Source organism: Sphingomonas sp., from assembly GCF_041661825.1.
GTDB lineage: Bacteria > Pseudomonadota > Alphaproteobacteria > Sphingomonadales > Sphingomonadaceae > Sphingomonas.
In genome coordinates this window covers 1-230,686 of record NZ_JBAZTU010000001.1, presented here as the reverse complement: position 1 = coordinate 230,686, position 230,686 = coordinate 1, and the positions used below count along the sequence as shown (strand labels likewise).

The window sequence follows — 230,686 nt, the reverse complement described above, 5'->3', positions numbered from 1 at the left end:
AATCGGCGGCGAGCGTCAGATACTTGCCGCGCGCGACGGGATCGGCCGAGGCGAAATCGGCGGGCACGCCGGTCACGTCGGGGCCGCGATATTCCGCCAGCGACACGCGGTGCCCGCCGGCGAAATCCATCGCCCCCGGCCCGAAGGCGATCCAGGCCAAGATTCCTGCGCCCACCACCGCGATGGTGGCGACGACGCTCAGCACGATACGACGGCGGCTCATGCGTCTTTCCTCCCGGCCAATATGTCGCGGTCGATCGGCAGGCGGCGCAGCCGCTTGCCGGTCGCGGCGAAGATGGCGTTGGCGAGCGGCGCCATCGAAATGGCGGTGCCGGCTTCTCCGATGCCGCCCGGCGCCTCGCCGCTGCGCATGATGTGCACTTCGATCGCAGGCGTCTCGTTCATGCGGAGCATGCGATAATCGTGGAAATTGCTCTGCTGCACCCGGCCCTTCTCGATCGTGATCTCGCCGTGCAGCGCTGCGGTCATGCCGAAGACGATGCCGCCCTGGAGCTGCGCGATGATCGTGTCCGGGTTTACCGCGATCCCGGTATCGACGACGCAGACCACCCGGCGCAGCGTGACCTCGCCGTCTTCGGAGACCCCGGCTTCGACGACCGTGGCGATCCAGCTGGCAAAGGCGGGCTGCACCGCGACGCCCCGGCCGACGCGCGGGGGGAGGGGGCCGCCCCAGCCCGATTTCTGCGCGACGACGCGGAGCGCCGCCTGGAGGCGGGGGGCCTTGCCCAGCATGTTCATGCGGAACTGCACCGGGTCGACGCCCGCCTTGTGTGCCAGCTCGTCGATGAAGCTTTCGATGACGAAGACATTGTGCGCCGGGCCGACGCCGCGCCAGAAGCCGGTCGGCACGCCGGGTGGTTCCTCGCGCACGAAATCGACCCGGAAATTGGGGATGTCGTACGGCATGTCCTGTGCGCAATCGACGGCGTCGAAATCCTGGCCGTTGACGAAAGCGGGCGGCAGCCAGCGCGCCAGCACCGAGGATCCGGTAATGACATGGTGCCAGGCGGCGATCTTGCCGTCCTCGAGCGTTGCGCTGAACCGATCGTGCCACGCCGGGCGATAGACGTCGTGCTGGATATCCTCCTCGCGGCTCCACACGACTTTCACCGGCGCATCGACCTGCTGCGCGATACGCACTGCCTTTTCGACCTGGTCGACCTCGAGCCGCCGGCCGAAGCCGCCGCCGAGCAGGTGATTGTGCACGATGACCTTGTCGAGCGGCAGGCCGGTGACCTTGGCGGCGACCGCCTGGGCGCGGCTCATCACCTGGATGCCGGTCCAGATCTCGCAGCCGCCGGGCGTGATGTGCACGGTGCAGTTCATCGGCTCCATCGCCGCATGGGCGAGGAAGGGCACGTCATAGGTGACCTCGATCGGATCCTTGCCGAGCGCTTTGACGACATCGCCGATATTCTTGGCGTTGACGCCCGGGCGCTGGCTGGCCTTGACCAGATTGGCGCGAACCTGGGCGGTGTCGACGCCGGCATTGGCGCCCTCTTTCCAGGTGATGTTCAGCGCGGCGAGGCCCTGCAGCGCGGCCCACATATGATCGCCCACCACGGCGACCAGATCGTCCAGCACAACGACCTGGCGGAAGCCGGGCACCAGCTTCGCCGCGCTGTCGTCGACCTGGCCGACCGTGCCGCCGAAGACGGGGGAGTGCGCGAAGGTAGCGAACTTCACCCCGGGGGGCATCGCGTCGATGCCGTATTTGGCCTGGCCGTTGACCTTTTCCGGGGTGTCGAGCCGGCGGAGCGGCTTGCCGATCAGGCGGAAGTCCTTGGGATCCTTGAGCGGCGGATCGGCCGGCGGCTTCAACCCGGCGGCGCGACCGGTGAGCGCGCCATAGCCGATGCGGCGTCCAGTCAGGTCGTGGATCACCTCGCTCGCTTCGGTGCGGCAGCTCGCGGGATCGACCTTCCAGCCGGCGGCCGCGGCCTGGACGAGAATCGCGCGAGTGCCCGCGGCGGCCTTGCGCAACGGCAACCAGAAGGCGCGGATCGAATTGGAATTGCCGGTCGCCTGCAGGCCGAACACCGGATTGCCGTACAGCGCGTCGCTGGGCGGGGCGTGCTCATAGACGACCCGGCGCCAGTCCGCGTCGAGCTCCTCGGCGAGGATCATCGAGATCGAGGTGTAGACGCCCTGGCCCATCTCGACCTGGGGCATCACCAGCGTGACCTTGCCGGCGGGGTCGATGCGGATGAAGGCGTTGGGCGCGAAACCCGGCGTCGCCGCGTCGGCCGCGACGATGCCCGGCGCGATGAAGCCGACGATCAGGCCTCCGCCGACTGCGGCACCGACCTGAAGCAGGGTGCGGCGGGAGAGGCTTGAGCCGGTGGACGCGGGATCAATGAAGAGACGCATGGGCGAAGGACCTTGTAGAAGCGGACTGGGGCGCGAAGGTCGACGAGTCTCAGGGTGTGGCGGCGGCTTTCTTGATTGCCTCGCGGATGCGGACATAAGTGCCGCAGCGGCAGATATTGCCCGACATGGCCGCATCGATGTCGGCGTCGTCGGGCGCTGGGGTGCCGGCGAGCAAGGCGGCAGCGGCCATGATCTGGCCCGACTGGCAATAGCCGCACTGAATGACTTCATGATCGAGCCAGGCGCGCTGGACGCGTGCGCCGGCCGGGGTCTCGCCGATCGCCTCGATCGTGGTGACGGCGCGGGTGCCGAGGCTGCCGACGGGGAGCTGGCAGGAGCGCAAGGGTGCACCGTCGACATGAACGGTACAGGCGCCGCACTGCGCGATGCCACAGCCGAACTTGGTGCCGGTGAGGCCAAGCAGGTCGCGCAGGACCCAGAGCAAGGGCATGTCCGTCGGAGCGTCCACCTCATGCGCCGCACCGTTGACCGTCAGCTTGAGCATATCGCCCCCTTGTCGCCGACCCTGGCCGGCCATGGGCGCCGCCCGCAAAGTGCCGGCGACGCGCAGGCGAAGCGCCTGCCTTCCGTCCCGAGGCTACGTCCGTATCCGGGACCGCGTCCATCATACCATCGGATGGGGTGTGGAAAAAGCCGCCACCTGCGTCCTCTCACGCCAGGCCCCAACGCAAACCTTTGCATGATGGCCGAGAGATGACAGATTTGTCATGTAATCGAGGGCTCATTGCCATGACGAAGATGAAATAGCCGCCATCTGACGACGACGACTTCTCCGGGAACCCCATGAACCTGACTCCGATCTTCTACGACGCTTCTGGTCGCCGGCGCCGGCGCTTCGCATTTGCGGTCGGGGCGTTCGTGGCGTTGGTGCTGCTGTCCTTCGCGGCACTGGCCTTGTCGATCGGGGCCGTACCGCGCGCGCCGTTGCTGCCGGTCGATGTCGAGCATCCCGCGCTGATCCGCCTGCCGCCACCGCACGAGCCGCTGCTGAAGCGTGCGCGGCACGGCTTCACCCATTATGCCCGGCTGCTGACCGGCCGTCCGGCGCGCGGCGTGCGCGAGAATGCGCCGATCGCGATCGGTTTCCATGTGCCGTGGGACGAATCGAGCGCGGCCTCGCTGCGCCGGCATATCGAGGATCTCGACTGGCTGATCCCCGGCTGGGTGTCGGTGACGGGCGCCGACCACCGCATCACCGTGTTTCGCGATCAGGCGGGGCGGGCGATCCTCAACCGCGCGCCGCACCGGCCGCTGCTGCTGCCGATGATCCAGAACGCGATCCAGGGCAATTGGGACGGCAAGGGCATGGCGGCGCTGCTCGACAGCCCGGTGCAGCGCCGCGCGTTGCTCGACAAGCTCGAGCCCTGGCTGGCGGCGAACCAGGCCGGCGGCGCCTTTTTCGATTTCGAGGAACTGCCGCCGAGTGCCCAGCCCGATTACCGCGCCTTTCTGCGCGAGGCCAAGGCACGGTTCGGGCGGCATGGCTGGATCGTCGCGATCGCGGTGCCGGTCGGCGAGGATTCGGGCTGGGACGTGAAGTCCTATGCCGCCATCGTCGATCGCGTGTTCCTGATGGCGTATGACGAGCATGAGCTGGGCGGCGAGGCCGGGCCGATCGCGTCGCAAGCCTGGTTCGAACAGGCAGTCGCGCGCGCGTCGCGGGGTGTCGCGCCGTCCAAGCTGGTCGTGGCGATCGGCAATTACGGCTATGACTGGCACGGCAAGGGCGGCGATCCGCTGGCGGTCGACGAAGGCTGGCAGGCGGCGCGGGAATCGAGCGCGATGCCGGTGTTCGACCGGGCGAGCGGCAATAGCGGGTTCGCCTATGAGGAAGGGAGCGAACGCCACGTCGTGTGGATGCTCGACGCGGCGTCGGCCTATAATCAGATGCGTTTCCTGTCGCGCGCCGGGATCGGCGCGGTGGCGGTGTGGCGGCTCGGGTCGGAGGATCCGGGCTTGTGGTCGATCTTCGGGCGCACGCACCGCACCCTGCCGGCGCCCTCGGCGATCGATGCGATCCCGGCGGGCACCGATGTCGATATCGAGGGCAGCGGCGAGATCTTGAAGATCGCGGGCGTGCCGGTGGAGGGTGTGCGGCATGCGGTCGCGGCGAAGGATGGGTCGCTGGCGTCAGTCGACTTCGTCCGGTTGCCATCGCCCTATGTCGTGGCGCGGACCGGATACAAGCCGGGCGAGGTGGCGCTGACCTTCGATGACGGGCCTGATCCGGAATGGACCCCGCGTATCCTCGACATCCTGAAGCGCGAGCATGTGCCCGCGACCTTCTTCATCATTGGCGAGAATGCGCTGACCGAGCGGCCGTTGCTCGAACGCATGGTGGCCGAGGGGCATGAGGTGGGCAGCCACACCTATACCCATCCCAATCTGGCCGGCGCGACCGACAGCGAGACGGCGTTCCAGCTCAACACCACCCAGCGGCTGTTCCAGGCCTTTACCGGACGGTCCCTGCGGTTGTTCCGCGCGCCCTATTTCGGGGATGCCGAGCCGACCACGGCGGACGAAATCGAGCCCGCCCTGCAGGCGCAGAACCGGGGCTATACCTCGGTTGGGCTGCACGTCGATCCGGGCGACTGGAAACGGCCGGGTGTGCAGACGATCATCGACCTGACCGTTGCGGGGGTGGAGGCGTCCAATATCGAGCGGAGCGGCAATATCGTGCTGCTGCACGACGCGGGCGGCAACCGCGCACAGACGGTCGCGGCGCTGCCGGTGATCATCGAGACGCTGCGGGCCAAGGGGTATAAGTTCGTGCCGGTTTCGACCCTGGCGGGAATCCCGCGCGACGTGGCGATGCCGGTCATTTCCGAGAGCGACCGGGTGGCGGCCGAGACCGACCTGTTCATCTTCGGTACGATCGGCGCGACCATCACCGCGCTTGGCTGGATCTTCCTGTTCGCGATCAGCATCGGCATCCTGCGGGCAGTCACGCTGTCGGCGCTGGCGCTGATCCAGGCGCGGCGCGAGAGCCGGACGATCTTCCCGGCGATCGACCCCAACCGCTTCGTCACCGTGATGATCCCGGCGTTCAACGAGGAGACGGTGATCGTGCGCGCGGTGCACGGCGTGCTGGCCAGCGTCGATGTGCGGATCGAGGTGATCGTGATCGACGACGGATCGAGCGACCGCACCAGCGCGGTGGTGACCGAAGCCTTTGCCGACGAGCCCCGCGTGCGGCTGCTGACCTTGCAGAACGGTGGCAAGGCGCGCGCGCTGAACGAAGGGCTGAAGCTGGCGACGGGCGAGATCGTCATCGCACTCGATGCCGATACGCAGTTCGAGCCGCGCACCATCTCGCGGCTGGCGCGCTGGTTCGTCGATCCGGCGCTCGGCGCAGTGGCTGGCAACGCCAAGGTCGGCAACCGGGTGAACCTGGTCACGAAGTGGCAGGCGCTCGAATATATCACCGCGCAGAATCTGGAGCGGCGCGCGCTGGCCCGGCTCGATGCGATGACGGTGGTGCCCGGCGCGGTCGGCGCATGGCGGCTGTCAGCGATCGAGAGTGTCGGCGGCTATCCCGACGACACGCTGGCCGAAGACCAGGACCTGACGATCGCGATCCAGCGCGCCGGCTGGAAGGTCACCTATGATCAATATGCCGTGGCGTGGACCGAGAGCCCGGAAAGCTTCGCCGGTCTCGCCAAGCAGCGGTTCCGCTGGGCGTACGGCACACTGCAATGCCTGTGGAAGCACCGTGTGGTGATGGCGCGCGGGCGGCCCAAGGGGTTGGCTCGGGTTGGGCTGCCCCAGGCGATCGTGTTCCAGATCGTGCTTGCGGCGATCTCGCCGATCATCGATCTCGCGCTGATCCTCAGCTTCGTCATGACCTGGATCTCGGTCGAGGCGCATGGCTGGGCGCAGACTCAGCATGATGTCGAGAAGATGCTGATCTACTGGCTGGTGTTCACTGCGATCGACATGCTCGCGGCGGTGATCGCCTTCGCGCTGGAGCGGCGGGAGAAATGGAGCCTGTTGTGGCTGCTGATCCCGCAGCGCATCGGGTACCGGCAGGTGATGTATTATGTGGTGCTGAAGGCGATCGCCCAGGCATTGCGCGGCCCGCGGGTCGGATGGGGCAAGCTGGCGCGGACGGGGCGGATGACGGCGAACTGAAGTCTTCGTTTCGTACCCGTTTCGATACCCTTTTTTTCTTCCGCTGTTATGTTGGATTTCAGTGGTATTTTTTGCATGCGATACCAGTGCCTTGGGCCATGTTTTCCCTGTTACTGCATAACAGCGGAAAAACATGCTCGAATGACGCAATTTTACCGCTGATCCACGGCAAAAATGCCCCACATGTTCAACCGACAATGAGAAGGAGCGGCGCGGCGCGCCGACGGCGCCGCCGGGCCCATACCCAGCATTGTTCGTGCTAATGTTGAATCGAGCGACTGCGTCGCGACGACATCGTGAAGGCAAAGGCCCCGGTCGATGGTCGGTCAGAAGAAGACAGTCGTGTCCATGAAGCCGTAGCGGGTGTTGCCCGTCTGCGGCGCGTTGGGGGCGTCTTTCATGAAACGGCCCTTGAACAGGATCGCGCCGCCCGCGCCGAGCTGCAGCCGGTCGGGGATCAGCCAGTAGCGCACCCGCGTGTCGATATGCGTGCCGACATAGTGGCCGGACGTACCGGAAGGGTCGCGCACGCCCGAATTGCCGAAGCTGTCGGTCGCGGTGGCGAGCCAGATCGGGCGCAGGTTGAAATGCATGTCGAGCCGTGCGTTCGGCTTCGCCTCGATCCGTGCCGAGACGGTCGCGATATTCGAGCGGATGATCAGCGAATAGAGGCCGGATGGGGTGAACTCATAGGCCGGGTCGCCGATCAGCCCATCGAAGCGGCTGAAGCTGCCGCCGGTCTTGTCCCCGGTCATGTAATCGGCATTGAACGAAAGACGCGGCGACCAGGGCGCCTTGAAGCTCCAGCCCACCGCGCCGTGGAACATCCATGCCGAGACGCGGTGGTTGACGAGGTCGCTGGCGGCGGCGCTGAGGCGGGTGGTGCCGGTCTGCCACGCACCTTCCATGTCATAGTCGAGCATATTCACTTTGGGTGCGCGCGACAGGCGGACGCCCGAGGTCAGCAGGCGGCGATTGCGCGTGGCGAAACCCGGCGCGTCGGTCTCGACGAAGCGATAGCTGTAAAGCTCTGCCGTGCCGCCGATGACGCCGGCCTTGGTGGCGATGGCGCCGAACAGCTGGCGCTCGATCCGTTCCTCGTCGAGTTCGAAGCGATTACCGTGCACCCCGGCCGAATCCTCCGGCACGCGGGTTTGCGGCATCGTCCAGAAGCCGGTCAGCTTGTCGCCGGCCTTGTTCTTCCAGTCGAGCCGCGCGCCAGTGAAGCTGTTGAAGTCGTTGCGGTTGATCGGCCGCGCGACGAGGCGCCGCGAGCCGAGGTCCATGGTGAAACGCCCGGCCTGCACGCTGACGCCCGAGCCGAGCTCGGCAGCGACATAGGCCTGGATCGGTTCGAGCGCGTCGACTTCATTGGCGCTGATCGAGCTGTGCTTGCGCTCGAAATAGACGCGGGAATCGAGAATCTCGACGCCGAGCCTGATCGGCCCCTTCGCGTAGGTGGCGGAGATGTCGGTGCGGAACAGCAAGGCGGCATCGTCGGCCGGAAGCCCGGCACGATATTGGCCGTCGATCACCTCGGCACGCGCGCGCATATTGGCGTCGAGCGTGAATTTGCCGTCCTCGGCGTGTGCCGCACCGGCTACACCCAGCGATGTCATGGCCGCCAGGCAGCCGATCCTCTTCCTCACAGGCTTCCCCGGCCAATGGTGTGGGGCGTGCGCTAGGCTATAGAAGGGTAAATCGCCAGTGATATTGTATACAATGATGGGACGGTCTGGATGAAACACCTGGTTCGGATACTTGTCGCGCTGCTGGTGTTGGCGGCAGGGCCGGTATGGGCCGCGCCCGCGCGCGCGCCGCTGATCCTGGCCGCCGCCTCGCTGCAGGAATCGATGACCGCTGCCGCCGAGGCCTGGGTGCGCAAAGGGCATCCCAAGCCGGTGGTCTCCTTTGCGGCTTCCTCGGCGCTGGCGCGGCAGGTCGAGGCGGGGGCTGTAGCGGATGTGTTCGTATCGGCCGACGAGGAGTGGATGGACGCATTGGCGGCGAAGGGGCTGATCGTGCCAGCGAGCCGATCCGATTTTCTCGGCAACCGGCTGGTGATCGTGGCGCCCGCCGGGAGCCGGGTGACCATCCCGCTGGCGCGCGGGCCGCTGGCCCGCGTGCTTGGCGCGGGCCCGCTGGCAATGGCCGATACGGAGAGCGTGCCGGCGGGCAAATATGGCAAGGCGGCGTTGACGAAGCTCGGCGTATGGGACGCAGTCAGCCCGAGCGTGGTGCGCGCCGAGAATGTGCGGGCGGCGCTGGCGCTGGTCGAGCGTGGTGCTGCGCCGCTAGGGATCGTCTATGCGACTGATGCCAGGGCGTCGGCAAAGGTGCGGATTGCCGGGGTGTTTCCGGCGTCGTCGCATCCGCCGATCACTTATCCGATCGCGCGGCTGAAAGCGTCGGCCAATCCGGAAGGGGAGGCGTTCCGGCGCTTCCTGGTGTCGCGCGAGGGCAAGGCGATCTTCGTGCGCTTCGGTTTTTCGGCGCGATAGGGATGAAATCCGCCCGTCATGCCGGTGCCTATCCGATCTGGATCGGCGCCTCTCAAATATTCCTTCCCCGGCGAAGGCCGGGGTCCAGTCGGGAAGCATTTGAAAGTCGAGTGCTGCGCGTCGTAATCAGGGCCTTCCCAACTGGGCCCCGGCCTTCGCCGGGGAAGAAAAAGTGTGGCTTGGAGGCGGCGCTTCATGCTCACCCCTGACGAATGGACCATCGTGCTGCTGTCGCTGAAGGTCGGCGCGGTGGCGATGGTGGTGACCCTGCCGATCGCCTTCGCGTTCGCCTGGGTGCTGGCGCGCTGGCGCTTCCCGGGCAAGGTGCTGCTCGATGCGCTGATCCACCTGCCGCTCGTCGTGCCGCCGGTGGTGACCGGCTGGCTGTTGCTGATCGCCTTTGCGCCGAACGGGCCGATCGGCGGCTGGCTGATGAACTGGTTCGGGGTGTCGGTGCTGTTCCGCTGGACCGGCGCCGCGATCGCGGCCGGCGTAATGGCGCTGCCGCTGATGGTGCGCGCGATGCGGCTGTCGATCGAGGCTGTCGACCGGCGGCTCGAGGGCGCGGCGCGCACGCTCGGCGCGGGACCGGGCAGGGTATTCCGCACCATCACCCTGCCGCTCAGCGTGCCCGGCATCCTGGCCGGTGCCGTGCTCGGTTTCGCGCGATCGATCGGTGAGTTCGGCGCGACCATCACGTTCGTCTCCAATGTGCCCGGCCAGACCCAGACCCTGCCGCTCGCCATCTATTCGGCGCTCCAGCAGCCCGGCGGCGAGGCGATGGTGTGGCGGCTGTCGGCGATCTCGGTCGCGCTGTCGCTGGCCGCGCTGATCGCATCGGAATTGCTCGCGCGCCGGGCGGGGAGGGGGCTGCATGTCCTTTGACGTCGCCCTGACGAAACGGCTCGGCGACACCGAGGTCTCGGCCGAGTTCGCCGCCGGGGAGGGAGCGACGGTGTTGTTCGGGCCATCGGGCGTGGGCAAGACGAGCGTGCTCAACATGATCGCGGGGCTTCTGGTGCCTGATGCAGGGCATGTTCGAGTAGGCGGCGAAACCCTGTTCGATGCAGCCACCGGCATCGACCTGCCACCGGAACGCCGGCGCGGCGGCTATGTGTTCCAGGAGCCACGGCTGTTCCCGCATCTGAGGGTCCGGGCCAATCTGTCGTACGGGGCGCCGGAGGGAACCGCGATCGGTGACACGCTGGCATTCCTGGGCATCGACGCCCTGCTCGATCGCTGGCCCCGGACGCTGTCAGGTGGCGAGGCGCGACGGGTAGCGATCGGACGTGCGCTGCTGAGCGCACCGCGCTTCCTGCTACTCGACGAGCCGCTGTCGTCGCTTGACCGGGCGCGACGCGAAGAGGTGATGCGCGCGATCGAGCATATCCGCGACCGGATGCAGATGCCGATCCTGATGGTCACGCACGACCCCGAAGAGGCGGAGCGCATCGGGACGCGCATCGTTCGCATGTAACTGAACTGTAAAGAATTTGCGGCTGATCCAGCTGCGAAGACACTTGCGCTGAAGGCGCGACTGAGCCACAACGGCCCCATACCGGGGGGTACCATGAACATATCGGCGCGGACAGTGTTCGCCTTCATTGCGGGTTGCGTGCCGGCCCTCCTCGCCGCGCAGGAGGTCGTTCCAGCGCAGGGGGCGCCTGTCTCGAGCGCAGCGACCACACCTGCGGATCCGGGGCCGGCGCAAGGCTATGTCCGGCTGTCGGCAAACACTCCAGTCGATATCGAGGTTGCGGGCGCGCTCAGTTCCAAGACCAGCAAGATCGATGAGACCTTTCCGATCCGCTTGCGGTCGCCGATCGTCGTCGATGGCAAGACGGTCGTTCCGGTGGGCACGATGGGGCAGGGCGAGGTCGTCCACGCCGCCAAAGCCCGCGCCATGGGCAAGGCAGGCGAACTCATCCTGGCCGCGCGATATCTCGGCTGCGGCGATACCCGTATCGGCCTGCGTGGTTTCCAGCTCGGCGCCGGCGCCACTGGTGAGGACAATATCGACAAGGCCGCCATCCTCACCATCGTCGTGGCAACGCCGTTCATGTTCCTGAGCGGGGGTGACCTGATCGTGCCGCCCGGCAGCCCGGGCCGGGCGCGATTGTCGAAACCGGTCGATATCCGAATGGAGCCGTCGCCGGTTTGTCCGGCTTCCGGGCCGGGCGCCGCCATGTCCACCACGCCTGCCCCGGTACCCGCTGCCGTCACGGCGCCTGCACCGCAAGAGACCGCAACAGCGGCGCCAACTCCCGTTTCGTCAAAGTGAGGATGTCCAATATGAAAATCAGGTTCGCTTCGTTCATGGTCGTCGGCGCGCTGTCGCTCGCCGCCTCGTCACTGCCCGCGCAGGAAGCCGCGCAGCCCGCGCTCGTTACCAAGGCGGGCCCGATCCCTGCGGCTCCGGCCGACAAGGGCCAGATCATCTTCTATCGTCCGGGGTCACTCATGGGTGCGGCGCTCGGCTGCACCGTGCATGAAGGCGCCGGCGAAGTCGCGCGTCTCGGATCGGGCAAATATTGGGTGCACAATGCCGAACCGGGCAAGCACACCTACAACACCGAAGCCGAGAACAAGGACGTGCTCAATCTCGAGATCGAGCCCGGCGAGACCTATTATGTGAAGTGCAAGATCGGCATGGGCATCATGGCTGGCCGTCCCAATCTGTCGCCGTCGGATCGTGCGGAGTTCGCGAAGAAAGCCAAGGGCATGAATCTCTGGAAGCCCAAGGACTGACAACCGGGCGCCTCGCCCAGGAATTCGATGAGCCGTCGTCCGGGCAACCGGGCGGCGGCTTTTTCGTGCCCGGAGGCCTTATCGGACAGCGCCGTCCGATAGCGGACAGCAACTGTCCGGCACCGATCAATTCTGTCCGAATCCTGAATGGGAAATTGCCCCTGCAATTGGCGAATATTGCCAACCTCTCGGGCATTCTGGTTCTTATCGTACTATCGTAATTGCCTAAGTCATTGATTATACGTAACGGCCACTGTTTGGCATGGGTAATGCAGTAGTGTCAGTGCGGGTAGCAAATCCCGCCTGTGTTACTGCCCCATGGAGGACCTGAGATGACCCGTTCGACCCTGACCCGTCCCGCTTTCGCCGTCGCCGCCTTTGCGATGCTCGCCACCGCCGCCGTCCCCTCGATGGCAAGCGCGCGCGGCAACGCGAACACCAACGGCAACGCCCAGCCGACGATGAGCGAGCAGGCGCCCAAGAAGATCTGCCTCTCGCCGACCGTCACCGGCGACCCTTCCGTGACCGGTTCGATCCTCGCCAAGCGTTCCTGCCGCACCAAGGCGGAGTGGGAAGCCAAGGGCGTGATCTTCCAGTCGAAGTAAGCGCTCCCGCCCCTATCGGGGCCGAGCCAGACCAAGAGCCGCCGCCCGGTCGACCGGACGGCGGCTCTTTCGCGTCAGTGCCAGATGCGCTGTCAGAAGCTGATCTTCACTTCGCCGCCGATGATGCGCGGCTCGTTGATCATGCCGGTCAGATTGTTGAAGTCGATCGCGCTGATACTGCGGATCTGGTTGGTGATGTTGCGTGCAAAGGCACCCACTTCGAATCCGCTGTCCGTCTTGTAGGCGATTTTCAGACCGCCTTCGAGCAGCGCGCGACCGCGGAACTCGACTGCTTCATAGAGAAAATAGTTGATGCTGCTGCGGTACGCCCAGTCGGTATAGACATAGACCTCGCCATTGCCGACCGGCACGCCGTAGCGCGCGGTGACGTTGGCGACCCAGCGTGGTGCCTGGGGCAGGTCGTTACCGTCGATCGTGGCGAGGCCACCGGAGACCGGGTCGAGCATCGTGCAAGCCGAGCCACATTGCCCGACGCGAATGATAGGGTCGCGAATTTCGGTGAAGTTATAGCTGCCGCTGACGGTAAGTGTCAGTTGCGGTACGGGCCGAGCTTCGAACTCCGCCTCGACGCCGTAGCCGACGGCATGATCAGCGTTGAGGAGCTTCGCCGAGTTGGTGCCGCCGCCCACCGCGGTCAGTTGCAGGTCATCGGTACGCGACCAATAAGCATCGAGCGCAAAGCGCACCGCATTGTTCAGCAACGCGCCCTTGATACCGCCCTCGCCCGAGATCGTCGTCTGCTTCTTGGCGACGGTGGGGACGCTGCCGAACGTCACACGATCCTGGATCGCCGGCCCCTGATAGCCCGTGGCGACGCGGGCGTAGAGATTGACGTCCGGGCTGACCGCATAGGTTGCGCTCAGATCCCAGGTAAACTCGCCTTCGCTGGCTCTAAGCGGCTTTAGCTGGTCCAGCGGCAGGGTGGGGGGAAACACATTGGGCGAGTAGCCGGAGATGCGATCGTAGCGCCTGTCGTGCGAATAGCGGCCGCCGGCGCGCAGCGTCAGCGCGTCGGTCGCCTTGTACTCGACCGAGGCGAAGATGCCGTAATTCTCGTTGGTGTTGTTGTGGAAGATATCCTGGTTGTTGTCCGCCGCCCGCGATCCGCTGGCGGGGAAGACGTAGTTATATTCGTGGTACCGCAGCTTCTGGTGGAAATAATAAAGGCCGCCCTGGGCGGTGACGCCGCCCATATTCTCGGTGGCGAAGCGCAGTTCCTGGCTGAATTCCTCCGGGCGGGTAACGCCGCCGGTGTTGGAGGGGAACAGCGCGTTGTTCAGCCCGAGCGCGGGGAAGACATAATTGTTGCCGCCGTCGATATCGCCGGTGCTCTCGACATTGGCCTTTTCGAACGCCGTGATCGAGTAGAAGGTGCCGACCCCGTCGACATGATAATCGAGGTGGAGGTTGGTGCCCCATTGGCTCATCGACTGGCTGGTATAGCCGTCGAGCGCGACCTTGCTCTTGTCGAAGCCCGGCGAGAAATCGTTGCTGCCCTGCTTGAACAGGCCGGCGCGGAAGATGCGCGGGGTGCCTTCCAGGTCGCGTACATGGAAATTGACCAGCGCGTTGAAATCGCCGCTTGAATAACCGAGCAGGAAACGGGCGGCGACGTCGCGATAGCCCTCGAGCTTCTTGTCGGCGACGCCGGTGGTCGACGTGTTGGTCACCCAATTGTCGCGCCGCTGAAGCAGGCCCGCGGCGCGGAACGAGAAGCCGCTGCCGAGCGGGCCGCCGACGGCGCCCTCTGCATTGACGGTGTTGTAGGTCCCCCAGGACCCGCTGGCGTAACCCGACAGCGCGTCGCCGCCCGGCTTGGTCGATTCAAGCTTGATCACGCCCGCCGGGGTATTGCGGCCGAACAGGGTACCCTGCGGTCCGCGCAGCACCTGGACGTTCGCCAGGTCGAATACCGGGAAGGATTTGAGCATCGGGCTCTCCAGCGCGACATCGTCATAGACGACGGATACTGGCTGGGCCGCGTTGGGATCGAAATCGGTATTGCCGAGGCCGCGGATATAGAAACGCGGGAAGGTGCGACCGAATGAGGATTCGATCTGCAGGCTTGGCGTGCGGGACGACAGGAAACGGACATCCTGGCCGCCCGAATTGAGCACATCGAGTTTCTCGCCGCCGATCGCGGTGACGGCGACCGGCACGTCCTTGCTCGATTCGGCGCGGCGTGTCGCGGTGACGACGATGTCCGGTATGCCCTGGGTATTATCGGCGGCCTGGGTCGGTTCGTCGGCGACGGGCGCGGGTGCCGCGGCTTCAGCCGATACGGGCGTGGCCGCCAGGCCGATGGCGAGAAGCGAGGCGCCTGCGGCGAGCGAGCGAACGGAAGCGGTGACGCGAAAGGCCCTGGAAAACATCGATATCCCCTATTTTATGGGGCACCCGCTCCCTGAGATCCCGCGAGTCCCGGAATTCACGCGAAATCGTAACATGACTGCAATGGTCATCAAGGGGAGCTGCGACCGATCCGGCACTTCTTGGCCGGGGCGTTGCTTCAATGTCGCAGTGGGCGCCTGTACAAGGCGCGCATCGCCGCTTCCATCGCGGCGCGATCGATCGAGAGGACGACCCTTTGCACCTGTTCGCCGAGATGCGGGCGATAGGCATCGATCCAGGACAAGGTGTCGCCATAGCTGGCGCCCTGGCCGGTATCGAAATCGACATAGAGCGCGTCGGCGCGCGTCACGATCTCCGGGTTGAGCCAGATCATCGCTGCGATCTCGTCCCACATCGGATAGCCGGGTTCGAGCGCGGTCTGGAGCAGGTCGGTGAGCGGCGTCTTCGCATCCTTCAGGCTGGTCAGGAAGTCGCGCGTCCACTGCGTCCCGGTTGAGGGATCGACCGGGATCATGGTGATCTTCGGCCAGGGCGCATGAGCGACGATGCGCGCGGCTTCCGGATCCCATCGGATATTGAATTCCCGGCGGGGCGTGTTGACGAATTCGCGAGCGAACTGTTCGGCCGACGGGCCGGCGAGCACCTGATGGGGCAGCAGGCTGCCGCCCATATAGACCAGCTCCTTCACATTGGCGGCGAAGCCCGGGTCGAGGCTCTGCGCGATCGCGACGTTGGTCATCGGGCCGGTCGCGAACAGGGTGATCTGGTGCGGATGGGCGCGGACCATGCGGACGAGGAAAGCGGCGGCGATTTCGGCGGAGGCTTTGGTCGTCGGATTGCCGATCGGGAGCGTCGGCACGACCTCGGGCGAGGCATTGCCCGGATGGCTCTGCACCGTGTCGCCGGGCCAGTAATCGGTCCAGGGGCCCTTGAAGACGAGGCGGCCGTACAAACCCTCCCAGCGCTTGGTCGCCTCCTGGGTGTTGAGCAGCGGATAGGTCGCGCCGGGGACGATGGGGATGTCGGTGCGGTGGAGGATCTCCAGCGTGCGCAGCCCGTAAGCGGTCGCCGTGTCGCGCCACACCGAGCCGCTGGTGGTGGTGATGCCCAGCACCTCGACATCGGGCGCCTGGAGCAGGAGGGTGGGCACGCCGTTCAGGCCGATCAGATCGTCGTCGATCAGCACGAGGCGCTTGCCTGGTGCTGATTGGGCGGGGGCGGACTGCGCGAGCGCCGGAGCGCCGGGAAGCAGCGCGAGAGCGGCAAGGCAGAGGATGAGAAGGCAGCGCACGGCAAGGCCCCTGATGCGAGAGTGGCGATGTCTCTCCCGGTCCGGCGCCTGTCGCGCTTCTGGCGGCAAGCATCGCCGGGTGCGTGCGCCGCGTCAACGCGGCGCGGTGGATCGGGCGTTTTCGGAACTTCGGTATGGTGCTCCGACGACACAGCAATCCGGCGGTCATATCAAAATCACGGAAATTCATCATGATTATCAGTCGGATAATCCGAACTGAAAAAACGATAGCGTTCGCTACAAAGTAGCGATAGCTTCCGAGTCGTTATCGCGTTCGGGGAGAGCAGTTGATGACGGCATTGCGCAAGACGGCGTTGCTGGTGGGTGTGGCCGCAATCTGGGCAGTGCCCGCGGCCGCTCAGGTCACGCCGGAGAATCCCTCCACCCCAGCCCAGGCCGAAGGCCCGCAGGTCGAGGATATCGTCGTCACCGCGCAGCGCCGCGAGCAATCGCTGCAGAAAGTGCCGATCAGCGTCACCGCGTTCAGCGCGGCGACCATCGAGGCGTTGAGCGCCGAGTCGATCGGCGATCTCGACAGCTTCACGCCGGGCCTGTCGATCAACGATACGTCGGTCACGCAGCCGAGCTTCGCGATCCGCGGCGTGCAGACCGACGATTTCGGTATCGGCACCGAGCCTTCGGTCGGCATCTTTGTCGACGGCATCTATTCGGGGCGGTCGGGGTCGTCGCTGATCTTCTTCAACGATATCAAGCGCGTCGAGGTGCTGAAGGGGCCGCAGGGCACGCTGTTCGGGCGCAACACCTCGGGCGGCGCGATCTCGATCATCACCAACAAGCCGGACGACAAGCGCGCGCTGGTCGGCACGCTCCAGGTCGGCAACTACGGCAAGGTGCGGGCCGATGCGACGGTGAACATCCCGCTGACCGACACGCTCTATCTGCGGCTCAACGGTGTCTCCAACTATCGCAAGGGGTATCTGACCGACGCGCTGACGGGCGAGAAGCGTGAGGGCGAGAACAACAAGTCGGGGCGCGCCGCGCTGCGTTGGGCGCCGACCACCGATACCGATTTCGTACTCGCTTATGATCATGACGACACCGCCAAGGACGGCCCGTTCGCGATCGGCATCAGCACGCACGCGCTGAGCACCGATCCCGCCGGCCCGTTCGCCAATGACGCGATCGGCGACAAGGAGACGCGCGTCCTGAACGCGGTGTCGTTCACGGCGACGCATCATGCCGGGCCGCTGACCTTCACCAGCATCAGCTCGTTCAAGCATTTCGAGACGCACAATCGCGAGGACGAGGACGGCACGGCTGACCCGACCCGCTATTTCGATACCGAGAATATCGAGAAGAACAGCAGCCTCTATCAGGAGTTCCGCGTCGGCTTCGACAATGACCGGCTGAGCGCGATCGCGGGCGTCAGCTATTTCCACGAGCGCGGGCGGCAGACCAGCGCGGCGACCTTGCTGACCGACTCGCTCGACCGGATCCTGGGGGATGCGGCGGGCTTCCCCGTCTTCTCGCTGCTCAATTTCTATGGCGGCCTGCCGGTATTCGGGCTGGAGTACCGCGAGGACATGAACAACCGCGCGGCGAACGATTCCTATGCCGCGTTCGGCGACGCGACCTACAAGCTGACCGACCGGCTGAGCCTGACCGCCGGCATCCGCTACACGCATGACCTGAAGCGCTTCACCTGGACCAATGGCGGCTTCGTCGCCCCGGGGCTGGACGCGATCTCGGCGCCCGGCTCGCTCTACAACGCGATCATCGGCGCGCCGCTGTTCCCGGACGTGCCGATCAGCGTGTCCGACTTCTACCGCGCGACCGTCGGCCCCAATGGCGTGATCTTCGACGTGGGGGCGCTGGAGGGCGTGCCCTTCACCCGCCGCGCCGCGTTCAGCGACGTCAGCCCGCGCTTCGTGGTGCAATATGACCTGACCGGTGACGTGCATCTCTATGCGTCGGCCTCGCGCGGCTACAAGGCGGGGGGCTTCAACTCGACCGAGATCAACTCCTTCTTCGAGCCGGAAAAGGTGTGGAATTTCGAGGGCGGCTTCAAATCGGAGCTGTTCGATCGCCGCGTGCGGTTCAACGCCTCGGCCTATTATTTCAAGTACAAGAACCGGCAATCGATCAGCCTTGAGCCGAACACCAACCCCAATTGCCAACTGACGCCGATCCCGCCCGGCACGGTCTGCCTGCCGCAATATGTGACCCGGTCGGGCGATTCAGAGGCGTACGGCGTCGACCTGGAGACCCAGTTCGTGGTGTCGCGCGATTTCAGGGTCGGGGTGACGGCCGGCCTGATCGAGTCGAAATGGGTGACGCGGATCGAACAGGGCGTCGACATCTCGGGCCAGCCGACCGGCGAGCCGGCGTTCCGCGGCATCGTCAGCGCGCATTACGACCATGACATCGGCCATGGATCGATCTTCGCCGATGCGACCTACAGCTATACCTCGCACCAGCGGCTGAACGACGCGCAACGCGCCATCGATGCCTCGATCGCGCCGTTCGTCGACTGGTCGAAGCTCGGGGGGCTGCGCTCGGCGCGCAATATCGTCAACGCCAAGGTCGGCTGGCGCTCGCCGGGCGATCATGTGTCGATCGCGGTTTATGCCGAGAATTTGCTCGACAAGCGATATTACCGCACGCTCAACACGATCTCGACGGATATTTTCGAGACGCCTTATGTCCGTGCCGACCGGCCCGGTTTCTATGGCGTGGAACTTGGCTTCAAGTTCTAGAACAAGAATGGAGAGGGAATGATGGCGAACAGGATCGCACTGCTCGGTTGCGTCGCGGCGTTGGCACTGGTTGGCGGCTGCAGCGGCGGGCCGAAGACCGATGCGCAGGGCTTCGTGATCGATCCCGATTTCGAGAAGAACCTGCAACAGAAGCTACTCGATGCAAAGCCCGGTGCGGTGATCGAAATCCCGGCGGGCAAATATGCGCTGAGCCGCAGCCTGAGCCTGACCGCCAATGGCGTGACCGTGAAGGGCGCGGGCATGGACAAGACGATCCTGTCCTTCGCCAGGCAGACCTCGGGCGCCGAGGGTATGCTCGTCACCGGTGACGACTTCACCATCCAGGACCTCGCCTTCGAAGACAGCAAGGGCGACGCGCTCAAGGTCAACGGCGTGAAGAACACTGTGATCCGCCGCGTGCGTGCCGAATGGACCGGCGGGGGCAAGACCTCGAACGGCGCGTACGGCCTCTACCCCGTGCAGGTGACCAATGTGCTGATCGAGGGCGCGGTGGTGAAGGGTGCGTCCGACGCCGGCATCTATGTCGGCCAGTCGAACAACATCATCGTCCGCGACAACCGGGCGGAGGGCAATGTTGCTGGCATCGAGATCGAGAATTCGAACAATGCCGATGTCTATGGCAACACCGCGACGGGCAATACCGGCGGCATCCTGGTGTTCAACATGCCGAACCTGCCGGTGCCGGGCAGCAAGACGCGCGTCTACAAAAACACCGTCGTCGCCAACAACCACGCCAATTTCGGCGCGAAGGGCAGTGCGGTCAGCTCCGTCCCGCCGGGATCGGGCGTGATCGTCAATTCGAACGACGAGGTCGAGATCTTCGACAACGACGTGAAGGACAACAAGACGGCGAACGTCATCATCTCGAGCTATTATTCGACCGGCTTCGACACCAAGGCGGGGATCGCGGCGGCCTATGACCCTTTCCCGGAGAATATCTACGTCACCGGCAATCGCTTTTCCGGCGGCGGCGACGATCCCGGCGGGCGTTTCGCGCCGATGAAGGCGCTGGGCGGCGGCAAGCTGCCGGACGTGCTGTGGGACGGCTTCACCAACCCCAAGCTGAAGACGCCCGGTATCTGCGTCCAGAATGGCGAGGCGAAGCTGCTCAACGTCGACGGCCCGGGCAAGTTCGCCAAGGCGCGGATCGATACCAGCGTGGATTGCGCCCCCGCCACGCGTCTGCCCGAGATCAAATTGCCCGAAGCGATGACGAAGGACAGCGGCAAGCCATCGTGATCTTTATTCCATGACCCTGCGTTTCCTCGCCGCATTGCTCGCGGCCCTGCTCCTGAGTGCCTGCGGACGGCCCGATGCGGTGACCTTCCATGCGGAGGGCAATCCCGAGAAGCTGTCCGACTGGGGGCTGTTCACCGTATCGGGCGGGCGCATCGCCGCCCGCCCCGGCATGGTAACCTATGAGCTGCAGACGCCGTTGTTCAGCGACTATGCGCAGAAATGGCGGACGGTCTGGATGCCCAAGGGCGTCCACGCGACCTATGATCCCGATCGCTGGTTCGACTTTCCGGTCGGCACGATCGTCACCAAGACCTTCTATTTCTCCACGCCCGCCGGCGCCGCCGCGCCGCAGACCAGCGGCGAGGTGCTTAAGGTGACGCCCGCGACCTACCAGACGGGGGTGAACGGGCTCGATCTCGGCCATGTCCGGCTGGTCGAGACTCGGCTGCTGGTGCGGCGCGAAAGCGGCTGGGTGGCGCTGCCCTATGTGTGGAATGCGGACGGCACCGATGCCGTGCTGGAGCGCACCGGTGCCGATGTGCCGCTCACCCTGGTCGACGGGGCCACGCGCACGCCGTTCGACTACAGCGTGCCCAACCAGAACCAGTGCGGCGGATGCCATGTGCAGGACTTCCGCACACGCGCGATCGCGCCGATCGGCCTGAAGGCACGCCATCTCAACCGGACTTTCCCGGGTGAGGGCGGGGAGATCAACCAGCTCAAGCGGCTGGTGTCAGCCGGCTATCTCACTGGTGTGCCGAGCATGGGCGTGCCGCAGGACGCGAACTGGCAGGATGCCGGCGCGAGCATCGACGCACGGGGACGGGCTTATCTCGATATCAATTGCAGCCATTGCCACAACCGGGTCGGCGCGGCGCGCACCTCCGGGCTGTGGCTCGATGCCGCGACGAGCGATGCGCGGTTGCTGGGCATGTGCAAGCCGCCCGTCGCGGCAGGGCGTGGTACGGGGGACCGTCCGTTCGACGTGGTGCCGGGCAAGCCCGACGAGTCGATCCTGCCCTTCCGCCTCGCCAGCACCGATCCGGGCGTGATGATGCCCGAACTCGGCCGCAGCCTGTCGCACAAGGAAGGGGTCGATCTCGTGACCCGCTACATCACGGCGCTTCATGGCGACTGTACCGAGAATAGCGGCCCGAAAGAGGGTGCGCGATGAGCTGGGCGAACTGGTCGGGCAGCGTCACGGCGAGCGCACCGGTGCTGCGGCCGAAGACCGAGGCGGAGCTGTCTGTCGCGGTGCGCGGCGCGCACAATGTGCGGGCGGTAGGGGCGGGGCATTCGTTCATGCCGCTCTGCCAGTCGGACGGGGTCATCCTTTGTCTGGAAGACATGGCGGGCACGATGACCGTCTCGCCCGATCGCAAGACCGCGCGCATCCCTGCCGGATGGAGCATCAAGCGGCTGACGGGGGCCTTGTGGGACGAGGGGCTGGCGCTGGCCAACCAGGGCGACGTGAACCCGCAATCGCTTGCCGGCGCGATGGGCACGGGCACGCACGGCACGGGTCGTGACCTGGGCAATCTCTCGACTTTCGCGCGCGGTTTCCGGCTGATCGGTGCGGACGGCGCGGCAGTGTGGTGCGACGCGACGACCAGCCCGGACCTGTTCCAGGCGCAGCGCCTCTCGCTCGGCCTGTTCGGCATCGCGACGGAGATCGAGGTCGAGCTGGTGCCCGCCTTCCATCTCGCCGAGCGGATCGAGAAACGACCATGGGGCGAGATCCGCGAACGTTTCGATGAACTGGTCGAGCAGGAGCGGCATGTCGAGTTCTGGCTGTTCCCGCATGCCGACAGCGTGATCCTGAAGACGCTCCGGCACTGCGATCCCTGCGATCCGCCCGCTTCGACCAGCGATATCGAGGAAGCGACGTTCCGCCATCTGCTCAACCTCGGCGCCTGGGTGCCGCCGCTGATCCCGACATTGCAGCGGATGATGATGAAGACGAACATGGATGGCCGGCGGCGCGGACCGGCCCATGCCATCTTCCCGTCTGATCGCACGATCCGGTTCGAGGAGATGGAATATGAGATGCCCCGCAAGGTCGGGCTCGAGACGCTCGACACGGTCGTGGCGTGGATCCGGCGGAAGAGGCTGCCCGTCGCCTTTCCGTTCGAGTTCCGCGTCGTTGCGGCTGACGACATCTGGATGAGTCCGATGAACAACGGCCCGGTCGCGGCGATATCGATGCATCAATATGCGAAGATGCCGTGGCGCGGCCTGTTCGCCGATGCCGAGGCGATCTTCCGCGAGCATGGCGGCCGGCCGCACTGGGCCAAGCGCCACACGCTGACGCGCGGCGATGTGGACCTGCTCTACCCGATGGCGGAACGCTATCGCGACGTGCGGCGCTCGGTCGATCCCGCGGGGAAATTCCTCAACCGCCACATGACGGAGTTGTTTTCCTGATGGACGATCTGGCCCTCCACGCCCATCTGATCGGCCAGCAGGGCTCGCGGAGCGCGCTCAACACCCCGGTGCTGGTGCTCGACATCGAGAAGCTCGATCGGAACATCGCCACGATGCAGGCCTTTGCCGATGCGCGGGGCGTCGCGCTGCGCCCACACGCCAAGACGCACAAGAGCGTCGATATCGGCCGGCGCCAGATCGCCGCCGGGGCGATCGGCCTGTGCTGTGCCAAGATCGGCGAGGCCGAAGTGCTGGCCGATGGCGGGATCACGGGGCTGCTGATCACCTCGCCGGTCAGCGCGCCCGTTGCGATCGAGCGGCTGGCGGCGCTGGCGAAGCGCGGGATCGGGCTGATGGCCGCGATCGACAATCCCGACATGGTGAAAAGGTGGGACGATGCGCTGACGTCCGCGGGGGCGATGCTGGAGGTGGTGATCGACGTCGACCCCGGCATCCGGCGGACCGGCGTGGCCTCGCCAGAGGCCGCGGTTGCCGTGGCCGAGGCGATCGCGCGATCCTCGAATCTGACCTGTCGCGGCGTCCAATATTATTGCGGCATGCAGCAGCATATCGAGGACTATGCCGCGCGCCGTGCCGCGATCGTCGACCGCACCGACTATCTGCAGAGCGTGATCGCCGCGCTGACCGAGGCGGGGTATCAGCCCGAGATCGTCACCGGATCGGGCACCGGCACGCACCATATCGATCTCGAGCTCGGGCTGTTCACCGAGCTTCAGACCGGCTCCTATGTCTTCATGGACAAGCAATATCTCGATTGCGATCTGGCGAACGGGCCGGTGCCGCCGTTCGAGACGTCGCTCTCGGTCGATGCGCGGGTGGTGAGCGCGAACCATGACGCGCTGGTCACCATCGACGCCGGCTTCAAGTCGCTGTCGACCGATGGCGGCGCAGCGCAGGTGCAGCGCGGTGCCGCGCCCGAGACGATGTTCATGTTCATGGGCGACGAACATGCCGCGCTCATCGCGCCCGATATCGGCACGCGCCTGCGCCCGGGCGATCCAGTGAGCCTGACCGTGCCGCACTGCGACCCGACGGTGAACCTGTACGATCATTATCATGTCGTCCGGGGCGACACGCTGGTGGAGATATGGCCGGTCAGCGCGAGAGGTCGGGCGCGTTGAACTTCTCCGCCGATCGCGTGCTGGCGATTTTCGTCGTCGGCGTGATCGGTGTGCTGATTCCGGGCCTTCAGCCGCAACTGCTCGGCGCACTGGCGGCGGAGGGCCGGCTGTCGGTTGCGGCGCTCGGCATCCTCGCGACGGTCGAACTGCTGGCAATGGGGATTGCGGCCGGCGCCTCCGGCTTCGTCCTCCCGGTGACCCGGCTTCGCGCGACTGCGGGTGTGGCCCTGCTGCTAACCGCCGCCGCCGACCTGCTGACCCCGCTGCTCGGCACTGGTCCGTTGTTCGGCGCGCGGATCGTGGCCGGGCTGGGGGAGGGGGTGCTGATCTGGATCGCGATCGGTTTCATCATCCGCACCGACCGGCCCGAGCGCTGGTCGGGCATCTATCTCGCGGTGCAGACCCTGGCGCAGTTCGCGCTCGCCAGCGCGATCGGCTATGTCGCGGCCACCAGTGCGGGCGGGTTCACCGCCCTTGGTGCGGTCACCCTGGCCGGTTTGCTGGCGCTGCCCTGGCTGCCGGCTGCCTATCCGCCGCTGACGGCCAGCGACGATACGGGCGGCCTGCCGTCAACGCGCGGTCTTGTCGCCCTGGGCGGCGTCGTCCTCTACCTCGCCTTCATCGTCGCGGTCTGGGTCTATATCGAGCCGCTCGGGCTCGAGCGGGGACTCTCCCAGGCGACGATCCACCTCGTTGCGCCGCTTTCGCTCGGCATGCAGGTGCTGGGCGCAGGCGCAGCGACTTTGCTCGCGGGGCGGTTGCCGGCGCGGGGGACGATCGTGAGCGTGGGACTGATCAACCTCGGCCTGTTGGCGATCATGGGGGCGCCACCCTCGGCCGAAGCCTTCGTGGCGGCGACCGCGGCGTTCGGCTTCCTCTGGCTGTTCGCGCTGCCGTTCCAGATCCCGATCGTCATCGCAGCAGACCCCAGCCGGCGCGCGGCATTGCTGATCGGGGGCGCGCAATTGACGGGGTCGAGCCTGGGTCCGTTGCTCGCCGGCATTCTGATTGGGGACAAGGACGTCGGGCATGTGTTGTGGTTCGGTGCGGTTTGCGCAATTGCTGGAATAACGGCGCTGATCGGCGCCGTCGCCATGCGTAGGATGACGGGAGAAGCGTGACACTATCCGGACTTGCCAGCGAAAAGCGCCCGCTCCCCAAGCAGGAGCGCGCCCAGCAGACCTATGAGCTGCTGCTGGACGTTGCCGGGAATCTTCTTGCCGAGGTTGGTATCGATCGCATCTCGACCAATATGATCTGCTCTCGCGCCGGCCTCACGCCGCCGGCGCTCTATCGTTACTTCAAGAACAAATATGATGTGCTGGAGGCACTCGGCCTGCGCCTGATGGCACGCCAGAACGTGGTGCTCGAACAATGGATCGCGCGCCACGCCGACGAGGGCATCGATGCCTTGCGTGGCGGCATCGAGGAATTGCTGCGCGAGACCGCCGCGGTGACGCAGAGCGAGCCGGGCGCAGTGTGGATCCTGCGCGCGCTGCACGCCTCGCCGCGGCTGGTGCATGTCCGCCTGGAATCGCACCGCTACGTCACTGACAAGCTGGTCGACGCTTACATGCGCTGGCTGCCGGATGCAGATCGCGAAGCGCTGTGGCAGGAAGTGCGGCTGTCGGTCGAACTCGGCTTCGCGGCGGACGAAATGCTACAGGAAGAGACGCGTGTGTCAGCCGATGCGGTGTTCAGCCGGGTGGCGCGGATCCTTCAGGCGGATAGCGCGGTTCGGGCTGCGGATTAGACATTTCTCCCCGTTCGTTTCGAGCTAAGTCGAGAAACATTGATCGGGCGCCAAGCAAGGTTTCTCGACTTCGCTCGAAACGAACGGATGGGGTGGCTCTGATTTTACGCTCGATGCGCTAGCGCGACCTCAACGCACAAGAAAAACCGCCGCCCGGGCAACCCCGGACGGCGGTGATTCATGTCAGCACTGGACCAGTGGATTACTTGTTCAGATACTCGCCGGCATCCGCGTCGGTGCCCGTGCCCGAGGTCGTGACCGACGCCAGGGCATCGCTGCCCGTGTCGTCGCGCACGTCGCGCTGCAGCTCGGCCGCACGCTCTTCCGCCGCCGAGTTCGGGGCGATGAGCACTTCCTGCAGGCGACGCTGCTGGACGCGGAGAGCGGCATCGCGGCTGGAGGCCGCAACCCGCAGGCGGTTCATGCCCGCGCCGGTACCCGCCGGGATCAGGCGGCCGACGATGACGTTCTCCTTCAGGCCGATCAGCGTGTCCTGCTTGCCCTGGACCGCTGCCTCGGTGAGGACGCGAGTGGTCTCCTGGAACGACGCTGCCGAGATGAAGCTGCGGGTCTGCAGCGACGCCTTGGTGATGCCGAGCAGAACCGGCTTGCCCTGTGCAGGGGTCTGGTTCTTGGCGATCTTCGAGTTGATGTCGTCCATCTCGTCGCGATCGACCTGCTCGCCGGCGAGCAGCGTGGTGTCGCCGCCGTCGGTGATCTCGACCTTCTGCAGCATCTGGCGAACGATCACCTCGATGTGCTTGTCGTTGATCTTCACGCCCTGGAGACGATAGACCTCCTGGATTTCCGACACGAGATATTCAGCGAGCGGCTCGATGCCGAGCACCTCGAGAATGTCGTGCGGATCGGGCGAGCCGCCGATCAGGTTGTCGCCACGCTTGACGTAGTCGCCTTCCTGGACGTCGATCACCTTCGACTTCGGCACCAGATACTCCACGACCTCGCTGCCGTCCTCGGGCTGGATGCCGATCTTGCGCTTGGCCTTGTAGTCCTTGCCGAACACGACGCGGCCCGAGACCTTCGCGATGATCGCGTTTTCCTTGGGCTTGCGTGCCTCGAACAGTTCCGCGACGCGCGGCAGACCGCCGGTGATGTCACGCGTCTTCGCGGCTTCGCGGGAGACACGCGCCAGAACGTCGCCGCCCTGGACCTGCGCACCGTCCTCGACCGAGAGCGTGGCGCCCGGTGCGAGCATGTAACGGCCGGCCTCGCCCGAACCTTCGTCGAGCAGGGTCAGGCGCGGACGCAGATCCTCCTTCGACTTGGTCGCGGCACGATATTCGGTGACGACGCGCTGCGAGATACCGGTCGCTTCGTCCGCCTGCTCGGTGAGCGTCTTGCCCTCGATCAGATCGACATACTTCACGATGCCGGGGTTCTCGGTGATCACCGGCATGGTGAACGGATCCCATTCCGCCATCCGGTCGCCCTTGGTGACGATATGGCCGTCATCGAACAGGACATAGGCACCGTAGGGGATGCGATGCACCGCCCGCTCGCGCCCGTCCATGTCGACGATCGCGACTTCGCCCGAACGGCTCAGCACGACGCGGCGGCCGCGCTGATCCATGATGATGCGAAGGTCGCGATACTCCATCGTCCCGTCGGCGACTGCCTCGAGGTTCGACTGCTCGTTGAGCTGCGCCGCGCCGCCGATGTGGAACGTCCGCATCGTCAGCTGGGTGCCAGGCTCGCCGATCGACTGAGCGGCGATGACGCCGACAGCCTCACCGATGTTCACCGGCGTACCGCGGGCCAGATCGCGCCCGTAGCACTTGCCGCAAACGCCGATCTTCGTCTCGCAGACCAGCGGGCTGCGGATCTTGCAGGACTGAGTACCGATCGCCTCGATCTGCACGATCATCGGCTCGTCGAGCAGCGTGCCCGACGGGATGATGACCTCACCGGTCTTGGTGTCGATGATGTCCTCCGCGGTCGTGCGACCGAGGATGCGCTCGCCGAGCGACGCGATGGTCGAACCGCCCTGGACGATCGCACGCATTTCCAGCGCACGCTCGGTGCCGCAATCATTCTCGATGATGACGCAATCCTGCGACACATCGACCAGACGACGGGTCAGGTAACCGGAGTTCGCGGTCTTCAACGCCGTATCCGCGAGACCCTTGCGGGCGCCGTGGGTGGAGTTGAAATACTCAAGGACGGTCAGGCCTTCCTTGAAGTTCGAGATGATCGGCGTTTCGATGATCTCGCCCGACGGCTTGGCCATCAGGCCACGCATACCGGCAAGCTGCTTGATCTGCGCCTGCGAACCACGGGCACCGGAGTGGGCCATCATGTAGATCGAGTTGATCGGGGCTTCGCGGCCGTTCGGCAGCTTCTTCACCGACTTGATCTCGTCCATCATGGCGTTCGCCACCTGGTCGCCGCAACGGCTCCAGGCGTCGATCACCTTGTTGTACTTCTCCTGCTGCGTGATCAGACCGTCCTGATATTGCTGCTCAAAGTCCTTCACAAGGGCGCGGGTCTCATCGACCAGCGGAACCTTCGCGTCCGGAATGATCATGTCGTCCTTGCCGAACGAGATACCCGCCTTGAAGGCGTGCTTGAAGCCCAATGCCATGATCGCATCGGCGAACAGCACGGTCTCCTTCTGGCCGGTGTGGCGATAGACCTCGTCGATCACGTCGCCCACGTCCTTCTTGGTGAGGAGGCGGTTGACGGTATCGAACGGCACCTTCGAGCTCTTCGGGAGGCACTCGCCGAGCAGCATGCGGCCCGGGGTGGTCTCGTAGCGCTTGAGATACGGGTTGCCGGCCTCGTCCGTCTGCGGAACGCGGCTGATGATCTTGGTGTGGAGCGTCACCGCGCCTGCCTCGATCGCCTGATGCACTTCCGCCATGTCGGAGATCAGCATGCCCTGGCCGGGCTCGTCCTCCTTCATCATCGACAGATAATACAGGCCCAGCACCATGTCCTGCGACGGCACGATGATCGGCTTGCCGTTCGCCGGCGACAGGATGTTGTTGGTCGACATCATCAGGACGCGCGCTTCCAGCTGGGCCTCGAGGCTCAGCGGGACGTGCACGGCCATCTGGTCACCGTCGAAGTCGGCGTTGAAGGCCGAGCAGACCAGCGGGTGAAGCTGGATTGCCTTGCCCTCGATCAGCACGGGCTCGAACGCCTGGATGCCGAGACGGTGAAGCGTCGGCGCGCGGTTGAGCATGACCGGGTGCTCGCGAATGACTTCGTCGAGAATGTCCCAGACTTCCTTGCGCTCCTTCTCGACCCACTTCTTGGCCTGCTTCAGGGTCATGGAAAGACCCTTGGCGTCCAGACGGGCGTAGATGAACGGCTTGAACAGCTCGAGCGCCATCTTCTTCGGCAGGCCGCACTGGTGCAGCTTGAGCTCGGGACCGGTCACGATGACCGAACGGCCCGAATAGTCGACGCGCTTGCCGAGCAGGTTCTGGCGGAAGCGGCCCTGCTTGCCCTTGAGCATGTCGGACAGCGACTTCAGCGGACGCTTGTTGGCGCCCGTGATCGTGCGGCCGCGGCGGCCATTGTCGAACAGCGCGTCGACGGCTTCCTGCAGCATGCGCTTTTCGTTGCGGACGATGATGTCCGGCGCACGCAGCTCCATCAGGCGCTTCAGGCGGTTGTTGCGGTTGATCACGCGGCGATACAGATCGTTCAGATCCGAGGTCGCGAAGCGACCGCCGTCCAGCGGCACCAGCGGGCGCAGCTCGGGCGGGATGACCGGCACGACTTCGAGGATCATCCATTCCGGGCGGTTGCCGGAATCGATGAAGCTCTCGACGACCTTCAGGCGCTTGATGATCTTCTTGGGCTTCAGCTCGGACTTGGTGACCGCCAGCTCTTCCAGCAGGTCCTTGCGCTCGCCCTCGAGATCGAGGCTTTCGAGCATGATGCGGACTGCCTCGGCGCCGATGCCGGCCGAGAACGCGTCCTCGCCATATTCATCCTGTGCGTCGAGCAGCTCGTCCTCGGTGAGGAGCTGATATTTTTCGAGCGGGGTGAGGCCCGGCTCGATCACGATATAGGCCTCGAAGTACAGCACGCGCTCGAGCTGCTTCAGCTGCATGTCGAGCAGCAGGCCGATGCGCGACGGCAGCGACTTCAGGAACCAGATGTGCGCAACCGGGGCGGCCAGCTCGATATGGCCCATGCGCTCGCGGCGGACCTTCGAGACGGTGACCTCGACGCCGCACTTCTCGCAGACGATGCCCTTGTACTTCATGCGCTTGTACTTGCCGCACAGGCACTCGTAATCCTTGATCGGACCGAAGATGCGCGCGCAGAACAGGCCGTCACGCTCGGGCTTGAACGTGCGATAGTTGATGGTTTCCGGCTTCTTGATCTCGCCGAACGACCAGGACCGGATGCGCTCTGGCGAGGCGATCCCGATCTGGATCTGGTCGAAGGTTTCCGGCTTGGCCACCGGATTGGCGAAGTTGGTCAGTTCGTTCATGTCTCAATTCCCTCCAGGGAAAAATTCTGTGCGGACGGGGGAGGGGGCGCTGCCCGAAGGCAACGCCCGATCCGTCATGCCGCCGCGATCGCGACGCCGTCCGAGTCGAACTGCTCGACGCTCTTCAGCTCGACGTTCAGACCCAGCGACCGCATTTCCTTGACCAGCACGTTGAAGCTCTCCGGAATGCCGGCCTCGAACGTGTCGTCACCCTTGACGATCGCCTCATAGACCTTGGTGCGGCCGACCACGTCGTCGGACTTCACCGTGAGCATTTCCTGCAGCGTGTAGGCAGCGCCGTACGCCTGCAGTGCCCAGACCTCCATCTCACCGAAGCGCTGACCGCCGAACTGGGCCTTGCCGCCCAACGGCTGCTGGGTAACGAGGCTGTACGGGCCGATCGACCGTGCGTGGATCTTGTCGTCCACGAGATGGTGCAGCTTCAGCATATAGATGTAGCCCACCGTCACCTTGCGATCGAACTGATCGCCGGTGCGGCCGTCGAACAGGTCCGACTGACCCGAGGTGTCGAGCCCGGCGAGCGTGAGCATCGCCGAAACGTCAGCCTCACGGGCACCGTCGAACACCGGCGTTGCCATCGGCACGCCGCCGCGCAGGTTCTGCGCCAGTTCGATGATCTCGTCGCTCGTGCGCGCGTCGATCTCGGCATGGTATTGCTCGCCATAGACGGTCTTGAGGCGATCCTTGACCGTGTCGGGCATCTGGCCCGGCTTGGGGTCGGGGTTCGCTTCGCGCCAATCCTCGAGCGCCTGGGCGATCTGGCCGCCCAGACCGCGCGCGGCCCAGCCAAGATGCGTCTCGAAGATCTGACCGACGTTCATGCGCGACGGCACGCCCAGCGGGTTCAGCACGATATCGACCGGCGTCCCGTCGGCGAGGAACGGCATGTCCTCACCCGGCAGGATGCGGCTGATCACGCCCTTGTTGCCGTGACGGCCGGCCATCTTGTCGCCCGGCTGCAGCTTGCGCTTCACCGCGACGAAGACCTTGACCATCTTGAGCACGCCCGGCGGCAGCTCGTCGCCCCGCTCCAGCTTCTCGCGACGATCATGGAACTTGTCCGTGATCAGCTTCACCGCATCGTCATACTGCGCCTTGACCGCCTCTAGATCGCTTTGGATCTTGTCGTCGGCGACGGCGAACTTCCACCACTCGTGGCGGTCGACGCTGTCGAGCAGATCGGCGTCGATCTCGACGCCCTTCTTCAGGCCCTTCGGCGCGGCGGTCGCGGTCTGGCCGAGCAGCATCTCGCGAAGACGCGACCAGGTCGCGCGGTTCACGATGGAGCGTTCGTCGTCCGAGTCCTTCTTCAGGCGCTCGATCTCCTCGCGCTCGATCGCCATCGCGCGCTCGTCCTTGTCGATGCCGTGGCGGTTGAACACCCGGACCTCGACGACGGTACCGGCAACGCCCGGCGGCAGGCGGAGCGACGTATCGCGCACATCCGACGCCTTTTCACCGAAGATGGCGCGGAGGAGCTTCTCCTCCGGCGTCATCGGCGATTCACCCTTGGGGGTGATCTTGCCGGCCAGGATGTCGCCCGGCTCCACTTCGGCGCCGATATAGACGATGCCCGCTTCGTCGAGGTTGCGAAGCGCTTCCTCGCCGACGTTCGGGATATCGCGCGTGATGTCTTCCGGCCCGAGCTTGGTGTCGCGTGCCATGACTTCGAATTCCTCGATATGGATCGAGGTGAAGACGTCATCCTTCACGATACGCTCGGAGATGAGAATCGAATCCTCATAATTGTAGCCGTTCCAGGGCATGAACGCGACGAGCGCGTTGCGGCCCAGCGCCAGCTCGCCGAACTCGGTCGACGGGCCGTCGGCGATGATGTCGCCGGCGCGCACCGCGTCGCCCACCTTCACCAGCGGACGCTGGTTGATGCAGGTGTTCTGGTTGGAGCGCTGGAACTTCATCAGCGTGTAAATGTCGACGCCCGACTGGCCGGCCTCGACCTCACCCGTGGCGCGAACCACGATGCGCGCCGCGTCGACCTGGTCGACGATGCCTGAGCGCTTGGCCGAGATCGCGGCGCCCGAATCGCGCGCCACGGTTTCTTCCATGCCGGTGCCGACGAACGGTGCCTCGGCGCGAACCAGCGGCACTGCCTGGCGCTGCATGTTCGATCCCATCAGCGCGCGGTTGGCGTCATCGTTTTCCAGGAACGGAATGAGCGATGCGGCGACCGAGACGAGCTGCTTGGGGCTGACGTCCATCAGCGTGATGTTGTCGGGGATCGCCATCAGGAATTCACCTGCCTGACGCGACGACACCAGATCCTCGACGAAGCCCTTGGTCTCGTCGAGCTCGGCGTTGGCCTGCGCGATCGTGTGCTTGGCCTCTTCCATCGCCGACAGATAGACGACGTCGTCGGTGACCTTGTGGTCTACGACCTTGCGGTATGGCGTCTCGATGAAGCCGTATTTGTTGACGCGGCTGAAGCTGGCGAGCGAGTTGATCAGGCCGATGTTCGGGCCTTCCGGCGTCTCGATCGGGCAGATGCGGCCATAATGGGTCGGGTGAACGTCGCGGACTTCGAAGCCGGCGCGCTCACGGGTGAGACCGCCCGGCCCAAGCGCCGAGACGCGACGCTTGTGCGTCACTTCGGAGAGCGGGTTGGTCTGATCCATGAACTGCGACAGCTGCGACGAGCCGAAGAATTCGCGCACTGCGGCAACCGCCGGCTTGGCGTTGATCAGGTCGTTCGGCATAACGGTCGAGACGTCGACCGAGCTCATGCGCTCCTTGACGGCACGCTCCATGCGGAGCAGGCCGACGCGGTACTGGTTCTCGAGCAACTCGCCCACCGAACGCACGCGACGGTTGCCGAGATTGTCGATGTCGTCGATCTCGCCCTTGCCGTCCTTCAGATCGACCAGCGTCTTCACGACCGCAAGGATATCCTCGGTCCGCAGCGTGGTGACGGTGTCCTCGACGTCGAGGTCGAGGCGCATGTTCAGCTTGACGCGGCCGACGGCCGACAGGTCGTAGCGATCGGGATCGAAGAACAGGCCGCTGAACAGCGACTCTGCAGTCTCCAGCGTCGGCGGCTCGCCGGGGCGCATGACGCGGTAGATGTCGCTGAGCGCCTGCTCGCGCTCTTCGGCCTTGTCTGCCTTGAGCGTGTTGCGAATCCACGGGCCGGTGGCGACGTGATCGATGTCGAGCAGCTCGATCCGGTCGATGCCGGCCTTGTCGAGCAGTTCGAGATTCTCGCCGGTCACTTCGTCGCCGGCTTCGATGTAGATCTCGCCGGTCGCGTCGTTGACCAGATCATAAGCCGAATAGCGGCCGAAGATCTCTTCGGTCGGGATCAGCAGGTCGGTCAGGCCGTCCTTGGCTGCCTTGTTCGCGGCGCGCGGGGAGATTTTCTGCCCCGACGGGAACACGACTTCGCCGGTCTTCGCATCGATGATGTCGAACATCGGCTTCTGGCCGCGCCAGTTCTCGGCCTGGAAGGGGATGACCCAACCGCCCTGGCCGCGGACGAAGGTCACGCGGTTGTAGAAATAGTTGAGGATTTCCTCGGAGTTCAGGCCGAGCGCGTAGAGCAGCGCCGTGACCGGCAGCTTGCGCTTGCGATCGATGCGGACGTTGACGATGTCCTTGGCGTCGAACTCGAAATCCAGCCACGAACCGCGATACGGGATGACGCGCGCCGCGAAGAGATACTTGCCCGACGCGTGAGTCTTGCCGCGGTCATGGTCGAACAGGACGCCCGGCGAGCGGTGCATCTGGCTGACGATCACGCGCTCGGTGCCGTTGATGATGAAGGTGCCGTTCTGCGTCATGAGCGGCATGTCGCCCATGTACACGTCCTGCTCCTTGATATCGAGGACCGACCGGGCCTCGGTATCGGCGTCCACCTCGAACACGATCAGGCGCAGGGTAACGCGCATTGGCGCTGCATAGGTGATGCCGCGCTGACGGCACTCGTCGGTGTCGAACTTCGGCGGCTCGAGCTCGTAGTTCACGAAGTCGAGTTCGGCAGTGCCGGCGAAATCTCGGATCGGGAAGACGCTGCGCAGCGTCTTTTCCAGGCCGGACACATAGCCGATCGAGGAATCCGACCGCAGGAACTGTTCGTAGGATTCGCGCTGAACCTCGATCAGGTTCGGCATCTGCACCACTTCGTGGATGTTGCCGAACACCTTGCGGATGCGGCGCTTAAGCGTGCCGCCCTCGATTGCCTTGGTCGCCATGGAGTTTTTCGCCTTACAGCTGATAATATCGTGCCCGGAATCCACCGGGCGGGCACGCATAAAGACGCAAAAAGCCGCTCGTTTTCGGGTGTCGAAAACAGCAGCTCCTGGCGTCTTATGAACCCATAGCCTCCAATTCGATCGACATGCTGCGCGACGGCACGTCATTTCCCGAAAGCTGTGGTGAGGGACGCGATATAGGGAGCGTGTTGGAAACTGTCAAATGCCGCGCGCAAAATCGCTTCGTCGGCAGCCGGGAACGGCTCGGCGCGATTCCGGTATTGGGGCGGGTCCGATTGCGGGTTCCCTTCATTGAGTATGCGTCATGAAAAACAAACCCGCAACCCGCCGCGCGTTCGTCGCGCTTGTCCCCGCCGCCTTGCTGCTGGCCGTTCCGGGCTATGCGCAAGAGGTCCAACCCGCCACGCCGCCGGCTCCCCCGGTGCAGACCGTAGCGCCGCCGCCGTTCGTCCCGACGGTCACGCCGCCGGCCGCCACCGTCGCGCCGCCGGCGGTCGCACCGACCGTGACCGCCGAGCCGGAAACGACACCCGCGCCGCGCGCCGCGACCCGCACCACGCGCACCGTTACACGGTCGACTCGCGTCGTTCGTGCGCCGGCACCCGCGCCGGTCCGGGCAGCGCCTGCGCCTGTGGCCGTCGCCCCGGTCGCCGCGCCGGCTGAAGTGACGCCCGCGCCGGTGACGCCCGCCCCGGTGACGCCCGTCCCGGTGACGCCGGCACCAGTCGAAGCAACCACTCCGGCGCCAGCACCTGCGCAGGAGGCCGTGACGCAAAGCACCACCGCGACTGAAAGCGCGCCGATCTGGCCGTGGCTCGTCGCTGGCCTGGTCGCGCTGATCGCGGTTGCCGGCTTCCTCGTGATGCGCCGTCGCCGCGAGGACGAAGAGGTCTATTATGAGGAGCCCTATGTGGAGGAGGCGGTCGAAGCCGCGCCGATCCGCAGCGAGCCGGCACCCTTCGCGCCCGACCCCGAGCCGCAGTTCCTGCGCACCGCGCCGCTCGCAGCAGCACCGTTCGCAGCAGCTGTCGTGAGCGACGAGCCGGCACCGGTCGCCGCCGAGGAGGCCAGCCTGGCCAAGCCCGAGGCTGAAGAAGTCGCCTCGCTGACCGACGCCGACGCCCCGGTCGCCGATCGCCCATGGCTCGAAATGTCGCTGCGCCCGGTGCGTGCCGGCACCAATGTCGACGAGGCGCTGGTCGAGATCGAGCTGACCGTCGGCAATTCGGGGTCGGTCGCTGCCCAGAATGTGCGTATCTCGACCTTCATGTTTGCGTCGGGCCCGGCCAGTGACGGCGATGTGGAGCGCATGCTGATCGAGCGTGGCGACGACGGCGTGCCGCCAGTGACGATCCGTCCGGGCGAAGGCACCCGTGTCGACGCGACGCTCGCGCTGTCCAAGGCGGATCTGATCGAGAGCACCAACGGCTCGATTCTGCCGATCATCGTCGCCGATGCGCGCTACACCCTGCCGGACGGCAGCGAGGGCCGCACTTCCGCCTCGTTCACCATTGGCGTGAGCGAGGAGGGCGGCCCGGCGATGGCGCCGATCCAGCTCAACGAACGTGCGATGCACGACGATGTCGAGGCGCGGCTGCACGGTGTTCCCGAGCACGCCTGACACCTGATTGAGATAAATGCCGGGCCTGTCTCCTCACCCGGGAGGCAGGCCCGGTCGTATTCACCGAACGATTTGCCGCAGGGGAAGAAGCTGTCGTATCGCGTTCAGAAATGCCGCGCTAAGGCAGTTACGTGGGGATAATGACCAAGTTCGCCGCCCGCCATGTCCGGGCAATGACGCTTCCGTTGATGGTTTCGGCTGGTGCGGTCGCGCCGGTATGGGCGCAGAGCGCACCCGCGCCGACACCGACGCCGACACCCAATTTGATTCCCGGGCTGGAGAATTTCAGCCTGGCGCCGAGCCCCGGATCGACGGTAACCCGGCCGGCGACGCCGCCGCCGGTCGTCCGGACGGTGCCAGCTCCGTCGCCAACCCCGACGCGGTCCACGACGGTGCCTCAACCACGGGCGAACGCGACCCCAGTGCCCCGGGTGACGCCGACACCGACGCCCACGGCTGCTGCGCGAGCACCGGCTGCGCTTGCTACGCCGACGCCGGCCCCAGTTCCGACACCAGTTCCGACGCCAGCCGCGACCGTGGCGGCGGAGCCGGTGGTCCCCGCACCGGTCGTTCCGGCGCCCATGGCCAGTCCGGCGGCTGCACCGACTCCCGCCGTGGTGGGGGAGGAGGGGGGCCTTTCCTGGCCACTCCTCGGCGGCGCGGCGGCGATCGCGCTGTTGCTCGGCGGGCTCGGCTTCTGGTTCCTGCAGCGGCGCGAGAGGTTCGAGGACGAAGAAGAACCCGCGTCCGAGGACGGAAAGCATGCCCATTTCAACCTGATCGCCGACCGACCGGATACGCCGCCCGAACCTGCGCCGGCGCGCGAAACGCCGCCGGGCGCCGTCGCTCCTCCGCCACCGGCGCAGACTCAGGCCGCGCTCGATTTCGGCACGCCGCCCAAGCGGGGCGCGCATGCGATCTTCGACCTTGGGGCAGTGGCGCTGGAGTCGCCGCCACTACCGCCTGCTCCCGCGGAAGAAGAGACGCCGCAGGTTGCGGTGGAAGAGCCTCCAGTTTCCGTCGCGGTGCCGGCGCCGGTTGAAACCGCGCCGCCGCCCGTATCGCCAGCCGCCGCCACGGCGCCTGTCCGCGCCACGCTCGACATCGAGCTCTACGCCAAGCGCGCGGGAACCAATTTATTGAGTGCCGCGGTCGAGTACGACATCGTGGTGAGCAATATCGGCGAGGCGGTCGCCCAGGGTGTCCAGATCGATGTCCGGTTGCTGAGTGCCGGCGTCGAACAGGACGGCTGGATCGGGACCCTGTTTACCAGCCCGATCGAGCGGCCGATCACGCCCGCGTTCGACCTGCCGCCAAAGGGAGCGATCGAGCTGAGCGGCATGGCGATGATGCCGAAGGAGATGGTCAGCGTGATGACGGTGCAGGACCGGAAACTGTTCGTACCGGTGCTGACGATCAACCTGCTCTATGGCTGGGAAGGCGGCACGGGCCAGACCGCCACATCCTATGTGGTCGGAATCGATCGGGGGGAGGGGGCCAAGCTGGCGCCATTCAGGCTGGATAACACACCGCGCATGCACGAGGGCGTCAGCACCTTGCCCTATACGGTGTCGCTGCGGCGCTAGCCCAGCTCTGGCCGATCAGGCCGGCTCGTTTCGAAGAGAATCGATCAAGGGAAAGTCCAGCCGGGATGTACGCCCCGGCTGGATCGCACGATTTACTTCAGTGTGACGGTCGAAGTCGGCAGGCCCGAGCTGGCCGCATCCGGACCGAGCCGGTTGTTGCCGAACGACTGGACGGTGGCGACACCGGTGGTCTTGATGCCGAACACATTGTTGTAGAGCCCGACGTTCGACAGGCGGATCGTCGTGCCGTTGGTCGCGAAGACGCCGGTTTCCAGGCTGCCCGCGATCGTCACGCCGTCCAGATTCGCCGTCGCCGCACCCGAAGCGGTCCATACGCCGCGACCGTTGTTCGAGAGGTTGCTGTTGACGATGGTCGCGGTGCCGCCAGCTTCGATCTTGGCGCCGATCCCGGCCTGCGAAATCGTGACGTTGTTCAGGAACGCGGAGACCGCGACGCCGTCGACCGATTTCACGGTCACGCCGGTGTGGATGACGTTGACGATGTCGACATCGGTCATGTGCAGTGTCGCGCCGACGCTCGCCGCCGTCGGTTCGAAGCTGATCGCGGGAACCGATCCGGTGCCCTGGTTCATGATGCTGACATTCTGCAGCGTCAGCGATTTGCCGCTCAGGAAGCGGACGCCATAGGTGCCGACAGTTGTGCCTGCGCCATCGATGGTGAGGTTGCGCAGAGTCACCTTGATGGTCGGCGCAGTCGCCCCGTTCGGATCGTTGACGATGACGCCGGAGACGCCCGAGTTCAGGATACCGCCGGCCGAGCCGTCGGTGCCTTCGGCGCAATCGAGCGTGATCGACTTGGTGATGGTGACCGAACCGAAGCCGCCCGGATCGAGGCAATCGATCTCGCCGCCGGAAGCGGTCTTGGAAATCGCGCCCTGCCAGGTCTTGCACGGGGCGGTGCGGCTGCACGGATTGACGTCGTCGCCGACGCCCGAAATCCAGGTGCGCGTCGCCTGCGCGCTGGCCGGTGTCGCAAAGCACAGGCCGAACAGCATTGCCGTCATGGCGACGCTGAGCATCTTGATCAAACGAGTCATTGAATAAACCTCCCCCTATTACGCGTTATGCGCGACCAGGCCGGGGCGAAGTCGTTGCCCGATCCGGCACAGGGCACGAAAGCGGGAGCGGCGGCCGAGCGACCTGTTGGGATGCGGTTTAGCGCACTTTAACCACCAGTTCCATTGCAAAGGGTTCGAATTCTTTCAATGGTTTCCCAACATTGGGCAGTTGGGCGAGGCCGGCTTTTCAGGTTGATCTGGAGCAAGAAAAAGGGCGACTCCTTGCGGAGCCGCCCTTCTCTTGTCTCTGATTCCGAATTGCTCCGGAATGACTTGCGCCGAAGCGAAAGCTTACTTGACCTCGACGGTCGCGCCAGCGGCTTCGAGCTGAGCCTTGATCTTCGCGGCCTCGTCCTTCGAAACGCCTTCCTTGACGGCCTTGGGAGCCGACTCGACCAGCGTCTTGGCTTCGGTCAGGCCGAGCGAGGTGATCGCGCGGACTTCCTTGATGACGTTGATCTTCTTGCCACCGTCGCCGGTGAGGATCACGTCGAACTCGGTCTGCTCTTCAGCAGCCGGGGCGGCGGGGCCACCAGCGGCCGGGCCGGCAACGGCAACGGCAGCGGCGGCGGAAACGCCCCACTTCTCTTCGAGCAGCTTCGAAAGCTCAGCGGCTTCGAGGACGGTCAGTTCGCTCAGCTGGTCAACCAGCGCGTTCAGGTCTGCCATGATATATTCTCCGTATCGGGGCACTTGCCCCAAGGTTCAGTTCAAAAAGTCTGTCGATGTCCGATATCGGGGTACCCGATGTCAGGCAGCTGCCATGTCCTTGTCGGCGTAAGCCGCAAACACGCGGGCAAGCTGCGCCGCAGGAGCCTGGGTGACGGTCGCGAGCTTGGTTGCGGGTGCAACCAGAAGGCCCACGATCTTGGCACGCAGTTCATCCAGCGAGGGCAGCGTTGCGAGCGCCTTCACGCCTTCGACGTCGAGGACGGTCGCGCCCATCGATCCGCCCACGATTTCGAACTTGTCGTTCGTCTTCGCGAATTCGACCGCAACCTTGGCTGCGGCGACGGGATCGATCGAGGTGGCAAGGCCTACCGGCCCGGTGAGCATATCGCCCAGCGAGAGATAGTCGGTGCCGTCGAGCGCGATCTTGGCAAGCTTGTTCTTCGAGACCTTATAGGTCGCGCCGGCGTCGCGCATCTTGTTCCGCAGCACAGTGGACTGTGCGACGGTGAGTCCGAGGTTGCGGGTGACGACCACCACGCCGACCTCGTTGAAGGTGCGGTTCAGCTCGGCGACGAACTCGGCCTTTTGAGCACGATCCATGCCATTCTCCACGTTTTTGACCCGCCCGCCGGAGCGGAAGGGCCGGTTAAAACCGGAGGCGCGACTAACCCGTGCCTCCGGGTTGTCCGTCGATTGGGGCATGGGAACTGGCCGCATGAGCGGCAGCAGACCGCCACGCTTGCGCGCGAGCGGAAAATTCCATTCCCCGTCTAGGCGGGAGATTAAGGTCGGAGGATTCCGGCCACCCACTGTCTCGGACGGTAGCTTGCCCGGCGCGAACGCCTGGCGAGCGAGCGCGGGTCCTTAGCGGCATTGCCGCGGAAGTCAACAAAATGCGTGGGCCGTCAGCCATTGTATTGAAACGGACGCTGATCTGTCACGGAACCGTCAAGGAATATCCATCACGCCGTCAGCTAGGCCGCACAAGAGGAACCGGACAGCGAATCCGAACCGGATCGCGATCCACCGGGGGTATCCACATGACTGACTCGACCACCGTCACGTTCGGCTATGACGACGGCGACATCGATACCAATCGCAGCGGCGGCGTTTCGCTGAACGACATGGTCGAGCGCCGCTATTCGCGGCGCGACGCGCTGCGCGGCGGTGTTTCCGCAGCGGCGTTCGCGGTATTTGGCGGGGCAGTGCTCTCCGCCTGCGCTGAATCCATTACCGATGATCCCTCGCCCGTCGTTTCGGCCGGCTCGTCGGGAACGACCAGCTCGGGCCGCGTCGTGACTCTGACCGGCGCGGCGACCGACAATGGCACGATCGCGTCGCAAAGCTTCGCGCAGGTCTCCGGCCCGACTGTCACGCTGACCAATGCGGCCAGCGGCGCCGCGACCTTCGTCGCGCCCAGCGTGAGCGCCAGCACGCCGCTGGTGTTCCGCTACACCGCGACCGACTCGACCGGACAGGCCACGTCGGTGGAAACCACCGTGACGGTGACCCCTGCGGTGCTGGGCTTCTCGGCGGTCGGCAAGAACAAACTCGACGTGGTCAGCGTCCCCGCCGGTTACAGCGTTTCGGTGCTCTACCGCCTGGGCGATCCGATCGCGCCGGGAACCGCAGCGTACAAGAATGACGGCACGGACACCGATTTCGCCAATCGCGCCGGCGATCATGGCGATGCGCTCTATTGGTTCGGCCTTGCCGCTGCCGGCTCCACCCGCGACGACAACAGCAGCACGCGCGGCCTGCTGGTGATGAACCATGAGAACATCAACCAGCCCTATCTGCACGCTTCGGGCCCCACGACCGTCGCCGGCGCCCGCCCGGAAGCCGAGGCGCTCAAGGAAATGGAGTGCCACGGTCTCAGCGTCGTCGAAGTATCGAAAAGCGGCAGCACCTGGAGCTACGCTCAGGGCGGCGCGCTCAATCGCCGTATCACGCCGCTGACGCCGACCGTGTTCAACGGCCCGGTCCGCGGCAGCGCACTGCTGCAGACTGTCTTTTCGCCGACTGGCGTCGCCGGGCGCGGCACGGTCAACAATTGCGCCAACGGCTATACCCCCTGGGGCACCGACCTGACCTGCGAGGAGAATTGGGCCGGCTATTTCCGTCGCCCGACCGGCGCCGACAATCCCCGCCGCACCCCGAAGGAAGTCGTCGCGCTCACCCGCTACGCCGTCACCAACGCCAACGGCAATTTCGGCTGGGCGACGGTCGTTCCGGCCGATCCCGCGAACACCATCTATCGCCGCTGGGACGTCCAGGCGACCGGTGCCGATTCGCATGCCGATTTCCGCAACGAGCACAACCAGTTCGGCTGGGTCGTCGAAATCGATCCGTACGACAAGACGGCGGCACCGCGGAAGCGCACTGCGCTCGGCCGCATGAACCATGAGGGCTGCTGGCCGTCGAACTTCGTCGTGGGCCGCAAGCCGGCCTTCTACATGGGCGACGATGCGGTGAACGAATATCTCTACAAGTTCGTCTCGGCCACCGCCTGGACTGCCGCCGATGCGACCGCCCCGGATCGCCTTTCGATCGGCGACAAATATCTCGACAACGGCACGCTCTATGTCGCGAAGTTCAACGCCGACGGCACCGGCCAGTGGCTGCCGCTGACCTTCGGTACTGGACCGCTCACTGCCGGCGCCGTACCTTACGCCTTTGCCGACCAGGTCGACGTGCTGACCCACGCCCGCCTCGCCGGCGACGCGCTGGGGGCGACCAAGATGGACCGTCCGGAATGGACCGCGGTCAACCCGGTCACCGGCGAGGTCTATCTGACGCTCACCAACAACTCGACCCGCACGCCGGCCAATACCGACGCGGCCAACCCGCGCGCCTATCTCGATCCGCCCAGCAGCTCGGTTTCCAACCGCAACGGCCACATCATCCGCCTGCGCGAGACCGGCAACACGTCGGAAGCGACTGCCTTCGGCTGGGATATCTATCTGTTCGGCGCGGGATCGGATCTCGACTCGACCAACATCAACCTGTCGAGCCTGGACGCGACCAACGATTTCTCCAGCCCGGACGGCCTGTGGTTCGGCCGCCCGTCCAACCCGACGGGCCTGGTCACGCCGGTCCTGTGGATCCAGACCGACGACAGCGCCTATACGGACGTCACCAACTGCATGATGCTCGCGGCGATGCCCGGAACGGTCAATGACGGTACCATCCGGAATGTCGCCAATACTCCGGGCGGCACCCAGTCGACCCGGGTCGGCAAGGCACCCGGCACGCAACTGCGTCGCTTCCTGGTCGGTCCGCTCGAGGCCGAGATCACCGGTGTCGACTCGACGCCGGACGGCAAGACGCTGTTCGTCAACATCCAGCACCCGGGTGAGAACGGCAACACCGGCAACATCACCAGCAACTGGCCGGCAAGCCAGACTGCGCCGGCACCGGGCAACCGCCCGCGCTCGGCGACGGTGGTGATCACCAAGAACGACGGCGGCGTAGTCGCGCTGTAAGCGACTGCCGCTCGCAACAAGGAAAGGGCCGGGGTCATCCCCCGGCCCTTTTTCGTTGTCAGGCGAGCAGCGCGATCAGGGCGGTACGCAGCGCCTGCGGATCGTCGGGTGCGACGATCGTCAGGCCGGATTGGGGTGGCACGCCGCAGGCCGGGGTGGCGATCACCGGCAGGCCCACAGCCAGGGCGCGAAGCAGCGTGTGCGGGCGATGTTCGACAATCGCCGGGAGCACCACTCCCGTCAGCATCGGCTGCTCGCCTGGCGCCAGACAACGGACGTTCAGGCCGTTCCAGAAATTCACATCTTCTTCCGCACGACGTTCGATCAACAGTTCCATATTCAGGCCTGCCATTGCTTCCCGCATGGCATGTGCACCTTTCCGCGCGAGGGCAGGGCCGGCGAACAGGATGCTGCGGCCTCCGTGCGTTGCCGCGAGCGGCGGGGCAGGGGCCCAGTCGATCAGGTCGACTCGGCCGGCGGGGAAATGCCCGGCGACGGCACGGTGCGCGGTGACGAGGCGGGTTGCCGCTCCCAGCGCCTCGCGTTCGGCCGTGACGATCGATGGCGGCGCCCGGAAGTCACCCAGCGTAGCGCTCTCGGGATGACGGGTCAGCGCCCCGTCGAGGATCTGATGGAGCGCTTCCATGGGAAGCCGGTCCATCAACACCTCGAAGCTGCGGCCTTGCAGCGCCCCGATCCGCCACAAATGGGGGAGCAGCGATTGGGCGACGACGAGATGCGTGTGGTCCGGCGACAGGCGACGGGCATGGGCGGCGGCGAGCCGCGCATCCGCCGCCAGCATGAGGCGCGCCAGCGGAGTCTTCACGGCTATCCGGAGTGAGACAGCGCGGTGGAGGGCGGCGATATCGGCACTGCGCTCCTGGCCGAGACTTGGCCAGGCACGTGCCGCCTTGCCGAAGCGGCGCGTGGAAAGATGGAGCATGTCGCCCGGCTTCGCGCGCGTCGCGTACAAGGCAGTGAATTCGGGCGTCGCGGCGTCGACCAGCCAGGCGGTTGGCAGCGACGCCGCTTCCATATCGGGATCATGCCGGTGGCAGCTTGTCTGGCCGCAGCTCAGGCAGTCATGCGCCGTGATGCCGGGGGCGAAGGCGAACACCGGCGGCTCGGCTTCGGTGGCGTAGCCGCGGATGGTCAGTTCGAGCTCGTCAGCGGTGAGGCGCGCCTCGATCCGGAACGGGCGGCGGCCGCGCAGGCGGAGGTCGAGATAATTCCAGAACACCGTCGCATCGCGGCCCGCCGCCGCGCGCGATCCGGGCACGATCCGGGTATGGGCATGGCGTTCGACCACCTCCAGCCCGGCCTGCAAGCCCGCCTCATAGAGCGCATTGGAGAGTTGGCAGAGGCCGCCGCCGATCGTTGCGATCATACAGCCTTCACGCAACTCCCGCCCCGCGACATAGCCGCGCCGGCGGATCGGGCGGCCGACCTGCCGCCAGAAGCTCAGCGTCCGCCCGGCCTCGACCTCGATCCCGTCAAGGCCGCGCAGCGCGCACCGCAGATTCTGGATCTTGCCGGCATTGAGCGCGCGGTCCTTTTCGCCGCCCGCATTGGTCCAGAGCGGCGTGCGGACGGTGGCGAGGATCGGCGCGTCGATCAGCGCCCGCGCGCGGGCGTGGCGTAGGGGAGCGAGGCCGGGGGTGGCATCCCGGGCAGCGCGGCGGGCGCGGAGCAGGGTTGCTTTCGCAGCAAAGACCAGAGCGCTGACGCGGGTCGGCACGCCCGAACGGGGCATCGCCGCTGCCGTTGCGAGCCGGTCGCTCATCCTGTCCCTTCCCCGAAGAAGGACAGGATTCCCGTTCCTGATCTCCCCGTCAATCGCAAGCCGGATGTTGAACGCAAGAAGCGGGATGGCGGCTGCTCGGTACGCCCTAGTCTTGGGCGCCTTGGCCCTTGCAGGAGAAGCATCATGACGACGTCGCCCATTGGTCCCCGCGAAGCGGTCATGGCGCTTTACCAATCCTATGCGACACGCGACCCCGGGCGGATCGCGGCCTGCCTTACCGAAGACGTTGTCTGGGTCGCGCCGCCGGGCAATGCGACTCAGGTCGCGCTCGGGCTGGGCGATCCCGGCGATGCCGGGCGGCCGGGCGGATCGAACAATCTCGGTCGCGATGCGATCGTCGATTTCATGGCGAATGATTTCGGCAGACTGTTCGTCAGCGAGGTAGCGAACGACTTCACTGGCCTGCATGTGGCGGGCGATCATGTCATCGCCGAGCACCGCATGTCGGCGACGCTCGCCAATGGCCGTTCCTATGTGAACGACTATTGCTTCGTCTATCATGTGGTCGACGGCAGGATCGCGACCGTCCGGGAATATATGGATACGCGCGGCGGCTGGGTTCAGATGTTCGGCGACGCCGAGCCCGGCGCCATCGTGCCGCCGCGCGCGGCCATGGTTGCCGCATAAGAAAAGGGCCGGGGTTTCCCCCGGCCCTTCGCTTTTTTATCGCAGGTCGGATCAGACCGCGGTGACTTCCGCGGTATCGACCTTGATGCCAGCGCCCATGGTCGAGCTGACGGCGATCTTGCGGACATACTTGCCCTTGGCGCCCGACGGCTTGGCCTTGACCACCGCATCGACCAGCGCGTCGAAGTTCGCGCGCAGGTCTTCCGCAGGGAAGCTTGCCTTGCCGATGCCGGAATGGATGATGCCGGCCTTCTCGACGCGGTACTCGATCTGGCCGCCCTTGGCTGCCTTGACGGCTTCCGCGACGTTCATCGTGACCGTGCCCAGCTTCGGGTTCGGCATCATGCCCTTCGGGCCCAGGATCTTGCCCAGGCGGCCGACGACGCCCATCATGTCCGGGGTCGCGATGCAGCGATCGAAATCGATCGTGCCGCCCTGAACGATCTCCATGAGATCCTCGGCACCAACGACGTCCGCACCCGCTTCGCGAGCTTCGTCAGCCTTGGCGCCCTTGGCGAACACGCCGACGCGCACGGTCTTGCCGGTGCCCTTGGGCAGGGTGACGACGCCGCGGACCATCTGGTCGGCATGGCGGGGATCGACGCCCAGGTTCAGCGCGACTTCGATCGTCTCGTCGAACTTGGAGGTCGCGTTGGCACGAGCCAGCGCGATCGCTTCATCGACGCCGTGCAGCTTCTCGCGGTCGATCGCGGTGGCGAGGGTCTTCGCCTTCTTGGTCAGCTTTGCCATGATCTCAGCCCTCCACCACTTCGAGGCCCATCGCGCGGGCACTGCCTTCGATGATGCGGGTTGCCGCGTCGATATCGTTGGCGTTCAGGTCCTTCATCTTCGTCTCGGCGATCTGGCTCAGCACGGAGCGCTTGATCTTGCCGGCCGAAAGCTTGCCCGGCTCCTTCGAGCCCGACTTCAGGTTCGCGGCCTTCTTGATGAGGTAGGACGCCGGCGGCGTCTTGGTCTCGAACGAGAAGCTGCGATCCGCATAGACGGTGATGACGGTGGGAAGCGGCGTGCCCGCTTCCTGGTCACCGGTCTGCGCGTTGAACGCCTTGCAGAATTCCATGATGTTCACGCCGCGCTGGCCCAGGGCTGGGCCGATCGGCGGGCTGGGATTGGCCTTGCCGGCCGGCACCTGCAGCTTGATGTAACCTGTAATCTTTTTTGCCATGTCTCACTCTCTTTCAAGTTTAGCGGTTCAAGCGGCTTTTGACGGCCTCCCGCGGATACGCATTTTACAAACGCCCTAATCCGTCATGCCGGACTTGTTCCGGCATCCACCGGGCCGCAGGCGCGGACGGTGAAGTGGACCCCGGAGCAAGTCCGGGGTGACGAAACCAAAAACTACTTCGCGCGCTCGACCTGCTCGAACTCGAGCTCGACCGGGGTGGCGCGACCGAAGATCGACACCGACACCTTGACGCGGCTGCGATCGAAATCGAGCTCTTCGACGATGCCGTTGAAGCTCGCGAACGGGCCGTCGAGCACCTTCACCGAATCGCCGATCTCGTAATCGACCTTCATCTTCTGCTTCGGCGCGGCGGCTGCTTCCTCCTTCGAGTTGAGCATCCGGGCCGCTTCGGCTTCGCTGATCGGCTGGGGCTTGCCCATCGATCCGAGGAAACCCGTCACCTTCGGCGTGTTCTTCACCAGGTGATACACGTCGTCGTTCATGTTCAGCTTGGCGAGCACATAGCCCGGCATGAACTTGCGCTCGACCGCGATCTTCTTGCCGCGGCGGGCCTCGGTCACGGTCTCGGTCGGAACCTCGATCTGCTCGACCAGGGCGTCGAGGCCCATGCGGGTCGCCTCCGCCATGATCGAGTCGCGCACCTTGCCCTCGAACCCGGAATAAGCGTGAATGATGTACCAGCGCGCCATGTCTCTACCCAAATCAGTTCGCGAGGCTCAGCAGCAACTTCACCACCGCTTCGAAGATCGTGTCGATCCCGAAGAAGAAGATCGCCAACAGCGTCGTCATGATCATGACCATCACGCCGGTCATGACCGTCTCGCGACGGGTCGGCCAGACGACCTTCTTGGTCTCGGCCTGCACCTGCCGGATGAACTCTAACGGTGTCGTCTTCGCCACGCTGCTCAGCTCGCTTTTCAAAACGCACGAGATCGAGGCATGGAGCCGCTGCCCGGTCCCAAGGAACCGGCGCCGTCCAATCCTCGATTTCGGATTGACCGCGCAGATAACCCCGACGCGCCCGGAAAGCAAGAGACGAGGCCGGCATGGCGTCGCGCGGGCCGCATGCCGCCACCGATCGGGCCGGTTCGGACGGATCGAAGCGAATCTGGCGCTATTCCAGCAATTTCCCGGTGGTAACTCGCGGCGGAGCAGAGGATAGTGCACAATCGGGCGCCAAAAACAAACGGGTGATCGCAATGGGTGGTTGGCTTCGACCGTTTTTCGACGAGAGCTATGCACCGCACGGTTATTGCCTTTTATGGGAACCGTCGCTGATCCGGACTCATGTGATCGCCGATGCGCTGATCGCGGCGGCCTATTTCTCGATCCCGCTGGCGTTGCTGACCCTGATGCGCAAGCGCGAGGATATCCGGTACGGCTGGATGATCATGCTGTTCGCGATCTTCATCCTCGCGTGCGGCGCCACTCATGTGATGTCGATCTGGACCTTGTGGCACGGCAGTTACGGTGCCGAGGCCGTGCTGAAGGTGATCACCGCGATCGCGTCGGTCGCGACCGCGATCATGCTGTGGCCGCTCATTCCCAGGGCAGTGGCGCTGCCGTCCACGGCGTCGCTCGCTGCGGCGAATGCCGAGCTGGCCGAGGCGATCGCGGCGCGCGATGCCGCGCTGAACGAGCTGCGCGCCCAGATGGCGCAGCGCGAACAGGCCGAGCGCGCCCTGCTGCAGGCACAGAAGCTCGAGGCGCTCGGCCAGCTCACCGGCGGCATCGCGCATGACTTCAACAATCTGCTCCAGGCGATCACCGGCAATCTGGAGCTGATCGACATCCAGCCCGAAAATACCTCCGGGATCGCACGGTGGAGCCGCAATGCGCGCCAGGCGGTCGAGCGCGGCAAGAAGCTGACCGGGCAGCTGCTGGCTTTTTCGCGAGTCCAGAAGCTCGAAATCGTAACCTTCGGCCTGACGCGGATGCTGGAGGAGACGCGCGACCTGATCGCCAAGTCGGTCGGCCCGCAGATCGAGGTCGATATGGACGTGCCCGAAGAGGAACTGGGCGTCGTCGCCGACCGGCGCCAGCTCGAGCTCGCCCTGCTCAACCTGACGATCAATGCGCGCGACGCGATGCCCGAGGGCGGCACCATCCGCATCCGCGCGGACACTGTGTCGGGCAAGCCGCATCCCGACCTTCCCCCAGGCGATTATGTGACGATCACCGTCAGCGACGAGGGCGTCGGCATGAGCCCCGAGGTCGCGGCGCGCGCGTTCGAGCCCTTCTTCAGCGCCAGGCACAATGGCCGCGGCACCGGGCTCGGCCTGAGCATGGTGTTCGGTGTCGTGTCGCAGGCGGGCGGCGTGGTCGATATCGATTCGGTGCTGGGCCAGGGGACGACCGTCCGCCTGTTCCTGCGCCGTGCCTTCGACATCGCGCCCGCGCGCGAAGGCGCCCCTGCTGCCGATATCGATCTGGAAACGGTGCTGACCGGGCTCAACGTCCTGGTCATCGACGACGATCCGGACGTGCTGCACACCGTGGCTGCAACCCTGGAGGCGCGGGGCGCGACGACGGTCACGGCAGAGGACGGCAGGACTGGCCTGGAGGCGGCGGGGAAGGACGGTTTCGACCTGACCCTGGTCGATTTCGCGATGCCGGGACAGGACGGGGCGGAAGTCGCCGCCAAACTGCGCAAGGCACATCCCGAGCGGCCGGTCCTGATCATGACCGGCTTTTCCGAATCGGCGAAGCTGGATGCAGTGATCGACCGCAGCGTCGGGTTGCTGCACAAGCCCTTCACCAGCGACGCACTGGTGCGTGCGATCGGCGCGTTGCTGCCGGTCAGGAGCTAGGATGTGGGAGAATGGCAGGGGAGCTCGGACTCGAACCGAGGGCCTTCGGTTTTGGAGACCGACGCTCTAACCAACTGAGCTACACCCCTGTGCGGCTGCGGGCTTTAGCGTGGTGTCGAAAATGGGGCAAGGGCGAACGCGACCTTCCTGGCTGAAGCTCGACCGCCAGACGGGAATGAAGTCAGGATGCGTAGAGCGTGAGCGTCTGCGCAGCGATCGCGACCTGCGTACGGTTGCTGACGTTGAGCTTGCGCATCAGCGCCGTCATATGCGCTTTGACCGTTGCTTCGGCGATCCCCAGCTCGAACGCGATCTGCTTGTTGAGCTGGCCTGAACGGACGCCGCGCATCACCTTGACCTGAGTCGGCGTGAGCCGCACCGGTGCGGCGACGCCGTCCATCGCGCACGGCATCGCACCCGCTCCGCTCTGACGAGCTCCCTGGTGATTTCCCTTCATGTCATCCTCGCTCCCATGGCTCTCTGGCCTGCCGTGTCGCGGATCGGCACCCTCGCACAAATCCTGTCCATATCCCTGTTAAGCCGGAATCGGTCGGACAGCTTTATTTATGTTCTCCAAATATGGGAGGGATCAAGTCTTTTTCGTTGCTCTGATGCAGAAACCTGTCCTACAGATATGATATAGGGAACCCGGGGTGAATCACGCCACCGGAAGAGGAGGGGCGATGTCCGAAGCGATTGAGGGTCGCGCGCCGCGGCAGGGGCAGCGCCGGTGACTGGCGCCGATATCAGGCTCGTGATGGCGGCCGTTGCGGGCATCGCGCTTGCGATCCTGTTGATCGTGCGCGGCCGCCTCCACCCGTTCATCGGGCTGTTGTGCGGCGCCTTCGCGGTGGGGATTCTGGCTGGCCTGCCGCTCGCCGATACTGCCAAGGCAGTGCAGAAGGGAGTCGGCGACATTGTCGGCGGCACCGGACTGGTGGTTGCTCTCGGCCTTTCGCTCGGTGCCATGCTGCATCTGTCGGGTGCGGCCGCCTCGCTCGCCACCGGCGCGCTGCGCCTGACCGGGCCGAAAGCGGCGCCCTGGGCGACGCTCGGCATCGCCATCATCATCGGCCTGCCGCTCTTCTTCGAAACCGGACTGGTGCTCCTGTTGCCCATCGTGGTGGCGGCGGCGAAGGCGATGCCCGACGATGGCGACCGGGATGCCGCCAAGCTGCGGCTGATCATGCCGGCGCTGGCCGGCCTTGGTGTCGTCCACGCGCTGGTGCCGCCGCATCCCGGGCCATTGCTGGCGGTCGAGGCGCTCGGCGCCAGCCTTGGCCGCACCATGTTGTACGGCATCATCATCGCGATCCCGATCGCCATTCTTGCCGGCCCGGTGCTGGCCAGGTTCACCACGCCCGGCGTGCGGCTGATCGAGCCTGTCCTGAGCGATCATTCGCTGGACCTGGCACCCCCGCCACGCGCCGTGTCGCTGTTCATCGTGCTTTTGCCGATCTTGCTGATTGCGGCGGGAGAACTCGGCAAGCTGGTGCCGGGGCTCAAGGATGCCGCCTGGCTGGCTGCGGCCAGCAATCCGGTGCTGGCACTGCTCGTCACCAACCTCATCGCATTGCCCTTGTTGTTCGGGCGGCGGCTGGCCGAGGCGGCGATCCAGGATGCGGTGTGGTACGAAACGATGGGCGCGGCGGGGGCGATCCTGCTGGCGATCGGCGCCGGCGGCGCGCTGAAGCAGGTGCTGGTCAGCGCCGGCCTGTCCGACCTGCTGGCGCGGGTGGTGATGATGTATGCGATCTCGCCGTTGCTGCTCGGCTGGCTGGTCGCCGTCGGCATTCGGCTCGCTGCCGGGTCGGCGACGGTGGCGACGATCACCGCGGTCGGGGTCATGCCCGGCGTGGTCGCCGCGTCTGGCGTGTCGCCCGAACTGGTGGTGCTGGCGATCGGCGCCGGATCGGTGTTCTTCAGCCACGTCAACGATCCCGGCTTCTGGCTGGTCAAGGGCTATGTCGGCACCAGCACGGCCGACACCTTCCGCACCTGGTCGATGCTCGAGACGGTGATATCGGTGGCCGGGCTCGCCGCGGTCGTGGGGCTCAGCTATTTCGTATGACAGGCCGTGGCGTCCGAACCCGCAATGAAGGACCTTTCGTGCAGGAAGGCACGCTGGCCGGTCGTGCGTACACTGCCATCGTTCAGATCATCAATGACGAAGGCCTGGTGACCGGCGACCGGCTGCCGTCGGAGGCGCGGCTCGCCGAAACCTTCGGCATGTCGCGCTCGATCGTGCGGGAGGCGCTGGTCCGGCTCGCCGCGGACGGTATCACCGAGGCGCGGCGCGGCGCGGGATCGTATGTGAAGCGCCGGCCGTCGGAACGGCTTGGCTCGCACATGCCGATGCACGGTCTCGCGGCAACACTCGGCACCTATGAAGTCCGTTTCGTGCTGGAGGCCGAAGCTGCCCGCCTTGCCGCACAGCGGCGCTCGCACCAGCAGATGGAGGCGATCGAGGCAGCGCTGGAGGCGCTGCGTGGTGCGTTGCTGTCCAGCGACCCGGCCCATGCCGAGGATTGGGTGCTGCACCGGATGATCGCTGAGGCGACCGGCAACAGCGCCTTCGTCGATTCGCTCGATCGCCTTCAGGAAGACGTGATCCTGATCCTGCGCGCCGGCGTCGATATCTCGCGTTCCCGCCCGCCCGAAGTGATCGCGGCGATGATGGAAGAGCATGACGCGATCGTCGATGCGATCCGCGCACAGGATGCCGATGGCGCGGCATTGGCGATGCGCTGGCATTTGTCGCAGGGCCGCAAGCGGCTGATGCCGTAAGGCCTAGCGTGCGGTGGAGAGGATGCTGGCCTGCGCCCAGGCCAGGACGTCCCTGCGAAGATCCTCGATCGGCGCATAGCAGTGGAGTGTCAGCGCGCGCTCGTCGGCGGCCGGCCGCTCGAGCGCGGCAAACTGGCTGTCGAGCAGGCTGGTCGGCATGTAATGGCTCTTCCGTGCGGCCAGTCGCGCGGCGATTTCGTCCCGCTCGCCGTCGAGCAGCACGAACAGCAACGGCACGCCTGCCGCGCGTTCGAGCCGCTCGCGGTACCGCCGCTTGAGCGCCGAACAGGCCGCGACCGCGATGCCGTCCTCGTGCACCGCAGCGCCCATCGCGGCGCCCAGCCGGTCGAGCCAGGGCCAGCGGTCGACATCGTCGAGCGGCTGCCCGGTGCGCATCTTGGCGATGCTCGACTCGGCATGGAAATCGTCGCCTTCGAACGCGGGGCAGGACAGATAGGCGCCGAGATGGCTGATCAGCGTCGATTTACCGCAGCCGCTCACCCCCATCACGACGATCGCGCAGGGGGGCAGTCCGGTCATGTTCCCCTGTGCCTTCACCGCGCGTCCTCAGCTTTCGTCACCAGTCGCGCGAATTCGGGCCACGCATCCGGGCCGATCTTATTGGGCGCATGGCGCTTTTGACTATTGCGACCTTTGTCGCGGTCGCGGACATGCCCGCGACCGCCTACCCTGCGCGCTCACCGCGAAAATGCGGGACTGTCGCGAAAGGTCGGGAAGCATGAAGGCGAACGCAGCGAGCACGATCGCGCGGTGTTTGATCGTCGCGGCGATACCGATCGCCGCGGTCGCCGGCGCGCAGCAGCCCGCCGTTTCGGCTTATGCCGTGGCACCGAACGATCCCGCCGCGGTCACCGTCAAGGCGCGCGGCGACGGTGTGGCTGACGATACCGCAGCGATCCAGGCAGCGATCGACGCGGCGGCGGCTCGTCCCGGCGGCGGCATCGTGTTCCTGCCCTCAGGCCGTCATCGGCTGACCCGCACGCTCTATATGTGGCCCGGCGTGCGCCTGTTCGGCGTAGGCAGGACTCGCCCGGTTCTCCTGCTCGCCGCGGCCACGCCCGGCTTCCAGCGCGGTGTCGGCAGCATGGTCTTTTTCACCGGTAATCAGCCGAGCGGTACCGCGCCGGGGCCGGGGGGCGTGCCGCTGCGGGGCAAGGTGCCGGTGCCGCCGCCGACCAGCGTGCCGTTCGACCCGGATATCGCCGACGCCAATTCGGGTACTTTCTACTCGGCGATGGCCAATGTGAATTTCGAGATCGGCAGCGGCAATCCGGCGGCGACGGCGGTGCGTTTCCACACGGCGCAGCACACCTATCTCAGCCATATCGACTTCCATCTCGGCTCGGCGCTCGCCGGCATCTACCAGGTCGGCAATCTCGGCATGGACCTGCGCTTCTATGGTGGGCGCTACGGCATCCTGGCGGAAAAGACCTCGCCCGCCTGGCAATATACGCTGCTCGATTCCGTGTTCGACGGCCAGCGCGACGCCGCGATCCGCGAGCATGAGGCCGGGCTGACGCTGGTCAATACCGTACTCCGCAACGTGCCCGTCGGGATCGAGATCGACCGCGGCTATGGCGACTGGCTCTGGGGCAAGGACGTCCGCTTCGAGAATGTCTCGCAGGCCGGAATCATCATCAGCAATGAAGGCAATGCCTATACCCAGATCGGGTTCGACAATGCCGTGGCCAGCGGCACGCCGGTGTTCGCCCGGTTCCGCGACAGCGGCAAGACCGTGGCGGGGCCGGCGCCGCGCTACCGGGTGAAAGAGTTCACTTATGGGCTGACCCTGGCGGCGCTCGGCCAGCCCGGCAGCTTCGCGACCCGCATTGATGCAGCCCCGCTGTCGACCCTGCCGCGCCGTCACGATCCGGCGATCCGCGCCTTCCCCGGGACCGCTGCCTGGACCAATGTCCGCGATCTCGGCGCCAAGGGCGACAACGCGACCGACGACACCGCCGCGCTCCAGCGCGCGATCGACTCGCACCGCGTCCTTTATTTCCCCTCGGGCTTCTACCGCGTCACCGACACGCTGAAGCTGCGCCCCGACACCGTGCTGATCGGCCTGCATCCCAGCCTGACTCAGATCGTGCTGGCCAACGACACGCCAGCCTATCGCGGCATCGGCCCAGCCAAAGCGTTGATGGAGAGCGCCAAAGGCGGCGACGCGATCGTTTCGGGTCTCGGGCTTGCCACTGGCGGCATCAACCCGCGTGCGACGGCTTTGTTGTGGCGCGCGGGCGAAAAGTCGCTGGTCGATGACGTGAAATTCCAGGGCGGCCACGGCACCAATCTCGCCGATGGCAGCCGCTTCGATCCCTATAATTCCAATCACACGTCGGATGCCGACCCGAAAAAGCGCTGGGACGCGCAATATTCCAGCTTGTGGGTGACCGATGGTGGCGGTGGCACCTTCAACGGCCTGTGGACGCCGAACACCTATGCCCAGTCCGGGCTTCATGTCTCGGATACGGCGACGCCCGGCTATGTCTATCAGATATCGGCCGAGCATCATGTGCGCGCCGAGATCGTGCTCGATGGCGTGCGCAACTGGGAATTCCTGGCGCCGCAGACCGAGGAGGAGGCAGGGGAGGGGCGTAACACCGTCGCGCTCGAGGTGCGCAATTCGCGCGACATCCTGTTCGCCAATTTCCACGGCTACCGCGTCACCCGCTCGCTCCAGCCGGCGGCGGCGGCGGTCAAGCTCTACGGATCGTCCGGCATTCGTTTCCGCAATGTCCATGTCAATGCGGAGAGCGGCTTTTCGACCTGCGACGCCAATGGCTGCGGTACCTATCTGCGCGCGAGCAAATATCCTTATGCCAATGCGATCCAGGATCTGACGCGCCGCGCCGAGGTGCGCGAGCGCGAGTTCGCGGTGCTCGACGTGACGGACGCGGCACCCGCTGCTGCTACGCCCGCGCTCGTTCCGGTGACCCGGCTCGCCGGCGACTTCTACGCGCTTGGCGGCGGCGCGGTGGACTCCGCCGGTAAGCTCTATTTCGTCGACCGGCAGTTCCACCGCATCCATGGCTGGTCGGAAAAGGAGGGGCTCTCGATCGTCGCCGATGCCCCGCTCGATCCGATCAACCTCGCGGTCGATCGCTCGGGCAATCTGATGGTCCTCTCCTCGGACGGGCCAGAGGCGACCGTCTACAGCCTCAAGCCCGGCGATCCCCAGACAGTGCGGGTGATCGCCCCGACGCCCGCCGGCGGTCGCGCGGGCGCCCGCGTCGCGTTGCCCGGCGGCTTCTGGAACAATGGCGAATTCCGCGATCAATATGATCCCGCCGCCGACCGTTTCACCACGCTTGCCGAGATGTTCGCACGTGACATGGCGGAGCCCAAGTCGCGCGACTATGTCTCGCCCGATGGCAGCCTGGTCCTGCCTGCTTATCGCGTCTGGCAGCAGGGGCCGGCCAACCATCTCGGCTGGCGCTTCTCCGATACACTCGACACCTATGGCTGGGTCACCGGCAAGGTCGGCGAACGCGTTTATCTCGCCAATGGCTCCGAAGACCGGACCTATTCGGGCCTGCTCGGCTCACGCGGCGCGGTGACTGACCTCAAGCCGTTCGCACCGCGCGGCGGCGAGAGCGTGGCGGCGGGGCAGGACGGCCGCGTCTATGTCGCGAACGGCCAGGTGTTCGTCTACGGCGCCGATGGCAACGAGCTGGGGCGGATCGATGTGCCCGAACGGCCGCTGCAGCTGCTGTTCGGCGGGCCGGACGGGCGCACCTTGTTCATCCTCACGCACCACGCTTTGTATTCGGCGCGGCCGTGAACGCTCCCATCAGGGCGGGGCTATGCGACCATGGTCGTAGATGATGGGCGGGTCGTGATCCGGTAAGTGTATTGCACAAGGACGCGATTCGTCAGCCAAGGCGGCGCGTCGAAGAACCACGAACAGGGGATGGATGATGGGAAACAGTTCGTTTGACCGCCGCGCTTTGACGGGCTTTCGTGGTACCGTTACCAGTCTTGTTGCACTCGCTGCCGGCCTCGCCTTCGCCCCCGCATCCGCGCAAACCGCCCCCGCCCAGCCAGACGCGGCCGCGTCTGCGCCGCTCCCGTCGACGCCCGAAGAAAAGCCCGAGGGCGACATCATCGTCACCGGCAGCCGCATCATGTCGAGCGGCTTCAACGCGCCGACGCCGACGACCGTCATCAACGAGGAATCGATTGCCCGCAACGCGCAGCCGAACATCTTCAACACCATCGCCCAGCTCCCGTCGCTACAGGGCTCGACCGGTGCAGCCACGGGCACGTTCAGCACCTCGAGCGGCCAGCAGGGTCTCAGCTCCTTCTCGCTGCGCGGTCTCGGTACGATCCGCACGCTGACCCTGCTCGACGGCCAGCGCGTCGTCGGCGCGAACGTGACCGGCGTTCCCGACATCAGCATGTTCCCGCAGCTACTGGTGAAGCGGGTCGACGTGGTGAACGGCGGCGCATCCGCATCCTATGGTTCGGACGCGGTCGGCGGCGTGGTCAACTTCATCACCGACACGCGCTTCACCGGCTTCAAGGCCAACGTCCAGGGCGGCATTACCAATTACGGCGATGACGAGCAGGCGCTCGTCCAGGCGGCCTGGGGCACCTCGCTGTTCGACAACCGGCTGCATGTGATCGTCAGCGGCGAATTCGATCATGAGGACGGCGTCGGTCCGGGCGATTTCGGTACTGACCTTGCCGGCGGCCGCGACTGGTATCGCGCCACCACATTGTTCGATACCGGGCAGACCAACAACGGCAAGCCGCGCTATCACTACGCCGATTATGCGCAGCCCTATCAATATGCGCGCTACGGCCTCATCAACAACGGCCCGCTGCAGGGAATTGCGTTCGACGCGAACGGCACGCCCTACAACTTCAATTACGGCTCGGGCGGCACGCCGACGGGCACCGGCACCGTCACGGGCTGCTTCCCGGGCAACGCCTTCTGCGTCGGCGGCGACCTGACAGGCGCGCCGGGCTCTGGCGCATCGCTGAAGTCTTCGCTCGAGCGCCTCAACGGCTTTGGCCGGATCGGCTTCGACTTTGCCGAGAACAACGAGGCCTATCTGACCGTCAACGTGGCCAAGGTGACGACCAGCAACCAGCCGAGCCCGGGCTACAACCGGCCGAACCTGACGGTCCAGTGCGCGAACCCGTATCTGCCGCAGCTGGTGAAGGACCGGTGCGTCACCGCTGGCATCACCCAGTTCAATTTCGGATCGAGCAACGGCAATTTCCCTGACCCCAAGGTCTCGACCGATCGTCGCCAGTATCGCTTCGTCGGCGGGTTCAAGGGCGAGTTCGGCGTGGGCGGGTCCGACTGGAAATACGACGCCTATTATGAGCATGGCACGACGATCTCGAACATCGACGTCGACACCATCGTCCTCCAGAACCGCTATGTCGCCGCAGCCAATGCGATCACGCTGAACGGTGCCATCGTGTGCGCCGATCCGGTTGCGCGGGCGGCGGGCTGCCAGCCGATCAACATCTTTACCGGCGCGGCTCCGTCATCGGCCGCGCTCGCTTATGTCACCCCCGCCGCCGGGCCGTTCCAGCATACCAAGCTGACGCAGGATGTCGTCAGCCTCAACTTCTCCGGCCAGCCGCTCAATCTGTGGGCAGGTCCGCTGTCGGTGGCATTCGGTGGGGAATATCGCCATGAATTCTATCGTGTGAACGCCGATCCTTACGGCGCCGGCGTCTCGACCATCAGTCCGAACAGCGCCGATTATCCGTCGGATCCGCTGCTCAATTCCGCTCAGGGCAGCAACTGGGCGGCCGGCAACTACAAGAACGGCAGCGGCAAGTACGACGTCTATGAAGGGTTCCTGGAACTCGACGTGCCGTTGTTCAACGGCGACGGGATCGGCCGCGCGAACGTGAACGGTGCAGGCCGTGTCACGCATTACAGCACATCGGGCACGGTCTGGGCGTGGAAGCTCGGCGGCACCTGGGAGACCCCGATCGACGGCGTCCGCCTGCGCGCCGTCACGTCGCGCGACGTGCGTGCGCCGAACCTGTCGGAGCTGTTCGCCGCGCCGACCGTCACCACGCTGCCGAGCTTCAACGACCCCTTCCGCAATGTCGCGGTGCAGGCGTTCCAGTACACGATCGGCAACGCGAACCTGAAGCCGGAGATCGCGCGCAACACCGAGATCGGCATCGTCCTGTCGCGGCCGAAATGGTTGCCCGGGCTGAGCCTGTCGTTCGACTATTACAGCATCAAGCTGAACGGCGTCATCTCGACCCTGTCGGCGCAGCAGATCGTCCAGTTCTGCAAGGACGGCAATCAGACCTTCTGCGGCGGCTTCAAGCTGGACAACGCGAACCAGATCGACAATTTCATCAACGTCCAGCCGTTCAATCTCGCCTCGTGGAAGACCAGCGGGTTCGACATCGAGGCGAGCTACCAGTGGCAGCAGCCGCTCGGCTTACCGGGTAATTTCACGATCCGTGCCCTTGGCACGCACATCCGCGAATTCCTCGTCGATGCGGGCATCGCCGGGGTCGATGTGGTCGACCAGGCCGGCGCCAACACCGGCAACACGCCTCACTGGAAGTGGCTGGCGACGCAGAGCTACAGCAACGACCGGTTCAGCTTCCTCGTTCAGGAGCGCTGGTTCAGCGATGGCGTGTTCGGCAATCAATATGTCGTCTGCACCACCGGCTGCCCGGCCTCGACCGGCAACCATCCGACGACCGACTTCAACAAGATGGAGGGTGCCTTCTATCTCGACATCGGCGGCTCGGTCAAAATCACCAAGGGGATCGAAACCTTCTTCAAGGTCGACAACCTGTTCGATCACGATCCGGCACCGTCGCCCCAGACCAATACCGGCCTCGACGTGAATCCCGCGCTCTACGACACGCTGGGCCGCGTCTATCGCGTCGGTGTCCGCGCGAAGTTCTGAGCCTGCCCCCTGGGCTGGCGAAGTTGAGGTGATTGCGTTTGTGCCGGGCCGGGGCATCGGCCCGGCAGCATGAACCGGACGCTTCGCCAGCCCGATTTTTCGCCAGCCCGATTTTTCGGTGGTCGGGCGGCTCAGGCGGCCGCCGCTTCGCCCCAATCGCGATTGGCGACCGCGCGGGCTTCCTCGACCGGCAGCGGACGCCCGAAATAATAGCCCTGGACCTTGGTGCAGCCGAGGTCCTGCACCATGCGGTGCTCCTGCTCGGTCTCGACGCCTTCCGCCGTGGTCGCCATGCCCAGACTCTGGGCCAGCGCGACGACGGCGCGGATGATCGCGATCGCCTCCGGCACATTCTGCGAGGCGCCCTGGACGAAGCTACGGTCGATCTTGATCGAGGAGAATTTCGTGCGGCTGAGATAGCCGAGCGACGAATAACCCGTCCCGAAATCGTCGAGGCTGAGTTTCACGCCGAGATCCATGATGCGTTCCAGCACCTTGGTCGCGCCGGTGCCCTCGCGCATGAACACGCTCTCGGTCACTTCCAGCTCGAGCCGTTCCGGCGGCAAGCCGCTGTTCGCGAGCGCCGAGGCGACGATCGAGACGAAGGCGGGGTTGTGGAGCTGGTCTGGCGAGACGTTGACCGCCACGCGCACCGGCGAGCTCCACCGCGCGGCCTCCTCGCAGGCGGTCCGCAGCACCCATTCGCCGATCGGCGCGATCAGCCGCGCTTCCTCGGCCAGCGGGATGAATTTCACCGGCGAGATGTTGCCGAGTTGCGGATGAGTCCAGCGCAGCAGCGCCTCGAACCCGGTCAGCGCGCCGGTCTGCGCATCTACCACCGGCTGGTAATTGAGGTGCATCTCGTCATTCTGCACCGCCTTGCGCAGCGCCATTTCGAGCACGCGGCGCTCTTCCGCCTCGACATGCAGCTGCGGCTCATAGACGCGCACCACGCCGCCGCCGGCATCCTTGGCGCGGTAGAGCGCGAGGTCGGCCGAGCGGATCAGCATTTCCGCGGTCCGTCCGTCGCGCGGCCCCGTCGCCACGCCGACGCTGGCGCCGGTGTACAGCGTGTGCTGATCCATCTCATAGGGGCGCGACAGCGCCTCGATGATGGTCTGGGCCAGCCGCTCCATGCGCGCCGAATCGCTCGCGTCGCGCACCACCACGGCGAATTCGTCGCCGCCCAGGCGCCCGATCACCTCATTGTCGGTCATCAACTGGCTCAGCCGCTCGGAGACGCGGCCGAGCAGGCGGTCGCCAATCGGGTGGCCGAGCGTGTCGTTGACGGCCTTGAAGCGATCGAGATCGATCATCATGAAGGCGCAGCGGCTGCCCCATTTTTCCGCATCGGCCATGGCGAGCACGAGCGCTTCGTTGATCAGCAGGCGGTTGGGCAGGCCGGTCAGCGTGTCGAAGCGCGCCATGCGGTTGATCTTGTCGGCCGAGGCGCGCTGTTCGGTGACGTCGGAGCCGACGCCGCGAAAGCCGACAAAACTGCCGCGATCGTCGAGCCGGGGATTGGCGGCGATCTCCCACCAGCGCTCCTCGCCATTCACCTCGACGGGCAGGAGCAGGTCGCGAAAGCCCTCACGGCCCTTCAGCTTCTCGGCCAGGGTGCGCAGGCCGGCGGAGAAATTGCCCGATTCCCAGGCGGAGCCCGCCAGCACCTGCAGGAACGGCATGCCGTTGACTGACAAGGGATCGAGCCCGACCGAATGGGCAAAGCGGGGCGAGGCGCGCACGATGCGGCGGTTGGAGTCGGTTTCCCACAGCCAGTCGGCGCTGTGCTCGGCGAATTCGCGCAGCAACAGGCTCACGGTCTCGTCGCGCTCGGCCAGCGCGATCTCGCCCGCGCGGATCACGACCAGCGCCTTGCCGCGCCCGAAACAGACCAGCATCAGCAGCGCGGTGAAGACGATCGCGGTCGAGGCGAGCAGCGGCCCCCCGACGAAATAGAGCATCACCGCGATCGAGGCGCCGAGGATGCCGAGGAAGCTGAGCGTCGCCATCGGCAGCGCCGCCATGGCGACGGCCGATGCGGTCATCAGCAGCGCGACGACGATCCACAGCCCGAAGGCGACCGCCGGGGCGGCCGAGATACCGAAGACGAGCGGCGGCACCGACCAGACCGCGGCGAGCGCGATCCCTTCGACCACCGTATCGCGCACGTCGCGCAAGGTCGCGGTCTGCGCGGTGCGCTGACGGGCGGCGAGGCGGCGGAAGGTGATCGCCACGGCAACCGCCGCGACGACGGCGCCCCAGCTCGCCAGCGCCCAGAGCGGCGCGACCGGCTGAAGCACCAGCGTAACGAGCATCGCGCCGACGACATTGGCCGCGAGCAGGAACAAAGCGAGCTGGCTGCCCGCATTGACCTGCGCGGCGCGAATCGGCGCCCAGTCGGTGGTGTCGGCCGGATCGTACAGGCCGAGAAGGGCGCGGCCGTCGATGCGCGGATGGGCGAATTGGGAGGCGGGGCGAGTGCTCACACGTCCATCGCTACATCAGCGCTGGTTAGCGGATAGTTAGGCTCAGGGCCGATTCGGCAGTTTTATTTTCGTAGGGGCCGAACGGTGTAGGGCCATCGTATAGGTGCAGGGGCTCGGCCGAGCGCCCATAGTCGCAAGAGTGTTGCGCAATTGTAACACAGTCGCCGGAAAGTTCCGGACCGGACCTTATCTGATTTACAAAAATGCTGCAGCGCGACACCTAGGCGCCATCGGGCGCCAAGAACGCCCGGCTCGGCCCACACGGCCGATGCAACAATCACCTGACCATCCGGGGGACTCAATCAATGCGTTCGTTCAATCGCCTTAATGCCACTCGCCTGTGCACCGGCGCTGCGCCGCTCGCCCTTCTTCTCGGCTTGAGCAGCCCGGCCTTCGCGCAGGACGCGCCCGCCACCGCCACGCCGGCCGACCAGGCCGCCGAAGGCGAAGCGCCCGACATCGTCGTCACCGGCTCGCTGTTCCGCCGCACCGATACCGAGACTCCGTCGCCCGTCACCGTCCTCACCGCCGACAGCCTTGCCAAGGCCGGCATCACCACGGCAGCCGAAGCGATTCGCTCGGTCTCGGCCGACAGCGGCGGTTCGATCGGCGTCGGTTTCCAGAGCGGCTTCTCGGCCGGCGGCGTCGCCGTCTCGCTGCGCGGCCTCGGCGTCTCGTCGACCCTGGTGCTGGTCGATGGCCTGCGCTCGACCAACTTCCCGATCAACGACGACGGCCACAACGCCTATGTCGATCTCAACTCGATTCCGTTCAGCCTGATCGACCGGGTCGAAGTGCTCAAGGATGGTGCGTCCTCCACCTACGGCGCCGATGCGATCGGCGGCGTGGTCAATTTGATCATGAAGAAGCAGTTCGTCGGCGTCGCCGGCACGGTCGAGGCCGGCGCCAGCGAGAAGGGCGATGCGGGGCGCCAGCGCGCCAACCTGACGGTCGGCTATGGCGATTATGCGGAAAAAGGCTTCAACGTCTATCTCAACGGCGAATTCCAGCAGGACGGCCGCGTCACCGCCCATAGCCGCGGTTTCCCGTACAACAACCGCGATCTGAGCTCGATCGGCGGCGCCGACAATAATGGTGCCGACGGCACGCTGACCACCGCGACGCCGCATGCCGTCGTCGTGCGCACCAACCAGACCGACCCGAACAATCCGCTCGCCGGCGGCACGACCCTCTTCGCCAGCGGCCTACAGGCGGATGGCATTACGGCGTATAATAATTACACCTCGCTGAACCTCAATTGCGCGGGCGGCAGTTACACCGTGGCGACCGGCGCCTCGCGCGGCACTGGCTGCAAGCACAATATCGAAGACGAATATTTCCAGCTCGCGCCGCTGCAGCGCAAATATTCGATCAACGGCCGTATCAGCGTGCGCCTGTCCGACACTATCGAAGGCTATGTCACCGGCAGCTATTCGAACAGCTATGTCAGCATCCTCAACGCGCCGCGCGCGCTGCGCAATACGCAGCCTTATGGCGGCGCTGCCGCGCTGGCGTCGGGCAACCCCGGCATCGTCCTGCCGGTCTGGATCTGCCCATCGGGCGTCAATTGCGCGACGGTGGGAACGGCCGGGCGCACGCTCAACCCGAACAATCCCTATGCGGCCGCTTTTGCCAATGATCCGCTTAACGGCGCGGCCCGCATCTATTATCTGTTCGGCGACATCAAGGCCGGCAGCGACCGTACCAACGAAGTGTGGCGCTTCACCGCTGGCCTGAACGGCACGATCGGCGACGACTGGACCTGGAAGATCGACGGCGTCTACGCCCGCGACAACCTCGAGATCGTCCAGCACGGCTTCCTGAACATCGCCAACACGCTGAAGGCGATCAACACCGGCAGCTATAATTTCGTGAACCCGTCGCTGAACTCGCAGGCGGTGCGCGACGCGATCGCGCCGGACAAGATCACGCCGTCCTTCTCGGAAATGTATTCGGTTGACGCTGCGATCACCAAGCAGCTGCTCGAACTGCCGGGCGGCCCGCTCATGGTCGCCATCGGCGGCCAGGTGCGCCACGAGACTCTGGAAAACAACAACCAGAACGCCGCGCTCGACACCTATGGCCTGACGACCTCGTCGGCCTTCGGCTCGCATACCGTGTCGGCCGGCTATTTCGAGATCCAGGCGCCGGTGCTCGATATCCTCGAGATCAACGGCTCGGGCCGCTACGATCATTATTCGGAAGGTTTCGGCCGCTTCTCGCCGAAGATCGGCTTCAAGCTCACCCCGATCAAGCAGATCGCGTTCCGCGGCACCTATTCGCAGGGTTTCCGCGCCCCGACTTTTGCTGAATCCGGCCCGCGCTCGCAATATGCGGGCTTCGTCACCACGACGCCGACCTGCCCCTTCATCCTGGCGCATGGTGGGACGACCACTCCGACCGGCGGCTGCTCTGCCAACAACAACCCCTACAACCTGGCCTATTCGGTCGGCCGCGGCTTTGTCGGCAATCCGAACCTGAAGCCGGAAACTTCGCGCAGCTTCACCGCCGGCGTCATTTTCGAACCCGTGCCCTGGCTCAGCCTGACCGCCGACTATTATAACGTGAAAAAGTCGAACCTGATCGCCAACGGTCCGGATGCGGGCAAGGCCATTACGGCGTATTTCAACGCAGCGAATCCTCAGGCCGCCAAGGACGCCGTCGCGGCGTTCGGCCCGGGCTACTCGGTCAATACCGTTGACGGCGCCGATCCTCAGTTCCCGGGCGCGCTGCCGCGGGTGCTGATCATCAATGCGCCGTTCGTCAACATCAACTCGGATCTGACCTCGGGCGTTGATTTCTCGGCAACCGCGCGGATCCCGCTGGGCGACGGCATCCGCTTCACCAGCCGCGTCGAGGCGACCTACGTGATCCAGTATGATCGCAGCACCTCGGGTGGCCTGCAGAAGTTCGCCGGCACTCTTGGGCCGTACGATCTGTCCTCGGGCAACGGCACACCGCGCATTCGCGGCAACTGGCAGAACACGCTGGACTTCGGCCGGTTCTCGCTTAGCGCGACGGCTTATTATGTCGGCCGCATCAAGGAAGTCGCCGCCGATCAGGCCACTACGGTGACCGATTGCTCGGCGAACCTGTACAAGACACCTACCGACTCCAGCGGCAAGAGCTTCTGCTACGTGAACAGCTTCATCAACGTCGATCTGAACGCGAAGGTCGAAGTGAACGACCAGTTCAGCTTCTTCGCGAACGTGGGCAACGTGCTCGGTGCCCGCGCACCGATCGCGCCGGCCTCCTATGCGAGCTCGCCGAACTTCCTGACCACCTGGCACTATGCCGGTCTGATCGGGCGCACGTTCCGGGCAGGTGCGAACTTCAAGTTCTGATCGCAGCATCGTCGAAAACCTGGGGCGGCTCCGCAAGGAGCCGCCCTTTTTTTGCGATCGTGATCCCACATCCCGACGGGAGGCGCAGCGCGTCTCTGGAGCAGAAGCCTCAATTGCAAGGCTTATTTTTCGGAGATGTATCCGAAGCTGACATAAGTCTGATCGCGTCGCGCGCTCGGATGCCGCATGAAGTGAGACATCGGCTGCTTATCTCACGCCGTATCCGGGGGAATATCATTTTGAGCAAGCGGTGGCTGGCATTGGCCTGGTCCGTGTTGATCGCGTTGCTGATCGGTGCGCCGTCGATCGCGCAGGAAACGATCACCTATAGTTATGACGCGCTGGGGCGTCTGGTGACGTCGTCGGTATCCGGCGGGCCAGCGAACGGAACACAGACGGGCACCACCTTCGATCCCGCCGGCAATCGTGCCACCTACACGGTGTCGGGCGTGCCCGGGGTAAGCTTCTCGGTCAACAGCGCGTCAGCGACGGAGGGCGTCGCCCTGGTCTTCACGATCACGAAGGCGGGGACTGCGTCGGGCAGCCTGAGCGTCAACTATGCCACGTCGAATGGGACCGCGAGCTCGGCTGACTATACCGCTACCTCCGGAACGCTGACCTTCCTCGCGGGGGAAACGACGAAGACCATTACGGTTCCGACAACGGACGATGCCACGGTCGAATCGGCCGAGACGCTATTGATGAACCTCTCGGCACCGACCGGCGGGGCAACGATCACCACGGCCCAGGGCACGGGTACGATCAACGACAACGATACCCCGCCCTCGTTCGCGATCTCAAATGCGAGCGCAGTAACGGAGGGTGGGACGCTGACCTTCACCGTGACGAAGACCGGCGCCGCGGCGGTATCCTATTCGGTTAACTATGCGAGCGCGGGCGGTACGGCGACGTCGGGTGCGGATTTTACCGCCACCTCCGGCACGCTGACCTTCCTGACGGGGGAAACGTCCAAGACGATCACAGTCTCGACGACGGACGACGCTACGGTCGAATCGGCCGAGACGGTATTGATGAACCTTTCCGCAGCGACCGCTGGCGCGACGATCACCACGGCCCAGGGTTCGGGAACGATCAACGATAACGACCTCACGCCGCCTTCCTTCGCGATCGGCAATGCGACTGCGGTCGCGGAGGGCGGTACGCTGGCATTCACCGTCACCAAGACAGGGGCAACCAACACCTCCTTCTCGGTCAACTACGCCAGCGCGAGCGGCACGGCCACGTCAGGTACCGATTTCACCGCGGTGTCAGGCACGCTGACCTTCCTCACCTCCGAAACCAGCAAGACGATCAACGTCGCGACAATCGACGACAGTGCGGTCGAGGCGAATGAAACGGTATTGGTCAACCTCTCGTCCGCGACCGGCGGTGCGACGATTGGCACGGCGCAGGGATCGGGCATGATCAACAACAACGACGTCAGCAATCTGCCGCCCGTCGCCAATGCCGATACGACATCGTTCATGTGTATCAGTACGAAGATCGTGAATCTTGTTGCGAACGACACGGATCCCGAAAACAATACGCCGCTGACATTGGTGAGCATCGATGCGACGGCGGGTGGCGGCACGGCTTGGGCGAATGTTTCCAGCAGCACCTCCGCGACAATCGGTTCCAGCGGCGCAGGGACATTCGCCTTCAACTACGTCGTGTCAGATAGCCTGGGTGCGACCAGCACGGGAACCTTGACGGCGACGGTCACGCTCAAGCCCGGCCTTGATTGCCTGGAGCCGCCGGCGTGAGTGGCAAGGTGCCACGACACATGGACGTGCGGTCTTTCAGAGTCTCGAAAGTGGGCGTCAGGATGTCGGATTCAACAGCAAGCTCGCGCAAGACTGCATATTTACATCGGGGAGAGATCATAATGCGTATGTTCGGCCGGACCGCGCAGCTATTTGCCGTGTTTGTGAGCGGATGCGCAGTTTCTGCCCAAGCGCAAGTCGATCCACCGAGGCAACATATAGTCAGCCCGACCGGTGTGAATTATTTCGATTCTGCCTTCAGAGCGACCTATTCAGATTTGTCTGTAGGCCCCCTCTCGCTGGAACGAATGTATTCAAGTAAGCCAGCGAATTCCAGGACAGGTGTCATGGAAATCTTCGGATACGGCTGGAGTCACAACTTCGATATAAAAATAGAATTTGGGACATGGAATTTCGACAGCCAGACAAACGTCATTATAGGAGGAGAATTTTACGGATTTTGGAGCTATCCAAGTTCCACTCCCTCTGTGCCGAGGATGGATGAAACCGGATTTAGCCTAGTTCGGGAAGGCGGACTTGATATTTTCACTGACCGGCAAGGGGTGAAGTATAAGTTTGCCTCAAATACATCGAACAATAATTTTCCCGTTCAGAGTATAACAAAGCCGAATGGAGAGATATTATCCTTCTCATACGTCGGCAGTAAATTAAAAATGATAGTGCACAATCAAGGTTATGCCCTGATTTTTGACTATGGCTCAAATGGAAAGATTTCAAGCGCATGCGCTTTCAATTTATCGGCAACATACGTCACCGCAGCTACAACTTGTACTGGAGCATCTCTAAAAACATCCTATTCCTATAGCGGAATAAATCTCGCGGAGTCCACAAACACCCTCGGGGCCATTTCTCATTATACATATGCCAACGGATATCTTACCTGTCCCACTGATCCAAACTCTTTTACGTGTCGTGTCACCAATGAATATAACTCGACCTCGACTCCGGACACCATGGGTTCGGTCGTAAAGCAGACATTGGCAAATGGAGATATCTGGACATATGCCTGTAGTTGTGGAGGAAATGCGACGTCAGATCCTGATGACTTGAACTCCATTGAAGACGCATCAATGATGGATCCTCTTGGCCACTACATGGGTTTTGTATTTTCTCATCAGAGGTCATTATCGGACTACTATGATCAGAACGGTAAGCATTTCCAACTCGGCTTTTACGGCCGCTTGCTGACGGGGGGCACTTACCCCGAACTTAACTCTGTATGGCTGAACTACAATACGCGCGGCGTGCCTTCAGGCTCGACGATAATTCCAAAGCCAGGCTCTGGACTGTCTCCAATCACGATTGAAACCAAAGCTTTTCCGTCGTCATGCACGAACACGGCTACATGTAATCTTCCGACGTCAACCACAGACGCAAAGGGCAACGTCACCAGCTTCACCTATGATCCTACGCATGGCGGTGTCTTGTCCACGACCGGCCCTGCGGATACCGCGGGATTGCAGGCCGTCGTCCGATATACTTACCAACTTCGGACTGCCTGGATCAAGAATAGCGGCGGCGGCTACAGTGCCATGTCGAGTGGCATATGGCTGGTCTCGGATGAGCGGACCTGCAAGACTACCGCGACGATCGGGAACGCCTGCGCCGGCGGGGCGGCCGACGAAGTGGTGAAAACGTACGACTATGGGCCGAACAGTGGCCCCAACACATTGCTCTTGCGCGGCGTCGCAATAACCGCCGACGGCGTCACCCTCCGAACATGCTATGGCTATGATTGGCAAGGCAACAGAATCAGTGAGACCGCTCCGCGCGCAGCTTTGGCCAGCTGCTCGTGAGCCGGCTCCTGACCAGTCGAGCCAGGCTCGTCGTCGTGGTGATCGCCCTAGGGTGCAGTGCCACGGCCGCCCTGGCGCAGACCTCGCCGTCGGCTTTCACAAGCGCTACCCGATATGATCTCGAGCGCCGTGTAGTCGGCACGATCGCTCCCGACCCCGATGGGACGGGGCCTCTTCAATACGCCGCTGTGCGGAACACCTATGATCCGGCGGGGCGACTCATCAAAGTTGAAACGGGCGAGCTGGCGGGATGGCCAGGAGAGGTAGATCCATTAGTCTGGACGAGCATAACTGCTTTCGCAATCTCCAAGCAGGTGGACATCACATACGACTCGCTTAATCGCAAGGTGAAGGATGTCGTCTCTTCCGGGGGCACGCCATACGCGGTGACCCAATACAGTTATGACGCAGTCGGGCGCCTGGAATGCACGGCAGTCCGTATGAACCCGGCAGTCTATACCAGCCTGCCGGCCAACGCCTGCACGCTTGGGACAACCGGCAGCAACGGGCCTGACCGGATCACGCGGACCGTCTACGACAATGCCGGGCAAGTGCTACAGGTGCAGAAGGCTTACGGCGTGACGACCGCCAACGGTTTCCCAACGACGCTGCAGCAGACCTATGCGACCTACACCTATACCGATAATGGCAAGCCGGCCTCGATCACCGACGCCAACGGCAACAAGGCGGCGTATGGCTATGATGGGTTCGATCGCCAGACGATCTGGGCGTTCCCGTCGACGACCACACCGGGTGCCGCGAGCACGACCGATTTCGAGCAATATGGTTATGATGACAACAGCAACCGGACGAGCCTGAAAAAGCGCGACGGACGTACGCTCACTTACAGCTATGATGCGCTCGACCGGGTGATTGTGAAGGCGGTCAGCGGGGCGTGCGTGTCGGGCTATGCCTGCACGACGCCACCGGCCTGGGCAGTGCGCAACGTCTACTTCGGCTATGACATGCGGAGCCTGCAGACCTCGGCCCGGTTCGACAGCACGAACGGGTCCGACGCGGTGGTCAACGCCTATGACGGGTTCGGGCGGCTGACCTCGAGTACGGTGAGCATGGGCGGAATAAGCCGCACTGTCGGTCGCCAGTACGACGCGGACGGCAATCGCCTGCGCGTGACGCATCCCGACACCAATTACTTCACCTATGAGTATGACGGCCTCGACCGGATGAGCACAATCAGACAGAACGGCGCGACCCAGATCGGCAGCTATGATTATGACGCGAAGGGCCAGCGCTGGCATGCTGCGCGTGGGGCAGTGCTGACGACCTATGGCTATGACGATGTGTCGCGGCTCAACAGCCTGGCCGACGATCTGTCCGGGACGACGGCCGATATCACCACCACGATCGGTTACAACAGTGCGAGCCAGATCGTCAGCTTCGGCCGCAACAAAGACAGCTATGTCTACACCGCTTATCTGCCGGAGACCAAGGCGTACAGCGTCAACGGGCTGAACCAGTACACCGCAGTCAGCGGCCTGCCGCTTGGCTATGACTCCAACGGCAATCTGGCATCCAACGGCGGCACGAGCTTTACCTATGACGTGGAGAACCGGCTGGTTTCGGCGACCGGCTCTCTTACGACATCGATGGTGTATGATCCGCTGGGCCGGCTGTTCCAAACGAGCAGCTCGGCTGCGATCCGCCAGTTCCTGTACGATGGCGACGAGCGGATCGCGGAATATGATGGCGCCTCGGGCACGCTGTTGCGACGTTATGTCCACGGTCCTGGTGATGACGATCCGCAGCTCTGGTACGAAGGCTCGGGCCTGACGGATCGCCGCAGCCTGCAGAGCAACCACCAGGGCTCGATCGTGTCGGTGGCGGATGCCTCGGGTACCGCGCTCGCGATCAAGGCCTATGACGAATATGGCGTGTCGAGCGGCGGTGACGTCGGTGCGTTCCAATATACCGGGCAGACTTGGCTGCCGGATCTTGGCATGTATTATTACAAAGCGCGGGTTTACTCGGCTAAACTGGGGCGGTTCTTGCAGACGGATCCGATCGGGTATGCGGATCAGAACAATCTATATGCCTATGTCACAAACGATCCCGTCAATCACGCCGATCCGAGTGGCGAGTGCACAGGGTCGCTGTTCAGCAATGCCAGTGGTGACTGCACGACCGGAGCGGGTGTTGGGCTGCGTGCCCTTGTTCCCGAGAACAATGCTGCAAAGCCTGGTAAGCCGGGGCCAGCACCTGGCAATGGCGGAACGGAAACGACCTACACTATTCCAGATGGGTCTGGCGGAAACATAAAAGTCAACCGGGTCCAATACGCCGCGTGGTGTCTTTCCGTATCTTGTAAAACTATGGTTTCTACCACTAAAGAACCTCAGTTGCAAGTTAATGGGAGAACTATTTACAGAGGTGGAAAGACGTTTACGGTTGGCCCAAATGACGTAAAAGTAGACGAAAATGGAATAGTTAAGGCAGGCCGTGGAATATCTATGAGCACCAATCGTCAGGCTATGATTAATAGGTTTGGTGCTGCGACGCCGATTAGAAACAATCTTCCTCAAGGCTTATTGATTAGGCAGCAGGGAAAAGATCCCAATCATTATGAAATAATTCCTGGCGAGCCAATGACATTAAAGAGGTACACTGATTTAATACAAAGTATTAGATAATATGTCCGCGTTAGCTGTTTAACAAAATCGATTATGTGAGAAATGTCTATGGATAAAGTAAACATTAAAAGCCGTGGCGACATATTGGGCCGATACGCCGATGGAGAAAGAGACTTTACTGGACTAGAGCTAGACGCCGATATGATTGATGGTGATGTTATCGACCTTTCCAAAGCCATTCTCGATTATGCTGATTTCTCTAATTGCTGGTTTTCCGCATTATTTTGTAATTCGAGCTTGAGAGGCAGTTTATTTAGGAACGCAAATGTAAAGTCATGTGACTTTTCAGCTGCAGATCTTACCGGTGCTGATTTTACCGGCGCGGCAATGGAGGCCGCAACTTGGCGCGGTGCGACCTTAGTAAACACAATTTTTGGTGAAGTCAGTCTCTATGGCAAACTCTTATCTGAGGCTGAGTTTGTGCAAATTATTAAAGACGAGGCTGCAAATTGAGTTTGCTGATGTGATTTGGATAAATGATTAGAAATGGCTCCGGTGACACTCAAATTAATTAGCCCGCGCCCGACGCGTCTATATTTGCATGGACGGGGAATTACGGTGACGGAATTACGGTGATAGTTTACTAATTAGCCGCGCCTGGATACGATAATGCCGGGGCGCTTCGGGTCGATGGCGATGGCGATGGCGATGGCGATGGCGATGGCGATGGCGGTGGCGGTGGCGATGGATGTGCCTATCTCGCCAGCGCCGCCCGCTATGTCGAGATGAACCAGGTTCGGGCGCGCCTGGTCGACAGGCCGGAGGGCTGGCGCTGGTCGAGCGCCGCACATCTGGCGGGCAAGGACGATGGCGTGGTCACGGTCCGCCCGCTCCGCAAGGGGCCGCCCTTTTTTTGTCACTCCCGAAAACAACCATCGCCTGACTAGCCAGGACCCGGTGAGCTACCGCGTCCTCTTTCCGCTTGCTGTGCGTGAAACCGGACGGCACGATGCCATCGAAATGGCCGCGTAGCCGCCGGTGCGGCCGAGCAAGGCGAGGGGGGATCATGACCAGTTGCACCATAAAGCGCGGATTCCGCGCAATTGCTGCCTTTGCCTGCGCTGCGTCCGGTGTCGCGCTTGCCTGCACCACGCCACTCGCGGCCACGGCACAGACCGGCGCCATCGGTATCTCCGCCGACGACAGCATCAGCCCCTTGGCCGCGCCGGCCGAACCTGCCGCCATTGCGCTGGGTACGGGCGGCGTCGCGGCATCGACGGCGCCGGTTGGTGCGGCTGCTCGACCGGCCCGACACGGTGGCCGCGCTCGCGCCGCTGATCGAGCGGGAGATCGCCTATCGCCTGCTGCACGGGCCGCATGGTGCGATGCTGCGTCACATGGCGACCGCGGACAGCCATCTGAATCAGGTCAGCCGCGCCATTGCGCGCATCCGCCGCGGCTTTCACGAACAGCTGCGCATCGATGAGGTCGCCGCCGCGGCCGGGATGAGCGCCTCGTCGTTGCACGCGCATTTCAAGGCGGTGACGCGAATGACGCCGCTCGAATATCAGAAGCAGCTGCGCTTGCAGGAAGCGCGGCGACTGATGCTTGCGGCAGGCACCAGCGCGGGCGCGGCCGGTTTTGCGGTCGGCTATGACAGCCCGTCCCAGTTCAGCCGGGAATATCGCCGCCTGTTCGGAGCCCCGCCGCGCCAGGATATCGATAGCCTGCAGGCGGCGCAGGATCGCTTGGTGGAAGTCTGACCGCTGTCTCAGGGTCGAGCCAGAGAATCCGGGCAGATTTTCCTTATTGGCTAATACATTGATTTAGCAAGAGTAATTGGATAAGCCGACCGTCGAAAATGTCAGCGACCCTACTGACATTCCCAACACCGCCCGCTTGATTCAACCCTCGCCCCAGCGCCGCTATTCCAGCGCCATGATCTACGAACCCGAATTTGCCGACCAGGCCCGCACTATGTGCCGCCTGGGTGCCACCGACGAAGAGCTTGCCGAGCATTTCGAGGTGTGCGTCCGCACCATCTATCGCTGGCGCAACACCCATGAGGCATTCGCCGAGGCGGTCGTCGCCGGCAAGGAGCACGCCGACGCCCGGGTCGAACGCGCGCTCTATTCCCGTGCTATCGGCTGCACCGTGGAGCGCACCAAAGTGTTCAAAAGTGCCGGCGAAGATCCGGTTTATGCGACCTACCAGCATCACCTCCCGCCCGATCCCAATGCCGCGCTGCAATGGCTCCGGGTCCGCCAGCCGAAGAAATGGGGCGGGCAGGCAGAGGACAAGCCCGGTTCGATCACCGCCGAGATGGTCGAAAAGGCGCTCGCTCGCGCAAGGGAGCACAAGCGCGCCAGCGAGATGGCCGCCGGACAGCCGCCGCTAGAGGATGTTGCGCCGGAGCCCGGCCTGGAATTTGGTCCCCCCCGCGATCCCGGCACCAGTCCGGAAGAGGACGATTATCCGCCGCCGCCACCGGCGCCGCCGCCCAGGCCGATTCCGCCCGGTTTCCCGCTCGAGCCCGTCCGCTTCGGCTATGGCTGAGCCCGGCAGTGCTTGGGGACCGATGCGGCGCCCGGCAGGCGCCGCTCCGTTACGCCGCGATGTCGTAGGGCTTGATCTCGCCGTTGAGATACAGGTTGCGCGCCTTGGCGCGGCTCAGCTTGCCCGAGCTGGTGCGGGGCAGGGTGCGCGGTGGGATCAGCTCGATCACGCAGTTCATGCCCGTCACCGAGCGGACGCGCTCGCGGATTTCCTCGCGCAGGCGTACGCGCTCGGCATCGTCGGAGCTGCGGCACTGGACCAGCACGGCAGGGGTTTCCTCACCGCCCGGCGTGGTGATGGCGAAGGCGGCGATGTCGCCGGCCTTGAAGCCGGGCAGCTGCTCGACCGCCCATTCGATGTCCTGCGGCCAATGGTTGCGGCCGTTGATGATGATCATGTCCTTCGCCCGGCCGACGATATAGACATAGCCGTCCGACAGATATCCCATGTCGCCGGTGTCGAGCCAGCCATCGACCATGCAGGCATCGGTCGACGCCTCGTCGCGGAAATATCCCACCATCACCGACGGGCCGGAGCACCACAGCTTGCCGATCGCCCGCTCGGGAAGCGGCGTGCCGTCTTCCTCGCGGATCTCGACCTTCATGTCGCGCACCGGCTTGCCGCAATTGACGATCGCACGATATCGCTGCGGCCGGTCCTGCCCCGCGGCCACGCCGGAAAGCTGGGTTTCCTCGACCAGTTCGACCCGAATGCCTTCGCCCGGGGGCATGATCGATACTGCCAGGGTGGCTTCGGCCAGGCCGTAGCTCGGCAGGAAGGCAGTCGCCTTGAACCCGGCATCGGCGAAGGCGTCGACGAAGCTCTGCATCACGTCGGGACGGATCATGTCGGCGCCATTACCCGCCACGCGCCAGCGCGACAGGTCGAACCGGTCGCTCGCCTTGGTCTGGCTCGACATGCGCCGCGCGCAGATGTCGTAACCGAAGGTCGGCGAATAGGAGAGGGTGGTGCCCTGGTTGCGGCTGATCATGTCGAGCCAGGCGAGCGGGCGCCGCGCGAAATCTTCGGTCTTGATGTAATCGGTCGACACCTGGTTCGCGACCGGCGACAGGAAGCAGCCGACCAGGCCCATGTCATGATACCAGGGCAGCCAGGAGACGCAGCGGTCGCTTGGCTGCATATCCATGCCATGCCCGTGCGCCGCAAGGTTGTTGAGCAGCGCAAGGTGCGTGATCGCCACGCCGTGCGGGAAGCGGGTCGATCCGCTCGAATATTGCAGATAGGCGATGTCGGTGCCTTTGGCCGCCGGCAGCGCTGCCTCGGGCGCGGGGCGCTCGGCCAGTTCGGACCAGTCGACGCCCTCGAGCCCGGCAAGGCGGGCGGCCTCGCCGGCCATCTGGGCCAGCTCGGGCGGGTAGATCAGCATCGTCGGGTCGCAGCTCGACAGCTGGACGCGGAGCTGCTCGATGTACGAATCGCGGCCGCCGAACGAGGTCGGCAAGGGCAGCGGCACCGGCCAGGCGCCGGCATAGACTACGCCGAAGAACAGGGCGGCGAAGTCCGGGCTGGTCTCGGCGACCAGCGCGATACGGTCTTCGGGCGTCACGCCGGCCGCGACCAGCCGGCGCGCCATCGCCAGCGCATCCTCGCGCAGCTCGGCGAACGGATAGGGGCGCACCAGCCCGCCACGCGCATCGTGAAAATTGAGTCCGCGAACGCCGCTGGCCGCGTAATCGAGCGCTTCCCCAAGCGTCTCGAAATCCGCGAAGCGTCGCTCGAGCGAATCTTCGGTGGGCGTCGATGTCACCGTGGCGCGCTCCGCCAACAGCTCTTCCGATCCCGGAACGTCACTAACCATTATTCCTTGCGCCCTTGAATGCGGCCTTTCCCCAAAAGCCGCTTCTTTATGAAAGCCTGCATCTCTGCCGCTTCCTGACGTTCAAAATCCGTTCCGAGTGTGGCACAATGATGGCGTGATGCCTCAGACCCGCCCCAGCCGAGAGCGGCGACCGCCTCCGCCGCTCGATGCGGCGGCGCTGGAACGGCTTGCGCTGCGCTATGTCGAACGCTTCGCGACGACCCGGGGGCGTCTCACCTCCTACCTCGTGCGGAAGATCCGCGAACGGGGCTGGGAGGGCGATCCGGCCGACCCCGCCGCGCTCGCTGAGAAACTCGCCGAGCTGGGCTATATCGACGACCGGGCGTTCGGCGAAGCGCGTGCCAGCGCTATGGCGCGGCGCGGGCTCGGCAAACGACGCGTGAGCGGCGTGCTGCGCCAGGCCGGCATCGGTGAGGAGGATAGCGAGGCGCTCGCCCCGGGCATTGAGGAGCGGCGCCTCGACGCAGCGCTGACCTTTGCCCGCAAGCGCCGGATCGGCCCGTTCGCCGCGGTCGCGCCGGATCGGCCGCAGCGCGAGAAGCAGATCGCTGCGATGATCCGCGGCGGGCACGACTTCACCCTGTCGCGCAAGATCGCCTCGATGGCGCCCGGCGAGGACACCGATCAGCTTGAGTGACATCCGGTTGAATCGTCGTTTTTGTCCTAGCGACGATCCGTGCTAATAGGAGGTCCGGGGGATTAGTTGGTTATGCGTAACGATCCGCAACCGGCGTTCGGGGGCCGGACCTGGGATGAGACCATCGTTGAGCCGTCGCCGGTCGAAAAGCCGGGCGGGCTGTCGGTGTCTGGCACCCTCAAATGGTTCGACGTCACCCGCGGTTTCGGCTTCATCGTCGCTGACGATCCCTCGATCGGGGACGTGTTGATTCACTTTTCCGTGCTCCAGCCCCATGGTCGGCGCAGCCTGCCGGAAGGCGCGCGAGTCGATTGTTTCGCGGTGCTGCGCGAGCGTGGCTTCCAGGCGAACGAAATCGTGTCGATCGACCTGAGCAACGCGATCGAGCCGCCGATTCGGGCACGGCAGGGGGACGACCGGATCGATCCCGCGGCGCTGGTGGAAGATGCCGGGCCGTTCGAGCCGGTGACGGTAAAGTGGTTCAACCGCCTGAAAGGCTATGGATTCCTCGTGCGCAACGCTGATTCAGCCGATATATTCGTCCATATGGAAACGCTGCGGCGTGCTGGTATCGCGGAGGTCGAGCCCGATCGACGCCTGCGGGCACGCATCGTCGAGGGCCGCAAGGGCCCGCTCGCGGTGGTGGTCGAAGAGGAAGGCTGATTCTGTCATGATGCTGAAGAATTTCGCGGCGGCGCTGGCGCTGTCCGCGCTGGCGCTCACCGCTTGCTCCAGTGACGGTGCGGCTGCCTCGTCCGGCTCGGCGGAAACCCCGGCCACGACGATCGCGCTGACCGTCACCAGTTCCAACGGCGCTCACGACTTCACCGTCGAGACGGCGAAGACCGAGGCGGAGCAGCAGCGCGGCCTGATGTTCCGCACCGGCATCGCGCCCAATGCCGGCATGTTGTTCGCGCCCTATCCTCCCAATGGCGGCGGGCCGAAGGAAGCCAGTTTCTGGATGAAGAACACGCCGAGCCCGCTCGACATCATCTTCATCCGCGCTGACGGCACGATCGCGACGATCGCCGAGAACACCGTGCCCTTCTCCGAGACGCCCATCCCCTCGGGCGAGCCGGTCGCGGCCGTGTTGGAGATCAATGGCGGCCGCTCGGCCGAACTCGGCATCGCCGAGGGCGACAAGGTGACCTGGGCCGGCCACGGCAAGTGATCGCGGCGCTGCTGCTTGCACTGGCGGTGCCGCAAGCAGCCGCTGACGGGACGATCGAGGCACCAGGGCCATCGGGGCCGCTGCAAGGTACGCTGGTCGAGGCGACCGGGACGAACGCCGCGACGCCGCCGATGGTGCTGATCGTCCCCGGATCCGGGCCGACCAACCGCGATGGCGACAGCCCGCTCGGGGTGCGCGGCGCCGTGTTCCGGCAACTGGCGGACGGGCTGGCGGCGCGGGGCATCGGCAGTGTGCGTATCGACAAGCGCGGCATGTTCGGCAGCGCCCGGGCCATTCCCGACGCGAACGACGTGACCATCGCCGACTATGCGGCCGACGTGCACAGCTGGATCGCGGTGATCCGCCAGCGTACCGGCGTGCCCTGCGTCTGGGTGCTCGGGCATAGCGAGGGCGGCCTGGTCGCGCTGGCTGCGGCCCAGGACGCGACCGACATTTGCGGCCTGGTGCTGGTCGCCACCGCGGGCCGGCCGATGGGCGAGGTCCTCCGCGAGCAGCTGCGCGCCAACCCCGCCAACGCGCGGATCCTGCCCTCGGCGCTCGCCGCGATCGATTCGCTCGAAGCGGGCCGGAAGGTCGATGTCAGCGCGCTGCACCCGGCGCTCGCCGGTCTCTTCAGTTCGCGTGTACAGCCCTATCTTATCAATGCCTTCCGCTACGACCCTGCCAAACTCATCGCCACGGCGAAGGGGCCGGTGCTCATCCTGCAGGGCAAGAACGATCTGCAGGTCGGTATCGAGGATGCGTCCACCCTCAAAAATGCACGGCCGTCCGCGAAGATGGTCACGCTCGCCGGGGTCAACCATGTCCTGAAGCCAGTGACGGGCGAAGGCCGCAACGCCAATGTCGCGACCTATGGCGATCCCTCCATGGGAATCGACCCGGCGGTGACGGATACGATCGCGACCATGATCCTGGCCGGGGCAGCGCGATGAGACGGAACAGTGCGAGGGCAGTTGCCCGCGTGGCGAGCAACGGGTAAGCGGCGGCGCATGGGCATCAACCTCAATCCATTCACCTGGTGGAACGGCGCTAGCTGGGGCACCATGATCGGCCTGCGCGGCAAGACTCAGGTCGGCGAGGACCATCTCGGCAATGTCTATTATGAGGGCGGTACCGACCCCAACGGCATCCCGCGCCGCTGGGTGATCTATGCCGGCGCCAATGATGCGAGCCGCGTCTCGCCCGAATGGTTCGGCTGGCTGCACCATCAGGTCGACGACCTGCCTGATCGCTCGCTGCCCGCGCCGCGTGTGTGGGAGAAGCCGGCGGTGCCCAACATGACCGGCACGGCGCTCGCCTATCGTCCGCCCGGGGCGCTGGAAAAGGGCGGCCACCGCGCCGCCGCGACCGGCGACTACGAAGCCTGGGCGCCCGAGTGATACGGCGATTGCTGGGCGGCGCGGCGATCCTTGCGCTGCTCGCAACCGGCGCGTGCGACCGGAAGGCCGCAACGCCCGGCGCCAAGGCGACGCCCAAGACCGCGCTCGACGAGGATCAGCCGCCATCCGATGTGGTGACGGTTGACGTGCCGAGCGGCGCGGACCCGTCGTTCGGCGCGACGCCGATGGCGCAGCGCGTCGCGGTGATCGGCCTGCTCAACAAGCGCAACGGTGCTGCCCGCGAGGTGACGCTCAAGCCCGGCGAGGCAGCGCGGGTCGGCGATGTGATCATCCGCCTGCGCGCTTGCGAGCAGACCGCGCCATGGGAGCAGGACCATTATACCGGCGCGTTCGTCCAGCTCGACGTCCAGCAGCTCGACCGGACCTGGAAACGGGCCTTTTCGGGCTGGCTGTACAAGGAGCGTCCGGCGCTGAATGTCGTCCAGCACCCGATCTACGATGTCTGGACCAAGAGCTGCGCGATGACCTTCCCGGTCGGTGGTCCCGATTCGGTGCCGGTCGGCGGCGGCGACGACACGCCGCGGTCGAGCGCGAAGAAGTCGCCTGCCGCAGCCGCGCCCGCCGCCGAGGCGCCGGCGCCGACCACCCCGTCGACCGCCGCGGACAGCAATCCGACATAAGTGCTGCGCGGGATCTCGACCGCACCGAGCGAGGCGAGATGATCGGTCATGAACTGGCAGTCGAGCAGGGTGAAGCCGCCCACGCGCAGCCGTGCAACCAGCCAGGCGATCGCGACCTTCGACGCGTCTCGCGCGCGGCTGACCATGGACTCGCCAAAGAAAGCGCGGCCGAGGGCGATGCCGTAGAGCCCGCCGACGAGCTCGTCGCCGTCCCACACCTCGATCGAGTGCGCGAAGCCCAGGCGGTGGAGCTCGATCGAGGCCTGTTCGATCTGCGGGTTGATCCAGGTGTCGGGGCGATCGGCAGCCGACTCGGCGCAGAGCGCGATGACCTGTTCGAAGGCGGCGTTGGCGGTGACGCGGAAGCGGTCCGAGCCGATGGTCTTGCGCAGCGAGTGCGACAGATGGAAGCCGTCGAGCGGCAGGACCGCGCGGTATTTGGGTTCGACCCAATAGACCCCGTCCGCGTCGCGGGCATCGGCCATGGGGAAGACGCCGATCGCATAGGCGCCGAGCACCAGCTGCGGATCGAGCGGCGCGAACGCTGCCGCCGTATCGGGCGGCGCTCCCTTCACTTTGACAGCCGCCGTTCGACTGCCTGCCAGAGCTGGGCGAAGGCCTGGCCGCCCGGGGACTTCGCGGCATAGACGCCGACGGGGGCGCGGCGCACCGCCATCGACTCGACGATGCTGGCCATCGGCACCACGGGCCAGTCGGGATTGCGCGCCAGCGCCTCGGCGTGGAGCTTGCGGCGGCGATCGACCATCGAATGGACCGGCATGACCTGGGCCTTGGTGCCGAGATGCTTCACCACCTCGGCATAAGCGCGCTCGGACAAAGGCGAGGGGATGACGGGCACCACGATCAGGTCGGCAGCGCGCATCACCTGGTCGCTCGTCTCGGTGAGCCCGGGCGGGCAATCGAGCAGGATGCGGTCATAGGATTTGCGGAGACCCGTGAGCAGTTTTTGCAGGCGTTTCTTCTTGTCGAGTTCGTGGAACAGAAGGTCGAGCCCGCGTAGTGACGAGTCGGCGCTGATCAGGTCTAGCCGATCTATACCGGTAGGTTGAATCAACCTGGACGGCTCGACATCCTTGGAGAAGATCGACTGGGCCTGATCCTTCGCCTTGCTGCCGGACGAGAGGAGGAAGCTGCTCGCGGCCTGGGGATCGAGGTCCCACAACAGGGTGCGGCGGGACGAGAGGGTCGCGGCGCACCAGGCGAGGTTGACCGCCAGCGTGGTCTTTCCGACGCCGCCCTTGAGACTGTAGATCGCGATGGTGGCCATGCGGGACATGGTGCCCGAGCTGTTGGAACCGCGCAACCATCAGCCCATGAAAAAGGCCGGCGGATCGCTCCGCCGGCCTGATGGAAGTCGAGGGGAACGGCTGCCTTACTGGTGGCAGGTGGTCGAGCCCTTGCCCGGTGCGGTCAGGCTGATGGTCTTGGGCGAGCCGGTGAGCGAATAGCCCTCGGCGACCAGCGGATCGCCGGCCTTCTCGGCCTTCAAGGTCGTTGCGGGGCCGTCCTTGGCCAGCTTGACCACGGCCATCTTGTCGCCTTCGAAGAAGGTGACGTAGACGAGGCTGTTGTCCTTGCAGCGCATGGTGGCTTCCGCCTTCATCGCGGGCGGCAGTTCGACCGGCGCGCGCTTGGCGATTTCGGCCGCCTGCGGATCCGGCGCGGTCAGGGTGACCGTCTCCGGCTTGTCGTTGTTACAGGCCGAAAGCGCGAGAAGCGCGACGGCGGCGAGGGGGATGAAGCGGCTCGTCATGTCGGGGGCTGCTTTGCTCACAGAATCGGGTGCGTCAATAGCTTATTATCACATCGTATAGGATTTTCCGACCCATTCCGGGCGGTCACAAAAACGTCATATTGAAAAGCGTTGGCCAAGTGTCGGACTATTCGTGAAACTCGCTCAATTCCGGGATTCTGCCGAAGGCGATCTTGGTGCCGACCCGGTCCAATCTTCCGCCATGAAGCGGCCCCACGGACACTGCGTTGCGGCCGAAGCGCTGGTTTATGCGGTCCATCGCGCGGCTGAGCGAGAGGGTCCGAGTCTCGCGCGCCAGCGGGTCGTTTGGATCGAGCAGGGCGAAGAGCGATTCCTGCTCGCCCGCGACCGGTTCGATCTCCGCCAGGGTGACGCCGACCATGCGGATCTGGAAGTCGCCGGGGCGGGTGCGGCCGACCGCGACCAGCCGCGGATAGAGCGCCTCGAGCCCGGCCAGCACCGCAAAACTATCCTGCGTCGCCGGCAGCTTGATGCTGGCGCGCCAGGTCGACTTGTCGTCCTCGAACCGGGCGTGGAGCACGAGCAGGCGGCTGCGATAGGATTTGCGCCGCAGCCGGCTTGCCGCCTTGAGTGCCAAACGCCGCGCGGTGAGGCGGACCGGCTCAACCCCGCGCTTGCCGGGCGAGAGCACGTGGCTGTGGCCGATCGAGCGGCTCTGCGTCGCTTTCTCGGGCAGGTCGACGCCGTGGAGCAGATACCAGAGCCGATCGCCATTGGTGCCGCCCCAGGCCGTGCCGGCGTCGCGCGGCCGGCGCTCGCAGAGCTGGCGGATGTCGTTGATGCCGTCCTGCGCCAGGCGCCGCTCCATCTTCGCGCCGATGCCGGCGATGTCGCGCAGCGGCATGTCGAACAGGCGCTGGGGAAGCTGATCGGCGGTGAGCACGACCAGGCCATCGGGCTTCATCATGTCCGAGGCGAGCTTGGCGAGCAGGCGGTTGGGCGCGATGCCGACCGAGCTGGTCATGCACTCGCCAATGTTCGCGCGGATGCCGGCCTTGATGCGGTGGGCGAGTGCGACCGCGGCCTCCAGGCTGTTCTCATTATCGAGCAGGCGGCAGGCGACCTCGTCGATCGAGCAGACGCGTGTGACGGGGATGTGCTTCCAGATTTCCTCAATGATGGCGTCGTGGAATTCGACATATTTTTCGTGCCGGGCGGGCGTGATGATGAGATCGCGGCAGAGGCGCTTGGCTTCCCAGACGGGGGTGCCGGTGGAGATGCCGTAGCGCTTGGCCTCGACCGAGGCAGCGATGGCGACGGTGGTGTCGCTGTTCACGGGCGCGACGAGGACGGGTTTGCCGCGGAGTTCGGGCTGGAGTTGCTGCTCGACGCTCGCGAAATAGCTGTTCAGGTCGAGGAACAGCCAGCGCAGCGGGCGCGGGGGCAGGAGGGGCGAGTCGTCCGGCACGCTGAGAACATAGCATGAACGGTTTGGTTTGTTGAATCGGATTCGGGACTTCTTTTTACCTTCCCCGGCGGAGGCCGGGGCCCAGTAGGGGAAGGGTTCGTGACTAGCGCGCCGACCGTTTCCAAGCGTCTCCCAACTGGGCCCCGGCCTTCGCCGGGGAAGCAAGAAGGGGGGAAGGGGGTTGTGGTTAGGCCAGGTACTCCCGCAGCGCGTTCCAGGCGGGTTGCTTGGCGGCGGCGCCGACGGTGTGGAGGGGGCTGCTGGAGGGGAGGGCGATGAGCGCCAGGCCGGGGACCTCACCGAGCTGCTTCGTGCCGTGGCGGAAGGAGGTGGCGCCGTTGAAGCCGATCGCGCGGAGATCGGGCAGGGTGGCGACCAGGCCGGCGAGATCGTTGCCGACAAGATCGCGGATCGCGGCGTCGCTGCTGCCGTCGCGGCGGGCGCTGGCGACGACGTCCCACAGGCCCACGCGCGCAGCGAGCAGGGCGGCGAGGCGGTCCTCATAGGCGAGCGCGGGCAGGTCCCGGCCGATGACGCCGGACATAAGCTGCCAGAACTGGTTCTGCGGATGCGCGTAATAACGCTGCGCGGCGAGCGAGTGCTCGCCGGGGAGGCTGCCGCAGAGGAGCAGGCGGGTATCCGGGGCGACGACCGGCGGGAAGGAGCGCTTCACCGCCGCATCCGCGCCGGCGCTCGATATCAGGGCAACCATGCCACCGATCTAGGGCATGGCAGGATGCTTTGCACGTTGCGGTGCGGCCGGGGTGGCAGGACGATGCGCACGGCGTCGCCCTGTTGCTGCCGGACGACGCTGAGGCAATGCGCCCAGGGCTGGTGCGATGGCGGGGAGGCCTTGAGCAGCGTTTCGTCGGCGAAGGAGATCGGCAGGTCGAATGCCCCGTGATCGAGGCTGGCATAGGGGCCATGGCGCCCGGTCCTGAAGGCCGTGATGGGGTAGAGGACAGGCGCGACGACCGCGTCGCTGCCCCAGAAGGCGTACATTTCCGTAAGGCGCTCCGCGGTATAGCCCGACACCATAGCGCAGATCAGGGGGAGGGCGATGAGCGCTACGACCAGGGACAATAGGGGTCTTTGAGACCGGAGGCCGGCACGCTGCGAGGCGCGAGCCTGGATGAACAACAGGATGGCCGGGACAATGCCGAGCAGTCCGCCGGCGCACAGCATCACCGTCAGCAGGGGTTCGGCGACGGGCGAGATCAGCTCGGTCCGTCTCAGCGTGATGTCGATCCAGCAGGCAAAGACGACCGCCAGATAGAGGCAGAGGATGACGGCGTGGCGCCGAGGCATGGGCGGTGCCTTTGGGCGAGGCGAGGGGGGCGAGGTGTCTGGCATGGCGGGCGCGCGCCTTGTGTCGCGCGCCGGGCGGCGGAGGTGAAGTGAAATCATTGTCATCGGGCGTACCGGGCCGTCCGCGCCGATCGCGGGAGGGAAGGGGCTGGACACTATAAAGAGCGGGAGGGAGTGACCCCTGTGCTGTCCGGAATAGAGCGGGGTGCGGGAACGTTGAATCAAGGCGCGGTTTTCGCCGGCGGGGTGTTGGAGAGGCGGGGCAGTAATCGTGAAGAACGCGTGGGCGATTTTGCACGGAACTGCGGAAAACGGCCGAATATTCGGCGTATCTTGAGAGCCAACGTCCACCCGGAATTTTTCGACCGTTTCTTTGGTCCTGCGCGAGAATCGTCGATGAACGGAACCTGTCCCAGCGCAGGGACTGTCCAGGCGCGGCGATCGGCGATCCAACAGATTGTGAGAGTATTGCCATTTTACTCGCCGAATTATGAGAATTGATCGGATTTTCTTCATGCTCTTCTTGCCTGCGGAATCCAGTTGTTCGGGCGCTCCCGTGCCGACGGGAGGGGCGGGTTCCGGGAGATTTGAGCATAGACCAGCCGCGTGTTGAATCGGCGGGCGGTGGATGATTGCAAAACGGAATGGCAGGCAGCAACAAGAGGAGGCCGCTGCGATCACACTCCAATCCCAAGGTGCAATCCGTGATTGAACTCGCCCCGGTGCGGAAAGACGAAGAGCGGGAGTATCCGGTTCCGTCGTTGTGGCGACGCAAATTACGCGAGATCGTCGCGGCGCTTCATGAGCGCAATTACGCCCTGGATGGCATCGCGGACGTCGAACAGCCAGGCAACGACACGTCGACTCTCATTGCAGAAGTCATCCAGGATTATGGATGCACGATAACGGTTCTGCCCGATGAGAGCTGGGAAACGTCGGTTTGCAGTTGGCAGGTGACTTACTGGGATGTGCTGGTGGACCTCTTTACCGTCGAGGAGGGCCGGAGCGATCTGGTCCTGCAGGTCAATGTGGTCGAACAGGCGGACCGGTTCTTGTTCAAGGTGCACCTCGTCTATGTGCCGTAGCGAGAGTGCGGGCCATATATGGCCGCGTCGCTGCTGCTCGAAATGCGGGCGAGACCTGACCCTGGCTTAGGTCCGCTTCCGGCTTCAGTGTGTTGCTTATATAATGCACCTGCCCTACCAACGAGAATCTTGGGGGGGAGGGATCGATGGCGGCCACAGGAATCGAGTTGGGCAATGCGCGGGTGCTTCGGCCGGGCAGGCTGCGTTGGCTGCGCGCGCTTGGGTGGATGGTGGTGCTGGCGGTGCTCGCCGTGCTGACGTTCAATGTCGCTGCGGACTCCGTGTTGCGGGTCGCGGCATGGGCCGATGGGACTCACTTCACCACGCGCGCTGCCGCGCCCGGCGGAGCTCGGCTGGTTGCGGTGATCATCGGGTCGATCGCCATGCTGGCGGTTTATGGGCTGGCGGTTCGCCTGGGCGAAGCGCGGTCGGCGGACGAGCTGGCGCTGGCGCCGTTGCTGCCGGAAACGCTGGGCGGCCTTGCGATCGGTGGGGCGATCATGGCGGCGATCATCGGGGCACTGGCGATCGCTGGCATGGTGACGATCGAGGCCGTGCCGGTGTCGCACATCTCCTCATCGCTGAAGGAGACGATCCAGTCAGCGGTGATCGAGGAGACGCTGATGCGGTTGATCATCTTCCGCCTGTTGTGGCGATCCTTCGGGGTGTGGCCGGCGCTGGGGCTCGCGGCGGTTCTGTTCGGCGCGCTGCATCTCGGCAATCCCGACGCGACGCTGTTTTCGGCGATCTGCCTGCTGGCGGGGGAGGGCGTGGGCGCAGGCCTTTATATGCTGACGGGTCGGCCCTGGCTGTCGATCGGCATGCATGCGGGCTGGAATTTCACGCAAGGCTGGGTCTTCGGCAGCGCCGTTTCGGGGCTTGGCGGTTTTGCCGGTGGGCCACTCGTCACGCGGCCTGTGCACGGCGTCGCGCCGTTCCTGAGCGGGGGCGGTTTCGGGCCGGAGAGTTCGCTGTTCGCCTTGCTCCTTTCGCTCGTGGCGAGTGGTGGCGTTTTGTGGCTGGCGTGGAAAAGGGGCGGGTTTCGGGAGCGTACCGACGTGGTGGCGAAGCCCTAAGCCTTCGGTAGGCAAGGCGCCTTTGCCGCGCGGAAGCGGATGCAGTCCCACTCCATGTCGCCCTGGCCGATCGCGTTATGGGTGTAGCGGACGGCGAGCGCTGCGGTTTGCGGGTCGGTGAGGGGTTCGCTGCGGGCGGCGGTGGCGGGGTCCGTCCAGCCATAGATGGTGCAGGCCTGCCGGCCCTCGCACTGCTTGCGGAACGCGGCCTCGGTTTTCGGCACATCGGCGTCCGGGCCGATCGTGACGGCGAAGACATCCCCGCCGATCGGCCTGAACTCCATGCCCGCCGCGCCGGCGGCCTTGCCGCCACCGCCGCTACAGCTCGTGAGGAGCAGGGCGGCGGCGAGCCCGGCCGCGGGCGTCTTCATCGTCGGCAGTCGCACCGGCATCAGCGCGCGCCGAGATAGTCCAGCTTGCCGACCGGCACGCCCTTGTGGCGCAGGATGGCGTAGGCGGTCGTGACGTGGAAATAGAAGTTCGGCAGGACGAAGTTGGTCACATAATTGCGGCCGGTGAAGTCGATCGAGCCGCCGGGCGTGGTGAGGGTGACGGTGGCGTCCTCCTTGCCGTCGATCGCCCCGCGTCGGACGGCCTGGAGGAAGGCGACCGTCTTCGCGATGCGCGCCTGCAGATCGGCGAAACTGGCTTCCTCATCGGCCATGGGCACATTCTCGACCCCGCCGAGGCGGACGGCGGCGAGCTTCGCCGTGTCGCTGGCGCGCTGCACCTGGCCGGTGAGCGGCGCCATATCCTCGATCAGCCGCGCGGTGAGCAGCTCTGTGGGATCCAGCCCCTTCTCGGCGGCGAAGGCCTCCCCCTTGGCGAGGAAGGCGGACATGGCGTGGAAGCCCCGGAGGAAGATCGGGACGGTGAGATCGTAGAGCTGAGTCGTCATGGGGCGCGGTGTAGCGGGGTGGGGGCGGGGCGTCGATGGGGGGTAAGTCTGCCCTTTCCGGAAACGATCAGTCGGTCGCTCCTCGATAGAGCAGTCCTTGCCGAATGATTCGGTAAGAGATAGCTTCTAAAAAATGGCACTGACGACCATTCGCGATGAAGTCCTCCGAGATTTGAAAAACCTCAACCCAGAGGCATTCGTGGAAACCCACATTTTTGACCGCGTTCCGCATTTTTGGGGAAGCGACAAAACAAAATTCTCTAGCTGGAAACGTCAGCTAGCAAGAGGGTTGGGCGTCGACCCTGCAGACATAACGGTCGTAGGCAGTGCTGCAGTAGGAGTAAGCTTGAATCCCTACAAGAATTTTAAAGTGTTTAACTCAGAATCTGACATAGATGTGGCGGTAATCTCACCGTTTTATTTCCAGTCCGCCTGGAGATTCCTGCGACAAGGCGGCGCGATTCGTTCAAAGCTAACTTTGAGAGAGAGAGGATCTTGGGACGATCATAAGACAAACTTGGTCTACTGGGGTGCCATAGCAACCGATCGCCTCCTCCCTCGTTTTCCGTTCGGTGCGGAATGGCGAAGGGTGCTGGATGAAATTGATTCAAAGAGTGGCTCTAATTCGATAAATGTACGGGTGTATAATGATTATGATGCACTTAGATCTTATCAGATAAACTCTGTAAAGAACATGCAGCGAGACATAATAACTAAATCTGGATAAGCCGATGCAACGATACACGAAAACGACTAGTCGAACTGTGGCTTGGCTCAAGGGCGTTGCGGACAGTGAGAAGCTAATTCTCGCGCCCCCGTTCCAACGAAATCCTGTGTGGACGGTGAAACAGCAGAGCGCCCTTATAGAAACCATCTTGTTGGAATACCCAATACCTGAGCTCTACATGCAGGACGCTGTCGACACCGTTGGAAATGAGCAACATATTGTTGTTGATGGTCAGCAGAGAGTAAGAGCGGTTCTTGACTATATAGTTGGGGACTACGAGATATCTGATGATATTTCTAGATGGGCAGGCGTTTCTTTTGAGGATCTTGGACCGGACGAAAAGAAAAAAATATTTGAATACGACTTCGTGGTTCGCGTATTGCCGGAGATGGATGAAGAGCAAATTAGGTCGATATTCCAAAGGATAAATAGAACAAATATTGTATTGAATCCCCAAGAGCTCAGGCATGCCACATACTGGGGATCTTTCATTAAAACTATAGAAGAAGTTGCTGACTTGGAGTTTTGGGAGTTAAGTGGCGTGTTCACGGCGAATGATAGGCGCCGAATGCTGGATGCAGAGTACGTTAGTGAGTTAGCAATAGCTGACATGAATGGACTTCAAAACAAAAAGGCCAAGATAGAAGAATACTACCGTATTTATGAAACGGATTTTTCTGATTCAAGAAAACTGAAAAAGACATTTAATGCTGTCCTAAGCGAAATAGAGGCGATTTTACCGCAGATTCGCAAAACTCGCTGGCGTAAAAAATCGGACTTTTATACGCTTTTTTTATTCCTCGCAGCGGCGAAAAATTTATTGCCGATGACAGCAGGCGGGCGGAGAAAGATGAGAAGTGCGCTTCTCACGTTTGGAGATGAGGTGACTGCGCACATAGCGGGTGCAGAACGGTCATTAGATTTGGTGCATGATTCTTCCTTGGTAATAAAATATGCAAACAACGTTGAGAAAGCGGCCTCTGATCTTTCATCCCGGCGGAATAGGCGAGATGCCATCGCCGCTGCCTTAGATCCAATAATAGAAGCGGAGAAGTCATTCCAGGAGGAATTATCTGAAACAGATGAGAATGACGTGTAGACATGTGACGGGAAATGAACTTTTATCATTGCCGAAAAATCTGCCATAGATTGGCGCGTCAGCTTCTTTATTTTCGCTTCTCGTCACGGCTTGGCCATCTTAACTCGCGACGCGGGCTCGGCGGTGGGGCTGACGTAGGCGCTGGGCGGACGTTTGTTGAGAGGGCGGCTGGCCGGTGTTATCTGGAGCGCTAGGTGGGCAGTCAACCACGCCCCCACAAAATTTGCTGCCCCGCCATAACTCATCGATGAGCGGTGCCTAACGTGCGGCGGCGGCGGCACTTGACATCTTCCCTCCAATCCATCGCTACTGCTAATGCCGGGTGATGAAAACCAGAACGAAAGCCGAACCGACGAAAGCGGCCCAGGCCGGCCGCGCGCATCGCAGTCCGAAGCGTATCGTTGCGGTCGATCTGTTTTGCGGGGCGGGGGGATTGGCCTATGGTCTGAAATCGGCTGGCCTGAAGGTCGCCGCTGGTGTCGATTTGGATCCGCGTTGCCGTTTTCCGATCGAACAAAATTGCCAGGCCAAGTTCTTCGAACGTGATGTTGCGGAGGTCTCCGCCACTGATCTTCGCTCGTGGTTCGGGAAGGCTGACGTCCGGGTTCTGGCGGGTTGCGCGCCCTGTCAGCCATTTTCTACCTATTCCCAAAGTCGTAAGTCTCCGGATTCTCGGTGGGAATTGCTTCAGAGCTTCCAGCGGTTGGCTCTCGAGACATTGCCTGAGATCGTGACCATGGAGAACGTGGTTGGCCTCGCAACTCGCACGGTTTGGAGTGAATTTGTTGCTGCTCTTGAAAGTGTCGGTTACAATGTCCGGTGGGATGAGGTCGCCTGCACCGACTATGGCGTTCCACAGAAGCGAAAACGGCTAGTCTTGCTTGCCTCTCTGCTTGGGCCGATCAACCTCCCAGATCCGACGCATCGTGAAGCCCCGGTCACCGTTCGCGACGCGATTGCCCAACTTCCTCCGATTGCGGGTGGGGAGGCGGCCGGGTCGGACGCGCTGCATATTTCCAGCCGTCTGAGTGCCACCAACATGCGGCGCATCAGAGCGTCGCGCCCTGGAGGAACATGGCGGGATTGGCAGCCCGAACTGCGTGCCGAATGCCACCGTCGCGAAACAGGTGCAACCTACCCGGCTGTCTATGGTCGCATGGATTGGAGCAAGCCGTCTCCGACTATTACGACCCAGTTTTATGGGTTTGGCAGCGGTCGGTTTGGTCATCCCGAGCAGGATCGTGCTTTGAGCATTAGGGAGGCAGCAATCCTGCAATCTTTTCCGCCAGATTATCGTTTCGTGGAAACAACCGAAGATATCAGCTTTCGCGGACTGGGTATTCTCATCGGGAATGCCGTCCCTCCCAAACTCGCGCAAGCGATCGGGAAAGCAATTCGCGCACACGTCGAAGGACTGGAACTCCAGCCGCAATAACTGGCGGCGGTGGCTCTGGAATCGGTTCTCTATATCCCTCTAAATCAAGATACGTATCGATGTGGCGTAAAATAGCGCTCATGTAGGCAAGCGAATATCGGGCGATCCTTATGACATCATCAGTCGTATACTGCTTACCGACCTCCGAGAAAGACTCTGTACCGTGCGCCAGATCCTGCCTACGCGTCTTGACAGTCAGTAAATGGGCGCCGTGCTGAGTGAGGGCGAATTCGGTATTCGTTTCAAAGCCGTAAGTGGTGCCTGCCTCTCGAAGTTTTTTTGCGTCCACGTTGCCCGAGAACAATTTCTGAGGATCAAAGCTGCTCGCTATCAGGTCGATAGCAACGTGTCGGAGGCTGGTTAGGCGGTCGGCGCCAACATTATTCTTAAAATCATTCAGGATGCGGACACGGAATTTTTCCCGTAATTGGTCAAACGTCGTTCCGGTTCTACCAATTTCATCATATATAGCAAGAATACCTAATCGGGCCGATGCTTCGACTGCGTTGTATATGATCAGCAACGCTCCAGCGCGGAAGATTTTAAGTTCTTCATCGTGCCTGCGCGGCCCGCTCCTCTCGAGTTCGCGCTCGGCAACAACCATCACCGCCAGATAGCGGCGTACCTCAGACCGGCGCTTTTCAAACTCCGCTAGGAAGGACCTCACTCGCGTAGCAGGTGGTCGCGGACGAACTCGATACGAGCGGTGATCCTGGGCCTGGAATTGGCACCGTCAGATGTTACCAGCTTCGTAAATTCATTTCCGTAGGCCCAGTCAGCTACCTCCGCGGGGCTAACATTCAAGTCAGGCCGCTCCCGCAATGCTAAGGCTGTTCCCACGGCAATCGCCTCGAAACGAACTCGTGGAATTCGAGTGTTGGTGCTCGATTTCCGGAATCCATGCTGAAAGTTGTCCGCGACAAAGCGAAGCATATTACGCCATTCGTATCGCATAGAAGGTCCGTCACGCGTCAAATCGAAACTCGCTTTCGACGCGATATATTCATCCACAAAATCAATAACGCTTCGCTTGAAGTCATCATATGCTTCCGTATAGGCAAAGAAGCGCACCACCAACTCGTCATAGTCACGGCGCTTAATCGATGATGGCGAAAGCGGCGCGATTTCTCGCAGTTTAGGATCGTTTGCTAACTCAGAAACGAACGACAGGAATGTTCCCTTTAGTACACCACGTCGAACTTCCATAGGGTTGAGCGGCTCACCGCCCGAGTTGATCCTATCGAACATATCACGACGCATCTCCTCGTCCGCCTTCTCGGTCAACTCGATTAAACGGATTGTCGTACGGAGAAATCGTCGTCGCCTTGATGGCAGCAGATCATCCAACTTAGTTCCATTAAGAGCATCAAGTTTTGTTAGCTTTTCCAACTGAAGCTCATTCGTTAGATACGCCGCGAGGGTTCGAATTCTTTGGGTGCCGTCAACGATTTCCAAACGTCCGGAAAGTTCTTCGTCCTCAGATCCGACGTCGGCCACAAATAGGTAGGGCACTGGCAGTCCGATCATGACGGATTCAATAAAACGCGATTGCTGTTTAACAGACCAAACAAAACTACGCTGGTAGTCTGGAACGAATATTTCGTTAGTTCCATCTTCTGCGCCAATAAGGTATTTTGGTACAAGTACTTCTATGGGATATTCTCTGATCGTGTAATCTACATCTCGCATGTGCGCGCGAATCTGCTCTTCGCCCTCTTCCTGCGCCCGCCGTCGCCGTTCGGAATCTAACTGGTCTTGGAACAGGTCGGTCGACATTGCCGCATCTCCTGCCCGTCGAGTCGGGCAATCCATTGAGTATCTATCTTAACGCTCTGGTGGCTTCGGTCCATTCCCGGACTTTAGGCGGCGGCCGTGGTCGCCTTGTTGGCCCTTTTGATAAGGGCACCTGTAGCTTTCTTAATGGTCGTTTTGGCTGCCTTAGCTGCCTCTCCATCCAGCGTATCGCGTTTGATGATCTCAATCGTCAGCAGCGCACGGAGCTCTTCGTCGCTCGTCTTCAACCCCGAAAATAGTCGCCGCATCTCTTTCCGTAGCCCGCCGACCATCGCGTCGCCGAGCAACAGTTCGGCGATCACGTGTCGATTGAGGATCAGCGCTTGCTGATGGAATTGGTGAAGCGCGTCGGTGGTGATGCTCTCGCGGCAAAGCATGAAGAGCTTCCCCAGATCATCAGCCGAACGCGCCGACAGCGTGGCCATGTCGAAGCAGTAAATTTCCTCCCAGTCGATCGGCTGGGCGAACTTGATGCGATATACCTTCCAGACGATTGCATTGGTCAAGAGAACCCATTCGATGCCCTCGTGGGCCCCATAATTGACCGCCTGCCGCAGGTGGTTGTTATTCAACGACGTACCGGCGGATTTGATCTCGGCGAGATAATGAATCTTGTTTCCGATCTTGACCGCCAAGTCGCAGAAAGTGCCGCGAATCTGCTGCTCGCTAGTTAGTTCGAGATATTTGTCGTAGCCGAAAATGTCGGTCAGCATGTCCTTGCAAACGGTAACCGTGTCAGCTTCGGAAATGTCCCTCTCCGCCAGCTTTCGGATTATCGGCTGATATCTCTTTAGCCCTGCGACAAGACGGTCCTGTACCTTCTTGGGTATCTTGACGGTATTCATCTTAGCCCCCTCCGAATTATTGGGGGCAGCTTAGCGGTAGAGTGTCACTGCGCAACCTCAGACCGTAACTCCAAGGAGCTACAAAAAAGCCGGACGCGGTTTTCCGCGCCCGGCCAAATTGTCTCGTAACCTACCCCTCAGAGCCCAAACGAAACCCGCGCATAGCCAAACTGCCCCGGCACATCATAAGTGGTCGGATCGAAGTTCGCGCTGTCGCAGGTGAAGCAGGCCGGGGGATCCCGGTCGAACACGTTGTTCACCCCGAGCGTCAGCCGCACGCGGTGGTCCATCCAGGAAGGCGAGAAGTATAGCTGCACGTCGCCGTAGAGCACGCGGCCCATGGTGTGCACGCCGTCCCGTTCCGCCACCTTGCTGATGTAGCGGCCAGTGAAGGACGCGCCATAGCCGAGCGTGGACCAGTCGATCGTCGCGTTCGCCTTGAAGCGGGGATAGGCCTGGTCGGGGCTGCCGCGTTCCGTGCCGGCGAACTGGAGCGTCGGGGCGCCGAGATCGGCGGGCGGCAGGACATCATATTTCAGCAGCCAGGCGGCATTGACCGCCAGGCCGACTGTGCCCCCTGCGACATCGCGCGAGCGGAAGTTGAACGAGGCGTCGATGCCGTCAGTCTCGATCGCGTTGAGGTTGAGCAGCCGGGCATTGATGCTGGCCACCGCGCCGCTGCCCGTGCGGCGGACCGCGGCGCAGCTGATCGGATCCGCATTGAACGCGCAGCGCGTGAGCGTGAGCGTGGCGGGGACCGAGTCGATCGCGTTCTTCAGGCTGATCTTGTACCAGTTGACCTCCAGGCTGAGCGCGCTCGAGAAGCCGCGTGCCCAGCTCGGGCTGTAGACGCCGCCTGCCGTCCAGGTCTTGGCCGTTTCCGGCTTCAGCGCGGTATTGCCCTGGGAGAAGACGCCGAGCTGACCGCCGACCGGCTCGGCATAGCTGCCATTGGCAGGGACGCCGTTGGCGATGCAGTTCGCCTTCACCGTCGCGTTGGTCTGGAAGAAGCCGCCGGGCGCGCTGGTGCAGGGATCGTCGATCGTCGCGTCGAAGCGCGACGGGCCTGCATAAAGCTCACCGATGCTCGGGGCGCGCAGGCTCTCGGCAAAGCCGCCGCGCAGCAGCAGGTCGGCGACCGGCTTCCACAGGCCGGACGCGGTGTAGGTCGTGTTGCTGCCGAAGGACGAATAGTTGGAATGGCGGACCGCACCGTCGAGCTCCAGCTTTTCGAAGAAGGGCTGGTGGCTGAGGATCGGCACGCGGATTTCGCCGTAGAATTCGTCGACGTTGAAGCCGCCGCGGGCCGGGCTGGTCGGCACGTCGGCGCCGAGGCCGGCGACGATCAGCGGATCGGGATCGTAGCTCGCCTGCTGATCGCGGTGCTCATAGCCGATCGCGACGCCGACCGGGCCGGCGGGCAGATCGAACAGGTCGCCCGACAGGTTGGCGGTGAAATCGGCGAGGCGCTGGTTGCTCTTGTCGCGTTCGTCGAAGGTCACATAATTCAGCATCGGTTGCGTGATCGAGCCCGCGCCGCCGAAGATGTTGAAGGGCACGCACTCACCGGTGCAGGCCGAGAGCGGGCCGAGCGCGCGGGCGAGCTTGGCCGCGTTGAGGTTGCCGGTGAAGAGCTGGTGCGCGTCGTTATTGCCGTAGACGCCGTTCACGTCCCAGTACCAGCGGTGATCGCCGATGTTGAACGATCCGTCGAAGGTGAGGGTGGCCGACATGGTGTCGACATTCTGGGTGAAGGTGCGCTGGCCGCCCTCGACGAAGCGGCGGCGGATGGTCGAGTAGTTGGCGGGGGTGCCGTCCGCGCCCGAGGAGAGGGTGACGCCGAACGGGTTGTACGGGTTGGTGGCGTCGACCGAGATGGTGTCGAGCAGGTTGCCGTTGCCGGCGTCGGGCCCGACGAACAGCGGGAGGAAGGCCGCGAGGGTGGTCGAGTGGCGGTGGTTATAGACCAGCTTCACCCGCATGTTGATGTTGTCGGTCAGCTCCTGCTTGAAGTTGAAGAAGGCGCCGTAGCGTTCCGACGGGGTAAGCAGGTAGTTGTAGGGCGCGAAGTTGAAACTGTCGGTGGCCGAGGAATAGTTGCGGAAATCGGCCGGGTAGGTCGGGCGGCCGGCGACCGGCGCGCGCAAAGTGAGGCTCTGGCCGAGCACGTCGAAACGGCCATTGGGGATCGCGCTGGAGCAGCCGCCGGAAGCGCAGCTCGTGCCGCCGGGGGTGGGGAATTGCGAGATCGCGCGGTCGCGGGTGCTGACCGCTTCCTGCTTGGCGTAGCTGGCGCCGAACACGACGGAGGTGCCGCTGTCCGGCGACTGGATGCCGTAGCTTGCCTCGAGATTCCAGGTGTGGCCGTCACCCGCGCGGTAGGTGCCGAATTGCGCCGACGCCTTGAGCCCGACCTGCGCCTGTTTGGTGATGATGTTGACGACGCCGGCAACCGCATCCGACCCGTAGAGCGGGGACGCGCCGGATTGCAGCACCTCGACACGCTCGATCATGTTGGTGGGGATTTCGTTGAGGTCGACCGAGGCGGGGATGCCGCCCGCGGCCGAGCCGTTGACGAAGCGCAGGCCGTCGACCAGCACGAGTGTGCGCTTGGCGGCGAGATAGCGCAGGTCGATCTCGGCCGAACCCGAGCTGACGCCGGTGCCGTCGGGCGGGCCGCCGATATTGCCGGCATTGTTGACCTTGGTGTTGAGGCCGCCCGCGGCGCTGGGCAGGCGTTGCAGCACGTCGCCGATCGAGGTGAGGCCGGTGCGGGCGATGGCGGTCTCGTCGACGGTGACGACGGGCTTGTCCTGGTCGAGCGGGCTTCGGCGGATGCGCGACCCGGTGACGACTATGTCTTCGCTGCCGGCGGCGGTGTCGGCGGGCGTATCCTGTGCCTGGGCCGGTACGGCCGAGAAGCCAGCGATGAGTGCCAGCGACGCTATGCCGGCAAGTTTCCCCAATTTGATCTCGCGCATGATGTCATCTCCTGAACCACGCCCCCCGAGACATCCCCCCTGTTTTTTGCCCTGTCACAAAGGTGAAACGGCGCGGGGGATGCTGGCAAGGAAAGATGGCAGGGTGGGCGGGTTTGTTGCGCGTTTGTTGCGGGAGCGTGCTTTGCGGGAGACAGTTGGGGCCGGTTTCGGTTGTGTCCGTGCGGCGGACAGAAAAAGGGGCGGTGGGCGATCGAACCATCGATCGCCCACCGCCCCGAATGCGGCCAGAAGAGCCGGATCAGAAGTTGAACCGGATTCCTGCGTTGGCGCTGAAGCTCTTGAGCTCCGAGCTGTCGTCGATATTGCCGGCGATAAAGGCCGAGATGCGGCCGTTCCGCGCATGGCTCATGACGCCGAACGAGTAGCGGATCGCGTCGTCCCAGGTCGCGGTGTCGAGCGCGAAGACCGTCGCCGGGGTGCCGAAGCTGAAGCTGCCCTGATCGCCGCGCGACCAGTTCTTCAGGGCCGAGGCGCTGACGAAGGGCTCGACCACGATCTTCTCCTCGCTGCCGGCGCGGTAGGACACGCGGAGGCCGGCCTGGCCGACCTTGGTCTTGTCCTTGCCCGGCATATAGGCGCTGATCGCGTCGATCGTCAGATTGTCGATCGAGCTGTCGGCATAGTTGAAGCCGATGAACGGCGTCGCCGCGAAGCCCAGCGCACCGCCGAAGCGGTAGGAGGCGTGGACCGAGCCGGCGGTCGCGCTGCCGTCGAGCTTCTGCGGGGCGCCGGTGCCGAACAGCGAGGGCAGGACGACATCGTATTTGCGCCATTCGCGGCGGATCGTGCCGTCGAGCGTGAAGGCCCCGTTGCTGACCGCGAGATAGCCGCCGGCAAAGCTCGTATCGACTGCCACGCGTTCCACGCCGGCCGAGGTGGCGCCGTCATACCAGCCGCCAAGCGCGCCGACATGCAGGTTCCAGTTGCCGCCGAGGGTGATGCCGAGGTCGGCGCCCATCTGGATCGCCTGATGCTCGGTGCGGATCCGGCTGGCCGAGCTGAGCACGACGCCGCCGCCGGTGATGGTCGAGGCGATGACCTGCTTGGTGTGGCCGGTGGCGCCGCGCATCCACAGGCTGAAGCGCTTGTCGCCCGGGGCTGCGTCGGTGCGTGAGGTCACATAGGGGCTGATCGGCTCGTCGAGCAGCAGCGATGCGGCCTCGGCGACATAGCTCAGGTTGCCGAGCGACGTGGCGGACGGGTTGATCTGCTGGATCAGGCCGAACTGGGTGGTGCTGCCGGCTTTCCGCCCGAAGCTTTCGAGCACGAAACCCGTGGTCGGGAACACCGTGTTCGAGGTGAAGGCAGTGGCGGGTGCGCCGCCCGAGGCCGTCACCACCGGCAGGAACCCGCCGGGGACGAAGGCGCGGGCGCCGACGCGGTTCATCGTCACATTGGTGTTGCCCGAGGCCGTGCCGCCGATGTTCAGGCGGTCGGCGGTGGCGGTGACGGTGCTGTAATCGGCGAAGAACTGGCCGCCGCCGCTATAGGCGCCGCCGACCGTGACCACATTGCTCGTCAGGTTGTTCTGGGCATTGATGATGCCGGTATTGGCCATCGTGCCGTTGGTGGTGAAGCCCCCGGCGCCGGCGAAGTTGATCCAGCCCGTATTGGTGGTGTTGCCGAGGAAGGTGACGGTGCCCCCGGCGCCGATATTGGCGGTGCCGGCGTTGACGAAGTTGGTCGAGGCGCTGGAGGCGCCGGACCCGAAGTTCGCCGTGGCGCCGAGCGCGTTGGTGATCGTCGAGGTCGCGACGTTCGAGCCGGTGACGTTGACCGCGCCGTTCAGCGTGCCGGTGTTGGTCAGCGTGAAGCTGCCACCGGTGAGCGTGGCGATCACCGCGCTGCCGGTGCCGGTGAGCGTGCCGGCATTGACGACCGATCCGCTGCCGGTGCCGGTCGCCGTCATCCGGATGCCGGCGGTGCCCGAGATCGTCCCGGCATTGGTGACCGCGAGCGCCGCGTCGACGCTGCGCAGGTCGATGCCGATGATGCCGGTGGTCGTGCCCGAACCGACCTGGTTGACGGTGAGCGCGCCGACGGCGCCGACCCCGGTCGAGGTCAGCCGCACGCCGATATTGTCGCCGTCGACCAGGCCGGCATTGTTGACGGTGATCGCCCCCGAGACGGTTGCCTGGTCGATGCCGACGAGCGGGTCGATCACGCCGGTCGTGCCGATGTTGGTGACGATGTTGCCGATCGTCGAGGTGCTGCCGATGCCGGCGGCGCCGGCGTTGATCCGGCCGTTGACGTTGATCGTCGTGGTGCCCGAGGACACGCCGCTATCGGTGCGGATGCCATAGGCGGTCGCCGTATTGGCCGTGATCGTGCTGCCGCCAGTCAGGGTGACGTTGATCGTGCCGGTGTTCGCCGCAGCGGCCGCGTTCACGGCGATGATCGCCGAGTTGCCGGTGGACGTGACACTGCCCGTGGTCACTGCGATGTTGCCGCCGTTCGACCGAGCAAAGACACCGTTGCCGGTGGTCGCGGTGACCGGGCCGACCGTGGTGACCGTCGTCGAGCCCAGGCCGAGATTCTCGGCATCGATGCCGAATTGCCCGGCGACAGATCCGTTGGTGGTCACGGTGACGTTGCCGGTTGCCGCGGCGGGAAGGATCGCGGCGACCACGCCGGCGTTGCCGGCCTGGACGTTGCCGTTCGCCACGACGGTGACGGAACCGGTGGTCGACAGGCTCTGCACGTCGATCGCATCGCGGGTCGCGCCCGTGGCGGTAACCGCGCCGGTGGTGACGCTGATGCTGCTCCCGATCGCCGTATCGCGAACGAGGATGCCGTCGCCGCCGGTCGCGCTGCTCGCGCCGGAGATGTTGACCAGGACACTGCCCGCGCCGTTGTTGCGGATGTTCGCGCCGTCGCCGTTCAGCCCGACGAACCCGCCGGTGCCGGTGACCGCGATGTTGCCGGTGCCGCCGGTCCCGCCCACGAGGGTCAGGCCGCGCGTCGCGCCGGTCACGGTGTTGGCGACCGCGACGGTCACCCCGCTGTTGCCGGCTGCCATGATGCCTTCGGCGGCCGTGCCAGTGACGGTGCCATTGGCAGTGACCCCGACCGTGCCGGAGCCATTGTTAAGGGCGAAGATGCCGGTCGTTCCGGAGGTTGTGCCGGCAGTGACATTGACCGCACCCGTACCCGCCGCGGCGACCTGTTGAGCGACGATTGCGGCGGCGCCGGTGGAGGAGACGCTGCCTGTGGCGACCGTGACGTTGCCGCCGGTAGCCAGCGCGAAGATGCCGTTGCCGGTGGTCGTGGTGACCGGGCCGACCGTGGTGACGCTGGTCGAGCCAGTGCCAAAGTTCTCGGCATCGATGCCGAACCGGGCGTCGATCGATCCGTTGGTCGTCACGTTGATGTTGCCGGTTCCCGCGGCCGGGAAGATCGCGGCCACTACGGCGGCATTGCCGGCCCGAAGGTTGCCGTTGGCCACGACCGTGAGGTTGCCGGTCGTCGAAAGGCTCTGGACGTCGATCGCATCCATGCCGCCAGCCAGTGCGGTGACCGCGCCAGTGGTGACGCCGATGTTGCCGCCGATCGCGGTGTTGCGCACCACGATGCCCTCGCCGCCGGTCGAGCTGCTCGCGCCGGAGATGTCGACCGTGACGGTGCCCGCGCCGTTGTTGAGGATGTTGGCCGCATCGCCGGTGCCACCGACGAACCCGCCGGGACCGGTCACCGAGATGTTCCCGGCGCCGCCGGTGCCGCCAATCAGGCTCAGGCCGCGCGTTGCGCCCGTCACCGTGTTGGCGACGTTGACCGTCACCGCATCGTTGCCGCTCGCATTGATGCCCTCGGCGAGCGTGCCTGTGACCGTACCGTTCGCGGTGACGCTGAGCGTGCCCGGGCCATTGTTGAGCGCGAAGATGCCGGTCGTGCCGGATACGTTGCCTGCGGTCACATTGACCGCACCCGAACCCGCCGCCCCACTATGCTGCGCGACGATCGCAATATTGCCGGTCGAGGTGACGTCGCCCGCGTTCACCGTGACCGCGCCGGCTGTCGACAGCGCGAAGATGCCGTTGCCGGTCGTCACGTTAACCGGGCCGACCGTGGTGACACTGGTGGAACCCGTGCCGAAGTTCTCGGCATCGATGCCGAACCGCGCGTCGATCGAGCCATTGGCCGTCACGTTGATGTTGCCGGTCGCGGCCGCCGGGAAGATCGCCGCCACCATGGCGGCATTGCCCGCCTGGATGTTGCCATTGGCGACCTCAGTGATGTCGGCGGTCAGCGACTGGGTCTGGACGTCGATCGCGTTCTTGCCCAGCGTCAGCGCGGTCACCGCACCCGTGGCGACGCTGATGTCGCCACCAAGCGCGGTATCGCGAACGATGAAGCCATTGCCGCCAGCCGAGCTGCTCGCGCCCAAGACGTTGACCGTGACGGTGCCGGAGCCATTGTTCGTGATGTTCGCCGCATCGCCGGTGCCGCCGACGAACCCGCTGCCGGTAACCAGGATGTCGCCGCTACCGCCGGTGCCGCCGACAAGCGTCAAACCGCGCGTAGCGCCGGTCACCGTGCCGAGAGTCAGGATCCCTACCGCGTCGTTGCCGGTTGCGACAATGCCCTCGGCGCCGGTCCCGGTCACATTTCCCGTCGCGATGACGCTGGTGAAACCCGTGCCCGAATTTGTAGCTTCGATACCGGTCGTACCTGAGACATTGCCGGCGATAATGTCGATATAGCCAGCACCTGCTGCCTTCGTCTGGCGAGCGATAATGGCGGTGTTGCCGGTCGAGGTGACGTCACCCGCGGTCACGGCGACATTACCGCCGCTGGTCCGCGCGAAGATGCCGTTGCCGGTCGTCACATTGACCGGGCCGACCGTGGTGACATTCGTGGAGCCCGACCCGAAGTTCTCTGCGTCGATGCCGAACCGCGCGTCGATCGTGCCATTGGCGGTCACGTTGATGTTGCCGGTCGCCGCAGCATTGAGAAGCGCCGCCACCATGCCGGCATTGCCGGCCTGGATGTTGCCATTGGCGACCTCGGTGAGGTTGCCAGTCAATGTCTGGGCCTGGACGTCGATTCCGTCCTTGCCCGCCGTCAGCGCGGTCACCGCGCCGGTAGTGATGTTGATACTGCCGCCGATTGTCGTGTCGCGAACGAAGATACCCTCGCCGCCAGCCGAACTGCTCGCGCCCGAGATATCGACGATGATAAAGCCACTGCCGTTGTTGAGAATATTGGCCGCATCGCCGGTGCCGCCGACGAACCCGCCGGCGCCATTCACCACGATGTTGCCGCTGCCGCCGGTCCCACCGACCAGCGACAGGCCGCGCGTCGCGCCGGTCACCGTGTCGCCGACCGTCACGAACACGGCGTCATTGCCGATCGCCTTGATGCCTTCGGCGAAAGTACCGGTCACCGTGCCGTTGGCGACGATGCTGATAGAGCCAGCGCCGAAATTATGCGCATCGATGCCCGTCGTGCCCGAGACATTACCCGCGGTCACATTGACTACGCCAAGACCGGCGGCCTTGGTCTGCTGGGCGATGATCGCGGTGTTGCTCGTCGAGGTCACGTCGCCCGCGGTCACGATGACATTGCCGCCGGTCGCGAGCGCGAAGATGCCGTTGCCGGTCGTCACATTGACCGGGCCGACCGTGGTGACACTGGTGTGGCCCGAACCAAAATTCTCGGCATCGATGCCGAACCGCGCATCGATCGACCCATTGGCGGTCACATCGATATTGCCGGTCGCGGCGGCATTGAGAATCGCCGCCACCATGCCGGCATTGCCGGCCTGGATGTTGCCGTTCGCGACCTCGGTGATGTTGCCGGTCAGCGACTGGGCCTGGACGTCGATGCCGTCCTTGCCTGCCGTCAGCGCGGTGACCGCGCCCGTCGTGACGCTGATATTGCCGCCTGCGGCCGTATCGCGAACGAAGATACCTTCGCCGCCGGCCGAGCTGCTCGCACCCGATATGTCGACTGTTACGGTGCCGGAGCCGTTGTTGAGGATGTTGGCCGCATCGCCAGTGCCACCGACGAACCCGCCGGTGCCGGTCACCGAGATGTCGCCGGCGCCGCCGGTGCCGCCGACCAGGCTCAGGCCGCGCGTCGCGCCGGTCACCGTGTTCCCGACCGCCACAGCCACGCCAGCGTTGCCGACAGCCTTGATGCCCTCGGCGAAAGTGCCGGTTACCGTGCCAGTGGTGCCGATGCTGATCTCGCCGGTGCCGAAGTTACGCGCGTCGATACCCGTCGTGCCCGAGACATTGCCTGCGTTCACACCAACGACGCCACTGCCGGCGGCCTTGGTCTGCTGCGCGATGATCGCGGTGTTGCTGGTCGCCGTGACATCGCCCGCGTTCACCGCGATATGGCCACCGGTCGACAGCGCGAAGATGCCGTTGCCGGTCGTCACATTGACCGGGCCGATCGTGGTGACAAAGGTGTTGCCCGACCCGAAGTTCTCGGCGTCAATGCCGAACCGCGCATCGATCGAGCCATTGGCGGTCACAGCGATGTTGCCGGTGCTTGCAGCGTTGAGAATCGCCGCCACCATGCCGGCATTGCCGGCCTGGATGTTGCCGTTCGCGACCTCGGTCACATTGGCGGTGAGCGACTGGGTCTGGACGTCGATGCCGTCCTTGCCCGCCGTCAGCGCGGTGACCGCGCCCGTGGTGACGCTGATATTGCCACCAGCCGCGGTATCGCGAATGACGAAGCCCTCACCGCCAGCCGAGCTGCTCGCGCCCGCGATGGCGACCGTGACGGTGCCGGCGCCATTGTTCTTGATGTTGACCGCATCGTCGGTGCCACCGACGAACCCGCCCGCGCCGAGCACCGCGATATTGCCGGTTCCGCCGGTCCCGCCGATCAGGCTCAGACCGCGCGTCGCGCCGGTCACCGTCTGATTCACCGCCACGAGGACGCCGGCGTTGCCGTTCGCCTTGATGCCCTCGGCGAAAGTGCCCGTTACCGTGCCAGTGGTGCTGATGCTGATCGCGCCGGTGCCGAAGTTACGCGCGTCGATGCCCGTCGTGCCCGAGACATTGCCCGCGGTCACGCCAACCACGCCAGTGCCGGCGGCCTTGGTCTGCTGGGCAATGATCGCGGTGTTGCCGGTCGAGGTCACATCGCCCGCATTCACGATGACATTGCCGCCGGTCGACAGCGCGAAGATGCCGTTGCCGGTCGTCACATTGACCGGACCAACCGTGGTGACAAAGGTGTTGCCCGACCCGAAGTTCTCGGCGTCGATGCCGAACCGGGCGTCGATCGACCCATTGGCGGTCACATCGACATTGCCGGTGCTTGCAGCATTGAGAATCGCCGCCACCATGCCGGCATTGCCGGCCTGGATGTTGCCGTTCGCGACCTCGGTGACGTTGGCGGTCAGCGACTGGGTCTGGACGTCAATGCCGTCCTTGCCAGCCGTCAGCGCGGTGACCGCGCCCGTGGTGACGCTGATATTGCCACCAGCCGCGGTATCGCGAATGACGAAGCCCTCACCGCCAGCCGAACTGCTCGCGCCCGAGATGTCGACTGTTACGGTGCCGGAGCCGTTGTTGAGGATGTTGGCCGCGTCGCCAGTGCCACCGGCGAACCCGCCGGTGCCGGTGACTGAGATGTTGCCAGTGCCACCGGTGCCGCCGATCAGGCTCAGACCACGGGTCGCGCCGGTCACGGTATCGGCGACGTTCACCGTCACCGCGCCGTTGCCGGTCGCCTTGATGCCTTCGGCGAACGTGCCGGTGACGGTGCCATTGGCCGTGATGCTGATTGCGCCAGTGCCGTTGTTGAGCGCGAGGATGCCGGTGGTGCCGGAGACGTTGCCTGCGGTCACGTCGACATTGCCCGCACCCGCAGCGCTGGTCTGCTGCGCCACAATCGCGGTGTTGCCGGTCGAGGTCACGTCGCCTGCGGTGACGGTGACATTGCCGCCGGTGGCCAGCGCAAAGATGCCGTTGCCGGTGGTCACATTGACCGGGCCGACGGTGGTCACACTGGTGGAACCGGTGCCGAAGTTCTCGGCGTCGATGCCGAACCGGGCGTCGATCGCGCCGTTGGCGGTGACGTCGATATTGCCGGTCCCCGCAGCCGGGAAGATCGCGGCCACGATGCCGGCATTGCCCGCCTGGACGTTGCCATTGGCGACGATCGTGACATTGCCAGTCAGCGACTGGCTCTGAGCGTCGATTCCGTCCTTGCCGCCGGTCAATGCGGTGACGTTGCCAGCGGTGATCGAAATGCCAGTGCTCGTGGCGACGTCGCGTACGGTGATACCTTCGCCCGACGCCGCAAAGACGTTGCCGGAAACGTTGATGTTGACCGAACCCACGCCGCCCGTCTGCACCGCATCGAGCGCGTTGCCGGCGCCGTTGTTGGTGATGCTGCCACCGGTGTAAATGATCGGGCCGCCGGCCGCCGTCAACGACAGGGCGGCCGTGCCCCCTGCGGTCGGCGTATTGCCGGCATCGACGCTGATCGTGCCGTTGTTGGTGACGGTGATCCCGCCGGCGGCGGTGTTGGTGACCGCAAGGCCGTTCCCGCTCACCGTCGTTCCCGCGTCGACATTGAGGATGATCGGCGTGGCGATCGGGCCCGAATAAGCGCGGTCGTTGGGCGGATTGGCGGGATAGGTCGTGTCGGTGGTAACGGTGTTGTCGCACACGACGGTGACGCCACCCACGAGGCAATCCGCCCAGGCCTGTCCCGGCGTCAGCAGGCTCGCGCCCGCAACGACGGCGGCACCGATAGTGGACCGCAAGGCGAGCCGACTCGCCTGCGAGCGCAGGTTCCTTTGCAATGTCGATTTGTTGGAAGCCTGACCGGGAGTCGTCGTGGAAAGACCATCGAGGTTCTGTACGCACACCATATATCTGCCCCTTTGTAGTGCAGCGAAATAGGTGCGACCCCGGATCATGCCGAAGCTATATTATTGTTTTTCCGAGGCCCCTATCGACGAGGCATTGATCTGAGTCAACCGAGTCGGACTCATGGCGGCGCGCGCCAGCGACATCTTGCACCAGTAACGGTTCCTTCTCCGCTTGCCCTAATCGAAGATATTCTTCGGTTTTCCGAATTGAAAGCGGCCAGGTCGACTCGACCCTAGTCCTGCTGCGCATAGGCCTTGACCAGGTCGAACAGGAAATCCCGCCCGACATAGACCGAGCGCACTTCGCGCCGTTCGTTCAGGCCGTGGGTGCCGTTGCCGTCGGGGTCGCTCCAGCCGCCGGGTACGCCATAGGTCGGGATGCCGATCGGGGCGATAAAGGTGGCGTCGGTCGCACCCGTCATCATGGCGGGGATGAGCGACACGCCCGGGAAATACCGCGAGACGAGTTTTTCCGCGGGGCCCATGATCTTCGGGTCGAGCGGCGGGGGGACGGCGACGGGGCGGAGGCGGCCGACGAGAGTGACCTTCACCTTCGGGTCGCCGATCGCCGTGATCAGCGCGGCGCGGGTGGTGTCGGCATCCTCGCCGGGGACGATCCGGCAGCTCACCGTCGCCTTGGCCCGTTGCGGCAGCGCGTTCACGGCGTGCCCCGCCTCCAGCATGGTCGCCACGCAGGTGGTGCGCAGCATCGAATTATGGGTGCGGTCGGACGACACGATCGCCTCCGCGGCGCGATCGGCCGGGTTGGCGGCGAGCGCGACCATGGCGCGGCCGACGGCGTCCTTCTGCTCGGCGCCGGCTTTCGCGAAATAGGCACGCGTGGTGTCATTGAAATGGACCGGGAATTTGTAGGCGCGCAGCTTTTCGATCGCGTCGGCGAGCTCGTAGATGGCGTTGTCGTCGATCGGGATCGAGCTGTGGCCGCCGATATTGGTCGTCTCCAGCTCGAAGGCGCGATTGGATTTCTCGCCAATCTGGATCGCCTGGCTAACGACCTTGCCATGCCCGTCGGTGGTGCCGCCGCCGCCTTCGTTGAGCGCGAATTCGGCGGCGATGAGATCGGGCCTGTTCTCGGCGAGCCATTGTGCGCCGTTCATGCGGGCGCCGGATTCCTCGCCGCAGGTGAGGGCGAGCTTGATCGTGCGCTTGGGTTTGTAGCCCTGCTGCTTGAGGCGGATCAGCGTGTCGACCCAGACCGCGACCATCGCCTTCATGTCCGAGGTGCCGCGGCCGTAGAAATAGCCGTCTTCCTCAATGAACTTGTAGGGATCGCGCGTCCAATCCTCGCGCCGGGCATTGACCACGTCGAGATGGCCGAGGAGGAGCATCGGCTTCGCTTTGGGTGAGGTGCCCGGGAGTTGGGCGACGAGGCCGCCGTCGAGCGGGAATCCGTCGACCTTGAACAGAGTGACCTGATCGTCGGTGTAGCCGGCAGCCTTGAGGCGGGCGGCCATCTTCTCCGCGACGGCGGTGCAGCTGCCGGTGGACACCGACGTGTCGGTCTCGACGAGTTCCTTGTAGAGATCGCGGAAGGCCAGCTGGTCGGGGCGGGGGGTGATCGCCTGAGCGGCGGCGGCGTGGGTCGCGAACAGGGCGAGGGCAGTGGCGGCAGCTGTGGCGAGCGATTTCATGCGATGTCCCCCGGGGTGTCGCGGCGAGGCTAGGGGGGCGGTTCGGGGGGTGTCAAACGCTTCTGGTGGGGCGGGTTCACTTACCTCCGTCATGCCGGACTTGTTCCGGCATCCACCGTTCCACGAGAGCCTCGGTGCCTGGTTTGCGGCACGGTGGACCCCGGAACAAGCCCGGGGTGACGATGGGGGTGGGGCAGGGCGCCCGCCTCAGTCCGAAGCCCCACCCACCAGCAGGATATGCGCAGCGCGATCGATGAAGGTCGGATCGCTGGCGCAGAAATGTTCGAGGCGGGCGAGGCTGGCTTCGAGCGCCAAGTCCTCGGTCGCCGGGTTCCAGTCGCTTTCCGTGCGGAAGCGGCTGTGGAAGACGTCAATGCCGGCGATCTCGCGGATCGCGCAATGCGGGGCGAATAGCGCGCGGAACTCGCGGGCGCTGAACAGGTGAAGGCCGAATTCGAGATGGCGGCCGTCGACCAGGTCGATCTCCAGCCGATCATGGGCATGGTCCTGATGGAAATGGCGGACCTTCTCCATGCCGGAGATGAAGATCGATGGGAGGCTGCCAGTCGAGCGGACGGTGGCGATCAGGGCGCCGTCCGTGACCCGGGCCAGCGCGCGGGCGACCGCGGGGAGTCGCGCAGGGGCGACATGGTTGAGCACGCCGTAGAGACAGAGCGCGAGGTCGCAGGCGTGGCGGCCTTCCTGTTCGAGCGTTTCTAGGATGTCGCCGACTGCAAAGGTCAGGCCGATGCGGGGATCGGTGACATCGGTGGCAGCCTGGCGGGCGAGGCCGATCATTGCGGGGGAGATGTCGATGCCGTGGCCCTCGATTGCGGTGAAGCCGAGCGCGCGGGCGCGGGTGACGGTGCGCAGCAGCCAGGTACCCGGGCCGCAGCCGAGATCGAGGATGCGGATGGCGTGGCGGCCCTGGGCGCGCAGTTCGATCAACGCCTTGTCGATGCGCTGCCACAATTCGCGGTCGGCGAAACCGTAGCGGCCGGAGAAATCACCGTCGCCATCGGCATAGTCGCGATAGTCGATGCCGGCGGCGTCATAGGCGAGCGCGATTTCTGTGCCGCCCGGTAGCGGGTCGGGGTCGGGAATGGGGGCGTCGAAAGCGATATGGCGGGTTGCCATCGGATGCTCCTGGAGAGGGGATATTCAGTTGTCGGCGTTGCGGAACGGCTTCAGCGATAAGGGTCCCTGAATCCGAGCGTGACGTCCGGGCGCGGCTTTCGCGCCGGGCTGAGGCGGCAGGCCAGAGCGAGGGCGATCAGCGCGAGGCCGATCAGGCCGATCACCAGCAGGCCGGTGAGATCCGGTGTCATCGTCTTCCTCCATGTCAGGCCGCGAGGGTGGAGGTGAGCGGGGCGCTCACCAGCTCCACCGTCGCGCCGGGGAAGGCGTGGCGTTCGAGGCGGGCGAAATGGAGGGCGGCGTCGCGCGAAATAAACACGCCCTCGATCAGGCCGTGATTTTCCTGGACCATCCAGCGGCCGCGGCGATCCTGCCCGACCTGGAGGATATGGGGTGTCGCACCGGGATCGGCGGGACGGGTGTGCATCGAGATGCTCCTGCGCCGGCAATGGGGCCGCCGGCACGGCACGGCGCGCTGTCGCGTCGTGGCCCTCAGATAGGCGTGAGGGGCGTTAAGCTTCGAGGGCGAGCTTGGGGCGTTCGCATAAGGATCGCGTAAAGAGCGGCCGGGGTTGGACATTTCCCCGGCCGCTCCCTGCTGTGGTATCGCGACGCTTTCCGGACCTCCCTAGCCGATCCAGTTGCGGCGCGATTCCGCAGGCACTTGTCCCGCCTCGGCGAGTTCGGTGAGCTTGACGAATTCCTGACGCCAGTAACCGTCAGGATTGCCGGCGAGGCGGCGGATATCAGCGTAGCCGATGTCGCCGAGCCGCGTGTCGCCGCGCAGCTTTTGCCCGAAGGCGGCGACCGCGGTGGCGAAGGCCATGTCGCCCTGGGGCAGGGCACGGGTGGCGAGCTGCGTGGCGGCAACCGGACGTTCGATCAGGCGCGACGTATCGCCGTTGGGCAATTTGTAGCGCAGGCGGACAAAGGCCATTTCGCCGTCCTGTTTGCCCGTCACGGCCGCGCGGCGGTTGTCGGTGTAGCGGCGGTCGGAGAGCCAGCCCTTCGTGCCGGCGGGGACGACCTCATAGATCGCGGTGACCTGATGGCCGGCACCGATGTCGCCGGCGTCGACCTTGTCGTTATCGAAATCCTGTTCGGCGAGCGCGCGGTTCTCATAGCCGATCAGGCGGTACTGGCTGACATAGGCCGGGTTGAACTCGACCTGGACCTTCACGTCCTTGGCAATGGTGAAGAGCGTGGAGGAAAGCTCCTCGGACAGGACCTTCTTCGCCTCCATCGCGCTGTCGATATAGGCATAGTTGCCGTTGCCGAGATCGGCGATCGATTCCATCAGCGAGTCGTTGAGATTGCCCTGGCCGAAGCCGAGCGTGGTGAGGGTGATGCCGTCGTCGCGCTCATGCTCGATCAGTTTCTCGAGCTCGGTCTGGTCAGTGATGCCGACATTGAAGTCGCCGTCGGTGGCGATGAGGATGCGGTTGACCCCGTCCTTGATGAAATTCTCGCGCGCGATGGAATAAGCGAGCTGCAGGCCTTCGCCGCCGGCGGTCGAGCCGCCCGCGCTGAGATCGTCGAGCGCGGCCTTGATCTCGGACGGGTCGCTGGTGGAATCGAGCACCACGCCGGCCGCACCGGCATAAACGACGATGGCCACCTTGTCCTCGCGGCCGAGATTGTCGGCGAGGGTGGAAAGCGCCGATTTGACCAGGGGCAGCTTGTCGGGCTCGTCCATCGAGCCGGATACGTCGACCAGGAAGACCAGGTTCGCGGCCGGGCGGCGGGCATAGGGCAGGTCGTAGCCGCGCAGGCCGATGCGCAGGATCTTGGTGTCCTGGTTCCAGGGCGACTGCGCGACGTCGGTGGTGACGCTGAACGGCGCTTCGCGGTCGGCGGGCAGGGGATAATCGTACCGGAAATAGTTGATCATCTCTTCGGTGCGCACCGCGTCGACCGGCGGCTTCTGGCCCTGGGTGAGGAAACGGCGGACATTGGCGTAAGCGCCGGTGTCGACATCGACCGCGAAGGTCGAGACGGGGGCGTCGGCGACCATGTGGACGGGGGAGATGGCGTTGGGCTTGTACTTCTCGCCGCTGGCGTCGGTGGCGAGCGCCTCATCCGCCACGGCACCGCCCGTTTCGTAGCTTGGGGTCGAATAATTGCTGCCGCCGGGCTTTTCACAGCCTGCCAGCAGTGCCGCCATCGCCACGCCGCACAGAATCGTCTTGGACTTCATGACATGCTCCCTAGTCAGGTTTGCCTTATTTAGGCCGTATTGTGGCCATGTTTGTGTCACGACTGTTTTGGCTTGGCAAGCGTTTTCCTATCTCATCGGGGGAGATTGGATTTATGACGGAAAACTGCCGTTTTCGACGAAGATGCTCGCCCTTATAGAGGGGACGAGATTCCGGTCGACAGGTGCCGCTACAACGCTAGAATCCTTCCTCATGGCAAAGCAAATCACCACCTATGCCGCATTCTGGCCTTATTATCTGCGCGAGCATGCGAAGCCGGAGACGCGGCGGCTGCATTATGCCGGGACGGCGCTGACCTTCGTTTTTCTGACAGTGGCGCTGATGAAGGGCGGCTGGTGGTGGGCGCTGGTACCGATCGCCGGTTACGGCTTTGCCTGGGCGGCGCATTTCGGGGTGGAGAAGAACCGCCCGGCGACCTTCACCTACCCGCTCTGGTCGCTGTTCAGCGATTACCGGATGTTCTTCCTGTGGCTGAGCGGGCGGCTCGGCCCGCATTTGCGCGCGGCGGGCGTGGCCTGATCAGAGCGCGGGGACGATATCCGTCTTGGCGAAGTCGTTGCCCTTAAAGAGCAGCGGTTCGCTGGTCGTCTTGGCTAGGGCGTAAGCGAAGCAATCGCCGAAGTTCAGGCGGGCGGGATGGCGAGTGCCCAAGCCATAGCGGCGATACGCCTCGCGCGCTATCTCGGCCTGCTCGACGGTGACAGGTTCGATGGAAATCATCATCTGCCGAACAAGCTGTTCCGCGAGGTCCCATAGCGCTCCATCGGCCGTGCGCGTGACAACCGCTGCCAGCTCGATCCAGTTTCCGACCGATAGGCGCGGAGGAGTGCTCGAATCGGCCAAAGCACCGGCGAACAGTTTATCGTCCTCCTCTTCGAGAAGGATCGACATGATTGCCGATGAATCGACGATCATTTGAAGGAGCCGTCCTCGTTGTACAGCAGATCGCCATGCGTCAACGACAGCTCCTGGTCGCGGAATTCCGGCTTGAGATGAGCGCGCGCGCCGCGAACCAGCGCCAATATCTCTTCCGCAGTCGCGCGACGTTGCGGTTGTACGGTGCGTGCCCTTCGTTCTTGAAGCGCGATGCGGACCGCCTGGGTAACGCTCTCGCCCATCTCGGCGGCGAGTTCGCGGGCCAGCCTAACGGTCTCTTCGTCCTTGATGTTGAGCTGCACGCCCATGTTTCTACCTCCGAGCAAGAAAATTCTACCATGGGCGCGACGAAGCGACAACGGCGAACTTGGCGGCCCAATGATTCAGCTTGCTTGCCCGCCGCGCGATCGCGCGCCATCTAGGCGCCATGCACACCGCCCCCAACACGCTCGCCCTGATCGGCAACACCCCGCTCGTCCGTCTCAAGGGCCCCAGCGAGGCCAGCGGATGCGACATCTTCGGCAAATGCGAGTTCGCCAATCCGGGGGCGTCCGTGAAGGATCGTGCCGCTTTGTTCATCGTCGAGGATGCCGAGGCGAGAGGGCTGATCCAGCCGGGCGGGACGATCGTCGAAGGGACTGCTGGCAATACCGGTATCGGCCTCGCGCTGGTCGCCAATGCCAAGGGCTACAAGACCATCATCGTGATGCCCGAGACGCAGAGCCGGGAGAAGATGGACACGCTGCGCGCGCTCGGTGCCGAGCTCGTGCTGGTGCCGGCCGCGCCTTATTCGAACCCGGGGCATTTCGTGCACACCTCGCGGCGCATCGCCGAGGAGACGCCCAATGCGATCTGGGCCAACCAGTTCGACAATATTGCCAACCGCCGCGCGCATATCGCAGGCACGGCGGAAGAAATCTGGACTCAGATGGACGGGCGGATCGACGGCTTCACCTGCTCGGTCGGGACCGGCGGGACGCTGGCCGGCGTGGGGCTCGGGCTGAAAGCCAAGGACGAGAATGTCTGCATCGCATTGAGCGATCCGCACGGCGCTGCGCTCTACGACTATTATGCCTGTGGGGAGCTGAAGTCGGAGGGGAGTTCGGTCGCGGAAGGGATCGGGCAGGGGCGGATCACCGCCAATCTGGAAGGCGCGCCGATCGATACGCAATTCCGCATCTCCGACGAGGAGGGCATGGAATGGGTGACGCGGCTGCTCGACGAGGAAGGGCTGTGCTTGGGGCTGTCGTCGGGCATCAACGTCGCCGGTGCTGTGCGGCTGGCGCGGGAGCTTGGCCCGGGCAAGAGGATCGCGACGATCCTGTGCGACACTGGCTTTCGCTACCTCTCGACGCTCTACAATCGCGCCTGGCTCGAGTCGAAAGGCCTTACCGTTCCGGAGCGGCTGAAGCGCGAATAGTCGAGCCATCGACAAGACTCTTTTCATGCGTTACATTTATGCCACACGTATGAAAATCATCGCTCAAGATCCGGCGCAGACGTCGCAGCGGGTGAAGGTCGGGATGATCGGCCTTGCCGCCGTCCTGCTTCTCATCGGGCTGGCGGCCGCGATCTTCTCCACCGCCAGCAAGGAACGCCCGCTGATCGTGGTCGGCGGCGCGCATCCCGATGTCGTCGCCAACATGGCGGCGGGCAACCAGGCCCTGCCGGTCGAGGGAGCGAGCAGCGAGCCGCTCGCCGAGCTCGGCGTGGCGCCGAGCACCGCGACGGACGTGAACGTCGCGCAGGCGTCCAACAACGCAAAGCCCAAATGAGCCCGATCTCTCCGGTACGGCCGACGGCGCCGGCGGGGAGAATCGGGGAGAACACGCCCGGGCCCCGGGGCGATCCGGGGAAAACGCCCCCGAAACCCCGAGACATCCAGAACACACCGAGAACAGGTTGAAATGACTAGAATTAATTCCCCGGAGAATCGAAGCCATTAGGGCTTTTGCCCCGATTTTCCCCTGATTTCCCCTTGAATCCCCGGTAGCCCCGAGTTAACCCTGTTCCAACAGGGGTAAACTCATCTCGCCTGCGCGGCATTGCGCTGGAGGGCGGCGAAGGCCGTCTTTCGAAGACGGGAGAGTCATGCCTGCTGGTGTTCGGGGTATGGCGTGGCGCAAAGGGCAGAATATCAGGGAGACGGACTTGGCCTTGTCGACGACAAGGGCCGTGTCGCCATCCCCGCTTCGCTCAGGGCCATCCTGGCGGCGAACAGCCCGCGTCCCGACGGCAAGGACGGCGGCACCGTCATCATAGGCGTCCATCAGAAGCACCCCTGCCTGATCGCCTATGATCCTGCCTATGTCTCGATCCTGAAGGCCAAGCTCGACGCCCGCGAAGAGAATTACACCGCGGACGACGGCGAGTATGATTACAACATCAAGCGCCGCGCGGCGCAGGGCGAGGCGACGCCGTTCGACGGCAGCGGTCGCTTCATCATGCCCGGCTTTCCGCGCTTCCACGCCAAGATCGGGACCAACGCCTTTTTCTACGGCGTGTTCGACTATTTCGAGATCTGGGACCCCAAGACGCTGATCGAGGCCGAAGGCGTTGCCGAAATGGTGAAGTCGTGCGCCCGCTACCATTGCCAACTCAAGGGGATCGCGCTGTGACGGCCCCAGAATTCCATATTCCTGCGCCCCATGTCCCCGTGCTGCTCCGTGAGGTTGTCGAAGCGCTCGCCGTTACCCCCGGCGAGCGCCATGTCGATGCGACCTTCGGGGCCGGCGGCTATACGCGCGCCTTGCTCTCCAGCGGCGCGATCGTCTTCGCCTTCGATCGCGACCCCGATGCGATCGCCGGCGGGCGGGCGATGGAGGCCGCAGCGGACGGTGCGCTGATCCTGATTCCGGCGACCTTTTCCGCACTCGATGCCGAGCTCGAGGCGCGGGGTGCCGTGCCGGTGGACGGTGTGACGATGGATATCGGCGTGTCCTCGATGCAGCTCGACCAGGCCGAGCGCGGCTTTTCCTTCCAGTCGGACGGGCCGCTCGACATGCGGATGAGCCAGGAGGGCGAGACCGCCGCCGACTTCGTCAACACCGCCGACGAAGCTGCGATCGCCGACGTGTTGTATAATTACGGAGAGGAGCCGCGCGCTCGCCGGGTGGCGCGCGCGATCGTCGCGGCGCGCCCGATTACACGCACCGGCGAGCTGGCGCACGTCGTCCGCCGGGCGCTCGGATATAAGCCGCACGACAAGAAGGATCCGGCCACGCGGACCTTCCAGGCGATCCGTATCTATTTGAATAGAGAGCTAGAAGAGCTCGCCGAGGGGCTCGCCGCGGCCGAGCGCGTGCTCAAGCCGGGGGGGCGTCTGGCGGTGGTCACATTCCACTCCCTTGAGGACCGGATGGTGAAGCGATTCCTCCGCGAACGGAGCGGATCGTTACCCGGCCGCTCCCGTCATCTTCCTGAGTTGATGGTTAACGCCAAACCAAGCTTTGAGAATGTCGGTCGCGCGGTGCGTGCCGACGATGCCGAGATTGCGCGCAACCCCCGTGCGAGATCGGCGACGTTACGAACAGCGTTGCGGACGGATGCCGCAGCCTGGTCTTCTGAAGGAGCGTTGTGATGCTTGCGTATGCCTGGAAGAGTCTTGGTTGGTTCCTGGCCGGCGTTGCCGTTGCCCTGGGCTTCCTGCTCGTGCCGTTGCAGGTCGCGGCCGAGCGCAAGAAGCTCGACAAGACGGTGGCGCTGATCGTCCAGGCACACCGCGATATCCGCGCGCTGGAGACGGAGTTCGACACGCGTGCCAATCTCGCCCAGCTCGAGAAGTGGAACGGCGACACGTTGCGTCTGACTGCGCCGGCGGCGACCCAGTTCGTGTCCGATGAGGGCGCGCTTGCATCGCTCGACCTCAACCAGGGCCATGATGCGACGGTGCAGACCGCCTCGCTGGTCGTGCCCTCGCTGCCCGACGGCTCGACCATGCGCCCGGCGACGACGCCGGCGGTGGCGACCCGCATGGTCGAGACGGCCGCGACCACGACCAAGCCTGCGCCGACTGCTCCGGCGACCGTGGCGCAGGTTCGCGAACGGGCCGTGCAGAGCGGCAAGACCCAGACGGTGGCGCTGCTCGACCGCAAGCTCCTGAGCGATTCGACGATCGGCGACCTGTTCAGCGGCGCCCGCACGGAAGCGGGGCGCATGCGTTGACCGCGCTCGTCGCCCGGCCACTGCCGCAACGGCGTCTGACCGGCCAGCGCCATGCGCTGGTCGCGACGGCGCATGTGCGGCTGATGATCCTGATGCTGATGCTCGCGGCCGGCTTCACGCTCGTGATCGGGCGGATCGCGATGCTCGGGTTCGTGTCCGAACCGACCAGCATCCAGGGGCCGGTATCGGGCATTGGGCCGCGTGGCGACATCCTCGACCGCAATGGCGAGCCACTGGCCCGGACGATCGAGGCGTGGACCATCGGGGTGCATCCCGGCAAGCTGCTCGGCGACAAGCAGGAACTGGCGGCGAAGCTCGCCGCTGTGCTGCCCGGGCATGACGAGTCCTGGTATTATGCCAAGCTGACCCTGCCGGTGAACTTCACCTATCTCGAGCGCCATGCCTCGCCGGCGATCGTCAATGCGGTCCATGCGATCGGCGAGCCAGGCCTTGCCTTTGCGCGCGAGCCGGAGCGGCTTTACCCGCAGACGACGATGGCCGCGCATGTGCTTGGCTATATCGGGCCGACGGGCGACGATAAAAGGATCATGGGCCGTGCCGGCATCGAGCGCGCGTTCGAGGACCAGCTGACCAGCCCCTCCACGCGCGGCACGCCGGTGATGTTGTCGATCGACAGCCGCGTGCAGGCGGCGATGGAAAGCGAGCTGGGCCGGGCGATGATCGCGTTCAAGGCGAAGTCCGCGACGGGCATCGTGCTGGACGTGAACACGGGCGAAGTGATCTCGATGGTCTCGCTGCCCGTCTACAACCCCAACAAGCTCGCCGGCACCAGCAGCGACGCGCTGCGCAACAACGTGACGCAGAGCGTGTACGAGCTGGGATCCACCTTCAAGCCGATCACCATGGCGACCGCGATCGAAAGCGGCGTCGTGACCTCGATGGCAAAGCGCTACGATGCGACAGAACCGCTGCATGTCGGCGGCTTCACCATCCATGACGATCATTCGCAGAAGCGTTTCCTCGACGTGCCCGAGGCGCTGATCCATTCGTCGAACATCGTGACCGCGCGGATCGCCGACGAGATCGGCAAGGACCGCATGGCAGCGATGTTCAAGGCGATGGGCTTCGACACGCGCCCCGAGATCGAGCTGCGCGAGAAGCAGAAGCCGATCTGGCCGGTCTTCTGGGCGCGCACCACGGTGATGACGACCGCTTATGGCCACGGCATCGCGGTGACGCCGCTGCACCTTGCCAATGCCTATGCGACGCTGGTGAATGGCGGGATCTGGCGCCCGACGACCTTGCTGAGGGTCGCGCCGGGCAAGGCGCCCGAGGGCCGCCGCGTGCTGTCCGAGACGACCAGCGCGCGCATGCGTCAGTTGCTGCGGCTGGTCGTGACCCAGGGCACCGGCCGCAAGGGCGAGGCGCCCGGATACCGGGTCGGGGGCAAGACCGGCACCGCCGAAGTGGCCGGTGCTGGCGGCTATTCGAAGAAAGCGAACGTCTCGACCTTCGCGGCGGCTTTCCCGATGGACGCGCCGCGCTATGTGGTGATCGCCATGCTTGATTCGCCCATCGGCAATGCCGAATCCTTTGGTCTCACCACCGCCGCCTGGACCGCGGCCCCGGTCGTCAGCCGCGTGATCTCGCGCACCGGCGCGATGCTGGGTGTGACGCCCGACAACAACCGCGACGTCGACGTCTCGGAACTGCTGCCGCTGCTGTGGCATGCTCCGGGCGAGAACCCGGCGGACGCCGAATGAAGCTTGGCGCGCTGACCGGTGGAGCGGAGGACGCGACTGTCACCGGCTTCGCGATCGATCACCGCAAGGTGGCGCCCGGCACTATCTTCGGTGCGTTCGAGGGCGCGCAGGTGAATGGCGAGGATTTCATTCCGGCGGCCGTCGCCGGCGGCGCGATTGCGGTGGTGGCGCGGCCCGAGGCGCGCGTCGAAGGCGTGACGCATATCGCCGATGCCAATCCGCGGAAACGCTTCGCCGGGCTGGCCGCGCGCTATTTCGCGCCATTCCCCGAGACGGCGGTCGCGGTGACGGGGACCAACGGCAAGACCTCCACCGTCGAGATGACCAGGCAATTATGGCGAATGACCGGCTTCCATGCCGCGTCGATCGGCACTTTGGGCGTCACGACGGCGGACGACCAGGTTTCGACCGGGTTGACCACACCCGACATCGTTACTTTCCTGTCGAACGTTGCGGGGCTGGCGCGCGAGGGCGTGAGCCATGTCGCGTTCGAGGCGTCGAGCCACGGCCTGTCGCAGTATCGTACCGAGGGGCTGCCGGTCAGGGTGGCTGCCTTTACCAATCTCAGCCGCGATCACCTCGATTATCACGGGACGATGGAGGCCTATTTCGAGGCCAAGCTGCGGCTGTTCTCCGAAGTGGTCGTCGATGACGGCGCCGTGGTGGTGTGGGCCGACGATCCCCATGCAGCGCGCGTGATCGAGATCGCGCGGGAGCGGGGGCTTCGTGTGCTCACGGTGGGGACGCAGGGCGAGACGCTGAAGCTGGTGTCGCGCGATCCGACCTTGCTGGGGCAGGGGCTGGTCATCGAGGCCGAGGGCAAGACGTACAAGGTGATGCTGCCGCTGATCGGTGCCTATCAGGCGGCGAATGCACTGACCGCGGCGGGGCTGGTGATCGCGACCGGGGGAGACGTGACGCAGACTCTGGCGTCGATCGGACGGTTGCAGCCAGTGAGGGGGCGGCTGGAACGCGCGGTGATCGCGCGGAGCGGCGCGCCGGTCTATGTCGATTATGCGCACACGCCCGACGCGCTCGAAGCGGCGATCTCGGCGCTGAAGCCACATGTTTCGGGCCGGCTGATCACGGTGTTCGGGGCGGGCGGGGATCGCGACCAGGGCAAGCGCGCGCCGATGGGCGTGGTCGCGGCGGCGATGTCCGACAAGGTCTATGTGACCGACGACAATCCGCGCTCCGAGGATCCGGCCGCGATCCGGGCGATGGTGATGGAAGGCGCGCCGGGTGTGACCGAGATCGGCTCGCGGCGCGACGCGATCGGCGCAGCGATCGCCGAGGCCGGGCCGCAGGATATCGTGCTGGTCGCGGGCAAGGGACATGAGCAGGGGCAGATTGTGGGCGACCTGGTGCTGCCGTTCGACGATGTGAGCGTGGCACGGGAGATGGCGGCGTGAGTCTCTGGACTTCCGCCGAGATCGCGGCCGCCACTAGCGGCACCGCGTCTGCCGATTTCGCTATCACCGGCGTCACCTTCGACTCCCGGGAAGTCGGAGCGGGCGACCTGTTCGTCGCGCTGAAGGGCGAGACGAGCGACGGGCATAAATTTCTCGATCAAAGCTCCGAGCGGGGAGCGTCGGGTGCGGTTGTCAGCGTATCGACACCGCACCCGCATGTTTTGGTTGCCGATACCATGGCGGCACTCGACGCGCTCGGCCGCGCGGCGCGGGCGCGCACTGCGGCGAAGATCATCGGCGTGACTGGATCGGTCGGCAAGACCAGCACCAAGGAAGCGCTGTTCGCCGCGCTCGATCGCGGGGCGCCGGGCACGGCGCATCGATCGGTGAAGAGCTACAACAACCATACCGGCGTGCCGCTGAGCCTGGCGCGCATGCCGGCCGCGAGCCGGTTCGGCGTGTTCGAGATGGGCATGAACCATGCCGGCGAACTGGCGCACCTCACCAGTCTAGTGCGGCCGCATGTCGCGATGGTGACCGCGATCGCGCCGGCGCACACCGCCTTCTTCCCTGACGAATCCGCCATCGCCGACGCCAAGGGCGAAATCTTCGCCGGGCTGGAGCCGGGCGGGGTAGCGATCATCCCTTATGATAGCCCGCACCGCGACCGGCTGATCGGGCACGCCGAACCCTACGCGGCCAGAATCGTAACCTTCGGGATCGACCAGGGCGCCGACGTGCGGGCGATCGAGACGATGCGGACCGCGAATGGCGGCACCTTCGTCACGGCGTCGGTTGGCGACAAGGAACTGAGCTTCACCGTCGGGCAGCCGGGCATGCATTGGGTGTCGAACGCGCTCGCGGTGCTGGCGGCGGTCGATGCGGTCGGTGGCGATCTTGCGCTCGCCGGGCTTGCGCTGGCGGAGCTGGGCGGGCTTGCCGGGCGCGGGGCACGGCTGACGGTACCAGTCCGTGGCGGCGAGGCGCTGGTGATCGACGAGAGCTATAACGCGAACCCGACCTCGATGCGGGCGACCCTGGCGGTGCTGGGCGCCGAGAAGGCGGCACGCAGGGTCGCGGTGCTGGGCGAGATGCGCGAGCTGGGCGAGAAGAGCGACGCCTATCATGCGGGCCTGGCCGAGCCAGTGGTCGCGGCGGGCGTCGAACGGGTCATTCTGGTCGGTGAAGCGATGACGGCGCTGGCGAACGCGCTTGAGGGCAGGGTCGATTTCGTCCATGTGCCCGATGCCGCGACCGCGCGGGCAAGCTTGCTGGAAATGCTGGCGCCGGGCGACGCGGTTCTCATCAAGGGTTCGAACGGAGTCGGGTTGGCGAGCATAGTCGCCGGTTTGGCGAACGGGACAGCATAATGCTCTATTTGATCGCCAGTTACCTCGGTTTTCCGGGTCTTCTCAACCTCTTCCGCTATCTGAGCTTCCGCTCGGGCGGGGCGGTCGCGACGGCTTTGATCATCGGCCTGATCATCGGGCCGCGCTTCATCGGATGGCTGCGGGTGCGCCAGGGCAAGGGCCAGCCGATCCGCAGCGACGGGCCGCAAAGCCACCTCGCCAAGCGCGGCACACCGACCATGGGCGGGCTGATGATCCTGACGTCGCTGGTGCTGTCGATCCTGTTGTGGATGGATTTGAGCAACCCGTTCGTCTGGGCCTGCACCTTCGTGACCCTGGGTTTCGGCGCGATCGGTTTCCTCGACGATTACGACAAGGTGCGCAAAGCCAGCACCAAGGGCGTGTCGGGGCGGATGCGCCTGGTCGGCGAATTCACCATCGCGGCGATCGCGGCCGGGCTGATCATCCATCAGAACAATGCGACCGGCACGCATCTCTATCTTCCGTTCACCAATGGCTGGTGGATCGACCTCGGCTATTTCTACATCGTGTTCGCTGCCTTCACGATCGTGGCGTTCGGCAATGCGGTGAATTTGACCGACGGGCTGGATGGGTTGGCGACCATGCCGGTGATCATCGCGGCGGTCGCTTTCATGATCATCGTCTATCTGGCGGGTAACGCGAAGTTCGCGACGTATCTCGGCATTCCGCACGTCCCCAGGGCGGGCGATCTCGCCATCTTCTGCGGGGCGATGGTCGGCGCGGGGCTTGCGTTCCTGTGGTTCAATGCGCCGCCGGCCGCCGTGTTCATGGGCGATACCGGCAGCCTCGCGCTGGGCGGGGCGCTCGGCACCATCGCTGTCGTCGCGCATCACGAGATCGTGCTGGGCATCATCGGCGGGCTGTTCGTGATCGAGGCGCTCTCGGTCATCATCCAGGTGTTCTTCTACAAACGCACCGGCAAGCGCGTGTTCAAGATGGCGCCGATCCATCATCATTTCGAGCAGCTCGGCTGGAGCGAGCCGACCGTCGTGATCCGTTTCTGGATCATTGCGCTGGTGCTCGCGCTTGCGGGCCTGTCGACCTTGAAGCTTCGGTGATCACCAGCCCCACATGGCGCGACAAACGCTACGCGGTGCTGGGGCTTGCGCGCTCGGGCGCGGCGACGGTGCGTGCGCTGGTGGCGAGCGGGGCCGAGGTGACGGCATGGGATTCCAACGCGGCGGCGCGGGCGGCCGTTTCCGGTGCGACGATCGCCAACCCGGAAGAAATCGATCTTGCCGGCTTCGATGGGCTCGTCGTGTCGCCGGGCGTTCCGATCAATCGTCATCCGGTTGCCGCCAAGGCGCGGGCGGCGGGCGTGCCGATCATCGGCGATATCGAGCTGTTCGCTCAGGCGCGGGCCGGCCTGCCGGCGCACAAACTGGTCGGGATCACCGGCACCAACGGTAAGTCGACCACCACGGCGCTGATCCATCACCTCCTGGAGACCGCCGGCATGCCGGCTCGGCTCGGCGGGAATATCGGCAAGCCGATCCTGGGCGAAGAGCCGCTGCCGGAGGGTGGCGTCTATGTGCTCGAGCTGTCGAGCTATCAGATCGATCTGACCGCCAGCCTGGATTGCGATGTCGCGATCCTGCTCAACATCACGCCCGACCATCTCGATCGCTATGCCGGGTTCGAGGATTATGCCGCGTCCAAGGCACGGCTGTTCGCGATGCAGTCGCCGGATCATGCCGCGATCATCGGGATCGGCGATTCCGCCTCGGCCGACATTGCGCGGTCGCTGTCGGCGCGGGGCGAGCACCTGACGAAGATCGCGCCGGGCATCTGCATGGACCAGTCGTGCTGGCCCTCGCTGCAGGGGCCGCACAACGCGCAGAACGCACTTGCCGCGATCGATGCGTGCAAGGTGCTCGGGGTAGACGATGCGACAATCGATCGGGGGCTGGCAAGCTTCAAGGGCCTGCCGCACCGGATGGAGCGAGTCGGTACGCGCGGCGGTGTCGCCTTCGTCAACGACAGCAAGGCGACCAACCCGGACTCGACCGCGCCGGCGCTCGCCGCGTTCGACCGGATTCACTGGATTCTGGGCGGTCAGGCCAAGACCGACGATCTAGATGCCTGCGCGCCGTCCTTCGGGCATGTCGCGCGCGCCTATACGATCGGTGAAGCGGGGCCGCGCTTCGCTGCAATCCTCAAGCCGCTCATGTCGGTCGAGGAAAGCGGTACGCTTGCCGCGGCGGTGAACAGTGCCGCAGCGAACGCCGTGGCAGGCGAGACGGTCTTGCTGTCGCCGGCCTGTGCCTCGTTCGATCAGTTCCGCGATTTCGAGGATCGCGGCGACCAGTTCCGCGCGCTTGTGGGGGCGCTGGTATGAGCAAGGCGCCCACCGGCACATTGACCCTGTGGAAGCGCATGAAAGGCGGGGGCGGTCGCGGCGACCGCTCGGCGCTGGGTATGTGGTTCTGGGATATCGACCGCATGCTGCTGCTGCTCACCCTGTTGCTGATTGCGGTCGGGCTGATCGCGGTGGGTGCTGCCTCTCCGGCTGCGGCCACGCGTTATTCCGACGACAAGCATCACATCCCGGCGCTCTTCTATCTCTGGTGGCAGCTCGCCTGGGTGTGCGTGTCGCTGCCGATCCTGTTCGTCGTCTCGATGCTGCCGGTCGCGATCGCGCGGCGGATGGCGCTGCTTGGTACGGTCGTCTGCCTCGTGTTGCTGATCGCGGTGCCGTTTTTCGGGGTCGAGAAGAATGGTGCGACGCGATGGCTCAATTTCGGCGTGTCGCTGATTCAGCCATCCGAGTTCCTGAAGCCCTTCTTCATCGTCACCTGCGCGTGGCTGTTGTCGATGCGCGCCAAGGACGAGGCGCTGCCGGTGGTAATCATCACCGGGGCGATGACCGCGCTGGTTGCACTGCTGCTGATGCTCCAGCCCGATTTCGGTCAGACCATGGTGTTCGCCGCGGTGTGGCTGGCGCTGCTGATGATCGCTGGGACATCGCCCAAGGTGATGGCGGCGCTGATCGGTTGCGTGCCGGCGGGGGTGATCGCAGCCTATCTGTTCTACGGGACTGCGCGCACGCGCATCGATGCCTATCTCTTCCCGAACAGCGAGGGGGCGGGGGCGTCAGACCATTTCCAGACCAATGCGGCGCATGACACGATCACGGCGGGCGGCTGGCGCGGTACCGGGCCCGGTGGCGGATCGATGAAATTTCGCCTGCCCGAGGGGCATACCGATTATATCTTCTCGGTGATCGGCGAGGAGTTCGGGCTGGTCGCCTGCGTGATCATCGCCTTGCTGTTCCTGGCGATCGTGGTGCGGGTGTTCGTGAAGCTGCTCGACGAGCAGGATGAGTTCCGGCTGTTCGCTGCAGCTGGGCTCGCGACCCAATTTGGCACGCAGGCGCTGATTTCCATGGCAGTGAATACCGGGCTCGCGCCTTCCAAGGGCATGACCTTGCCCTTTATCAGCTATGGCGGATCGTCGATGATCGCGCTGTCGATCGGCATGGGTCTGTTGCTGGCTTTCACCAGACGCAATCCCTTCGTATCGCGGTCGCCTTATATCGCACGATGGAGCGGGGAATGACTCAGGCACGGCACTTCGTTCTCGCGGCGGGCGGCACGGGCGGGCATATGGTCCCGGCGGCGGCTCTGGCTGCCGAACTGATGAAGCGCGGGCACCATGTCGCGCTGATCAGCGACGAGCGTGGCGTGCGCTTTCCGGGGCTGTTCGAGGATGTGCAGACTCACGTGCTGCCGGCCGGGCGGCTGTCGGGCGGGCCGATCGGCTGGGCGCGCGCTGCGTCGGCCATGGTCAAGGGCCGGGCGATGGCGATCGAGCTGTACCGCGCCTTTCGTCCCGATGCAGTGATCGGTTTTGGCGGTTACCCCGCGTTGCCGGCGCTGCTCGCGGCATTCCAACAGAAGATACCGACCGCGGTGCATGAGCAGAATGCGGTGCTGGGGCGCGTGAACCGGCTGGTCGCGGGCAAGGTGACTGCGATCGCGACCTCCTATGCCAATGTCGAGCGGCTCGCCGCCAAATATCATGGCAAGACTCACCTGGTGGGCAATCCGGTGCGGGATTCGGTGCTGGCGCTGCGCTCAAGGCCTTATCCGCTGTTGGAGGAAGACGGCATCTTCCGCGTGCTGGTCACCGGCGGCAGTCAGGGCGCGAGCGTGCTGAGCCAGGTCGTGCCGGACGGGCTGTCGCTGCTGCCGGTGAGCTTCCGCCGTCGGTTGCAGGTAACTCATCAGGCGCGGATCGAGGATATCGAGGCGGCACGCGCAAAATATGCGGAGCTGTCGATCGCGGCCGACCTTGCCACCTATCTGCCCGACCTGCCCGAGCAGCTCGCCTGGGCGCATCTGGTGATTGCGCGGGCCGGGGCGTCGACCCTGGCGGAGCTGACCGTGGCTGGGCGGCCGGCGATCCTGGTGCCGCTGCCCAGCGCGACCGACGACCATCAGACCGCCAACGCGAAGGAAATGACGGCGGCCGGCGGCGCGCGGACGATCGACCAGCGCAGCTTTACGCCGGTCGAGCTGGCGAAGCAGATGCAGAAGCTCGGGCTCGATCCGGCCGCGTTGCAGAATGCGGCTGGCCGCGCACGGAGTTGCGGGCGGCCCGATGCGGCACGCGACCTAGCCGATCTGGTCGAGAGCCTGAACGATACGCCCGGGGACATGCCGATCGGCGTGCCGCTGCCCATGGGCAACAATGGAAAGCCGATCTACGCATGAAGGGTGTCGCAACCGATATCGGCACGATCCACTTCGTCGGCATCGGCGGGATCGGCATGTCCGGCATCGCCGAGGTGATGCACAATCTCGGCTATAAGGTGCAGGGATCCGATATGGCCGAGGGCTATGTCGTGCAGGGCCTGCGCGACAAGGGCATCACGGTCCATATCGGGCAGCAGGCCGAGAATCTGGGCGATGCGGTGGTGATTGTCACCTCGACCGCGATCAAGCGCGGCAATCCCGAACTCGAGGCGGCGCTGGAGCGGCGCATTCCGGTGGTGCGGCGCGCGGAGATGCTCGCCGAACTGATGCGGCTGAAGTCGACCGTCGCGGTCGCCGGTACGCATGGCAAGACCACGACGACCTCGATGGTCGCGGCGCTGCTCGACGCGGGCGGGGTCGATCCGACCGTGATCAACGGCGGGATCATCAACAGCTACGGCTCCAACGCGCGGCTCGGCGCGAGCGACTGGATGGTGGTCGAGGCCGATGAGAGCGACGGCAGCTTCCTGCGGCTCGACGGCACGATCGCGGTCGTCACCAATATCGATCCGGAGCATCTCGACCATTATGGCTCGTTCGACGCGGTGAAGGACGCCTTTGTCGAGTTCGTCGAGAATGTGCCGTTCTACGGTGCCGCGCTGCTCTGCCTCGATCATCCCGAGGTACAGGGCATCATACCGCGGCTGCGCGACCGGCGCGTCGTGACCTATGGTTTCTCGGCCCAGGCCGATGTGCGCGGCGTGAACGTGACGCCGATCCCCGGCGGCAACCGGTTCGAGACGATTGTGCGCGGTCGCGACGGGACGACGCGGTCGATCGAGGGGATCGAGCTGCCGATGCCGGGCCGTCATAATGTCCAGAACGCGCTGGCCGCGATCGGCGTGGCGTTGGAAGTCGGGATCGACGATGCGACGATCCAGCAGGGCTTCGCCAAGTTCGGCGGGGTGAAGCGGCGCTTCACCAAGGTCGGAGAAACCGGCGGCGTGACGATCATCGACGATTACGGCCATCATCCGGTCGAGATCCGCGCGGTGCTGTCGGCGGCGCGCGAGGGTGTCGAGAACCGGGTGATCGCAGTGGTGCAGCCGCATCGCTATTCGCGGCTCGGCGACCTGATGGAGGAGTTCCAGCAGGCGTTCAACGATGCCGACATGGTCTATGTGACGCCGGTCTATGCGGCGGGCGAGGCGCCGGTCGAAGGCGTCGATGCCGAGGCGCTGGTCGAGGGCATCAAGCGTCGCGGGCACCGGTCGGCGGCGACGATTGCCGATGCTGCTGCGCTGGCCACCACGCTTGCCGGCGTTACCCAGCCAGGCGACATGGTCGTCTGTCTCGGGGCAGGGGATATTACTAAGTGGGCCGCGGGCCTTGCCGATGCCATCGAGGCAGCGCGATGAGCAATGTCTGTTACGCCTTGCCGCCCTTGGAGGGCACGGCCGTGCACGAGGGCAGCCTGGCCGACTTCATCTGGTTCCGCACCGGCGGGCCGGCGGAGTGGCTGGTGCGGCCCAAGGACGTGCGCGACCTGTCGGTATTCCTGGCCGGACTCGATCCCGAGACGCCGGTGCTCCCGGTGGGCGTCGGATCGAACCTGATCGTGCGGGACGGTGGCGTACCGGGGGTGGTGGTGCGCCTCCCCAAGGCGATGGCGAAGGTGGTGATCGAGCCGGGCAACCGAGTTCGTTCGGGTGGGGCGGCGATGGGGATCAGCGTCGCGAGCGCAGCGCGCGATGCGGGTATTGCCGGCCTCGAGTTCCTGCGCGGAATCCCGGGCACGGTCGGTGGCGCGGTGAAGATGAACGCGGGCGCTTATGGGCGCGACACATCGGATATTCTGATCGAGGCGACGGTCGTAACGCGCTCTGGCGATGTCGAGGTCTGGCCGGCGGCGAAGTTCGGTTATGTCTATCGCCATTCCGATCTGCCGGCGGGCGCGGTGGTGGTCGAGGCGGTGTTCGAGGGCGTGGCAGGCGATCCTGCCGTGATCGGCGCGGAAATGGACCGTATCGCGGCCGAGCGCGAAGCGTCGCAGCCGCTGCGCTCGCGCACGGGCGGGTCGACCTTCAAGAATCCGGAGGGGCACAAGGCCTGGGCGCTGATCGATCAGGCCGGATGCCGCGGGCTGACGCGCGGTGACGCGCAGGTCAGCGAGAAGCATTGCAACTTTCTGCTCAACCTCGGCACCGCGACCAGCGCGGAGATCGAGGCTTTGGGCGAGGAGGTGCGCGAGAAGGTCAGGGTGACCTCGGGGGTCGAGCTCGAATGGGAAATTCAGCGCGTGGGGGTCAAGAAGTGAGCAAGGTCCACGTCGCGGTGTTGATGGGCGGCTGGTCGGCCGAGCGCGAGGTCTCGCTGATGTCGGGTGCCGGCGTCGCGGACGCGCTGGAGAGCCTTGGACACAAGGTCACCCGGATCGATATGGGTCGCGACGTTGCGGCGAAGCTGGCCGAGGCGGCGCCGGACGTCGTGTTCAACGCGCTGCACGGCACGCCCGGGGAGGACGGGTCGGTGCAGGGCATGCTCGACCTGATGGGCCTTAAATATACCCATTCGGGCCTCGTCACCTCAGTGATCGCGATCGACAAGTTGCTGACCAAGCAGACGCTGGTGCCGCACGGCATCCCGATGCCCGGCGGGCGGATCGTGAAGAGCGAGACGTTGTACGAGGGCGATCCACTGCCGCGACCCTATGTGTTGAAGCCAGTCAATGAGGGTTCTTCGGTCGGCGTCGCGATCGTCACTGACGAGGGGAATTACGGCAACCCGATCGCGCGGGGCGTGACGGGGCCCTGGGGCGAGTTCGAAGAATTATTGGCAGAGCCGTATATCCGTGGGCGTGAGCTGACCACGGCAGTACTGGCGGGCGAGGCGCTCGCGGTGACCGAGCTCAAGCCGAAAAGCGGCTGGTACGATTACGATGCGAAATATACCGATGGCCTGACCGTACATGTCTGCCCGGCCGAGATTCCCGACGACATCGCCGACGCGTGCAAGCGCATCGCGCTCGACGCGCACCGGCTGCTCGGCTGCGAGGGCGTGTCGCGCTCCGATTTCCGCTGGGACGACAGCCAGGGCGTGGATGGCCTGTTCCTGCTCGAGGTTAACACCCAGCCCGGCATGACCGCGCTCAGCCTCGTGCCGGAGCAAGGCCGCTATGTCGGCCTGAGCTATGCCGAACTGGTCCAGAAGATCGTCGAGGAGGCCCTGGGCCCGGAGAAAACAGCGTGAGCCGAACGATCAAGCGCGGGTCGCCGCCCCGTCGGCAGATCCAGTCGAAGCGCCGCCAACAGCCCAAACAATCGATCATCGATCGCACGATCGAAGCGCTGCCGATCAGCCATGACACGCTGCGCCGCATCGCCACCTGGTCGATCGTCGGCGCGGTCGGCGCGGTGGCGATTGCGACCGCGACCTGGTTCGGTGTGCCCGGCGCGATCGGCGTGGCCATTGCCGAGGGTGTCGGGCGGGCGGGCTTCCGCGTCGAGCAGGTCGAAGTGACGGGTCTCAGCCGGATGGACCGGATGACGGTCTATGCCGTTGCGCTCGACCAGAAATCCCGCGCGATGCCGCTGGTCGACCTGGAAGACGTTCGCCAGAAGCTGCTGTCCTATGGCTGGATCGCCGATGCGCATGTCTCGCGCCGGCTGCCCGATACGCTGCTGGTGCATATCGTCGAGCGCAAGCCGACGGCGGTGTGGCAGGATCGTGGCAAGCTCTCGCTGATTGCGGAGAACGGCGTGTGGCTCGAGCCGGTGAAAGCCGAGGCGATGCCCGACCTGCCGCTGGTCATTGGCCCCGGCGCGAACGAGCAGGAAGCAAAGTACCAGAGACTGCTCGAGGCTGCGCCCGCGCTGCGCCCGCTCGTCAAGGCGGCGACCTGGGTCGGCAACCGGCGCTGGAACCTGTTGTTCGAATCCGGCGAAACGCTGGCGCTGCCCGAAGGCGATGGCGATGCCGCCAAGGCACTGGTGAAATTCGCCCAGCTCGACGGTGCGCGGCCGCTGCTGGGCAAGGGTTGGATCCGCTTCGACATGCGCGATCCGACAAAACTGGTTGCACGCAAGCCTGGTCAGGTGGTCAATCGTGCCATAACGGACCCGGAAAGCGAAAATACGTCGCAGCGACCGGCGCTTATCGAAGCCAAGCATAGCGCGTTCAAGTTGGTACAGGGGTAAGGCGTATGGCGAAGACAGCACCCGAAGGACTGATCACGGCGCTCGATATCGGGTCGTCCAAGGTCTCCGCGATGATCGCGCAAAAGGGCGATGGGGGCGAGCTGATCGTGCTCGGCACCGGCCAGCGCGAGAGCCGGGGCGTCAAGCGCGGCTATATCGCCGACGCCGCCGCGACCGAGGTCGCGGTGCGCGAGGCGGTCGAGCAGGCCGAGCGGATCGCCGGGACCAATATCGAGAATGTCTGGGTCAGCTTCTCGGCCGGCGGGCTCGTGTCCGACGTCGCCTCGATCGAGTTCGAGCTGGGCGGCCACCGGGTCGAGCAGTCGGATATCGATGCGCTGCTCCAGGCGGGCCGTGAATCGATCGACCCGGCGGGCCGCATGGTGCTGCACGCGCAGCCCGCGCTCTACACCCTCGACGGCCTGACGGGCGTGAAGCGGCCACTCGGGCTGCATGCCGACCGGCTTGGCGTACACATCCATGTCGTTGCCGCCGACGGATCGCCGGTGCGCAACCTCGGTCTGTGCGTGGCCAATGCGCATCTCGAGGTGAAGGCGATCATCGCTTCGCCGGTTGCGACCGGCATGGCCTGCCTGTCCGAGGAAGAGCGCGAGCTGGGCGTCGCCCTGGTCGAGATGGGCGCGGGGATCACCAATGTCTCGCTGTTCGCCGGTGGCATGCTGGTCGGGCTGACCTCGATCCCGATCGGCGCGGCGGACATCACCGACGACATCGCTTCTGCCTTCGGTACGCGCCGCGCGCAAGCGGAGCGGATGAAGTGCTTCTACGGCTCGGCCAATGCGAGCCCCCGCGACAATCACGACATGATCGACGTGGCGCCGATCTCCGCTGAGGACGGCGCGGGCGAGGGCACGCGTATTACGCGTGCGCAGCTCATCTCGGTGATCCGCCAGCGGCTCGATCATCTGATGAACGAGGTTCAGAAGGCGCTGGTCGAGCTGAAGTTCGAAGGGCCGGTCGGCCGCCAGGTCGTGATCACCGGCGGCGGCGCCGAGCTGAAGGGTATTGCCGATTATGCGCAGCAGGCGCTTGGCCGCTCGGTCCGGATCGGCCGGCCGCGCGGGCTGACCGCCTTGCCGGAAGCGCATGGCGGACCGGCTTTCGCGACCTTGGCGGGCCTCGCTTTCTATGCTGCGGCTGATCCGGTGGACTTGCGATCCTTGTCGCCGGCGAACCAATTGGTGCATCGACCCAAGGGACTTGCGATCTTCAAGAGGCTGATCGCGACTGCCAAGGCGAATTATTAAAGAAATACGACAAGATTTAGCTGTTCGTGCTGGAGTCACCGCAAGGGATGGTGCAGAACGAACGGCATCATCATTGAGCGCCCCGATGTTTGGGGTGTTGCGGAGACCAGGCGATGAGCATCGAATTCCTTCCCCCCGAAGTCGACGAGCTGACGCCGCGCATCGCGGTGATCGGGGTCGGCGGTGCCGGAGGCAACGCGATCGCGAACATGATGCGCGCCGAAGTGCAGGGCGTCGACTTCCTCGTCGCCAACACGGATTCGCAGGCCCTCAAACAGTCCAGCGCGTCGCACAAGATCCAGCTCGGCGCGAAGATCACGCAGGGCCTCGGCGCTGGTTCGCGTCCGGAGATCGGCCGCGCCGCGGCTGAGGAGACGATCGAGCAGGTCACCAAGATGCTCGAAGGCGCGCACATGTGCTTCATCGCCGCCGGCATGGGCGGCGGCACGGGCACGGGCGCGGCGCCGGTCATCGCCAAGGCGGCCCGCGACATGGGCATCCTGACCGTCGGCGTCGTGACCAAGCCGTTCGCGTTCGAGGGCAATCGTCGCGCGAAAGCTGCCGACGCAGGCATTGAGGAGCTGCAGAAGTACGTCGACACGCTGATCGTCATTCCGAACCAGAATCTGTTCCTGGTCGCCAATGCGAACACCACCTTCAAGGAGGCGTTCCAGATGGCGGACGAGGTGCTGCAGCAGGGCGTGCGCGGCATCACCGACCTGATGGTCATGCCTGGCCTCATCAACCTCGACTTCGCTGACGTCCGCTCGGTGATGCAGGAGATGGGCAAGGCGATGATGGGCACCGGCGAAGCGTCGGGCGACAATCGCGCGATCGAGGCAGCGTCCAAGGCGATTGCCAACCCGCTGCTCGACGGCGTGAGCATGAAGGGCGCCAAGGGTGTGATCGTGTCGATCACCGGCGGCGACGACATGCGCCTGCTCGAAGTCGACGAGGCCGCGAACCATATCCGCGAGCTGGTCGACGAAGATGCCAACATCATCTGGGGTTCGGCCTTCAACCCCGAACTCGAAGGCAAGATCCGCGTCTCGGTCGTCGCTACCGGCATAGAGGCCGAAGCGCGTCCGGCCACGGCAGCGGCCCCGGTGTCGCGCGCTTTCACCTTCTCTGCGCCGAAAAAGGCCGAGGAAGCACCTGCTCCGGTCGTCGAGGCTCCCGAGCCAGTTGCCGCCGAGCCGGTGGTGTCGGAAGAACCCGCCCCGGAGATCGTCCTGGAGGCTCCCGCAACCGCCGCAGACAGCGACGAGCTGGTGCTGGGCAGCGAGACCGAGGTTTCCGACATTCCGGTGTTCGGCGACGAGGAAGAGACTGCGGCCGAGGCGGAAGCTGCGCCCGATCCCGACCTGTCGGTGCGCCGCCGCTGGCTGTCGCCCGGTGCGCCCGCCGCCGAGGAAACCCCGGCCGAAGCCGAGCCGGCACCCGCCGCGCCGCGCGTGAAGCTGGGCGGTACCCTGTTCGAGCGCATGTCGAGCGTCTCGCGCGGTGCCGCACGCGAGGAAGAGCCGTCCGACAAGGATGCGCTCGACATTCCGCGCTTCCTGCATCGCCAGAACAATCAATGAGATGACGCCAGCGCGCGCGCCCGGTTCATCGCCGGCGCACGTCGCTCTGGCGCGCCTTGCCTCGAACGGACATTGCCGGTTCAGGCGGACTGGGCTCTAGGCTGGTTCCTCATGCGCGTTTTCCGCCTTTTCGGGTCTGCTGCCGTGCTCGCATTGCCATTGTCGGCAGTGCCCGCGGTCGCGCAGGCACAAGTTCAGCCGCTTAATCCGCTGGGCGACGAGCTTGCCGCGGAAATGCGGCTGCTGGCGGCCAACCCCCTCGACATCAACGCCCTGGTGCGCGCAGGCGAACTGGCGCTGAAGCTGGGTGACCCGACAGCGGCGGCGACCTTCTTCGCGCGGGCCGAACGGCTCGATCCGCGCAACGCCAGGATCAAGGCCGGCACGGGCAGCCTGCTCGTCCAGGCCGAGCGGCCCGGCGAAGCGTTGCGCCGGTTCGGCGAGGCCGAAGCGCTCGGGCTCGATCCGCGCGCCTACGCCGCCGATCGCGGCCTGGCCTATGACCTGATCGGCCAGCAGGAACGCGCCCAGCGCGATTACCGCCTGGCGCTGAAGGACGGGCCGGCCGACGAGACGATCCGGCGCTACGCCCTGTCGCTCGGCATATCGGGCAAGCGCGACATGGCGTTGCAGCAGCTCGATCCGCTGGTCCGCCGAAGCGATCGCGGCGCGTGGCGCGCGCGCGCCTTCATCCTGGCGATGAATGGCGACGATCAGGGTGCGTCGCGCATCGCGACCAACATGATGCCTCCCGGGCTCGCCCAGGGGTTGTTGCCGTTTTTCGAGCGGCTTCCCGGCCTGGGGCCGACCGATCGTGCCTTTGCCGTGCATTTCGGCGAGCTGCGCCCGACGCCCGAGCGGATCGCTGACGCCCGGATGATTCCGGCGCTTGCACCGCTGACGCCCGAACCCGGCATTGCCACGCCGGCCGTCGTTGCGGTGGTGCAGGCCCAACCCAAAGCCCCGCAGGACGATCGCCGCAACCGGCGCAAGAAACGCGGCAAGCAGGATGCGGTGCAGGTGGCGACCGTGCCGCCGCCGCAGGTGCAGCCCCAGGCTCCGCCGCTGCCTCAGCCGCCGGTCTATGTCGCCAGCACGGAACCGGTCGATCAGATGCCCTATGTGCAGCCGGGCACAGTCCAGGCGCTGGCGCGCGCGCCGGAGGCCGGGCGACAGAGCATGACGCTCGCACCGGTGACCGGATCGCGACCCGCGACGGTTGTGGCCTCGACGCCGACTGTCGCCCCGGAACGGCGCACTCCGGCGGCAGAAGCTGACACACGGGTAGCCGCCGCGCCGACCCAGTCAGAGGTCGGCCGTCCCGGATCGCCACCGCCCTCCACCTCCCGGCCGGTAGTGCTTGCGTCGTCGGCGCTGCCGAACCGCCCCGCGACCGTGGCAGGCCCGCCTGCTCCGTCTGCCGCCGAAACCAGCACGCGGGCTCCGGAATCCGTTTCCCAGCCATCGGACAACACGCCGCCGCCGGCCGCGTCGACCGCTGCGCCGACACCTGGGGCAGCGGCGCCCGCCATGGCGGCAGCGTCAACGCCGCCGCCGGCTTCGGCGCCTGCGGTGACCTCCCTGCCGGAGCGCCCGGTAGCAGCCGCACCGAGCCCGGTGCGGAGCGAGGATTCGATCCTCGCCAGCATCATCGCCAATATTTCCGTGCCCGGATCCGAATTGGTGGACAATCCACCGGTCGAAACCGCCCAGGCCGACCCGCCACCGGCGCCGGTGGTGTCCGCACCCGTCCGGGCAGCGCCGGAGCCGGTCGATACCGCCGCTACCGCGCGCGAAGCGGCGGCGAAGAAAGCAGCGGCTGACAAGCAGGTACTGGCCGACAAGAAAGCGGCTGAGACGAAGAGGATGGCCGAAGCAAAGAAGCTCGCCGATGCGAAAAAGGCGGCGGAGCTGAAAAAGAAGAACGATCCCAAGGTCCTGGAGCCGTCGCGCATCTGGGTACAAGTCGCGGGCGGGGCGAATGAAGCGACCTTGCCCAAGGAATGGGAGAAGGTCCGCGCCAAGGCGCCGGCCGCGTTCAAGGGCAAGTCCGGCTGGACCACGCCGCTGCGTGCCACCAACCGCGTGCTCGCCGGGCCGTTCAAGACCAATGACGAGGCTCGCGCTTTCGTCAACGCGCTCTCCAAGGAGGGCCTGTCGGCCTTCACCTTCACCAGCGACGCGGGCCAAAAGGTCACGAAGCTGGCTGCGAAGTGAGCGACGCCCCGCGTCACGCGCCCTGGGCCGCGGATCCGGCGAAGAGCTGCGGCCGGCTGCACGACGAACAGCGCGAAACCGTGCGGGGCCCGCGCGATGCGTTCCAGCGCGACCGGGACCGCATCATCCATTCGATCAGTTTTCGTCGGCTGCGCCACAAGACCCAGGTGTTCATGGCGCCCGATGGCGACCATTTCCGCGTCCGCCTGACTCACAGCCTCGAGGTCGCGCAGATCGGCCGCACCGTCGCGCGCGCGCTCGGGCTGAACGAGGATCTGACCGAGGCGCTATGCCTGGCGCACGATATCGGCCATCCGCCCTTCGGCCACGCAGGCGAGGATGCGCTGAAGGAGGCGCTGACGGGGCAGGGCGGGTTCGACCACAACGGCAACACGCTGCGCGCGCTGATGGTGATCGACAGCCCGTATCCGCGCTGGAACGGGTTGAACCTCACCTGGGAAACGCTTGAGGGGCTGGCCAAGCACAATGGGCCCATCGTGAAGCCGCAATGGGCGCTGGCCGAGGCCGATGCGGCGTTTCCGCTCGACCTGACGCGCTGGCCGTCGCTCGAGGCGCAGGTCGCCGCGATCGCCGATGACATCGCCTATGACAATCACGATATCGACGACGGGCTACGCGCGGGGCTGCTGACGCTCGACCAGATCCTCACGGTGCCGGTGGTGGCAGCCGGGTGGGACGCAACCCGGAAACGCTTTCCCGATATCGCGCCCGATCGGCTGGTCGGTGAGCTTGTGCGGTCGCAGATCGGCACGATGGTCAACGACCTGATCGCCGAGACGCGGCGACGTGTCGACGAAGCAGGGATCGATACGGCGGAGGATGTGCGGGCCACGGGAACGTGCCTTGCTGGTTTCTCGGAGGAGATGCGGGAAGCCGAGCGGTCGCTCAAACGCTTCATGTACGCCAATCTCTATCACCATCCGCGCCAGCTCGAAGCGGCGCGCATCGCCGGAGAACTCGTGGCGGGGTTGTTCGGGGCCTATCGCGCGGACCCGGGCCGGATGCCCGCCGACTGGCACGGGAGGCTGCCCGCGGAGGAACCCGCACGCAGCCGCCACATTGCCGATTTCATCGCGGGAATGACCGATCGCTATGCCGTCACCCGCTATCGCGAGGTGGTCGGGCCGATCGACCTGCCCGAGGGGTTTTAGCGCGAAGCGAGCGCGACCGGGGTCAGCTTGGCCTGGGCGCCCTTGACGGTGAAGGAGACGGGCTCGCCACCGGAGACGCCGCTGATCTGGTCGCCGCGAACGGTGAACTGGAATGCGCTGCCCGATGGATAACGGCGGCCGCTGATGACGACGCGGTTCGCCTTGACGGCCATGGTGTAGACATAGGTCTGGCCGTCGCGGGTGAACTTGCGCTCGGGCGCTGCATCCTTGGCGAAAGCGGGGGCGGAGAGGGTCGCCAGCATCGCGGCGGCAGCGAGGAGCGTCTTGGGGAGGGTCTTGGTCATGGATCTTTCCTTTCGTTGCTCGAAAGCCAGATCAGCATCCTCACCGCTCGTCTTGTGGGCTCAGATTATTGCACTGCAGCAAAATCCCAACCGCAAAGATTGCGCGACCAGTTGCAAGAAACGGACGGTGAACCGTTTCGCTGCTCCGAATTGACAAACTCTCGCGACATCAAGGGTGTAAAAGGGGCGCGAGGACGATGGGAACAGGATCATGGCGGACGCCGGCACTGCGCTGAATCGATTCGGACTGGGGGCCAGGCCCGACGAGGCCGCGCCGGGCGACCCGCGAAAATGGCTGTTGAATCAGTTCGACGCGTTCGATCCGAGACCCGCGGCGATCGCCGCGCTGCCCGCCCGCCGGATCATCGCGGGAGAGCTGTCCGACTATATCGACCAGGCGCGCATGCTCCGCCGCGAATCGGGAATGGGGCCGGGGCGGCAGCACCCCGCCGCTCCTGCCGAGCCGGCGATGACCGGAGAAGCGATGGCGCCGGCCACAATGGCGCGGGCCGGGAAGGTCGACGATTCTGATGCGAACGATCCGGTGAAACAGGCACGGCAGTTCGCCCAACGCCAGGCACGGGATTATTATGTCGGCGCGGTCGGCGCGCGGACATCGGCGGCGCTTGTCACGTCGGCGCCGTTCGTCGAGCGGCTGGTGCATTTCTGGGCGAACCATTTCGCGATCTCGATCGACAAGGTTCAGGTGGTCGGCCTGGGCGGGCTGCTCGAGTTCGAGGCGATCCGGCCGCATGTGCTGGGCACCTTCGGGGATATGCTGAACGCGGTCGAGCGCCATCCGGCGATGCTGCTCTATCTCGACCAGGCGCAGTCGGTCGGGCCGAACAGCCCGGCGGGCGCACGTGCCATGGCACGCGGCAACCGCAATCTGGGACTGAACGAGAATCTCGCCCGCGAGATCATGGAACTGCACACGCTTGGCGTCCGCACCGGATATGCCCAGGCCGATGTGACTGAATTCGCCCGGGCGATGACGGGCTGGAGCGTCGCCGGGCTGACCCGGGGCATCTTCGCCCGCGCGGCCGGCGTGGCGGGCACGCCGGGCGATTTCGTGTTCGCCGCGCCGTTGCACGAGCCCGGCACGCGCACGATCATGGGCAAGAGCTATGGCCAGAATGGCGAAGCGCAGGCGCAGGCAGTGCTGGACGACCTGGCGGTCCATCCGGCAACCGCGATGCATATCGCCACCAAGCTGGCGCGGCATTTCACCGGCGACGCACCGGCTCCGGCGTTGGTGCAGCGCCTGCAGACAAGCTTCCTGAAGACGGGCGGAGATCTTCCCAGTCTCTACCGCGTGCTGATCGAATCACCCGAAACCTGGGTTGCGCAGCCAGCCAAATTCAAGACGCCGTGGGAATGGTCGATCTCGTCCTATCGCGCACTCGGCATGAAGGAAGTGCGGCCCCAGGCAGTGGTGACTCTCCTCAACCAGCTCGGCCAGCCGGCGTGGAAGCCGGGATCGCCGGCCGGATATGACGATATCGCGGCGAGCTGGGCCGGACCCGACGCGATCCTGCGGCGGGTCGAGGCAGCGGAGCGCTTTTCGGCGCGGGCCGGCGCGCAGGTCGACGCGCGCACCCTGGCGCCGAAGCTGTTCCCCGCGACGCTGTCGACCACGACCGCGCAGGCGCTTGCCCGGGCCGAAAGCGCGGGGCAGGCGCTTGCCCTGCTGCTCGTCGCCCCCGAATTCATGCGGAGATAGAGATGATCGATCGTCGCTCCTTCATCGGTGCCGCCACGGTCGGCACCCTGGCGCTGGGCCTTTCCCCGCGTATGGCCTTTGCCAGGGCGGAGACCGACAAACGCTTCGTCTTCATCATCCAGCGCGGCGCGGCGGACGGGCTCGGCACGGTCGCCGCGGTGGGCGACCCCGCCTTTGCCGGCGCGCGCGGCATGCTCGCTGATGACTTCGCGACTGCGACGAAGCTCGATTCCATGTTCGCGCTGCACCCCTCGCTCAACGGCATCGGCGCCCTCTACGGGCAGGGGCAGGCGCTGTTCGCGCATGCGATCGCCTCACCCTATCGCGACCGGTCGCATTTCGACGGGCAGAATGTGCTCGAGACGGGCGGGGCGGGGGCCTATCAGGTCAAGGACGGCTGGCTCAATCGGATGCTCAACATCCTGCCGCCGACTCAGGCCAAGGCAATCGCTATCTCGGTGACGGTACCGATGGCGATGCGCGGCAGCCATGAGGTGTCATCCTACGCGCCGTCCGCGCTGCCGGATGCTTCGGAGGGGCTGATGGAGCGCGTCGCCATGCTCTATCAGGGCGACGCCCAGCTTCACGCCTTGTGGAGCGAGGCGATGGCCACGCGCATGCTGACCAATGGCATGACCAATGATGACGGCAAGAATGCCGCCGCGACCGGTGCGCTGGCGGCGAAGTTGCTCGCGCCCGCGAACGGCGCACGGATCGCGATGATCGAGACCGGCGGATGGGATACACATGCCCAGCAGCGCGGGCGGCTTGGCGCGCAGCTGCGCGGGCTCGACGGGATGGTGGGGGCCTTGCAGGCGGGGCTCGGGCCGCTCTGGGCCGATACGATGGTGCTGGTCGCGACTGAATTCGGGCGGACGGTGGCGATCAACGGTACCGGCGGGACGGATCATGGCACCGCGAGCGCGGCGATGCTGATCGGCGGCGATGTGAAGGGCGGGCGCGTGCTGGCGGACTGGCCGGGGCTCGGTCAGACGGCGCTGTTCGAAGGGCGCGATCTCAAGCCGACCATGCAGCTCGACGCGTTCATCGCAGGCGCCGTGGCCGAGCATTTCGGGATCGAGCCGGGGCGGGCGATGAAGGCGCTGTTTCCCGATGCGGGGATGGTGCGTCCGATCGAGGGTCTGGTGCGTAGCTAGGCCAGCTGGATCCCCGGCGACGGGGAAGGGCTGGCGGGGCCAGGTTTTTTTATAGGCTCACACCTGCAACCGGAGGTGCCTCGCCGGCCCGACCCCCGCGCGATTTGAGTGTAGGCGTTCCATCCGCTAAGGGCCGCGCTCGCTCTTTAGACCGGACCAGCAATGACTCTTTACATCCGTTTCGCCGCGCATCTCGATGCGGCGCTTGATACCCTTGTCGCGGCGGGCGATCTGCCCGCCGGGCTGGATCGCGCCAATGTCACCGTCGAGCCGCCGCGCGACCCGAGCCATGGCGACCTCGCGACCAACGCGGCGATGGTGCTGGCCAAGCCTGCCGGGACCAACCCGCGCATGTTGGCGGAGAAGATCGCGGCTGAACTGGGCAAGCTCGACGAGGTTCAGGCTGTCTCGGTGGCCGGGCCGGGCTTCATCAACCTCGCGCTGACCGACGATGTCTGGCGTTCGGAACTATCGACGATCCGCGACGAGGCCGCTGATTATGGCCGCTCGACCAAAGGCGCGGGCACCACGGTGAATATCGAATATGTCTCGGCGAACCCGACGGGGCCGATGCATATGGGCCATTGCCGTGGTGCGGTGGTGGGCGATGCTTTGGCCAGCCTGCTCGAATTCGCCGGCGCGAAAGTGATCCGCGAATATTATGTCAACGACGCGGGCGGCCAGGTCGATACGCTCTCCCGGTCGGTCCACCTTCGCTATCGCGAGGCGCTGGGCGCCGATATCGGCGACATTCCGGAAGGCCTGTATCCGGGCGATTATCTCGTTCCGGTGGGCCAGGCACTCGCCGCCGAATTCGGCGATACATATGTCGACGCGCCGGAGAGCGAGTGGCTGATACTGTTCCGCCAGCGCGCGGTCGCGGCGATGATGGAGCTGATCAAGGCCGATCTCGCCCTGCTCGGCATCCATCACAACCTGTTCTCGTCCGAGGCCGAGTTGCAGGCCGCCGGCAAGCCCGAAGCGGCCGAGGCAGAGTTGCGCGCACGCGGCCTCGTCTATGACGGCATGCTCGAAGCGCCCAAGGGCGAGACGCCCGAGGATTGGGAACCGGTGATGCTGCCGCTATTCCGCTCGTCGCAATTCGGTGACGACCAGGACCGGCCGATCAAAAAATCGAACGGCCAATGGACCTATTTCGGCGCCGATCTCGCTTATCATTACCAGAAGGCGCAGACCGCGGACGCGCTGATCGACATCTGGGGCGCCGACCATGCCGGCACGGTGAAGCGGATCGTCGCGGCAGTGCAGGCGCTGACTGGCGGCAAGACGCGGTTCGACGTGAAGCTGGTCCAGATGGTGCGCCTGCTGCGCGCCGGCGAGCCGGTGAAGATGTCCAAGCGTTCGGGCAATTTCGTGACTCTGGCCGATGTCGTGCGCGAAGTCGGCAAGGATGTCGTGCGCTTCACCATGCTGACCCGCAAGTCCGACGCACAGATGGACTTCGATTTCGCCAAGGTTGTCGAGGCGTCGAAGGACAATCCGGTCTTTTACGTTCAGTATGCGCATGCCCGCGTTGCTTCGCTTCATCGGCGGGCGGCGGAGGCGGGTATTACGTGCGACTCCGTCGACCTGTCCCAACTTGAAACGGAAGACTTGGCGCTGGTGAAGCGTGCTGCACAGTTCCCGCGCGTCGTGGAAACTGCGGCGACGGCGCGTGAACCGCATAGAATTGCCTTTTATCTCTATGACCTGGCGGCTGAATTCCACGCGTTGTGGAATGTCGGCAACGACCGGCCGGACCGTCGTTTCCTGATCGTGGACAATCCTGCGGTCACCTGCGCGCGCCTTTTCTTGGCCGACGCTATCGGGCAAATCATCCGCAACGGACTCGGCATCATGGGGGTGCAGGCGGTCCAGGAGATGAACTGATGACGACGTCGAGCGACTATGAGGTCCGCGACGAGGATCGGCTGCCCTGGCTCGAAACCGTCGACGAGGATTACGATCAGGGCCCCTCGGTCCTGCGCGTAGTCCTCATGGTCATCCTTGGCCTTGCGATCATCGCGGCGGCGATCTTCGGCTATTATTGGTACCAGCAGCATCAGGGTGCCGATGGCAATGGCGCACTGATCGTCGCGCAGGAAGGCGACTACAAGGTCAAGCCCGACGATCCCGGCGGCCTGAAGGTCGAGGGCGAAGGCGAAGTCGCGGTCGCGACCAGCGACGGCGCGGGTGGGGGAAATGCGTCGATCGATCTCAACGCGACGCCGGAAACGCCCGTTGCGGGGACGAAGGCGGCGCCTGCCGCGCCGGTCACCGGCGGGTCGAGCAAGGCAGTCGTGGCGATCCCGGCCTCGGGCGGCAAGCTGACGGCGGCCACGCCGTCAGCCGCGCCCGCGACGGGTCCGGCATCGCGCGGGTCGCTGGTGCAGCTGGGCTCCTTCCCCGACGAAGGCTCGGCCAATGATGCCTGGGCGCGTGCGGCGAAGCGCTTCACTTATCTCGCCCCGCTCGGCAAGTCGGTGCAGAAGGCCGAAGTGAATGGCCGTACGGTGTTCCGCCTGCGCGTCAATGCGGGCAGCGCGGGCGCGGCATCGGAGCTGTGCGGCAGGCTGAAGGTCGCGGGCGAGGCCTGCTTCGTCGCGAACGACTGAGTTTTTAGCCCCTTCCCTTCAGGGGAGGGGCCGTCGCATTTGGGCGCGCCGCGTTTCAGGGCTGATGAAACGAGAAACAGGGTCACGCGAAGGTGCCACGACCGCGCAGTCTGCTCGAAATCGGTTCTCGATCGATTCAACGTCGCTCCGAATCTGTGCACCATGGAGAGTGGCCGGAGCGTGACGAAATGCCGGCCCGCTCTTTCCCATGACGGTCGTGGTCTCCTTGCCTCACCCGTCCCTGTTACGGAGAAAATCGCCCTGTTAGCGCGCGAGCCCTCCCTGTTCCGTGTGAATTTCTCCCTGTTATTCAGGAACAGGGAGAAAGTGCAGTAATATATTGAAATATAATAAAGAAATCTCCAACAAAGTTGGAAATAACAGGGAGAGAAAAAATCTGTGCCCTGTTTCGCCCTGTTAGCGTCGAATTCGATCTCATTTACGCGCCTTCGCGTGAACCCTTGCTTCGGATCGTTCGCCCGGGCGCATCGTATGCAATTATCCTCCCTGTTGGGGGAGGGCTTTTGGACGGTCCACGTTGCTGTTAGTCACCTCGCATGAAGCCCGTCATCTACGGCCTGTCCGGCCTGACTCTTACGCCCGAGGAACGCTCCTTTTTCGGTGAGGCCGATCCGGCCGGCTATATCCTGTTCAAACGGAATATCGCGGACCGGGCACAGGTTCGCGCGCTGACCGACAATCTGCGTGCGCTGTCGGGCCGCAACGACCTGCCGATCCTCATCGACCAGGAGGGCGGGCGCGTCGCGCGGATGGGGCCGCCGGAATGGCCGGCGTTCCCGGCTGGCCCGGCCTTTGACGCGCTGTACGAGACAGCGCCGATCTCGGCGATCGAGGCGGCGCGCGCCAATGCCCAGGCGATCGCGCTGATGCTGGCCGAGGTCGGGATCACGGTCGACTGCCTGCCGCTGCTCGACGTATCGCAGCCCGACACCACCGAGGCGATCTCCACTCGCGCGCTGGGGTCCGAGCCGATGCGCGTCGCGGCGATGGGCCGGGCGATCATCGAGGGGCTGCGCGATGGCGGCGTGGTCGGCGTGGTCAAGCATATGCCGGGACACGGCCGGGCGAAGGTCGACACCCATTATCATTTGCCGACCGTCACGGCGTCGGACGCGGAACTCGAGATCGACCTCGCGCCGTTCAAGGCCCTGGCCGGTGCGCCGATGGGCATGACCTCGCATATCATCTTCCAGGCGTGGGATCCGGAGCGGCCCGCGACCTTGTCGCCGATCGTGATCGAGGACGTGATCCGTCGGCGGATCGGCTTTGATGGGCTGCTGATGACCGACGATATCGACATGAAAGCGCTGACCGGTAGCGCCGGCGACAAGGCGGCGGGCGCGATCGCGGCCGGCTGCGACCTGGTGCTCGATTGCTGGGGCCGGATGGACGAGATGGAGGATATCGCCGAGCGGTTGGGCGAAATATCGGCGACGTCGTTGGGGCGGCTGGAACGGGCGATGGCGACCATCGTGGGCACGCAGCCCCGGGGTGAGATGGCGGACCTCATTGCGAAGCGGGATGCATTGCTGGCGCTGGTCTAATTCCTCCTCTTCCCCCTCCGGGGGAGGAACTGTTAGCGTGGTCCGATGGACTCCGACGCCGAGACGCTGACCCTTGATATCGATGGCTGGGAAGGCCCGCTCGACCTGTTGCTGGCGCTTGCGCGCAACCAGAAGGTGGATCTGCGCGAGATATCGATCCTGGCGCTGGTGGATCAGTATCTGCGCTTCATCGAGCAGGCCAAGGCGATCAAGCTCGAGGTCGCGGCCGATTATCTCGTGATGGCGGCATGGCTCGCCTATCTCAAATCGGCGCTGCTGCTGCCGCGCGATCCGGAGGAGCAGCCGAGCCCCGAGGAACTGGCGCTGCGCCTCCAGCTGCGGCTCGAACGGCTCAACGCGATGCGCGAGGCAGGCGCCCGGCTGATGGCGCGCGACCGGCTGGAGCGCGACGTTTTCCTGCGCGGCGCGCCGGAAGGGCTGCGCACGGTGCGCAAGGCATTGTGGCAGGCCGAGATCTACGACCTGATCTCCGCCTATGGCCGGATCAGCGCGCGCACCCGCCCGGTCATGCACATCGTCGCCAATCGGCCGGTGATGACGCTCGAAGCAGCACTGGAGAGGGTATCGCGTCTTGTCGGCGAACGGATAGACTGGGCCATGATCGAGACCTTTCTGCCCGACTCCGCGTCCGGCATCTTCCGCAAGTCGGCGCTCGCCTCCAGCTTCGTCGCGGCGCTCGAACTGGCGCGGCAGGGCAGGGTCGAGCTGCGCCAGAAATCGCCCTTTGCCCCGCTCTATTTGAAGGGTTCCGCATGAAGCGCGCCGACGATTTGACGCGCGCGGTGGAGGCAGTGCTGTTCGCGGCGACCGAGCCGATGACGGTGGATGCGATCCGCGCGCATCTGGGCAATGCCGACAATGTCCGCGGCGTGCTGGAGGAGATTCAGGCCGATTTCGCCGGGCGCGGCATCGAACTGGTCAAGCGCGGCGACCGCTGGCATTTCCAGACTGCGGGCGACATGGCGCATCTGCTCCGCCGCGACCGTGAGGAGCCGCGCAAGCTCAGCCGCGCCGGCATCGAGACGCTGGCGATCATCGCCTATCACGAGCCGGCGACTCGCGCCGAGATCGAGGCGATTCGCGGCGTGCAGATCTCAAAGGGTACGCTCGACGTGCTGATGGAGGCGGGCTGGATTCGTCCCGCGGGAAGACGCGAAGTACCGGGACGGCCGCTGCTCTATGCGACGACGCCCGAATTCCTGGCCCATTTCGGCCTTGCCAGCAGGCGCGACCTGCCGGGAATCGATGATCTCAAGGCGGCGGGGCTGCTCGATCCGGTCGATCTCGCGCTGGAACATGCCGGCGAGCACGATGATGAGAACACCGAGGTAGAAAATGCGGACGAAGAGGCCTAGATAGGCCTCTGTCCTAGGAGATTTGTGATGGGTAGTTTCAGCCTGATGCACTGGCTGGTGTTCGGTGTAATCGCGATCCTCGTGCTCGGGGGCGGACGCTTCTCGAACATGATGGGTGACGTCGCCAAGGGCATCAAGCAGTTCAAGAAGGGCATGGCCGAAGAGGAAGAGACGCCTCGGGAGCCGAGCCGGATCGACCGGAAAGTCGGCGAGCCCGTGATCGAGGTCGAGGGCGAGAAGCTGCGCGAGGAGCGCTGAGCGTTGCGGACCTACGCCGCGTCGGCGCCGCTTGCGGCATTCCGGCGCGCGCGTGGCCGCATGGTGATCTTTATCGTCGCACCGAAAACGGCCCTGGCGCGCCATCGGGGCCACGGCTTTTCATAGAGTTTCCGAATGTTCGATATCGCGCCCACCGAATTGATGCTCGTCGGGATCGTGGCGCTGCTCGTCATTGGTCCCAAGGACTTGCCCAAGGCGATGCGCTTCGTCGGCTATTGGGTGTCGCGCGCGCGCGGCGTCGCGCGGCAGTTTCGCTCCGGCTTCGATTCGATGATGCGCGAGGCCGAACTGCAGGAAATGGAAAAGAAATGGGCGGAGGAGAATGCGCGGATCATGCGCGAGCATCCGCCCACGCCGCAGCAGATGTTGCCCATGGCCGTGGTGGATCATGAGGATGCCGGCCCGGCGCTGGTCGAGCCGCCGCTGATCGCCGCCGCGCCTGAGCCGGAGGCGCTGCCAGCGCCCGCGGCGAAGCCGGCCCGCAAGTCTCCTGCGAAAGCCAAGGCTGTGGTCGACCCGGAAGCGGCCCCGGCCGCCAAGCGTGTCCGCAAGCCTGCCGCCAAGGCCGAGTCATGAACGCGCCGACGGACGATCTCGACGCCAGCCGTGCGCCCTTGCTCGATCACCTGATCGAGCTCAGGCGGCGGCTGCTCTATTGCGTCGCCGCCATCGTGGTGAGTTTCTTCGTCGCCTTTTATTTCGCTGAGGAGATTTTCGGGTTCCTCGTCCATCCACTGGCGGCGGCCGGGCAGAACAAGGTCATCTACACCCAGATTTTCGAGGCGTTCTTCGTCCAGGTGAAGGTCGCTTTCTTTGCGGCGATGATGCTGTCCTTCCCGGTAATCGCCAACCAGCTCTGGCAATTCGTGGCGCCGGGCCTGTACCGCCAGGAAAAGAAGGCGCTGCTGCCCTTCCTGCTGGCGACACCGGTGCTGTTCATCGGCGGCGCTGCAATGGCCTATTACGTCGCCGTGCCGATGGCGCTGCACTTCCTGCTGTCTTATCAGGGCGACCTTGGGGGCGGCGTGAAGCAGGAGGCGCTGCCGTCGGTCGCCAATTATCTGTCGTTCGTGATGCAGTTCCTGTTTGCGTTCGGCGTCTCGTTCCTGCTGCCGGTGGTGCTGATGCTGCTGGAGCGCGCCGGAATCGTCACGCGCAAGCAATTGATCAGCGCGCGGCGCTATGCGATCGTCGGGGCCTTCGCGATCGCCGCGGTGCTGACGCCGCCCGATATCGGGTCGCAGCTGCTGCTCGCGATCCCGCTCTGCCTGCTCTACGAGCTGGCGCTGATCGGCATCTGGTTCACCGAGCGCAAGCGCGCCAAAGTCGCCTCGGACACCGAGACCACGGAAATCGAGAAGGTATAGCGCTCGCCGTCGCGTGCTGGCGGAACGGGTGCAAAGAAAAGGCCCCCTCCCGGTCGGGAGGGGGCCTCAGTCTGCCTAGAGGGGCAGATTATTTGGCGTCGTCAGCTGTCTTGGCGACGGTGCTGCCGGCGGAGGACACGTCCTTGCCGACGCCTTCGACGGTGTTGCATGCGCTGACCATCAGCGCTCCGGCGACGAGGGCCAGTCCAACAAGCTTGCGCATCGAATATCTCCTGAGATTGGCTTTTGCCAAAGGCTCAATGATCGGCGCGCGCGTTCGTTCCGTGGAAGCAACGGCACGATATCATTGATCCAAAAAGAATTTGGGCCCGAAAGCGCCACCGGGGGGGGAGGGTTGACGCTTTCGGGCCCATGTCTTGGATAGCGAGAGCGGGGGGGCATAAATTCACTATCCGAGGCTAAGAACGTAGCTCTCGCGAAGCGGTTCCAGGGATTCGAAAAAATTTTTCGATTCTTTTGAATCGCTTGAATCAGTCGCGTCCGGTGATCGCGATCGCGATCTCATAGGCGCCGACCAAGGGATCGTGATGGAGCTTCGAGCGCAACTGGCGCGACAGGCCTTCCATCACACGGCCATAACGTTCCTCGACCACCTTGCGCAGATCGTCGCCGTCGATGAGCGCCGGCGAATTGACGCGGAGCAGGGCGCGCGCCTCATTCTCGTCCGGCTTCACCGAGATGCGGATCTGCGCGGTGGGATTGAAGGTCATCGCCAGCTCGACGATCTCGGTGATCAGGAAGGCGACGGCAATGGCCACGTCCTGGTTGACCAGGAACGGATCGATATCGATCGCGATGGCCAGTTGCGAAGATCCTTCCGGTGCGGTCGCCCTTATGTTCGAGGCGAGCTCGCCGATCACCGAGCGCAGCGAGAGCCCGCGATTCTCCTCCAGCTCAGCGAAATGGTGGCGGTGGACGACCGCGAGTGCGTCAACGCGCCGCTGGATCGAGGCATAGGCGGCGGTCGCTTCCTTGCTGCGCGCGCCGCGGGCATGGAAGTTGATCAGGCTCGAGATGACCTGGAGATTGTTCTTCACGCGGTGATGAACCTCGCGCGTCAGCCGGGTCTGGCGCACCAGCCCTTCGGCGAGGCCCGCTTCGTGCGCCGCGACGGTGCGGCTGATCATGCGGAAGGTATCGCCCAGTTCGCGGATCTCCTGGGCGGGGAGGGCGCGCACCTCGGCCGGGTCGATCTCCTCGCCGGGGACATAGGCGGCGACGCTGGTGCGCAGGCGGCGCAGCGGGCGGATCAGCAGCCGATCGACCACGAACCAGCCAATGCCGGCCGCCGCCGCCCACATCAGGATCGGCAGCAGCATGGCGATCATGAGCGGGGAGGTGATCGGGGCGCTGCGCACGCTGGTCTCGAGCGACAGGCCGCCGACGCCGAGCGACGTCCGCATCATCTCGCGCCGTTCCAGCGCCCCGCGGGGTGGGAGCTGGGTCACCGGTAAAGAGTCGCTGCCATGCAGAAGCACCGCTTCATAAGGCGGCGCGAAATCGCTGGGCCGACCGGTTTCGGCAAGGAAACGCGTCGGAAAGAAGGCCGTCCCGGTCGCACCGGTGGCGCCGGCGATGGCCAGCACCAGGCCGCGCCCGGGGACGATTCGGGCCGCGATCGGATCGGTACCGGCGACGACCGGCGCCAGGTCGGACGGAAAATCCGCGCCGCACAGCGGGCGGGCGCGGCGATCGCGGATGACGAAGCGCGTGCCGCTGACTGCCTGTTGCGCGAACACACCCTGTGCCCGGGCGCAGCTTGGCGCGTCGCCCTGATCGGCGTCGAGGGCGTTGAGGGCGGTGCGTAGCGCCGTCATATCGCCGACCAGTTCGATCGCGAGCTTGCGCGCGCTTTCTGCAGAGGCAAGGCGCAACTGGGCGCGGGCGGTTTCGTCAGCGGTCTGGGTCGTCTTCAAAGAGGCGAAGAAGGCGATGATGGCGAGCGGCAGCAATGCCGCGCTCAGGATCAGGAAAATCTTGGCGCCGGTCGGAATCTGGGCAGCGAGCTTCAGTCGTGCCGGAGCCTGGGGCTCGGCGGCGGAGTCCGCCATACGCTCGCTCAGTCGAGCTTGCTCAGGAGGTCGAGCATCTCGGGCGGAACCGATTCGTCGACCGTCTTTTGATATACGGTGCGCAGCGCTGCCCCCATATCACGGTCCTTGCTCTGGACCCTGGCCGGCTTCGCGGCCCGCGGTTTTTTCGAAGACTCGTCGCCCGAACGCAAAATCGTCCCCCTTGAGCATCCGGTGTGTAAGCCGGGCATATCGAGAAACCCGACCGAGGAAAACGGCCGGGAGCATCGCGCATACAATCCGCGACGAAAGCATGAAACCAAAGATCGCCTCGATTGTTCCATGTCCGATGCGAAAAAGCCCGGCACTCACGCTCGGGTCGCGAAACGCGTTGCAAAGGCGGGGGGCCGCTTCCACAAGGACCCTCGTTAGACCTTGGCGTTTTTCTTGGAGGAGACCCCGTCAGCCATGTCGCTTGGACAGCAGCTTGCCCCCCACCTTCCTTTCCTCCGCCGCTATGGCCGGGCGCTGACCGGCAGCCAGCAGCATGGCGACCGCTATGTGCGCGCGACGCTCGAGGCGATCGTCGCGGCCCCTGCGGAATTCCCGCGCGACGTCGATCCGCGTCTTGGCCTCTATCGGACGTTCCAGGCGATCTGGAGCTCGACCAATTATGACGAGACGCCGGAGAATACGGGCGCCGATGCCGGGAGCAGCCAGGAATCGATTGCGCGGGCCCGGCTCGCGAAGATGACGCCACTGTCGCGCCAGGCGCTGCTGCTCACTGCGATGGAAGGCTTCACGCCCGAGGACGCGGCCTATCTGATCGAGGTCGAGACGAGCGAAGTCGATTCGCTGGTCAACGAGGCGCTGGCCGAAATCGAGAAGCAGACGCGTGCCCGTGTGCTGATCATCGAAGACGAGCCGATCATCGCGATGGATATCGAGACGATCGTGCGCGATCTTGGCCACGACGTCACCGGCGTGGCCGTGACGCGCGATGAAGCGGTCGCTCTGGCCATGGAGGACCGTCCCGGCCTGGTGCTGGCGGACATCCAGCTGGCCGACGACAGTTCCGGCATCGACGCGGTCAAGGATATCCTGGCGGAGTTCAATGTGCCGGTGATCTTCATCACTGCTTTCCCGGAACGCCTGCTGACCGGCGAGCGTCCCGAGCCGACCTTCCTGATCACCAAGCCGTTCCAGCGTTCGACCGTGAAGGCAGCGATCAGCCAGGCATTGTTCTTCGATTCGGCGACAGTTCCCGCCCTCTGACGGGAACTTTTCCCTGACCCCCGGCATTGGAGTTCCATCTGGTACGGACCCAAAACAATGCTCGGGGGTTATAGGGATATGGCAAATCCAGAAGAACAGACTCACCTCAGCGGTGAAGAGGCCCGGGCAGGCGCGACCCCGCATATGACCCGGTACATATTGGGCATCTCCCTGGTGCTCGTGATCGTGATCTTCGCGTTCCTGTTGCTCCGCTAATCTCTCACATGACCGAAACCGCGTGGCGTGGTGGACTTGAACAAGGTCCGCCCCCATGTTCGCTTTCCGGACCACGAAACGGATGTTCATGACCGACGCTTTCGAGACCGACGACGATGACGATATGGCGCCAGAGCCGGTCGAGCACGTTGCTCTGTCCGATTCCGAGTTCAAGGCGCAGCTTGCTCAGGTAATCCCGCATCTGCGCGCCTTCGGGCGTTCGCTGTCGGGCAACCGCGATCTCGCTGACGATCTCGTTCAGGAAACGCTGATGAAGGCCTGGGCGGCGCGGCTTCGATTCCAGGCCGGCACCAATATGCGCGCCTGGACGTTCATCATCCTGCGCAACCTCTATCTCTCCCAGATGCGCCGCGCGCGCTTCAAGGGGGAATGGGACGATCTGGTCGCCGATCGCATCCTCGCGGCCCCCGCGAGCCAGGACCGCCACGTCGAACTTGGCGACATGCAGCGCGCGTTGCTTCATCTGCCCCAGCCCCAGCGCGAGGCGCTGATCCTCGTCGGCGCGGGCGGCTTCGCCTATGAGGAAGCGGCCGAGATCTGCGGCGTCGCGGTCGGCACGATCAAGAGCCGTGTCGCGCGGGGCCGCGTCGCGCTCGAGACGATCATGAACGACAATTCGCTTCCGTCGCGCCGCAGCCACAGCAATGAGCCGGGCATGACCGCGCTCGATTCGATCATGGGCGAAGTCGAGGATCTGAGCCGGGACCGCGGCGACTGACGCTGCGGGTTCCGTACGATCCTTAGCGGCGCTGCATGTTCCGGTCGGCGAGGTCGATCTGGCGAAGCAGCGCGGAGAAATCGTCCGCCTGTGGGTCCTGACGGCCAAAGGCGGCACGCAAGGCCCCGCTGATCATGTCGCTCGTCTTCGGCGCAGCCACGATATATCCTTCGGATACAGCGTCTCTCGCGGAAGGTGTCATCTTGATCGACATGAACCTAGAACGAACGAGCAACCGAATTCGTTGCTCGCAAATCCAAGTTAATTAACGGGATTATACGTAGTTGTTGCATGACTGACACGTATCCTGAAGAATTGATTAAAGACGCGGTTCGCCGCGCAGGGGCGGAATCGCCCTTTTTGACCTTGCTGCTCGATCGCGAACCGGCGCTTTCCGCCGACCTCGATCAGGGAATTTTGCCGTCACTTGCGGCGGTGCCGATCGACGATCCCGCAATGCCGGTAATGCGCCGGTTGCGACTTGAGCGACGACGATTGGCGCTGCTCGTCGCTATCGGCGACCTGGCGGGCGCGTGCGACCTTACCGCGGTCACGGCCGCCCTTTCCGGTTTCGCCGACCGGGCGCTCGATACGGCGATCACGGCGGCGATCGCCGAACGGACGCCGGGGGCAGCCCCCATGGGATTCGCGGCCATCGCGCTCGGCAAGCAGGGCAGCCATGAGCTCAATTACTCGTCGGATATCGACCCGATCCTGATCTTCGATCCCGAGACTCTGCCATGTCGCCCGCGCGAGGAGCCGGACGAGGCGGCGGTGCGGATCGGCCGGCGGGTGGTCGAGATACTGCAGGCCCGCGACGGCGACGGTTATGTGCTGCGTGTCGACCTGAGGCTGCGTCCATCGCCCGAGGTGACCCCGATCGTCCTGCCGGTGGATGCCGCGATCTCCTATTATGAATCGCTCGCGCTGCCGTGGGAGCGCGCCGCGTTTATTCGGGGCAGGGCGGCCGCCGGGGACCTGACGCTCGGCGCGCGCTTCCTCGAGACGATCCGGCCGTTCATCTGGCGCCGCGCGCTCGATTTCGGGGCGATCGGCGAGATACGGGGCATCTCACGTCGGATACGGGACCATCATGCGCAGGGGCAGGTGTTCGGCCCGGGTTTTGACCTGAAGCGCGGGCGGGGTGGTATTCGGGAGATCGAATTCTTCGCCCAGATTCATCAACTTATCCATGGCGGGCGCGATGCGTCGGTGCGGGCGCCGGCGACGCGCGATGCGCTCGCGCGGCTCGCGGAGGCGGGCTGGATCGCCGCAGGGGAGGCAGCAGCCATGACGGCGGCCTATACCCTGTTCCGCACGATCGAGCACCGGGTGCAGATGGTCGACGACCGCCAGGCGCATCACCTTCCGACCGGGCCGGCGCTCGACGGGCTGGCGCGGCTTCATGGCGTCGCCGATGGAGAGGTACTACTCGATCTGCTCCGGCCTCATGTCGAGGCGACCGCGCGGACCTATGACGCGCTCGACCCGGACGACGAGGGCGCGCTGTCGCAGGATGGCGAGCATCTGGAGGAGCAACTTGCCGCTGCCGGGTTCGCCGACGCACCCGCGGCGGCACGGCGGATCGAGCAATGGCGCGGGGGCACCTATCCGGCGCTGCGCAGCCCCGCTGCGCGCGCGGCGCTTGAAGCGGTGCTGCCCGGACTGATCGAGGCGCTGGCCAGGGCGCCCGATCCACAAGGAGCGATCGTCCGGCTCGACGTCATGCTGGCGAAGCTGTCGAGTGCGATCAATTTCTTCCGCCTGCTCGAGGCGCGGCCAGCGCTGGCGCGGCTGCTCGGCGCGATCCTGAGTCATACGCCAACGCTGGCCGAGGCGCTGGGCAGGCGGCCCGAACTGTTCGACGGCCTGATCGATGCCAGCGCGCTTGATCCGGTGGGATCGGTCGACGCGCTCGCGGACGAGATGCGTGGGGAGGCCGGCGATTATCAGGCGCAACTCGATCATGTCCGCCGCGTAGTCGGCGAGAAGCGATTTGCGCTCGGCACGCAGATCGTCGCCGGGGTCGGCGACCCGCTCGAAGTGTCGGCCGGTTATGCGCGGGTGGCTGAGGCGGCGATCGTCACGCTTGCCGAGGCGACGGTGGCAGAATTCACCCTGAAGCACGGCGTGGTGCCGGACAGCGAACTGGTCATCCTGGCGCTTGGCCGGATGGGCGGCGGGGCGCTGACCCACGCATCGGACCTCGATCTGATCTACCTTTTCACCGGCGACTATATGGCCGAATCCGACGGTGAAAAGCCTTTGGGTGCGGTGCTTTATTATAATAGGCTTGCACAGCGTGTGAGCGGTGCACTGTCTGCGCCCACCGCCACCGGCCCGCTCTACGACATCGACACGCGGCTGAGACCCTCGGGCACGCAAGGGCCGCTGGTCGTCTCGCTCGATGGCTTCGCCCGTTATCAGCGCGAGGATGCCTGGACCTGGGAGCATATGGCGCTGACCCGGGCCCGCCCGGTGTTCGGGTCGGAAAAGGCGCGGAGCGCGACCCAGGCAGTGATCGATGCCGTGCTGCGCGGGGATCGTCCGGATCGCGACGTGGTCGCCGATGCGATCGGCATGCGAGCCGAAATGGCCGCGCACAAGCCGCCGGCCGGGCCGCTCGACGCCAAGCTGTCACCGGGCGGCCTAGTCGACCTGGAGTTTGCGGTGCATGTGGTGCAACTCACCACGCATGCCGGTCTCGACCCGCATCTCGCCGTGGCGATCCGCGAGCTGGTCGAGGCCGGGCTGGTGCCGCCGACGATCGCCGCGGCGCACGATTTCCTGACCCGGCTACTGGTCACCTTGCGGCTGGTGGCACCCGATGCGCAGCCGCCGGCCCAGGCCACCCGCAACCTGATCGCGCGCGCGCTCGACGTCGCCGACTGGGAGGCAGTGGTTGCGTGCTTCGCAACGACGCGGCAGGAGGTCTCCGATTTCTGGGCCGCGGTGGCTCGAGGCCGGAAGAACTGACTGGAGACGGGTGATGGCGGCGGTGATCGAAGAAGGCAGCAAGCTTCCGAATGTGGATCTGACCACGCCCAGCGGCGGCAAGATCAACCTGCGCGACTATCTCGGCAAGCCTCTCGTCCTGTATTTCTATCCCAAGGACGACACGTCGGGCTGCACCCGCGAGGCGCAGGATTTCAGCGGACACTACCCCGAATTCCAGGCGCTGGGGGTCGAGGTGCTCGGCGTATCGCGCGACACGCCGATCAAGCATCAGAAGTTCATCGACAAATACGACCTGACCGTGCCGCTCGCGACCGACGATCAGAACCAGGCGATCGAGGCGTTCGGCATCTGGGTGGAGAAGAAACTCTACGGCAAAACCTATATGGGCATCGACCGATCGACCTTTCTGTTCGACGGCAAGGGTGTGCTGGTGCGGATCTGGCGGCGGGTACGCGTGCCGGGGCATGTGATCGACGTGCTCGAGGCGCTGAAGGAACTGCGCTGATCGTCACGATGACCATCGCGCAGGCGGTGCGGGAGGTGCTGGAGACGGCCGATCCCGCAGCGAAAGTTCGTGCCGCCCGGGCGGCGGCGCGGGCGTGGCGTCAGGGACGCCACGAGCATGCGTTCGACGTCGCCATGCCCGATCGCCCGGCGCGGCCCACGCATCCCGAATTGCTGGCACCGAGCGAGATGCCGCGGCGCGGCAAGGGTGGGTCGGAGCGGGGCCGGATCGCGCTGCTCCACGCGCTGGCGCATATCGAATTCGTCGCCATCGACCTCGCGTTCGATATGGTCGGGCGGTTCGGTGCCGAATTCCCGCGGGGCTTCACGGACGACTGGATGTCGGTCGGCGCCGACGAGGCAATGCACTTCGCCCTGCTCGACCGGCGGCTGCGCGCGCTCGGCAGCCACTATGGCGCGATGCCGGCGCATGACGGCTTGTGGGAATCGGCGACAGCGACCGCACAGGACTCGCTTGCCCGTCTCGCGGTCGTGCCGATGGTGCTCGAGGCGCGCGGACTGGACGTGACGCCGGAGACGATCCTGCGCTTCCGATCAGCGCGCGACGAGCCAAGCGCGCGCATCCTGCAACGTATCCTGACCGATGAAATCCGGCATGTTCGCGCGGGCACGATCTGGTTCGAATTCGGCTGTTCCGCCAAGGGATTCGCACCCGAATCACACTGGCGCTCTCTGGTCGCGCGATATTTTCGGGGGATGATTAAGCCGCCGTTCAACGACTCGGCGCGCAACTCAGCCGGTCTGACGCTAGAATATTACGGCGCGCTTGCCCCTGTATGAAAAACTAGGTCAATTGCGACACGTTCAGGACGCGGAGGGGCTGCGACCAGGACGATTAGGGGCGGGCGCTGGATTTCCGGCAATCGCATTCAAATGGTCGCCGGGGATAGATGAGCAAAATTTCCATCGCGTCGAGCGCGCAATTTGTGTCGCGACTGAAGACGCATTTCACCACCCGGGACTTCATTTTTCACGACGGTCGTGACCTGCGTCGCTTCAGCGTCGGGGGGCGCACCCAGGCGCTGATGGCCGGTGTTGCCGGGATTACCCTGTGCTTTTCCGCCTATGGCGTCGCCCAAGCAGCCGTTGGCGCCGTCGCGATGAGCGGCATCGTTGATGCCCCGCTCTCGCCCGAAGCCAAGGTCGCGCAGATGCAGGCGAAGGTCGCCGCGATGCAGGCCGATGTCGAAACCATCAAGCAAGCCGCCAAGGCCCATGCCGTTCGCGTCGAGCAGCGCCAGGCGCTGATCTCCGCCGTCATCACCGGCAAGGGCGATCCCCGTGCGCTCGCTTTGGCCGCGCCGACCATTTCCACCCATGCCGACCAGCTTGCCGCCGACGTGCTTGCGCCGCTCAAGAAGGTCGAGCAGCGTCAGGTTGCCATGGCGGTCAAGGCACGCCAGGCCGCCGAGCAGCGTTACGCCATGACCGTGGCGCATGTCCGCAAGCTCGGCATCGCACCGGAGCGTTTCGCGCCGCGGATGCCGGCGATGGGCGGGCCGTTCGAAGCCGCCGACAGCGTCGAGGCCGAGGCCGATCTGCGCGCCGACATGCAGTTCCGCTCGCTGTTCATGACCTGGAAGAAGCTCGACTCGCTCGAGCAGGGCGTGATCGCGATCCCTTCGGCCCAGCCGGTCGAGCGTCTTGCCTTCACCAGCAATTACGGCGTCCGCGCCGATCCGTTCCGCGGTACCGCCGCGATGCATGCGGGCGTGGACATTCCCGGCCCGGTCGGCACCCCGATCTATGCGACCGCCGACGGCATCATTGATCGCGCCGAGCGTTCGGGCGGTTATGGCAACATGGTCGAGATCAACCATGGCAAGGGCATCCAGACCCGTTACGGCCATCTCTCCAAGATCCTTGTCGCGCCCTTCACTCGCGTGCACCGCGGCCAGCTGATCGCGCTGATGGGCTCGACCGGCCGTTCGACCGGCCCGCACCTCCACTATGAGGTGCGCATCGACGGCCATGCCGTGAACCCGATCCCGTTCCTGCAGACCGCCGACTATCTGCTCGCGGTGCAGGATCGTGCGCTGAAGACGACCCAGGTTTCGGTGGGCGGCCCGGCCGCAGCCGACTGATCTGTCCGGGTGCCCGGGCATCGGTTGCCGATGATCCCGGGAACGCCTATCTGCCATTCATGGCAACCGTCACAGCTCCAGAGATCGCGCTCACTGATTCCGCTGCCGCACGCGTCGCGGCGATTGCGGAGAAGCAGGGCAAACCCGCCATCCTTCGCCTCTCGGTCGATGGTGGCGGCTGTTCGGGCTTCCAGTACAAGTTCGGGTTCGCCGATTCGGTCGACGCGGATGATGCGGTGGCCGAGAATCGCGGCGTGAAGCTGGTCGTCGATTCGATCAGCCTCGATCTCGTGCGCGGCTCGGCGGTCGATTATGTCGAGGATCTGGGCGGCGCCGCGTTCAAGGTGACCAACCCCAATGCGGCGTCGGGTTGCGGCTGCGGCTCCAGCTTCTCGGTCTGATCCCTTGCGAATCGTCACCTACAACGTCAACGGCATCAAGGCGCGCCTGCCGCGCCTGCTGGAATATCTCGCCGAGCAGGCACCCGATGTGGTGTGCCTGCAGGAACTGAAATCGAGCGACGAGACCTTTCCTGAGGCGGACATCCGGGCGGCCGGCTATGGCGCGGTGTGGCACGGGCAGAAGGGTTTCAACGGCGTCGCGATGCTGGCCAAGGGCAGCGATCCGGTCGAGCGGCACCGCGGGCTCGCCGGAGATCCGGACGACGAGCATAGCCGTTACCTGGAGGCCGAGGTCGCCGGCGTGGTGATCGCCTCGATCTACCTGCCCAACGGCAATCCCCAGCCGGGCCCGAAATTCGACTACAAGCTCAAATGGATCGAGCGTCTGTCGGATCGCGCCCGCGCGCTGCTCGCCGAGGAAAAGCCGGTGGTGCTCGCGGGTGACTACAACGTTATTCCCAATGACGACGACACTTTCTCCGTCCGCGCGATGCAGAATGATGCGCTGATGCAGCCGGAAAGCCGGTCGGGCTATCGCGCTTTGGTCGCCCAGGGCTGGACCGACGCGCTGCGCACGCGGCATCCCAAGGGTGGGGTCTGGACCTTCTGGGACTATCAGGCAGGCGGCTGGCAGCGCGATGCCGGGTTCCGGATCGATCATCTGTTGCTCAGCCCGCTCGCCGCCGATCGGCTGGCGGATGCCGGTGTCGACAAGGAATATCGGGGGCGGGAGAAAGCAAGCGACCACGCCCCGGCATGGGTTCGGCTGCGCTAGGTCGCATGACCTTCGACCTCCAGAAGATGCTCCACCGCAAGGGCGAGTTCGAAACAGCCCGGCTCGACGATTTTGCTTTCCGTGCCCGCGCCAGGACGATGCGCCTGCTCGCCGAGGCGCTGAGCCGCGAGCCCGCCTCGCTGATCGGCCGGATCGCAGAGGGCGATGATACCCATATCCTCGATATACTCGTGGGGGAGGGACTCGACCGGGGCAACGTCGACCAGGCCTATTATCTTGCCCGTAACACGGCGGAGCGGACGCTGCGCGCGGAACTCGGTGATCCCTCGCCGGTACGCCTCGCATGAAGCGGCTTGTGGTCGCGCTCCTGTTGCTGCCGACCGCTGCATTTGCCGAGGATCGGGATTATTGCCCGGCGCGCCCCGGGCTTGGCACGCCGGCGTGCACCATCGCGCCGGGGCGCGTCTCGGTCGAGATGGGGCTGGCCGACTGGACTCGCGACGATAGTCCGAACCAGCGGGAGGACACGATCCTCATCGGTGACACGCTGATGCGGATCGGGCTGACCGATACGGTTGAAGCGCAGCTCGGCTGGACGGCGTTCGGCCATGTGCGGACACGCGACAAGGCTACCGGCGGCGTCGACACCGCCGATCGTGCGGGTGACGCGCTGCTTGGTCTGAAGGTCAATCTCCACCACCCGGACGGCAGCGGCTTCTCCGCCGCGGTGCAGCCCTTCGTCACGCTCCCGGTCGGGCGGACGCCGGTGGGGGCAGGGGATTGGGGCGCGGGGGTCGTAATTCCAGTCAGCTTCGACCTTGGGCATAAGCTCAGCCTGCAATTCTCGCCCGAAGCCGATGCAGCTGTGGATCAGGACGGGCGGGGACGGCATCTCGCCGCCAGCGGCACGATCGGGCTTGGCCTGGCGATCAGCGACTCGGTGAGCGGGACGATCGAATTCCAGGAAGCTTGGGACGACGATCCGACCGGGCGGTCGACCCAGGCCCTGTCGTCGATGTCGCTCGGATGGATGCCGCACGACGACTGGCAATTCGATGTGGGTGCCGTCGCCGGGCTGAATCGCGACGCACCCGACGCGGAACTCTATATCGGCATTTCGCGCCGTCTATAGGCGCGCTCGTAGTGCGTATGGACGCTCGTGGATTGCAGCAATCCACTGAGACCGAAGCGCTCCACTGTCTGACACATTTAAGGCAGTAACACGCTTGGCGGACCGTCACCATGCGCTCCGCTTTAGCGGAGATGGATCATGTCCCTGTTGTTCAGCCTCGCAAGTGCGGCCGCCGCGGCGATCAGCTCGCCGGTTGCTGCCGATCCCGCTGCCGGAGCGCCGCCCGTAGCGGCGGTGAGCCCCGTGAAACCGGCGAAGGAGAAAAGATACTGCATTGCCGAGACGGCGCCCGGCTCGCACATGACGAAGAAGACCTGCATGACGCTGAACGAATGGCGCGCGCAGGGAGTCGATCTGAGCCCGAAATGAGGGAGCGGTTCGGCGGCGTGCCGGACCGCGCTCACAGCGTCTTCTGATAGATCTCGTAGGTCTTGTTGACCCGGCTGTTGATGGTCTCGGCGATGGCGTTCATGCCTTGATTGTCGTCGAGCACCCAGCCGATCTCGCCGCGCGTCGCGCCGTAATTCGTCAGGGCCGCGCGGCGGATATATTCGATCATCATGAAGGCGAGCTGGCTCGCCATGCGGGAGGATTGCAGCTCCTTCAGCACGCCCATCAGCGGCACGCGCATGGTGCGCACCTGCGGCTTGCGCAGCCACAGCAGCAGCTTGGCCCAGCCAAAGGGCAGCAGGCTGCCGTTCAGCGGCTTGATCGCCTCGTTGAGATCGGGGAGCGTGATCATGAACGCGACGGGCCGGCCGTCCAGCTCCGCGATGCGGATCAGGTCGTTGAACACGATCGGCTTCAGCTTGACGCCGACATCGGCGATCTCGGGCGGGGTGAGGGGGACGAAGCCCCAATTGTCCGACCAGGCATCGTTGAGGATCGCGAGGATGATCGCCGCCTCCTCATCGAACTTCGACTTGTCGACCTCGCGGATGCGGATGCGCGGATTCTTCTCGCCCGACTGGATGATCCGCTTCACGATCGGCGGGAAATCCTGCGTGATATCGAGGTCATAGGTGTAGAGTGTCTTGGCGGGGCTATAGCCCGCCGCTTCGATCCAGCCGCGATATTCGGGCTTGGCATGGCCCATCATGATCGTCGGCGCGTGATCATAGCCCTGGATCAGCAGGCCGGGCTCTTCCCAGATCGACATGCTGATCGGGCCGAGCACCTTGGTCATGCCCTTGTTGCGCAGCCAGCCCTCGGCCGCGTTGATCAGCGCCTGGGCGGTGTTGGCGTCCTCTGCATCGAACAGGCCGAACTGGCCGCAGCCCGGGCCGAAACCCTGCTCAGCCGGCATGGTGAGCGCGAGCGTGTCGATATGGGCGGAGATGCGCCCGACGACCTGGCTGCCGCGCTCGGCGAGGAAGAGCTGTGCTTCGGCATGGCTGAACCAGCCATTCTTCTCCGGCGTGATCAGCCCCAGCGCCTCGCTCTTCAGCGGCGGCACCCAGTTCGGATCGTCCTTGTAGAGCCGGAAGGGCAGGTCGACGAATTTCTTGCGATCGGCCTTGCTGCTGATCGGTCGGATGGAAAGCGGGTGCGTGTTAGCCAAGACGACAAGCCTCTCTGTAAGAACTGCGCACTCCCGCGTGCCGCACAAGCTGTCAAGCGTGCTCCTGTCAAGCACCAGCGAGCCTTTGGGACGACGGCATACCCTGTTGCTGCCACCATATAGCCACTATCTTTGGGCAATGCCGCGAACCATGAACACATCGCTTGCCTTCGATCCGCGCGACACGGCGCCGAGCCCGAGCGCGGTTCTGCGGACCAGTTCGGAGCGCATTGCCGACGACAAGACCATGCTGCGGACGGCCGCGGAGCTGACGCGCGACCTCAATGCGCCGAAGCCCGCCATCTACTGGACTGACCTGATCCTTTCGGCCGCACTCGGCTATGCCGCGCTGGCTGCGACGATCCTGGCGCCGTCGACCGGCTGGGCAATCGCTGCGGGCGTCGTCGCGATTCTCGCGCTCTACCGTGCCGACAGCTTCATCCACGAGATCACGCATATCAAGCATTCGGCGCTGCCGGGTTTCCGCCTCGGCTGGAACCTGATGGCGGGCATCCCGATGATGGTGCCGTCCTTCATGTATGAGGGCGTGCATAACCTTCACCATGCGCGCACGCGTTACGGCACGGTCGAGGATCCCGAATATCTGCCGCTCGCGCTGATGAAGCCGTGGACCCTGCCGTTGTTCGTCGTGACCTCGCTGCTGGCGCCGGTCGCGCTGCTGCTGCGCTTCGCTGTGCTCGCACCGATCTCCGTGCTGTTCCCGAAGATGCGCACCATGCTTGACGAGCGCTATTCGAGCCTGTCGATCAACCCAAGCTTCCGCCGCCGTCCGCCCGAGGGCGCGTTCAAGACGCATTGGCGCCGGATGGAAGCGGCGACGAGCGTGTGGGCGATCGCGCTGCTGACCCTGACGGCGACGGGCGTCATCCCGTTGCGCGCGCTGCTGATCTTCCTCGGAATCACCTCGGGCGTGGCCATCCTCAACCAGGTGCGTACGCTGGTCGCGCATCTGTGGGAGAATGAAGGCGAGGCGATGACGGTCACGGCGCAGTATCTCGACACCGTCAACGTGCCGCCGCCGGCGCTGCTGCCGGTGCTGTGGGCACCGGTGGGCCTGCGCTACCATGCGCTCCACCATCTGCTGCCGGGTGTGCCCTATCACGGGCTGGCCGAGGCGCATCGCCGCCTGTCCGCCGCGCTGGGAGAGCAATCGCCCTATCACAAGGCAAGCTATCCGGGTCTGCCGGGCCTGGTCGATCGACTGGTGCGCAGCACGATGGGCCGCCGCCCGGGCTGATTGATTCGGGGCGAGAGCGGCGAAGCTTGGATCGGACCAGGCATTCGTGCGGGGTCTCCTTTTCCCGGTATCAGGCCCGGCTGGAAAAATGGTCGGAACGGCGCACAGCACCTCGCCACGATCGGTCCCCTACTGGGCCCCGGCCTTCGCCGGGGAAGCAAGCTGAGTGGTGGCGAGCGCCTGTCATGGCGCCGATCTAGTGCATGGTCTGAGCTATTCCTCGGTGCGGACCAGCACTGCTTCGCCGATCAGGAAGAACAGCAGGAACGGCGCCCAGGCGGCAAGGAAGGGTGGGTAAGCGCCCAGATTGCCCATCGCCAGCGCGAAATTGTCGGCCACGAAATAGGTGAAGCCGAGCATCATGCCGATCACGGCGCGCAGGAACAGCTTGCCCGAACGCGCCAGGCCAAACGCCGCCACCGCACCGAGCAGCGGCATCAGCACTGACGAGAGCGGTCCGGACAGCTTGTGCCACAGCGAGCCCTCGAGCGCCTTGGTCGGCCGGCCGGCGTCGGACAGGTCCGAGATCGCGGAACTCAGCGCGCTGAACGACAGGCCATCGGGGTCGACCGTCGCCAGGGTGAACTGGTCGGGGCGGACGCCCTCAGCGACGGTGATCGTGCCGAGCGGGGTCTTCTTGCCGCTCTTCACGTCGAAACGGCTCGCCGAGCTGATCTGCCATGCCTCGCCGTGGCGCTTGCCGCTCGGCGCGCTGATGATGCCGACCAGGTTGCCGCCCTGGCGATCGTAGAGCGTGATGTTGGCCAGCGTCGCCGCATTGCCGCGGCCGCGGATCTGGCCGACCTCGATCAGGTCGTCGCCGTCGCGCACCCAGACGTTGGAGCGATCGCCGCGATCGATCGGCACCGGCGCATATTCCGCCTTCTGCCATTGATCGAGCGTCCCCGTGGCGCGCGCGACGATCCGGTCGTTGAAGGTGAAGGAGATGAGCGCGACGCCAAGGCTGGCAACGATCAGCGGCGCCAGCACCTGATGCGCCGACAGGCCCGATGCCTTGAGCGCGACGATCTCGCTGTTCTGGTTCAAGGTCGTCAGGGTGATGATCGTGCCGAGCAGCACCGAGAAGGGCAGGAAGCGCGCAATGATCTCCGGCGTGCGCAGGCTGACATAGCGCCAGATCTCCGCATCGCCATTGCCGGCATGCGCGAGGATCCGCCCGGATTCGCTCAGCAGGTCGAGCGACTGGAGAACCAGCACCAACGCCCCAAGGATCGCGAAGGTGCGCACCAGGAACATCCGGCCCATGTACAGCGACACGGTGCGCGAAGGGAAAAGCTGCAGCGCGATCATGTCGTGGCCGCCTCCTCTTCCTCTTGATCCTTGGGCCTGGCGCCGGGAAGCCAGCGACCGACCAGCTTGCCGGCCTTGGCGAAGACCCGCTCGAGCGCGCCGATCGGCTGACCGCCGGGTACATAGGCGATGGTGTAATACATCCAGAAGATCAGGGCCGAGAAGATGATGAAGGGCCCCCATAGCGCGATCAGCGGATCGACCGTGCCCATGCCGCCAATGTCCCGGGCATATTCGTTCACCTTGTGGTAGGTGACGATCATCACGATCGACAGGAACACGCCCAGCGCGGAGGTCGATCTTTTGGGCGGTATGCCCAGCGACAGCGCCAGGAACGGCAGCAGGAACATCGTCGCCACTTCGGCCACGCGGAAATGGAAGGCAGCCCGGCTGGTGTCGCGCAATTTCTCCGGCGCGGCCTGATTGCCGCCGATCTTAGCGAGTTCGGGCAGGGTCAGCTCGTTCCTGCCCTCCCGATTCCGGAAATTCTCGTATTTCGGCAAGGCGATCGGCAGATCGTGGAGACTGAAGGTCAGCACGCGCGGCGTCGGGACGCCGGGTTCGTTGCGCACCAAAGTGCCGTTGGTCAGGCGGAAGACGATCTCGTCCGGGTTGTCGGTCGCGAAGAACTGCCCGTGATCCGCGGTAACGGCGTAGTCGCCGCCCTTCTTGTCGACCATGTGCACGAAGATGCCCGAGAGCTTGCGGCCCTGTTCGCGGCTCTGCTCGATGCGGATCGTCATCTTGTCGCCGAAATGGGTGAACTCGCCCACCTTGATCGAGGCGCCCAGCGCGCCGGTCCGCAGCTCGAACCGCAGCTTTTCATAGGCGTAGCGCGCGTCCGGCTGAACGAACCCGACGATCGCCAGGTTCACCGCGGCGAGCCCGATCGTGTACATGAAGGGCACCCGCAACAGGCGCGTATAGCTCATGCCCACGGCGCGGAGCACGTCGAGTTCGGAGGTGGTGGCGAGCTTGCGGAAGGCGAGCAGGATGCCGAGCATCAGCCCGATCGGAATGCCCAAGCCGAGATATTCCGGCAGGAGATTGGCCAGCATCTTCCAGACGACGGCGACCGGCCCGCCTTCGGTGGCGACGAAATCGAAGAGCTTCAGCATGCGATCGAGCACCAGCAGCATCGCGGAGATGATGAGGGTCGAGAACAGCGGCACTGCGATCAGCCGGGCCATGTAGCGGTCGATGGACTTCATGGAGCTAGCGGCGGCAGCCTTTGCGAAAGGGCAGGATAAACTCGCCCGGTCGAGCGGCTATATCGGGGGAGGGAGGCTGCGTCAGCTACCAAATCACTCAGCAGCGATACTGTCGGGTTCGGTGCCGCGCGGTGCGGCAACGGCGGCGGCGATCGCACGCTCGAGCGCGCTGATGGTGAAGGGCTTGCGCAGCACGTGCCGTCCGCCGAATGCCGCCTCGTTCGCGTCCCCGGCATAGCCGGTGACATAGAGCACGGCGACATGGGCATAGCTGTCCGCCAGCGACGCGACCATTTCGGGGCCGGTCTGTTGCGGCATCAGCACGTCCGAGACGATCAGGTCGATGCTGCCCATGCGGTCGAGCAGCGCCCGCGCAAGGAGCGGGTCGTCGCAGGCAAGGGGGCGGTGGCCCAATTCGGTGAGCGCGGCCATGGTCGAGGTGAGCACGCGCGAATCGTCCTCGACCACCAATATGTCCAGCGCCGCCGCGGCCGCGATGTCGACCTGCTCCTCGCGCGGCGCCTCGACGATCGCGGCACCCATATGGCGCGGCAGATACAGGGTGACGGTGGTGCCCTGGCCGGGCTCGGACTCGATGCCGATCTCGCCATCGGCCTGGCGGACAAAGGCGAAGATCTGGCTCAGGCCGAGGCCGGTGCCCTTGCCGACGGGCTTGGTGGTGAAGAAGGGTTCGAACACACGCTCGAGCACTTCGGGGGTCATGCCGCAGCCGGTGTCGGTCACTGCGATCGTCACATATTCGCCCGCCGGGCAGGTGCCGACCTGCTCCGCCGCCAGCACGGTGCCGCCGGTAGCGATGGTCAACTGGCCGCGGCCATCCATCGCGTCACGCGCATTGACCGCAAGGTTCAGCAGGACGTTCTCGAACTGGTAGCGGTCAGCGCGGATCTGCCAGCCATCGCGCGCATCGTCCGTGGTGACGGTGATGGCGTCGCCTAGGGTCCGGTCGAGCAGGTCGGACATGCCCGCGACCAGCGGACCGGGTTCGATCGGCTCGAGCTTCAATGCTTCCTCGCGCGAGAAGGCGAGCAGGCGCCGGGTCAGCGCGGCAGCGCGATTAGCGCCCTCCATGGCGTTGTCGATATGGCGCCTGGCCTGATCCGGATCGACGACATTGCGACGCGCCAGCTCGAGTCCACCGAGAACGACCGCAAGCATGTTATTGAAATCATGGGCGATACCGCCGGTGAGCTGCCCGACCGCCTCCATCTTCTGGACCTGGCGAAGCCGCGCTTCCTTTTCAAGCAGTTCCTCCGTCGCCTTGGCGACCGCTGCCTCGAGATCTTCCGCACGTTGGCGTTCCGCCTCGGCCTCAGCATTGGCCGCCGCGCGTTCGCCGAGCGCGCGGACGGTCATCCAGCCCAGCACGATCGCGCCGAGCACGATGAGGATGCCGAACGCGCCCAGCACGCGAGCGACGCGGGTCGATTGCGCGACCGATCGCAGCGCCTCGCCGGTGCGGGCATCGAGCACCGAGCGCTCGCGCGCGATGATCTGGTCGAGCAGGTCGTTGATCTGGCCGAGCGACGCGGCCTCGCGCGCCTGGTAATAGCGCGCCAGTGCCTGGTCGTTCTTGTGGTAATTGGTGCTCAGCGCAATCAGCGACAATTCCTTGCCGCGCACTTCATAGGAGCGCTGCAGCGCGTCGGTCAGCTTCTGCTGATCGGGGTTGTCGCCGGTCACCCGGTCCAGCTTGGCGATCTGCCCGCCGGCGACCCGCCATTCGTCGTAGAAGCGGCGGCCGAGCGATTTGTCGCCGCTGATGACATAGCGGCCAAGCGACGCTTCCGACCCGGAGATGGTCCCGGACAGGGTCCGTGCGAGGATCATCACCTCGAAGCTGTGAGTCTGCAGCTTGAGCGCGCGGTCACGCTCGTTATTGGCGCTGTTCAGCGTCAGCATCAGGGCGACAAGCACCAGCGCGCCCAGCAGCCCCATCACGACCAGCATGATGGTGCGCCAGGCGCCCCCAGGCTCCCCGGGAGCCACGGCTTCGCCTTCGTTCCCGCTCATTAGACCTGATTCTACCCGTAACCGCGACTCGTGAAAAGCCGCCGTATTTTCAGCTCAGCTTATCGCGCCGGTGGCCTGTCCCGCGGATCTGAACATCTCGATGATCGTTTCGATTTGTTCCGCGCTGTGTTCGGCGCAGACCGAGCAGCGCAGCAGATAGGTGCCGGCCGGCGTCGCGGGCGGGCGCGCCATGTTCACATAGAGCCCGCCTTCGAGTAGCGCCTGCCACATTGCGACTGCCTGGGTCTGATCCTCCAGGATCACCGCGACGATCGCTGATTCCGGCGTTTTGGTGCCCAGCTTGAAGCCCATCTCGGTCAGGCCGCCATGCAGGCGCTTGCTGTTCTCCCACAGATGCGCGCGCTTGTTATGCGCGTGCATCAGCTTGCGGATCGAGGTCGCCGCGGTCGCGACGACCGAGGGCGGCAGCGAGGCCGTGAAGATATAGGGGCGCGACACGAAGCGCATGATCTCGAACTTCGGATGGTTCGAGACGCAGAAGCCGCCGACCGTGCCGACCGACTTGGAGAAGGTGCCGACGACGAAATCGACCTGGTCCTCGAGCCCCTGGTCCTCATAGACGCCGCGGCCATTGGGGCCGAAAAAGCCCATGGAGTGCGCCTCGTCGACCAGCACCATGGCGCCGTGCTTCTTCGAGACGGCAACCATTTCCTTCAGTGGAGCGATGTCGCCCATCATCGAATAGACGCCTTCGAGCACGACCAGCTTGCCCGGCTCCGGCGGCAGGCGGCCGAGGCGCTTGTCGAGGTCCTCGACCGAATTGTGGCGGAAGCGCACGACCTCGGCATTGCCCATCGCGCAGCCGTCATAGATCGAGGCATGGCTGTCGGCGTCGAGGATGATGTACTCGCCCTTGCCGGCGAGCGCGGAGATCATGCCGAGATTGGCCTGATAGCCGGTCGAGAAGACGATCGCGCCGGTGGTGCCGTAGAATTCGCGCAGCGCCGCCTCGACATCCTGATGGTCGCGGAAGGTGCCGTTGAACACGCGGCTGCCATTGGTGCCCGATCCGAACTGGTCGAGCGCGTCCTTCCCGGCCTGGATGACGTCCGGATCGAACGTCATGCCCATATAATTATAGGTGCCGAGCAGGATCGTCTCCTTGCCCTTGATGATCGCGACGGTCGGCGACTTCACTTCGTCCATCACGATCGCGAAGGGGTCGCGCACGCCGGTGTCGAGCAACGCCTGGCGCTCGGCGATCAGCGGGTCGTATTTGGTGAAGAGGTCGCGTTCGGGCGGGATCACGGGCGGGTCGATCGGTAGTGCATCGGCGGTCTGGGCGGAGTCAGTCATCGATTCAGGCTTTCAGCTTCATCACCGCATCGACGAGCTGCCCGACCGTCTCGATCTCGGCCTGCATGTTCATCGTGATGATGATCTCGAAGTCGTCCTCGATCGCCGCGACGAAATCCATCACCGTCAGGCTGTCCCACTCCAGGTCGCCCTGGAAGGTCGTCGCGTCGGAGAGCGCGACACCTTTTTTGTTGAAGGGTTCGATCAGGCCGGTGACGGTGTCGAAAACGTGTGCGCGGTCGGTCAAGACATGTCCTTCGAAGAGTGGAGCCGAGCCCTGCCAAGAAAATGCGGCGGCTTTCTGACGATCCTATAGCAGCCCCGAACGGCGATGCCACCGGGGTGGGCGCTTTGACGCGGGTGGCCGAAGCGGGGCCGATTTCCCTGTTCCGTGGGCAATAACAGGGAAATTAACAGGGAATTGTTATTTCTTGTGCCCGATCCGGCGCGATTCGACCAGAAATTGCATATTAAAAGCAGTGGGTTGCGGGTGATTTCCCTGTTATTGGATAACAGGGAAATTCCCGGCCGGAACAGGGAATTTCTTTTCCCGGAACAGGGAAAATCGGGCAGGGAGCCGGCGCAGAGGGTGAGCGGACGAACCATGCCGGAAAGCTGGCACAGTCGAGCGCCGGATTGAATCAACCCCCATAAATCACTCTGACCCCTTTTGCGGGATCGGTTGGCAAATCGGGAGAGGTCGTGGCACTCTCCGGGGATGGAGCCTCAGCCGCCTCGCACCTTTGCGCCCAATGCGGTTCATATGGTTCGCACCGCGCAGGCGATCCATGTCCAGCTGAGCGCGATGGCGGATCAGAAGGCGAGCATCCTGATGGGGGCGAGCTTCGTGATCTTCACCATCACGATCAACCAGAGCCATGGCACGCTGCCGCCGCTTCCGTTGCTGGTGCTGGGCAGCTTCGCCTTTGTCAGCGCGGTACTGACGGTGCTGGCGATCATTCCCAAGACCAGGATGCCGCCGGGTACGCCGGTCAACCTGCTGTTCTTCGGATCTTTCACTCAGCTGTCGCAGGGCGAGTTCGTCGACCGGGTGGTGGACGCGATGGCGGACGAAGAGACGATGCTGCGTACCGTTGCGGCCGATCTCTACGGCAACGGCCAAGTGCTGCAGCGGAAGAAATATCGTCGGCTGGAGCTGGCCTACAAGGTGTTCCTGGCCGGGCTGGTCGCCTCGGCGATCGCCTTTGTCGCTCAGTTCATCTAGCGCTCAGGTCACTGCCCCGGCTTGCCCGTCCGCAGGTCGACCGCCCGCCCGCGATCATAGCCGAGAATGCCGGGGATCGGCGCCAGCCGGTTGATGCCGCCGGCGCCGGGTTCGTAATATTCGCCGACGACCTCGAACCGGGCCGGCTCACGGGCAAGGCCCTGCAGCGCGGCCGGGACCGGGGTCGCGGCTTCCGCCGGCACCAGTGCCTGCCCGAGCACGAACCCATATTGGAACATGGACGGCCCCAGATTGTCCTCCAGATGCGGGATGGGAGAGGGCTTGTGGACCTTGTTGACATAGAGCGAGCCGATATCGGTAATCACTCCAGCCTGCGCACCGAAGCTCACGGTGCCCAGGCAGTTGCAGGTTACCAGGCCGCGGCCGCCGACCGTGGAGCCGTACAGGATATAGGTCCCCGCCGGCACCTCGAGCAGGATCGTGCGCAGTTCGCCGTCTTCGAGGAACTTGCCCGAATCGACCACGAAGCTGTTGGCCTTGCCGGCATAGTCGAATTCGAATTGGTCGATGCCCGGCACCTTGCCGTCTTTCGCCTTTTTGGTCAGCTCGGGCAGGGCCTTGTCATAGGCGAGCTTCTTGGCGGCACGATAATCGTCCAGCTCCTGCGCACCCGGGATACGCAGCAACACATGCTGGATGGCGAACATGCCAGATTTCGCCTTGCTCGTTCGCAACAGCAGATAGGCAGCATCCGCGCGAAGGGACGCCGGCGCGGCCTGCAGGGGGATGACGCCGGCATTGTCCTTCGCCAGACCGACAGCTGGTGTCGCCAAAGCGATGGAGAAGGCCAGCACAGTCAGCGCGATCCGCTTCATTCGGTCACTGCCTCGTCCTGTGGCTTGGGCGCCGACGCGAGCTTGGCCTGCATCAGCAGCAATTGCTGTTCGTCGCCGTTGTTCAGCGTATCCCACGCCTTTTCCGGGATCGCATAGCGTTCATAGCCGCGCGTCCCCATGCACCGGCGCATCTTGTTGCTACGCACGCCGCGTTCCATCTTCGGCAGGATGACCGCGGCCATCGCGCCGAGGACCACGACCCCGGTCACCATCTGTACCACGCTAGGGCCCATGAGAAATATCGTGCCTTGCCTGGTTTCCCGGCGATGGGCTTCGTCCCACGGAATGAAGCCGGGAACCTGGGCAGGCCCGGCCACGATCAGATGCGCCCGGCATTCGGCGAGATCCCGATATGCTTCGGCAAAACTCACCCCGGGATTGTTGAAGTAATAGAATTTATAGCCCTCGCTGCGGACTTTCGGGTCCGGCGATGGCGAGACGTCGGGAACCGTCACCGTCGCGGGATCAGGCAAGGCTTGCGGTACGTCCGCGGCCTGTGCGGCTGCCGGCAATGGCTGAGCCAGAAGAAGCAGGATGGGCGCATATCTCATCATCCGGCAGTCCTCAGCTATTTCGCGGCCGCACGCAATAAGGCCCCTCTAGAGCAGGCCATTCGCCCGGTACCAGGCCGCGGTGGCAGCGAGGCCGCGCGGCGTGGGCACCTGGGGTTGCCAGAGCGAGCGGGCGGGGCGGCGTGCCGGATCGATCGTCCAGTCCGGGTGGCTGAGATAGCCCACGCGATCCGCAGTGAGCTTGGCCTTGGTGCCACGAAACAGCCGGTCGCCCCTGGCCGCGAGCGACAGCAAACCCTTGGGCAAGGCCAGGGGCAGCACGCGCTGGCCGACCGCCGCGCCGATCGCGCGGGCGAAGGCATCATGAGTCCAGCCGCCTTCGACTCCGTCGTCCGCCTCGAGGATCACCCGGCCTGGATCGGTCGCGACCAGCGCCAGCAGCAGCCGCGCGAAATCGCCGACCTCGATCACCGAGATCTTGCCCGGCGGCGGCAGCAGGGCGAGGCCGCGCTTCGCCAGGCGGAACATGTCGCGCATCTCCATGTCGCCAGGGCCGTAGATCGCGGTGGGCCGCACGATCGTCCAGTCGAGCGAGGAGGCTTCGACGACATGCTCGGCGCCCGCCTTCGACCAGCCATAGGCGGACAGGGAAGGCTCGCGTGCGGCGAGCGAGGAGACGTGGATGAAGCGATGGGCACCCGCGCCGGTCGCTGCGTCGACCACCGCCTGAGTGCCGGCGATATTGCCTGCGGCGAAGCCGTCGCGATCCGGCGCGTTCACCACGCCCGCGACATGGATCACGGCGTCGGCACCGCGCACCAGGCTGGTCAGCGCCATTCCGGTGTCGAGCGCACCCGACACCCAGGTGACGCGCGCAATGTCGGGCTGTGGACGGCGGGTGAGGGCGCGGACTTCATGGCCAGCCTGCACTGCGAGTTCGATCAGCGTCCTGCCGACGAATCCGGTGCCGCCGGTGATCGCGATCAGGCTCACACCAGTGCCATATGGTTACGATGGACCAGGGCGCCGCGCGGCGCGTAGCCGAGGATCGCGGCGAGCGCGTCGCTGCGGCGGCCGATGATCTTGCCGGCGTCGGGTGCGTCATATTCGGCAAGCCCGCGCGCGACCGGCTTCCCGTCAGGTCCGCAGATCGCGACCAGGTCGCCGCGCCGGAACTTGCCCTCGATCCGCACCGCACCGGCGGCGAGCAGACTCTTGCCGCCGAGCAGCGCCTTCATGGCGCCGGCATCGATATGGATTTCGCCCTTGGCGGTCAGCCCGCCCGCGAGCCAGGCTTTCCGCGCGGGCGCGGTCTTCTCGGCGACGAACACCGTGCCGCGACCGCTTTCGGCAAAGGCACTGAGCGGGCTGATCTGATGGCCCGAAACGATGGCAAGATGCGCGCCGGCGGCGGTCGCGATGCGGGCGGCGGCGATCTTCGACACCATGCCGCCCGATCCCATGCCGGAACCGGAGCCGCGATCCGCCATCGCCTCGATCCTGGCGTCGATTCGCTCGACGCGGTCGATCATCGTCGCAGCGGGATTGGTGGTCGGATTGGAATCGTACAGGCCGTCGACATCGGACAGCAGGATCACGCCCTGCGCGCCCGCCGCCTGGCCGACCCGGGCGGCGAGGCGGTCATTGTCGCCGAAGCGGATTTCCTCAGTCGCGACGCTGTCATTCTCGTTGATCACCGGCACAACACCGAGCGCGAGCAACCGGCTGAGGGTGGCGGCGGCGTTGAGATAGCGGCGGCGATCCTCGAGATCGTCGAGCGTGATGAGAATCTGCGCTGCCGTCAGCCCCTCGGCACCGAGCAACTCCGCCCAGACCTGGCTCAGCGCGATCTGCCCGGTCGCGGCGGCGGCCTGCGCGTCCTCCAGGCTGGCACGGCCACCCTTGGGCAGCTTCAGCCGCCGGGCCCCGAGCGCGATCGCGCCCGAGGAGACCACGGCGATTTCCTGGCCGGCCCTTGTCCGGGCGGCGATGTCGGCGACAAGGCTGGTCAGCCACTCCCGCCGTACCGTTCCGTCAGGCGCGACCAGTAGCGCCGAGCCGACCTTCACGATCAGGCGGGGGCATTTGGCCGGGGAGAAGGAGAGCGGGGCGCTGGTCATCACTCAAGCGCTTAGCGGCGGTTTCGCCCGCAATCCACCGGCACGTCACACGATCGAGGGGCGCCCGATATCGCTGCGATGGCCGGTCGGCGTCGCGGCGAGCCGTGCCACGACCGCTTCGCGCGTTTCCTCGTCGCCGGCGCGGATCTCGCCCAGCTCGGCGGCGGTAAGCAGCACGACCGGCACGATGCGCACGGGCGATAGCGGCATGTCCTCGATCAGCGCGGCGAAATCGGGGGCAGGCCCGCCGATCAGCACGCCGATCGCATCGTCGGCGGTGACGAAATCCTCGGGGAGCTGGTCCTTGATCGCATGGGACGAAGAAACGCCGGGCACTTCCATCGAGAGCACGCCATAATGATCGAGCTGGCGCTCGATCCCGCCGGCGCCGGCGACCGTTCCCGCGACATTCCGGAGCAGCTCGAGCATCCAGCTCCGCGTGAGCGGGGTTATGTCGCCCGGCGTTCCGGCGAGGTCGCCGGGCAGGTCGGCGCTTTCCACGAACAATTCCAGGTTGAAGCCGTTGGTGTCGCCGCCATCGTCGAACGGATCGGACAGGCCATCCGTTGCGACCAGGATCGATCCGTTCGCCCGGCGGATCACGCGGTACGCCTGGCGTGTGGTCGGCCAGGCCGGGCCGCCCATCAGCCCTGGGCTGATGAGGTGCGTGAGGACGTCGCCCTCGACGTTGCCCACGCTCGCCCAGAAAGCGTCGCGCCGTGCCGCGGAGCGCTGCAGCGCATCGGGCTCGACGGGCGCGTCCGGCTCAGCGACCGCTTCCGGTGCGGTAACGGCTTCGGGCTCTGCGACGATCTCGGGTTCGGCGACCGTTTCGGGCTCCGCCACCGCCTCGGGTTCGGCGACCGCTTCAGGCGCGACAGGCGCTTCGGGAACCACGGTCGCCGGCTCCGACGGGGCAGGGGCCCGGCCGAACAGTTTCCGGATCAGATCGAAAAACGCCATGTCCACATCTCCCGCTCGGTTTCAGGGCAATGGCCCCGAATCACTACGGCGTGATTGCGCGCCAATGCTTCACAGCGGTGACCACTCGATCGTGTCTTCCGCGCCATCGTCGCGTACCGGCGTGGTTGCGGCAGGACCGATCGCTTCGAGCAGCCGGTCGAGCACGGCCTCGATGCCCTCGCCGCCGGCGCCGGACATGGGCAGCACTTCCGCCTTGCTGGCGCGCTTGAGCTTGGTGATGAGCTTCTTGGCTTCAGCGGGCTCGATCGCATCGACCTTGTTGAGGCCGATCACCTGCGGCTTGTCGATCAGGCCGGCGCCATAGGCGTCGAGCTCGCCGCGCACGATGCGGTAATTGCCGACCGGATCCTCCTCGGTCGCGTCGACCAGGTGGAGCAGCACCTTGCAGCGCTCGATATGGCCGAGGAATCGGTCGCCGATGCCGGCGCCGTCCGCCGCGCCTTCGATCAGGCCGGGGATGTCGGCCACGACGAATTCGCGGTTATGGCGGCTGACTACGCCGAGCTGCGGGCGGACGGTGGTGAAGGGATAGTCGCCGACCTTCGCCTTGGCATTGGTCACGGCATTGATGAAGGTCGATTTGCCGGCATTGGGCAGGCCGACCAGCCCGGCATCGGCGAGCAGCTTCAGCCGGAGCCACACCCAGGCTTCCTGATAAGGCCAGCCGGTACCATGCTGGCGCGGGGTGCGGTTGGTAGAGGTCTTGTAGCTCGCATTGCCACGGCCGCCGTCGCCGCCGCGCAGGAACACTTCGCGCTGGCCGGCGACGGTGAAGTCGGCGAGCACCTCCTCCTTGTCCTCGGACAGGATCTGGGTGCCGATCGGGACCTGGATGACCAGATCGTCGCCGCCGGCGCCCGTCATGTTCGAGCCGGAGCCGCCATGGCCGCGCGGGGCCCGGAAATGCTGGGTGTAGCGGAAGTCGATCAGCGTATTGAGACCGGCGACCGCCTCGAAGATGATGTCGCCGCCCTTGCCGCCATTGCCGCCGTTCGGGCCGCCATATTCGATGAACTTCTCACGCCGGAAGGCGACGGCGCCGGGGCCGCCCGCGCCCGAACGGACGAAGATCTTTGCTTGGTCGAGAAAATGCATGGCCGCTCTCTAGCGGAAATCGCAATTTTATCCAGTAGAGGCGTTGATCAGGCGTTTTCGCCCTTGTGCGACGCCATCAGCACATTGGCGGCGAGCTCGCGTGCCTTCTCGCGGGGCAGGCCGAGCGCCTTGGCCATCGGCCCGCCGAGCAGGGCGTCGCCAAGCGCGGTGAGCACAAGCTGGAGCGTTTCCTCATGGATCGTCATGCGGCCGGGCGCATGATCCTCCGACAATTCCTCGACAAGGTTGTGGATCGCCTCGAGGATCGGATCGAGCGCATCCTGATTGCCGGTCAGAATCATCCAGCTCGCCATGGCGCCCGCGCCGCGGGCGAAGGCGTCGAAGGTCATGTCGACCACTTCGCGCGGATTCTGGTCGGTCTCTCTCGCGCGCTTCGCTGCCGCGCCGATCTGTGCGGTGATCTTGTCGGCAAGGTGCTTGATCAGCGCGCGCTGCAAATCCCCGGCCGAGCCGAAATGATGCAGCAGATTCGCGTGCGTGCGGCCGATCCGCGCCGCGACGGCCTTGAGCGTGACGGCCTGGGGGCCTTCCTCGACCAGCAGCGCGCGCGCTGCCTCGATCGCGGCTTCGCGTGATTCTTCCGGGCTGAGGCGTTTGCGAATTATTGACACTAGTGTAAGTAAAGCCTATTGACAGTCTTGTAAGCGACCCATGTTTCTATCTGTTCGGAGGTTTTCGTGGCGAAAGCAACCACTCCCGGCGACCTGACCATCACGCCGCGCGATCGCCGGTTCGGCCGCGAGACGAAGATGGGCCGCTGGTGGCTCAACAACGACCCTTACGCTACGGCTTTCTACAATGCGCTGTCGGTCACCTTCCCGCGCGGCGAGGCGTTCTTCGTCGAGAGCGTCCGCGCCTATCGCGACGGCACGCCGCCCAAGCTGGCGGGCGAGATCCAGGCGTTCATCAAGCAGGAAGTGATGCACACGCGCGAACATGTCGCGTTCAACCGGCATGTCGTCGACCAGGGTTATGACATCACCCGGCTCGAGGCGCGAGTGCAGCAGGGGCTCGACCTGACCAAGGGGCGTCCCCCGATCGCCAATCTGACCGCGACGATGGTGCTCGAGCATTTCACCGCGATCATCGCGCATGAGCTGCTCGCCACGCCGCGCCATCTCGCCGGCGGCGAGGAGGAGTTCGCCAATCTGTGGCGCTGGCACGCCGCCGAGGAGATCGAGCACAAGGGCGTTGCCTACGACACCTGGCTGCACGCGACGCGCGACTGGACCGAGTGGCAGCGCTTCAAGGTAAAGGCGCTGGTGATGCTGCGCGTCACCGCCAACTTCACCCGCGGCCGGACGCGCGGGATGCTCGACCTGCTGGCGCAGGATGGGCTGACCGGGCCCAAAGTGTGGGCGAAGATGTTCTGGTACGCCTTCGGCCGGCCCGGCATGGCGCGCAAGATCGCCGGGCAGTGGCTCGCTTTCTTCCGGCCGAGCTTCCACCCGTGGAACCATGACGATCGCAAGCTGATCGGCATGTACGAGAGCGAATATGAAGCGGCGGTGCTGCCGCGCGAGACCGTCGCGGCCTGAAGGGGAGGGCCGGCGAACCGGCCCTCCGTCTCTTTACCAGGTCACGCCGACCCGGGCGTAGAGATAGCGCCCGTTGAAGCCGAACGGCGAGTAATAGGGGAAGCCGACCAGGCCCGTGCTGTTGAGGATGGTCCCGCGCGACGAGGCCAGCTTCACATAATCCGGATAGGTGTCGAACAGATTGTTCGCGCCCACCGCCAGGTTGACGTTGCGGATCACCTGATAGCGCGCCTCGAGGTCAAAAATGGTGTGGCGGCCGGTATGGATGTCGTCCTCGGCAAAGCCGTTGCTGCTCGGCTGAGTGACGTCGCCATAATAGGAGCCGCGTGCCGTCACGCCGAGGTCGCCGAGCGACCAGTCGACCGTGCCGACCACCTTGGTGCGCGGCGTGCCCTGCTCGAACGAGATGATGCGCTGGCGGCTGAAGATCGGCAGGACCACGCTGGTCGAGACGCCGTTGACCAGGGCAGTGACCGTCGCCGGTGCGGGGGCCCGCGTCACCTTGATGTCGTTGAAATTGCCGGCGGCGGTGAGATCGAACGTGCCGATGCCGTCCGTCACCGCGCGGTAATGCGCGACGACGTCGATGCCCTTGGTCGTCGAGCGGATGCCGTTGAGGAAGAAACGCCCGGCGGTGACATTGGCGGAGGCGGGATTGGACGCGAGCAGGGCGGCGACCACGGTGCCGCTGAGATTCTCCGACAAGGCGATCTGATCGCGGACCTTGATGCGATAGGCATCGACCGTCAGGTCGAAGCCACCCGAACGCAGCACCACGCCGGCCGAGAGGTTGGTGGCCTTTTCCGGGCGCAATGGCTTGCCGCCGAGTGCGGTGCCGACCGGGCTGACCGAGGGGAACAGGCCGGTCTCGACGATCCCGCCATTGCTGAGCACCGAGGCCGTCGAGGTGAAATATTGCTGCTGCAGCGACGGTGCGCGGAAGCCGGTCGAGGCAGTGCCACGGATCGCGAACCAGGGCGCGAATTCGTAGCGCGCGCTGAGCTTGCCGTTCACCGTCTCGCCGAAATCCGAATAGCTCTCGCCGCGGACTGCGGCGCCCAGAGTGAGCGCTTCGACTGGCTTGGCCTCGATATCGAGATAGCCGGAGACGTTCGACCGGTGCACGTCGACCCGGTTCGATGGCTGGAAACCCGGAAAGCCCTGGGCACCCGAGCCGAGCGTGGACGGCGCCGGCGTCGGGAGGCTCGGGTTGCGGTCATAGGAAGCCGGGTCGCCGGCCCCGATCTGGAACCCTTCGCGGCGGAATTCTCCGCCCCCGGCTAGGTTGATCGTACCGTCGCCCAGCGGCAATTCCTTGGAGATGTCGAGCCCGCCGACGATCTGGTCGTAGACCAGCCTGCCGTCATAGAATTCCCGCGCGGAATTCGCGCCATACGTCGCGTTGCCGGAATTGCGCGTGTAGAATGTCAGCTTGTTCCGGCCGTAGGAGAGGTTCAGGTCGACCTTCCAGCCGGACACTTCGCCCCGCAGGCCTTCAGTGAGCGTCACGTCCTCGGACTTGACGTTGATCAGCGGGGTGAAGCCGTCGGGATAGAGGGTGGCGAGGGCCGCCGCGCTGAGATTGTTGTCGGTGCCGCCATTGATGCGCGGCGTGGCCGCGCTGGTGCTGTCGCGGTGCTGATAGCCGCCGAACCCGTAAAGCTCCCAGCCACTGTCGCCCAGCCCGTAGCCGGCATTGGCATAGATGCTGTACTGCTCCACCTCCGGGTCACCGAACCGCGAGCGCACCCGGATCGGGGTCTTGCGCGGATCGAAATCGCCGCGGCTGGTGGCATTGCGGTTCAGATATTCGGCGGACAGCGTCAGAAAACCTTGCGATCCCAGAGCCAGACCCTGCCAGCCCGAAACGGTGACGGTCTCGCCGTCATGCTCGTTGCGGCGGCCGCGGGCGGTCTCCACGTCAGTGACGTACTGGCCATAGGTCACGGTCGCGCCGCCGCCGCTGCGGGCTTCGCGCAGGCGCAGATTGACCACGCCGGCGATCGCGTCGGAGCCATATTGCGCGGCGGCACCGTCGCGCAGCACCTCGATCCGGTCGAGTGCGACCGACGGGATGGTGTTGAGGTCGACCGCGGCCGACCCGCGGCCGACCGAGCCATTGGTGTTGAGCAGCGCCGAGGTATGCGCACGTACGCCGTTGATCAGCACCAGCGTCTGATCCGGCGAGAGGCCGCGCAAGGTGGCCGGGCGGATCGAGTCGGTGCCGTCCACGGCGGACGAGCGCGGGAAATCGATCGACGGCACCACCGCCGAGAGCGCGGCACCGAGTTCGGTCGTGCCCTGGCGCTGCAGCGTGGCGTTGCTCAGCACGTCGACCGGCGAGGCGCTGTCGAAGCGCGAGCGGCCCGTGGTGCGGGTGCCGGTGACGACGATATCGTCCTGGTCAGCCGGGGTTGCGGCGTCGGTCGTATCGGCAGGGGCGGGTGCCTCCTGCGCCGCGGCCATCGAGCCATAGGTGAGGGAAATGGCGGACACGGCCAGGGTCAGGACGGATCGCGAAGTCATGTATGGAAACCCCTTTGTTCTGCTTCCCAATCCGTAATCTGGCCAAAGGTTGCACCACGGATCAGCGGGTTACCATAATCCTCCTATTCAGTAGGAATTGATGCGAAGAAATCGTTTTCGCGCCTAAAGCCGGCGTCGAAAACGGACATGCCGCCCTCTCCCCGCAGGGGGAGAGGACGGGTCATGCCGCCATCTTCACGTCGCACATTCGGCCCTCGTCGAGGTCGAGTTCGAACACCGCGCAGGGCACTTCGGTGCCGCGCCCGCGCGAATGGCGGGCAACGATGTCGCCGGTCGGCCGGAAGCCGAGCTTGGTCAGCACCCGGCCCGAGGCCGGATTGTCGACGAAATGGCCGGCGCGGAGGTGCTTCACGCCGAGCGCGTGGCGGGCCATCTGAAGCACGACGCGCCCGGCCTCGGTCGCATAGCCACGACCCCAGGCCGAGGGCGTCAGCCAATAACCGAGCTCCCAGGCATCCTCTTCCCACCAGACCGCGATGGTCCCGACGATGCGCGGATAGTCCAGCTCATGGCTGAGGATCACGAACCGGGCGTCGTCGGCCGCGCGTGGGCGGGCGAGGAATTCCTCGGCATCGGTGAGCGTATAGGGCCAGGGCGCGCGCGCCAGATTGGCGACGACCGCCTCATGCGCGATCGCCTGGGTCAGCGCCGGTGCGTCCTCGGGCCAGCCGGGGCGCAGCGTCAATCTTGCAGTCCGAGCGAACATCTTACTCCTCCTCGTCGGTCGCATCGCCGCTCGCACGCCGGGATGACGCAGGAACGACAATGGGTGGGGAGGGAGCATGAAAAAAGGGAGCCGGGGCGACCCGTCTCCCTTTTTCGGTTCTCTTGCAAAAACCCGGGTCGCCCAAGTGGGCAACCCGACCGGTTACCCGTTTTATTCGGCGGCAGCCGCCATAATCTCTACCGAGCAGAACTTGCGGCCGAGCTTGCCTTCCTTGAACGACACGCGGCCGTCCACGAGGGCGAACAGGGTATGGTCCTTGCCCATGCCGACATTGGTGCCCGGGTAGAACTTCGTGCCGCGCTGACGCACCAGGATGTTGCCCGGAACGACGGTTTCGCCGCCAAACTTCTTCACGCCAAGACGACGGCCGGCCGAATCACGACCGTTGCGCGAGGAGCCGCCTGCTTTCTTATGTGCCATCTAAACTACTCCTTACGCCTGGGCGGCCGGGGCTTCAGCCTCGGCAGTCGCGGGGGCTGCATCGGCCTTCTTCGCCTTGGCCTTCTTCTCCTGGGCACCGATCGCGGTGATCTTCAGGATCGTGTGCTGCTGGCGATGGCCGTTCTTGCGGCGATAATTGTGACGACGCTTCTTCTTGAAGATGATGACCTTGTCGGCCTTCGCCTGGGCGATGATCTCGGCGGAGACCGTGAGGCCCTCGACCGACTTCAGCTCCGAGCCTTCGCCTGCAAGCAGGACGTCAGCGAGCGTGATCGACGCTCCTGCTTCACCGTCGAGCTTCTCGACGACGATCTTGTCTCCAGCGGCAACGCGATACTGCTTGCCGCCCGTGCGCACCACTGCGAACATGGCCTCAATCACTTTCCAAATGCATGTGCCCGCGCAGGCATGCCCGGCGGGAGAAGGGGCGCAGCTAAGGGAGACAGGCGATTCTGTCAACGCCGAATTGCCCTTCCGCCGGTCAGCGGGGCTGCGCCGGGACGATATAGGCGCTCGGGCGCGAGTCGTCCACGCCCCTTACGTTCTCAGAGGACCGCCGCCGGGCGATACTGGACGAAGGAGAGGACGTTCCCGTCCGGATCGCGGACATGGAAATCCGTGCCGCCCCAGGCCTGTTTGACGAGCCCCTGCGCGAACGCGACGCCGCGAGTGCCGAGTTCCTCGAACATTGCCTTGACGTTGCTCACCTCGATCGTCGCCAGGATGAGCGAGCCTTCGCGCGCCGCCAGCTCGGCAAAGTTGGGCTGGTGCACGAAGCGGAGGTGCAGGCACAGGCCGTCGCGCGACATGGAGCCGTAAAAGGGCGGGTTGCCGTGAAGGAAATCCACCGTGAAGCCGAGCTTCTCGCCATACCAGGCGGCTGTCGCCGTGACGTCGCGCACGAACAGGATTGGCGTGATGCGCTTCAGCGCCAGCGGTACGGGCTCCACCCTTGGCCGTGCCAGGCCATCCATGCCGGCCTTTAGCGCCGCCCAGGTCGGGAAGCCGGCTTCGACCGCAACGATCTCCTGCGCGAGGGTAAGGGGCAGGGGCATGTCCAGCGCCTCATGATCGGTGAGATGACGATAGCGATGAAGCAGGCGGAGCTTGCCGCCGACGGAATAATTGCCCTCACCGTGCCAGCGGACCAGCAGCTTGGCATGTTTGCGATAGGCTTCGAGATTGGGCATGGCATGGGCTCCGGCTGAGAGAGTCAGCGGGCGGGCCTGGCCCTTTCGGCACCGCGCCGATGCACCCCGGGAGAGCATCGCCAGACTAGGTTCTGTGCCTCCGGCCTGTCAATCGACCGGCCCGGCTGCTCGGTAATTGTGCTCACGCGGCCACAGAAAGCAAAATACGTCCGGGTTGGTCCTAATTGCCATGGCGCGCAGAGGGATACCGCATAGGCTGAGGTCATAAGGGGGGCATCCCCCGCAAAAAAAGGGGACCTCCAATGCGTCGATCCATGCTTTCCATCTTGTCCATCTCCGTCTCCGCGCTCGCGCTGTCAGTGCCGGCCTATGCCCAAACCGCTCCGGCTGCGCCGGAAGAGGATGTGACTCCGGAGGATACGGTCATCGTGACCGGTACACGCGTCGCGAATCGCACGGCGTCCGACAGTGCCGTGCCGATCGATGTCATTTCCGGAAAGGCGCTCGAGTCCTCGGGTCTTGGCGAGACCAACAAGATCCTCAACCAGCTCGTGCCGTCGTTCAATTTTCCGCAGCCTTCCATCTCCGACGGGTCCGACGTGCTGCGCCCGGCGACCCTGCGCGGCCTGAGCCCCGACCAGACTTTGGTGCTGGTCAACGGCAAGCGTCGGCATGTCTCCGCCCTGCTCAACATCAACGGCACGGTCGGCCGCGGATCGGCCGCGGTCGACCTCAACACCATCCCGGCGCTCGCGATCGAGCGGGTCGAAGTGCTGCGCGACGGTGCCTCCTCGCAATATGGGTCGGACGCGATCGCGGGCGTGATCAACATCCAGCTGAAAAAGGCCAATCATGGCGGCCGCGCCCAGGCGAGCTTCGGCAAATATATCACGACGCTGGACGGCGTGGACAATGTCACCGGGCTGCAGACGACCGGTGGCGCGCCGTTCCTCAGCACGACCGATTCCCGCGTGTTCGCGGTCAACTCGAATGGCGAGCGCAAGGCGCGCGACGGCGAGTTCACGACGCTCGCGGCGAATATCGGCATTCCGATCGGCGAGGGCTATGTGAACCTGACCGGCGAGTATCGCGACCGCAACGCGACCAATCGTTCCGGCGCCGATATCCGGCCCAATTATAACCGCCCGACAGCAGCGTTCGACCCGCGCGAGCTGACCTTCAACCGGCTCAGCTTCAAGTACGGCGATGCCAAGACCGAGGATTACAACGTCTTCGTCAACGCGGGCGTGCCCGTCGGCGGGCTCGAGCTCTATGCGTTCGGCTCGTACAGTCACCGCGACGGCCTGAGCGCGGCGAATTATCGCCAGCAATCGACCGCCGGCAACCGCGACTACGGGTCGATCACCCCGGCGACGACGCCCAGCGCCGCCAATTTCACCGCGCTGACGCCCGATGGCTTCCTGCCCTATATCGCCACCGACCTGGACGATTATGCGGGGACGCTCGGCCTCAAGGGCGACGTGATGGGCTGGGGCATGGACCTGTCGATCGGTACTGGCCGCAACCAGTTCGACTACCGGGTCGAGAACAGCCTCAACACGTCGTTCGGCACGGCGAGCAAGCGCAACTTCGATGCCGGCGGCCTGGCCTTCCGCCAGATCGTCGCCAATGCGGATTTCTCCAAATCCTATGATGTCGGCTTTGCGACGCCATTGTCGGTCGCCGTCGGCGCCGAGTTCCGCAACGAGAATTTCAAGATCCGCCCGGGCGAAGTGCAATCCTATGCAGCCGGGCCGTTGTTCCAGCCCTCGGTCGTGACCACCGCGGCGAACTGCGTCACGCTGGGCGGCGTCTATACCGTTGCCACTGGCGTCTGCAGCTTCCCCGGGCGCGCGGCACCGGCTGGGGCGCAGGGTTTCCCCGGCCTTCCCGCATCGGCGACCACTGATCGTAGCCGCAGCAGCTATGCCGCCTATATCGAGCTCGACACCGATATCGTCGAAGGCCTCACCAGCACGGTTGCCGGCCGCTTCGAGCATTTCACCGATTTCGGCAACACGGTGAACGGCAAGCTGGCCTTGCGTTATGAATTCACCCCCGGGATCGCGCTGCGTGGCTCGATCTCCAACGGTTTCCGCGCACCGTCGCTCCAACAGCAATATTTCACGACCACATCGACCAACTTCATCGGCGGCCTTCCCGTCGATATCAGCACGCTCGCGGTCGACAGCCCGGTGGCAAGGACGCTCGGCTCCAAACCGCTCAAACCAGAGAAATCGCTGAACCTGAGCGTCGGCGCGACCGCCAATCCGTTGCGCGGGCTCAACATCACGGTCGATTACTACAACATCAAAATCCGCGACCGGGTGGTGCTGACCGAGAATCTCGGCGCGGCCGGCAGCGGCACCGCTGCGGTCAACGCTGCCGTGAAGGCCATCCTGGACGCCAATGGCTATCAGAGCGTCGGCGCCGCGCGTTTCTTCATCAACGGGCTTGATACGACCACCCAGGGCGTCGACGCGGTGGTGAGCTACCGCACGCCCGTGAGCGGGTTCGGCACCTGGAACCTGACCGCGGCCTACAACCACAGCAGCAACAAGATCGACAAGCGCCTCAACGCGCTGGGGCCGCTTGCGGCGATCCCGAATATCGTGCTGTTCGGGCGGGTCGAGGGCATCCGTTTCACGGATGGCCAGCCAAGCTCGAAACTGGTGCTGAGCGCCGAGGGCGACATCGGGGACTTCGGCATCACTGCCCGTACGACCCGCTATGGCGAAGTCGTCGCGCCCGACGCGGCGACGCCGATCGCCAGCCCGACCAGCCTGGTCGATCTGGGACCGGACGATCAGGTGCTCAGCGCGAAGTTCATCACTGACCTGGAAATCCGCTACACCTTCGCGAAGACGGTGACCCTGGCGATCGGTTCGGACAATATCTTCGACGTCTATCCCGATCGGCGCCCGACCGGCGCGCGTCCGACTGCGGTGGGCGGGGTCTATCCCGCCAATTTCCAGTATCTGCCCTATACCGGCTTCTCGCCGTTCGGCTTCAACGGCCGATTCGTTTACGGGCGCGTGGCGATCAACTTCTGACCTGAAGCACGACATGAAAAAGGGGAGCCTCGGCTCCCCTTTTTTTGTTCGTTGCCTTTCAGAGCGGCGTGTCGATCAGTGCTTGTGCTCGCGGCGCAGCTGATAACGCCCGTCGGCGAAGTCGGTGAACAGGTCGGAGATCGCCGGATGGTCGATCGGCTCGTCGGTGTCGTCGGCGATCAGGTTCTGCTGGCTGACATAGGCGACGTAGCTCGATTCCATGTTCTCGGCGAGCAGGTGATAGAAGGGCTGGTCCTTGCGGGGCCGGATATTCTCCGGGATCGCCTCATACCATTCCGCGCTGTTGGCGAAGATCGGGTCGACGTCGAAGATGACGCCGCGGAAATCGAACATGCGATGGCGCACGACGTCACCGATCGCGAAGCGCGCATGGGAGACGGGCGGCAGGGGGATCGTCGCGTCGAAAGGATGAGCTGGGATATGGGCACGAGGCATGACGTCAATCTAAGGACTCTTTTGCGCCGCACAAGCAGATAGGCCGCGAACCGGTGCTTGTGCGGCGATTGGCTTTGCGTTAGAGGCCCGCGCTCTTCGACCGGCACCCCGCGCTTTCACGGGCCTGGGTTGCTCGCAAAGACCTCTGCGGAGAGGTGCCAGAGTGGTCGATTGGGACGGTCTCGAAAACCGTTGTGCCGCAAGGTACCGTGGGTTCGAATCCCACCCTCTCCGCCACCTTCTCCAGTAGAATCGACAAGCGCCGCCTGGCCGCATAGCAAGGTCGCGTTTGCGCCAGGGAGTTTGCGCCGGACCATGACGGACCTTCCCGGCGACCGACCTGTGTATTTCTATTCGCTGTTCGGCCTGACCGTTCGGTCGGAGATGGAACTGCCCGAGCTTCACCCGGCTGACGGGGCCGAGATCGATGTCGATATCCGCTTCGGCGATCTCGGCCCCGAGCACTCGGCGGTGCAGGAACTAGCGGTGACCGGGGCGGGGGCCGTGCTGCACGTGCCGAAAATCGCCCGCTACGGCATCGAACAGGGTTGCCGCATCCTCGTAGACCCCGTGGAGGGCGCGTCACCGCGTAATGTCCGCCTGTTCCTGCTTGGCTCCGCGTTCGGTGCGCTCTTGCACCAGCGCGGTCTCATGCCGCTTCACGCCAATGCCGTGGTGGTCGGCGGCCGCGCGATCGCCTTCACCGGCGCGTCCGGTGCCGGGAAATCGACCCTGGCATCGCTCTTCCACGATCGTGGCTATCCGCTGCTGTCGGACGATGTGTGCGTGGTCGGCTTCGACGCGACGGGCCGGCCGGTCGCGCATCCCGGCATTCCGCACATGCGGTTGTGGCGCGATTCGCTCGAGCGGTCCGGCCGCACGACGGAAGGCTTCGAGCGGGCGCTCGACGGGCGGGACAAATATAATGTGCCGGCGCGTCGCGGTGCGGCACCGGCCGACATGCCGCTGGGCGCGATCTTCGTGCTCAAGCGCGCGGAGGAGGTGCAGCGGGTGGCCATCAGGCGGCTGCGCGGCGCCGAGGCGTTGAATGCCGTGCTCGCGAATACCTATCGCGGGCGGTACATCGCGGTGCTCGGCGACACGCAGCGCCATTGGTCAGCCAGCGTGGCGCTTGTCGGCAAGGTGCCGGTACTGGAGCTGGAGCGACCGTGGAGCCCGGATTGGTTCGCCCCGACGCTCGACGCGGTGCGGGCCTATCTGGACGCGGATGCCGCCTGATCGCCTTCCAGGACAGCCAGGCCGTCCTTCTGCAGGTCTCGGAGCAGAAGCACGACCTGATCGCCGCAGGTGGCGGGATCGACATCGAAATCGGCCGTCAGGGCGGCGCAAATGTCCGCGACGCTCCTGGGGCGATCGAGCAGCGCCCAGATGTGCGCAGCGGTCGCGTTGAAGCTGTAACAGGTGCCGTTCTCGATATGGAGCGCGACAAGTTCCCCGTCGATCTCCGCCTCGACCAGCCCCGGCAGGCGGCGCGCGGTCAGCGCGTTCATCGTGGCACCCGGCAGATCAGGAGCCGAAGCTGAGCGCGCCGTCCGGGATGATCGGATCGAAGCTGTTTTCGGCGTCGCCTGCCTTCATCTTTTCGACGCGCGGGGCCACCCAGGCGCGGCGCGGCTGCGATGCGCGCTGCGTCGTGGAAGGCTTGTCGACCTGCTTCATTCCGGTTTCCCCCTTTAAAACCTTGAACAATCCATTGCTTATAGGACGAAATCGGCGCCCGTGAAGCTGTATCCACCCAGCGTGGTGACGGCGATGGCGAAATCGGCGATGCCGTCTCCGTCGACATCGCCCTCGACCGTCCAGCTATTGCCTGCGCCCGACACGCGCAGTTCGCCCGCGACATGATTGAACGCGTCGGCGCCGATATAGGAAAAGACGTTGTTACCCGCGCCGGCGGTGCTGGCGTCGATCACCGAGAGATCGATATGGTCGCCGGCGTTGAAGTCAGTGATCTGGTCCATCGCGCCGGTGGTCGATTCAGTGATGGCGCGGAAATTGAAGCTGTCGTTGCCGCCGCCGCCGGTCATCACATCCTGGCCGAGCCTGCCCCAGAACTGGTCGGCATTCGCGCCGCCGGTCATCGTATCGTTGCCGGAGCCCATCATGAAACGGAACGAGCCGTCGCTTTCGTCCGAGCCATCGAACGTCACGTCCTCGCCCGCCTTCAGCGCGTTGGCCGAGATGGTCAGCACCTGGCCCGCGCCGACATTGGCGTCGTCGAGCGCGACATTGTAATCGAACGAAGTGCCCGGTGGGGCAAAGCGCGCGTCGGTCGCCGACATCAGCACTAGCGTCTCGATATTGGTCATCGTCGTCGCAAGGAAGGTGACCCCGCCCGAATAGTCTCCGCGCAAGCCCAGCTGGTCGTCGAGGCCGCCCTGGCCGTCGACCCGGTCGGCGCCGGTGAAGCGCCCGTCATCGCCGAAGAAGAACGCATCGCTGCCCTGGCCACCGGTCAGGTCGTCATCGCCAAGGCCGCCATAAATGAGGAAGGCGCCATTGGTTTCCGCCGCCCCGTTGAAGGTCAGGCTCTCGCCCGCCTGCAGCAGATTGGCGTTGATCGTCAGCGTCTTGCCCGCGTCGACATTCGCGTCGACCGTCGTCAGATCGTAGCTGTACGAGTTGCCGCTGGTGTCGCCGAAGCTGGTCGTGCTCCCTGAGAAGATCACCAACGTCTCGATGCCGCCCAGATTGTTCGCGCCGAAGGTCAGCGCGTTCGCGCCGGTATAATCGCCCTGCAGCCCGACCTGATCGTCGCCGCCGGCGCCGCCATCGACGCTGTCGGTCGCGTCGAGCGCGGCGCCGAAATAGAAACCGTCATTGCCCCCGCCACCCGACGCGCTGTCCGTGCCGCCATGCTGCAGCATGTAGAGATCGGATGCTGCCCGGCCAGTCAGGACGTTGTTGCCGGTATCCCCGGCGAGGCGGTCGTCCGCCGATGTTGCGCCGTTCACCGTCACCGATACCGTGGCGGTATCGTCGCCGGTCAGTTCATAGGTGAAGCTGTCGGTCGCGCTGGTGTTGAGCGCACCCGTTGCGGTGTGCGTGGCCAGCTCGACCAGCGAGTTGAACGCGCCGTGCGGATCATAGGTCAGGGTGCCGTCGGCGTTCAGCGACACGCGGGCGCCTGACGTCAGGGTGGTGAAGTCGCCCGGATTGGTCAGCGTGACGCCGTTGACCGTCGCCAGCACGGCCGCCGGATTGTCGACATCGGTGTCGTTCGCCAGCACGTCGATGACGACGGTCGCATTCTCCAGCACTGTGAAGCCGCTATCGTCGATCGCCACCGCGGCATCGTCGACCGGATCGACGGTGATGCCCAGAACCGCGGAGATGCTGCCCGGGCCGCCAGTGCTGTCGTTATTGTAGGTGGTGATGGTGCCGTCGAGCAGGTTGGTGACCACGATATCCAGGTCGCCGTCGCCATCCGCATCGCCCAGCGCGACGCCGACGGGCTGGCCGTCGCTGTCCAGATCGATCGGTGCCTGGAAGGTGCCGTCGCCATTGCCTGCGAGGATCGAGATCGTGCCCGGATCGTCGCCATTGGTGACGACGAGGTCGATGAAGCCGTCCCCGTTGAGGTCGCCCGCGACGATCTGCGCTGGCGCGCCAGTCGCGGTGGTGGTGTAGCCGACCGCGGCGGCGAAGGTGCCGTCGCCATTGCCCAGCGCGACCTGCACGCCGCTGATCGAGCTCGGGTCGGACAGGTCGGCGACCGAGGAGAAGGCAATGTCGAGATCGCCGTCGCCATTGAAATCGGCCAGCACCACATCCGTCACATGCGCCGCGCCGCTCAGCACCTGAGTCGCGGCATCGAAACTGCCGTCGCCATTGCCGAGCAGCAGGTCGATCGATCCAGGCGAGACCTGGCCCGGCAGGGTGCCGGCATTGCCGGCGAGCACGTCGACGAACCCGTCGCCATTGACGTCGCCGATGGCGATCGCGCCGGTGAACTGGCTGGTCGTCGCTGAATAGACCGGCGGCTGGAACACGCCCGGCGCGCTCTGCAGGATTACGCCGATTCGGCCGTTATCGGCATCGGCGACGATCAGATCGGTCAGGCCGTCGCCGTTCAGGTCCGCGGCCAGCAGATCCGTCGCGTAGGGGACGGCCGCGATCGTCTCGGTATCGCCGGTGAGCGACGAGACATAGCCGACATAGCCGGCACCGGCCGCATCATAGCTGGAGAAGCCGATATCGAGATCGCCGTCGCCGTCGAAGTCGCCAAAGGCGAAGGCGCTTGGCGCCCCGCTCGGGATCGGGAAGCTTCCGGCGATCGTGTTGCTGAACGCAACAATGCCGCCGTCGAGGCCGAAGATCAGGTCGGCGGCGCCGTCGCCGTCAAGGTCGGGGAAGGCGATTGCCGTCGCCGGCACGCCGAGCACGAGGGGCGGGAATTCAGTGAAGGCGATCGGCCCGCCCGAGCTGACGGCTGCTGCCGAAATGTCCAGCTGGTCGGTCCCGTTATAATCCTGCTCGCCCAGATAGGTGAGGCCGTTCGTCGCCGCGAGCGTCGCGTTGATCTGGTCCTGGGTGGCCGTGATGGTGATGCTGTACGAACCGTTGGTGCCGCCGGTGATGGCGCTTGCGTCGATACCGCCGGCCACGTCGGTGCGGATGTCGAGCGTGCCGTGCGCAGTGCTGAAGGTAACCGTCACCATGCTCGTCGCCGGGTCGGCGGCGACGCCGTCGACCACGATGCCGGTCAGGGCAATCGCCGTGTCCTCGTCCCCGGTCACATCGGGTCCGGTGATGATCTCGGCAAAAGGAAGCACATCGAGCGCGACGGTCGCGCTGGTGGTGTCATCACCGCCGGCACCGTCGACGAAGGTGAAGGTGACGGTGCGCGAGCTGGCGGCGGTGAGATTGTCGGTGTTCTCATAGAGGATGCTGGCCGCGACCAGCTCGACCGCGCAGGCGCAGGCATCGGCGTTGAAGGTGACGACCAGCGGGGCGCCGTTGACGCCGCCGCTCCAGGTGCCGACGATGTCGCCTTCATAGGTGACGTTCGCCCCGTCGAGACCAAGCTCGCCGGGCCCGGCGCCGAAATCCTCGATGGTCAGCTGATCGCCGGCGGTGCCGCCGGTGATCGCGATCGTCATCGTCGCGCCGTCCCAATCCTCGTTATCGTCGTCGAAGGTCGCGTAGAAGGCGAGATAGGCCGGCGGATCGCCCTCGACGAAGGTGGCGGCCGCATTGTTGCCTGGCGCGAAGAAATCGAGATCGAGCTCCGGCGCGTCGTTGACCGAGGTGATGACGATGTTGGCGGTGGTGCCGCCGCTCTGCTCGCCCCCGTCGCCGCTGTTGCCGCCGTCATAGATGTCGAGCGTCAGGGTGGTGCTGGAGGGCGGGAAATCGTCGTCCGCGGTGTAAGTAACGACGCTGGTGGCGTCGCCGTTCAGCAGGGCGTTGATCTCGTCGATCGTGCCGGTCAGCGTCACTTCCCAACTGTCATTGTCGGCGATGACGACGCTGGTGCCGCCCGCTTCGATGTGCAGCACGCCATAGTTGACGCCCAGGATCACGGTGACCTCGCCGGTGCCGGCATCGGTATCGGTGACGGAAAGGCCGGTGTTCTTGAGGTCGAGTGCGACCTGCTCGGTTGCGGCATAGTCGGTGAGCGGTGCTGTAGCGGTCGGTGCGTCGTTGGTCGCCGCGACGTCGAGCACGACCAGCGCGCTGCCCGTGTCGAACCCGCCAAGATCAGTGCCGCCGCCATCGACCAGGGTGAAGCTCAGGGTGCGCTGATCGGTTGAGGGTGTGTCCGAATCATTGGCATAGGCGATGTTCGCCATCACCGTCTGGACCGCGCAGTGGCAGGCATCGGCGTTGAAGGTGATGACCAGCGCCGCGCCGTCCTCGCCCCCGCTGATGGTGGCGACGTCGACGCCCTCATAGCTGATCGTCGTCCCGACCACGGCGATTTCGCCGAGGCCGGTGCCGATGCTGTTGACCGTCAGCTGATCGTCCGCCGACCCGTTGCTGTCGAACGCGATGGTGAGCGTCGCGCCGTCGAAGCTGTCATTGTCGTCGGCGAGCAGCGCAAAGGGCGCGAGCAGGAGAGGGGCGTCGCCCTCGGTATAGCTGGCCACCGCGTCATTGCCGGGCTCGAAAAAATCCAGATCGAGCACTGGGGCGTCGTTGACTGCCGCGATCGTGATCGTCGCGGTGTCGACGATCGGCACGCCGCCGCCATCGTCGATCGAGGTGCTGATCTCCGCGCTGGCCGGCGGCGTATCGGTATCGGCGAGGTAGGTGATCGTGCTGGTGGCGTCGTCGTCGAGCAGTGCCTGGATCTGCGCCAGCGTGCCGGTGATCGTCACGCTGCCCGTGCCGCTGTCCGCGACGTCGGCCCCGCTGGAGCCGGCGGTGATCGTCAGGGTGCCATAGTCGACCGAGATGACGACGCTGATCGGGTTCAGGCCCGACCCCGGATCGTCGAGCAGGATGGTGCCCTTGAGATCGAGATCGACCTGCTCCGTCGCGTCGTAGGTTGTGGTGAAATCCTGCGGCTGGAGCCCGCCGCCATCGCGCAGCTGGGCACGAAATTCGGGGAAGGACAGTTCGGGTTCGAACAGGGCAGGTTGCGTGTCGACGGGCTCGTCAAACAGGCTCGATACCGACACCATGGCGCGCTCGTCGGCCAGATCGCCATGGGTCGGCCGTCCTGGTGCCGCCGCCGAGAACAGGTCGCGATCGAGATCCGAGAATATCGGTGCGATGTTGTTGGCGGCCGGGTCGGATCGCTGGTCGAACGCGTCCAGATCGACGGCAACCGCCTCCTCGTCGAACTCAAGTGCGACCTTTGCCATCGATTTTCCCCCGTCAGCGCCTCGACCCGTCCCGCCCGGATTCGTGCGCACCCACTTTAGTAACCTTAATTTAGTTCATAACGGTAGCCCTTGTCACGGCGCGATATAATGGCGTGGCACATGCAAATTCCTTGGCTGCCTTGGAATTGTGCGGCCGCTCTTCTTGCTGCCGCGCCCCATTTCCTATCGCGCAAAAAGGCTCTAAGGGGCGCCGATGGCATCGTACAAAGAACCCTCCTTCAAGGACCGCGCCGCGCTTTCCGCGCAGGCCAAGCAAGCAGCTCTCGAAAAACTCAAGGCGAAACCGCCGGTCGACCCGGCCATAGCCGCGGAACGCGCCGCGGCACGTGCGGCCAAGGAAGCTGCCGAAGCGCAGAAGCGCGCCGACAAGAAGGCCGCGATGGAGCAGGCCAAGCTCGACAAGATCGCCAAGGCCGAAGCCGCCAAGGCCGAGGAAGCGCAGAAGTCGGTCCGCGCCGAGCTCACCGAAGCAGAGAAGAAGGCGGCGCGCGACGCGCGCTACGCCGCGCGGAAAAAGCGGAAGTAAGTTTCGACTGGCGGCTCTGCGGAGCGGCTGCTGACGTCAGCTTCGACCTGCCTAATCTGCTTCCCCGGCGAAGGCCGGGCCCAGGTTGGGGGCGATCGTGGTGATCGTTGAACTCCGTTACCGCAGCCTTTCCAACTGGACCCCGGCCTTCGCCGGGAAAGGCCAGGTAGGTCAGGTAAAGCTCTTAGGGCAAATTCTTCGCCAGCTCGTCGAGCCACGGCTTGGCCGTGCCATCCGACGGCGCGCGCCAGTCACCCCGTGGCGAAAGCGCCCCGCCCGCCGAGACTTTCGGCCCGTTGGGAATCGCCGAACGCTTGAACTGGCTCGTCACGAAGAAGCGGACGAGGAATTTCTCCAGCCACCCGCGGATCGTCGCCAGATCATATTCCTGACGCGACGCCGGCGGAAAATCGCGGGGCCAGCGGCCCGCCGCAGCATCGCGCCAGGCGTTGACCGCGAGAAAGGCGATCTTCGACGGCGCCATGCCGTGCCGCACGACATAATGCAGGAAGAAGTCATTGAGCGCGTACGGCCCGATCCGCGCCTCGGTGCTCTGCATCGCGCCGTCGGCGCCCGCCGGCACCAGCTCGGGCGAGATCTCGGTCGACAGGATCGCCTCGAGGATCGCATCGGTCTCGCGGTCATATTGGTCGGTCCGGATGCACCAGCGGATCAGGAACTGGATCAGCGTCTTGGGCACGCCCGCATTGACCGCGTAATGGCTCATCTGGTCGCCGACGCCGTACGTGCACCAGCCCAGCGCCAGCTCCGACAGGTCGCCGGTGCCGACCACGAGCCCGCCCCGCTGATTGGCGAGGCGGAAGAGATAATCCGTGCGCAGGCCCGCCTGGACGTTCTCGAAGGTCACGTCATAGACCGGCTCGCCGCCCGCAAAGGGATGGCCCATATCGGCGAGCATCTGCCGGGCGGCGGGGCGGATATCGATCTCGTCGCCATCGACGCCGAGCGCCCGCATCAATGCCCAGGCATTGCCCTTGGTATGCTCGCTGGTGGCGAAGCCGGGCATGGTGAAGGCGAGGATGCGTTTCCGGGGCAGGCCGAGCCGGTCCATCGCCTTGGCCGCGACGATCAGCGCATGCGTTGAATCGAGCCCGCCCGACACGCCAATCACGAGGCGCTCGGCCTTCGCCGCCTCGAAGCGCTTGAGCAGCGCCTCGACCTGGATGTTGAACGCTTCGTAGCAATCGGCGTCGAGCTTTTCCGGCGTGTTGGGCACGAACGGGAAGCGGCGGATATCGCGCTGCAGCCCGATATCGGCGAAGTCGGGCTTGTGCTCGAAGGCAACGCGGCGGAAGCGCGTTTCCGGGTGCCCCGCGAAAGCCGCTGAATCGTTGAATGTGCCGGTGCGCATCCGCTCCTGGCGGATACGGCCGCAATCCACGTCGGCGACGAGCATGTCGGGCTTTTGCGGGAAGCGCTCCGATTCCGCGAGCAACTCGCCCAGCTCGTGGACCATGCCCTGGCCGTCCCAGGACAGGTCCGTGGTGCTTTCGCCGGGCCCGGCGGCCGAGAAGACATAGGCGCAGACCGCCCGCGCGCTTTGCGAGGCGCTGAGCAGCGCCCGCTCGCGGGCCTTGCCGACGACGATGTTGGAGGCGGAGAGATTGCAGCAGACCAGCGCCCCGGCGAGCGCGCCCATGGTCGAGGGTGGGGTGGGGGACCAGAAATCCTCGCAGATCTCGGCATGGAAGATGAAGTGGGGCAGGTCGCTCGCGGCGAAGATCAGGTCGGGGCCGAACGGCGCGGTCTGGCCCGCCACCTCGATCTCGCCGCTCTGGCCGGCGCCGCTCGCAAACCAGCGCTTCTCGTAATATTCGCGGTAATTGGGCAGGAAGGTCTTGGGGACCACGCCCAGCACCCGGTCCCGCGCGATGACGACGGCTGTATTGTAGAGCCGGCCGTTACGCGGGAGCGCCGCGCCGACCAGCAGCACCGGGCGGAGCTTCGCGCTGGCCGCGACCACCGATGCGAGCGCATCCAACGTCGCGCGCTGGAGCGCATCCTGTAAATGCAGGTCGTCGATCGCATAGGAGCTGATGTTGAGCTCGGGGAAAACGAGCAGGTCGGCGCCGCGTTTGTGGCCCTGCTTCGCCAGCGCGATCGTCTCCTCGGCATTGGCGGCGGGATCGCCCACCGTCGCGCGCGGGGTGCAGGCACCGACGCGGATCAGCTCATGGCTGTGGATCGAGTGGAAAGGATGTGCCTTCGCCATGGGCAAGCGCTTAGCGAGCTTTGGTTACCAATGCCATGTTCGCGGTTCAGGGCAATCTGGCGATGAGCAGGCCGGCGACCGCATCCCGGCCGCCCTCGATCTGCAGCACGTAATTGCCCGGGGTCAGCGCGAAATCGATCAGCTTCCGGACACCGGCGCACCCCAGCTTGTGGGTGTGGGCGGTGGAGCTGAGGAATTTCCCGTCGTGTACCACGTTGATCCACGCGCTGGTGCCAAGCGCTACACGATAGGTGCCACCGGTCCCGATCGTGAAGATGGCCATGCCGCTATGGGTGTCGGGTGCCGGCGCCTTGTTCGGCGTCGTCGCGAAGCTGACGTCCGCTGTCGGCGCGAGGGCCAGGTCGGTGCGGTTGCCGATCTTCACCAGTGCCCTGGCCAGACCGGTCGGCGTCGCCGCCGCGGCGAGCGGCGTGCCCGAGGTCCAGCCGGCAAGTTCGGCCGGCAGGGCAGGGCAGGCCGGTGCCGCGTCCTGGGCGAAGGCGGGGGACGCGGCGAGCGCCACGGTCAGCGCGAACAGGGCGGCAATTTTCACGGGTCACCTCACAATCGATCAATCGCGATCATAGCGCTACGCCACCCGCTTGACGACCCGGGGCGTACCGTTACGCACGTGTTTCAAGCAATTGGAGTCGGGCGATGAAAAAGATGCGGGCGGCAGCGGTATTGGCATTTGGGACTGCCTGCATTCTGGGAACCGGCGCGTCGGCGAAGACCGTGGCGCATCCCCAGGCCGAGGCGCAGGCGCTCGATCTGGCGAAGAAGGCGATCGCGCTGCGTTCCGTCCGCGGGCCGGGCAACGAGACCGGCAAGGTCGCGGCGCTCTACAAGGCGGCGTTGGTCGAGGGCGGGTTCGCTGACGCCGATGTCGAGATCACGCCGGTCGACGACACGGCCTATCTGATCGGGCGCTGGCGCGGATCGGACCCCAAGGCGAAGCCGCTGGTGATTTCCGGCCATATGGATGTGGTCGAAGCCAAGCCCTCCGATTGGCAGCGCGATCCGTTCACCGCCGTCGTCGAGAATGGCTATCTGTTCGGACGCGGCGCCAGCGACATGAAGCTTGACGGCACCATGGCGATCGCCGCGCTGATCGAGCTGAAGCGGTCGGGTTACAAACCGAAGCGCGACATCGTCATCGAATTCTCGGGCGACGAGGAAACGACGATGAAGACCTCCGGGATCATCGCCGACAAGCTCTCCAATGCCGAGATCGTGCTCAACATCGATGGCGGCGGCGGGTTGCTCGACGAGGAGTCGGGCAAGCCCGTGCTGTGGACCTGGCAGGGCGCCGAGAAGACCTATGCCGATTTCGAGCTGACCGTGACCAATCCCGGCGGCCACAGCTCCGCCCCGCGCAAGGCCAATGCGATCAACCAGCTGTCGGCGGCGCTGGTGCGGATCGGCGACTATCAGTTCACGCCCGAGGTCAGCGACCTGACTCGCGCCTATTTCACCGAGGCAGCGAAATATGAGAATGCGGAAACGGCGGCGGCGATGCGCGCCTTTGCCGCGGACCCGACCGACAAGGCGGCGATCGCGACGCTGACCGCCAACCCGGCGACGATCGGCAAGATCGGCACGACCTGCGTCTCGACCATGGTCAATGGCGGCCATGCGATCAACGCGTTGCCACAGCGCGCGACCGCCAACATCAATTGCCGCATCTTCCCGGGCCACAAGCCGGTGGACATCATGGCCGAGCTGAAAAAGGTCGCGGCTGAGCCGGCGGTGACCTTCAAGGACGTGACCGAGGGCTCGATCCCCAACGACGCGTCGCCGATGCGGCCCGATTTCATCGCGGCGGTGAACAAGGCGATGAAGGCGGTCTACCCCGGCGTGCCGGTGTTCCCGAGCATGGCCTCGGGCGCGAGCGACAGCATGTGGTTCCGCTCGCGCGGCGTGGCGAGCTATGGCGCGAGCCCGACCTTCAGCAAGGATTCGGACGATTTCAGCCACGGCCTGAACGAACGCGCCCAGGTGTCGAACATCGCGCCGGGGATCAGCTATTATCTGTCGCTATTCACGGATTTGTCGAAATAGGGGTGACCCGCCTTGCATCTCCGCGGCAGGCAAGAGCTAGGTCCGACATACGATCCGCTGATCGATTTTTCCAATGATTGCCCGGCCTTGAGCGTCGCGTAGTTCGACGCCTATTCGCTCGCCTTCCGCGAGATATGGCGTCAATTCGCGGTTGGCCAGCGTATCCAGCGCCCGACGCTCGGCAATGCAGCCGGACCCGACGTCAGCGGCATTATAGTTCGACACCGTACCCGACCCGATCACCGTCCCGGCACAAAGGTCCCGGGTCGCTGCCGCGTGAGCGATGAGGTCGCCAAAGCCGAAATGCATGGCGCTGCCGTCAGGTTCACCGAAGCGCTGACTATTACGTTCGATCAGAAGCGGCAGTTTCACACGGCCGTCGCTCCACGCATCCCCCAGTTCGTCCGGAGTAGCTGCAAAGGCCGACAGGGTGGTCGGCGGCTTGGCGTGGAGAAAGCCGAAGCCGCCCTGCATTTCTTTCGGTCCGAATGCGCGCAGGCTCCAGTCGTTAAGCATAAGGATCAGCCGGGCATGTCGGAGCGCCTCGCATGGTGTCACGCCAAGCGGAACCGCGTCGGTAATCACGCCGAACTCGGCCTCGAAATCCACATCATCGTCGAAACCGCGAAACGGTACCGGTGCGTGCGGCGCGTAGAAGCGATCGGACAGGCCCTGATACATCAGCGGCGGCTCGGCGCCGCCGCGTGGCTCGAAACCCCAGGCACGCGCAAGAATATGGTTGTGGGCGAGGAACGCCGATGCGTCGAGAAACTGGTAACTGCGTGGCAGCACCGCGGCGAGTGCCATCGGGTCGACCGCCATTGTGTCCGTCGTGCTGGCCTCGACCGCATCGGCCTGATGCCGGAGCACCGGCTCGATCGTTTCCCAGTCGTCCAGCGCTGCTTGAAGGGTCGGCGCGCCCTCGGCCCGCGCGGCGCGGGTGAGGTCGCGCGAGACGATCAGCAATGTGCCGTCGCCGCCGGTGTCCAGTGTGGCGAGTTTCATGCGTCGTCCTCGAAGATCGCAACGGCACGGGTCCAGCCGGCCGACGCAGCGCGGATCTTGACCGGGAAGCAGCTGACCAGGAAGCCGTTCGGCGGCAGGCCTTCGAGATTGTGCAGCTTCTCGATATGGCAATAACCGATCTCGCGACCGGCCTTGTGTCCTTCCCAGATGATCGATGCGTCGCCGGTTTCGGCATAGCGCTTCGCGGTGAAGCTGAACGGCGCGTCCCAGCTCCACGCGTCAGTGCCGGTCACCCGCACACCCCGCGAGGTGAGATAGAGCGTTGCCTCGCGGCCCATGCCGCAGCCGGCGGCGAGATAGTCGTCATGGCCGTAACGCACGCCGGCGCGGGTGTTGACGACAACGATGTCGAACGGGGCGAGATCATGGCCGATCCGCGTCAGTTCGGCTTCGACATCGGCCGCAGTGGCGACATAGCCGTCGTCGAAATGCCGAAAGTCGAGTTTGACGCCGCGCCCGAAGCACCAATCCAGCGGCACCTCATCGATAGTGATCGCGCGCTCGCCGCCATTCATGGTCGAGGCGAAGTGATAGGGTGCGTCGAGATGCGTGCCGTTGTGGGTGATGATCTCGACCTTCTCGTTCGCCCACGCCTCGCCATCGGGCAGGTCCTCGGGCTTGAGTCCGGGGAAAAACCGGGCGAGGTCAGCGACCGAGGCCTTGTGATCGATATAGTCGATCTTCGGCAGCGACACGGGCGGATCGCTCGCCACGCCGGTTTCGAGCGGCACGGAGATGTCGACGAAACGGCGGCCCATCGTCACTTCCCCCGCACGGTATATTCGTAGAGCGGATCGTCCGCGCCGCGCCTGCCGAACAGGAACGGCTTGGCCGGATGCTTCTCCCAGAATTTCTCGGTTTCGGGCTCGACCCGGCTCCAGTCGAAGATCACGTCGCGGTGGACGATGCCCCAGCGGCCATCGCGTTTCTCGAACCTGTCGAGGTAGCGGCCGCCGATCGTCGCGTCGGTGCCATCGGTCATCTGGCACCAGGCGACATGATAGCTTTCGGCGAAAGCGTGGGTGTCGTCCGCGAAGTCGCAAAGGATGTTGGTGACGACATGCATCATGCCCTTGATCGGCGAACCGGGCCTAGGCTTGGTGAAGGATACCACATCGATGAATTCCGACGCGGCGCCGTCGAACATGCCGTGCCGCTCGGTCGCGCCCTCATGATAGCAGGTGTGGGCCAGTTCCGCGTCGGAGCGATCCCCGGCCCGGGCGCGGCGATAGAGGATTTCGGCGATCTCCTGCTTGTCGAGCAGGCGCTGGACGGGGTCGGTCATGATGTCTCCTGTCGGGTCGGGTCGCGCGGGCAGCGCGCCGCGTTGGATGTGGCGATAAAGCGGATCATCGGGGGTGCGCATGCCACGTAGATCGGCCGGCTGGGCGGGGCCCGGAAAGGCGAGCGGGCCGGGGCTGACGCGCGACCAGTCATAGACGATATCGCGATGCTGGATCAGCCAGCGGCCGCCGACCTGACGGAAGGTATCGAGATAGCGCCCGCCGATATGGAAGAAGACCGTGCCGTCGCCGTCCACGAAGGTTTCGTGCGCGACGTGATAGCTTTCGACAAACACATCGCCATCGGCGCCGAACTCGAACAGCGCGTTGGCGATGATATGCTCCTTGGCCAGGCATACCGGGCCGCTCGCCATCGATTTCTCCAATGCGTCGATGAAGCCGTGCATCAGTCCCTGATAGGTCCCGTGATTGTCGGTGCCGTCGACCGGATGGCAGACACGCATCAGCGCCGGGTCGAAACGGTCGGCGCCGCGCGCACGGGCGTAGAGCAGGTCGAGAATCTCCTGCTTGATCGCGTATCGGATGAGATCGCCGCTCACACTGCCTCCGCCACGACGATGCCCTCGATCGCGCCGATTTTCTCGACTTCGCAGCGCACCACGTCACCGATCGCAAGATAACGCGGCGGCTTGGCCGATCCGCCGGTGCCGAACGGCGTGCCGGTCGCGATCACGTCGCCGGGTTCGAGCGTGAACACGGTGGAGAGATAGGCGATCTGCGCCCAGCAATCATGGATCATTTCGCTGGTCGACCCATTCTGGCGCACCTCACCATTGACCGAGCAGGTGATCCGCAAGGCGTGCGGATCGCCGATCTCGTCGGGGGTGACGATCCATGGCCCGAGCGGTCCGTGCCCGTCCCATGCCTTGCCGAGCATGATCGTCGGGCTGCGCTTCTGCCAGTCGCGCACGCTGACATCGTTGCACACGGTATAGCCGGCGACGACCGACGGCGCGTCGGCGACGCTGACCCGGCGACAGCGCGTGCCGATGACGATCGCGAGCTCCGCCTCGTAGTCCAGCTCGGACGATTCGGGTGGCATCGGGATCGGGTCGTACGGTCCGTTGGTCGCGGTCGGCAATTTGGTGAACCATCGCTGGTGAACGGGCGGCACATAGGACGGGTTGGCCGCCAGCACCTCGTCGATATGGCTCTGATAATTGGCGGCGATGGCAAGATATTTCTGCGGGCGGGTCACCGGTGCCAGTAGATGCACCGCGCCCAGTTCGTGGTGCGGTGCGTTCGCCGCGGCGGCGCGGGCGGCGTCGATTCCGGCCGGGCCGAGCGCCAGAAAGGCTTCCATCGTCGCGGGCAATGCTCCGTCGGCAGCGATATCGGCGATGGCGTCGCCCAGTACCACGCCGATCGAGCGCCGGCCGTCGATCTCGAAGCTCGCCAGTTTCATTGCGCCAGCCGCTCGACCAGTTCGGCGCGAAACGCCTCAGCGGTCTTGTAGGTCGGATTGGCCAGCGCTGCGCGCTCTGTATTGGCGTAGATTTCTGCGTCGCTCAGCGCGAAGTCGATCGGGGTGCCGTAAGGCTGGCTGACGTGCCACGGCGTATGGACATAGGTCTCGATCGTATTGTCCTCGGGATCCTTGAAATAGACTGTCCAGCTATTGCCGTGATCGAGCGTCCATACCTTCGGGACGCGCGGATCGGTCGTGGCTTTCTCATAGACCTGACGGAGCTGCGTGAAGTCGTCGAGCAGGAACGAGATCTGCGCAACGGTCGACGGGCTGTCCGGCGCACGACCCCAGGCGAGCAGCAGTTGATGATGTTCATCGGGCGACATGGTCATGAACCGGATCGGGTTCACGTCCGTACGCTCGTCGGTCACGACGAAGCCGAAGAACGAGGTGTAGAAATCGGTCATCACGTCGATGTCGATGACATGGATGCCGACATGATTGAGCGAATAGTTGATGCGGGTCATGACGGGCTGGCCTCCATTGTGGTGGATCCGGGGTGCTGCGGGGCTCCGGGGTGCAATTGCCGGGCGAGCAGGGCGAGCGCGGCATTGAGCGCGGCATCGCCGCTTCCCAAGGCATAGAGATACCTGTCGGGCCGAACGATCGCCCATCGCGCGCCGCGCTCATCGAACCAGGCGGAAAGCCGTCCATCGGCATCGTCGCATGCGCCGGGCGCAAGATGGATCACCTGTCCGCCGAGCGTCGCCCAGACACCGGTTCGTGGTGCCACCGCGTTGCGCGCGATCAGCGAAAAGCGACCGGCAAGCAGCGCATCGATATGCTGGTCGCCTGCGCCGCTCTTCAGCACGAATTCCGGCAGACGCTCGCCGCCGTTCGACGGATCAATGATCCCGTCGCAGATCTGCGGGACGACATCGGTCATCGCAACGCTGCGGGTGCGTTCGCGCTCCACGGCGCGAAAGCGGGCGTCGCGCGCGAGCGCTTCGGCTCGGTCGAGCTTGCAGACTTCGGCGCCGGCCGCGACCGACGCGGCGATGATCGTTCGGACATGGGGTTCGCGCTCGGCCTGATAACTGTCGAGCATCCCGCCGTCGGCCACGCCGGCGCGCACCAGCATCAGCTTCCAGATCAGTTGCGCGGCATCGCGAATCCCGTGGCACATGCCCTGGCCGAAAAAGGGCGGCGTCTGGTGCGCAGCATCCCCGAGGAGAAAGACGCGGCCATCCCGCCAGCGTTCCGCCACGAGCGCGCGAAAACGATAGACCGCGGTGCGGATGATCGCGACATCGCCGGGATCGACCCATTTCGCGAGCTGCGGCTTGAGCCACGCGTCGGTCACCACCTCTTCATCGTGCTCATCGGGCAGCAGCATATATTCCCAGCGGCGATGCATGCCGCGCCCGGGGATCAGCGTCGCCGGCCGGTCGGGGTCGCACACCATCAGCGAAAAGCGCCCATCGCGGACCTCGTCGGGAACGACGTGATCGGATGGCCAGCGCATCGGGCCGGTCACGTCGGTGTCGACGACGAGCCAGCGTTCCTCGAACCCAATATCGTCGAGCGCGATACCCAGCGCCTTGCGCACGCCGCTGCTGGCGCCGTCGCAGGCGAACAGATGATCGGCCTCGGCGCCCCATGACCCATTGCGGTCGGCTATCGTCAGGATGACCCCGCGATCATCCTGCGACACCCCTTCGACCGCAACCCCGGTCACTACCGTGACATGCGGGAAACGCCCCAGCCCGGCGCGCAGGATCGCCTCGAGTTGCGGTTGATAGAACAGGTTGCTCGGAAACCATGCCTTTTCATGCGCGCGCGGGTGGGCACGGAAGGTGCGGATCGGTGCGCGATCCGCACCGAGATAGACTGAGCCGCCAAGAGGCTTGGTCACCGCAGCGATGTCGTCAGCAAGGCCGATCGAGGCAAAGACGCGCATGATCTCGGCGTCGAATACGATCGCGCGCGGCTTGTCATAGGGCACGTCGCTCTTCTCGATGACCAGCGTGCGCAACCCTGCCACACCGGCGAGGTTCGCAGCCACCGCGCCGACGGGGCCAAGCCCGGCGACAATCAGGTCGTATCGCGTCGCGTCACGGCCCATCGCCCTGGTTCACCCCCTCATCAATGGCTTGCCCCTGTGGCCGGCCTTGTCGGGCTCGCTACCGGTCGCTGACTTGAGGGACAAAGACCATTAAGGCCATTTTCGATAACCGTGGATTATCGTTAGGCGTCGCTCAACTGCCCAGGCAGCTTGAGGCACTCCTGCCGGATGATCGCCATCGTCGCGCGCGCGCCGGGTAGCAGGGTGCTGCCCTCCCGGAAGGCGAGGCCGACATGTTCACGGGGAAAAGGGAAGTCGACGTCGAGCGGGACCAGGCCGGTCTCCCGTGCGCTGAACAATGTCGAGGGCACGACCGTGACGAGGTCGGTCGCGCGAACGACGGCATCGAAGAAGATCACGGTGCTGACCTCGACCGCGCCGGTCGGCGGCGGCATGCCCGCATCGAGAAAGGCCCGGTTGATGATGGCGCGGTGCGACGGCGGGTAATCGGGTATGAGCCAGGGATACCGCGCCAGGTCCGACAGGGTGAGCGCCAGGCGCGCGGTGAGGGGATGCCCGGCGCGCACGGCGACGCGGGGACCTGTTCTGACAAGTGGCTCGAAGGTCAGGCCCATTGGCGACGTCTCGTCGGGCAGCAGCAGCAGCGCGAAATCGAGTTCGCCGTCGAACAACGCGGCGGTCAACTCGGCGGAGAAGGCGATGCGCAGTTTGAGTTTCAGACCCGGCAGCGTCTCCATGACCTCGCGTGCGACCTGCGCCATCACTCCGCTCATCGTCGGAATGACGCCGATCACAATCATGCCACGCGTCATGCCGCGCATCGCGTCGATCTCGGCGACCGCGCGACGCACCTCGCTGTCGATCATCTTGGCATAGCGGAACAACGTGTCGCCGAACGGCGTCGGCACCACACCGCGTGGGCGCCGATCGAGCAGTTTCACCCCCAGCTGCGCCTCGAGATTGTTGATCGCCTTGCTCAGCGCGGGCTGCGAGACGTGCACGGCTTCGGCAGCGGCGTGCATCGTCTTGTTTTCGACGCAGGCCACGAAATAGCGCATCAGCCTGAGGTCCATCGCACCTGCTCCCCTTATTTCCGGTACCGTTGCACCGACAGTTAATAATGAGAGCCAGTGCGGCATTTCGCAATCAGCGATAACCTGGCGGAATTGCTTTGCGCCCAAGTTTCAATTTCACCCCTTCCACGCTGCCGCCAAAGGACGCCCAACGAAAAGAACCGGAATGGAGGGGACTATGGCTCGATACGGCTATTGCAAATTCGCTTCGCTTGTCCTGCGCAGCTCCGTCTGCGCCGGCGCATTGGCGCTCGCGGCGGGACAGGCACAGGCTCAGCAGGCGCCGACCGCGCCATCGCCCGCAGCAGACAATGGCGAAGGTGCCGATATCATCGTCACGGCGCAAAAGCGCGCGGAGCGGCTGCAGGACGTGCCGATTGCGATCAGCGTGGTGTCGCCGCAGATTCTGCAGAGCACCAATGCCCGCAACTTCGCCGAATTGCAGGGCGTCGTGCCGGGCGTCTATTTCGCGGGCAATTCCGGCGGCGGACGCACCTATATCACGCTGCGCGGCGCGACTGGCCTGGCGCTCAACACCGGCGACGAGCCGGTCGCGATCTATATGGACGACATCTATCTCGCTCGCGGCGTGACGATCGGCATGTCCGACCTGCTGGACTTGGGCGGGATCGAGATCGTGCGCGGCCCGCAGGGCACGCTGCAAGGGCGCAACGCCACCGCCGGCGCCATCCTGATCCGAAGCGCCGATCCGACGCAGGAGTTTTCCGGTAGGGCGCAGGCCAGCATCGCGTCGCCCGACGAGTTCCGCGCCCAAGCGGCAATCTCGGGGCCGCTCGGCGGCGGTTTCGGCGCGCGCTTGTCCGGAGGCTATGTCACCGAAAAGGGCTGGGCCTATAGCCCCTATACCAGGAGCCATATCGGCGGTTCGGAAAGCTTCCAGACTCGCGGTGTGCTGACCAACGATTCCGGCCCCTTCTCGGCACGCATCGTTGCCGACTATTCCTGGACCAGGAACCAGCCCGCGATCTTCCGCTATGCCGCGACGACCTTTGCAGCGGGCAATGGCGCCCTGGTGCCGGCGGGCACGGCGACGCCCAATACGCCGCTGCCCGCGGCGACGCGCGACGCGATCTTCAACCGCAATATCATCTCGCTCAATCCCGGCACCAACACGGAGGTCAGCACCGGGGGCGTGTCCGCCAAATTCAGCTATGATCTGGGTGGTATCGACCTGATCTCGGTCACCGGCTATCGCAAGGCATGGGTGCGCGGCACTAACGACTCCGACGGGCTCGACGTCGTCAAGATGGGCTACAACCACAATGACGACCACAGCAACCAGTTCAGCCAGGAGGTGCGGCTGCAATCGTCGGGGAGCCAGCGCTTCTCCTGGATCCTCGGCGCCTATTATTTTCAGGAAAACCAGCGATACACCGATGATATCTACAATCTGAAATTCTCGCTGCCGACCAACGGCGTCACCCGCTACACCGGCACACAGCGCACGCGTTCCTATGCCGGCTTCGCCGACGCGACCTTCCGCATCACCGACCAGTTCTCGGTCATCGGCGGCGTTCGCTATACCGAGGATCGCAAGAAGCTCGATTCGAAGATCATTGCGACCAATCTCGACACCAATGTGTCGACGACGACGCCCTATTCGCCCCCCGAGGCGAAATGGACCGATTGGTCCTATCGCGGCAAGCTGGTCTACAAGCCGAACGCCGACCTGATGTTCTTCATCGGTTACGGCAAGGGATTCCGCGCCGGCGGCTACAACCCGTTCGCCGTGCAGGTTCCCTATGCGCCGGAAACCAACAAATCATGGGAGGCCGGCGCCAAGGGCGACTTGTTCGACCGGCGATTGAGCTTCTCGCTTGCGGCGTACCGCAACGACTATGCCAACCTCCAGCTGCGCGCTGGCGTGCCGACCGGCGGCGCGATCATCACCAATGCGGCCGAGGCGTTGATCAAAGGCGTCGAGCTGGAACTGACCGCGCGGCCGACCGATCGTACCCGCCTGACCGGCAATGTGGCCTATACCGATGCCAAGTTCACGAGCTTCCCGACCGCGCGCGATACCCTGGACCGCCCCGTCGACGCATCGGGCAACGTCTTGCCGCGCACCCCGAAATGGCAGTTTTTCGCTGGCGCCGAGCAGGATGTGCCGCTGTCCGACTCGCTTATGCTGACCGGCGAGATGAACTATCGCTGGCGCGGCCGGATCTACTTCTTCTTCACCGACCAGAATGCGCAGCCATGGCAGGACGGCCCGGGCGATGAACTCGGCGCACGGCTTTCGATCCACCCGGTCGGCGACCGCTGGAAATTCTCGATCTATGGTACCAACCTGACCAATTCGCGGATCATCAACACGGCTGCGGTGACGTTCAGCTATCCGCAGGTCGGGCTCAACAAGCCGCGTACGGTCGGTGCTTCGGCAGAGTTCAAGTTTTGACGGGGGCCGATTTGACGGTGGCAGGGGCGTGAGGGGCATCGAGGCATCGGCGGCGGGCGAGTTTCGCGCGCATTGGCGGGCGCTGCTCGGCTGCACCATCGCCGCGTCGATCGGTACGATCGGGCTGCAGGCCTATACCAGCGGCGCGTTCGTACCGGCGCTCGGCCGCGATGTCGGCTACTCGAGGGAACAGCTCTCGCTGGCGACATTCCTGCTCTCCGCGGTTGTCGCGATCTGCGCGCCGATCGCGGGCACCTTGATGGACCGGTACGGCGCGATCAGGATCATCGCATTTGCCGTGATCGGCGAGGCGACTGCCTTTGCCCTTCTCGCCCTCGCGCCTGCCGGTTTCCCGCTCTATGCGGCGCTGATCGTGCTGCTTGCTCTGCTCGGTGTCGGTACCACCCCGCCTGGTTTCGCGCGGATCGTCACGGCGCGCTTCGATGCCGGTCGCGGCCTGGCGCTTGGCTGCATGATCAGCGGTCTCGGCCTGATGGCGATCAGCGGGCCGATCTGGGCAACCTGGGTAATCGAACAGGGCGGTTGGCGCGCGGGTTACGGCGTGATCGCCGTGCTGGTGCTGTTGTTCGGCGGTGGCGGTTTGTTGCTGGTGCGCAGTGATCGCCATGTGCAACCCGTCGCACCGGCCCAGATCGCGCCGAAAACCGCAGGCAGCAGCTCGACGCTGCGGCGCCCGCTTTTCTGGATCATGCTTGCTGGTTTCCTTGCGCCGGCGTTGTTCGGCGGCGGCTATCTGTTGCACCTGATCAGCCTGCTGACAGAGCGTGGCGTCACCGCCGGAGCGGCGGCACGCGTCCAGTCGCTGATCGGCGTTGCCGTGCTGTGCGGCCGGCTCGGTTCGGGCTGGGCGCTCGACCGCTTTCCTGCTCAGCGCGTGGCCGCTGTGGCCTTCACGATCTCGGCCCTTGGCTGCGCGCTGCTGCTGCAATCGAATCTCGCGCTGATGAGCGTCGCGGCACTGGCGATCGGCCTCACGATCGGCGCCGAACTCGATATCCTCGCCTATTTCGTCTCGCGCTATTTCGGCCTTGCCAGCTTCGGCCGGCTATACGGGCTGGCCTATGGTTGCCTGATCACGGCCGCCGGGGCGAGCCCGCTCTTGATCGCCTGGCTGGCGCAACATGGCGGCTATCCGCTGGCGCTTGTCGTCTCGACCATCGGCACCCTCACGGGTGCCGTGATCCTCCTGACGCTGCCCGACCCGCGTCGCGTTGCCGCGCACGAGGCGGCGATTGCCTGACGTTGCGGGCGATTTCGCGGGCAAGGTCGCGCTGGTCACCGGTGCCGCTTCGGGCATCGGCGCGGCCACGGCCCGCCTGCTCGCCGGGCGTGGCGCCTTTGTCTGGTTCGCCGATCTCGATGCGGATGCCGGCGATGCCGCGCGACGCGGGATCGAGGCAAGCCGGTCAATTGCGCTCGACGTGCGCGAACCGCGAAACTGGCGCGATGTCGAAAACTGTGTCGGCGGACTGGATATTCTGGTCAATGCCGCCGGGATCAGCCGCACCGTCAACCCCGCCGGCATCGCCGAGGTCGCGCTGGACGACTGGCGCGGTGTGTTCGCGGTCAATGTGGAGGGCAGTCTGCTTGGCTGCCAGATGGCGATGCGCGCGATGGCCGGGCGCGGTGGCGCGATCGTCAACGTCTCGTCGACTGCAGCTGTGGCGCCGAGCGCGACACTGGGCGCCTATGGCGCCTCCAAAGCGGCCGTGCTGCAGTTGACCCGCAGCGTCGCCGCCGCCTGCGCTGCTCAGGCGCTGTCGATCCGTTGCAACGCCGTTCAGCCGGGCATGGTGGAAACGCCAATGACGGGCGGCATGACAAAGGCGTATCGCCGCGTGTGGGAGGAGCAGATTCCCGCACAGCGTTTCGGCCAGGCTGACGAAGTCGCACAGGCAATCTGTTTTCTGGCGAGCGAGGCTGCCAGCTACGTCAATGGAGAAGCATTGCTGGTCGATGGCGGCCTGATGAATCGCGCCGTTATTGGTGGTGGCTCGCCGGTAGAAATCCCACCGCGCTGAAGTCCAGGGTGCCTGTACGGTTAAGGGATTACCGAGAGGCTCCCGGTAATCAACCGTTCCAGATACGCACACAACATGTCCGCAAGCGCGCCCGCATAGGCCTCGATCTCATCGGGCGTGCGCGGCGTGGCCGAAAAGCTGCTGCCCACTTGGCTTAGCGTCGTCTCGATCAGGTTGCCTGCCAGCGATCGTCCGCGCTCGGTGGCGTCAGGAAGCAACTCATGCAGGAATGACTGGAAGGCCTGTGCGCTCGAAGCATGGACGTCGATCGCCTCGGGAGCGTCGCGATAAAGGGGCGCTGCGTCGTTCAGCGCGCCACGAATTTCCGCTTCTTCGCATTCCGAGCGGATGAACATGTGCACCAGGGTGCGCACCCGTTCGAGTGGCGGCTTTGTGCGGTCCTCCAGAATGGCGCGCATCAGGTCGCTGGTGGCCCGCCACTCGTCGCTTTGGAGCCGGAACAGGATCGCGGCCTTGTTGGGAAAATATTGGTAGAGCGAGCCGACGCTCACCCCGGCGCGCTCGGCGACTCGGGCGGTGGTGAATCGCTGCGCGCCCTCGGCCCTCAAAACCTGAACAGCGGCATCGAGAACCGCCGCGACGAGGTCGTTCGAGCGGGCCTGTTTGGGCTGTTTGAGCAAGGAAACGCGGGCGCTTCGTCGGGTTGTCATCTGCGGCGCGGCCAATGCGAATAGGAAAGCTGACGAACTAGTCGTATTTCTACCGGCGAGCAAACACCTGCTCGAAACCGGAGAAAATCGATGACTATCCTGACCAGCGCGCCTGTGGCGCCGCTGCTCGACCAGCTGTTCGCGGAGGCCGAGGCTGCCTCTCCGCTGGCGAGCCCCGCCTTCGCTTCCCTGTCGCGCGAGGAGCGCCGCGGGCTCATGTCGAGCAAGACCGCTTATCGCGACCTTTACGACCAGTTGAAGGAGTTCGCGCTCCCCGTCTCGCGCGAGACCGGCAAGCTCCTGTATCTGCTGGCGCGGGCGGGCAACGCACGATCCATTGTCGAGTTCGGCACCTCGTTCGGCCTCTCGACCCTGCACCTCGCGGCCGCGTTGCGGGAAAATGGGGGTGGGCGGCTCATCACCTGCGAATTCGAACCGTCAAAACTGGCCAGGGCCAGGGAAAATCTCGCCGCGGGCGGCCTGTCCGACCTGGTCGAGTTCCGCGAAGGCGACGCGCTGACGACGCTGGCGTCCGACCTGCCCGAGACGGTCGACCTGCTCCTGCTCGACGGCGCCAAGTCGCTGTATCTGGACGTACTGACGCTCGTCGAAAGCCGGTTGCGGCCGGGCGCAGTGATCATCGCCGACAACACCGATTATTGCCCCGACTATCTCGAACGCGTCGGCTCGGCCGCGAACGGCTATTGGTCGATGTCGTTCACGGACGATGTCGAACTGTCGATCCGGGTCGCTTGAGGCATCTCGATACGTTCGGAAAGCCTCCACTCATTCGAGGAGATGTCACATGACGACTGACATTTTGTCAGCCGTCATGTGACCGGCATTCACATTAAGTATCTGAAAATACATGAAAATATAGAGATAGGCTTGCCGGGCGAAAAGCCAGAATGTCAGTGACCCTACTGACATTTCCAACAGGCGCGCAGCGCGGGAGGCCTTGATTCAACCGCTGCGCCGCCTGGGCTATCGACGCGATTGCAGCGGCGGGAGGCCATCGCTCGCGTCTTTCTCATGATCGGGTTTCAAGCAGCGCATCGATATGGCGCTCGGCGATGGCGCTGGCTTCGGCCGGCGTGAACGCATCGGGCGCGAGGCAGAGTTCGAGCCACAGGCCATCGACGATCGCACTGATCCCGATCGCCGCGAGACGGCGGTCGTTCTCCGCCATCCCGCAGGCGGCAAGCAGGGTTTCGAGGTCGCGGCGATACGCCGCGTAGAGGTCGCGATGGAGGCGCGCGATGTCCGCATTGCTCTTCACCAGGCTCCAGAAGGCGATCCAGGTCGCGAGCAGGCCCGGATCGGCGATTGGCTTCGCGAAACTGGCAGTGACATGGGCGAGCAGGCGGGCGCGGGGCTCTGGTCCGGCGGCGGCCATGGCGGCCTCGAACGCGGTGGAGACCTGCGCGTCGATATGGGCATAGGTAGCCGCGATCAGCGCGTCGATGCCGTCGAAATAATGGCCGAGCAAGCCGGGCGACACGCCTGCCTCGGCCGAGATGGTGCGGACCGACACGCCCGCCGCGCCATGGCTGGCGAGCACACGCGCAGTCGCCTCGATCAGGCTGAGGCGGCGCGCATCGGGTTCGGCGCGAGTGAAGGCGGGTTTGTGCACGTCCTCTCCTTCGTCATGCCGGACTTGTTCCGGCATCCATCGTTCCGCGAACGCACCGGCCCTTGGGTATGCGGAACGATGGACCCCGGAACAAGTCCGGGGTGACGGCTTGTCTTGCGGCAACTCTTGTTATACGATCGTCCAACAAGCAACGGAGGCCGGCATGGCGCATCGCTACGCGGACACTGGCGAAGGAAGGGGGGCCGAGGGCCACGATCCCGACGCCGACTTCAGCCTGCCGGGCTGGCTCTATACCGATCCCGAATATTTCGACGTCGAGGTGGCGCGGGTGATCCGGCCGTCCTGGCAGATCGTCTGCCATGTCAGCGATATCCCGAAGCCGGGGGACTATCATACGCTCGATTATATCGGCGAAAGCGTGATCGCGGTGCGCGGCGAGGACGGTGCGGTGCGCGCCTTCGCCAATGTCTGCCGCCACCGCGCGATGCGGCTGGTCGAAGGGCCGGCGGGCTGCGCGAAGAAGCTGGTCTGCCCGTACCACGCCTGGGCCTATGAGCTCGACGGGCGGCTGACCGGCGTTCCGATGAAGAGCAACTATCCTGCGCTCGACATGACGAAAAACGGCCTCGCAACCGTGGATGTCGAGATCTGGAACGGCTTCGTGTTCGTCCGGCTCGAGGACAATGGCGGTCCGTCGGTCGCGGAGATGATGACGCCCTATGCGGCGGAGATCGCGCCCTACCGGTTCGAGGAGATGCGCACGCTCAGCCCGGTCAGGCTGCGCGAGCGGGCGGTGAACTGGAAGAATGTCGGGGACAATTATTCCGACAATCTGCACATCCCGGTCGCTCATGCGGGGCTGACGCGGCTGTTCGGCAAGAGCTATGCGATCGAGGCGCAGCCCTGGGTCGACAAGATGTCGGGCTATCTCGCCGACAAGCCCTCGAACGACCGGTGGGAGCGGCTCTACCAGGCCCATCTGCCGCGCGCGGAGCATCTGCCCGAGGCGCAGCAGAAGCTGTGGCTCTATTACAAGCTCTGGCCGAACATGGCCTTCGACATCTATCCCGACCAGGTCGATTTCATGCAGTGGCTGCCGCTGTCGCCGACCGTGTCGGTGCTGCGCGAGATGGCGTTCGCGCTGCCCGACGACCGGCGTGAAATGAAGCTGGTGCGCTACGCCAACTGGCGGATCAACCGCACGGTCAATGCCGAGGACACCTGGCTGATCACGCGCGTGCAGCAGGGCATGGCGTCGCAAAGTTATACGTGCGGGCCGATCGGAGCCAGCGAGGTGTGTCTGCGGAGCTTTGCGAAGAAGATCCGAAGGCTGATCCCCGAGGCGCGGCTGCACAAGGCGCCCGCGCCCGGGTGGAGCCGGCGGCCTCGCCCGGTGGACTGACGATCCCTCCACCGTTCGTGTCGAGCGAAGTCGAGACACGGCCACGGACGCGCCAGACGCGGTTTCTCGACTTCGCTCGAAACGAACGGGTGGCTGAATGACGAAGAAGTACGACGCGCTCATCATCGGCGGTGGCCATAACGGCCTGGTCTGCGCCTTCTATCTCGCCCGCGCAGGCCTAAAGGTCCGCGTGCTCGAACGTCGCGCGATCGTCGGCGGGGCGGCCGTCACCGAGGAGTTCCACCCCGGCTTCCGCAACTCGACCGCGAGCTACACGGTCAGCCTGCTCCGCCCCAAGGTGATCAAGGACATGCGGCTGCACGAGCGCGGCTGGCGGATCATCGAGCGGACGATCTCCAACTTCTTCCCCAACGAGAAGGGCTATCTCAAGCTCGGCGGCGGCGAGGACCGTACCCGCGCGGAGTTCGCGCGCTATTCGCAAAAGGACGCCGACACCTTCCCGAAATATGAGGAAGCGCTGGAACGCGTCGCCGAGGTGCTGCGCGACATGGCGCTCAAGACTCCGCCCAACGCCGGCGGCGGCATCCGCGCGCTGATCGCCGCGGCGGCGCAGGGCAAGCGCCTGGCCGGCATGTCGATCGAGGCGCAGCGCGACGTGATGGACCTGTTCGTCAAGTCGGCGCGCGATTTCCTCGATAGCTGGTACGAGGACGAATATGTGAAGGCCGCGTTCGGCTTCGACGCGGTCGTCGGCAATTATGCCAGCGTCGACACGCCCGGCTCCGCCTATGTCCTGCTCCACCATGTCTTCGGCGAAGTGAACGGCAAGAAGGGTGCCTGGGGCCACAGCGTCGGCGGCATGGGCGCGATCACGCAGTTCATGGCGGAAGCGTGCACCGACCTGGGCGTCGAGATCAGCCTCGAGGCCCCGGTCGCGAAGGTATTGGTCGACGGCAACCGCGTGTCGGGCGTGAAGCTGGAGAATGGCGAGGAGATCGCGGCCGACATCGTCGCGGCCAATGTCGGCCCGGCTTTGCTCTATCGCCAACTGGTCGACCGCAGCGACATGACCCCGGAATTCGCCCGGCGCATGGACAATTTCAAGACGGGTTCCGGCACGTTCCGGATGAACGTCGCCTTGTCCGAGCTGCCCGATTTCTCGGTGCTGCCGGGCAAGGACGTGGCCGAGCATCACACCTGCGGCATCATCATCTCGCCGACGCTCGATTATATGGACAAGGCCTTCACTGACGCGAAGGCCAAGGGCTGGTCGGACGAGCCTATCGTCGAGATGAAGCTGCCGACTTCGATCGACGACAGCCTGGCGCCCCCGGGCATGCATATCGCCAGCCTGTTCTGCCAGCAATTCGCACCCGAACTGCCAAATGGCCGTTCATGGGACGACGAGCGCGAGAAGGCGGCGGACCTGATCATCGATACGGTCACGAAGCACGCGCCGAACTTCAAGGGCGCGGTCATCGCGCGGCAGATCCATTCCCCGCTCGACCTGGAGCGCAAGTTCGGCCTGATCGGCGGGGACATCATGCATGGGCACATGTCGCTCGACCAACTCTGGGCAGCGCGGCCGGTGCTCGGGCACGGCGACTATAGGTCGCCGATCAAGGGTCTCTACATGTGCGGCGCGGGCACCCATCCGGGCGGCGGCGTGACCGGCGCGCCCGGGCATAATGCCGCGCACGAGATCATCGCGGATCGCGGCATCATGGGGCGGTGGCGGCGCTGGAAGTGACGCGGCCGCGCCGGACGGACCAATAGACCGGCAGGCCGAGCAGCAGCAGCGCCAGGCCCCAGAGATCGGCCTTGAGGCCGAGGCCATAGACCATCCAGACGACGAAGACCGTGGCGATCGCGGCGGCAATCTTCAGGGGTACGTCGTCGGGCAGCAGGCGGATCGCCGCCAGCGCGCAGGCGAGATAGGCGAGCATGCCCGAGGCGAGCGAGATCGAGGCGATGTCCTGGAAGAGCTGCCCCATCGAGCTGGCATAGTTCATCAGCGTCACCACCGTGACGAGCAATCCCGAGACGAGATGGGCGCGGGCCGGCGTGCCGAAACGGCTTTCCTTGCCGAACCAGGCCGGAAACACGCCCCCGCGCGCCATCGCCCAGGGCATCTCGCCCTGCAGCAGGATGAAGCCGTTGAGCGTTCCGAAGGCGCTGATCGCAGCGAACAAAGCGACGATCTCGGCGGTGCGCGGCCCGAAGCTGCGGCCGAGGAACTCGGCGATCGGGGCGGGGGAGGCGGCGGTGATCGCGGCGGGCATCATGAACATGACGGCGCCGGAGACCAGGACATAGACGACCCCTGTCAGCACGGTGCCGATCAGCGTGACGCGCGGCACGACCTTGGCCGCATTCTCCACCTTGTCGGCCGGGACGGTCGCGGATTCGACGCCGAGAAAGCCCCAGAAGGTGATCGCCGCCGCGCCGGCGATCGCGCTCGCGCCGAGCGGCACCGGCGTGCTGGCCGCGATCGCGCCGCCGCCGTCGCGCAGCAACAGCCACGCCGCCAGGATGATCACGCCGGCGAGCGGCACCAGCTTGAGCAATGTCGTCACGAACTGGACCTGGCCGGCGAGGGCCACCCCGCGGATGTTGACCGCGATCAATATCCAGATGACCGCGAGCGCGGCCATGGCCGGCAGGCCCGGCGTCGAGCCGAGTGCCGGCACGATCAGGCTGAGCGCGCTCACCACGGCGACCGCGATCGCGGCGTTGCCGGCCCAGATCAGCACCCAATAGCTCCACGCGACGGCGAAGCCGATGCCCGGGCCGAACGCCGCCTGAGTGAAGGCATAGGGCCCGCCGGCGAGGGGAAGCTTGGCGCCGAGCCGCGCGAAGACGAAGGCAAGGCACAAGGCGCCGCCGATCGTGACGATCCAGCCGATCATGCCGTTCCAGCCGAGCGGCGCGAGCGTCGCCGGGAGCATGTACACGCCCGACCCGATCATGTTGCCGACCACTAGCGCCAGGCAGGTCCAGAAGCCCAAGGCGGCGCGTGACGGCGATGTGGACATAGGCGATCTCCCCGATACCGCACTCTACGGCTTGATCGGAAGCGCGCACCATGTTTCTTGGGAACACCTCATGGCAAGCATTCCCCCCTCGCAACCCACCTGGCAGCCCGAGAGCAGCCGCTGGCCGCCCCGGCTGATCGATGCCGCGCTCGCGCTGCACGACAATGCCCTGTCGGTCGCCGAGCCGCTGCTGCGCGCGCACCTGAAGGAAGACCCGTTCGACGTCGCCGCGATCCGCATGCTCGCGGAGCTGGCCGGGCGGATCGGGCGCTACAAGGACGCCGAGACGCTGCTGCGCCGCGCGCTCGAGCTGTCGCCCGCGTTCACCGCGGCGCGCGCGAACCTGGCGATCGCGCTTTACCGGCAGAACCGCCCGACCGAGGCGATCGCCGAGCTCGATCTCGTGCTCGACGACGAGCCCGACAATCCCGGCCACGCCAATCTCAAGGCGGCGGCGCTCGGCCGGATCGGCGGGTTCGACGAGGCGATCGAGCTGTACGAAACGGTGCTGAAGAGCGCGGGGAAACAGCCCAAGGTCTGGATGAGCTACGGCCATATGCTCAAGACGGTCGGGCGGCAGGCTGACGGCATTGCCGCCTATCGTCAGGCGATCGCACTGACGCCCGAGCTGGGCGAGGCGTGGTGGAGCCTCGCCAATTTGAAGACGGTGAAGTTCGACGAAGCGGATATCGCGGCAATGCAGACGGCGTTGACGCGCGCCGACATCTCGGATGAGGACAGGTTCCACCTCGACTTCGCGCTCGGCAAGGCGTTCGAGGATCGCAAACAGGCACCGGAAGCCTTCGATCATTATGCCGCGGGCAATGCGCTCCGGCGGACCAAGATCGACTATGACGCCGACGAGACCGAGACCTTTGTCGACCGCAGCATAAAGCTGTGCACGCCCGCTTTTTTCACCGCGCGGGCAGGGCAGGGAAACGACGCGCCCGACCCGATCTTCATCCTCGGCATGCCGCGCGCCGGATCGACTCTGGTCGAGCAGATCCTGTCGAGCCATCCGCTGGTCGAGGGTACATCCGAACTGCCCGACATCCCCGCACTGGCGCTGGCCGTGGCCAATTACCCGCAGCGGCTCGAGGCGTTGGCCCCGGAGCGGCTAAAGGCCTTGGGCGCTGAATATCTGCGCCGCGCCAGCGTGCAGCGGCGGACCAACCGGCCCTTCTTCATCGACAAGCTGCCCAACAACTGGGCGCATCTGCCGTTCATCCACCTGATCCTCCCCAACGCGACGATCATCGACGCGCGGCGCCATCCGCTCGGCTGCTGCTTCTCCAACTTCAAACAGCATTTCGCGCGAGGCCAGGCGTTCAGCTATTCGCTCGAGGATATGGGGCGCTATTACCGCGATTATGTGCGGTTGATGGCGCATGTCGATACGGTGCGGCCCGGCCTGGTCCACCGCGTGATCTACGAGCGCATGGTCGACGATACCGAAGCCGAGGTACGGGCGCTGCTCGCTGCGTGCGGGCTGGAATTCGACCCGGCTTGCCTCGATTTCCACAAGACCGAGCGCGCGGTGCGCACCGCCAGCTCGGAACAGGTGCGCCAGCCGATCTTCCGCGAGGGCACCGAGAGCTGGAAGCCGTTCGAGCCCTGGCTCGACCCGCTCAAGGCGGCGCTGGGTGATGTTCTCGGCAAGTATCCGGAAGTCCCCAGCGACATCTGAACGTTGCAAAACTGTCACGATGCGGCCGCGAAATGATTTCGCATGCTGCACCCGATTGACGGATGTTGCGAGTGCGAACAGCATCCCCTCAGATATATAACATCGGGGGTATCACGATGCTCGTCACCAAGCGTAAACTCGCCGTCACCGCCCTGTTGGCGTCCGTCGCCAGCATCGCGACACCTGCCTTCGCGCAGTCGACCGACACCCAGGAAGCGGCGTCGGCCTCCGAGCAGGACGACATCATCGTCACCGCGCAGAAGCGCGAGGAGAATATCCAGAACGTGCCGATCAGCATCCAGGCGATCGGCACCAAGAAGCTCGACCAGCTCAACATCGCGAACTTCGCCGAATATTCGCAGCTGCTGCCGTCGGTTTCGTTCCAGGCGCTCGGCGGCACGCCCGGCACCAACGTCGTCTATATGCGCGGCGTCGCGTCGGGTGGCGACGGCAACCATTCGGGCTCGCTGCCGTCGGTCGGCGTCTATCTCGACGAGCAGCCCGTCACGACGATCGGTGGCAACCTCGACGTGCATGTCTATGACATCGCCCGCATCGAGAGCCTCGCCGGCCCGCAGGGCACGCTCTACGGCGCCTCGTCCGAGGCCGGCACGATCCGCATCATCACCAACAAGCCGGACACGAGCGGCTTCTATGGCCGTGTCGACGGCGAGGTGAACAGCGTCAACAAGGGCGGCATCGGCGGCAAGGTGGAGGGGATGATCAACATCCCGATCTCGCCCGATATCGCGTTCCGCGCGGTCGGCTTCTACCAGAAGGACGCGGGGTACATCGACAATATACCCGGTTGCCGCAGCTTCCTGCCCGAGACCAATCCGCTCGGCTGCATCGCGACCAATGGCGGCATCACGGTCAACAATTCGAAGTTCGTGAAGAAGGACTATAACGATACCGAGCTGTGGGGCGGCCGTGCCGCGCTGAAGATCGATCTCGACGAGAATTGGACCGTCACGCCGACCGCGATCTATCAGGATACGCGCTCGCACGGCAGCTATGGTTATGATCCGCGCCTCGGCGACCTGAAGGTGCAGCATTTCTTCCCGGAATATCGCCGCGATCGCTTCATCCAGGCGGCGCTGACGATCGAGGGCAAGCTCGGCAACTGGGACCTGACCTATGCCGGCGCCTATCTCGACCGGAAGACCTTTTCCTCGAGCGATTACACCGATTACGCCGAGGCCTATGACAGCCTGTATTCGCATTACAACGGCATCAGCAGCTATTTCTATTTCCACGATGCAGCCGGGAACACGATCGATCCGCGCCAGAATGTGATAGGCAGCGATCACTTCAAGAAGCTGAGCCAGGAATTCCGCGTCGCCTCGCCGCAGGGCGAGCGGTTCCGCGTGGTGGCCGGCGCCTTCTACCAGCGCCAGAGCAACGAGATCCATCAGGACTATCAGGTCCCGGGTCTCGCGCCCGAACTGTCGGTGAACGGCTTCCCGGGCACGCTCTGGCTGACCCAGCAGCACCGCGTCGACAAGGACTATGCGATGTTCGGCGAGGCGGCGTTCGACATCCTGCCGAACCTGACCTTCACCGCCGGTGGCCGCGCTTATATCTACGACAACTCGCTGATCGGGTTCTTCGGCTTCGGGCGCAATCCGGGCAACGGCTTCTCCGATGGCCCGCCGAACGCCGCAGGCAGCAACCGCACGGGCGTTGCCCAGTGCTTCACGACCTCCGGCCAGCGCCTCTACGACCGCGATACCGACACCTATAGCAGCTCGCTGACGCTGCTGCCGGCGGCGGTGGCGGGCAGCCCCTGTACCAATCTGGCGGTCTATGCCGTCGGACGCGGGCTTCAGCCGGTCAATACCCAGGGCCAGGGCTTCACGCACAAGCTGAACCTGACCTGGAAGCCCGTCGAGGACGTGCTGCTGTACGGCACCTGGTCGCGCGGTTTCCGGCCGGGCGGCATCAACCGCCGGGGCACCATCCCGCCTTATGCCGCCGACTTCCTGACCAATTACGAGATTGGCTGGAAGACGACGCTGGCCGGCGGCAAGCTGCGCTTCAACGGCGCGATCTATCAGCAGGAATGGAAGGCGTTCCAATTCTCCTTCCTCGGCCAGAACAGCTTCACCGAAATCCACAACGGTCCGGATGCGCGCATCCGCGGCGTGGAAATGGATGCCAATCTCAACCTCGGCCCGCTCGTGCTGACGGCGGCGGGGTCGTACACCGACGCGAAGACCAAGAAGAATCTGTGCCTGTATGACGATCCGAGCTTTGCCTGCACCCTGCCGGGGCCGGGCGGGCAGGGGAATTTGATATCGGCGCCGGCGGGAACGCGGCTTCCGGTCACGCCGCGCTTCAAGGCCAACGCGACGGCGCGCTATACCTTCGACCTCGGCACGCTGAAGCCCTATCTCCAGGGCGTGGTCGCGCATCAGAGTTCGGCCTCGTCCGATATCCGCACCGCGGTCATCCAGACGGGGACGTTGTTGGTGGTCAATCCGGCCGAACTGCAGGGGCGCTTGCCTGCCTATACCACCGCCAATTTCGCGATCGGCGCCGAGTTCACCAACTATACGTTCGAGCTGTTCGTACAGAACGCCTTTGACGAGCGCGGCCAATTGTCGCGCTTCCAGGAGTGCGGAAGCTGCTCGCAACGGCCCTATATCGTGCCGATCAACCCGCGCACGATCGGGGTGAGGGCGGGCGCCAAGTTCTGATCCCCGGGCGGCGGGCTCTGTCCCGCCGCCGCTTCACGGATGTGACCCGGGGTATCTAGTAAGCTGCTGAAATAAATCGGAAATGTGGGCGATCGTATCGTTTTGAAGCCCCCGGGAGATACGGGACACATGGTGTCCCATATCTCCCGTCGATCGTCCCCGCACCCGCGTTGACAGGACCCGTGCTGACAGGTCGCGCCTCGATTCAACTCATGTCGTTCCCGCGCTATGCCGCACTCATAATCGAGAACCCAATGTCTGCCCCGGCATGGGAAAGGGAAGGACCAGCCATGATCGTCCTGGCCACCGACGCGTCAGTCGCCAAATTCAGCTACGCAAGCGCGCCTTCCTGACGAACTCACATTGATACCGGTGTCATTGGCTGCCATAGTGGCGATGGAAGGCGGACGTAACCGCCTCCACGGGAGAGCGTCTGTGACATTGGGCCTTCGTACATCCTGGATTGCCTTGGGAATCGCGCTGGCCGCGAGCAGCGCGCATGCCCGGGCAGCGCCTGACCCGACTGGCCTGTTGTTCCGCGCTTCCGCCGACAAAGGCCTGATCGCCGAGCGCGCCGGGGGCGAGGCCGAACCCAATTTCCAGAGCAATGTGGCGATCGTGCCGACCGGCAAGTCGGGTGGGGCGATCCAGTGGGAAGATGACGGCTATGCCGCCTGGCGCGCGCCCGGCAACATCCAGGCCCAGCGCGGCACGCTCTCCTTCTTCTGGCGGCCGCGTACGCCGGTGGGCGAGGCGCCCTTTGCAATCTTCCGCGTCGGCTTCGCCGATCATTCGAGCTGGGACATGGCGTTCCTGCGCATCGACTGGAACGGACATGGCTTCGATGCCTTTGTCACCGACGCGAATCTCGCGCGGAGCCGGGTTTCGTTCCGGATCGACCAGCTCCCTGTCGCCGACCAGTGGAAGCATATCGCCTTCTCCTGGGATGAAGGCATCGGGGTGCGGCTGTTCGTCGACGGCAAGGAAGTTGCGCACAAGGACGGCCAGGCCGATCTCGACGCCGGGCTCGACCAGTTCGGCCTGGCCGGGCGGGTCCTGTCACCGCATCAGGTGCAGAGCCGCTACAATTTCATGCGCGGCAGCGATGTCGACGAGATCCGCGTCTATGATCATATGCTGGGCAGCGCCGATGTGGCGGCGCTGGCCGACAATCGCGAGCCTGCTGCGGCTCCGGCTGCCGGCGAAGCGGCGCGGCGCACGGCATGGTTGCATCGCTTCGGCTGGGACACGGCATCCCCGCCAGCGCTGAACAGCGACACCACCAGCATCCGCAAGGTCGAGTTCGCCGACGCGAAGGACCTGAAGCAGTGGAACTGGAAGGGCGTGGACGGAATCCCCGAGACGACCTGGCCGGGCGTCTACAACCGGTCGCGGCTGGCGGGGCGCGACGACTATTTCATCCTGCCCGACTGGAACACCTATGTGGATGGCGGCAAGGCTTATGACCTGACGGTGCCCGCGGGCGTGCAGTTCAACCGGGTCGAAATCCGTGGTGCCGCCTATGGCGCGCTGAGCTGGTCGGCAGATGGTGCATCCTGGACGACGCTTGGGCGACGGCCGCAGGGTGAGGTACGCAGCGTCGACAGCTTCGGTCGCAAGACCGGCGGCAAGCTGCGCTTCGCCAATTTGGCGCAGGAAACGCCGATCCAGGAAATCTGGGCCTATGACGTGGCCGATGCCGCCGAGCCCGAGGGCAGCTTCAAGCTGAATTACACGGTGCAGGCCAATGCTGCGCCGGCCTTTGCCACGCTCGCGTCGCTCAACGATTATATCGCCGGCCGCTATGCGCCTGACGAACGGACCACGGTGGTGGCGCTGCCGGCAGGCGCGCGTGCCGCCGCCGGTGCCGGCAACGCCGCTGCCACGACGGCGGCCGAGCACCGCGACGGTGCGGCGCCGATCGTCCATGTCCTGATCCCGTCCGGTTTCGGCGAGGCTTTTCCGGGCAAGCCGTCCGCCCGTTCGTGGAACTATGGCTGGGAGAATGTGCATGATGGCCTGGACGGTATCGCGCTCGACATACCGGCGCTGAAGGCGACGCCGGGTGCCGACGGGCTGATCCCGCTCAACATCCGGGTGAAGGACCCGATCTGGCCCGGCCGTGACATGATCGACATATCGGTCTCGGTGCGGCCCGGGCAGAAAAGGACGGTCTGGCTCGACCTGCGCGATCGCATCCTGACCGACGACAGCCTGTTCCTGAGCATTGCCTCCGCCGCGCCCGATTTCGGAGCCCGGTCGATCGACGGCATGCAGGTCCGGCTGGTGTTCAAGGACCGCACGGCCGCGCTGCCCGAACATATCGCCGACCGCTTCAACCAGGTGAAGGACAATTGGGGTTTCCTGGTGGAGGAGCATACCTCGTCGAAGCGCGCCGGGCTCTATCGGCGCCTCCATGCCGATGTCTCCGATCTGCTCAGGGTCGATCCCGACAATGTCGAGGGGCGGCGTTACTGGGCCGATATCAGCTATGGCGAGCAGAACCTGCCGGCCTTCACCCAGCCCCAGGCGCCGGCTGGCGTGCCGCTCTGGGCGTTTCGGCAACTCGAGGATCTGAAGCTGGTCCGCCAGTTCGTGACCTGGTGGATCGACAACCGCCAGGTGCCCTACGGCGATTTCGGCGGTGGTATCTCGGACGATACCGATCTGGTGCAGCAATGGCCGGGCCTCGCGCTGATGGGCGTCGAGCCGGACAAGATCAACGCATCGGTCCGGGCGCTGTCCGATGCTGCGCACCATAATGGCATGATCACCAACGGGCTCGGCACGATCACGACCGATGAGCTTCACGCCTATGAGGAGGGGCTGAACAGCGACGCAGAGCGGCTCTATCTCAACTGGGGCGAGCCAAAGGCGGTCGAACGGCTGATGGCGACGACCCGGGCGCTGGGCGGCGTGATCCTGAAAAACCCGGCCGGGCACCTGCATTTCGCCAGCAACTGGTATGGCGGGCAGAAGATGTACCGCGAGGGGCCATGGGAATGGCAGAAGCCCTATAGCTTCACCGTGATGCACGGCCCTATCCTGATGGGCCTCTACAACGGCAATCCAGCGGCGCGGGGGCTGGTGACCGGGGTCGTCGATGGCTGGATGGCTCATGGCAAGCAGGACAAGGACGGCAACTGGGCCTATCCCAACGAGATCAACTGGCGCACCGATGCCGAGCGCGTCGGCGATGGCGGCGGGGTGGCGACACCGCTGCAATCGGCCTGGGCGGCGTGGCGCTTCACTGGCGACGAGACCTATCTGCGGCCCATCCTGGCGCGCACTGCCAAGAGCGGTCCCGGGTCGCTCGCCGATATCAACGAGAACGTAGTCGATGCGCTGGGCCGCGAGAAGGATTGGGGCAAAACGCTGACCGGCAAAGCGTCCGGTGGCGGGGCGTTCGAACGCTATGCGGCGTGGAACGCGAGCGGCGACACCAAATGGCTGGACGCGCTGCATGCCGATGCGATCGCCGACAAGGCGCAGCATCAATATATGTACACCGAAGGGCATTGGTGGTCCGACCGCGTCGATCAGCCGAACGAGATATTGCAGCGCGAGCGGCTGGGCGGAATCGCCCTTCGCCGCAACCAGAGCTGGCCGGGCAACAGCGTGAGCTGGCGTTTCGCCGAGACAGGCGCCGCGGAGCAGGTGGCGATCCTGGTGCCGGGCGCGACCACGGGCAAGTTCAAGGTGATCGCCTGGAACACCAGCGGCCGACCGCAGAGCGCCGACATGACGGCGTGGAACGTGACCGCCGGGCGCTGGAAGATGACTGGACCCGCCGGTGCGAGCGAGATCGCGCTGGAGCGTAGCGCGACGATCCCGCTGGTCTTCGCGCCGGGCGAGAATGTGTTCGAGTTTGCGCTGGTCACGCCGGGCCTGCCGACCGAGCAACGCGCCGATCTCGGCATCGGCAGCGACGATGTCGTGGTGGCGAAACGGGCGGTCACGGTGACCGTGCACAGTCTCGGCGCGATCGATGCAGCGGGCGGGGCGGTATCGCTCGAGGATGCGGCGGGCAGGGTGCTCGCTACCGCCGCGGTGCCGCGGCTCGCCGCGCCGCTCGATCTTCAACCGAAGACGACGAAGGTAAAGCTGGCTCTGCCAGCCAGTGCAGTGCGGGTTCGTGTGGCGCTGCCGGGCAACGCGCCGGAGACGACGTTGCTCAACAATGTCGTCGCACTTCCGGTCAGATAGACCGTGTCAGGTCAGGCTGGCCCAGAAGCGCTCCGCCGCGGCGCTTTGCGGTGCGACCGGGCGGAACAGGCCGATCTCGATCGGCACGTCCCAGTCCGCTCCGCCGGCGCGAACCAGGGTGCCGCTCGCCATGTCCTTTGCGGCGACCCCGGCCGGAAGCCAGGCGATACCGCGGCTCTCGCGGGCCTTGCCGAGCAGGGTTGCGGCGAGCTGAGCGGAGAAGACGGTGTCCAGCGCGGGAATATGATCGGCGATATGGTGCGTCGCAAAGATACGGCCGAGGCCGGACTCTTCGGTATAGGCAAGCAGGGGCAGGGAGCCTTCCGTCTCATCGAGCGACCAGCGCGGCGAACCATCCGCATCCGGCGCCACGAGCGGGACCAACGAATCCATGCCGACCGCGATCGATGTGAACCGGCTCGGTTCGAACCGGCTCGCCGCCAGCGCGTGGCGGTGACAGAGCAGGAAGTGCGCCTGGCCCTGCAGCAGCAGCTCCTCGCAGGCGGCCAGGGTGTCGGAAAAAAGGCGCATCGGCCCGATCGGCGCGCGCTGCTCGATCTGGCGGATCCAGCCCGGGAAGAAAGTGAAGGCAAGCGCGTGGGTCGCAGCGAAATGGAGCGTGCTGGTATCGTCGTCGCGCGCCTCGCCGGCTTGACGCGAGTCCCGGCGCAACCGGTCGATCGTCTCGATCAGGCCGGCTACGCCGCGCTCGAACTCGAGGCCGGCCGCGGTCAGCGTCACCCGGCCGGGCGATCGGGTGAATAAGGCCGTGCCGACCCATTCCTCCAGCGCACGGATCCGGCGGCCGAAGGCGGGTTGGGCGATGCGGCGCGTTTCGGCGGCGCGCGAGAAGCTGCCGCTTTCGGCAAGCGCCACGAAATCCTCGAGCCACGCCAGTTCCACTCTACGCCGACCCCGTCTTGCCCCCGATGCTCACCGAAATAGCAGGGCAGGGCGCCAGGGCCTAACGGCACCGCAGGCGCATATTCCCGATACAGGAGCCGGATGATGGCGGACGAGAACAGCGGCATGATCAACCGGCGCGACATGTTCGGCACCGCGCTTGTGGGCACGGCCGCGGCGCTGATCGGCAGTGGCGAGGCGGCTGCTGCGGCTCCTCGGAAACCGGCCGTGCCCGACTGGCGGCGCGGCTACGATCATCAACGCGTAGCCGACCTGGGCGACGGGCACTTCCTCAATCCGCTGCTCGCGGGCGACCATCCGGATCCGGCGATCCTGAAGGATGGCAGTGACTATTACATGACCTTCTCCAGCTTCGATTCCTATCCGGGGCTGACGATCTGGCATTCGCGCGACCTGGTGAACTGGCGGCCGCGCACGGCCGCGCTGACCCGCAATATCGGCTCGGTCTGGGCGGTCTCGCTGGAAAAGCATGAGGGGCGTTATTTCCTCTACATCCCGGTCAAGGCGACCCCGAACTCGATCTGGGTCGTCTGGGCCGACCATATCGACGGGCCGTGGAGCGATCCGGTCGATCTCGCGCTGCACCGGCATATCGATCCCTGCCATGCCGTGGGCGAGGACGGATCGCGCTGGCTGTTCCTGTCGGGGGGCGACCGCATCCGGCTGAGCGCCGACGGCCTGTCGACCATCGGCGAGGTCGAGCATGTCTATGATCCATGGCGCTATCCCGACGATTGGGACGTGGAAGGATTCTCACCCGAAGGACCCAAGCTGGTCAGCCATGGCGGGTGGTTCTACATGATCACCGCGGTGGGTGGCACGGCCGGTCCGCCGACCGGGCATATGGTGATCGCGGCCCGATCCCGGTCGATCCATGGCCCCTGGGAGAATTGCCCGCACAACCCTTTGGTCCGCACCGTCGACAATGACGAGAAATGGTGGTGCCGCGGCCATGCCTCGCTGGTCGAGGCGCCCGACAAGAGCTGGTGGTCGATCTATCACGGTTATGAGAACGGCTTCTGGACGCTCGGTCGACAGGCACTGCTCGATCCGATCGAATGGACCGCTGATGGCTGGTTCCGGATGAAGGGCGGCGATCTTTCCGCACCGATCGCCAAGCCGAAAGGCGGCGAGGCGCTGCCGCATGGTCAGCCCTTGTCCGATGGCTTCAAGACACTCGCGCTTGGCGGCAAATGGAATTTCTTCAAGCCGGGGCCGAAGGAAAGCGCCCGCGCCCGGGTCGAGAACGGGGGGCTGACCCTCGCCGCCAGCGGGACGGCGCCAGTCGACTCATCACCCTTGCTGCTGATCGCGGGCGATCTCGGCTACCAGTTCGAATGCGATATCGAGATCGCATCGGGCGGCACGGCGGGGCTTGTGCTGTTCTACGACGAGAAGCTCTATTGCGGGCTCGGGTTCGACGAGAAGCGATTCGTCACCCACCAATATGGCATCGAGCGCGGCAGGCCGGCCAATCCGCATGGCCGCAAGATGCGGATGCGGATCGCCAACAAGCGCCACATCGTCGCGATCCATACCAGCGGGGATGGCGGCAGGACCTGGGCACGCTTCGATCGCGGGATGGAAGTGTCGGGATACCACCACAATGTCCGTGGCGGTTTCCTGATGCTGCGGCCGGGGCTGTATTCGGCCGGCGCGGGAGAGGCGCGGTTCTCCAACTTCACCTATCGCGCGCTGTAGCCGCTGTCACGCGAAGCCCTGAGTCCTGGCCCATTCGATGAACAGCTCGGGCCATGCCTCGACCGGCTTGCCGATCGTCTTGCGCAGCCCGAAGCCGTGGCCGCCATTGGTGAACAGATGCGTTTCGACGGTGATACCCTGCGCCTTCAGCGCAGCGCGGAACAACAGGCTGTTCTCGACCGGTACCGTCGGATCGTCCTCGGCGTGAAGGAGGAAGCAGGGCGGGGTCTGCTTCGTGACATTCTCGGCCGGGGTGTGCGCCCGTTCGAGCGCAGGGCTGGCGTCCTTGCCGATCAGCTGCTCGCGGGAGGCGGCATGGGCCACCGGCCAGGTCATCGACTGCACCGCATAGATTGGCGCGGCGATGAAGGGGCGTGCGCTGAGGCGGTCGGCGGCATCGACCGGATCATAGGTCTTCGCGGCGAAGCGCGTGGCGAGATCGCAGCAGAGATGGCCGCCGGCGGAAAAGCCCATCGCCGCGACGCGTTCGGGGTCGATCGCGAAATCCCGCGCCCGCGAGCGGATCAGCCGCATCGCGCGCTGCGCGTCCGACAGCGCGACATCGGGCCCGGCCTTCCAGCCGTCGCCGGGCAGGCGATAGAACAGCACGAACACCGTATAGCCGCGCGCGCTGAGCCAGCGGGCGATCTCGTACCCCTCCTTGTCGATTACGATACGGGTATAGGCGCCGCCCGGCATCGCCAGCACGGCGGCGCCGTTGGGGATGCGAGGGCGGAACACCACGAGGCGCGGACGGGTGATACCGCGGACCGCGCGATCGGGGAGATCGGGGTCGGTGCTGCGCTGGTCGACCGTCTCGACCGGGGGAACCGCGGGCATGCCCGGTGCCCCTTTCGGCCAGAGATCGATCGTCTCCACCGGATCGGGCAGGCCTGGCACGGGCGCATCACCGGCCCGTGCCGGGGGCGGGGTCTGCGATGGCGCGCTAGCGGCGACGCTTGCGGCCAGGGTTCCAAGGATCAGGTTGCGACGATCGAACATGGAGCCTCCGAATAAAGAAACGGACGCCGCCCGGGAGGGCGAGCGTCCGTCAGGATAGTCCAAGGGAGACGGACTTACATCTTCACGCGCGCACCAACCAGGATCGTGCGCCCGAAATGGTTGTTCTCGTAATTCCGGTTCGCGTCGAGATCGGTGTAGCGATAGCGATATTCGTCAGTCAGATTGACGCCTTCGACCGACACTTCGAGCCATTCGGTGAAGCGATAGCGGACCGATGCGTCGACATTGATGGTCGAGTTATAGCCTTCGAACACGTTGCCGGTGCCGCTGTTCTGATCGACATAGGGACCGCGATAGCTGATCGAACCGCGCGCGCTGAACTTCTTGTCCTCATAATAGAGCGTGCCGTTGATCGCCGTCTTCGACAGCCCGAACAGGGTCGACGTCCGGGTAGCTGCGACATTGGGCCCGAAAGCGCCGGTCGAGGTCTTCACCACCGTCGTCGGGCCAGCCACGGTGTAGGTGGCGGTCGAGTCGATGAAGGTCGCGTTCGCGATACCGCCGAAGTTCGACAGGAAGCCGGGCAGGAACTTGAAGGGTGCCTGTATCGACAGTTCGATGCCCTTCAGGCTCGCCCCCGTCCCGTTCACATTGCCGGTGATCGTGTAGATCTGGTTGGGGTCGAAATTGATATAGGCCGGCGAGCTGGTCGGCAGAACCGATTTGGGCAGGCCGGTCGAGGCGAAGGTGCCGCTAAAGGTCTGTGCGACCGGGAAGCTTTCCACCGCCTTCTTGAACACAGCGACCGACGCGATCGATTGTGGCGCGAAATACCATTCGAGTGCGAGATCGTACGCAGTGGCGCGGAACGGATTGAGCTGTGGATTGCCGAAGGTGATGCGGTAGTTGAAGCCGTCGACCGAACCGCCTGGCGTAAGATTGCCCAGAGTCGGCCGAGTGATGACCCGGGAGATGGCGCCGCGCAGCACGATGCTCTCGGTGGGGAACAAGGCCACGTTCAACGACGGCAGCCAGTCGTCATAGTCACGTGTGACCGAAACGTTGGTTCCGCTGTTCAGACCGGCCGATGACTGATCGGTGTGCGCATAGCGGACGCCGGCATTCGCCGCGTAGCGAAGGCCGAAGAGATCGCCCTTCACGTCGACCTGGAAATAGCCGCCCTTCACCGTCTCGGTAACGCTGCGGGTGTTGCCCGCATCGACCAGAGGCGTACGGCTATAGAGCTTGGTCAGCGCAGCCGCGGCGTCGATGTTCGGGACAAGCCACTGCGTGGTCGTGCCGGACGGCTGGCCAGCATCTCCCAGATGGACGGTGTCCGACAGGGCGGAGGTCGCCTGGAAGCCGTAGATCGCGGTCGGCCCGAAGAGTGTGTTGGACGAGCAGGTGAGGGTGCCAAGCACCAGATCCGTACCGCCATTGCCGCACACCGCAGTATCGCGCAGGAAGCCGGCGGTGTTGAAGCTGAAGCGGCGATACACTGCGCCGACCTTGAGCTTGAAGCCGTCGACAACGTCCCATTCGGTGCGGAGCTGCGCCGTGCGGAACTTGTTGGTCGTGTTCGACGGACGATCGCGGATTTCGGCGAGCTGGAAGTTCGCCGGGTCAGTCACGCTGGTGCCGAAGGTCAGCACCGGGCTCGCCATGTTGCGATAGTCGTATTTGTAGCCGGCCGCGTCGCGATCGTCATAGACGAATGTCGTTTCAACCGGGATGTCGGCGCTGGATTTCGAGAAGCCGCCGAGCAGGGTGAAGCGGAACGTGTCGGTCACATCCTGGTCCCAGGTGCCGCCGAGCTGGTAGAATTCGGTCTGCGATTTGCGCAGATAATGCTCGGTGCGGACCCAGGCATCGTCCAGGGTTGCCGCGATCATGTTGTTGTTGCCGTCGTAGACGGGATTGAGCACGTTGATCGATCGCTCGTTGCTGCGCAGCAGGACTTCGGCCCACTTCTCTTCACGCTCTTCCTTGAAGCGGGAATAGAGGCCGTCGATCGAGATTTTGGTTGAATCCGTCGGTGCGAACTGGATGCTGGCAGTGATGCCGAGCCGCTCGCGGCGGTGATCGACCACGCCATAGCGCGGGATGCGCGGATGGAAGGCCAGCGCTGCCTTGTCGCAGGCGGCATTCTGGAAATAGGTGCCGCCGGTGTTGGTCTTCGGCGTCGTCGGCAGACCGCCCGCATCCGTGTTGAAGAAGCAGGGCGTGCCGTCGACCGAGTCGAAGCGCGCCTGTGCCCAGCGGACCGAGTTGTTGCCCAGCTCGAGCGTGTTGATCTTCGAATAGGCGGCGGAAACCGATGCGCCGAAGGTGCCCGCATCGTTGCGCCAGGACAGCAGGCCTGCGAAGCGCGGGCCGACATTGTTGCTGAGATCGTTATAGGACGCCTGGGCGGAGAGGGCGCCGGTGAAGCCGGCCTTGCCCGCAAGCGGATTGCCCGTGTTCAGATCGACCACAGCGCCGAGCGAGCCTTCGTCGAGCGATGCCTCGGCCGTCTTGTGGACGACCAGCGAGCTGAACAGTTCGGAGGCGAAGACGTTGAAGTCGAAGGCGCGGTCGCGGTTGGCGCTGGCGCCGTCGGTCGAGGTGGCAACCGTCTCCATGCCGTTGACGCGGACGCGGGTGAATTGAGCGCCCAGGCCGCGGACGGTGATCGCACGGCCTTCGCCGCCGTCACGCTGAATGGTGATACCCGGGATACGCTGCAGTGATTCGGCCAGGTTCTGGTCGGGGAACTTCGCGATATCCTCCGCGACGATCGCGTCGACGGCGGAAACGGAGTCGCGCTTCAGAGTCAGCGCTTGCTCCAGCGAACGGCGGAACCCGGTGACGACGATATCCTGCTCGTCGGTCGTCGGCGCCTCCTGCGCGGCGGCATCCTGTGTGACGACTGGCTGGGCGGGGGCTGGAACAGCCGCCGGCTCGGTCGGCTTGAGTTCAGCCGCGGGCGCGACCGCCGGCATCAACAGGCCGATCGCCAGCGCGCCAAGCGATGCGCCTGCAATGTTGCGTGAAATCGTGCCTCGCGAGGCCCGGACTGCATTCCCCATTTACCCACTCCCATCTGCGTCGCTTTGCGACGTTGCTGACACCGGTGGCCGGACTGAGCGGTCGAACTGCTCATCCGGGCCGTCGGCACGTCAGGAGAGGGGAGGCCATGACGCGGCCAGCGATTCGCCCTCTCCTTCGGTGACCAATCTCGGTTGATCTTCCTCAGCTGTAACTTGTCGCCTTTGGTAACCGGTGTCAATGGCTATGGACAATGATCTGTGCCACCCTGCTACGGGCGATGCTCAATCACGATGGCGGGCTGTGAAGGGCGCTCAGGTGCCGGGCTGGATGTACGGAATGCGCGCGAACAACTCGCGCTGCCACTTGCGCGGATCATTCTCGATATGGCTGCGCGTATCGAAGATCATCGTCGGACGGCGAACCAGATCATAGACCGGCCATTTCGGCAGCCCGGCATGGTTCGGATTGCCGGTTCTGGTGAAGGCGACGAAGCTTTCCTGCATCGCGGCCGAAGCGGCGCGGGCGTCCGCCGCGGTGCCGGTCTGCGAGCCTTTCGCACCGAGCGTGCCGAAGACCAGAGCGATATCGAGCGAATGAAAGGCACCACGCCGCGGATCGGTGCGCGAAGTGAAGTCGAGTTGATACACCCAGGCGTTGGTCTTCGCCTGTGCGCGTGCCTCGGCCTCGATCACCTGGCCGCGCCAGCTGCGGCCGGCAGTGGTCGACGCGTAGAAGATATCGCTCGGCGCCCAGTCGGGGAATTTGGCACGATATTCGGCGACCACCCATTCGGGCAGCGCGTCGATGCGCAGTTCGGGCGCGATGCGCTCGGCGAGATTGTCCCAGTTCAATGTCTGCACCCGAGGCGTATCGAGCGACACGAAGGCACGCGTCTCGTCATGCGTGTTGCCGAGAATCATCGGAATGGCATTCGACTGCGGATTGGCGTCGGGCCAGAAGGGATGGCGGACCAGCCATTTCATGTCGAGCACCGGCCCGAAATAGACGCCGCCGCCAAGGATCGGATCCGTCGCGTCGAGCGCATCGACCAGCTTTCCGGTCGGCATGGTCAGCAGGGCCGGGAGATCCTTCTCACCCAGCCCGAGCTTCGTCAGATAGGCCTGGGCGCGTCGGGTGGCGTTGAGCGGGCCGGAAGCAGTCACTTGCTGGCCGCTCATCGTCGCGGCGCGATGGAACAGGCCTTTCGCGGCCGGCATGCCCATCATCGTCGCGATCTTCGCGCCGCCGCCGGATTGGCCGAATACCATCACGCGCGAGGGATCGCCGCCGAACGCAGCGATATTGTCGCGCACCCATTGAAGCGCGAGGATCAGGTCGAGCTGGCCGTTATTGCCGCTGTCCGGGAAGCGCGGGTCGAGTCGCGCGAGATAGAGATAACCGAACGCATTGAGCCGATGATTGACGGTGACGACCACGACATCGCCGCGCGCGGCGAGCACCTGGCCGTCGTTCAGCGCATCGGTGCTGCTGCCGTTCGAATAGGCGCCGCCATGGATGTAGAGCATGACCGGCTTCTTCACGGCCGGACTGGCCTCGGCGGTCCAGATGTTGAGGAACAGGCAATCCTCGCTTTGCGCGCCGTAGCGATCGTCCTTTTGCGGCGCGACCGGGCCGAACGCCTGGGCGGTGATCGTCTCACTCGGGCGCGATACCGGCCGGGGCGGCTGGAAGCGTTCAGCGGTGCCGTAGCGGATGCCGCGAAAGGTGAGAACGCCGCCTTCGGTCGATCCGACGAAGGTTCCTGACGGTGCCCGCACGCTGGCCGATTGGGCGGCCCGCGCCGCGCCGGCGAGAATCAGCGCCGCACCGGCACCGATCACGCCGCGCCGGGAGATCTCAGCGGCGGACATCGAGCCCGCCCGCGAGATAGGCATCGATATCGGCTTGGCGAAACAGGCTGGCGTCGCCGGGCAGTGAATGCTTCAGCGCGGTGAGGGCAAGGCCGGTGCGCGCCGCCTCGGTGATGTCGCCGCCCGAACGGAGCGCGTGAAGCACGCCGACCGCGAAGGCGTCGCCCGCGCCGATCCGATCGACGATCCCGGCGAGGAGCACTTCATCGGTCTGGGCATGCTCGCTACGGCCGTCGATCCGAGCGGAGAGGCGGTGCCGATCGGCATCCTCGACATGCCGCGCGGTGGAGGCGATCATCTTGAGCTTGGGGAAAGCGGCAAAGGCGGCTTCGGCCGATGCGAGCCGGCGGTCCTCGCCATCGCCGCCGAAATCCTTGCCGAGCAGCAGGGCGACGTCGCGGTGGTTGCCGAACATGATGTCGGCATGCTGGACCAGCCGGGTCAGCACACCGCGCGGATCGCTGTCCCAGCTTTCCCAGAGGCGCGCACGGTAATTGCCGTCGAACGAAATGGGCACGCCGCGCGCGCTCGCCGCCTCGGCGGCGGCGATGGCGGCTTCGGCGGGAACCGGGCCGAGCGCTGGCGTGATGCCGGAAAGGTGCAGGCGGTCGGCACCGGCGAGCAGCGTGTCCCAGTCCCAGGCGCTCGCGGGCGCCTCGGCGAAGCTGGAGCCGGCGCGGTCATAGACGACATCGGTCGCGCGCATGCCCGCGCCGCTGGTGACGAAATACAGCCCCATGCGATGACCGCTGAACTGGATGCCGGAACAGTCGACACCATTGGCGCGCATGCCGGAGATCGCGGCGCGGCCGAGATCATTGTCGGGCACCGCGCTCGCCATCGCCACATCATGGCCCAGACGGGCGAGGCCGCTCGCGACATTCGCCTCGGCGCCGGCGATCCATACGTCCAGCCTGGGTGTCTGGAGCAGCAGCTCACGTCCCGGGGGCGAGAAGCGCAGCATGATTTCACCGAAGGCGACGAACTTACCCATTATTCACCTGCTTCTCCGTTCGTGAGCTTGTCTAAGCCCTTCTCCTGGACGGAAGTGCAACGATTCATCGCGCCAGCCAACCGCCGTCGACCGCGAGGATATGGCCCTGGACATAGTCAGCGGCGGACGAAGCGAGGAACACGGCCGCCCCACCCAGATCGCTGGCATCGCCCCAGCGGCCGGCAGGGATGCGCTCCAGGATCGAGCGGTTGCGTGCCTCGTCAGCCTGGAGCGCGGTGGTGTTGTTGGTCGCGATATAGCCGGGTGCGATCGCGTTGACGTTCACGCCCTTGCCCGCCCATTCGTTGGCCAGCAGCTTGGTCAGCCCGCCGATGCCGGATTTGGACGCGGTGTAGCTCGGCACGCGGATGCCGCCCTGAAAGGTGAGCATCGAAGCGATGTTGATGATCTTTCCGTGACCCTGGGCGATCATGTGGCGGCCCGCCGCCTGGCACAGGAAGAAGACGGATTTCAGGTTGGTGTCGATCACCGCATCCCAATCCGCTTCAGTGAAATCGACCGAATCGGCGCGGCGGATAATGCCGGCATTGTTGACCAGGATGTCGAGCCCGCCGAGCTTCTCCAGCGTCTCGTCGACGACCCGCTGGGCCGGCTCGATGGTGGAAAGATCGGCCGAGACGATCTCCGCCCGGCGGCCGAGCGCGCGGGCCTTGGCGACAGTGTCCTCGGCGGGGGTGCGGCCGACCGCGGCAATGTCGGCGCCGGCCGCCGCCAAGGCGAGGGCGATCGCCTGGCCGATGCCGGTATTGGCGCCGGTGACGATGGCGACCTTGTCGGTGAGGTCGAAGGGGTTGGTCATCTTCTTCTCCTTAGTCCCCCTCCCGCTTGCGGGAGGGGTTAGGGGAGGGCATGTCGAGGGGCAGCGCCTGTTTTACAGGCCCTCCCCTCCCGCGGGCGGGAGGGGATTGGTTACGCCAGCTGGCAGATATCGAGCACGTTCATGTCGGTATAATCCTGGTTCTCGCCGGCCATGGCCCAGATAAAGGCATAGGCTTTGGTGCCCGATCCCATATGGATCGACCAGGGCGGGCTGATCACTGATT

General features: G+C 65.1%; 187 protein-coding genes, 2 tRNA genes and 2 pseudogenes (1 of these 191 cut by a window edge). 103 read left to right on the top strand and 88 right to left on the bottom strand.

The window, feature by feature from the left end:
* The 3 genes in view from WC729_RS00955 to WC729_RS00945 are tightly spaced (at most 49 nt apart) and all read right to left on the bottom strand, a layout consistent with a single transcriptional unit that may run on beyond the window.
* Window positions 1-223: the beginning of a cytochrome c gene (locus WC729_RS00955; RefSeq protein WP_372848605.1), read on the bottom strand. The gene continues 1,118 nt to the left of window position 1, outside the view; 223 of the gene's 1,341 nt are visible here — the first part of the coding sequence; it begins with the start codon at window positions 221-223; its stop codon lies beyond the left edge, outside the window.
* Complete coding sequence (locus WC729_RS00950) at window positions 220-2,391, bottom strand: molybdopterin cofactor-binding domain-containing protein (protein ID WP_372848603.1); 2,172 nt, start codon at window positions 2,389-2,391, stop codon at window positions 220-222. The genes WC729_RS00955 and WC729_RS00950 overlap by 4 nt, the downstream gene beginning before the upstream one ends.
* 49 nt (window positions 2,392-2,440) lie before the next feature.
* On the bottom strand, window positions 2,441-2,896 hold the full coding sequence (locus tag WC729_RS00945) for a (2Fe-2S)-binding protein (protein WP_372848601.1): 456 nt from the start codon (window positions 2,894-2,896) through the stop codon (window positions 2,441-2,443).
* 299 nt (window positions 2,897-3,195) lie between these two features.
* Between WC729_RS00945 and WC729_RS00940 the strand changes: the two genes are divergently transcribed.
* Window positions 3,196-6,543 carry a polysaccharide deacetylase family protein gene (locus tag WC729_RS00940; RefSeq protein WP_372848599.1) on the top strand — a complete coding sequence of 1,116 codons (3,348 nt, stop codon included), beginning with the start codon at window positions 3,196-3,198 and terminating at the stop codon, window positions 6,541-6,543.
* A gap of 326 nt (window positions 6,544-6,869) precedes the next feature.
* Here the strand turns inward: WC729_RS00940 and WC729_RS00935 are convergent, their stop codons facing one another.
* Window positions 6,870-8,192 carry an alginate export family protein gene (locus tag WC729_RS00935; protein WP_372848597.1) on the bottom strand — a complete coding sequence of 441 codons (1,323 nt, stop codon included), beginning with the start codon at window positions 8,190-8,192 and terminating at the stop codon, window positions 6,870-6,872.
* Window positions 8,193-8,282: 90 nt separating this feature from the next.
* Here WC729_RS00935 and modA point away from each other — a divergent pair, with 90 nt between their 5' ends.
* The 6 genes from modA to WC729_RS00905 all read left to right on the top strand — a co-directional run bounded on the left by modA (window position 8,283) and on the right by WC729_RS00905 (window position 12,397).
* Window positions 8,283-9,044: a molybdate ABC transporter substrate-binding protein gene (gene modA, locus WC729_RS00930; protein ID WP_372848595.1), complete on the top strand. Its 762-nt coding sequence runs from the start codon at window positions 8,283-8,285 to the stop codon at window positions 9,042-9,044.
* A gap of 195 nt (window positions 9,045-9,239) precedes the next feature.
* Window positions 9,240-9,929: a molybdate ABC transporter permease subunit gene (modB, locus tag WC729_RS00925; protein WP_372848593.1), complete on the top strand. Its 690-nt coding sequence runs from the start codon at window positions 9,240-9,242 to the stop codon at window positions 9,927-9,929.
* Window positions 9,919-10,521 (top strand): ATP-binding cassette domain-containing protein, encoded by a 603-nt coding sequence (locus WC729_RS00920; RefSeq protein WP_372848591.1) that lies wholly within the window; start codon window positions 9,919-9,921, stop codon window positions 10,519-10,521. The genes modB and WC729_RS00920 overlap by 11 nt, the downstream gene beginning before the upstream one ends.
* Before the next feature lie 93 nt (window positions 10,522-10,614).
* Complete coding sequence (locus WC729_RS00915; protein ID WP_372848589.1) at window positions 10,615-11,325, top strand: hypothetical protein; 711 nt, start codon at window positions 10,615-10,617, stop codon at window positions 11,323-11,325.
* A gap of 11 nt (window positions 11,326-11,336) precedes the next feature.
* Window positions 11,337-11,792 (top strand): DUF2846 domain-containing protein, encoded by a 456-nt coding sequence (locus WC729_RS00910; protein ID WP_372848587.1) that lies wholly within the window; start codon window positions 11,337-11,339, stop codon window positions 11,790-11,792.
* Between the two features lie 332 nt (window positions 11,793-12,124).
* On the top strand, window positions 12,125-12,397 hold the full coding sequence (locus WC729_RS00905) for a hypothetical protein (RefSeq protein ID WP_372848585.1): 273 nt from the start codon (window positions 12,125-12,127) through the stop codon (window positions 12,395-12,397).
* A gap of 92 nt (window positions 12,398-12,489) precedes the next feature.
* On the opposite strand, the gene WC729_RS00900 is transcribed toward WC729_RS00905, so the two are convergent.
* Together WC729_RS00900 and WC729_RS00895 are read right to left on the bottom strand one after the other, a co-directional pair.
* The gene (locus WC729_RS00900; RefSeq protein WP_372848583.1) at window positions 12,490-14,790 is read right to left on the bottom strand and encodes a TonB-dependent receptor; all 2,301 of its coding nucleotides are present in this window, start codon (window positions 14,788-14,790) and stop codon (window positions 12,490-12,492) included.
* Window positions 14,791-14,927: 137 nt separating this feature from the next.
* Window positions 14,928-16,061: a nucleoside hydrolase gene (locus WC729_RS00895; protein ID WP_372848581.1), complete on the bottom strand. Its 1,134-nt coding sequence runs from the start codon at window positions 16,059-16,061 to the stop codon at window positions 14,928-14,930.
* A gap of 290 nt (window positions 16,062-16,351) precedes the next feature.
* Here WC729_RS00895 and WC729_RS00890 point away from each other — a divergent pair, with 290 nt between their 5' ends.
* The 7 genes from WC729_RS00890 to WC729_RS00860 are packed head-to-tail and all read left to right on the top strand — an operon-like array spanning window position 16,352 to window position 25,357.
* Window positions 16,352-18,778, top strand: coding sequence for a TonB-dependent receptor (locus WC729_RS00890; RefSeq protein WP_372848579.1), 2,427 nt, complete (start codon window positions 16,352-16,354; stop codon window positions 18,776-18,778).
* 21 nt (window positions 18,779-18,799) lie between these two features.
* Window positions 18,800-20,038 (top strand): parallel beta-helix domain-containing protein, encoded by a 1,239-nt coding sequence (locus WC729_RS00885; protein WP_372848577.1) that lies wholly within the window; start codon window positions 18,800-18,802, stop codon window positions 20,036-20,038.
* 10 nt (window positions 20,039-20,048) lie between these two features.
* Window positions 20,049-21,212, top strand: a complete 1,164-nt coding sequence (locus WC729_RS00880) for an SO2930 family diheme c-type cytochrome (RefSeq protein ID WP_372848575.1) — start codon at window positions 20,049-20,051, stop codon at window positions 21,210-21,212.
* The gene (locus tag WC729_RS00875; protein WP_372848573.1) at window positions 21,209-22,462 is read left to right on the top strand and encodes a D-arabinono-1,4-lactone oxidase; all 1,254 of its coding nucleotides are present in this window, start codon (window positions 21,209-21,211) and stop codon (window positions 22,460-22,462) included. Before WC729_RS00880 ends, WC729_RS00875 begins: the two co-directional genes overlap by 4 nt.
* Window positions 22,462-23,604 carry a DSD1 family PLP-dependent enzyme gene (locus WC729_RS00870; RefSeq protein ID WP_372848571.1) on the top strand — a complete coding sequence of 381 codons (1,143 nt, stop codon included), beginning with the start codon at window positions 22,462-22,464 and terminating at the stop codon, window positions 23,602-23,604. The genes WC729_RS00875 and WC729_RS00870 overlap by 1 nt, the downstream gene beginning before the upstream one ends.
* Complete coding sequence (locus WC729_RS00865; protein WP_372848569.1) at window positions 23,571-24,725, top strand: hypothetical protein; 1,155 nt, start codon at window positions 23,571-23,573, stop codon at window positions 24,723-24,725. Before WC729_RS00870 ends, WC729_RS00865 begins: the two co-directional genes overlap by 34 nt.
* Window positions 24,722-25,357, top strand: coding sequence for a TetR/AcrR family transcriptional regulator (locus tag WC729_RS00860; RefSeq protein WP_372848567.1), 636 nt, complete (start codon window positions 24,722-24,724; stop codon window positions 25,355-25,357). The genes WC729_RS00865 and WC729_RS00860 overlap by 4 nt, the downstream gene beginning before the upstream one ends.
* 202 nt (window positions 25,358-25,559) lie before the next feature.
* Here WC729_RS00860 and rpoC read toward each other — a convergent pair whose 3' ends face one another.
* Both rpoC and rpoB read right to left on the bottom strand, forming a co-directional pair.
* Window positions 25,560-29,828 carry a DNA-directed RNA polymerase subunit beta' gene (gene rpoC / locus WC729_RS00855; protein ID WP_372848565.1) on the bottom strand — a complete coding sequence of 1,423 codons (4,269 nt, stop codon included), beginning with the start codon at window positions 29,826-29,828 and terminating at the stop codon, window positions 25,560-25,562.
* A gap of 74 nt (window positions 29,829-29,902) precedes the next feature.
* The gene (rpoB, locus tag WC729_RS00850; RefSeq protein ID WP_372848563.1) at window positions 29,903-34,054 is read right to left on the bottom strand and encodes a DNA-directed RNA polymerase subunit beta; all 4,152 of its coding nucleotides are present in this window, start codon (window positions 34,052-34,054) and stop codon (window positions 29,903-29,905) included.
* Window positions 34,055-34,200: 146 nt separating this feature from the next.
* Between rpoB and WC729_RS00845 the strand changes: the two genes are divergently transcribed.
* The 3 genes from WC729_RS00845 to WC729_RS00835 all read left to right on the top strand — a co-directional run bounded on the left by WC729_RS00845 (window position 34,201) and on the right by WC729_RS00835 (window position 37,282).
* The gene (locus WC729_RS00845) at window positions 34,201-34,383 is read left to right on the top strand and encodes a hypothetical protein (protein WP_372848561.1); all 183 of its coding nucleotides are present in this window, start codon (window positions 34,201-34,203) and stop codon (window positions 34,381-34,383) included.
* Complete coding sequence (locus WC729_RS00840; RefSeq protein ID WP_372848559.1) at window positions 34,380-35,696, top strand: hypothetical protein; 1,317 nt, start codon at window positions 34,380-34,382, stop codon at window positions 35,694-35,696. Before WC729_RS00845 ends, WC729_RS00840 begins: the two co-directional genes overlap by 4 nt.
* Window positions 35,697-35,836: 140 nt before the next feature.
* Window positions 35,837-37,282 (top strand): hypothetical protein, encoded by a 1,446-nt coding sequence (locus WC729_RS00835; RefSeq protein WP_372848557.1) that lies wholly within the window; start codon window positions 35,837-35,839, stop codon window positions 37,280-37,282.
* 92 nt (window positions 37,283-37,374) lie between these two features.
* Here the strand turns inward: WC729_RS00835 and WC729_RS00830 are convergent, their stop codons facing one another.
* The 3 genes from WC729_RS00830 to rplJ all read right to left on the bottom strand — a co-directional run bounded on the left by WC729_RS00830 (window position 37,375) and on the right by rplJ (window position 39,633).
* Window positions 37,375-38,340: a hypothetical protein gene (locus WC729_RS00830; RefSeq protein ID WP_372848555.1), complete on the bottom strand. Its 966-nt coding sequence runs from the start codon at window positions 38,338-38,340 to the stop codon at window positions 37,375-37,377.
* A 312-nt stretch (window positions 38,341-38,652) separates the two neighbouring features.
* Window positions 38,653-39,030 (bottom strand): 50S ribosomal protein L7/L12, encoded by a 378-nt coding sequence (gene rplL, locus WC729_RS00825; protein ID WP_372848553.1) that lies wholly within the window; start codon window positions 39,028-39,030, stop codon window positions 38,653-38,655.
* A gap of 81 nt (window positions 39,031-39,111) precedes the next feature.
* Window positions 39,112-39,633 carry a 50S ribosomal protein L10 gene (rplJ, locus tag WC729_RS00820; protein ID WP_372848551.1) on the bottom strand — a complete coding sequence of 174 codons (522 nt, stop codon included), beginning with the start codon at window positions 39,631-39,633 and terminating at the stop codon, window positions 39,112-39,114.
* A 440-nt stretch (window positions 39,634-40,073) separates the two neighbouring features.
* Here rplJ and WC729_RS00815 point away from each other — a divergent pair, with 440 nt between their 5' ends.
* Window positions 40,074-42,518: an alkaline phosphatase PhoX gene (locus WC729_RS00815; RefSeq protein WP_372848549.1), complete on the top strand. Its 2,445-nt coding sequence runs from the start codon at window positions 40,074-40,076 to the stop codon at window positions 42,516-42,518.
* 58 nt (window positions 42,519-42,576) lie between these two features.
* Here WC729_RS00815 and WC729_RS00810 read toward each other — a convergent pair whose 3' ends face one another.
* Window positions 42,577-44,301 (bottom strand): VanW family protein, encoded by a 1,725-nt coding sequence (locus WC729_RS00810; protein ID WP_372848547.1) that lies wholly within the window; start codon window positions 44,299-44,301, stop codon window positions 42,577-42,579.
* A gap of 144 nt (window positions 44,302-44,445) precedes the next feature.
* Here WC729_RS00810 and WC729_RS00805 point away from each other — a divergent pair, with 144 nt between their 5' ends.
* Window positions 44,446-44,949, top strand: a complete 504-nt coding sequence (locus tag WC729_RS00805; protein ID WP_372848545.1) for a nuclear transport factor 2 family protein — start codon at window positions 44,446-44,448, stop codon at window positions 44,947-44,949.
* 51 nt (window positions 44,950-45,000) lie between these two features.
* Here the strand turns inward: WC729_RS00805 and rplA are convergent, their stop codons facing one another.
* The 4 genes from rplA to secE all read right to left on the bottom strand — a co-directional run bounded on the left by rplA (window position 45,001) and on the right by secE (window position 47,056).
* Window positions 45,001-45,699, bottom strand: coding sequence for a 50S ribosomal protein L1 (rplA, locus tag WC729_RS00800; protein WP_372848543.1), 699 nt, complete (start codon window positions 45,697-45,699; stop codon window positions 45,001-45,003).
* Window positions 45,700-45,703: 4 nt separating this feature from the next.
* Window positions 45,704-46,135: a 50S ribosomal protein L11 gene (rplK, locus tag WC729_RS00795; RefSeq protein WP_372848541.1), complete on the bottom strand. Its 432-nt coding sequence runs from the start codon at window positions 46,133-46,135 to the stop codon at window positions 45,704-45,706.
* Window positions 46,136-46,308: 173 nt separating this feature from the next.
* Entirely contained in the window at window positions 46,309-46,845 is a 537-nt protein-coding gene (nusG, locus tag WC729_RS00790) for a transcription termination/antitermination protein NusG (RefSeq protein ID WP_332714654.1), read from the bottom strand.
* Between the two features lie 13 nt (window positions 46,846-46,858).
* A complete protein-coding gene (secE, locus tag WC729_RS00785; protein ID WP_372848538.1) occupies window positions 46,859-47,056 on the bottom strand; it encodes a preprotein translocase subunit SecE in 198 nt (65 codons plus the stop codon).
* 299 nt (window positions 47,057-47,355) lie between these two features.
* On the opposite strand from secE, the gene WC729_RS00780 reads away from it, so the two are divergent.
* Complete coding sequence (locus WC729_RS00780; protein ID WP_372848536.1) at window positions 47,356-48,966, top strand: ATP-binding protein; 1,611 nt, start codon at window positions 47,356-47,358, stop codon at window positions 48,964-48,966.
* Between the two features lie 12 nt (window positions 48,967-48,978).
* Here the strand turns inward: WC729_RS00780 and WC729_RS00775 are convergent.
* Window positions 48,979-49,055, bottom strand: a tRNA-Trp gene (locus WC729_RS00775).
* A gap of 92 nt (window positions 49,056-49,147) precedes the next feature.
* Window positions 49,148-49,378 carry a response regulator transcription factor gene (locus tag WC729_RS00770; protein WP_372848534.1) on the bottom strand — a complete coding sequence of 77 codons (231 nt, stop codon included), beginning with the start codon at window positions 49,376-49,378 and terminating at the stop codon, window positions 49,148-49,150.
* Between the two features lie 318 nt (window positions 49,379-49,696).
* Here WC729_RS00770 and WC729_RS00765 point away from each other — a divergent pair, with 318 nt between their 5' ends.
* Together WC729_RS00765 and WC729_RS00760 are read left to right on the top strand one after the other, a co-directional pair.
* Window positions 49,697-51,037 carry a GntP family permease gene (locus tag WC729_RS00765; protein ID WP_372848532.1) on the top strand — a complete coding sequence of 447 codons (1,341 nt, stop codon included), beginning with the start codon at window positions 49,697-49,699 and terminating at the stop codon, window positions 51,035-51,037.
* 38 nt (window positions 51,038-51,075) lie between these two features.
* Window positions 51,076-51,753: a FadR/GntR family transcriptional regulator gene (locus tag WC729_RS00760; RefSeq protein ID WP_372848530.1), complete on the top strand. Its 678-nt coding sequence runs from the start codon at window positions 51,076-51,078 to the stop codon at window positions 51,751-51,753.
* A 3-nt stretch (window positions 51,754-51,756) separates the two neighbouring features.
* On the opposite strand, the gene WC729_RS00755 is transcribed toward WC729_RS00760, so the two are convergent.
* On the bottom strand, window positions 51,757-52,293 hold the full coding sequence (locus tag WC729_RS00755; RefSeq protein ID WP_372848528.1) for a gluconokinase: 537 nt from the start codon (window positions 52,291-52,293) through the stop codon (window positions 51,757-51,759).
* A 199-nt stretch (window positions 52,294-52,492) separates the two neighbouring features.
* On the opposite strand from WC729_RS00755, the gene WC729_RS00750 reads away from it, so the two are divergent.
* Both WC729_RS00750 and WC729_RS00745 read left to right on the top strand, forming a co-directional pair.
* Window positions 52,493-55,558, top strand: a complete 3,066-nt coding sequence (locus tag WC729_RS00750) for a glycosyl hydrolase family 28-related protein (RefSeq protein ID WP_372848526.1) — start codon at window positions 52,493-52,495, stop codon at window positions 55,556-55,558.
* A 133-nt stretch (window positions 55,559-55,691) separates the two neighbouring features.
* Entirely contained in the window at window positions 55,692-58,682 is a 2,991-nt protein-coding gene (locus tag WC729_RS00745; RefSeq protein WP_372848524.1) for a TonB-dependent receptor plug domain-containing protein, read from the top strand.
* 131 nt (window positions 58,683-58,813) lie between these two features.
* Here the strand turns inward: WC729_RS00745 and WC729_RS00740 are convergent, their stop codons facing one another.
* Entirely contained in the window at window positions 58,814-61,171 is a 2,358-nt protein-coding gene (locus WC729_RS00740; protein WP_372848522.1) for a putative bifunctional diguanylate cyclase/phosphodiesterase, read from the bottom strand.
* Between the two features lie 305 nt (window positions 61,172-61,476).
* Between WC729_RS00740 and WC729_RS00735 the strand changes: the two genes are divergently transcribed.
* From WC729_RS00735 to WC729_RS00715, 5 genes are all read left to right on the top strand, one after another.
* Window positions 61,477-64,515 (top strand): TonB-dependent receptor plug domain-containing protein, encoded by a 3,039-nt coding sequence (locus WC729_RS00735; protein ID WP_372848520.1) that lies wholly within the window; start codon window positions 61,477-61,479, stop codon window positions 64,513-64,515.
* Between the two features lie 239 nt (window positions 64,516-64,754).
* Entirely contained in the window at window positions 64,755-66,278 is a 1,524-nt protein-coding gene (locus WC729_RS00730) for a Calx-beta domain-containing protein (protein WP_372848518.1), read from the top strand.
* 122 nt (window positions 66,279-66,400) lie between these two features.
* Window positions 66,401-68,095, top strand: a complete 1,695-nt coding sequence (locus WC729_RS00725; protein ID WP_372848516.1) for a DUF6531 domain-containing protein — start codon at window positions 66,401-66,403, stop codon at window positions 68,093-68,095.
* Window positions 68,092-70,743, top strand: coding sequence for an RHS repeat domain-containing protein (locus tag WC729_RS00720; RefSeq protein ID WP_372848514.1), 2,652 nt, complete (start codon window positions 68,092-68,094; stop codon window positions 70,741-70,743). Before WC729_RS00725 ends, WC729_RS00720 begins: the two co-directional genes overlap by 4 nt.
* Before the next feature lie 48 nt (window positions 70,744-70,791).
* Entirely contained in the window at window positions 70,792-71,196 is a 405-nt protein-coding gene (locus tag WC729_RS00715) for a pentapeptide repeat-containing protein (protein WP_372848512.1), read from the top strand.
* Window positions 71,197-71,559: 363 nt separating this feature from the next.
* Here the strand turns inward: WC729_RS00715 and WC729_RS00710 are convergent, their stop codons facing one another.
* Window positions 71,560-71,928, bottom strand: coding sequence for a hypothetical protein (locus tag WC729_RS00710; protein ID WP_372848510.1), 369 nt, complete (start codon window positions 71,926-71,928; stop codon window positions 71,560-71,562).
* 44 nt (window positions 71,929-71,972) lie between these two features.
* Here WC729_RS00710 and WC729_RS00705 point away from each other — a divergent pair, with 44 nt between their 5' ends.
* Both WC729_RS00705 and WC729_RS00700 read left to right on the top strand, forming a co-directional pair.
* A complete protein-coding gene (locus WC729_RS00705) occupies window positions 71,973-72,446 on the top strand; it encodes a helix-turn-helix domain-containing protein (protein ID WP_372848508.1) in 474 nt (157 codons plus the stop codon).
* A gap of 175 nt (window positions 72,447-72,621) precedes the next feature.
* Window positions 72,622-73,239, top strand: a complete 618-nt coding sequence (locus WC729_RS00700) for a hypothetical protein (protein WP_372848506.1) — start codon at window positions 72,622-72,624, stop codon at window positions 73,237-73,239.
* 49 nt (window positions 73,240-73,288) lie between these two features.
* On the opposite strand, the gene WC729_RS00695 is transcribed toward WC729_RS00700, so the two are convergent.
* Window positions 73,289-75,058, bottom strand: coding sequence for a fatty acyl-AMP ligase (locus WC729_RS00695; protein WP_372848504.1), 1,770 nt, complete (start codon window positions 75,056-75,058; stop codon window positions 73,289-73,291).
* A gap of 118 nt (window positions 75,059-75,176) precedes the next feature.
* Between WC729_RS00695 and WC729_RS00690 the strand changes: the two genes are divergently transcribed.
* From WC729_RS00690 to WC729_RS00665, 6 genes and pseudogenes are all read left to right on the top strand, one after another.
* Window positions 75,177-75,716, top strand: a complete 540-nt coding sequence (locus tag WC729_RS00690) for a regulatory protein RecX (RefSeq protein ID WP_372848502.1) — start codon at window positions 75,177-75,179, stop codon at window positions 75,714-75,716.
* A gap of 72 nt (window positions 75,717-75,788) precedes the next feature.
* Window positions 75,789-76,379 (top strand): cold-shock protein, encoded by a 591-nt coding sequence (locus WC729_RS00685; RefSeq protein ID WP_372848500.1) that lies wholly within the window; start codon window positions 75,789-75,791, stop codon window positions 76,377-76,379.
* A gap of 7 nt (window positions 76,380-76,386) precedes the next feature.
* Window positions 76,387-76,887: a DUF192 domain-containing protein gene (locus WC729_RS00680; protein ID WP_372848498.1), complete on the top strand. Its 501-nt coding sequence runs from the start codon at window positions 76,387-76,389 to the stop codon at window positions 76,885-76,887.
* Window positions 76,884-77,840 carry an alpha/beta hydrolase gene (locus WC729_RS00675; protein WP_372848496.1) on the top strand — a complete coding sequence of 319 codons (957 nt, stop codon included), beginning with the start codon at window positions 76,884-76,886 and terminating at the stop codon, window positions 77,838-77,840. Before WC729_RS00680 ends, WC729_RS00675 begins: the two co-directional genes overlap by 4 nt.
* A 57-nt stretch (window positions 77,841-77,897) precedes the next feature.
* Entirely contained in the window at window positions 77,898-78,287 is a 390-nt protein-coding gene (locus WC729_RS00670) for an NADH:ubiquinone oxidoreductase subunit NDUFA12 (RefSeq protein ID WP_372848494.1), read from the top strand.
* Window positions 78,288-78,472: 185 nt separating this feature from the next.
* Window positions 78,473-78,706, top strand: a pseudogene (locus tag WC729_RS00665) (DUF2155 domain-containing protein); the annotation flags it as partial.
* 35 nt (window positions 78,707-78,741) lie between these two features.
* Here WC729_RS00665 and aat read toward each other — a convergent pair.
* The 6 genes from aat to WC729_RS00635 all read right to left on the bottom strand — a co-directional run bounded on the left by aat (window position 78,742) and on the right by WC729_RS00635 (window position 83,439).
* Entirely contained in the window at window positions 78,742-79,503 is a 762-nt protein-coding gene (gene aat, locus WC729_RS00660; RefSeq protein WP_372848491.1) for a leucyl/phenylalanyl-tRNA--protein transferase, read from the bottom strand.
* Entirely contained in the window at window positions 79,500-80,216 is a 717-nt protein-coding gene (locus WC729_RS00655; protein ID WP_372848489.1) for a ParA family protein, read from the bottom strand. The genes aat and WC729_RS00655 overlap by 4 nt, the downstream gene beginning before the upstream one ends.
* Window positions 80,217-80,321: 105 nt before the next feature.
* Entirely contained in the window at window positions 80,322-80,702 is a 381-nt protein-coding gene (locus WC729_RS00650; protein ID WP_372850971.1) for a hypothetical protein, read from the bottom strand.
* Between the two features lie 127 nt (window positions 80,703-80,829).
* Window positions 80,830-82,131 carry a type VI secretion protein ImpB gene (locus WC729_RS00645; protein WP_372848487.1) on the bottom strand — a complete coding sequence of 434 codons (1,302 nt, stop codon included), beginning with the start codon at window positions 82,129-82,131 and terminating at the stop codon, window positions 80,830-80,832.
* Window positions 82,132-82,318: 187 nt separating this feature from the next.
* Entirely contained in the window at window positions 82,319-82,843 is a 525-nt protein-coding gene (locus tag WC729_RS00640) for a DNA-deoxyinosine glycosylase (RefSeq protein ID WP_372848485.1), read from the bottom strand.
* Complete coding sequence (locus WC729_RS00635; protein ID WP_372848483.1) at window positions 82,831-83,439, bottom strand: hypothetical protein; 609 nt, start codon at window positions 83,437-83,439, stop codon at window positions 82,831-82,833. The genes WC729_RS00640 and WC729_RS00635 overlap by 13 nt, the downstream gene beginning before the upstream one ends.
* A gap of 644 nt (window positions 83,440-84,083) precedes the next feature.
* On the opposite strand from WC729_RS00635, the gene WC729_RS00630 reads away from it, so the two are divergent.
* Together WC729_RS00630 and WC729_RS00625 are read left to right on the top strand one after the other, a co-directional pair.
* Entirely contained in the window at window positions 84,084-84,524 is a 441-nt protein-coding gene (locus tag WC729_RS00630) for a hypothetical protein (protein WP_372848481.1), read from the top strand.
* A 146-nt stretch (window positions 84,525-84,670) separates the two neighbouring features.
* Window positions 84,671-85,600 carry a lysostaphin resistance A-like protein gene (locus WC729_RS00625; RefSeq protein ID WP_372848479.1) on the top strand — a complete coding sequence of 310 codons (930 nt, stop codon included), beginning with the start codon at window positions 84,671-84,673 and terminating at the stop codon, window positions 85,598-85,600.
* Here WC729_RS00625 and WC729_RS00620 read toward each other — a convergent pair.
* Together WC729_RS00620 and WC729_RS00615 are read right to left on the bottom strand one after the other, a co-directional pair.
* The gene (locus tag WC729_RS00620) at window positions 85,597-85,971 is read right to left on the bottom strand and encodes a hypothetical protein (RefSeq protein ID WP_372848477.1); all 375 of its coding nucleotides are present in this window, start codon (window positions 85,969-85,971) and stop codon (window positions 85,597-85,599) included. The genes WC729_RS00625 and WC729_RS00620 overlap by 4 nt on opposite strands.
* Before the next feature lie 20 nt (window positions 85,972-85,991).
* Complete coding sequence (locus WC729_RS00615) at window positions 85,992-86,498, bottom strand: DUF1993 family protein (protein ID WP_372848475.1); 507 nt, start codon at window positions 86,496-86,498, stop codon at window positions 85,992-85,994.
* Window positions 86,499-86,631: 133 nt separating this feature from the next.
* Here WC729_RS00615 and WC729_RS00610 point away from each other — a divergent pair, with 133 nt between their 5' ends.
* The 3 genes from WC729_RS00610 (at window position 86,632) to WC729_RS00600 (ending at window position 89,759) form a co-directional block, all read left to right on the top strand.
* Window positions 86,632-87,225 carry a hypothetical protein gene (locus WC729_RS00610; RefSeq protein WP_372848473.1) on the top strand — a complete coding sequence of 198 codons (594 nt, stop codon included), beginning with the start codon at window positions 86,632-86,634 and terminating at the stop codon, window positions 87,223-87,225.
* A 4-nt stretch (window positions 87,226-87,229) separates the two neighbouring features.
* Window positions 87,230-88,324, top strand: coding sequence for a DUF262 domain-containing protein (locus tag WC729_RS00605; protein WP_372848471.1), 1,095 nt, complete (start codon window positions 87,230-87,232; stop codon window positions 88,322-88,324).
* Between the two features lie 325 nt (window positions 88,325-88,649).
* Window positions 88,650-89,759 (top strand): DNA cytosine methyltransferase, encoded by a 1,110-nt coding sequence (locus WC729_RS00600; protein WP_372848469.1) that lies wholly within the window; start codon window positions 88,650-88,652, stop codon window positions 89,757-89,759.
* Here the strand turns inward: WC729_RS00600 and WC729_RS00595 are convergent.
* The 10 genes from WC729_RS00595 to WC729_RS00550 all read right to left on the bottom strand — a co-directional run bounded on the left by WC729_RS00595 (window position 89,668) and on the right by WC729_RS00550 (window position 109,228).
* Complete coding sequence (locus WC729_RS00595; RefSeq protein ID WP_372848467.1) at window positions 89,668-90,426, bottom strand: MAE_28990/MAE_18760 family HEPN-like nuclease; 759 nt, start codon at window positions 90,424-90,426, stop codon at window positions 89,668-89,670. The two genes, WC729_RS00600 and WC729_RS00595, sit on opposite strands and share 92 nt — an antisense overlap.
* A complete protein-coding gene (locus WC729_RS00590) occupies window positions 90,423-91,535 on the bottom strand; it encodes a DUF262 domain-containing protein (RefSeq protein ID WP_372848465.1) in 1,113 nt (370 codons plus the stop codon). Before WC729_RS00590 ends, WC729_RS00595 begins: the two co-directional genes overlap by 4 nt.
* Before the next feature lie 83 nt (window positions 91,536-91,618).
* On the bottom strand, window positions 91,619-92,266 hold the full coding sequence (locus WC729_RS00585; RefSeq protein ID WP_372848463.1) for a hypothetical protein: 648 nt from the start codon (window positions 92,264-92,266) through the stop codon (window positions 91,619-91,621).
* Window positions 92,267-92,535: 269 nt separating this feature from the next.
* Window positions 92,536-95,379, bottom strand: a complete 2,844-nt coding sequence (locus WC729_RS00580; protein WP_372848461.1) for a TonB-dependent receptor domain-containing protein — start codon at window positions 95,377-95,379, stop codon at window positions 92,536-92,538.
* 259 nt (window positions 95,380-95,638) lie between these two features.
* The gene (locus WC729_RS00575) at window positions 95,639-104,134 is read right to left on the bottom strand and encodes a beta strand repeat-containing protein (protein ID WP_372848459.1); all 8,496 of its coding nucleotides are present in this window, start codon (window positions 104,132-104,134) and stop codon (window positions 95,639-95,641) included.
* 341 nt (window positions 104,135-104,475) lie between these two features.
* Window positions 104,476-105,894: a M20/M25/M40 family metallo-hydrolase gene (locus WC729_RS00570; RefSeq protein WP_372848457.1), complete on the bottom strand. Its 1,419-nt coding sequence runs from the start codon at window positions 105,892-105,894 to the stop codon at window positions 104,476-104,478.
* A 207-nt stretch (window positions 105,895-106,101) separates the two neighbouring features.
* On the bottom strand, window positions 106,102-107,031 hold the full coding sequence (locus tag WC729_RS00565) for a class I SAM-dependent methyltransferase (protein WP_372848455.1): 930 nt from the start codon (window positions 107,029-107,031) through the stop codon (window positions 106,102-106,104).
* 50 nt (window positions 107,032-107,081) lie between these two features.
* The gene (locus tag WC729_RS00560; protein ID WP_372848453.1) at window positions 107,082-107,222 is read right to left on the bottom strand and encodes a hypothetical protein; all 141 of its coding nucleotides are present in this window, start codon (window positions 107,220-107,222) and stop codon (window positions 107,082-107,084) included.
* Between the two features lie 14 nt (window positions 107,223-107,236).
* Window positions 107,237-107,458 (bottom strand): hypothetical protein, encoded by a 222-nt coding sequence (locus tag WC729_RS00555; protein ID WP_372848451.1) that lies wholly within the window; start codon window positions 107,456-107,458, stop codon window positions 107,237-107,239.
* Between the two features lie 201 nt (window positions 107,459-107,659).
* On the bottom strand, window positions 107,660-109,228 hold the full coding sequence (locus tag WC729_RS00550) for a von Willebrand factor type A domain-containing protein (RefSeq protein WP_372848449.1): 1,569 nt from the start codon (window positions 109,226-109,228) through the stop codon (window positions 107,660-107,662).
* Window positions 109,229-109,439: 211 nt separating this feature from the next.
* Here WC729_RS00550 and WC729_RS00545 point away from each other — a divergent pair, with 211 nt between their 5' ends.
* On the top strand, window positions 109,440-109,766 hold the full coding sequence (locus tag WC729_RS00545; RefSeq protein WP_372848447.1) for an Mpo1-like protein: 327 nt from the start codon (window positions 109,440-109,442) through the stop codon (window positions 109,764-109,766).
* On the opposite strand, the gene WC729_RS00540 is transcribed toward WC729_RS00545, so the two are convergent.
* Together WC729_RS00540 and WC729_RS00535 are read right to left on the bottom strand one after the other, a co-directional pair.
* On the bottom strand, window positions 109,767-110,162 hold the full coding sequence (locus tag WC729_RS00540; protein WP_372848445.1) for a type II toxin-antitoxin system VapC family toxin: 396 nt from the start codon (window positions 110,160-110,162) through the stop codon (window positions 109,767-109,769). It abuts the gene before it with no gap.
* Window positions 110,159-110,431, bottom strand: a complete 273-nt coding sequence (locus WC729_RS00535; protein WP_372848443.1) for a type II toxin-antitoxin system VapB family antitoxin — start codon at window positions 110,429-110,431, stop codon at window positions 110,159-110,161. The genes WC729_RS00540 and WC729_RS00535 overlap by 4 nt, the downstream gene beginning before the upstream one ends.
* Window positions 110,432-110,550: 119 nt before the next feature.
* Between WC729_RS00535 and WC729_RS00530 the strand changes: the two genes are divergently transcribed.
* The 20 genes from WC729_RS00530 (at window position 110,551) to WC729_RS00435 (ending at window position 133,947) form a co-directional block, all read left to right on the top strand.
* On the top strand, window positions 110,551-111,543 hold the full coding sequence (locus WC729_RS00530; protein WP_372848441.1) for a cysteine synthase A: 993 nt from the start codon (window positions 110,551-110,553) through the stop codon (window positions 111,541-111,543).
* A gap of 49 nt (window positions 111,544-111,592) precedes the next feature.
* Window positions 111,593-111,898 (top strand): hypothetical protein, encoded by a 306-nt coding sequence (locus WC729_RS00525; protein ID WP_372848439.1) that lies wholly within the window; start codon window positions 111,593-111,595, stop codon window positions 111,896-111,898.
* Window positions 111,899-112,240: 342 nt separating this feature from the next.
* The gene (locus WC729_RS00520; protein ID WP_372848437.1) at window positions 112,241-112,741 is read left to right on the top strand and encodes a division/cell wall cluster transcriptional repressor MraZ; all 501 of its coding nucleotides are present in this window, start codon (window positions 112,241-112,243) and stop codon (window positions 112,739-112,741) included.
* Window positions 112,738-113,703 carry a 16S rRNA (cytosine(1402)-N(4))-methyltransferase RsmH gene (rsmH, locus tag WC729_RS00515; RefSeq protein ID WP_372848435.1) on the top strand — a complete coding sequence of 322 codons (966 nt, stop codon included), beginning with the start codon at window positions 112,738-112,740 and terminating at the stop codon, window positions 113,701-113,703. Before WC729_RS00520 ends, rsmH begins: the two co-directional genes overlap by 4 nt.
* A complete protein-coding gene (locus WC729_RS00510) occupies window positions 113,703-114,287 on the top strand; it encodes a hypothetical protein (RefSeq protein ID WP_372848433.1) in 585 nt (194 codons plus the stop codon). The genes rsmH and WC729_RS00510 overlap by 1 nt, the downstream gene beginning before the upstream one ends.
* On the top strand, window positions 114,284-116,011 hold the full coding sequence (locus WC729_RS00505; protein ID WP_372848432.1) for a peptidoglycan D,D-transpeptidase FtsI family protein: 1,728 nt from the start codon (window positions 114,284-114,286) through the stop codon (window positions 116,009-116,011). The genes WC729_RS00510 and WC729_RS00505 overlap by 4 nt, the downstream gene beginning before the upstream one ends.
* Window positions 116,008-117,423: a UDP-N-acetylmuramoyl-L-alanyl-D-glutamate--2,6-diaminopimelate ligase gene (locus WC729_RS00500; RefSeq protein ID WP_372848430.1), complete on the top strand. Its 1,416-nt coding sequence runs from the start codon at window positions 116,008-116,010 to the stop codon at window positions 117,421-117,423. The genes WC729_RS00505 and WC729_RS00500 overlap by 4 nt, the downstream gene beginning before the upstream one ends.
* A complete protein-coding gene (murF, locus tag WC729_RS00495; RefSeq protein WP_372848428.1) occupies window positions 117,420-118,793 on the top strand; it encodes a UDP-N-acetylmuramoyl-tripeptide--D-alanyl-D-alanine ligase in 1,374 nt (457 codons plus the stop codon). Before WC729_RS00500 ends, murF begins: the two co-directional genes overlap by 4 nt.
* Window positions 118,793-119,872: a phospho-N-acetylmuramoyl-pentapeptide-transferase gene (mraY, locus tag WC729_RS00490; protein ID WP_372848426.1), complete on the top strand. Its 1,080-nt coding sequence runs from the start codon at window positions 118,793-118,795 to the stop codon at window positions 119,870-119,872. Before murF ends, mraY begins: the two co-directional genes overlap by 1 nt.
* Window positions 119,869-121,152: a UDP-N-acetylmuramoyl-L-alanine--D-glutamate ligase gene (gene murD / locus WC729_RS00485; RefSeq protein ID WP_372848424.1), complete on the top strand. Its 1,284-nt coding sequence runs from the start codon at window positions 119,869-119,871 to the stop codon at window positions 121,150-121,152. The genes mraY and murD overlap by 4 nt, the downstream gene beginning before the upstream one ends.
* Window positions 121,149-122,372: an FtsW/RodA/SpoVE family cell cycle protein gene (locus WC729_RS00480; RefSeq protein WP_372848422.1), complete on the top strand. Its 1,224-nt coding sequence runs from the start codon at window positions 121,149-121,151 to the stop codon at window positions 122,370-122,372. The genes murD and WC729_RS00480 overlap by 4 nt, the downstream gene beginning before the upstream one ends.
* Window positions 122,369-123,529 carry an undecaprenyldiphospho-muramoylpentapeptide beta-N-acetylglucosaminyltransferase gene (gene murG, locus WC729_RS00475; protein WP_372848420.1) on the top strand — a complete coding sequence of 387 codons (1,161 nt, stop codon included), beginning with the start codon at window positions 122,369-122,371 and terminating at the stop codon, window positions 123,527-123,529. The genes WC729_RS00480 and murG overlap by 4 nt, the downstream gene beginning before the upstream one ends.
* On the top strand, window positions 123,526-124,929 hold the full coding sequence (murC, locus tag WC729_RS00470) for a UDP-N-acetylmuramate--L-alanine ligase (protein WP_372848418.1): 1,404 nt from the start codon (window positions 123,526-123,528) through the stop codon (window positions 124,927-124,929). The genes murG and murC overlap by 4 nt, the downstream gene beginning before the upstream one ends.
* Window positions 124,926-125,828: a UDP-N-acetylmuramate dehydrogenase gene (gene murB / locus WC729_RS00465; protein ID WP_372848416.1), complete on the top strand. Its 903-nt coding sequence runs from the start codon at window positions 124,926-124,928 to the stop codon at window positions 125,826-125,828. Before murC ends, murB begins: the two co-directional genes overlap by 4 nt.
* A gap of 23 nt (window positions 125,829-125,851) precedes the next feature.
* Window positions 125,852-126,760 carry a D-alanine--D-alanine ligase gene (locus WC729_RS00460; protein ID WP_372850969.1) on the top strand — a complete coding sequence of 303 codons (909 nt, stop codon included), beginning with the start codon at window positions 125,852-125,854 and terminating at the stop codon, window positions 126,758-126,760.
* The gene (locus WC729_RS00455) at window positions 126,757-127,707 is read left to right on the top strand and encodes a cell division protein FtsQ/DivIB (RefSeq protein WP_372848414.1); all 951 of its coding nucleotides are present in this window, start codon (window positions 126,757-126,759) and stop codon (window positions 127,705-127,707) included. The genes WC729_RS00460 and WC729_RS00455 overlap by 4 nt, the downstream gene beginning before the upstream one ends.
* Before the next feature lie 5 nt (window positions 127,708-127,712).
* Window positions 127,713-128,975, top strand: a complete 1,263-nt coding sequence (ftsA, locus tag WC729_RS00450) for a cell division protein FtsA (protein ID WP_372848412.1) — start codon at window positions 127,713-127,715, stop codon at window positions 128,973-128,975.
* Between the two features lie 113 nt (window positions 128,976-129,088).
* Window positions 129,089-130,558 carry a cell division protein FtsZ gene (ftsZ, locus tag WC729_RS00445; RefSeq protein WP_372848410.1) on the top strand — a complete coding sequence of 490 codons (1,470 nt, stop codon included), beginning with the start codon at window positions 129,089-129,091 and terminating at the stop codon, window positions 130,556-130,558.
* A gap of 111 nt (window positions 130,559-130,669) precedes the next feature.
* On the top strand, window positions 130,670-132,775 hold the full coding sequence (locus WC729_RS00440) for an SPOR domain-containing protein (protein WP_372848408.1): 2,106 nt from the start codon (window positions 130,670-130,672) through the stop codon (window positions 132,773-132,775).
* Window positions 132,772-133,947: a deoxyguanosinetriphosphate triphosphohydrolase gene (locus tag WC729_RS00435; RefSeq protein WP_372848406.1), complete on the top strand. Its 1,176-nt coding sequence runs from the start codon at window positions 132,772-132,774 to the stop codon at window positions 133,945-133,947. Before WC729_RS00440 ends, WC729_RS00435 begins: the two co-directional genes overlap by 4 nt.
* Here the strand turns inward: WC729_RS00435 and WC729_RS00430 are convergent.
* A complete protein-coding gene (locus WC729_RS00430) occupies window positions 133,944-134,252 on the bottom strand; it encodes a hypothetical protein (RefSeq protein ID WP_372848404.1) in 309 nt (102 codons plus the stop codon). The genes WC729_RS00435 and WC729_RS00430 overlap by 4 nt on opposite strands.
* A 211-nt stretch (window positions 134,253-134,463) precedes the next feature.
* Here WC729_RS00430 and WC729_RS00425 point away from each other — a divergent pair, with 211 nt between their 5' ends.
* The 10 genes from WC729_RS00425 to tatC all read left to right on the top strand — a co-directional run bounded on the left by WC729_RS00425 (window position 134,464) and on the right by tatC (window position 144,334).
* Entirely contained in the window at window positions 134,464-135,975 is a 1,512-nt protein-coding gene (locus WC729_RS00425) for a DUF1800 family protein (protein ID WP_372848402.1), read from the top strand.
* A 2-nt stretch (window positions 135,976-135,977) separates the two neighbouring features.
* Window positions 135,978-137,132 carry a DUF1501 domain-containing protein gene (locus tag WC729_RS00420; protein WP_372848400.1) on the top strand — a complete coding sequence of 385 codons (1,155 nt, stop codon included), beginning with the start codon at window positions 135,978-135,980 and terminating at the stop codon, window positions 137,130-137,132.
* A 162-nt stretch (window positions 137,133-137,294) separates the two neighbouring features.
* Window positions 137,295-139,022 carry an arginine--tRNA ligase gene (argS, locus tag WC729_RS00415; RefSeq protein WP_372848398.1) on the top strand — a complete coding sequence of 576 codons (1,728 nt, stop codon included), beginning with the start codon at window positions 137,295-137,297 and terminating at the stop codon, window positions 139,020-139,022.
* Entirely contained in the window at window positions 139,022-139,747 is a 726-nt protein-coding gene (locus WC729_RS00410) for an SPOR domain-containing protein (RefSeq protein ID WP_372848396.1), read from the top strand. Before argS ends, WC729_RS00410 begins: the two co-directional genes overlap by 1 nt.
* A gap of 557 nt (window positions 139,748-140,304) precedes the next feature.
* Window positions 140,305-141,312, top strand: a complete 1,008-nt coding sequence (locus tag WC729_RS00405; protein ID WP_372848394.1) for a glycoside hydrolase family 3 N-terminal domain-containing protein — start codon at window positions 140,305-140,307, stop codon at window positions 141,310-141,312.
* Between the two features lie 45 nt (window positions 141,313-141,357).
* Window positions 141,358-142,089, top strand: coding sequence for a ScpA family protein (locus WC729_RS00400; protein ID WP_372848392.1), 732 nt, complete (start codon window positions 141,358-141,360; stop codon window positions 142,087-142,089).
* Window positions 142,086-142,688 carry an SMC-Scp complex subunit ScpB gene (gene scpB / locus WC729_RS00395; protein ID WP_372848390.1) on the top strand — a complete coding sequence of 201 codons (603 nt, stop codon included), beginning with the start codon at window positions 142,086-142,088 and terminating at the stop codon, window positions 142,686-142,688. Before WC729_RS00400 ends, scpB begins: the two co-directional genes overlap by 4 nt.
* A 27-nt stretch (window positions 142,689-142,715) precedes the next feature.
* Window positions 142,716-142,946, top strand: coding sequence for a twin-arginine translocase TatA/TatE family subunit (locus WC729_RS00390; protein WP_372848388.1), 231 nt, complete (start codon window positions 142,716-142,718; stop codon window positions 142,944-142,946).
* A gap of 135 nt (window positions 142,947-143,081) precedes the next feature.
* On the top strand, window positions 143,082-143,543 hold the full coding sequence (gene tatB, locus WC729_RS00385) for a Sec-independent protein translocase protein TatB (protein WP_372848386.1): 462 nt from the start codon (window positions 143,082-143,084) through the stop codon (window positions 143,541-143,543).
* Entirely contained in the window at window positions 143,540-144,334 is a 795-nt protein-coding gene (gene tatC, locus WC729_RS00380; RefSeq protein ID WP_372848384.1) for a twin-arginine translocase subunit TatC, read from the top strand. Before tatB ends, tatC begins: the two co-directional genes overlap by 4 nt.
* 88 nt (window positions 144,335-144,422) lie before the next feature.
* On the opposite strand, the gene WC729_RS00375 is transcribed toward tatC, so the two are convergent.
* The 3 genes from WC729_RS00375 to WC729_RS00365 form a co-directional block, all read right to left on the bottom strand.
* Window positions 144,423-144,557 carry an entericidin A/B family lipoprotein gene (locus tag WC729_RS00375; RefSeq protein ID WP_372848382.1) on the bottom strand — a complete coding sequence of 45 codons (135 nt, stop codon included), beginning with the start codon at window positions 144,555-144,557 and terminating at the stop codon, window positions 144,423-144,425.
* A 268-nt stretch (window positions 144,558-144,825) separates the two neighbouring features.
* Window positions 144,826-146,406: a sensor histidine kinase gene (locus tag WC729_RS00370; protein WP_372848380.1), complete on the bottom strand. Its 1,581-nt coding sequence runs from the start codon at window positions 146,404-146,406 to the stop codon at window positions 144,826-144,828.
* Window positions 146,407-146,414: 8 nt separating this feature from the next.
* A complete protein-coding gene (locus WC729_RS00365) occupies window positions 146,415-146,504 on the bottom strand; it encodes a NepR family anti-sigma factor (RefSeq protein ID WP_372848378.1) in 90 nt (29 codons plus the stop codon).
* A 331-nt stretch (window positions 146,505-146,835) separates the two neighbouring features.
* On the opposite strand from WC729_RS00365, the gene WC729_RS00360 reads away from it, so the two are divergent.
* The 3 genes from WC729_RS00360 to WC729_RS00350 all read left to right on the top strand — a co-directional run bounded on the left by WC729_RS00360 (window position 146,836) and on the right by WC729_RS00350 (window position 148,597).
* On the top strand, window positions 146,836-147,642 hold the full coding sequence (locus WC729_RS00360) for a response regulator (RefSeq protein ID WP_372848376.1): 807 nt from the start codon (window positions 146,836-146,838) through the stop codon (window positions 147,640-147,642).
* A gap of 78 nt (window positions 147,643-147,720) precedes the next feature.
* Window positions 147,721-147,858, top strand: a complete 138-nt coding sequence (locus tag WC729_RS00355) for a hypothetical protein (RefSeq protein ID WP_372848374.1) — start codon at window positions 147,721-147,723, stop codon at window positions 147,856-147,858.
* An 88-nt stretch (window positions 147,859-147,946) separates the two neighbouring features.
* A complete protein-coding gene (locus WC729_RS00350) occupies window positions 147,947-148,597 on the top strand; it encodes a sigma-70 family RNA polymerase sigma factor (protein WP_372848372.1) in 651 nt (216 codons plus the stop codon).
* Between the two features lie 22 nt (window positions 148,598-148,619).
* Here WC729_RS00350 and WC729_RS00345 read toward each other — a convergent pair whose 3' ends face one another.
* Window positions 148,620-148,757, bottom strand: coding sequence for a hypothetical protein (locus WC729_RS00345; RefSeq protein WP_372848370.1), 138 nt, complete (start codon window positions 148,755-148,757; stop codon window positions 148,620-148,622).
* A gap of 131 nt (window positions 148,758-148,888) precedes the next feature.
* Between WC729_RS00345 and WC729_RS00340 the strand changes: the two genes are divergently transcribed.
* The 9 genes from WC729_RS00340 (at window position 148,889) to WC729_RS00300 (ending at window position 156,802) form a co-directional block, all read left to right on the top strand.
* Window positions 148,889-151,573: a bifunctional [glutamine synthetase] adenylyltransferase/[glutamine synthetase]-adenylyl-L-tyrosine phosphorylase gene (locus WC729_RS00340; protein ID WP_372848368.1), complete on the top strand. Its 2,685-nt coding sequence runs from the start codon at window positions 148,889-148,891 to the stop codon at window positions 151,571-151,573.
* Between the two features lie 13 nt (window positions 151,574-151,586).
* Window positions 151,587-152,060 carry a peroxiredoxin gene (locus tag WC729_RS00335; protein WP_372848366.1) on the top strand — a complete coding sequence of 158 codons (474 nt, stop codon included), beginning with the start codon at window positions 151,587-151,589 and terminating at the stop codon, window positions 152,058-152,060.
* An 8-nt stretch (window positions 152,061-152,068) separates the two neighbouring features.
* On the top strand, window positions 152,069-152,860 hold the full coding sequence (locus WC729_RS00330; protein ID WP_372848364.1) for a ferritin-like domain-containing protein: 792 nt from the start codon (window positions 152,069-152,071) through the stop codon (window positions 152,858-152,860).
* Window positions 152,861-152,970: 110 nt separating this feature from the next.
* Window positions 152,971-154,164: a M23 family metallopeptidase gene (locus WC729_RS00325; protein ID WP_372848362.1), complete on the top strand. Its 1,194-nt coding sequence runs from the start codon at window positions 152,971-152,973 to the stop codon at window positions 154,162-154,164.
* A gap of 59 nt (window positions 154,165-154,223) precedes the next feature.
* Window positions 154,224-154,565, top strand: a complete 342-nt coding sequence (gene erpA / locus WC729_RS00320) for an iron-sulfur cluster insertion protein ErpA (protein WP_372848360.1) — start codon at window positions 154,224-154,226, stop codon at window positions 154,563-154,565.
* Window positions 154,566-154,569: 4 nt separating this feature from the next.
* Window positions 154,570-155,340, top strand: a complete 771-nt coding sequence (gene xth, locus WC729_RS00315) for an exodeoxyribonuclease III (protein WP_372848358.1) — start codon at window positions 154,570-154,572, stop codon at window positions 155,338-155,340.
* Between the two features lie 5 nt (window positions 155,341-155,345).
* Window positions 155,346-155,648 carry a hypothetical protein gene (locus WC729_RS00310; RefSeq protein WP_372848356.1) on the top strand — a complete coding sequence of 101 codons (303 nt, stop codon included), beginning with the start codon at window positions 155,346-155,348 and terminating at the stop codon, window positions 155,646-155,648.
* A complete protein-coding gene (locus WC729_RS00305; protein ID WP_372848355.1) occupies window positions 155,645-156,433 on the top strand; it encodes a transporter in 789 nt (262 codons plus the stop codon). The genes WC729_RS00310 and WC729_RS00305 overlap by 4 nt, the downstream gene beginning before the upstream one ends.
* A 138-nt stretch (window positions 156,434-156,571) precedes the next feature.
* A complete protein-coding gene (locus tag WC729_RS00300) occupies window positions 156,572-156,802 on the top strand; it encodes a hypothetical protein (RefSeq protein ID WP_372848353.1) in 231 nt (76 codons plus the stop codon).
* Window positions 156,803-156,833: 31 nt separating this feature from the next.
* Here WC729_RS00300 and WC729_RS00295 read toward each other — a convergent pair whose 3' ends face one another.
* Window positions 156,834-157,994 (bottom strand): N-acetyltransferase, encoded by a 1,161-nt coding sequence (locus WC729_RS00295; RefSeq protein WP_372848351.1) that lies wholly within the window; start codon window positions 157,992-157,994, stop codon window positions 156,834-156,836.
* 151 nt (window positions 157,995-158,145) lie between these two features.
* Between WC729_RS00295 and WC729_RS00290 the strand changes: the two genes are divergently transcribed.
* Window positions 158,146-159,252 carry a fatty acid desaturase gene (locus tag WC729_RS00290; protein ID WP_372848349.1) on the top strand — a complete coding sequence of 369 codons (1,107 nt, stop codon included), beginning with the start codon at window positions 158,146-158,148 and terminating at the stop codon, window positions 159,250-159,252.
* 213 nt (window positions 159,253-159,465) lie between these two features.
* Here the strand turns inward: WC729_RS00290 and lptG are convergent, their stop codons facing one another.
* The 5 genes from lptG to WC729_RS00265 form a co-directional block, all read right to left on the bottom strand.
* On the bottom strand, window positions 159,466-160,563 hold the full coding sequence (gene lptG / locus WC729_RS00285) for an LPS export ABC transporter permease LptG (RefSeq protein WP_372848347.1): 1,098 nt from the start codon (window positions 160,561-160,563) through the stop codon (window positions 159,466-159,468).
* Window positions 160,560-161,774, bottom strand: coding sequence for an LPS export ABC transporter permease LptF (gene lptF, locus WC729_RS00280; RefSeq protein ID WP_372848345.1), 1,215 nt, complete (start codon window positions 161,772-161,774; stop codon window positions 160,560-160,562). Before lptF ends, lptG begins: the two co-directional genes overlap by 4 nt.
* 93 nt (window positions 161,775-161,867) lie before the next feature.
* On the bottom strand, window positions 161,868-163,808 hold the full coding sequence (locus WC729_RS00275; protein ID WP_372848343.1) for an ATP-binding protein: 1,941 nt from the start codon (window positions 163,806-163,808) through the stop codon (window positions 161,868-161,870).
* 54 nt (window positions 163,809-163,862) lie between these two features.
* Window positions 163,863-165,125 carry an aminotransferase class I/II-fold pyridoxal phosphate-dependent enzyme gene (locus tag WC729_RS00270; protein ID WP_372848341.1) on the bottom strand — a complete coding sequence of 421 codons (1,263 nt, stop codon included), beginning with the start codon at window positions 165,123-165,125 and terminating at the stop codon, window positions 163,863-163,865.
* Between the two features lie 4 nt (window positions 165,126-165,129).
* Window positions 165,130-165,372: an acyl carrier protein gene (locus tag WC729_RS00265; RefSeq protein ID WP_372848339.1), complete on the bottom strand. Its 243-nt coding sequence runs from the start codon at window positions 165,370-165,372 to the stop codon at window positions 165,130-165,132.
* Between the two features lie 516 nt (window positions 165,373-165,888).
* Here WC729_RS00265 and WC729_RS00260 point away from each other — a divergent pair.
* Entirely contained in the window at window positions 165,889-166,350 is a 462-nt protein-coding gene (locus tag WC729_RS00260; RefSeq protein ID WP_372848337.1) for a Pycsar system effector family protein, read from the top strand.
* Between the two features lie 8 nt (window positions 166,351-166,358).
* On the opposite strand, the gene WC729_RS00255 is transcribed toward WC729_RS00260, so the two are convergent.
* From WC729_RS00255 to WC729_RS00225, 7 genes are all read right to left on the bottom strand, one after another.
* Window positions 166,359-167,186, bottom strand: a complete 828-nt coding sequence (locus tag WC729_RS00255; RefSeq protein WP_372848335.1) for a hypothetical protein — start codon at window positions 167,184-167,186, stop codon at window positions 166,359-166,361.
* Window positions 167,183-167,680, bottom strand: a complete 498-nt coding sequence (locus tag WC729_RS00250; RefSeq protein WP_372848333.1) for a hypothetical protein — start codon at window positions 167,678-167,680, stop codon at window positions 167,183-167,185. The genes WC729_RS00255 and WC729_RS00250 overlap by 4 nt, the downstream gene beginning before the upstream one ends.
* Before the next feature lie 126 nt (window positions 167,681-167,806).
* Window positions 167,807-168,712 (bottom strand): NAD-dependent epimerase/dehydratase family protein, encoded by a 906-nt coding sequence (locus WC729_RS00245; RefSeq protein WP_372848331.1) that lies wholly within the window; start codon window positions 168,710-168,712, stop codon window positions 167,807-167,809.
* A complete protein-coding gene (proB, locus tag WC729_RS00240) occupies window positions 168,709-169,839 on the bottom strand; it encodes a glutamate 5-kinase (protein WP_372850967.1) in 1,131 nt (376 codons plus the stop codon). The genes WC729_RS00245 and proB overlap by 4 nt, the downstream gene beginning before the upstream one ends.
* Before the next feature lie 45 nt (window positions 169,840-169,884).
* Window positions 169,885-170,802 (bottom strand): hypothetical protein, encoded by a 918-nt coding sequence (locus tag WC729_RS00235; protein WP_372848329.1) that lies wholly within the window; start codon window positions 170,800-170,802, stop codon window positions 169,885-169,887.
* Window positions 170,803-170,871: 69 nt separating this feature from the next.
* Window positions 170,872-171,918, bottom strand: a complete 1,047-nt coding sequence (obgE, locus tag WC729_RS00230) for a GTPase ObgE (protein ID WP_372848327.1) — start codon at window positions 171,916-171,918, stop codon at window positions 170,872-170,874.
* Window positions 171,919-171,965: 47 nt separating this feature from the next.
* Window positions 171,966-172,550, bottom strand: a complete 585-nt coding sequence (locus WC729_RS00225) for a TetR/AcrR family transcriptional regulator (RefSeq protein ID WP_372848325.1) — start codon at window positions 172,548-172,550, stop codon at window positions 171,966-171,968.
* A gap of 66 nt (window positions 172,551-172,616) precedes the next feature.
* On the opposite strand from WC729_RS00225, the gene WC729_RS00220 reads away from it, so the two are divergent.
* Window positions 172,617-173,477 (top strand): metal-dependent hydrolase, encoded by an 861-nt coding sequence (locus WC729_RS00220; protein ID WP_372848323.1) that lies wholly within the window; start codon window positions 172,617-172,619, stop codon window positions 173,475-173,477.
* A 33-nt stretch (window positions 173,478-173,510) separates the two neighbouring features.
* Here the strand turns inward: WC729_RS00220 and WC729_RS00215 are convergent, their stop codons facing one another.
* The 5 genes from WC729_RS00215 to WC729_RS00195 all read right to left on the bottom strand — a co-directional run bounded on the left by WC729_RS00215 (window position 173,511) and on the right by WC729_RS00195 (window position 178,382).
* Window positions 173,511-176,003 carry a TonB-dependent receptor plug domain-containing protein gene (locus WC729_RS00215; protein WP_372848321.1) on the bottom strand — a complete coding sequence of 831 codons (2,493 nt, stop codon included), beginning with the start codon at window positions 176,001-176,003 and terminating at the stop codon, window positions 173,511-173,513.
* 181 nt (window positions 176,004-176,184) lie between these two features.
* Window positions 176,185-176,730 carry a GNAT family N-acetyltransferase gene (locus WC729_RS00210; protein ID WP_372848319.1) on the bottom strand — a complete coding sequence of 182 codons (546 nt, stop codon included), beginning with the start codon at window positions 176,728-176,730 and terminating at the stop codon, window positions 176,185-176,187.
* Between the two features lie 171 nt (window positions 176,731-176,901).
* Window positions 176,902-177,171: a 50S ribosomal protein L27 gene (gene rpmA / locus WC729_RS00205; protein ID WP_272627607.1), complete on the bottom strand. Its 270-nt coding sequence runs from the start codon at window positions 177,169-177,171 to the stop codon at window positions 176,902-176,904.
* A 12-nt stretch (window positions 177,172-177,183) separates the two neighbouring features.
* Window positions 177,184-177,561 carry a 50S ribosomal protein L21 gene (gene rplU, locus WC729_RS00200; protein ID WP_372850965.1) on the bottom strand — a complete coding sequence of 126 codons (378 nt, stop codon included), beginning with the start codon at window positions 177,559-177,561 and terminating at the stop codon, window positions 177,184-177,186.
* A 176-nt stretch (window positions 177,562-177,737) separates the two neighbouring features.
* Window positions 177,738-178,382 carry a glyoxalase superfamily protein gene (locus tag WC729_RS00195; RefSeq protein ID WP_372848317.1) on the bottom strand — a complete coding sequence of 215 codons (645 nt, stop codon included), beginning with the start codon at window positions 178,380-178,382 and terminating at the stop codon, window positions 177,738-177,740.
* 263 nt (window positions 178,383-178,645) lie between these two features.
* Here WC729_RS00195 and WC729_RS00190 point away from each other — a divergent pair, with 263 nt between their 5' ends.
* Window positions 178,646-181,396: a TonB-dependent receptor plug domain-containing protein gene (locus WC729_RS00190; protein WP_372848315.1), complete on the top strand. Its 2,751-nt coding sequence runs from the start codon at window positions 178,646-178,648 to the stop codon at window positions 181,394-181,396.
* 75 nt (window positions 181,397-181,471) lie between these two features.
* On the opposite strand, the gene hspQ is transcribed toward WC729_RS00190, so the two are convergent.
* Window positions 181,472-181,852 (bottom strand): heat shock protein HspQ, encoded by a 381-nt coding sequence (hspQ, locus tag WC729_RS00185; protein ID WP_272627605.1) that lies wholly within the window; start codon window positions 181,850-181,852, stop codon window positions 181,472-181,474.
* A 149-nt stretch (window positions 181,853-182,001) separates the two neighbouring features.
* Between hspQ and WC729_RS00180 the strand changes: the two genes are divergently transcribed.
* Both WC729_RS00180 and WC729_RS00175 read left to right on the top strand, forming a co-directional pair.
* Window positions 182,002-182,089 (top strand) — tRNA-Ser (locus WC729_RS00180).
* A 78-nt stretch (window positions 182,090-182,167) separates the two neighbouring features.
* Window positions 182,168-183,091: a hypothetical protein gene (locus WC729_RS00175; protein ID WP_372848313.1), complete on the top strand. Its 924-nt coding sequence runs from the start codon at window positions 182,168-182,170 to the stop codon at window positions 183,089-183,091.
* Here WC729_RS00175 and WC729_RS00170 read toward each other — a convergent pair.
* From WC729_RS00170 to WC729_RS00160, 3 genes are read right to left on the bottom strand one after another with little or no spacing between them, the layout of a single operon-like run.
* Window positions 183,067-183,363: a PqqD family protein gene (locus tag WC729_RS00170; RefSeq protein WP_372848311.1), complete on the bottom strand. Its 297-nt coding sequence runs from the start codon at window positions 183,361-183,363 to the stop codon at window positions 183,067-183,069. The genes WC729_RS00175 and WC729_RS00170 overlap by 25 nt on opposite strands.
* 16 nt (window positions 183,364-183,379) lie before the next feature.
* Window positions 183,380-183,532, bottom strand: coding sequence for a hypothetical protein (locus tag WC729_RS00165; RefSeq protein ID WP_372848309.1), 153 nt, complete (start codon window positions 183,530-183,532; stop codon window positions 183,380-183,382).
* A gap of 38 nt (window positions 183,533-183,570) precedes the next feature.
* Entirely contained in the window at window positions 183,571-188,685 is a 5,115-nt protein-coding gene (locus WC729_RS00160) for a beta strand repeat-containing protein (protein ID WP_372848307.1), read from the bottom strand.
* A gap of 214 nt (window positions 188,686-188,899) precedes the next feature.
* On the opposite strand from WC729_RS00160, the gene WC729_RS00155 reads away from it, so the two are divergent.
* Window positions 188,900-189,232: a DUF6481 family protein gene (locus WC729_RS00155; RefSeq protein WP_372848305.1), complete on the top strand. Its 333-nt coding sequence runs from the start codon at window positions 188,900-188,902 to the stop codon at window positions 189,230-189,232.
* A gap of 184 nt (window positions 189,233-189,416) precedes the next feature.
* On the opposite strand, the gene WC729_RS00150 is transcribed toward WC729_RS00155, so the two are convergent.
* Both WC729_RS00150 and WC729_RS00145 read right to left on the bottom strand, forming a co-directional pair.
* A complete protein-coding gene (locus tag WC729_RS00150; protein ID WP_372848303.1) occupies window positions 189,417-191,465 on the bottom strand; it encodes an NAD(+) synthase in 2,049 nt (682 codons plus the stop codon).
* Between the two features lie 46 nt (window positions 191,466-191,511).
* The gene (locus WC729_RS00145) at window positions 191,512-192,018 is read right to left on the bottom strand and encodes a homogentisate 1,2-dioxygenase (protein ID WP_372848301.1); all 507 of its coding nucleotides are present in this window, start codon (window positions 192,016-192,018) and stop codon (window positions 191,512-191,514) included.
* A gap of 104 nt (window positions 192,019-192,122) precedes the next feature.
* Between WC729_RS00145 and WC729_RS00140 the strand changes: the two genes are divergently transcribed.
* On the top strand, window positions 192,123-193,526 hold the full coding sequence (locus WC729_RS00140) for a M20/M25/M40 family metallo-hydrolase (RefSeq protein ID WP_372848299.1): 1,404 nt from the start codon (window positions 192,123-192,125) through the stop codon (window positions 193,524-193,526).
* 36 nt (window positions 193,527-193,562) lie between these two features.
* Here the strand turns inward: WC729_RS00140 and WC729_RS00135 are convergent, their stop codons facing one another.
* The 7 genes from WC729_RS00135 to WC729_RS00105 form a co-directional block, all read right to left on the bottom strand.
* Window positions 193,563-194,531 carry a fumarylacetoacetate hydrolase family protein gene (locus WC729_RS00135; protein ID WP_372848297.1) on the bottom strand — a complete coding sequence of 323 codons (969 nt, stop codon included), beginning with the start codon at window positions 194,529-194,531 and terminating at the stop codon, window positions 193,563-193,565.
* Window positions 194,528-195,310, bottom strand: a complete 783-nt coding sequence (locus tag WC729_RS00130; protein ID WP_372848295.1) for a cyclase family protein — start codon at window positions 195,308-195,310, stop codon at window positions 194,528-194,530. Before WC729_RS00130 ends, WC729_RS00135 begins: the two co-directional genes overlap by 4 nt.
* Window positions 195,311-195,312: 2 nt before the next feature.
* On the bottom strand, window positions 195,313-196,395 hold the full coding sequence (locus WC729_RS00125) for a nuclear transport factor 2 family protein (RefSeq protein ID WP_372848293.1): 1,083 nt from the start codon (window positions 196,393-196,395) through the stop codon (window positions 195,313-195,315).
* Complete coding sequence (locus WC729_RS00120; protein WP_372848291.1) at window positions 196,392-197,261, bottom strand: fumarylacetoacetate hydrolase family protein; 870 nt, start codon at window positions 197,259-197,261, stop codon at window positions 196,392-196,394. Before WC729_RS00120 ends, WC729_RS00125 begins: the two co-directional genes overlap by 4 nt.
* A complete protein-coding gene (locus WC729_RS00115) occupies window positions 197,258-197,791 on the bottom strand; it encodes a VOC family protein (RefSeq protein WP_372848289.1) in 534 nt (177 codons plus the stop codon). The genes WC729_RS00120 and WC729_RS00115 overlap by 4 nt, the downstream gene beginning before the upstream one ends.
* Window positions 197,788-199,389, bottom strand: a complete 1,602-nt coding sequence (locus WC729_RS00110; RefSeq protein WP_372848286.1) for a bifunctional 3-(3-hydroxy-phenyl)propionate/3-hydroxycinnamic acid hydroxylase — start codon at window positions 199,387-199,389, stop codon at window positions 197,788-197,790. The genes WC729_RS00115 and WC729_RS00110 overlap by 4 nt, the downstream gene beginning before the upstream one ends.
* A 122-nt stretch (window positions 199,390-199,511) precedes the next feature.
* Complete coding sequence (locus WC729_RS00105; RefSeq protein WP_372848284.1) at window positions 199,512-200,423, bottom strand: LysR family transcriptional regulator; 912 nt, start codon at window positions 200,421-200,423, stop codon at window positions 199,512-199,514.
* A gap of 178 nt (window positions 200,424-200,601) precedes the next feature.
* On the opposite strand from WC729_RS00105, the gene WC729_RS00100 reads away from it, so the two are divergent.
* The 3 genes from WC729_RS00100 to WC729_RS00090 are packed head-to-tail and all read left to right on the top strand — an operon-like array spanning window position 200,602 to window position 204,884.
* Window positions 200,602-202,842: a TonB-dependent receptor gene (locus WC729_RS00100; RefSeq protein WP_372848282.1), complete on the top strand. Its 2,241-nt coding sequence runs from the start codon at window positions 200,602-200,604 to the stop codon at window positions 202,840-202,842.
* Window positions 202,843-202,870: 28 nt separating this feature from the next.
* Window positions 202,871-204,103 carry an MFS transporter gene (locus WC729_RS00095; protein ID WP_372848280.1) on the top strand — a complete coding sequence of 411 codons (1,233 nt, stop codon included), beginning with the start codon at window positions 202,871-202,873 and terminating at the stop codon, window positions 204,101-204,103.
* On the top strand, window positions 204,096-204,884 hold the full coding sequence (locus WC729_RS00090; RefSeq protein ID WP_372848278.1) for an SDR family NAD(P)-dependent oxidoreductase: 789 nt from the start codon (window positions 204,096-204,098) through the stop codon (window positions 204,882-204,884). The genes WC729_RS00095 and WC729_RS00090 overlap by 8 nt, the downstream gene beginning before the upstream one ends.
* 20 nt (window positions 204,885-204,904) lie before the next feature.
* On the opposite strand, the gene WC729_RS00085 is transcribed toward WC729_RS00090, so the two are convergent.
* On the bottom strand, window positions 204,905-205,570 hold the full coding sequence (locus WC729_RS00085) for a TetR family transcriptional regulator (protein ID WP_372848276.1): 666 nt from the start codon (window positions 205,568-205,570) through the stop codon (window positions 204,905-204,907).
* Window positions 205,571-205,645: 75 nt separating this feature from the next.
* Between WC729_RS00085 and WC729_RS00080 the strand changes: the two genes are divergently transcribed.
* Window positions 205,646-206,311: an O-methyltransferase gene (locus WC729_RS00080; RefSeq protein WP_372848274.1), complete on the top strand. Its 666-nt coding sequence runs from the start codon at window positions 205,646-205,648 to the stop codon at window positions 206,309-206,311.
* Window positions 206,312-206,585: 274 nt separating this feature from the next.
* Here WC729_RS00080 and betI read toward each other — a convergent pair whose 3' ends face one another.
* Window positions 206,586-207,188 carry a transcriptional regulator BetI gene (gene betI, locus WC729_RS00075; protein WP_372848272.1) on the bottom strand — a complete coding sequence of 201 codons (603 nt, stop codon included), beginning with the start codon at window positions 207,186-207,188 and terminating at the stop codon, window positions 206,586-206,588.
* A gap of 163 nt (window positions 207,189-207,351) precedes the next feature.
* On the opposite strand from betI, the gene WC729_RS00070 reads away from it, so the two are divergent.
* Window positions 207,352-208,551 carry an aromatic ring-hydroxylating dioxygenase subunit alpha gene (locus WC729_RS00070; RefSeq protein ID WP_372848270.1) on the top strand — a complete coding sequence of 400 codons (1,200 nt, stop codon included), beginning with the start codon at window positions 207,352-207,354 and terminating at the stop codon, window positions 208,549-208,551.
* Window positions 208,552-208,648: 97 nt separating this feature from the next.
* Window positions 208,649-210,262 carry a phytoene desaturase family protein gene (locus tag WC729_RS00065; protein ID WP_372848268.1) on the top strand — a complete coding sequence of 538 codons (1,614 nt, stop codon included), beginning with the start codon at window positions 208,649-208,651 and terminating at the stop codon, window positions 210,260-210,262.
* On the opposite strand, the gene WC729_RS00060 is transcribed toward WC729_RS00065, so the two are convergent.
* On the bottom strand, window positions 210,234-211,547 hold the full coding sequence (locus tag WC729_RS00060; RefSeq protein ID WP_372848266.1) for an amino acid permease: 1,314 nt from the start codon (window positions 211,545-211,547) through the stop codon (window positions 210,234-210,236). The genes WC729_RS00065 and WC729_RS00060 overlap by 29 nt on opposite strands.
* 70 nt (window positions 211,548-211,617) lie before the next feature.
* On the opposite strand from WC729_RS00060, the gene WC729_RS00055 reads away from it, so the two are divergent.
* From WC729_RS00055 to WC729_RS00045, 3 genes are all read left to right on the top strand, one after another.
* The gene (locus WC729_RS00055; protein ID WP_372848264.1) at window positions 211,618-213,234 is read left to right on the top strand and encodes a sulfotransferase; all 1,617 of its coding nucleotides are present in this window, start codon (window positions 211,618-211,620) and stop codon (window positions 213,232-213,234) included.
* A gap of 116 nt (window positions 213,235-213,350) precedes the next feature.
* Window positions 213,351-215,933, top strand: a complete 2,583-nt coding sequence (locus WC729_RS00050; protein WP_372848262.1) for a TonB-dependent receptor — start codon at window positions 213,351-213,353, stop codon at window positions 215,931-215,933.
* Between the two features lie 396 nt (window positions 215,934-216,329).
* Window positions 216,330-220,139, top strand: a complete 3,810-nt coding sequence (locus WC729_RS00045) for a LamG-like jellyroll fold domain-containing protein (RefSeq protein ID WP_372850963.1) — start codon at window positions 216,330-216,332, stop codon at window positions 220,137-220,139.
* 6 nt (window positions 220,140-220,145) lie between these two features.
* Here the strand turns inward: WC729_RS00045 and WC729_RS00040 are convergent, their stop codons facing one another.
* A complete protein-coding gene (locus WC729_RS00040; protein WP_372848260.1) occupies window positions 220,146-221,042 on the bottom strand; it encodes a LysR family transcriptional regulator in 897 nt (298 codons plus the stop codon).
* A gap of 105 nt (window positions 221,043-221,147) precedes the next feature.
* Here WC729_RS00040 and WC729_RS00035 point away from each other — a divergent pair, with 105 nt between their 5' ends.
* The gene (locus WC729_RS00035) at window positions 221,148-222,764 is read left to right on the top strand and encodes a family 43 glycosylhydrolase (protein WP_372848258.1); all 1,617 of its coding nucleotides are present in this window, start codon (window positions 221,148-221,150) and stop codon (window positions 222,762-222,764) included.
* Window positions 222,765-222,770: 6 nt separating this feature from the next.
* On the opposite strand, the gene WC729_RS00030 is transcribed toward WC729_RS00035, so the two are convergent.
* The 6 genes and pseudogenes from WC729_RS00030 to WC729_RS00005 form a co-directional block, all read right to left on the bottom strand.
* Window positions 222,771-223,766 (bottom strand): alpha/beta hydrolase, encoded by a 996-nt coding sequence (locus WC729_RS00030; RefSeq protein WP_372848256.1) that lies wholly within the window; start codon window positions 223,764-223,766, stop codon window positions 222,771-222,773.
* A gap of 74 nt (window positions 223,767-223,840) precedes the next feature.
* Window positions 223,841-226,795: a TonB-dependent receptor gene (locus WC729_RS00025; protein WP_372848254.1), complete on the bottom strand. Its 2,955-nt coding sequence runs from the start codon at window positions 226,793-226,795 to the stop codon at window positions 223,841-223,843.
* A 273-nt stretch (window positions 226,796-227,068) separates the two neighbouring features.
* Window positions 227,069-228,628: a carboxylesterase/lipase family protein gene (locus WC729_RS00020; protein WP_372848252.1), complete on the bottom strand. Its 1,560-nt coding sequence runs from the start codon at window positions 228,626-228,628 to the stop codon at window positions 227,069-227,071.
* On the bottom strand, window positions 228,615-229,622 hold the full coding sequence (locus WC729_RS00015) for a sugar kinase (RefSeq protein ID WP_372848250.1): 1,008 nt from the start codon (window positions 229,620-229,622) through the stop codon (window positions 228,615-228,617). The genes WC729_RS00020 and WC729_RS00015 overlap by 14 nt, the downstream gene beginning before the upstream one ends.
* 64 nt (window positions 229,623-229,686) lie before the next feature.
* Entirely contained in the window at window positions 229,687-230,442 is a 756-nt protein-coding gene (kduD, locus tag WC729_RS00010) for a 2-dehydro-3-deoxy-D-gluconate 5-dehydrogenase KduD (protein ID WP_372848248.1), read from the bottom strand.
* A gap of 110 nt (window positions 230,443-230,552) precedes the next feature.
* Window positions 230,553-230,686, bottom strand: a pseudogene (locus tag WC729_RS00005) (5-dehydro-4-deoxy-D-glucuronate isomerase); the annotation flags it as partial.

Bases quoted from the DNA above. Each gene is read 5' to 3' on its own strand.
- WC729_RS00950 (WP_372848603.1), bottom strand. From the start codon at position 2,391: ATGCGTCTCTTCATTGATCCCGCGTCCACCGGCTCAAGCCTCTCCCGC.
- WC729_RS00945 (WP_372848601.1), bottom strand. From the start codon at position 2,896: ATGCTCAAGCTGACGGTCAACGGTGCGGCGCATGAGGTGGACGCTCCG.
- WC729_RS00940 (WP_372848599.1), top strand. From the start codon at position 3,196: ATGAACCTGACTCCGATCTTCTACGACGCTTCTGGTCGCCGGCGCCGG.
- modA (WP_372848595.1), top strand. From the start codon at position 8,283: ATGAAACACCTGGTTCGGATACTTGTCGCGCTGCTGGTGTTGGCGGCA.
- modB (WP_372848593.1), top strand. From the start codon at position 9,240: ATGCTCACCCCTGACGAATGGACCATCGTGCTGCTGTCGCTGAAGGTC.
- WC729_RS00920 (WP_372848591.1), top strand. From the start codon at position 9,919: ATGTCCTTTGACGTCGCCCTGACGAAACGGCTCGGCGACACCGAGGTC.
- WC729_RS00915 (WP_372848589.1), top strand. From the start codon at position 10,615: ATGAACATATCGGCGCGGACAGTGTTCGCCTTCATTGCGGGTTGCGTG.
- WC729_RS00910 (WP_372848587.1), top strand. From the start codon at position 11,337: ATGAAAATCAGGTTCGCTTCGTTCATGGTCGTCGGCGCGCTGTCGCTC.
- WC729_RS00905 (WP_372848585.1), top strand. From the start codon at position 12,125: ATGACCCGTTCGACCCTGACCCGTCCCGCTTTCGCCGTCGCCGCCTTT.
- WC729_RS00900 (WP_372848583.1), bottom strand. From the start codon at position 14,790: ATGTTTTCCAGGGCCTTTCGCGTCACCGCTTCCGTTCGCTCGCTCGCC.
- WC729_RS00890 (WP_372848579.1), top strand. From the start codon at position 16,352: ATGACGGCATTGCGCAAGACGGCGTTGCTGGTGGGTGTGGCCGCAATC.
- WC729_RS00885 (WP_372848577.1), top strand. From the start codon at position 18,800: ATGGCGAACAGGATCGCACTGCTCGGTTGCGTCGCGGCGTTGGCACTG.
- WC729_RS00880 (WP_372848575.1), top strand. From the start codon at position 20,049: ATGACCCTGCGTTTCCTCGCCGCATTGCTCGCGGCCCTGCTCCTGAGT.
- WC729_RS00875 (WP_372848573.1), top strand. From the start codon at position 21,209: ATGAGCTGGGCGAACTGGTCGGGCAGCGTCACGGCGAGCGCACCGGTG.
- WC729_RS00870 (WP_372848571.1), top strand. From the start codon at position 22,462: ATGGACGATCTGGCCCTCCACGCCCATCTGATCGGCCAGCAGGGCTCG.
- WC729_RS00865 (WP_372848569.1), top strand. From the start codon at position 23,571: ATGGCCGGTCAGCGCGAGAGGTCGGGCGCGTTGAACTTCTCCGCCGAT.
- rpoC (WP_372848565.1), bottom strand. From the start codon at position 29,828: ATGAACGAACTGACCAACTTCGCCAATCCGGTGGCCAAGCCGGAAACC.
- rpoB (WP_372848563.1), bottom strand. From the start codon at position 34,054: ATGGCGACCAAGGCAATCGAGGGCGGCACGCTTAAGCGCCGCATCCGC.
- WC729_RS00845 (WP_372848561.1), top strand. From the start codon at position 34,201: ATGCTGCGCGACGGCACGTCATTTCCCGAAAGCTGTGGTGAGGGACGC.
- WC729_RS00840 (WP_372848559.1), top strand. From the start codon at position 34,380: ATGAAAAACAAACCCGCAACCCGCCGCGCGTTCGTCGCGCTTGTCCCC.
- WC729_RS00835 (WP_372848557.1), top strand. From the start codon at position 35,837: ATGACCAAGTTCGCCGCCCGCCATGTCCGGGCAATGACGCTTCCGTTG.
- WC729_RS00830 (WP_372848555.1), bottom strand. From the start codon at position 38,340: ATGACTCGTTTGATCAAGATGCTCAGCGTCGCCATGACGGCAATGCTG.
- rplL (WP_372848553.1), bottom strand. From the start codon at position 39,030: ATGGCAGACCTGAACGCGCTGGTTGACCAGCTGAGCGAACTGACCGTC.
- rplJ (WP_372848551.1), bottom strand. From the start codon at position 39,633: ATGGATCGTGCTCAAAAGGCCGAGTTCGTCGCCGAGCTGAACCGCACC.
- WC729_RS00815 (WP_372848549.1), top strand. From the start codon at position 40,074: ATGACTGACTCGACCACCGTCACGTTCGGCTATGACGACGGCGACATC.
- WC729_RS00810 (WP_372848547.1), bottom strand. From the start codon at position 44,301: ATGAGCGACCGGCTCGCAACGGCAGCGGCGATGCCCCGTTCGGGCGTG.
- WC729_RS00805 (WP_372848545.1), top strand. From the start codon at position 44,446: ATGACGACGTCGCCCATTGGTCCCCGCGAAGCGGTCATGGCGCTTTAC.
- rplA (WP_372848543.1), bottom strand. From the start codon at position 45,699: ATGGCAAAGCTGACCAAGAAGGCGAAGACCCTCGCCACCGCGATCGAC.
- rplK (WP_372848541.1), bottom strand. From the start codon at position 46,135: ATGGCAAAAAAGATTACAGGTTACATCAAGCTGCAGGTGCCGGCCGGC.
- nusG (WP_332714654.1), bottom strand. From the start codon at position 46,845: ATGGCGCGCTGGTACATCATTCACGCTTATTCCGGGTTCGAGGGCAAG.
- WC729_RS00780 (WP_372848536.1), top strand. From the start codon at position 47,356: ATGGGTGGTTGGCTTCGACCGTTTTTCGACGAGAGCTATGCACCGCAC.
- WC729_RS00770 (WP_372848534.1), bottom strand. From the start codon at position 49,378: ATGCCGTGCGCGATGGACGGCGTCGCCGCACCGGTGCGGCTCACGCCG.
- WC729_RS00755 (WP_372848528.1), bottom strand. From the start codon at position 52,293: ATGACCGGACTGCCCCCCTGCGCGATCGTCGTGATGGGGGTGAGCGGC.
- WC729_RS00750 (WP_372848526.1), top strand. From the start codon at position 52,493: ATGAAGGCGAACGCAGCGAGCACGATCGCGCGGTGTTTGATCGTCGCG.
- WC729_RS00745 (WP_372848524.1), top strand. From the start codon at position 55,692: ATGATGGGAAACAGTTCGTTTGACCGCCGCGCTTTGACGGGCTTTCGT.
- WC729_RS00735 (WP_372848520.1), top strand. From the start codon at position 61,477: ATGCGTTCGTTCAATCGCCTTAATGCCACTCGCCTGTGCACCGGCGCT.
- WC729_RS00725 (WP_372848516.1), top strand. From the start codon at position 66,401: ATGCGTATGTTCGGCCGGACCGCGCAGCTATTTGCCGTGTTTGTGAGC.
- WC729_RS00715 (WP_372848512.1), top strand. From the start codon at position 70,792: ATGGATAAAGTAAACATTAAAAGCCGTGGCGACATATTGGGCCGATAC.
- WC729_RS00710 (WP_372848510.1), bottom strand. From the start codon at position 71,928: ATGGCGGCAGGTTCGGCCGGCGCGGCCAAGGGGCTGATGCTGTCGTCG.
- WC729_RS00700 (WP_372848506.1), top strand. From the start codon at position 72,622: ATGATCTACGAACCCGAATTTGCCGACCAGGCCCGCACTATGTGCCGC.
- WC729_RS00695 (WP_372848504.1), bottom strand. From the start codon at position 75,058: ATGGTTAGTGACGTTCCGGGATCGGAAGAGCTGTTGGCGGAGCGCGCC.
- WC729_RS00690 (WP_372848502.1), top strand. From the start codon at position 75,177: ATGCCTCAGACCCGCCCCAGCCGAGAGCGGCGACCGCCTCCGCCGCTC.
- WC729_RS00685 (WP_372848500.1), top strand. From the start codon at position 75,789: ATGCGTAACGATCCGCAACCGGCGTTCGGGGGCCGGACCTGGGATGAG.
- WC729_RS00680 (WP_372848498.1), top strand. From the start codon at position 76,387: ATGATGCTGAAGAATTTCGCGGCGGCGCTGGCGCTGTCCGCGCTGGCG.
- WC729_RS00670 (WP_372848494.1), top strand. From the start codon at position 77,898: ATGGGCATCAACCTCAATCCATTCACCTGGTGGAACGGCGCTAGCTGG.
- WC729_RS00655 (WP_372848489.1), bottom strand. From the start codon at position 80,216: ATGGCCACCATCGCGATCTACAGTCTCAAGGGCGGCGTCGGAAAGACC.
- WC729_RS00650 (WP_372850971.1), bottom strand. From the start codon at position 80,702: ATGACGAGCCGCTTCATCCCCCTCGCCGCCGTCGCGCTTCTCGCGCTT.
- WC729_RS00640 (WP_372848485.1), bottom strand. From the start codon at position 82,843: ATGGTTGCCCTGATATCGAGCGCCGGCGCGGATGCGGCGGTGAAGCGC.
- WC729_RS00635 (WP_372848483.1), bottom strand. From the start codon at position 83,439: ATGCCTCGGCGCCACGCCGTCATCCTCTGCCTCTATCTGGCGGTCGTC.
- WC729_RS00630 (WP_372848481.1), top strand. From the start codon at position 84,084: ATGGCAGGCAGCAACAAGAGGAGGCCGCTGCGATCACACTCCAATCCC.
- WC729_RS00625 (WP_372848479.1), top strand. From the start codon at position 84,671: ATGGCGGCCACAGGAATCGAGTTGGGCAATGCGCGGGTGCTTCGGCCG.
- WC729_RS00620 (WP_372848477.1), bottom strand. From the start codon at position 85,971: ATGAAGACGCCCGCGGCCGGGCTCGCCGCCGCCCTGCTCCTCACGAGC.
- WC729_RS00615 (WP_372848475.1), bottom strand. From the start codon at position 86,498: ATGACGACTCAGCTCTACGATCTCACCGTCCCGATCTTCCTCCGGGGC.
- WC729_RS00610 (WP_372848473.1), top strand. From the start codon at position 86,632: ATGGCACTGACGACCATTCGCGATGAAGTCCTCCGAGATTTGAAAAAC.
- WC729_RS00605 (WP_372848471.1), top strand. From the start codon at position 87,230: ATGCAACGATACACGAAAACGACTAGTCGAACTGTGGCTTGGCTCAAG.
- WC729_RS00600 (WP_372848469.1), top strand. From the start codon at position 88,650: ATGAAAACCAGAACGAAAGCCGAACCGACGAAAGCGGCCCAGGCCGGC.
- WC729_RS00590 (WP_372848465.1), bottom strand. From the start codon at position 91,535: ATGTCGACCGACCTGTTCCAAGACCAGTTAGATTCCGAACGGCGACGG.
- WC729_RS00585 (WP_372848463.1), bottom strand. From the start codon at position 92,266: ATGCTGACCGACATTTTCGGCTACGACAAATATCTCGAACTAACTAGC.
- WC729_RS00580 (WP_372848461.1), bottom strand. From the start codon at position 95,379: ATGCGCGAGATCAAATTGGGGAAACTTGCCGGCATAGCGTCGCTGGCA.
- WC729_RS00570 (WP_372848457.1), bottom strand. From the start codon at position 105,894: ATGAAATCGCTCGCCACAGCTGCCGCCACTGCCCTCGCCCTGTTCGCG.
- WC729_RS00565 (WP_372848455.1), bottom strand. From the start codon at position 107,031: ATGGCAACCCGCCATATCGCTTTCGACGCCCCCATTCCCGACCCCGAC.
- WC729_RS00560 (WP_372848453.1), bottom strand. From the start codon at position 107,222: ATGACACCGGATCTCACCGGCCTGCTGGTGATCGGCCTGATCGGCCTC.
- WC729_RS00555 (WP_372848451.1), bottom strand. From the start codon at position 107,458: ATGCACACCCGTCCCGCCGATCCCGGTGCGACACCCCATATCCTCCAG.
- WC729_RS00550 (WP_372848449.1), bottom strand. From the start codon at position 109,228: ATGAAGTCCAAGACGATTCTGTGCGGCGTGGCGATGGCGGCACTGCTG.
- WC729_RS00545 (WP_372848447.1), top strand. From the start codon at position 109,440: ATGGCAAAGCAAATCACCACCTATGCCGCATTCTGGCCTTATTATCTG.
- WC729_RS00540 (WP_372848445.1), bottom strand. From the start codon at position 110,162: ATGATCGTCGATTCATCGGCAATCATGTCGATCCTTCTCGAAGAGGAG.
- WC729_RS00535 (WP_372848443.1), bottom strand. From the start codon at position 110,431: ATGGGCGTGCAGCTCAACATCAAGGACGAAGAGACCGTTAGGCTGGCC.
- WC729_RS00530 (WP_372848441.1), top strand. From the start codon at position 110,551: ATGCACACCGCCCCCAACACGCTCGCCCTGATCGGCAACACCCCGCTC.
- WC729_RS00525 (WP_372848439.1), top strand. From the start codon at position 111,593: ATGAAAATCATCGCTCAAGATCCGGCGCAGACGTCGCAGCGGGTGAAG.
- WC729_RS00510 (WP_372848433.1), top strand. From the start codon at position 113,703: ATGCTTGCGTATGCCTGGAAGAGTCTTGGTTGGTTCCTGGCCGGCGTT.
- WC729_RS00500 (WP_372848430.1), top strand. From the start codon at position 116,008: ATGAAGCTTGGCGCGCTGACCGGTGGAGCGGAGGACGCGACTGTCACC.
- mraY (WP_372848426.1), top strand. From the start codon at position 118,793: ATGCTCTATTTGATCGCCAGTTACCTCGGTTTTCCGGGTCTTCTCAAC.
- WC729_RS00480 (WP_372848422.1), top strand. From the start codon at position 121,149: ATGAGCAAGGCGCCCACCGGCACATTGACCCTGTGGAAGCGCATGAAA.
- murG (WP_372848420.1), top strand. From the start codon at position 122,369: ATGACTCAGGCACGGCACTTCGTTCTCGCGGCGGGCGGCACGGGCGGG.
- murC (WP_372848418.1), top strand. From the start codon at position 123,526: ATGAAGGGTGTCGCAACCGATATCGGCACGATCCACTTCGTCGGCATC.
- murB (WP_372848416.1), top strand. From the start codon at position 124,926: ATGAGCAATGTCTGTTACGCCTTGCCGCCCTTGGAGGGCACGGCCGTG.
- WC729_RS00460 (WP_372850969.1), top strand. From the start codon at position 125,852: ATGGGCGGCTGGTCGGCCGAGCGCGAGGTCTCGCTGATGTCGGGTGCC.
- ftsA (WP_372848412.1), top strand. From the start codon at position 127,713: ATGGCGAAGACAGCACCCGAAGGACTGATCACGGCGCTCGATATCGGG.
- ftsZ (WP_372848410.1), top strand. From the start codon at position 129,089: ATGAGCATCGAATTCCTTCCCCCCGAAGTCGACGAGCTGACGCCGCGC.
- WC729_RS00440 (WP_372848408.1), top strand. From the start codon at position 130,670: ATGCGCGTTTTCCGCCTTTTCGGGTCTGCTGCCGTGCTCGCATTGCCA.
- WC729_RS00430 (WP_372848404.1), bottom strand. From the start codon at position 134,252: ATGACCAAGACCCTCCCCAAGACGCTCCTCGCTGCCGCCGCGATGCTG.
- WC729_RS00425 (WP_372848402.1), top strand. From the start codon at position 134,464: ATGGCGGACGCCGGCACTGCGCTGAATCGATTCGGACTGGGGGCCAGG.
- WC729_RS00420 (WP_372848400.1), top strand. From the start codon at position 135,978: ATGATCGATCGTCGCTCCTTCATCGGTGCCGCCACGGTCGGCACCCTG.
- argS (WP_372848398.1), top strand. From the start codon at position 137,295: ATGACTCTTTACATCCGTTTCGCCGCGCATCTCGATGCGGCGCTTGAT.
- WC729_RS00410 (WP_372848396.1), top strand. From the start codon at position 139,022: ATGACGACGTCGAGCGACTATGAGGTCCGCGACGAGGATCGGCTGCCC.
- WC729_RS00405 (WP_372848394.1), top strand. From the start codon at position 140,305: ATGAAGCCCGTCATCTACGGCCTGTCCGGCCTGACTCTTACGCCCGAG.
- WC729_RS00400 (WP_372848392.1), top strand. From the start codon at position 141,358: ATGGACTCCGACGCCGAGACGCTGACCCTTGATATCGATGGCTGGGAA.
- scpB (WP_372848390.1), top strand. From the start codon at position 142,086: ATGAAGCGCGCCGACGATTTGACGCGCGCGGTGGAGGCAGTGCTGTTC.
- WC729_RS00390 (WP_372848388.1), top strand. From the start codon at position 142,716: ATGGGTAGTTTCAGCCTGATGCACTGGCTGGTGTTCGGTGTAATCGCG.
- tatB (WP_372848386.1), top strand. From the start codon at position 143,082: ATGTTCGATATCGCGCCCACCGAATTGATGCTCGTCGGGATCGTGGCG.
- tatC (WP_372848384.1), top strand. From the start codon at position 143,540: ATGAACGCGCCGACGGACGATCTCGACGCCAGCCGTGCGCCCTTGCTC.
- WC729_RS00375 (WP_372848382.1), bottom strand. From the start codon at position 144,557: ATGCGCAAGCTTGTTGGACTGGCCCTCGTCGCCGGAGCGCTGATGGTC.
- WC729_RS00370 (WP_372848380.1), bottom strand. From the start codon at position 146,406: ATGGCGGACTCCGCCGCCGAGCCCCAGGCTCCGGCACGACTGAAGCTC.
- WC729_RS00365 (WP_372848378.1), bottom strand. From the start codon at position 146,504: ATGGGGGCAGCGCTGCGCACCGTATATCAAAAGACGGTCGACGAATCG.
- WC729_RS00360 (WP_372848376.1), top strand. From the start codon at position 146,836: ATGTCGCTTGGACAGCAGCTTGCCCCCCACCTTCCTTTCCTCCGCCGC.
- WC729_RS00355 (WP_372848374.1), top strand. From the start codon at position 147,721: ATGGCAAATCCAGAAGAACAGACTCACCTCAGCGGTGAAGAGGCCCGG.
- WC729_RS00350 (WP_372848372.1), top strand. From the start codon at position 147,947: ATGACCGACGCTTTCGAGACCGACGACGATGACGATATGGCGCCAGAG.
- WC729_RS00340 (WP_372848368.1), top strand. From the start codon at position 148,889: ATGACTGACACGTATCCTGAAGAATTGATTAAAGACGCGGTTCGCCGC.
- WC729_RS00335 (WP_372848366.1), top strand. From the start codon at position 151,587: ATGGCGGCGGTGATCGAAGAAGGCAGCAAGCTTCCGAATGTGGATCTG.
- WC729_RS00330 (WP_372848364.1), top strand. From the start codon at position 152,069: ATGACCATCGCGCAGGCGGTGCGGGAGGTGCTGGAGACGGCCGATCCC.
- WC729_RS00325 (WP_372848362.1), top strand. From the start codon at position 152,971: ATGAGCAAAATTTCCATCGCGTCGAGCGCGCAATTTGTGTCGCGACTG.
- erpA (WP_372848360.1), top strand. From the start codon at position 154,224: ATGGCAACCGTCACAGCTCCAGAGATCGCGCTCACTGATTCCGCTGCC.
- WC729_RS00310 (WP_372848356.1), top strand. From the start codon at position 155,346: ATGACCTTCGACCTCCAGAAGATGCTCCACCGCAAGGGCGAGTTCGAA.
- WC729_RS00305 (WP_372848355.1), top strand. From the start codon at position 155,645: ATGAAGCGGCTTGTGGTCGCGCTCCTGTTGCTGCCGACCGCTGCATTT.
- WC729_RS00300 (WP_372848353.1), top strand. From the start codon at position 156,572: ATGTCCCTGTTGTTCAGCCTCGCAAGTGCGGCCGCCGCGGCGATCAGC.
- WC729_RS00290 (WP_372848349.1), top strand. From the start codon at position 158,146: ATGAACACATCGCTTGCCTTCGATCCGCGCGACACGGCGCCGAGCCCG.
- lptG (WP_372848347.1), bottom strand. From the start codon at position 160,563: ATGATCGCGCTGCAGCTTTTCCCTTCGCGCACCGTGTCGCTGTACATG.
- lptF (WP_372848345.1), bottom strand. From the start codon at position 161,774: ATGAAGTCCATCGACCGCTACATGGCCCGGCTGATCGCAGTGCCGCTG.
- WC729_RS00275 (WP_372848343.1), bottom strand. From the start codon at position 163,808: ATGAGCGGGAACGAAGGCGAAGCCGTGGCTCCCGGGGAGCCTGGGGGC.
- WC729_RS00270 (WP_372848341.1), bottom strand. From the start codon at position 165,125: ATGACTGACTCCGCCCAGACCGCCGATGCACTACCGATCGACCCGCCC.
- WC729_RS00260 (WP_372848337.1), top strand. From the start codon at position 165,889: ATGGTTCGCACCGCGCAGGCGATCCATGTCCAGCTGAGCGCGATGGCG.
- WC729_RS00255 (WP_372848335.1), bottom strand. From the start codon at position 167,186: ATGAAGCGGATCGCGCTGACTGTGCTGGCCTTCTCCATCGCTTTGGCG.
- proB (WP_372850967.1), bottom strand. From the start codon at position 169,839: ATGACCAGCGCCCCGCTCTCCTTCTCCCCGGCCAAATGCCCCCGCCTG.
- WC729_RS00235 (WP_372848329.1), bottom strand. From the start codon at position 170,802: ATGGCGTTTTTCGATCTGATCCGGAAACTGTTCGGCCGGGCCCCTGCC.
- obgE (WP_372848327.1), bottom strand. From the start codon at position 171,918: ATGCATTTTCTCGACCAAGCAAAGATCTTCGTCCGTTCGGGCGCGGGC.
- WC729_RS00215 (WP_372848321.1), bottom strand. From the start codon at position 176,003: ATGACTTCGCGATCCGTCCTGACCCTGGCCGTGTCCGCCATTTCCCTC.
- WC729_RS00210 (WP_372848319.1), bottom strand. From the start codon at position 176,730: ATGTTCGCTCGGACTGCAAGATTGACGCTGCGCCCCGGCTGGCCCGAG.
- rpmA (WP_272627607.1), bottom strand. From the start codon at position 177,171: ATGGCACATAAGAAAGCAGGCGGCTCCTCGCGCAACGGTCGTGATTCG.
- rplU (WP_372850965.1), bottom strand. From the start codon at position 177,561: ATGTTCGCAGTGGTGCGCACGGGCGGCAAGCAGTATCGCGTTGCCGCT.
- WC729_RS00195 (WP_372848317.1), bottom strand. From the start codon at position 178,382: ATGCCCAATCTCGAAGCCTATCGCAAACATGCCAAGCTGCTGGTCCGC.
- WC729_RS00190 (WP_372848315.1), top strand. From the start codon at position 178,646: ATGCGTCGATCCATGCTTTCCATCTTGTCCATCTCCGTCTCCGCGCTC.
- hspQ (WP_272627605.1), bottom strand. From the start codon at position 181,852: ATGCCTCGTGCCCATATCCCAGCTCATCCTTTCGACGCGACGATCCCC.
- WC729_RS00175 (WP_372848313.1), top strand. From the start codon at position 182,168: ATGACGGACCTTCCCGGCGACCGACCTGTGTATTTCTATTCGCTGTTC.
- WC729_RS00170 (WP_372848311.1), bottom strand. From the start codon at position 183,363: ATGAACGCGCTGACCGCGCGCCGCCTGCCGGGGCTGGTCGAGGCGGAG.
- WC729_RS00165 (WP_372848309.1), bottom strand. From the start codon at position 183,532: ATGAAGCAGGTCGACAAGCCTTCCACGACGCAGCGCGCATCGCAGCCG.
- WC729_RS00160 (WP_372848307.1), bottom strand. From the start codon at position 188,685: ATGGCAAAGGTCGCACTTGAGTTCGACGAGGAGGCGGTTGCCGTCGAT.
- WC729_RS00155 (WP_372848305.1), top strand. From the start codon at position 188,900: ATGGCATCGTACAAAGAACCCTCCTTCAAGGACCGCGCCGCGCTTTCC.
- WC729_RS00150 (WP_372848303.1), bottom strand. From the start codon at position 191,465: ATGGCGAAGGCACATCCTTTCCACTCGATCCACAGCCATGAGCTGATC.
- WC729_RS00140 (WP_372848299.1), top strand. From the start codon at position 192,123: ATGAAAAAGATGCGGGCGGCAGCGGTATTGGCATTTGGGACTGCCTGC.
- WC729_RS00135 (WP_372848297.1), bottom strand. From the start codon at position 194,531: ATGAAACTCGCCACACTGGACACCGGCGGCGACGGCACATTGCTGATC.
- WC729_RS00130 (WP_372848295.1), bottom strand. From the start codon at position 195,310: ATGGGCCGCCGTTTCGTCGACATCTCCGTGCCGCTCGAAACCGGCGTG.
- WC729_RS00120 (WP_372848291.1), bottom strand. From the start codon at position 197,261: ATGAAACTGGCGAGCTTCGAGATCGACGGCCGGCGCTCGATCGGCGTG.
- WC729_RS00115 (WP_372848289.1), bottom strand. From the start codon at position 197,791: ATGACCCGCATCAACTATTCGCTCAATCATGTCGGCATCCATGTCATC.
- WC729_RS00110 (WP_372848286.1), bottom strand. From the start codon at position 199,389: ATGGGCCGTGACGCGACGCGATACGACCTGATTGTCGCCGGGCTTGGC.
- WC729_RS00105 (WP_372848284.1), bottom strand. From the start codon at position 200,423: ATGGACCTCAGGCTGATGCGCTATTTCGTGGCCTGCGTCGAAAACAAG.
- WC729_RS00100 (WP_372848282.1), top strand. From the start codon at position 200,602: ATGGCTCGATACGGCTATTGCAAATTCGCTTCGCTTGTCCTGCGCAGC.
- WC729_RS00080 (WP_372848274.1), top strand. From the start codon at position 205,646: ATGACTATCCTGACCAGCGCGCCTGTGGCGCCGCTGCTCGACCAGCTG.
- WC729_RS00070 (WP_372848270.1), top strand. From the start codon at position 207,352: ATGGCGCATCGCTACGCGGACACTGGCGAAGGAAGGGGGGCCGAGGGC.
- WC729_RS00065 (WP_372848268.1), top strand. From the start codon at position 208,649: ATGACGAAGAAGTACGACGCGCTCATCATCGGCGGTGGCCATAACGGC.
- WC729_RS00060 (WP_372848266.1), bottom strand. From the start codon at position 211,547: ATGTCCACATCGCCGTCACGCGCCGCCTTGGGCTTCTGGACCTGCCTG.
- WC729_RS00055 (WP_372848264.1), top strand. From the start codon at position 211,618: ATGGCAAGCATTCCCCCCTCGCAACCCACCTGGCAGCCCGAGAGCAGC.
- WC729_RS00050 (WP_372848262.1), top strand. From the start codon at position 213,351: ATGCTCGTCACCAAGCGTAAACTCGCCGTCACCGCCCTGTTGGCGTCC.
- WC729_RS00045 (WP_372850963.1), top strand. From the start codon at position 216,330: ATGGAAGGCGGACGTAACCGCCTCCACGGGAGAGCGTCTGTGACATTG.
- WC729_RS00035 (WP_372848258.1), top strand. From the start codon at position 221,148: ATGGCGGACGAGAACAGCGGCATGATCAACCGGCGCGACATGTTCGGC.
- WC729_RS00030 (WP_372848256.1), bottom strand. From the start codon at position 223,766: ATGTTCGATCGTCGCAACCTGATCCTTGGAACCCTGGCCGCAAGCGTC.
- WC729_RS00025 (WP_372848254.1), bottom strand. From the start codon at position 226,795: ATGGGGAATGCAGTCCGGGCCTCGCGAGGCACGATTTCACGCAACATT.
- WC729_RS00020 (WP_372848252.1), bottom strand. From the start codon at position 228,628: ATGTCCGCCGCTGAGATCTCCCGGCGCGGCGTGATCGGTGCCGGTGCG.
- WC729_RS00015 (WP_372848250.1), bottom strand. From the start codon at position 229,622: ATGGGTAAGTTCGTCGCCTTCGGTGAAATCATGCTGCGCTTCTCGCCC.
- kduD (WP_372848248.1), bottom strand. From the start codon at position 230,442: ATGACCAACCCCTTCGACCTCACCGACAAGGTCGCCATCGTCACCGGC.